General features: G+C 69.2%; 176 protein-coding genes and 2 pseudogenes (1 of these 178 only partly in view). 97 read left to right on the top strand and 81 right to left on the bottom strand.

Annotation, left to right across the window (positions count from 1 at the left end):
* Together E1269_RS04300 and E1269_RS04295 are read right to left on the bottom strand one after the other, a co-directional pair.
* Positions 1 to 1,302 (bottom strand): DUF222 domain-containing protein (locus E1269_RS04300; protein WP_131891692.1); only part of this gene is annotated, 1,302 nt, incomplete at its 3' end.
* 503 nt (positions 1,303 to 1,805) lie between these two features.
* Positions 1,806 to 2,510: a fibronectin type III domain-containing protein gene (locus E1269_RS04295; protein WP_131891689.1), complete on the bottom strand. Its 705-nt coding sequence runs from the start codon at positions 2,508 to 2,510 to the stop codon at positions 1,806 to 1,808.
* Between the two features lie 202 nt (positions 2,511 to 2,712).
* On the opposite strand from E1269_RS04295, the gene E1269_RS04290 reads away from it, so the two are divergent.
* The 4 genes from E1269_RS04290 (at position 2,713) to E1269_RS04275 (ending at position 6,264) form a co-directional block, all read left to right on the top strand.
* Positions 2,713 to 3,366 (top strand): response regulator transcription factor, encoded by a 654-nt coding sequence (locus tag E1269_RS04290; RefSeq protein ID WP_131891686.1) that lies wholly within the window; start codon positions 2,713 to 2,715, stop codon positions 3,364 to 3,366.
* 304 nt (positions 3,367 to 3,670) lie between these two features.
* The gene (locus E1269_RS04285; protein ID WP_131891683.1) at positions 3,671 to 3,856 is read left to right on the top strand and encodes a hypothetical protein; all 186 of its coding nucleotides are present in this window, start codon (positions 3,671 to 3,673) and stop codon (positions 3,854 to 3,856) included.
* Positions 3,857 to 3,944: 88 nt separating this feature from the next.
* Positions 3,945 to 4,271, top strand: a complete 327-nt coding sequence (locus E1269_RS04280) for a response regulator (RefSeq protein ID WP_239000762.1) — start codon at positions 3,945 to 3,947, stop codon at positions 4,269 to 4,271.
* 7 nt (positions 4,272 to 4,278) lie between these two features.
* Positions 4,279 to 6,264, top strand: a complete 1,986-nt coding sequence (locus E1269_RS04275) for a GAF domain-containing protein (RefSeq protein ID WP_162606234.1) — start codon at positions 4,279 to 4,281, stop codon at positions 6,262 to 6,264.
* 143 nt (positions 6,265 to 6,407) lie between these two features.
* Here E1269_RS04275 and E1269_RS04270 read toward each other — a convergent pair whose 3' ends face one another.
* Positions 6,408 to 6,824 (bottom strand): hypothetical protein, encoded by a 417-nt coding sequence (locus tag E1269_RS04270; RefSeq protein ID WP_131891677.1) that lies wholly within the window; start codon positions 6,822 to 6,824, stop codon positions 6,408 to 6,410.
* Between the two features lie 98 nt (positions 6,825 to 6,922).
* On the opposite strand from E1269_RS04270, the gene E1269_RS04265 reads away from it, so the two are divergent.
* The 5 genes from E1269_RS04265 to E1269_RS04245 are packed head-to-tail and all read left to right on the top strand — an operon-like array spanning position 6,923 to position 11,127.
* A complete protein-coding gene (locus tag E1269_RS04265; RefSeq protein ID WP_203432881.1) occupies positions 6,923 to 7,606 on the top strand; it encodes a helix-turn-helix transcriptional regulator in 684 nt (227 codons plus the stop codon).
* A gap of 50 nt (positions 7,607 to 7,656) precedes the next feature.
* On the top strand, positions 7,657 to 8,160 hold the full coding sequence (locus E1269_RS04260) for a hypothetical protein (RefSeq protein ID WP_131891671.1): 504 nt from the start codon (positions 7,657 to 7,659) through the stop codon (positions 8,158 to 8,160).
* The gene (locus tag E1269_RS04255) at positions 8,157 to 8,588 is read left to right on the top strand and encodes a hypothetical protein (protein WP_131891669.1); all 432 of its coding nucleotides are present in this window, start codon (positions 8,157 to 8,159) and stop codon (positions 8,586 to 8,588) included. The genes E1269_RS04260 and E1269_RS04255 overlap by 4 nt, the downstream gene beginning before the upstream one ends.
* The gene (locus E1269_RS04250) at positions 8,585 to 9,868 is read left to right on the top strand and encodes a Zn-dependent hydrolase (protein ID WP_203432879.1); all 1,284 of its coding nucleotides are present in this window, start codon (positions 8,585 to 8,587) and stop codon (positions 9,866 to 9,868) included. The genes E1269_RS04255 and E1269_RS04250 overlap by 4 nt, the downstream gene beginning before the upstream one ends.
* Complete coding sequence (locus tag E1269_RS04245; RefSeq protein ID WP_131891666.1) at positions 9,865 to 11,127, top strand: dihydroorotase; 1,263 nt, start codon at positions 9,865 to 9,867, stop codon at positions 11,125 to 11,127. The genes E1269_RS04250 and E1269_RS04245 overlap by 4 nt, the downstream gene beginning before the upstream one ends.
* Here E1269_RS04245 and E1269_RS04240 read toward each other — a convergent pair.
* Together E1269_RS04240 and E1269_RS04235 are read right to left on the bottom strand one after the other, a co-directional pair.
* Positions 11,114 to 11,722: a UbiX family flavin prenyltransferase gene (locus E1269_RS04240; protein ID WP_131891663.1), complete on the bottom strand. Its 609-nt coding sequence runs from the start codon at positions 11,720 to 11,722 to the stop codon at positions 11,114 to 11,116. The genes E1269_RS04245 and E1269_RS04240 overlap by 14 nt on opposite strands.
* Positions 11,719 to 12,498 (bottom strand): IclR family transcriptional regulator, encoded by a 780-nt coding sequence (locus tag E1269_RS04235; RefSeq protein WP_131891660.1) that lies wholly within the window; start codon positions 12,496 to 12,498, stop codon positions 11,719 to 11,721. The genes E1269_RS04240 and E1269_RS04235 overlap by 4 nt, the downstream gene beginning before the upstream one ends.
* A 90-nt stretch (positions 12,499 to 12,588) precedes the next feature.
* Between E1269_RS04235 and E1269_RS04230 the strand changes: the two genes are divergently transcribed.
* The 9 genes from E1269_RS04230 (at position 12,589) to E1269_RS04190 (ending at position 21,664) form a co-directional block, all read left to right on the top strand.
* The gene (locus E1269_RS04230) at positions 12,589 to 14,067 is read left to right on the top strand and encodes a UbiD family decarboxylase (RefSeq protein WP_131891657.1); all 1,479 of its coding nucleotides are present in this window, start codon (positions 12,589 to 12,591) and stop codon (positions 14,065 to 14,067) included.
* A complete protein-coding gene (locus E1269_RS04225) occupies positions 14,064 to 14,852 on the top strand; it encodes a maleate cis-trans isomerase family protein (RefSeq protein ID WP_131891654.1) in 789 nt (262 codons plus the stop codon). Before E1269_RS04230 ends, E1269_RS04225 begins: the two co-directional genes overlap by 4 nt.
* Positions 14,849 to 15,601, top strand: a complete 753-nt coding sequence (locus tag E1269_RS04220) for an SDR family NAD(P)-dependent oxidoreductase (protein WP_131891651.1) — start codon at positions 14,849 to 14,851, stop codon at positions 15,599 to 15,601. Before E1269_RS04225 ends, E1269_RS04220 begins: the two co-directional genes overlap by 4 nt.
* A 27-nt stretch (positions 15,602 to 15,628) precedes the next feature.
* A complete protein-coding gene (locus tag E1269_RS04215; protein WP_131891648.1) occupies positions 15,629 to 16,618 on the top strand; it encodes an ornithine cyclodeaminase family protein in 990 nt (329 codons plus the stop codon).
* A gap of 110 nt (positions 16,619 to 16,728) precedes the next feature.
* Entirely contained in the window at positions 16,729 to 17,715 is a 987-nt protein-coding gene (locus E1269_RS04210) for an ABC transporter substrate-binding protein (RefSeq protein ID WP_162606232.1), read from the top strand.
* Positions 17,712 to 18,500: an ABC transporter permease gene (locus E1269_RS04205; protein WP_131891642.1), complete on the top strand. Its 789-nt coding sequence runs from the start codon at positions 17,712 to 17,714 to the stop codon at positions 18,498 to 18,500. Before E1269_RS04210 ends, E1269_RS04205 begins: the two co-directional genes overlap by 4 nt.
* A 28-nt stretch (positions 18,501 to 18,528) precedes the next feature.
* On the top strand, positions 18,529 to 19,338 hold the full coding sequence (locus E1269_RS04200) for an ABC transporter ATP-binding protein (protein ID WP_162606231.1): 810 nt from the start codon (positions 18,529 to 18,531) through the stop codon (positions 19,336 to 19,338).
* On the top strand, positions 19,338 to 20,120 hold the full coding sequence (locus E1269_RS04195; RefSeq protein WP_131891636.1) for an ABC transporter permease: 783 nt from the start codon (positions 19,338 to 19,340) through the stop codon (positions 20,118 to 20,120). The genes E1269_RS04200 and E1269_RS04195 overlap by 1 nt, the downstream gene beginning before the upstream one ends.
* Entirely contained in the window at positions 20,117 to 21,664 is a 1,548-nt protein-coding gene (locus E1269_RS04190; RefSeq protein WP_131891633.1) for an amidohydrolase family protein, read from the top strand. Before E1269_RS04195 ends, E1269_RS04190 begins: the two co-directional genes overlap by 4 nt.
* 83 nt (positions 21,665 to 21,747) lie before the next feature.
* On the opposite strand, the gene E1269_RS04185 is transcribed toward E1269_RS04190, so the two are convergent.
* The 8 genes from E1269_RS04185 to E1269_RS04150 form a co-directional block, all read right to left on the bottom strand.
* Positions 21,748 to 25,818 carry a ThuA domain-containing protein gene (locus tag E1269_RS04185; RefSeq protein WP_131891630.1) on the bottom strand — a complete coding sequence of 1,357 codons (4,071 nt, stop codon included), beginning with the start codon at positions 25,816 to 25,818 and terminating at the stop codon, positions 21,748 to 21,750.
* 50 nt (positions 25,819 to 25,868) lie between these two features.
* Positions 25,869 to 26,744 (bottom strand): sugar phosphate isomerase/epimerase family protein, encoded by an 876-nt coding sequence (locus tag E1269_RS04180; protein WP_131891627.1) that lies wholly within the window; start codon positions 26,742 to 26,744, stop codon positions 25,869 to 25,871.
* Positions 26,741 to 27,481: an ABC transporter ATP-binding protein gene (locus tag E1269_RS04175; RefSeq protein ID WP_131891624.1), complete on the bottom strand. Its 741-nt coding sequence runs from the start codon at positions 27,479 to 27,481 to the stop codon at positions 26,741 to 26,743. The genes E1269_RS04180 and E1269_RS04175 overlap by 4 nt, the downstream gene beginning before the upstream one ends.
* Positions 27,478 to 28,266: an ABC transporter ATP-binding protein gene (locus E1269_RS04170; protein WP_131891621.1), complete on the bottom strand. Its 789-nt coding sequence runs from the start codon at positions 28,264 to 28,266 to the stop codon at positions 27,478 to 27,480. Before E1269_RS04170 ends, E1269_RS04175 begins: the two co-directional genes overlap by 4 nt.
* A gap of 9 nt (positions 28,267 to 28,275) precedes the next feature.
* Entirely contained in the window at positions 28,276 to 29,760 is a 1,485-nt protein-coding gene (locus E1269_RS04165) for an ABC transporter substrate-binding protein (protein ID WP_131891618.1), read from the bottom strand.
* Entirely contained in the window at positions 29,757 to 30,827 is a 1,071-nt protein-coding gene (locus tag E1269_RS04160; RefSeq protein WP_131891615.1) for a branched-chain amino acid ABC transporter permease, read from the bottom strand. The genes E1269_RS04165 and E1269_RS04160 overlap by 4 nt, the downstream gene beginning before the upstream one ends.
* Positions 30,824 to 31,906, bottom strand: coding sequence for a branched-chain amino acid ABC transporter permease (locus E1269_RS04155; RefSeq protein WP_131891613.1), 1,083 nt, complete (start codon positions 31,904 to 31,906; stop codon positions 30,824 to 30,826). Before E1269_RS04155 ends, E1269_RS04160 begins: the two co-directional genes overlap by 4 nt.
* Positions 31,907 to 32,029: 123 nt before the next feature.
* A complete protein-coding gene (locus E1269_RS04150) occupies positions 32,030 to 33,142 on the bottom strand; it encodes a Gfo/Idh/MocA family protein (RefSeq protein WP_131891610.1) in 1,113 nt (370 codons plus the stop codon).
* Between the two features lie 86 nt (positions 33,143 to 33,228).
* On the opposite strand from E1269_RS04150, the gene E1269_RS04145 reads away from it, so the two are divergent.
* Positions 33,229 to 34,407, top strand: a complete 1,179-nt coding sequence (locus E1269_RS04145; protein WP_203432877.1) for a XylR family transcriptional regulator — start codon at positions 33,229 to 33,231, stop codon at positions 34,405 to 34,407.
* 27 nt (positions 34,408 to 34,434) lie between these two features.
* Here the strand turns inward: E1269_RS04145 and E1269_RS04140 are convergent, their stop codons facing one another.
* A complete protein-coding gene (locus tag E1269_RS04140; RefSeq protein WP_131891607.1) occupies positions 34,435 to 36,171 on the bottom strand; it encodes a bifunctional 3'-5' exonuclease/DNA polymerase in 1,737 nt (578 codons plus the stop codon).
* A gap of 155 nt (positions 36,172 to 36,326) precedes the next feature.
* Between E1269_RS04140 and E1269_RS04135 the strand changes: the two genes are divergently transcribed.
* From E1269_RS04135 to E1269_RS04080, 12 genes are all read left to right on the top strand, one after another.
* A complete protein-coding gene (locus E1269_RS04135; protein WP_131891604.1) occupies positions 36,327 to 37,601 on the top strand; it encodes a glycosyltransferase family 4 protein in 1,275 nt (424 codons plus the stop codon).
* 304 nt (positions 37,602 to 37,905) lie between these two features.
* Entirely contained in the window at positions 37,906 to 38,997 is a 1,092-nt protein-coding gene (locus E1269_RS04130) for a fatty acid desaturase family protein (RefSeq protein ID WP_131891601.1), read from the top strand.
* Between the two features lie 328 nt (positions 38,998 to 39,325).
* The gene (locus E1269_RS04125; protein WP_131891599.1) at positions 39,326 to 40,528 is read left to right on the top strand and encodes a dipeptidase; all 1,203 of its coding nucleotides are present in this window, start codon (positions 39,326 to 39,328) and stop codon (positions 40,526 to 40,528) included.
* Complete coding sequence (locus E1269_RS04120; protein WP_203432875.1) at positions 40,525 to 42,171, top strand: ABC transporter substrate-binding protein; 1,647 nt, start codon at positions 40,525 to 40,527, stop codon at positions 42,169 to 42,171. Before E1269_RS04125 ends, E1269_RS04120 begins: the two co-directional genes overlap by 4 nt.
* A 54-nt stretch (positions 42,172 to 42,225) precedes the next feature.
* Complete coding sequence (locus tag E1269_RS04115) at positions 42,226 to 43,179, top strand: ABC transporter permease (protein WP_131891596.1); 954 nt, start codon at positions 42,226 to 42,228, stop codon at positions 43,177 to 43,179.
* Complete coding sequence (locus tag E1269_RS04110; RefSeq protein ID WP_131891594.1) at positions 43,176 to 44,063, top strand: ABC transporter permease; 888 nt, start codon at positions 43,176 to 43,178, stop codon at positions 44,061 to 44,063. Before E1269_RS04115 ends, E1269_RS04110 begins: the two co-directional genes overlap by 4 nt.
* A gap of 6 nt (positions 44,064 to 44,069) precedes the next feature.
* The gene (locus tag E1269_RS04105; RefSeq protein WP_131891591.1) at positions 44,070 to 45,245 is read left to right on the top strand and encodes a M24 family metallopeptidase; all 1,176 of its coding nucleotides are present in this window, start codon (positions 44,070 to 44,072) and stop codon (positions 45,243 to 45,245) included.
* Positions 45,242 to 46,108, top strand: a complete 867-nt coding sequence (locus tag E1269_RS04100; protein WP_131891588.1) for an alpha/beta fold hydrolase — start codon at positions 45,242 to 45,244, stop codon at positions 46,106 to 46,108. The genes E1269_RS04105 and E1269_RS04100 overlap by 4 nt, the downstream gene beginning before the upstream one ends.
* Complete coding sequence (locus E1269_RS04095) at positions 46,101 to 47,159, top strand: ABC transporter ATP-binding protein (protein ID WP_131891586.1); 1,059 nt, start codon at positions 46,101 to 46,103, stop codon at positions 47,157 to 47,159. Before E1269_RS04100 ends, E1269_RS04095 begins: the two co-directional genes overlap by 8 nt.
* The gene (locus E1269_RS04090; protein WP_131891583.1) at positions 47,146 to 48,162 is read left to right on the top strand and encodes an ABC transporter ATP-binding protein; all 1,017 of its coding nucleotides are present in this window, start codon (positions 47,146 to 47,148) and stop codon (positions 48,160 to 48,162) included. The genes E1269_RS04095 and E1269_RS04090 overlap by 14 nt, the downstream gene beginning before the upstream one ends.
* Before the next feature lie 20 nt (positions 48,163 to 48,182).
* A complete protein-coding gene (locus E1269_RS04085) occupies positions 48,183 to 49,403 on the top strand; it encodes a dipeptidase (RefSeq protein WP_131891580.1) in 1,221 nt (406 codons plus the stop codon).
* Positions 49,404 to 49,428: 25 nt separating this feature from the next.
* The gene (locus tag E1269_RS04080; protein ID WP_131891577.1) at positions 49,429 to 50,148 is read left to right on the top strand and encodes a GntR family transcriptional regulator; all 720 of its coding nucleotides are present in this window, start codon (positions 49,429 to 49,431) and stop codon (positions 50,146 to 50,148) included.
* 13 nt (positions 50,149 to 50,161) lie between these two features.
* Here the strand turns inward: E1269_RS04080 and E1269_RS04075 are convergent, their stop codons facing one another.
* Positions 50,162 to 51,649: an amidohydrolase family protein gene (locus tag E1269_RS04075; RefSeq protein WP_131891574.1), complete on the bottom strand. Its 1,488-nt coding sequence runs from the start codon at positions 51,647 to 51,649 to the stop codon at positions 50,162 to 50,164.
* 238 nt (positions 51,650 to 51,887) lie between these two features.
* Between E1269_RS04075 and E1269_RS04070 the strand changes: the two genes are divergently transcribed.
* The 6 genes from E1269_RS04070 to E1269_RS04045 all read left to right on the top strand — a co-directional run bounded on the left by E1269_RS04070 (position 51,888) and on the right by E1269_RS04045 (position 58,406).
* Positions 51,888 to 52,913 carry a GntR family transcriptional regulator gene (locus tag E1269_RS04070; RefSeq protein ID WP_131891571.1) on the top strand — a complete coding sequence of 342 codons (1,026 nt, stop codon included), beginning with the start codon at positions 51,888 to 51,890 and terminating at the stop codon, positions 52,911 to 52,913.
* An 80-nt stretch (positions 52,914 to 52,993) separates the two neighbouring features.
* Complete coding sequence (locus E1269_RS04065) at positions 52,994 to 54,277, top strand: ABC transporter substrate-binding protein (protein ID WP_131891568.1); 1,284 nt, start codon at positions 52,994 to 52,996, stop codon at positions 54,275 to 54,277.
* 2 nt (positions 54,278 to 54,279) lie between these two features.
* Positions 54,280 to 55,266: a carbohydrate ABC transporter permease gene (locus E1269_RS04060; RefSeq protein WP_131891565.1), complete on the top strand. Its 987-nt coding sequence runs from the start codon at positions 54,280 to 54,282 to the stop codon at positions 55,264 to 55,266.
* The gene (locus E1269_RS04055; protein WP_131891562.1) at positions 55,256 to 56,125 is read left to right on the top strand and encodes a carbohydrate ABC transporter permease; all 870 of its coding nucleotides are present in this window, start codon (positions 55,256 to 55,258) and stop codon (positions 56,123 to 56,125) included. Before E1269_RS04060 ends, E1269_RS04055 begins: the two co-directional genes overlap by 11 nt.
* 17 nt (positions 56,126 to 56,142) lie before the next feature.
* Entirely contained in the window at positions 56,143 to 56,841 is a 699-nt protein-coding gene (locus E1269_RS04050) for a gamma-glutamyl-gamma-aminobutyrate hydrolase family protein (protein ID WP_162606230.1), read from the top strand.
* Positions 56,838 to 58,406, top strand: a complete 1,569-nt coding sequence (locus tag E1269_RS04045) for a C45 family peptidase (RefSeq protein WP_131891556.1) — start codon at positions 56,838 to 56,840, stop codon at positions 58,404 to 58,406. The genes E1269_RS04050 and E1269_RS04045 overlap by 4 nt, the downstream gene beginning before the upstream one ends.
* 19 nt (positions 58,407 to 58,425) lie before the next feature.
* Here the strand turns inward: E1269_RS04045 and E1269_RS04040 are convergent, their stop codons facing one another.
* The 7 genes from E1269_RS04040 to E1269_RS04010 all read right to left on the bottom strand — a co-directional run bounded on the left by E1269_RS04040 (position 58,426) and on the right by E1269_RS04010 (position 65,748).
* Positions 58,426 to 59,763 carry an FAD-binding oxidoreductase gene (locus E1269_RS04040; RefSeq protein WP_239000764.1) on the bottom strand — a complete coding sequence of 446 codons (1,338 nt, stop codon included), beginning with the start codon at positions 59,761 to 59,763 and terminating at the stop codon, positions 58,426 to 58,428.
* Positions 59,764 to 59,835: 72 nt separating this feature from the next.
* A complete protein-coding gene (locus tag E1269_RS04035; RefSeq protein WP_131891550.1) occupies positions 59,836 to 60,174 on the bottom strand; it encodes a YciI family protein in 339 nt (112 codons plus the stop codon).
* 244 nt (positions 60,175 to 60,418) lie between these two features.
* Positions 60,419 to 61,924: a sulfatase family protein gene (locus tag E1269_RS04030; protein ID WP_162606228.1), complete on the bottom strand. Its 1,506-nt coding sequence runs from the start codon at positions 61,922 to 61,924 to the stop codon at positions 60,419 to 60,421.
* Positions 61,925 to 61,966: 42 nt separating this feature from the next.
* Entirely contained in the window at positions 61,967 to 63,346 is a 1,380-nt protein-coding gene (locus tag E1269_RS04025; RefSeq protein WP_131891545.1) for an ABC transporter substrate-binding protein, read from the bottom strand.
* Complete coding sequence (locus tag E1269_RS04020; protein ID WP_131891542.1) at positions 63,339 to 63,986, bottom strand: YesL family protein; 648 nt, start codon at positions 63,984 to 63,986, stop codon at positions 63,339 to 63,341. The genes E1269_RS04025 and E1269_RS04020 overlap by 8 nt, the downstream gene beginning before the upstream one ends.
* Complete coding sequence (locus tag E1269_RS04015) at positions 63,983 to 64,906, bottom strand: carbohydrate ABC transporter permease (protein WP_131891539.1); 924 nt, start codon at positions 64,904 to 64,906, stop codon at positions 63,983 to 63,985. Before E1269_RS04015 ends, E1269_RS04020 begins: the two co-directional genes overlap by 4 nt.
* Complete coding sequence (locus tag E1269_RS04010) at positions 64,903 to 65,748, bottom strand: carbohydrate ABC transporter permease (protein WP_131891536.1); 846 nt, start codon at positions 65,746 to 65,748, stop codon at positions 64,903 to 64,905. Before E1269_RS04010 ends, E1269_RS04015 begins: the two co-directional genes overlap by 4 nt.
* Before the next feature lie 193 nt (positions 65,749 to 65,941).
* On the opposite strand from E1269_RS04010, the gene E1269_RS04005 reads away from it, so the two are divergent.
* From E1269_RS04005 to E1269_RS03990, 4 genes are all read left to right on the top strand, one after another.
* Positions 65,942 to 67,216 (top strand): ROK family transcriptional regulator, encoded by a 1,275-nt coding sequence (locus E1269_RS04005; RefSeq protein WP_131891533.1) that lies wholly within the window; start codon positions 65,942 to 65,944, stop codon positions 67,214 to 67,216.
* Positions 67,217 to 67,220: 4 nt separating this feature from the next.
* The gene (locus E1269_RS04000; protein WP_131891531.1) at positions 67,221 to 68,594 is read left to right on the top strand and encodes a sulfatase family protein; all 1,374 of its coding nucleotides are present in this window, start codon (positions 67,221 to 67,223) and stop codon (positions 68,592 to 68,594) included.
* 72 nt (positions 68,595 to 68,666) lie between these two features.
* Complete coding sequence (locus E1269_RS03995) at positions 68,667 to 68,864, top strand: type II toxin-antitoxin system HicA family toxin (protein WP_131891528.1); 198 nt, start codon at positions 68,667 to 68,669, stop codon at positions 68,862 to 68,864.
* Positions 68,861 to 69,232: an antitoxin HicB gene (locus E1269_RS03990; protein WP_131891525.1), complete on the top strand. Its 372-nt coding sequence runs from the start codon at positions 68,861 to 68,863 to the stop codon at positions 69,230 to 69,232. Before E1269_RS03995 ends, E1269_RS03990 begins: the two co-directional genes overlap by 4 nt.
* Here the strand turns inward: E1269_RS03990 and helR are convergent.
* Together helR and E1269_RS03980 are read right to left on the bottom strand one after the other, a co-directional pair.
* On the bottom strand, positions 69,170 to 71,383 hold the full coding sequence (gene helR, locus E1269_RS03985; protein WP_275263894.1) for an RNA polymerase recycling motor ATPase HelR: 2,214 nt from the start codon (positions 71,381 to 71,383) through the stop codon (positions 69,170 to 69,172). The two genes, E1269_RS03990 and helR, sit on opposite strands and share 63 nt — an antisense overlap.
* Before the next feature lie 207 nt (positions 71,384 to 71,590).
* Positions 71,591 to 72,148 (bottom strand): fumarylacetoacetate hydrolase family protein, encoded by a 558-nt coding sequence (locus tag E1269_RS03980; RefSeq protein WP_338033552.1) that lies wholly within the window; start codon positions 72,146 to 72,148, stop codon positions 71,591 to 71,593.
* A gap of 781 nt (positions 72,149 to 72,929) precedes the next feature.
* On the opposite strand from E1269_RS03980, the gene dacB reads away from it, so the two are divergent.
* Both dacB and E1269_RS03970 read left to right on the top strand, forming a co-directional pair.
* Complete coding sequence (dacB, locus tag E1269_RS03975) at positions 72,930 to 74,501, top strand: D-alanyl-D-alanine carboxypeptidase/D-alanyl-D-alanine endopeptidase (protein ID WP_162606227.1); 1,572 nt, start codon at positions 72,930 to 72,932, stop codon at positions 74,499 to 74,501.
* Positions 74,498 to 75,688: a serine hydrolase domain-containing protein gene (locus tag E1269_RS03970; protein WP_131891517.1), complete on the top strand. Its 1,191-nt coding sequence runs from the start codon at positions 74,498 to 74,500 to the stop codon at positions 75,686 to 75,688. The genes dacB and E1269_RS03970 overlap by 4 nt, the downstream gene beginning before the upstream one ends.
* A gap of 49 nt (positions 75,689 to 75,737) precedes the next feature.
* On the opposite strand, the gene E1269_RS03965 is transcribed toward E1269_RS03970, so the two are convergent.
* Positions 75,738 to 76,271, bottom strand: coding sequence for an FBP domain-containing protein (locus E1269_RS03965; RefSeq protein WP_131891515.1), 534 nt, complete (start codon positions 76,269 to 76,271; stop codon positions 75,738 to 75,740).
* Between the two features lie 171 nt (positions 76,272 to 76,442).
* Here E1269_RS03965 and E1269_RS03960 point away from each other — a divergent pair, with 171 nt between their 5' ends.
* A complete protein-coding gene (locus tag E1269_RS03960; protein WP_131891512.1) occupies positions 76,443 to 76,880 on the top strand; it encodes a nuclear transport factor 2 family protein in 438 nt (145 codons plus the stop codon).
* 15 nt (positions 76,881 to 76,895) lie between these two features.
* Here E1269_RS03960 and E1269_RS03955 read toward each other — a convergent pair whose 3' ends face one another.
* From E1269_RS03955 to E1269_RS03945, 3 genes are read right to left on the bottom strand one after another with little or no spacing between them, the layout of a single operon-like run.
* Positions 76,896 to 77,333 carry a YdeI/OmpD-associated family protein gene (locus E1269_RS03955; protein WP_131891510.1) on the bottom strand — a complete coding sequence of 146 codons (438 nt, stop codon included), beginning with the start codon at positions 77,331 to 77,333 and terminating at the stop codon, positions 76,896 to 76,898.
* A gap of 34 nt (positions 77,334 to 77,367) precedes the next feature.
* Positions 77,368 to 77,778, bottom strand: coding sequence for a VOC family protein (locus E1269_RS03950; RefSeq protein ID WP_131891507.1), 411 nt, complete (start codon positions 77,776 to 77,778; stop codon positions 77,368 to 77,370).
* A gap of 5 nt (positions 77,779 to 77,783) precedes the next feature.
* Complete coding sequence (locus tag E1269_RS03945) at positions 77,784 to 78,218, bottom strand: helix-turn-helix transcriptional regulator (RefSeq protein ID WP_239000759.1); 435 nt, start codon at positions 78,216 to 78,218, stop codon at positions 77,784 to 77,786.
* A gap of 290 nt (positions 78,219 to 78,508) precedes the next feature.
* Between E1269_RS03945 and E1269_RS03940 the strand changes: the two genes are divergently transcribed.
* Both E1269_RS03940 and E1269_RS03935 read left to right on the top strand, forming a co-directional pair.
* The gene (locus E1269_RS03940) at positions 78,509 to 78,964 is read left to right on the top strand and encodes a carboxymuconolactone decarboxylase family protein (protein WP_131891501.1); all 456 of its coding nucleotides are present in this window, start codon (positions 78,509 to 78,511) and stop codon (positions 78,962 to 78,964) included.
* 6 nt (positions 78,965 to 78,970) lie between these two features.
* Positions 78,971 to 79,444 (top strand): nitroreductase family deazaflavin-dependent oxidoreductase, encoded by a 474-nt coding sequence (locus E1269_RS03935; RefSeq protein WP_131891498.1) that lies wholly within the window; start codon positions 78,971 to 78,973, stop codon positions 79,442 to 79,444.
* A gap of 91 nt (positions 79,445 to 79,535) precedes the next feature.
* Here the strand turns inward: E1269_RS03935 and E1269_RS34150 are convergent.
* From E1269_RS34150 to E1269_RS03885, 10 genes and pseudogenes are all read right to left on the bottom strand, one after another.
* A pseudogene (locus E1269_RS34150) lies at positions 79,536 to 80,007 on the bottom strand (histidine phosphatase family protein).
* A gap of 151 nt (positions 80,008 to 80,158) precedes the next feature.
* Positions 80,159 to 81,652, bottom strand: a complete 1,494-nt coding sequence (locus tag E1269_RS03925) for a sulfatase-like hydrolase/transferase (protein ID WP_131891495.1) — start codon at positions 81,650 to 81,652, stop codon at positions 80,159 to 80,161.
* A 92-nt stretch (positions 81,653 to 81,744) separates the two neighbouring features.
* The gene (locus E1269_RS03920; protein ID WP_131891492.1) at positions 81,745 to 82,404 is read right to left on the bottom strand and encodes a nucleoside/nucleotide kinase family protein; all 660 of its coding nucleotides are present in this window, start codon (positions 82,402 to 82,404) and stop codon (positions 81,745 to 81,747) included.
* A gap of 7 nt (positions 82,405 to 82,411) precedes the next feature.
* The gene (locus tag E1269_RS03915; protein WP_131891489.1) at positions 82,412 to 83,419 is read right to left on the bottom strand and encodes an ABC transporter permease; all 1,008 of its coding nucleotides are present in this window, start codon (positions 83,417 to 83,419) and stop codon (positions 82,412 to 82,414) included.
* The gene (locus E1269_RS03910; RefSeq protein WP_131891486.1) at positions 83,416 to 84,312 is read right to left on the bottom strand and encodes an RNA polymerase sigma-70 factor; all 897 of its coding nucleotides are present in this window, start codon (positions 84,310 to 84,312) and stop codon (positions 83,416 to 83,418) included. Before E1269_RS03910 ends, E1269_RS03915 begins: the two co-directional genes overlap by 4 nt.
* A gap of 25 nt (positions 84,313 to 84,337) precedes the next feature.
* Positions 84,338 to 85,558: an NAD(P)/FAD-dependent oxidoreductase gene (locus tag E1269_RS03905; protein ID WP_131891483.1), complete on the bottom strand. Its 1,221-nt coding sequence runs from the start codon at positions 85,556 to 85,558 to the stop codon at positions 84,338 to 84,340.
* A 106-nt stretch (positions 85,559 to 85,664) separates the two neighbouring features.
* Entirely contained in the window at positions 85,665 to 88,784 is a 3,120-nt protein-coding gene (locus E1269_RS03900; RefSeq protein WP_131891480.1) for a glycoside hydrolase family 38 N-terminal domain-containing protein, read from the bottom strand.
* 2 nt (positions 88,785 to 88,786) lie between these two features.
* Positions 88,787 to 89,803 (bottom strand): LacI family DNA-binding transcriptional regulator, encoded by a 1,017-nt coding sequence (locus E1269_RS03895; protein WP_131891733.1) that lies wholly within the window; start codon positions 89,801 to 89,803, stop codon positions 88,787 to 88,789.
* A gap of 48 nt (positions 89,804 to 89,851) precedes the next feature.
* On the bottom strand, positions 89,852 to 90,823 hold the full coding sequence (locus E1269_RS03890) for an ROK family protein (RefSeq protein ID WP_131891477.1): 972 nt from the start codon (positions 90,821 to 90,823) through the stop codon (positions 89,852 to 89,854).
* On the bottom strand, positions 90,820 to 92,529 hold the full coding sequence (locus tag E1269_RS03885; protein ID WP_131891475.1) for a class I mannose-6-phosphate isomerase: 1,710 nt from the start codon (positions 92,527 to 92,529) through the stop codon (positions 90,820 to 90,822). The genes E1269_RS03890 and E1269_RS03885 overlap by 4 nt, the downstream gene beginning before the upstream one ends.
* A gap of 270 nt (positions 92,530 to 92,799) precedes the next feature.
* Between E1269_RS03885 and E1269_RS03880 the strand changes: the two genes are divergently transcribed.
* From E1269_RS03880 to E1269_RS03850, 7 genes are all read left to right on the top strand, one after another.
* Entirely contained in the window at positions 92,800 to 93,774 is a 975-nt protein-coding gene (locus E1269_RS03880) for an ABC transporter permease (protein ID WP_203432865.1), read from the top strand.
* Entirely contained in the window at positions 93,771 to 94,676 is a 906-nt protein-coding gene (locus tag E1269_RS03875; RefSeq protein ID WP_131891469.1) for an ABC transporter permease, read from the top strand. The genes E1269_RS03880 and E1269_RS03875 overlap by 4 nt, the downstream gene beginning before the upstream one ends.
* A 6-nt stretch (positions 94,677 to 94,682) precedes the next feature.
* Positions 94,683 to 95,654, top strand: a complete 972-nt coding sequence (locus E1269_RS03870; RefSeq protein ID WP_131891466.1) for an ABC transporter ATP-binding protein — start codon at positions 94,683 to 94,685, stop codon at positions 95,652 to 95,654.
* Positions 95,647 to 96,471 carry an ABC transporter ATP-binding protein gene (locus E1269_RS03865; protein WP_131891463.1) on the top strand — a complete coding sequence of 275 codons (825 nt, stop codon included), beginning with the start codon at positions 95,647 to 95,649 and terminating at the stop codon, positions 96,469 to 96,471. Before E1269_RS03870 ends, E1269_RS03865 begins: the two co-directional genes overlap by 8 nt.
* A 95-nt stretch (positions 96,472 to 96,566) precedes the next feature.
* The gene (locus E1269_RS03860; RefSeq protein ID WP_162606226.1) at positions 96,567 to 98,309 is read left to right on the top strand and encodes an ABC transporter substrate-binding protein; all 1,743 of its coding nucleotides are present in this window, start codon (positions 96,567 to 96,569) and stop codon (positions 98,307 to 98,309) included.
* A 9-nt stretch (positions 98,310 to 98,318) separates the two neighbouring features.
* Entirely contained in the window at positions 98,319 to 99,797 is a 1,479-nt protein-coding gene (locus E1269_RS03855) for a sulfatase family protein (protein ID WP_131891457.1), read from the top strand.
* 26 nt (positions 99,798 to 99,823) lie between these two features.
* Positions 99,824 to 100,975 carry a hypothetical protein gene (locus E1269_RS03850; RefSeq protein WP_131891454.1) on the top strand — a complete coding sequence of 384 codons (1,152 nt, stop codon included), beginning with the start codon at positions 99,824 to 99,826 and terminating at the stop codon, positions 100,973 to 100,975.
* A gap of 34 nt (positions 100,976 to 101,009) precedes the next feature.
* Here the strand turns inward: E1269_RS03850 and E1269_RS03845 are convergent, their stop codons facing one another.
* The 12 genes from E1269_RS03845 to E1269_RS03790 all read right to left on the bottom strand — a co-directional run bounded on the left by E1269_RS03845 (position 101,010) and on the right by E1269_RS03790 (position 115,760).
* Positions 101,010 to 102,146, bottom strand: coding sequence for a mandelate racemase/muconate lactonizing enzyme family protein (locus tag E1269_RS03845; protein ID WP_162606225.1), 1,137 nt, complete (start codon positions 102,144 to 102,146; stop codon positions 101,010 to 101,012).
* A 102-nt stretch (positions 102,147 to 102,248) separates the two neighbouring features.
* On the bottom strand, positions 102,249 to 102,848 hold the full coding sequence (locus E1269_RS03840; RefSeq protein ID WP_131891448.1) for a TetR/AcrR family transcriptional regulator: 600 nt from the start codon (positions 102,846 to 102,848) through the stop codon (positions 102,249 to 102,251).
* A 12-nt stretch (positions 102,849 to 102,860) separates the two neighbouring features.
* Positions 102,861 to 103,883, bottom strand: a complete 1,023-nt coding sequence (locus tag E1269_RS03835) for a LacI family DNA-binding transcriptional regulator (protein ID WP_131891445.1) — start codon at positions 103,881 to 103,883, stop codon at positions 102,861 to 102,863.
* Positions 103,884 to 103,929: 46 nt separating this feature from the next.
* A complete protein-coding gene (locus E1269_RS03830; protein ID WP_131891443.1) occupies positions 103,930 to 104,937 on the bottom strand; it encodes an aldose 1-epimerase family protein in 1,008 nt (335 codons plus the stop codon).
* A gap of 2 nt (positions 104,938 to 104,939) precedes the next feature.
* On the bottom strand, positions 104,940 to 106,175 hold the full coding sequence (locus E1269_RS03825; RefSeq protein WP_131891441.1) for a cupin domain-containing protein: 1,236 nt from the start codon (positions 106,173 to 106,175) through the stop codon (positions 104,940 to 104,942).
* Entirely contained in the window at positions 106,175 to 108,328 is a 2,154-nt protein-coding gene (locus E1269_RS03820; RefSeq protein ID WP_131891438.1) for an alpha-amylase family protein, read from the bottom strand. Before E1269_RS03820 ends, E1269_RS03825 begins: the two co-directional genes overlap by 1 nt.
* A 123-nt stretch (positions 108,329 to 108,451) precedes the next feature.
* Positions 108,452 to 110,650, bottom strand: coding sequence for an arylsulfatase (locus E1269_RS03815; RefSeq protein WP_131891435.1), 2,199 nt, complete (start codon positions 110,648 to 110,650; stop codon positions 108,452 to 108,454).
* A gap of 47 nt (positions 110,651 to 110,697) precedes the next feature.
* A complete protein-coding gene (locus tag E1269_RS03810; protein ID WP_203432863.1) occupies positions 110,698 to 111,483 on the bottom strand; it encodes an ABC transporter ATP-binding protein in 786 nt (261 codons plus the stop codon).
* Positions 111,467 to 112,453 (bottom strand): ABC transporter ATP-binding protein, encoded by a 987-nt coding sequence (locus tag E1269_RS03805; protein ID WP_131891430.1) that lies wholly within the window; start codon positions 112,451 to 112,453, stop codon positions 111,467 to 111,469. Before E1269_RS03805 ends, E1269_RS03810 begins: the two co-directional genes overlap by 17 nt.
* Positions 112,453 to 113,391, bottom strand: coding sequence for an ABC transporter permease (locus E1269_RS03800; protein WP_131891426.1), 939 nt, complete (start codon positions 113,389 to 113,391; stop codon positions 112,453 to 112,455). Before E1269_RS03800 ends, E1269_RS03805 begins: the two co-directional genes overlap by 1 nt.
* Positions 113,388 to 114,344 (bottom strand): ABC transporter permease, encoded by a 957-nt coding sequence (locus tag E1269_RS03795; RefSeq protein WP_131891423.1) that lies wholly within the window; start codon positions 114,342 to 114,344, stop codon positions 113,388 to 113,390. Before E1269_RS03795 ends, E1269_RS03800 begins: the two co-directional genes overlap by 4 nt.
* Positions 114,345 to 114,371: 27 nt before the next feature.
* Positions 114,372 to 115,760, bottom strand: a complete 1,389-nt coding sequence (locus E1269_RS03790; RefSeq protein ID WP_162606224.1) for an ABC transporter substrate-binding protein — start codon at positions 115,758 to 115,760, stop codon at positions 114,372 to 114,374.
* 665 nt (positions 115,761 to 116,425) lie between these two features.
* Between E1269_RS03790 and E1269_RS03785 the strand changes: the two genes are divergently transcribed.
* From E1269_RS03785 to E1269_RS03770, 5 genes are all read left to right on the top strand, one after another.
* Positions 116,426 to 117,211, top strand: coding sequence for an IclR family transcriptional regulator (locus E1269_RS03785; protein ID WP_131891417.1), 786 nt, complete (start codon positions 116,426 to 116,428; stop codon positions 117,209 to 117,211).
* Between the two features lie 142 nt (positions 117,212 to 117,353).
* On the top strand, positions 117,354 to 117,494 hold the full coding sequence (locus E1269_RS32095) for a hypothetical protein (RefSeq protein WP_162606223.1): 141 nt from the start codon (positions 117,354 to 117,356) through the stop codon (positions 117,492 to 117,494).
* Between the two features lie 59 nt (positions 117,495 to 117,553).
* Positions 117,554 to 118,843 (top strand): multidrug effflux MFS transporter, encoded by a 1,290-nt coding sequence (locus E1269_RS03780; RefSeq protein ID WP_131891414.1) that lies wholly within the window; start codon positions 117,554 to 117,556, stop codon positions 118,841 to 118,843.
* Between the two features lie 81 nt (positions 118,844 to 118,924).
* Complete coding sequence (locus tag E1269_RS03775) at positions 118,925 to 119,806, top strand: SDR family NAD(P)-dependent oxidoreductase (RefSeq protein ID WP_131891411.1); 882 nt, start codon at positions 118,925 to 118,927, stop codon at positions 119,804 to 119,806.
* Between the two features lie 471 nt (positions 119,807 to 120,277).
* Entirely contained in the window at positions 120,278 to 120,814 is a 537-nt protein-coding gene (locus E1269_RS03770) for a VanZ family protein (protein ID WP_131891407.1), read from the top strand.
* Here the strand turns inward: E1269_RS03770 and E1269_RS03765 are convergent.
* Positions 120,739 to 121,782 carry a LacI family DNA-binding transcriptional regulator gene (locus tag E1269_RS03765; RefSeq protein ID WP_131891404.1) on the bottom strand — a complete coding sequence of 348 codons (1,044 nt, stop codon included), beginning with the start codon at positions 121,780 to 121,782 and terminating at the stop codon, positions 120,739 to 120,741. The two genes, E1269_RS03770 and E1269_RS03765, sit on opposite strands and share 76 nt — an antisense overlap.
* A gap of 413 nt (positions 121,783 to 122,195) precedes the next feature.
* Here E1269_RS03765 and E1269_RS03760 point away from each other — a divergent pair, with 413 nt between their 5' ends.
* Positions 122,196 to 123,641, top strand: coding sequence for an ABC transporter substrate-binding protein (locus E1269_RS03760; RefSeq protein ID WP_131891401.1), 1,446 nt, complete (start codon positions 122,196 to 122,198; stop codon positions 123,639 to 123,641).
* Here E1269_RS03760 and E1269_RS03755 read toward each other — a convergent pair.
* The 13 genes from E1269_RS03755 to E1269_RS03695 form a co-directional block, all read right to left on the bottom strand.
* Positions 123,636 to 124,685 carry a Gfo/Idh/MocA family protein gene (locus E1269_RS03755; RefSeq protein WP_131891398.1) on the bottom strand — a complete coding sequence of 350 codons (1,050 nt, stop codon included), beginning with the start codon at positions 124,683 to 124,685 and terminating at the stop codon, positions 123,636 to 123,638. The two genes, E1269_RS03760 and E1269_RS03755, sit on opposite strands and share 6 nt — an antisense overlap.
* Positions 124,685 to 125,053: a cupin domain-containing protein gene (locus E1269_RS03750; RefSeq protein WP_162606222.1), complete on the bottom strand. Its 369-nt coding sequence runs from the start codon at positions 125,051 to 125,053 to the stop codon at positions 124,685 to 124,687. The genes E1269_RS03755 and E1269_RS03750 overlap by 1 nt, the downstream gene beginning before the upstream one ends.
* 180 nt (positions 125,054 to 125,233) lie before the next feature.
* Positions 125,234 to 126,472, bottom strand: a complete 1,239-nt coding sequence (locus tag E1269_RS03745; protein ID WP_131891393.1) for a Tm-1-like ATP-binding domain-containing protein — start codon at positions 126,470 to 126,472, stop codon at positions 125,234 to 125,236.
* 34 nt (positions 126,473 to 126,506) lie between these two features.
* Positions 126,507 to 128,195 (bottom strand): arylsulfatase, encoded by a 1,689-nt coding sequence (locus E1269_RS03740; RefSeq protein ID WP_131891391.1) that lies wholly within the window; start codon positions 128,193 to 128,195, stop codon positions 126,507 to 126,509.
* Positions 128,196 to 128,217: 22 nt separating this feature from the next.
* Positions 128,218 to 129,657: an ABC transporter substrate-binding protein gene (locus tag E1269_RS32090; RefSeq protein ID WP_162606221.1), complete on the bottom strand. Its 1,440-nt coding sequence runs from the start codon at positions 129,655 to 129,657 to the stop codon at positions 128,218 to 128,220.
* Between the two features lie 14 nt (positions 129,658 to 129,671).
* Entirely contained in the window at positions 129,672 to 132,893 is a 3,222-nt protein-coding gene (locus E1269_RS03730) for a LamG domain-containing protein (protein WP_162606220.1), read from the bottom strand.
* Between the two features lie 354 nt (positions 132,894 to 133,247).
* Complete coding sequence (locus tag E1269_RS03725; RefSeq protein ID WP_131891385.1) at positions 133,248 to 133,697, bottom strand: hypothetical protein; 450 nt, start codon at positions 133,695 to 133,697, stop codon at positions 133,248 to 133,250.
* A 142-nt stretch (positions 133,698 to 133,839) separates the two neighbouring features.
* Positions 133,840 to 137,244 carry a laminin G domain-containing protein gene (locus E1269_RS03720; protein WP_131891382.1) on the bottom strand — a complete coding sequence of 1,135 codons (3,405 nt, stop codon included), beginning with the start codon at positions 137,242 to 137,244 and terminating at the stop codon, positions 133,840 to 133,842.
* Positions 137,245 to 137,304: 60 nt separating this feature from the next.
* Positions 137,305 to 138,765, bottom strand: a complete 1,461-nt coding sequence (locus E1269_RS03715; RefSeq protein WP_131891379.1) for a sulfatase family protein — start codon at positions 138,763 to 138,765, stop codon at positions 137,305 to 137,307.
* Positions 138,762 to 139,670 (bottom strand): carbohydrate ABC transporter permease, encoded by a 909-nt coding sequence (locus E1269_RS03710; RefSeq protein WP_131891377.1) that lies wholly within the window; start codon positions 139,668 to 139,670, stop codon positions 138,762 to 138,764. The genes E1269_RS03715 and E1269_RS03710 overlap by 4 nt, the downstream gene beginning before the upstream one ends.
* Entirely contained in the window at positions 139,667 to 140,629 is a 963-nt protein-coding gene (locus E1269_RS03705; RefSeq protein WP_131891374.1) for a carbohydrate ABC transporter permease, read from the bottom strand. Before E1269_RS03705 ends, E1269_RS03710 begins: the two co-directional genes overlap by 4 nt.
* Complete coding sequence (locus tag E1269_RS03700; RefSeq protein ID WP_131891371.1) at positions 140,626 to 141,999, bottom strand: sulfatase family protein; 1,374 nt, start codon at positions 141,997 to 141,999, stop codon at positions 140,626 to 140,628. Before E1269_RS03700 ends, E1269_RS03705 begins: the two co-directional genes overlap by 4 nt.
* Before the next feature lie 2 nt (positions 142,000 to 142,001).
* The gene (locus tag E1269_RS03695; RefSeq protein WP_131891369.1) at positions 142,002 to 143,636 is read right to left on the bottom strand and encodes an alpha-amylase family protein; all 1,635 of its coding nucleotides are present in this window, start codon (positions 143,634 to 143,636) and stop codon (positions 142,002 to 142,004) included.
* 388 nt (positions 143,637 to 144,024) lie between these two features.
* Between E1269_RS03695 and E1269_RS03690 the strand changes: the two genes are divergently transcribed.
* Positions 144,025 to 144,927: an arginase family protein gene (locus tag E1269_RS03690; protein ID WP_162606219.1), complete on the top strand. Its 903-nt coding sequence runs from the start codon at positions 144,025 to 144,027 to the stop codon at positions 144,925 to 144,927.
* A gap of 277 nt (positions 144,928 to 145,204) precedes the next feature.
* Here E1269_RS03690 and E1269_RS03685 read toward each other — a convergent pair whose 3' ends face one another.
* Complete coding sequence (locus E1269_RS03685) at positions 145,205 to 146,422, bottom strand: hypothetical protein (RefSeq protein WP_131891363.1); 1,218 nt, start codon at positions 146,420 to 146,422, stop codon at positions 145,205 to 145,207.
* A gap of 411 nt (positions 146,423 to 146,833) precedes the next feature.
* On the opposite strand from E1269_RS03685, the gene E1269_RS03680 reads away from it, so the two are divergent.
* The 7 genes from E1269_RS03680 to E1269_RS03650 are packed head-to-tail and all read left to right on the top strand — an operon-like array spanning position 146,834 to position 154,801.
* Positions 146,834 to 148,126, top strand: a complete 1,293-nt coding sequence (locus E1269_RS03680) for an ABC transporter substrate-binding protein (RefSeq protein ID WP_131891360.1) — start codon at positions 146,834 to 146,836, stop codon at positions 148,124 to 148,126.
* A 25-nt stretch (positions 148,127 to 148,151) separates the two neighbouring features.
* Complete coding sequence (locus E1269_RS03675) at positions 148,152 to 149,081, top strand: carbohydrate ABC transporter permease (RefSeq protein WP_131891357.1); 930 nt, start codon at positions 148,152 to 148,154, stop codon at positions 149,079 to 149,081.
* Positions 149,078 to 149,962 carry a carbohydrate ABC transporter permease gene (locus E1269_RS03670; protein WP_131891354.1) on the top strand — a complete coding sequence of 295 codons (885 nt, stop codon included), beginning with the start codon at positions 149,078 to 149,080 and terminating at the stop codon, positions 149,960 to 149,962. The genes E1269_RS03675 and E1269_RS03670 overlap by 4 nt, the downstream gene beginning before the upstream one ends.
* Entirely contained in the window at positions 149,959 to 151,452 is a 1,494-nt protein-coding gene (locus E1269_RS03665; protein WP_131891352.1) for a DUF4127 family protein, read from the top strand. Before E1269_RS03670 ends, E1269_RS03665 begins: the two co-directional genes overlap by 4 nt.
* Positions 151,449 to 152,504: a LacI family DNA-binding transcriptional regulator gene (locus tag E1269_RS03660; protein ID WP_162606217.1), complete on the top strand. Its 1,056-nt coding sequence runs from the start codon at positions 151,449 to 151,451 to the stop codon at positions 152,502 to 152,504. Before E1269_RS03665 ends, E1269_RS03660 begins: the two co-directional genes overlap by 4 nt.
* A complete protein-coding gene (locus E1269_RS03655) occupies positions 152,504 to 154,114 on the top strand; it encodes an FAD-dependent oxidoreductase (protein ID WP_203432861.1) in 1,611 nt (536 codons plus the stop codon). The genes E1269_RS03660 and E1269_RS03655 overlap by 1 nt, the downstream gene beginning before the upstream one ends.
* Positions 154,115 to 154,129: 15 nt before the next feature.
* A complete protein-coding gene (locus E1269_RS03650; protein WP_131891344.1) occupies positions 154,130 to 154,801 on the top strand; it encodes a hypothetical protein in 672 nt (223 codons plus the stop codon).
* A gap of 493 nt (positions 154,802 to 155,294) precedes the next feature.
* Here the strand turns inward: E1269_RS03650 and E1269_RS03645 are convergent, their stop codons facing one another.
* Genes E1269_RS03645 through E1269_RS03635 form a run of 3 tightly spaced genes read right to left on the bottom strand, consistent with a single transcriptional unit; the run spans position 155,295 to position 157,927 of the window.
* Entirely contained in the window at positions 155,295 to 156,317 is a 1,023-nt protein-coding gene (locus E1269_RS03645) for an NAD(P)/FAD-dependent oxidoreductase (protein WP_131891342.1), read from the bottom strand.
* Positions 156,314 to 156,844, bottom strand: a complete 531-nt coding sequence (locus tag E1269_RS03640; protein WP_131891339.1) for an isoprenylcysteine carboxyl methyltransferase family protein — start codon at positions 156,842 to 156,844, stop codon at positions 156,314 to 156,316. The genes E1269_RS03645 and E1269_RS03640 overlap by 4 nt, the downstream gene beginning before the upstream one ends.
* Positions 156,845 to 156,847: 3 nt before the next feature.
* Positions 156,848 to 157,927, bottom strand: a complete 1,080-nt coding sequence (locus E1269_RS03635) for a type III polyketide synthase (protein WP_131891336.1) — start codon at positions 157,925 to 157,927, stop codon at positions 156,848 to 156,850.
* A 42-nt stretch (positions 157,928 to 157,969) separates the two neighbouring features.
* On the opposite strand from E1269_RS03635, the gene E1269_RS03630 reads away from it, so the two are divergent.
* The 18 genes from E1269_RS03630 (at position 157,970) to E1269_RS03545 (ending at position 178,156) form a co-directional block, all read left to right on the top strand.
* Entirely contained in the window at positions 157,970 to 158,776 is an 807-nt protein-coding gene (locus E1269_RS03630; RefSeq protein WP_131891333.1) for a UbiA family prenyltransferase, read from the top strand.
* 28 nt (positions 158,777 to 158,804) lie between these two features.
* The gene (locus E1269_RS03625) at positions 158,805 to 159,935 is read left to right on the top strand and encodes an NAD(P)/FAD-dependent oxidoreductase (protein WP_131891330.1); all 1,131 of its coding nucleotides are present in this window, start codon (positions 158,805 to 158,807) and stop codon (positions 159,933 to 159,935) included.
* A 161-nt stretch (positions 159,936 to 160,096) separates the two neighbouring features.
* Positions 160,097 to 160,621, top strand: coding sequence for a hypothetical protein (locus E1269_RS03620; RefSeq protein ID WP_131891327.1), 525 nt, complete (start codon positions 160,097 to 160,099; stop codon positions 160,619 to 160,621).
* On the top strand, positions 160,618 to 161,037 hold the full coding sequence (locus E1269_RS03615; RefSeq protein ID WP_131891324.1) for a phage holin family protein: 420 nt from the start codon (positions 160,618 to 160,620) through the stop codon (positions 161,035 to 161,037). Before E1269_RS03620 ends, E1269_RS03615 begins: the two co-directional genes overlap by 4 nt.
* On the top strand, positions 161,034 to 161,576 hold the full coding sequence (locus E1269_RS03610) for a DUF3618 domain-containing protein (RefSeq protein WP_131891321.1): 543 nt from the start codon (positions 161,034 to 161,036) through the stop codon (positions 161,574 to 161,576). Before E1269_RS03615 ends, E1269_RS03610 begins: the two co-directional genes overlap by 4 nt.
* A 608-nt stretch (positions 161,577 to 162,184) precedes the next feature.
* Positions 162,185 to 163,249 carry a LacI family DNA-binding transcriptional regulator gene (locus E1269_RS03605; protein ID WP_131891319.1) on the top strand — a complete coding sequence of 355 codons (1,065 nt, stop codon included), beginning with the start codon at positions 162,185 to 162,187 and terminating at the stop codon, positions 163,247 to 163,249.
* 34 nt (positions 163,250 to 163,283) lie between these two features.
* Entirely contained in the window at positions 163,284 to 164,213 is a 930-nt protein-coding gene (locus E1269_RS03600) for an ABC transporter permease (RefSeq protein ID WP_131891316.1), read from the top strand.
* Positions 164,210 to 165,094, top strand: coding sequence for an ABC transporter permease (locus E1269_RS03595; RefSeq protein ID WP_131891313.1), 885 nt, complete (start codon positions 164,210 to 164,212; stop codon positions 165,092 to 165,094). The genes E1269_RS03600 and E1269_RS03595 overlap by 4 nt, the downstream gene beginning before the upstream one ends.
* A gap of 43 nt (positions 165,095 to 165,137) precedes the next feature.
* A complete protein-coding gene (locus E1269_RS03590; RefSeq protein ID WP_131891310.1) occupies positions 165,138 to 166,667 on the top strand; it encodes an ABC transporter substrate-binding protein in 1,530 nt (509 codons plus the stop codon).
* Entirely contained in the window at positions 166,660 to 167,691 is a 1,032-nt protein-coding gene (locus E1269_RS03585; protein WP_131891307.1) for an ABC transporter ATP-binding protein, read from the top strand. Before E1269_RS03590 ends, E1269_RS03585 begins: the two co-directional genes overlap by 8 nt.
* 22 nt (positions 167,692 to 167,713) lie before the next feature.
* Positions 167,714 to 168,547, top strand: a complete 834-nt coding sequence (locus E1269_RS03580; RefSeq protein ID WP_131891304.1) for an ATP-binding cassette domain-containing protein — start codon at positions 167,714 to 167,716, stop codon at positions 168,545 to 168,547.
* Entirely contained in the window at positions 168,544 to 170,157 is a 1,614-nt protein-coding gene (locus E1269_RS03575) for an FAD-dependent oxidoreductase (protein ID WP_131891301.1), read from the top strand. Before E1269_RS03580 ends, E1269_RS03575 begins: the two co-directional genes overlap by 4 nt.
* Positions 170,157 to 171,101 (top strand): dihydrodipicolinate synthase family protein, encoded by a 945-nt coding sequence (locus E1269_RS03570; RefSeq protein ID WP_131891298.1) that lies wholly within the window; start codon positions 170,157 to 170,159, stop codon positions 171,099 to 171,101. Before E1269_RS03575 ends, E1269_RS03570 begins: the two co-directional genes overlap by 1 nt.
* Entirely contained in the window at positions 171,098 to 172,942 is a 1,845-nt protein-coding gene (locus tag E1269_RS03565) for a glycosyl hydrolase family 28-related protein (RefSeq protein WP_162606216.1), read from the top strand. The genes E1269_RS03570 and E1269_RS03565 overlap by 4 nt, the downstream gene beginning before the upstream one ends.
* Before the next feature lie 19 nt (positions 172,943 to 172,961).
* A complete protein-coding gene (locus E1269_RS03560; RefSeq protein WP_131891292.1) occupies positions 172,962 to 174,794 on the top strand; it encodes a fumarylacetoacetate hydrolase family protein in 1,833 nt (610 codons plus the stop codon).
* Positions 174,791 to 176,056 (top strand): sulfatase family protein, encoded by a 1,266-nt coding sequence (locus E1269_RS03555; protein ID WP_131891289.1) that lies wholly within the window; start codon positions 174,791 to 174,793, stop codon positions 176,054 to 176,056. The genes E1269_RS03560 and E1269_RS03555 overlap by 4 nt, the downstream gene beginning before the upstream one ends.
* Positions 176,053 to 177,324 carry a sulfatase family protein gene (locus tag E1269_RS03550; protein ID WP_131891286.1) on the top strand — a complete coding sequence of 424 codons (1,272 nt, stop codon included), beginning with the start codon at positions 176,053 to 176,055 and terminating at the stop codon, positions 177,322 to 177,324. The genes E1269_RS03555 and E1269_RS03550 overlap by 4 nt, the downstream gene beginning before the upstream one ends.
* Before the next feature lie 253 nt (positions 177,325 to 177,577).
* Complete coding sequence (locus E1269_RS03545) at positions 177,578 to 178,156, top strand: dihydrofolate reductase family protein (protein ID WP_131891283.1); 579 nt, start codon at positions 177,578 to 177,580, stop codon at positions 178,154 to 178,156.
* A 99-nt stretch (positions 178,157 to 178,255) separates the two neighbouring features.
* On the opposite strand, the gene E1269_RS03540 is transcribed toward E1269_RS03545, so the two are convergent.
* Positions 178,256 to 178,702 carry a hypothetical protein gene (locus E1269_RS03540; RefSeq protein WP_131891280.1) on the bottom strand — a complete coding sequence of 149 codons (447 nt, stop codon included), beginning with the start codon at positions 178,700 to 178,702 and terminating at the stop codon, positions 178,256 to 178,258.
* On the opposite strand from E1269_RS03540, the gene E1269_RS03535 reads away from it, so the two are divergent.
* Positions 178,692 to 178,961, top strand: coding sequence for a type II toxin-antitoxin system Phd/YefM family antitoxin (locus E1269_RS03535; RefSeq protein ID WP_203432859.1), 270 nt, complete (start codon positions 178,692 to 178,694; stop codon positions 178,959 to 178,961). The genes E1269_RS03540 and E1269_RS03535 overlap by 11 nt on opposite strands.
* On the top strand, positions 178,927 to 179,355 hold the full coding sequence (locus E1269_RS03530; protein ID WP_338033551.1) for a type II toxin-antitoxin system VapC family toxin: 429 nt from the start codon (positions 178,927 to 178,929) through the stop codon (positions 179,353 to 179,355). Before E1269_RS03535 ends, E1269_RS03530 begins: the two co-directional genes overlap by 35 nt.
* Positions 179,356 to 179,428: 73 nt before the next feature.
* On the opposite strand, the gene E1269_RS03525 is transcribed toward E1269_RS03530, so the two are convergent.
* The 5 genes from E1269_RS03525 to E1269_RS03505 all read right to left on the bottom strand — a co-directional run bounded on the left by E1269_RS03525 (position 179,429) and on the right by E1269_RS03505 (position 186,321).
* Positions 179,429 to 180,865, bottom strand: coding sequence for a sulfatase family protein (locus E1269_RS03525; RefSeq protein ID WP_131891274.1), 1,437 nt, complete (start codon positions 180,863 to 180,865; stop codon positions 179,429 to 179,431).
* A gap of 85 nt (positions 180,866 to 180,950) precedes the next feature.
* Positions 180,951 to 183,242, bottom strand: coding sequence for an arylsulfatase (locus E1269_RS03520; protein WP_131891271.1), 2,292 nt, complete (start codon positions 183,240 to 183,242; stop codon positions 180,951 to 180,953).
* Entirely contained in the window at positions 183,227 to 184,087 is an 861-nt protein-coding gene (locus tag E1269_RS03515) for a tripartite tricarboxylate transporter substrate-binding protein (protein ID WP_162606215.1), read from the bottom strand. The genes E1269_RS03520 and E1269_RS03515 overlap by 16 nt, the downstream gene beginning before the upstream one ends.
* A gap of 193 nt (positions 184,088 to 184,280) precedes the next feature.
* On the bottom strand, positions 184,281 to 185,798 hold the full coding sequence (locus E1269_RS03510) for a tripartite tricarboxylate transporter permease (protein ID WP_131891265.1): 1,518 nt from the start codon (positions 185,796 to 185,798) through the stop codon (positions 184,281 to 184,283).
* A gap of 4 nt (positions 185,799 to 185,802) precedes the next feature.
* Entirely contained in the window at positions 185,803 to 186,321 is a 519-nt protein-coding gene (locus E1269_RS03505) for a tripartite tricarboxylate transporter TctB family protein (RefSeq protein WP_162606214.1), read from the bottom strand.
* Between the two features lie 292 nt (positions 186,322 to 186,613).
* On the opposite strand from E1269_RS03505, the gene E1269_RS03500 reads away from it, so the two are divergent.
* From E1269_RS03500 to E1269_RS03480, 5 genes and pseudogenes are all read left to right on the top strand, one after another.
* The gene (locus E1269_RS03500) at positions 186,614 to 187,636 is read left to right on the top strand and encodes a sugar-binding transcriptional regulator (RefSeq protein ID WP_162606213.1); all 1,023 of its coding nucleotides are present in this window, start codon (positions 186,614 to 186,616) and stop codon (positions 187,634 to 187,636) included.
* Positions 187,637 to 187,775: 139 nt separating this feature from the next.
* Entirely contained in the window at positions 187,776 to 188,087 is a 312-nt protein-coding gene (locus tag E1269_RS03495) for a substrate-binding domain-containing protein (protein ID WP_131891256.1), read from the top strand.
* Positions 188,088 to 188,437: 350 nt separating this feature from the next.
* Complete coding sequence (locus tag E1269_RS33270) at positions 188,438 to 189,652, top strand: carboxylate-amine ligase (RefSeq protein WP_239000756.1); 1,215 nt, start codon at positions 188,438 to 188,440, stop codon at positions 189,650 to 189,652.
* Positions 189,640 to 189,877 (top strand): annotated as a pseudogene (locus E1269_RS34145) (DUF488 domain-containing protein); the annotation flags it as partial. The gene E1269_RS33270 and the pseudogene E1269_RS34145, both read left to right, overlap by 13 nt.
* 87 nt (positions 189,878 to 189,964) lie before the next feature.
* The gene (locus E1269_RS03480; RefSeq protein WP_131891253.1) at positions 189,965 to 190,825 is read left to right on the top strand and encodes a RibD family protein; all 861 of its coding nucleotides are present in this window, start codon (positions 189,965 to 189,967) and stop codon (positions 190,823 to 190,825) included.
* A gap of 652 nt (positions 190,826 to 191,477) precedes the next feature.
* On the opposite strand, the gene E1269_RS03475 is transcribed toward E1269_RS03480, so the two are convergent.
* Positions 191,478 to 192,395 (bottom strand): NADP-dependent oxidoreductase, encoded by a 918-nt coding sequence (locus E1269_RS03475; RefSeq protein WP_131891250.1) that lies wholly within the window; start codon positions 192,393 to 192,395, stop codon positions 191,478 to 191,480.
* A gap of 273 nt (positions 192,396 to 192,668) precedes the next feature.
* Here E1269_RS03475 and E1269_RS03470 point away from each other — a divergent pair, with 273 nt between their 5' ends.
* The gene (locus tag E1269_RS03470; protein WP_131891247.1) at positions 192,669 to 193,091 is read left to right on the top strand and encodes a DUF5709 domain-containing protein; all 423 of its coding nucleotides are present in this window, start codon (positions 192,669 to 192,671) and stop codon (positions 193,089 to 193,091) included.
* A gap of 90 nt (positions 193,092 to 193,181) precedes the next feature.
* Entirely contained in the window at positions 193,182 to 193,460 is a 279-nt protein-coding gene (locus tag E1269_RS03465) for a hypothetical protein (RefSeq protein WP_131891244.1), read from the top strand.
* A gap of 28 nt (positions 193,461 to 193,488) precedes the next feature.
* Here E1269_RS03465 and E1269_RS03460 read toward each other — a convergent pair whose 3' ends face one another.
* From E1269_RS03460 to ctaD, 4 genes are all read right to left on the bottom strand, one after another.
* The gene (locus tag E1269_RS03460; RefSeq protein WP_131891241.1) at positions 193,489 to 194,142 is read right to left on the bottom strand and encodes a TetR/AcrR family transcriptional regulator; all 654 of its coding nucleotides are present in this window, start codon (positions 194,140 to 194,142) and stop codon (positions 193,489 to 193,491) included.
* A gap of 272 nt (positions 194,143 to 194,414) precedes the next feature.
* Positions 194,415 to 195,281, bottom strand: coding sequence for an aldo/keto reductase (locus E1269_RS03455; RefSeq protein ID WP_131891238.1), 867 nt, complete (start codon positions 195,279 to 195,281; stop codon positions 194,415 to 194,417).
* Between the two features lie 532 nt (positions 195,282 to 195,813).
* Positions 195,814 to 196,161 carry a GNAT family N-acetyltransferase gene (locus E1269_RS03445; protein WP_203432855.1) on the bottom strand — a complete coding sequence of 116 codons (348 nt, stop codon included), beginning with the start codon at positions 196,159 to 196,161 and terminating at the stop codon, positions 195,814 to 195,816.
* A gap of 51 nt (positions 196,162 to 196,212) precedes the next feature.
* Entirely contained in the window at positions 196,213 to 197,931 is a 1,719-nt protein-coding gene (ctaD, locus tag E1269_RS03440) for an aa3-type cytochrome oxidase subunit I (protein ID WP_131891235.1), read from the bottom strand.
* A gap of 261 nt (positions 197,932 to 198,192) precedes the next feature.
* Between ctaD and E1269_RS03435 the strand changes: the two genes are divergently transcribed.
* The 3 genes from E1269_RS03435 (at position 198,193) to E1269_RS03425 (ending at position 200,283) form a co-directional block, all read left to right on the top strand.
* Complete coding sequence (locus tag E1269_RS03435; RefSeq protein ID WP_131891232.1) at positions 198,193 to 198,882, top strand: RraA family protein; 690 nt, start codon at positions 198,193 to 198,195, stop codon at positions 198,880 to 198,882.
* A gap of 338 nt (positions 198,883 to 199,220) precedes the next feature.
* Positions 199,221 to 199,694 (top strand): peptide-methionine (R)-S-oxide reductase MsrB, encoded by a 474-nt coding sequence (msrB, locus tag E1269_RS03430; protein ID WP_131891229.1) that lies wholly within the window; start codon positions 199,221 to 199,223, stop codon positions 199,692 to 199,694.
* Between the two features lie 286 nt (positions 199,695 to 199,980).
* A complete protein-coding gene (locus E1269_RS03425; protein WP_131891226.1) occupies positions 199,981 to 200,283 on the top strand; it encodes a DUF427 domain-containing protein in 303 nt (100 codons plus the stop codon).
* Here E1269_RS03425 and E1269_RS03420 read toward each other — a convergent pair.
* A complete protein-coding gene (locus tag E1269_RS03420; RefSeq protein ID WP_131891223.1) occupies positions 200,276 to 200,638 on the bottom strand; it encodes a DUF488 domain-containing protein in 363 nt (120 codons plus the stop codon). The two genes, E1269_RS03425 and E1269_RS03420, sit on opposite strands and share 8 nt — an antisense overlap.
* Before the next feature lie 158 nt (positions 200,639 to 200,796).
* A protein-coding gene (locus tag E1269_RS03415; RefSeq protein ID WP_131891220.1) for a sigma-70 family RNA polymerase sigma factor crosses the window boundary here: on the bottom strand, positions 200,797 to 201,059 show its final stretch. Its footprint extends 487 nt past the window's final position; the window shows 263 of its 750 coding nt (coding positions 488-750); its start codon lies off the right edge, out of view — the gene reads right to left on this strand; it ends in the stop codon at positions 200,797 to 200,799.

Genomic DNA, 201,059 nt, shown 5'->3' with positions numbered 1-201,059 from the left:
CCCAGGCGTGCGGCAGGTCCGGTCCCGGAGGACGACGTGGTCGATAAGTGACTGCGTCGGTCGGTATCTCATGCGGCCGTGATCGACATAGTGGCCACTCGCGGGGTGGGTGCGGACCCATTGCCAGATCCCGGCGGCGGCGAGGTGGCGGGCGGTGTGTGCGGGGATCGGGCCGTAGCCGTCCAGGTCGCCGGGGCGGTCGTCCACGCCGATCAGGGAGGGGAACGCGAAGGTGACGTGCACCGTGACCGGCCGGCCCTGCGCGCCGGTCAGCGTGATCAGCGCCGCACCCCCGCGCCGAGCACCCACACCCGCGCCGACGCCCGCGCCGACGGCGGTGGTGACACCGGGGACGGTGTCGGCGGGGACGGTGTCGGTCGTGGCGGTGTCGGTCGTGGCGGTGTCGGTCGTGGCGGTGTCGGTTGTGGCGGTGTCGGTTGTGGCGGTTCGGGTGTGGGTGGGGCCGATGCGTTGCGTGTCGAGGGCTGTCCAGGCCAACGCGGCCAGGGCATCAGCACGGCGCTGGCCCGCCGTCCGCGGCTCGCGCCCGGCGGTGGTGTCCTCGCGTTTGAGGGCGTGCGCGGCCGCATCCAGGACGGTCTTGACCGCGATCGCGTCCTCGGCGGGCAGGTGCGCCTCCAGGTAGGCCATCGCGTCCGGGGCCGGGGTGACGGTGACATCGCGACGCTCCCGCGCGGCCCGGCAGCGCTGCTCGGTCTGCACCGGCGCCAGCTCGTGCAACAGCCGCGTGATCCTCCGCCGCAGGGCGACGGTGTCCATGGTGGATGCGCCCGGCAGCACCGCGGCCTCGACCCGCCGACGAACCTCAGGGTCCTGGCCGCCGAGCTCGCCCGTGATCACCCGCACGCGGCGCCCATCGAGCTGGCCGGCCTCGAGCGCGGCCCAGGTGGCAGGAAAGTCCTCGACGAGTTGGACGGCGTTACCGACCAGGTTCTCCGCCTGCCGAGTCGTGGTCACCGTGCGGGCGGCCACCTCCAGCGCGGTCGTGGTGATCGGGTTCACCGACCGGTACCCGCACCGGCCGGGCTGCAGCTCCGGGCGGGTGCTGAGCTCGGCCAGCGCGCCGGCCCGGCCCGCGGCCACCCAGGCAGCCAACCGAGCCCACCCGGCCACCGCCTCCACCAAAGCGTAGGTATCGACACCGGCCAGGTCCGTGCCCGCCAACACCCCAGCCAGCTCCGGCCCCGGCACCATCCCACCCACCAACACCGGGTCCACCGGCTCCGGGCCCGGCGGCGCCGGATCAGCCGGCACCGGGTCGGTCTGCACCGGGTCGGCCATGGCCGAGGCCGATGGCCCCGGGTTAGCTTGTGCCGAGGCCGGCGGCATTCGGTGCGGCGGCGCCGGAAGCGACCGTGCACGGTCGGCCCGCGTAGGAGACACCAGCTCCGGGTCGGGCGGCGGCGCGTGGAGGAATCCGTCGGGCAAGAGCCCATGCGTGGCCGGCTGGTCGTGTGGAAGCTCCCACGGTTCATAACTGACCCACACACCGGTCCGCGGGTCGCGACCGACCAGTGGGCCAGCAGGCAGGCCATCTTCCTCGAACATGTGAACTACCCTACCCAGACCCACCGACAACGTCCGACCACAGGCCTCACGGCGGGAACGCCCGTACGGGGCGCTTCGGGCGTCGCCAAACACCGTCATCGACCCAGACTCCGCACACGGCCGGTCAACCGCGCGGCGCGAGCTCCGCGGGCAGACACGGCCGTGCCAAACCACCTCCTCGGCCAGTGCCTCGACGTTGGCGACCTCGGTGCGGTAGCTGATCACGCGCCCGGCGGTCAGAAGGCGCAGCAGGTCAACGTCAGCTCGGCCGCCGGCGAGGCGTTGCGCCTGATGTCGCTGGCGGTGACCGAGACGGTGACCTGCTGGCCGGGCGTGAAGATCCCGGCGTCGAACGGCAGGTCGCCGGCGTCGACGGTGAGCCCGCTCGTGGTGGACCACACGCCGTCCACCTCCGGCAGGTCCGCGCTGGCAAGCCGCAGCTGGTACGTGAGCGGGCCGAAGCCCACCGCTGACGCGTCCCACCGGACCCGTTCGATGCGGCCCGACGCGTCGCGCTCGACCCTCAGGTCCCGCGGCGCGCTCGGCAGCACGTAGCCCTCCGGGACCGCGGTCCGGACGGTGATCGTCGCGGTGTCGGAGTACTGGTTCGGGTACGCCGACGGGACGAACGCGCGGACGGTGACCTTGTACGGGACGTCGAACATCAGGCCCGTGAACATGGTGGTCAGCTGATCGGTCTCACCTCGCCGGTAGCCCGCGAACGGCTCCAGCGGGATGAACGAGAAGTGGTAGGTCGTGGCGCCCTCGACCGGGTCCCACGCGACTGAGAACGAGTCCGTCCCCACGTCGACGGCGCGCAGGCCGGTCGGCGGCGCGGGCGGCGTGTCGGCGGCTTTTGCGGCTCCAGCACCGATGGCCACGGCTCCCACGGTGAGGGCGAGGCTTGCGACGAGTGCGGTCAGTCGTCGGGCGCTGGGCATGGCTGCCTCCCGGGGCGAGGTCCAGCGGTGGCTCACGCTGTGTACGACGAAGTCCCCCGGATGGTTTGCGTACGGCGCAACCGCGGTACCAACCGGGCAACGGCGGACCACCGGGTCGCGGGCGGCGCCGGATGCCCGGTTCGCTGCCACACTGGTCCCACAGGCCTCTCGCCGTGCGGCGAAGCGTCGAGGTGGTGCACCGATGAGCGGGACACGGGTGGTCGTCGTCGACGACGACATTCTCCTGCGGGAGGGACTGGCGAGCCTGCTCGACCGCTCCGGGTTCGACGTCGTGGCGCAGGCCGGCGACGCCCCGCAGCTGCTCGACCTGGTCGACCGGCACCGGCCCGGGCTGGTCGTGGTCGACATCCGGATGCCGCCCAGCCACACCACCGAGGGTCTGGAGGCGGCCCAGGCGATCCGGCACCAGCATCCCGACGTGGCGATCCTGCTGCTGTCGGCGCACGCAGAGGTGGAACACGCGATGCAGCTCCTGGCCAGCGGCGAGGGCGTCGGATACCTGCTCAAGAGCCGCGTGACCGACGTGGCGGAGTTCATCGAGACGGTCGAACGGGTGGCGCGCGGTGGATCGGTGGTCGATCCGGCGCTGGTCCAGGAGCTGGTCGGCGTCCGGCGCCGGCACGATCCGCTCGCCGCGCTGACCGACCGCGAGCGCGAGGTGCTGGCCCTGGTCGCGGAAGGACGGTCCAACGCCGGGGTGGCCCGCCGGCTGTGGGTCAGCGAGGGCACCATCGAGAAACACGTGCGCAGCATCCTGACCAAGCTCGACCTCCCGGAGACAGGCGACGACCACCGTCGCGTCCTGGCCGTCCTCACCTATCTCGATCGTTGGTAGCGGCATCGACCCGCCGCGACGGGCGCGGTGTCGTCGGGGCCGGCTGGCATCTCGTCTACCGGCTAGCTGGAACACCCGGCCCCTGCTGGCCCCCGGCCGAAATGGTTGCTGGCGGCGATGTGCTGGCCCGCTCCCGGGGGCGAGACTGGAGCGCATGCGTTCGTTCGAACCACGCGCGAGGAGGTCCGACGACGCTTCGCCTGTCGTGGCGCCGGGCCGGAGGTCGAGCCCCCCATCGGCCGTCCCCTGGCGCCACGACTCGCCATCGGCGGCTGACCCCACAGAACCCCACTCGCCGGCCACCGTGCAGGGGCAGCACCACACCGGCCTGCTGCGGGTGCGGTGGTCCGGCGAGGACGGCGCCGTAGGCGAGTACGAGCTGGACGTCGAGCAGGCGCTGCAGCTGGCGCAGCGCCTGCGCGACGCGGCCGCGGCCATGCAGGAGTTCCTGACCAGGAGGACCTTTGTCCCTGATCAGGTTTCCCGCTAGCAGCAATGCCACCTGGACACCTAGGTGCAAGGCTGGAGAAGTGGTGCGGCGTTGTGTCATCGTTGACGACAACGAGAGGTTCCTGGCCGTGGCGCGTTCCAGCCTCGAACGCGGCGGCCTGGAGGTGGTGGGGACTGCGACCACGATGACTGATGCGCTCGATCAGGTCGAAGCGCTACGGCCGGACGTCGTGCTGGTCGACATCGTCCTGGGCACCGAGAGCGGTCTCGACCTCGCCCGGCGGATCGTGGCGGCCACCGAGGCATCGGCTCCGCCGCATGTCGTGCTGATCTCCACGCACCGAGAAGACGAGGTGGCGGAGCTGGTCGCGTCCAGCCCGGCTGTCGGGTTCGTCTGGAAGGCACACCTGTCGGCGAGGGCCGTACGAGATGTGGTGGCGGCCGGAGAACAGTAGAGGACGAGTGCCCCTGACTGGCTCGCCGCTGCGGCGGTGGGTGGCCGGGGCCGTCGTCGGCGTCGCGCTGGTGGCGGCGATGACGGGCCTGATCTGGCTCGTCGACCCGAACCCGCCGTTCACCGGGCTGCTCGTGCTGTACCTGCTGGCCGTCCTGCCGGTAGCGATCTGGTGGGGTGCCGGCCCGGCCCTGGTCGCCTCGGTCTCCAGCACGTTCGCGTTCGTCCTGGTCTTCGACCCCCCACGACCCGGACGGTTGGCCGCCGTGACCCTTGGCGTCTTCACCGCGACGTCCATCGTGGTAGCGGACCTGGCCGCGGGGCTGCGTCGCTCGGCACGCGAGTCCGAGCGGCTGGCCGGGGAGCAGTCCGCGCTGCGCCGGGTCGCGACGCTGGTGGCGGAGGGCGTGCCGGCGGCCGACCTCTTCGAGGCGGTCACCCGTGAGGTGGGCCTGCTGTGGGACGCCGACCTGGTCCGGATGGAACGCTACGAGCCGGACGGGACGGCGGCCGGCGTCGCCGCCTGGGGACGGTCGGCGCCACACCAGGACGTCGACGTCCGGATCCCGCCAGGCGAGGTGAGCGTGGCGCGGGACGTGCGCCGGGCGGGCGGACCGGTCCGGATCGAGGGGTTCGACGGCGTCCGGGGCTCGGTCGCCACGGAGGCCCGCACGCTCGGCATCCGGGTGTCGATCGGCTGCCCGGTCGTCGTGGGCGGCGAGCTGTGGGGCGTCATCGCGGTGTCGTCCAGGAGCCCGAAATCGTTCCCGCCCGACACCGAGACGAGGGTCGCCCGGTTCACCGAGCTCGTGGCCACCGCCATCACCAACGCAGAGTCACGGGCCGAGCTGCGCAGGATCGCCGACGAGCAGGCCGCGCTGCGCCGGGTCGCGACGCTGGCGGCCAGGGGCGGCGACCCCAGCCCGGTCTTCGCGGCCGTCGCCGACGAGGTCATGTCGCTGTTCGGCGCCGACTGCACGTCGATCCTGCGGTTCGAGGACGACGGCACGGCGACCTACCTCGCCGCCCGCGGCTGGCGGGACCCGGGACTGCGCCGGCCCGGCACCCGGCGGCCCTCGGATCAGCCCGCCACCATCGAGGCCGTGCGCCGGACCCGCCGGCCGGCCCGGCTGAGCTACGCCGGGTTGGCCGACGACGACCTGCCGCCCAGCCTGCGCGGTGAGGGCATCAGGTCCGGGGTCGCGGGCCCGATCCTCGTCGAGGGACGCCTGTGGGGCATCATCGGCGTGGCCTCGCGCGGCGCGCCCATCGCCGCCGACACCGAGGAGCGGATGATCGCCTTCACCGAGATCGTCGCCACCGCCATCGCCAACACCGAGAGCCGCGCACAGCTCGCGGCCTCCCGAGCCCGGGTGATCGCCACCGCCGACGCCACCCGCCGCCGTCTGGAACGCGACCTGCACGACGGTGCCCAGCAGCGGCTGGTGTCGCTCGCGCTGGAGCTGCGGAACACCCAGGCGGAGGTCCCGAACACCCTGCCTGCCCTGAGCGGGGACCTCGGCCGCATGGCCGACGACCTCACCGAGGTGCTCGACGAGCTGCGCGAGCTGTCCCGTGGCATCCATCCGGCGATCCTGTCCGAGAGCGGTCTCGGCCCGGCGCTGCGCACGCTCGCGCGCCGGTCCGCTGTGCCGGTCGAGCTGTCGCTGCGGCTGGCGAAGAGGTATGCGGACCCGGTGGAGGTCGCGGCCTACTACGTCGTCTCCGAGGCACTGACGAACACGGCGAAGCACGCCAACGCGACACACGCGGAGATCGTCGCGGAGGAACGCGACGGCACCCTCCGGCTGCTGGTGCGCGACGACGGCGTCGGCGGTACCGACCTCACGGACGGGACCGGACTCGCCGGCCTGTCCGACCGGGTGGAGGCACTCGGCGGAACGTTCCGGATCACCAGCCCAGCCGGCGGCGGCACGCGGATACAGGTGTCACTGCCGTTGTCGGCCCGTGATGGGCAGGGCACCTCCTGGTAAGGCGATGGAACCTCCTCCGGGCTCCGCACCAGCGTCGGCAGACATGACACGGAGGCCTGTCGCGGAGAAGACGTGCGCGATGGCGGCCCACAGGACCTTCACCGCGGAGCCCGGCGAGACCACCACGTTCGCCTGGGAGGACCTCACCGTCTGACGGGCCGGTGTGCCTCGGCGAGCTGGGCCAACGCCAGTGCGGCGACCAGCAGGCCGAAGTCACGCAGCGCCACGTCGTAGTAGTCGGGGACGGTCAGCAGGTTGACGATGATGCCGGCCAGCCACGCGGCCACCACGTAGGCACCGATCCGGGGAGCCACGGCCACCAGCAGGCCGGCCAGGATCTCGATGACGCCGACCACGTACATCGCGTCCGAGGCGCTTCCCGGAACCAGGTCGTCGACCCACGGCGCGAGGTAGATGGGCCAATCGACCATCACCTCGGCGAACTTGTCCAGCCCGAACAGGATCGGCGCGACCGTGAAGAGCGTTCGCAGCATCAGGAAGGCGCGGCCGGGAGGGCTGCTCCACGTTCGTGCGGGCGCGGTACCGCTGGTCTGTGTCATGACGACTCCTCCTTCTATCGGAGAGATTTCTCTACGCTAGAATCACCAGGGTCTATCGTCAAGACAACCGTTCGATACGAATGGCTGGAGATCCGCACGTGACCGACTTCGAGGACCGCGTCGCCGGCATCGGCTCGCTGGCCGACGACACCCGGCGTGCGCTGTACCGATACGTGTGCTCGCAACCCGATCCGGTCAGCCGCGATCAGGCTGCCGCAGCCCTTAGCCTCCCCCGTCATCAGGCCAAGTTCCACCTCGACCGGCTCGAGGTGGCCGGCCTGCTCCAGGTCGAGTACGCCCGGCTGACCGGACGCACCGGCCCGGGCGCGGGCCGCCCGGCGAAGCTCTACCGGCGGACGTCGAGCCCGATCACCGTCTCCCTGCCCGAACGGCGCTACGAGCTCGCCGCGGAGCTCATGGCACGCGCGATCAGCCGGTCCACGTCCACCGGCACCCCGGTCGCCGACGCCCTGACCGGTGCCGCCCGGGAGCACGGTCAGAGTCTCGCCACCGGCGTCGACCCGGCCCTGGCACTGCGTTCCGCGACGGAGGTGCTGGCCCGGAACGGCTACGAGCCGCGCCCGTACGACGACGGCGTCCAGCTGGCCAACTGTCCGTTCGACGCGCTGGCGCGGGAGCACACAGCCTTGGTCTGCGGGATGAACCACGCACTGCTCTCGGCCCTCGCCGGGGCCCTTGCGCCCGATGTCCTCAGGGCACACCTCGCCCCGGCGGCCGGCCGCTGCTGCGTCCTACTCACCGCCGGCGCCGAGACGACATAGACAGATCCCGGGCTTCCAATTGAACGGACGCGAGGACTAATATCCGTTGTATGGATGCCGCTTCCGTACAACGGAAATCCACCGATCCACTGGCGGCCCTTCCGCAAGGGCCGGGTTCCGCGCTCGAGCTGGCGCAGGACCTGGCCGCGCTCGGCGCGGGCGGGCGGGACGCCGCCGGGCGCTGGATGAGCCGCCCGGCGGTCATGCGCCGGATCGCGCTGCTGCTCGCGGAGGGCGTCCCCGCGCGCGCGACCCGGGTCGTCGTCGCCGGCGATGGCGCGGAGGCACTTGGCACCGGCCTGTCCCTCGCGGCTGGGCTCCCCTTCGCCGCGCTGTCCGGCGACGCCACGGGGCTCACCTTCGGCGAGGTGCACGCGGGCGAGGACGCCAGCCTCGTCGCCGTCCACCACGACAGCCTCGCCGGGCTCCGGGCGTGGTGCGATGCGCACGGCCTGACCGCCGTGCACCACCAAAGCGTGTTCGGCGGGTCCGACGCGACCGGCGCGCTGTTCGTCGTCGATGCCGGCGGCTCGATCAGGGAGGGATCAACGTGAGCAGTGTCCGCGACGACATCCGGGCGGGACTCAGCGCCGACGGCGAGTTCGACACCAGCGTCGAACCGGTGGCGGTCCAGCGCCTCGGGGCCGCGGCCGCGCAGACGGTGAGCGATCACGCCGTCGCGGCGGTGGTGTGCTGGAGCGGTGACGACGACGCGGTGTTCGCGCAGGTGCTCGCCGCCGAGCTCCGGGTGCGCGTGCTCCGCGCCCACGAGAGCCTGGGCCTGCTGTCCCTCGACGCGAACCTGCCGCCCGGCACCCGGGTCGCGCTGGTCGCGACGCGCTGGAGCGAGAGCCGCCTGCTGGACCCGCTCGAAGGGCTGGTCCAGACCGAAGGGCTCCACCCGGTCATCGCCCTGTCGGTGCTGAGGGGTGGTCCCGCGAGCCGGTCGGGGCTGCCGTCGATCGTCCTGGAGGACCTGTGACGGGCACTCGGGCCACGTCCGAGGCAGCGCGGCCGATCGGGGCCGGTCACATCGAGAAGCTGATCGACGAGTTCGCCGCGCTGTCCGAGCCCGGCACCGGCGTCACCAGGCTCGGCTACTCCGCGCTGGAACGCGAGGCGCACGCCGTCTTCGCCCGTGAGCTGTCCGCGCTCGGGCTCACGGTCTGGACGGACACCGCGGGCAACACCGTCGCCGAGCTACCGGGCCGCGTCGAGGGCGCGCCCGCCATCGGCACCGGGTCGCATCTGGACTCGGTGCCCCAGGCCGGCCGTTTCGACGGGATCGCCGGGGTGTGCGCGGCCATCGAGGCTGCCCGTGCCGTCGTGTCGAGCGGGTGGCGTCCGCGCGCGACCTGGCGCTTCGTCGCGTTCGCCGCGGAGGAAGGGGCCCGGTTCGGCCAGGCGTGCAACGGCAGCAGGGCCGCCGCCGGGATCGTCTCACCACCGCAGCTGGACGCGCTCGCCGACGCGCACGGTGTGACGATGACGGAGGCGATGCGCGCGGTCGGCCTGGAACCCGGCCGCATCGCGGAGTCGCGGTGGAACAGCGAGGAGTGGCTCGCCTTCATCGAGCTGCACATCGAGCAGGGCACGGTCCTGGAGGCGTCCGACACCGTCATCGGAGTGGTCGACGCGATCTCCGGGAGCACCCGGCTGCTCGTCCGGCTGGACGGAGTGGCCTCGCACACCGGCGGTACGCCGATGCACCAGCGCCAGGACGCGCTGGTGGCCGCGGCGGAGTGCGTCCTGCTGTGCGAACGGGTCGCCACCGACGCCACCCATCACGGCACCCGCGTGACCGTCGGCCGGCTCGACGTGCACCCCGGCTCCATCACCACGATTCCGGGCCGCGTGGCCTTCACCATCGACGTCCGGGACTTCGACAGCGCTCGCCAGCGCCGCACCGCGCACTTGCTCGACGACCGGTTCCGGCAGATCTGCGCCGAACGCGGGGTGGGGATCGACACGACGATCATCGGCGACACGTCCCCGGTGATCCTGCCGGTCGACCTCGTCGACACGATCGTGCGCGCCGCCCGGGACCTCGACCTCCCGTACCGCCTGCTCTCCAGCGGGGCCAGCCACGACTCGCAGCAGATCAGCCGGATCACGCGCACGGGCATGATCTTCGTGCCCAGCGTGGGCGGCCTCAGCCACGTGCCGGAGGAGACCACGAGCTTCGCCGACATCGCGCGGGGAACCGACGTCCTGGTGCGGGCCATGGCCGCCGTCGACGCCGAGTGGGGAGCCCTCGCATGAGCGCGGTCCGGGAGCTGCCCGACGGCGGTCTCGTGGTCGAGAACGTCCGGCTGGCCGGCGGACCCGAGCGCGTCGACGTGACCGTCGAGGCAGGCCGGCTGGTCCGCATCGCACCCGCCGCGGCCGCGGAGGACACCTCCAGGGTGCTGCTTCCCGGCTTCGTGGACCTCCACACCCACCTGCGCGAACCGGGCGGGGAGACCGCCGAGACCATCGCCACCGGCACCCGTGCCGCCGCGGCCGGTGGGTACACCGACGTGTTCGCGATGGCGAACACCGACCCGGTGACCGACGGTGTCGAGCGCGTCCGGGACGTCCGGCGGCGGGCTGCACGAGCGGACGCGCGCGTGCACGTCGTGTCCGCCGCGACCATGCGCCAGGCCGGCGAGGAGTTGGTCGACGTGGCCGCCCTGCGTCGGACCGGGGTCGTGCTGTTCTCCGACGACGGGCACTGCGTCGGCGACGACGGGCTCGTGTACCGGCTCCTGACGGAGCTGGCCGAGCGCGGCGGTGTCTTCGCGCAGCACGCGCAGAGCGCCGGCATCGCCGGAGCCGGCGTGATCAACGAGCGCGTCGCCGCGAGCGTCGGCTGCCCGGGCTGGCCCGACGCGGGCGAGGAAGCGGTCGTCGCCCGCGACATCGCCATCGCCCGCGCGACGGGCGGCCACCTGCACGTCTGCCACGTCTCCACCCGCCGGTCGGTGGACCTGATCCGCTGGGCCAAGCAGGTCGGGGCCCCGGTCACCGCGGAGGTCACGCCGCATCATCTGGTGCTCCAGGACACCGACGCGGTGGCCCGCGGGCCCGCGTTGAAGGTCAACCCGCCGTTGCGCTCGGCGGAGGATGTCCGGGCCCTGCGGGAGGCAGTGGCGGACGGGACCATCGACGTGGTGGGGACGGACCACGCACCGCATCCGGCGCGGACGAAGGCGCGGCCGTGGACGGAGGCGGCGTTCGGGCTGACGGCCCTGGAGACGGCGTTGCCGATAGTCGCCGGCGTGTTGTCGTCAGCGAGCGGTACGGACTGGCGCCGGCTGACCCAGGTGATGTCGTCCGTGCCCGCCTCGCTCGGGCAGCTCCCGCGGGTGGCGCTCGCCGTCGGGTCGGCGGCCGACCTCTGCGTGGTCGAGACCGGACCCGAGTACTCCCTGGCGGTCGCGGACCACCACAGCCGGTCGCGGAACACGCCGTTCGACGGTCACCCGGTGCGGCACCGCGTCGTCCTCACGATGCTGGGCGGGCGCGTCACGCACTCGTGACCGCGCTCGCGTCCCGCATCCCCTGCCACCGGAACGTGTCCGGTGTGCCGATGCCGATGCGTTCCAGGGCACGGCGGCAGCTGTGGTCGACGAGGTCCGCGACGGACGACGGGTTGGTGTAGAAGGCGGGCACCGGCGGATAGATGACGGCGCCGCTCTCCGCGGCGAGGGTCATGAGCCGCAGGTGACCGCGGTGCAGTGGCGTCTCGCGCACCATCAGCAGCAGCGGCCGCCCCTCCTTCAACGTCACGTCGGCGCTGCGCACCACGAGGTTGTCGTCGTAGGAGTTGGCGATGCCGGACAGGGTCTTGATGGAGCACGGGGCCACGATCATCCCGCACGTCGGGAACGAGCCGCTGGAGATGGCGGCGCCGAGGTCGCCCTCGGCGTGGACGACGTCGGCCAGCGCCGCCACCTCGGCCACCGTCCGCCCCGTCTCCGACGCGATGGTCCGGCGGGCGCCCCGGCTGACGATCAGGTGTGTCTCGACGTCGCCGAGGGAGGCGCAGATCTCCAGCAGCCGCGTCCCGTAGAGCGCACCGGAGGCACCGGTGATCGCCACGACCAGCCGGCGCGGCGCCGTCGGGGCGCTCATGCGGGGACGGTGCCGTCGTGCGACCGGGCCGACACTCCGCCGATCGCCAGGGTGATGTCCTCGGCGGTCGACACCACCGCCTGGATGATCTCGTGCCGCCGCTGCGCCGGCACGCTGCGGTCCTGGGTCGCGGTGAGGGTCACGGCGGCGACGATGGCGCCGGTGTCGTCGCGGACCGGTGCCGAGGCCGCCCAGATGTCGAAGTCGAACTCGTTGTCGCACACGTCGTAGCCGTACCGCCGGATGTTCTCGACGTGGGCGAGGACCTCCTCGATGGTGGACGGCGTGCTGGGCATGAGGCGGACGAAGTCGTGGCCGTCGAGCAGCGCGCGGATGGCGTCGTCGTCGTACCCGCTGTAGAGGACACGTGCGCTCGCGGCCGCGTGCAGAGGCACGGCCTGCCCGATCTTCACCGAGAGGTGGAGGGGCCGGCGGCTCTCGACCAGGGCGACGCACACGGCGCGGCGGTCGATGAGCTGGGTGAGCATCACCGTCTCGTTGAAGCGCTCGCTCAGCGTCTTCATGTTCAGCTCGGCCGTCGCGCCCAGGGTCTCGCGCCGGGTGACCGACGAGAGCCGCAGCAGCCGGCGCCCCGGGTGGTACTCCAGGGTCACGGGGTCACGCCGGATGAACTCCTCGTCAGCCAGGACCTTGAGCAGACGATGCGCCGTGGCCAGGGGGTAGCCGAGACGTTCGCTGACCTCCGTGAGGGAGACGCCGTCGCGGGACTCCCCCACCAGCGTGAGCACGTTCAACGTGCGGATCACGACGTTCATAGGCCCTTCCTGATGGTCCAGCGTGCTGACGCTCCCATCGTACGGAAGCGCTGATCATTTCCTTGACAGTTTCTCCGCGAATGCTATTGCATGTGCTTCGTACTACGGAAGGCACTTCCATACTGCGAATGGAGCCAGATGAAGAGGGCGTGGCGAGATCTGCGTGAGTTCCTCTCTGCTCTCGAACACCGGGGAGACCTGGTGACCGTCGACGAGGTCGTCGACTGGGAGTACCAAGCGGTGGCGCTCACCAAGCAGTCCTCCGATCTGGACGGCCCTGCCCTCCGCTTCGCCCGGATGCGCGACAGCGACTTCGCGTGTGTCAGCGGCCTGTTCGGGTCGTCACGCCGCGTCGCGCTGGCCCTCGGTCACGAATACGACTACCTGTTGCGCAACTTCGGCGAGCTCGAACAGCAGATGCTCGAGCCGGAGGTCAGCTCCGCGGCCGCGCCGTGCCAGGAGGTGGTGGTCACCGGCGACGACGTCGACGTGTCGCGGCTGCCGCTCCTGCGCCACTTCGAACTCGACGGCGGCCGCTACCTCACCGCCGGACTCCAGGTCGCGCACGATCCGCAGACCGGGGTCGCGAACGTCTCGATCCACCGGCAGCTGCCGGTGGACCGCAACCACCTGACGGTCTTCGCTCCACTCGGCCGGCACCTTCGCACCATCATCGAGCGGTGGCACGAGAAGGGCCAGGAGGCCCCCATCGCGGTCGTCATCGGCGCGGACCCGGTCACCCAGATCGCCTCGCAGGCCCGGGCGCCGTACGGCGTCGACGAGTTCTCCATCGCCGGCGGGATGCGCGGCGAACCGCTCGAGCTCACGACGTGCAGGACGGTCGACGTCCGGGTGCCGGCACACGCCGAGATCATCCTGGAAGGGCTGGTGGAGATCGGGCGCCTGGAGTCCGACGGCCCCTTCGGCGAGTACCCGGGCACGTACAGCGAGGCCAAGCCGACCCCGGTGATGCGGGTCACCGCGATCACCCATCGCCGCGGGGCGCTGTACCAGAACACGCTGACCGGCACGCCCATGACGGAGAACCACTGGATGATGCAGCCCAGCGCGACGGCGTTCGCCTACCGGGAGGCACGGCGCGTCACGCCGGAGATCAGGAGCGTCCACGTCACCCCTGGCGGCACGACCCGGCACCACGTCGTGGTGTCGCTGAAGAAGCGGCACCCGGCCGACGCGCGCAACGTGATGCTGGCGCTGCTGGCCAGCGGGCTGGGCGCGAAGCTGGTCACGGTGGTCGACGACGACATCGATCCGTACGACCTCCAGCAGGTCGAGTGGGCGGTCAACACCCGGGTCCAGCCGGACAAGGACGTCGTCATCGTCCCCAACCTCTACAGCCCGACCCTCGACCCGTCCGCACCGGCGGCCCGCACCAGCGCCAAGATGGGCATCGACGCGACCGCCCCGATGGGCGACGAGCGGCGCATGTACGAGGCGCCGAAGGTCCTCGGCATGGAGAACTGGCTCCTGAGTGACGTGCTGGCCAGGCATGACTGGTCGATGCCCGACCTCGACGGCTACCTGCTGCCCGACGGCGGGCGCGCATGAAGCTCGTGTCGACGCGGCACGGGGCCTACGGCTGGCGGGCCCGGATCGGGCTGATCCTGCCCGCCGACAACGTCGTCATGGAACCCGAGCTCAACGCCCTCGTGCTCCCCGGCGTCAGCTTCCACGCGCTCCGGCTCACCGAGACCGAGCCGGAACGGATGCGCCGGCAGGCCGTCGAGCTGGCGAGCGCCATCCGAGAGCTCGGCCTCGACGCGGCGGTCTACGCCTGCGCCGAGACCAGCTTCAACGGCGGCGACGGCGCACGGGAGACGCTGGCGGGCACCATCGAGGTCGAGTGCGGCGTCCCGGTGGTGACCGCAACGAACGCGCTCGTGGTCGCGCTGGCGCACGTCGGCGCCCGCCGGCTCGCCCTCGCGACCCCGTACTCGGCGCGGTCCGGGGAGATCCTCGAGGCGACGCTGAACGCGCAGGGCTACGAGATCGCCGCGTCGCTGCACCGGGACTTCAGCCTGGAGTCGGCAGATCCACGGGTCTGGTACCTCACCAACCGCCAGCCGGCGACGATGGCGTACGAGATCGCCAGGTCCGTCGACACCGCCAAGGCGGACACCGTCGTGATCGTCTCGACCAACCTGGCGACGCTCCAGGTCGTCGACTACCTCGAGGCCGACCTGGGCAAGCAAGTCATCACCACCAACCAGAGCATCGTCTGGTGGTGCCTGCGCACGCTGCGCATCCGGCAGCCGGACCTCGGCATCGGGAGCCTGCTCCACGCGGCCGAGCGCGCCTCGGACCGCCCGACGACCACCCCGAGCCCGCGATGACCAGCCTGACCGGCCGGCGCGCGCTGGTGACCGGGGCGAACGGAGGCCTCGGCTCCGCGATCGCGACCGGCCTGGCCAGGGCGGGAGCCGCGGTGGCGGTCCACTCACGCATGCCGGGCGGCGGCGACGCGATCCGCGACGCGATCCGCGACGCGGGCGGCGTCGCGCGGACCGTCAGCGGCGACGTCACGCGCGCCGACGACGTCGCCCGCCTGGTCGACGACGCGATCGGCGGCCTCGGCGGGCTGGACATCCTGGTGAACAACGCCGGCGTCATGGCGACGACGCCGTTTCTCGAGCTCGACGAGACGGAGTGGCGGCGGGTCATCGACACCAACCTGACCGGCTACTTCCTGGTCGGCCAGGCCGCGGCTCGGCACATGGCCGCCGCCGGCTACGGCGCGATCGTGAACGTCTCGTCGACGCGGCAGGTCCAGGCCTGGCCGGGCAGCGCCCCGTACGCGTCGTCGAAGGGCGGCACCGCGATGCTGACCCGGTCCATGGCGCTGGAGCTGGCGCCGCTGGGCGTGCGCGTGAACAGCATCGCGCCCGGCACGTTCGTCACGGACCTGAACCGGCACTACCTGGAGGACGCCGACTTTCGGCGGCAGCGGACGGCGACCATCCCGGCGGGCCGGTACGGGGAGACGTCGGAGGTGGCGGAGGCGGTGGTCTACCTCGCCTCGGACGAGGCGTCCTTCGTGGTGGGCGCGTCACTGGCGATCGACGGTGGCCAGACCATCTGGTGAGGCCGCGACAGGCAGGAGGACAGAGATTTGCTCGTCGTCAACCGGAGCGAGCTGCGGCAGGTGTTCACGATGGCCGACGCCTTCGCCGCCGTCGAGGACGCGGCCCGCGCGTGGGTGGCCGGGTCGGTGACGGTGCCGTCGCGCACCGCACTCACCGCACGGAGCACCGGGATCGAGATGCTGGTGATGCCGGGCGTGGTCGCCGACAGCTACGCCGGGACGAAGGTCTGGTACGCCGCCGGGGACGACCCCGGGCGGCTCGAGGCCAGCGCGGCCGCCATCCTGCTGCTCGACCCGGAGCTGGGCGAGGTGCTCCTCAACGGTGAGCTGATCACGGACCTGCGCACCGGAGCCATGACCGGGCTGGCCGCCAGGCAGCTGGCTCGCGAGGGTGCCACCGTGCTGACGATCGTCGGTGCCGGCATCCAGGCGCGCACGCAGGCCCTCGCCGTCGTGCACGCGCTGCCCGGGGTCGGGGAGATCAGGGTGACGTCGCGCCGGGACGGCCCGCGGGAGGCGTTCGTCGACGACCTGCGGCGGGAGCTGAGCGGATCGGGCCGGGAGGTCGTCGTCCGGTCGACGCGGTCGGCCGAGGAGGCCTGCGAGGGCGCGGACGTCATGGTCGCGGCGACGACCGCGCGGTCTCCCGTGATCGACGACCGGTGGGTTGCCGACGACACCCTCGTCTGCGGCGTCGGGAGTCATGATCCAGGCGCCGCCGAGATCGCTCCGGACACGGTGGCGCGTGCCGGCGTCGTCGTCGTGGACACGAAGCCGGGCGCCATCGACGGCGCGGGGGACGTCGCGCACGTCATCGATGCGGGCCGGATCTCCCGCGACGACGTCGTCGAGCTCGGCGACGTCGTGGACGGCCTGCCGGCGGCGCTTCGCGGGCGCGGCGGGCCCAGGGTGCTCAAGACCGTCGGGTTCGCCGCCGCGGACCTGATGGCCGCCCAGCTCGCCGCGCGGCGCGCCGTCGCGGCCGGCCTCGGTACGCAGGTGTTTCTGCGTGGTTAACAAGTGCGCCCGGCCAGAACGAGTGATTGACACCACAGGGGACCCTGGGTACGTTCGCCGTACCGCAGGGCGAAACCTACTTTCAGAGTACGGAAACGAGGATGGGGAAGATGATCAGAACCACTCGCCGCCGTGCGGCAGCACTGCTTTCACTGTCCACTGCCTCCCTGGTGCTCGCGGGTTGTGGCTCTGACGACGAGACGAGCGGCGAGGGGTCGGGCTCCACCACCGTCCGCGTCGCCACGTCCGTCTCCAACTCCTTCCCGTTCATCGCCGTCCAGGCCGGCGAGACGCTGGGCACCTGGGACGAGTCGGGCCTGGACGTCGAGGTGGTCGAGGGCACCACGCCCACCATCGGGCAGATCATGGCCGGCGGCGACGCCGACATCGCCCTGGCCGGCGCCGGCAGCGAGGCCGTCAGCATCCGCTCCGGCGTCCCGATGACGATCGTCGCCAGCAACCTGTCCTACTGGGACCAGCGGATCATCGCCAGCCCGGGCACGACCAGCGTCGAGGATCTGAAGGGCGGCAACTTCGGCATCACCGGCGCCGGTTCCCCCGGCGAGTACACCATGGTTCGGATGGCCGAGGAGCTCGGCTGGTCCGAGTCCGACTACACCTTCACCAGCCTCGGGAACCTCTCGTCGCTGACGGCGGCGCTCCAGGCCGGGTCCATCGACGCGTTCGCGTGGAGCAGCCAGGCGGCGTTCCAGATGGAGGAGTCCGGCGACGGCGTCATCCTGGCCCCCGGGTCGGACTTCGTGGGCGAGAACGTCCTGCAGGCCTTCGCCGTGGTCGACTCGTTCGCGCAGGAGAACCCCGACACGGTGCGGACCTTCTTCGAGGCCTACTTCGAGACGGTCGAGCGGATGCAGGCCGAGCCGCAGCTGTTCATCGACGTCCTGGTGAACGAATGGGACGTCCCGCAGCCGGTCGCCGAGCGCCTGGCCGCGGAGAGCCTGCCGGAGCTGTCCACCGACGGGACCATCACCGACGAGGAGCTCGCCGGCATCCAGGACACGGTCGGCTTCACCCTCGACATGTCCGCCGACGAGGTGGATGACGTCAAGTTCACCGAGTGGACGGAGCTGTCGTGAGCTCGACGACGGCGGCCCGGACCGAGCCGCGGAGCGTGGCACGCGCGGCGCTCTGGCTCAGGGCGGCCTTCGTCCTCGCCGTGCTCGTCCTCTGGGAGGTCCTGGCCGAGGTCGGCGTCGTCGACGAGGAGTTCGCCTCCCGGCCGTCTGCCGTCTTCCAGGCGCTCGGGCACCTGGCGGTCGACAGCCAGGCGCTCGGCGCCGCGGGCGAGACCATGGCGGCGTTCCTCACCGCCTTCGCCATCGGCACCGGCGCGGGCATCGTGACCGGGGTGGTGTTCGGCCTCAACCGCCTGCTCCGCGACGCCTACTTCCCGATCGTCATGGTGCTGATGGTCGTGCCCAAGTCGGTCTTCCTCCCGCTGCTGGTGCTCTTCTTCGGCCTGGGCGCCACCGCGGGCATCGCGTTCGGCGTGCTGCTGGCGTTCGTCCACGTGACGGTGAACGTCGTCGCCGGGCTGGACCTGGTCGAGCAGAAGTTCTACGACGTGGGCCGCGCGTACGGCGCCCGGCCGACGCGGCTGTTCCTCGACGTGATCCTGCCCGGTGCCGCGCCCGGAATCTTCGCGGGCATCTGGCACGGCATCCGCAACGGCTTCGTCGGCGTCGTCATCGCACAGCTCTTCGTGTCGACCAACGGCATCGGCTACCTCGTCCGCCTGTACAGCAACAACTTCCAGATCGACAACGCCATGGCGCTGACGCTGGCCATGGCGGCCCTGGTCATCCTGACCGGCTCCCTGTGGTCTCGCCTGGAGTCACACCTGACCCGTTGGCGTGACTGACCGGCCGCCAGCATCGAAAGGAACGACCGTGTCCCTGCTGACCGTCGATAACCTCACCGTGAAATACGGTGTGGACACCAAGGACGAGCTCCTCGCCTGCCACGAGATCGACCTGACCATCGAGGGCGGCGAGTTCGTCACGATCATCGGGCCGTCCGGGTGCGGCAAGTCCACGCTGTTGCACACGATGGGCGGACTGATCTCGCCCACCGATGGCGCGGTGCGGTTCGACGGCGTGCCCGTGACCAAACCCAACCCGCGCAACGCCGCATTCGTCTTCCAGGACTACAGCCTGTTCCCCTGGAAGTCCGTCGAGGAGAACGCCGGCATGGGGCTGCGCTTCGCCGGTGCCTCCAAGGCCGAGGCCATGAGCCAGGCGAAGACACAACTGGAGTTCGTGGGCCTGAAGGACTTCGGCGAGCGGTACCCCCGTGCGCTCTCCGGAGGGATGCAGCAGCGCGTGGCCATCGCCCGCGCTCTCGCCCTCGAGCCCAAGCTCCTGCTCATGGACGAGCCGTTCGGCGCCCTCGACGAGCAGACCCGCCGCAACCTCGGCACCGACCTGTCCCGGATCCTCGGCGAGGCCGGCCAGGCGGTGGTCATGATCACCCACAGCCTCGACGAGGCGATCTTCTGGGCCGACCGGATCGTCGTGATGAGTGCCCGGCCCGGCCGCATCGCCGAGGAGATCACGGTCGAGACGCCCCGCCCGCGTCAGCTCGAGTTCATGACCACCAAGCGGTTCCAGGACCTCCGCGTGCACCTGTTCGAGCAGCTCGAGGTCCACCAGCGCGACGCGGCCGAGCGCGACGCGTCGTCGTCGGCGGCGGTGGTCTAGTGCCGATCACCCTCACCAGGCCGGGCCGGAGAGTCGTCCGGCGGCAGGCCACGATCTGGGCCCTGCGCCTCGCGCTGCTGCTCGCGGTCCTCGGCGCGTGGCGGTACGCCAACACCGCGGGCGAGGTGTCGCCGCTCATCCTGCCCCAGCTCTCCGCCGTCACCGACTCGTTCACCCAGCTCGTCGGCAGCTCGCACACCTGGCAACAGGCCGGCATCACGGTCCTCGAGATGCTCGCCGCGTTCACCATCGCCGCCGTCGGCGGACTGCTGTGCGGCTTCCTGCTGTCGCGGGGCCCGGTCATCGCACGGACCGCGGAACCGCTGCTGGCGTGGGGCTACATGTTCCCCCTCGCCCTGTTGTACCCGCTCTTCCTGCTCTGGGTCGGTGTCGGCATGGGCTCCAAGATCGCCTACGCCGCCGTCGGGGCGTTCTTCCCGATCACCTACAACACGATCCGCGGCCTCAGGAGCGTCGACGCGAAGTACCTGCAGGTCGGCCGCGCCTTCGGTGCGTCCTCGCTCCAGGTCGACTTCAACATCAAGTTCGGTGCCGCCCGGCCGATGATCCTGGCCGGGCTGCGCATCGGCTCGTCGATCGTCACCATCTTCGTCGTCCTGGCCGAGCTGCTCGGCTCCCAGAAGGGGCTCGGTCACGAGATCGAGCAAGCATCCAGCCGGCTCATGATCGCCGACTCCTACGCCACCGTCCTGCTGCTCATCCTGATCACGATCGTCCTGCAGCGCGTCATGGAGCGCCTGCTCAGAGCCAAGCACGAATGAGCGAGAGGCACACCATGGTGACTGACCCGTCCGCATCGACGTCCGAGCTCCTCGTCACGGGCGGGCGGGTGCTGCGCGGCACCGACGTCCACAGCCAGCCCGAGCGGCTCGACGTCCTGGTCCGCGACGGTGTCATCGTCGAGCTCGCGCCGGACATCGAGCCGCCCGCCGGTGGCTGCGAGGTCCTCGACGCCAGCGGCAAGCTGGTCGTCGCCGGGATGATCAACTCGCACTACCACTCCCACGACACGCTGGCCAAGGGCACCTTGGAGGAGGAGCCGCTGGAGTACTGGCGCCTCCTCGCGTTGCCGCCCCAGTTCCCACCGCGAAGCCGCGAGGAGGTCAAGGCGCGGACGCTCATCGGCGCCTACGAGAACCTGCGCTCGGGCATGACCACGGTGCAGGACATGGTCACGCTGTTCCCCTTCGAGCCGGACCACCTCGACGCCGTCGTCGAGGCGTACGAGGAGATCGGGCTGCGCGCGGTCGTCGGGCTGCAGTACGCCGACCGGAAGGGCATCTCCACCATTCCGTACTGGGAGGAGGTGTTCCCGCCCGAGCTGCACGGCGGGCTCTCCACGGCCGCCGAACCCGACGCCCGGATCGACCAGCTCGCGCACCTGGAGGAGGCGTTCCTGTCCCGAGCTCCGCACCGGCTGGTGACCTGGGCGCTCGGCCCGTCGGCGCCGGAGCGGTGCACGACCGCCCTGATCGAGCGGACGGTGTCGCTGGCGGAGAAGTACGACCTGCAGATCTTCAGCCACATCTACGAGTCGCGGGCGATGGCTCTGCAGGCCCGCCTCGAGTACCCGCGCTACGACGGGTCCCTCATCCGCCGTCTCGTCGACGAGGGCATGGCCGGTCCGCGGGTCAACCTCGCGCACAGCGTCTGGCTGCTGCAGGAGGAGATCGAGCTCCTGGCCGAGACCAGCACGAACGTCGTGCTGAACCCCCTCAGCAACCTCAAGCTCAAGAGCGGCATCCCGCCCATCCACGCCATCGAGGAGGCCGGCATCAGCTTCGGGCTCGGCTGCGACAACTCCTCCTGCAGTGACGCCCAGAACATGTTCCAGGCGATGAAGCTGTTCGCCTCGATGGCCTCGATCAGCCGCGTCGACCCCGGCCCGAACCAGGCGGACCAGGCGTGGCGAGCCGCGACCGTCGGCGGCGCGCATGCCCTCGGCCGCGACGACGACCTCGGCCGGATCGCGGTCGGCTGCCGCGGCGACCTGGTCGCGCTGGATCTGTCGGACCCGACCTTCGTGCCGTTGAACAGCCCGGTGCGGCAGCTCGTGTTCACCGAGTCCGGACGCGCGGTCACCGACGTCGTCGTCGACGGCAGGGTCGTGATCAAGGACCGAGTGCTGACGACGATGGACCAGCGCACGCTGGTGGAGCATGTGGCCGACGTCGCCGAGAAGTACCGCGCCGACTTCGCGGCCGTCAAGGCGCGCACGGACCGGCTGCGCCCCTACCTGCTGGAGGCGCACCACCGCACCTGGAACACCGACGTGGGGCTCAACCGCATGTTCACCGGAGCGTGACCCGGGGCTGCTCCAACCAATGCCGGCGGAGTGGCCCGGGGCAGGACGCCCCGGGCCACCGGCGTCAGTACGTGCGACCCGGCTCAGCCGCGGCCGATGTCGCTGCGGCTGGCCGCCAGGTTGACGTCACGCCCTTCCCGTGAGGTCAGGACGCTGTCGGCCACGAGCTGAGCCGTCACCTGCTGCACGTGCCTGATGAACGCGCCGTGACCGTCCCACGGCTGGTCGTCGAGGATGAGGTCGTTGACCGTGCACCCGTCGCCGGCGTCGCGGTTCGGCACGCCGCTGTCGACGTCGCCGACGACGACGGTCGCCCGCTGGTCCGGGTCGGTACAGACGCCCGGGTCCACGTCCGAATCACCGAGCTCCATCCAGTTCACCCGCACCGGACCGTCCGGGAAGACGAGGTGCAGCGGGAACGTCCCCTCGGTCTGGCTCAGCTCGAACGTCACGTCCTGCCAGGCCGCGGCGTCCGCGGCGAGGACGATGGTCGCGTCGTTGCCCTGCCCGGAGGAGTCCACGGCCGCGGCACCGCCGTTTTCGTCGAACTGGTACCAGGCGACGGTCCCGCCGCCCACGTCGCCGCCAGGAGTCTGCATCAGCGACTGGATCTCACCCTGTGCCAAGGCCCGGTCGAAGAGGTTGACATCGTCGACGGCGCCGTCGAGCAGGGGGTCCGCGGACCACTGGGAGTCGCCGATCCAGTTCTGCTCGGTCACGCCCAGGTCCGACGGGGTCAACGTCATGGCGGCGTTGGTCCCGATGGGTTCACCGTCGAGGTACAACGTGCCCGTCGTTCCGGCCAGGGTGACCGCGACGTGATGCCAGCCGTCGGCGGGCAGCTGCTGCGACCCGTTGATCACCTGCTCGCCGGCGCCGGTCGTGATCGCATACCTGAGTCGGTTCGTCCCGCCAGCGCTCGGCGTCAGGAACATGTAGGTGCCGGTGCCGGAGCCGAAGTCCAAGACGCGCGCCCACGTCTGGCCTCCGGACCAGTTCACCCACGCCGAGATGGTGAAGTCCTCGACGCCGCTGACGATGCCCGCGGGGAGCTCCACCTTCTCCAGCTGGCTCGTGCCGCCCAGCCGGACGGCGCTGTGGAAGCCGTCCGGACCGGCTGCACGCTCGATCTCGACGCTACCCTCGATCTGAGCCGTGGCGAGCAGCTCGCCGTCGGGCGCATCCCGCCGGACCTCGACCGTGGTGTCATCGGCCGCCGCCACCCGCAGCGTCATCTCGCCGATGCCGGCGAGGTTGTAGGGCTCGTACGACGCCCAGGCGCCGCCTTGCCCCGTGATCGCGTCGCCACCACCGGTCTCCTCGTCGGCGGCTACCCCGACGACGACGTCCGACGACTCGGCGAAGTGCTCGGTCTCCTTGCGCTTCTGCTGCAAGAAGTGCGTCACCCCGCCGGTCAGCGGCGGAGCCCCCGCCTCGCCGCCGTCGTCGGTGTAGCTGGCCGTCACCGTCAGCGCGATGTCCGCGGCCTCGCCGTGTTCCGCGTCTGGTTGAGTGGCGAGCACCCCTTCGCAGCCGTTCTGCACCTGACCCGGGTGCACGTGCGCGTTACCGCCCTCGTCGTGGTAGAGCCCCTGCTGGACGGTCACCCGTTCGCAGTCGATCGCGTCCCCCGACCCGTCCTCGGCATCCAGGACCGAGACCCGGTACGGGATCTCGTCGCCCCAGTCGAAGACTTGGCCATTGGCCGGCAGCTCGATCGTCACCTCGGGGCGGGTGTTCCCGGCGGTGATCGTGAGGTTGGAGCTGCTGGAGCGCCCGGACGGGTCGCTGACCGTCAAACGGACGGTGTACTCGCCGGGCTCGGTGTAGGTGTGCGTGGGGTTCGGCTCCTCGGTCGTGGTTCCGTCGCCGAAGTCCCACGCGAACGTCAGCTCGTCCCCGTCCGGGTCGTGGCTTCCCGCACTGGAGAACGTGACCTCGAGCGGAGTGCGTCCGGAGTCGACGTCCGAGCTCGCCTCCGCCATCGGGGTCCGCGCACCCTTGGTGTAGTTGATCTTGTAGAGACCGGAATCCGGATTGACGTTCTCACCTGCGTAGTTGAAGTCCATGCCCCATTCGATGAGGTACATCGCCCCGTCCGGGCCGAACTCCATGTCGTGCGGGCTGCGGAACAGCGTGCTCGGCATGAACTGCTCGAAGCTCTCGTAGTCGCCGTTCTCGTCCAGTCGCAGCGTGCCGATCCACTTGCGCGACCATTCCATGACGAACACCGCGTCGTCGTAGTACTCCGGGAACTGGCCGTCGCCCAGCAGGTCCGGGTCGTAGTGGTAGACGTCCCCGGCGTACGCCGTGCGGCCGCCGCCCGTGGGCAGCTCCGGGAACTGTGGCGACTCGCCGTACGGGTACCAGATGAACGCGTCCTTCGCCGGCGGGAGGACGTCCAGTCCGGTGTTGAACGGCGAGTCGTTGACCGGGCCGTTCTCGCAGTCGTAGAACTCGCCCGGGGTGCTGGTGGCGAAGTCCCATTGCCGGTACGGCTGGTTGTCGGCGATGCAGAACGGCCAGCCGTAGTTCCCGGCCTCGCGAATCTGGTTCCATTCGTCGTAGCCGCGAGGGCCGCGGTCGGGGTTGTCGCTGCCGGCGTCGGGGCCGACCTCGCCCGCGTAGATCCAGCCGGTCTCGTCGTCCACGGCGATCCGGAACGGGTTGCGGTGACCCATCGTGTAGATCTCGGGCCGGGCGCCTTCGGTGCCCGGAGGGAACAGGTTCCCTTCCGGGATCGAGTACGTGCCGTCGTCCTCCGGCGTGATCCTGATGATCTTGCCGCGCAGGTCGTTGGTGTTGCCGGACGTGCGCCGCGCGTCGTAGGAGCGCTTGGCGTCCTCGCTCTGGTACTCGTCGTAGATGCGCCCGTCGATGGGGGCATAGCCCTGCGACGCGAAGTGGGCGCTGTCGTCACCGGTGGAGATGAACAGGTTGCCGTCGGGACCGAACGTCATAGAGCCCGCGGAGTGACAGCACACCTCACGCTGGTGCGGGATCTCCAGCAGGAGCTCCTCGGACGCCAGGTCCAGCGCGTCACCGTCGACGGTGAACCTGGAGACGTGCTGCACCTGCGGCGACGGCGCACTGTAGAACAGGTACAGCCACTGGTTCGTCTCGAAGTCGGGGTCGAGGGCGATACCCAGCAAGCCGTTCTCGTTGCCGCGGTGAACCGGGATCTGCGCGGCGACCGTCACGGCGCCGGTGTCGGGATCGTAGATCTTCACCGCGCCGCCCAGCTCGACGTAGAACACCCGCCCGTCAGGAGCGACGGCCAGCTCCATCGGGTTGGCGGTGTTGTCGTCCAGGGTCACCTTCTCGAACGACGCCTCGGTGGGGATGCCCTCGCGAGGCTCACCGCACTCACCCTCGGCCACGCCCGCCGCCCACTGGATGCCCCCGAGGAGGTGCTCGCGCAGCAGCGGTTCCGCGTAGTGTTCGGAGCTGTGGCCCAGCGCCGTGTACCAGGTGCGGCCACCGTCGAACTCGGAGCACCAGGCGATCGGGTGGTCCTCCCCCATGGCGTCCGGGCCCGGGTCGTAGGTCGACTCGTCCAGCGTGGCCAGGACGTGCACCTTCTCGCGCGGGTTGGCGGTGAAGTTGTACCACTCGTCCTCGCGGACCCATTCGGCCGGCAGGCCGGCCGTGGACGGATGCTCGGGCTCCTCGACCCGCACGGTGGCGTCTTGGAACTGGTCGGCGCCGGAGGGATGGCTCAGGAAGAACGCACCACCCATGAGATCGGACCACCAGGGCCAGTCCGTCTTGTCCATGTTCGACGTCGAGTGCAGTCCGACGAAACCTCCACCGCGGTGGATGTAGCGCTCGAACGCATGCCGCTGCTCAGCGTCGAGCGTGTTCTCACCGTCGGTGAAGAAGACGATGGCCTCGTACTGCGCCAGTCCTTCGTCGGTGAACACCGACGCGTCCTGCGTCTCGGTCACCGCGAAGTCGTTCGCCGCGCCCAGTTCCTCGACCGCGGCGATGGCAGCCGGGATCGAATCGTGCCGGAAGCCTGTCGTCTTGTGGAAGAACAGCACGTCGTACGCGGAATCAGAGGTTTGTGCGGAGCTGACTGCCAGACCCGGGAGAACCGATAACAGCAGTGCCGTCAGCACCATGAACGGGATGTACCGATAACGTCGTCGCATAGCCCTCTCACCGTCGCTTCGTTGCGGAAGGAAGGAGTCGTTCCCGGCCCTCAGGGAGTACCTCCTCCCCGCACGACACCGGTGAGAAAGGAGAGCCCGTCGACGGCGATCGCGTCCTGGCTCTTCGCCAGCGGCCGCCAGATCGACGCGGCCGTGGCGATCGTCGCGTTCTCCCCGGTGAAGGACTCGATCACGAGCGGGCCCCGGTACCTCGCTTCGTCCAGCGCGGCGACGATGCCCGGCCAGTCGAGGTGGTCCGCGCCCGGCGCGCCCCGGTCGTTCGCACACACCTGCACGTGTGCGATCCGGTCCGCGGCCCGCCGGATGGCCTCCGGGATGCTCCGTTCCTCGATGTTCATGTGGTAAATGTCCAGGGCCACGCCGACGCCGTCGGCCGGCAGGCCGTCCAGCGCCTCGAGAACCTGGTCCACCGTGTTGATCAAGCTCGTCTCGTACCGGTTGAGAGGCTCGACCGCCACCGTGACGCCGGCCGCCGCCGCGTGCTCCACGACCGGTGCGAGGCCATCGCGCAGCTGCTCGTAACAGGCGGGCCGCTCCGAGCCGCCGATCCGCCACGTACGTCCGACCGACGTGTAGGCCGGGCCGGCCACCACCGGCGAGGAGACCGTGGCCGCCACGTCGACCACCCGTCGCAGGTAGTCGCGAGTGGCGGCGATGGTCGCGTGGTCGGCGGCCACCAGCTCGCGGCCGGGCCCCATGGCCAGCACGATGGTCGCAGACAGCCCGAGAGTGTCGAGCAGCTTCCTCGCGTGCTCGGGGTCCCAGTCACCCAGGTCCTCCACCGGGAGCTCGATCACGTCGAAGCCCCACTCCCGGATGCGCGGCGCCAGCTCGGCCAGCCGCTGGTCGGTCAGTGGCGAGGTCCACACCCAGGTGTTGACCCCCAACGTCCTCGTCGGCCTCATCGGTACTCCCCTTCCAGCTCATGTCCGCCCACACCGAGGTACCGGTGTTGCAGGTCCGGCCGTGCCAGCAGCTCGTCGCCGGCGAACTCGGCCTCGAGACGGCCGGACACCATGACCAACTGCCGGTGCGCCATCCGGACCGCGGCGCGCAGGTTCTGCTCGACGACGAGCACCGCCACGCCCTGGTCGACCAGGTGGTGCACGGCATCGACGAGCACGTCGACGATGGTCGGAGCCAGCCCCTCGGACGGCTCGTCCATCACGATCACGTGGGCGTTCAACAGCAACGCCCGTCCGACGGCGAGCATCTGCTGCTCACCGCCGGAGAGATCGGCTCCGCCGTGCTTCTTGCGCTCGGCCAGCCGCGGAAACAGCTCGTAGACGGCGTCGGGGGTCCACCGCTTGCCGCGCGTCCGCCTGGCGAGCATGGCCAGGTGCTCGTCGACGGTCAGCGACGGGAACAGCCGCCGGCCCTGTGGCACGTAGGCGATGCCGGAGTTGGCGACCCTCTCCGGGGCGAGGCCGTCGATGCGCTCGCCGCGCAGCACGACCTCCCCGCCTGAGGCCCGCAGGAGTCCGACGAGGGTGTCGCAGAGTGTCGACTTGCCCATGCCGTTGCGGCCGACGATCGCGACCGCCTCGTGCGCCACCCGGAAGCTCACCCCGTCAAGGACGCGGGAGACTCCGTAGCCGGCGCGTAAATCGCGGACCTCGAGCAGCGCCTGATCGTCGGTCATGCCGTCGCCTCCGTGCCGAGGTAGATCCGGTGGACGTTCGTGTCCTTCTGGACCTGCGCCGGCGAACCGGCCGTCACCGTCTCGCCGTCGGCCATCACGACCACCCGTTGCGCGATCCGGAACGCCACGTCCATGTCGTGCTCGATGAGAAGGAGCGTGACCTCCGGCGCCAAGGACTCGAGCACCTCGATCAGTCGTTCCCGCTCGCCGCGAGACAGGCCGGAGGCCGGTTCGTCGAGCAACATCACGTCCGGCCCGGTGGCGATCGCCATCCCGAGCTCGAGCTGGCGCTTCTGACCGTGTGCCAGCTGTCCCGCCGGGTGGTCGAGCTGGCCGGCGAGCCAGACCGTCTCGGCCACGTTCGCCGCCGTCGATCGCATCCGTGCGTCGACCGACGACCGCCACAGCGCGCGATGCCGCCGCGCGTGGCCGGCGAGTGCCAGGTAGATGTTGTCGCGGACCGTGAGGCCGTCGAAGGTGCGGGCCTTCTGGTAGGTCCGCGCCACACCGAGGCGCGGCCGGTGCCTCGACGGCCGGTACGTGCAGTCCTGCCCTTTGACGGCCACCTTGCCGGCCGTCGGCGCGATGTCTCCCGCGATCACGTTGAACAGGGTCGACTTGCCAGCCCCGTTCGGTCCGATGACCGCCAGCCGCTCGCCCGGCATGATGTCGAGGTCGACACCACGCAAGGCCAGCAAGCCGCCGAACGCCACCGTGACCATGCGGACCTCGATGACCGGGGCCGAACCGGACGGCTCGGACTGCGCGGCACTGGTGTGCGCCATGACGGGCCCCTAGCTCTGCGGGACGCCGTCGACGACGGGGATGGCGTTGCCCACCCACGGCAGGTCACGCTCTTCACACGCCGGGAAATCCCGCCCCGGCGACGGCGTGTCGGGGCTGAACGTGCCGCCGAAGGTCTGGTCCACCCCGGGCACGATGGCCACCGTCTCCTGCACGACCTCGCCGGACTCGTCGAGCGCCAGGCGCGAGAGGCCGACGTCGACGATGCCGCTGCGGTTCTCGTCCAGGCTGATGTCGCCGTACGGGAGGTCCAGCGTGAGACCGCTGACCGCGGCGTGGAACGCGTCCAGGTCGGAGATGTCACCACCGACCGCCTCCAGCGCCTCGGCCAGCGCGACACCGGCCGTGTAATAGCCGTAGAAGAACCCGAAGGCGGCGGCCACCGACGGTGCGGCGGGCTCGTTGCCGCTCAAGGAGCCGGGGATGGTCTCCCAGGTCTCGTCGGCCGCCGCCAGGTACTCCTCGATCTTCGGTGTCCGGACGTCGCCGGGCAGTGTCGCGAAGCCGCCGACGTAGGCGCCGGCGATGTCGGTGCCGAGGGCCTGCGCCAGGTCGGGGTTGAAGAACAGGTTGCCCGCGTGCTGGTCACCGGTGAGGTCGCCCTTGCCGTTGACGAACGCCTCCAGCGCGGCCTGCGTCCCCGTCCCGCCGACCGCCCAGAAGTAGCCGTCGACCTCGTCCGGGTTCGGCAGCTGAGCGATGTACGACGAGTAGTCCGTGGTGCCCAGCGGCGGGAACACACGGTGCGTGACCTCGCCGCCGACGGCGCAGAAGTCGGCGACGAAACCCGCCGCGGACGTGTGGCCGAAGCTGTAGTCGTCGGCGATGATCGCAACCGTCTCCCATCCCTCCTGGTTGTGCAGCAGGTCGCCGAGGCCGGCGCTCCAGATCGCGCCGTCGCCGTAGAAACGGAAGTAGTTCGGCGCCTGGACCTGCAGTGTCTGTTCCTGCGACCCGGAGATCCCCGCGAACACCGTCAGTTCGGGGTTCGCCTTCGCGTACTCGGCGATGGCGATGCCCTCGTCACCGGAGAGCGGGCCGATGATCACGTTGGCGCCGAGTTGCTCGACCAGGCGGCGCACCTCCTGCAGGATGCGGTCCGCGGTGTCGTCGCCGCAGCCGATGCCGACGAGCTCGATCGGGGTCCCGGCGACCTCCGCACCGGTGAAGCCCTCGAGCGCGCTGGTGGAGGAGTTGGGGGTCGCGCCGGCGAACCGCGCCAGGGCGAGTGTCGTACCGGCGACGACATCTTCGTGGAAGCCGCCGAACGGGCCCTCGCACTGGCCCAGGATGCCCAACCGGACCCCGTCGCCGTCGCCGGGCGGCGGGGCGCTCACCTCGCCGGCGGCCGTCTCCTGGTCCGCCGGGAGGCCGGCCGAGTCGTCCTCGTCACCGCCGCCACAACCGGCCGCCAGCAGCGCCAGGCCGGTGACCGCGCAGAGTGCCAGGGCCGTTCGTCGCCTGAGTCTGCTCATGGTCGTGTTCCTCCGAATTCCTTCTCGGTCTTGCGCAGGGGTAGCGGCCCGCCGGTCGAGGTGTCCGCAGCCGCGGCGGCCGGCCGCTCCAGGCGGCCACGCAGTCGATGGATGATCCCCGTGAGTCCCTCCGGGGAGAGCACCATGATCGCCAGCACGATGACGCCGATCACGGTGTTGAAGCGGGCCTCGGTGATGCCGATCCGGTCGATCAGCGGAAGATCGCGCAGGTAGGTGAACACCAGCACGTAGACGAACGCGCCCAGCCACGCGCCCTCGAACGACGAGATGCCACCGATCACGGCGATGATCAGCAGGATCAGGGTGGGCCCGATCGAGATCGACGCCGGATCGATCTGGCCGTTCCACCACACGTTGAGCAGACCGCCCAGCCCGACCACGAACCCGGCCAGCGTGAACGCCAGGGTCCGGTGCAGCGCGACGTTGAACCCGAGCGACGCCATCCGGATCGGGTCGTCACGGACCCCCTGCAGTGCCAGCCCGAACGCGGTCCGCCCGAGCGACCGGAAGCCGAGGTAGGCCAGGACCGAGAGCAGGAGGCCCGCGTAGTACAGCCGGACCGGCGGGCCGAGGAGCTCCGGCCGCTGGATGCTCGTGATGCCGCCGGGGCCGGATATCTCGACGATCTGGGCGAACACGAAGTAGCCGATCACCGCGTAGACCAGCGTGAGCATCAGGAAGTAGATCCCGGTGGTGCGGCTCGCGATGGCGCCGAGGACGAACGCGACCACGGTGGTCACGACGATCGCGAACCCCACGGCCGCCCACGCGTCCCAGCCCAGGTTGAGGCCACGTGCGCCGGCCTCCAGGGCGGCGTTGCCGAACATGAAGCCGGCGACCCCGAACAGGAGGAACTGCGCCAGCGAGGTCATGCCCGCGTACTTCGCGAGGAACACGATCGTCGCCGCCGCCAGCCCCAGGATCAGCGTCTGCGTCATCACGAAGTTGACGAAGAACGCCGTCGCCAGGCTCGGCAGCGCCAGCAGCACGACGACCACGGCGGCGAGGACGAGGTTCCTCCGGGTGAGCTGACCGCGTACCGTCATGCCGGCCTCCCGAACAGTCCGTACGGCCGGACGGCGAGGACCAGCGCCAGCAGGGCGAAGGTCATGATGATCGCGTAGTAGGAGTACTGGCTGGGCAGATACGCGGGTGAGAACGCTACGACCGCGCCGTACAGCAGCGAGCCGGCCGCGGCGCCCTTGAGCGATCCCAGCCCGCCGATGATGACGACGACGAGCGCGTTCAACAGCCAGCTGCCGTCCGTTCCCGGCGCCGCACCGGCGAACGACGCGCCGAGCACGCCACCCACCCCGGCGAGGAACGAGCCGACGAAGAAGGTGATCGCGAACACCAGCCTGATGTTGATGCCGAGAGCACGCACCATCTGGCGGTCGTCGACACCGGCCCTGATGACCATGCCCATGCTCGTCCTGGTCAGCCAGAGCCAGAGGAGCACGCCGACCAGGACGGCCACCCCGAGCATGAACAGGCGCGTGACCGCGTAGCGCTCGCCCATGACGGAGAGGAAGTGCGTGACCGCACCGGGCCAAACCATCCGTTGGGCGAGCCCGCCGAACTCACGCAGCATCTGATCAGCCAGCACGACCGTGATGGCGAGCGTCATGAGCGCTTGGCGCAGTTCCTGGCCCTCGTTCCACTGAAGGAAGACCTGCTGGATCACCAGGCCCAGCGCCGCCGCGACACCGGCACCGACCAGCAGAGGCACCAGCCAGTCCAGCACTGCGACGTCGGCCGGATCTATGTTGCGCGACCTGCCGACCATGGCTTCCTGCACCCGGATGGCGATGTAGGCCGCCAGCAGGAACAGCGAACCGTGCGCCATGTTCACCGTGCGCATCAGCCCGAAGATCAGCGTGAACCCCGATGCCGCGACGAACAGCAAACCGGCGAAGGTGACCGCGTCGAGCGCCGTGACCACGAACTTGCCCGGGTTCTCCGTCGCCGGGCCGGCCGGAGTGCCGTCGGCGAGAAACGTCACCCAGACGGCAAGGGCCACGGCGGCCGCGGCGGCCACCAGCACCGGAAGCCGGCGTGGCTCGACCCGGCGGCTCCTCGCGGTCGTCGTGCTCGGCCGGTGCTGATCGATCCCGACAGGCTCCATCGATCCCTCCCGCTACTCAGGGCACGCCCCCGTACGGCCGCATCGATCGCTCTTCGATGGGTCACCGTCAGGATCGGCCGGCGTGAGGCGCGACCCGCGGCGTCACGACGGACGCCGTCGCCGTCAGCTCGCCATCTCCTCGTAGTCGGGGAGCGCCACGCGGGCTCCCCCTTTCATGGCCGACTCGTGGGCGCAGATCCCGACGGACGTCCAGTTCGCCGCCGTGATTTCGTCGATCGCGGGCGCACGTCCCTCGACGATGCTGCGAACGAACTCGTGCGCCAGATGTGGGTGCGACCCACCGTGGCCGCTGCCCTGGATGAACGAGAGGTGCTCGTTCTCGTCGTCGTAGACGCCCCTCGTCGTGAAGGGCGCGATCTGCGGCGGCAACCGGTCGGCGAAGTCGGGTACGTCGATGGTCTTCGGGGTCTCGCCGACGTGCAGGACGTGACCCGAGCCCTGGGTCTGTTCCCACTCGAAGCTCGCCAGTTCGCCGAAGACGGTGAAGCTCTCGACGTACTCCCGCGCAGTCTCGAACAGCGAGCGGGCGATCTCGGCTCCGACCGGCGAGTCACGCATGGTCACGAGGGCGCTCTCCACCGCGAACGGCGACCCGTACCTGCTGGCGAGCTCCGCGGAGATCCGCCCGGAACCGATGCACACGACGCTGTCCGCCAGCGCACCGGCCAGACTCAGGACTGGGCTCACCGCATGGGTCGCGTAGTGCATGGGGGGAAGACCCTCCCAGTACCCGGGCCACCCGGCCATCTCTTGGTGGTGCGCCCCGCGGAGGAACTGGATGCGGCCGATCGTGCCGTTCTCCACGAGATCCTTGACGTGCAAGAACTCCCGGGAATAGACGACCGTCTCCATCATCATGTAGTTCTTGCCGGATTCCCGCACGGCCGCGACGATCGCCCGGCACTCGTCGAGAGTGGTGGCCATCGGCACGGTGCACGCCACGTGCTTTCCCGCGCGAAGCGCGGCGATCGTGTGCTCCGCGTGATTCGGGATCGGAGTGTTGATGTGTATCGCGTCGATGTACGGGTCCTCCAGCATCGCGGCGAAACCGGTGAACCGGCCGGGGACGCCGAAGCGGTCGGCGACCTCCCGCAACACGCTCTCGGTCCGTTGGCACACGGCCACGAGCTCGGCGTCCGGATGGGCTTGGTAGATCGGGATGAACTCCGATCCGAAGCCGAGCCCGGCGATGGCCATCCGCACTCTCTGCGTCATCGTTGACCTCCTGTGATGTGCCAGGCTATTGACGGCACAACGGGTCAAACCATGCGCAATCCAGCATCAGACCTTAGATTTTTCACGTGGTCATATCCGAGACGCGGCACGTGGCGCTGCTGGTCGAAACCTCCAACGCGTATGCCCGTGGCCTGCTCGTCGGGGTGAAGAAGTACGTGGAGGAACACCCACACTGGTCGATGTACCTGGCCGAGCACAGCCGTCACGAGACCGACTTCTCGTGGCTCGAGGGCTGGCACGGTGACGGCGTGCTGGCGCGGATCGAGAACGAGGAGACGGCCCGGTTCATTCGGCGGCTCGGCCTTCCGACCGTCGATCTCAGCGCGGCACGACTGGCACCGGAGCTGCCCGGCGTCGAGACCGACGACGGCACCATCGCGCTGTGGGCCGTGGAGCACTTCGCCGAGCGCGGCCTGCGGAACTTCGCCTTCTGCGGCGACGAACGGTTCGGCTGGTCGGTGAAGCGAAGCGAGTGGTTCGCCGAGGAGGTTCGCGGGCGCGGGTCGACGCCACACGAGTTCCGGATGAAGCCGTCCGGAATGCGCGCCGCCGACCGCGAGCTCCTCGCGGCGTGGCTCACCGCCCTGCCCAAACCGGTGGGCGTGCTGGCCTGCTATGACATCGCGGGTCAGGAGGTCCTGGAGGCGTGCAAGATCGCCGATCTCGCCGTGCCGGACTCCGTCGCCGTCATCGGCGTCGACAACGACGAGCTCATCGGCAGCCTCACGACACCGCCGCTGTCGAGCATCGAGCCGAACACCACGAGGACGGGATACCTCGCCGCGAAGCTCCTGGACCTGATGATGGAAGGGCACACCCTCGCGCCAGGCCTACGGCTGATCGAACCGACCCGGATCGTGGCCCGGCAGTCCTCGGACATCCTCGCCGTCGACGATCCGCTGGTCGCCGCGGCCCTGCGGTTCATCCGTGACCGCTCGGACCAGAACCTGGCGGTGGGCGCCGTGCTCCGGCATGTCGGGCTCTCCCGGCGCGCGCTCGATCTCCGGTTCGCGCGGATGCTGGGCCGGACGGTCCACGGCGAGATCGTGCGCGTGCGGATGGGGCACGTCGCCGAGCTGCTGTCGTCGACGGACTGGACACTGCAGCAGATCGCGGAGCGGCTGGACTTCAGCCACTCGGAGTACATGAGCGTCGTGTTCAAGAAGTACACCGGCATGTCGCCGGGACAGTACCGCCGGACGGTGAGCGGATCGGTCGCGCGCCAGGCGTTCTCGCGGGAGTGATAGCCCGGCGGTGCGGGAACGTCCCAGTCATTTCGCGTCGGCGTAGCAGCCGGCCACGGCGATGCTCAGCGGGAACCGCACCGGGAAGCCGCCGAACAGGAGCCGACCCGCTTCGGCCGCGGCGCCCCGAACCTCATCAGTGACGGCCTCGGCCATGCTGGCCGGGGCGTGGATCACGACCTCGTCGTGCAGGAAGAGCACGAGGTGCGGACGGCCGGCGAACGGCTCGGGCACCGGCCCGTCCGTGGCGTCGGGCGCCTGCCCCAGCGCCCACAGCCGCCGGCGGATCGACGCGATCCAGCACAGCGCCCACTCCGCCGCGGTGCCCTGCACGACGAAGTTGCGGGTGAACCGGCCCCACGAGCGTGCGGACGACCTGGCCCGCGCCACCTCGTCCTCACCGGCGTCGTCCTGGTACGCGCCGGACTGCGCCTCGTGCCAGGTCGCGCCCGGCAGCGGCGAGCTGCGGCCCAGGTGCGTCGTGACAACCTCGCCGCGCTCCCCCGCCCGGGCGGCCTCGTCGACGAACGCCAGCGAGCGCGGGAACGCCTTCGCCAGCCGCGGCAGCACCTGGCCGCTTGACCCGGTGGTCCCGCCGTACATCGCGCCGAGCATGCCGACCTTGGCCAGCTCGCGCGTCGCCACCGCGCCGGAGGCCACGATCCCGGCGTACATGTCCGCGCCCCGGCCGTCGGCCCCGCGGCCGGCGGCGGCCATTGCCTCGTCTCCCGCCATCGCCGCGAGCACCCTCGGCTCGAGCTGGGCGGCGTCGGCGACGACGAAGGTCCAGCCTGGGTCCGCGACCACCGCCCGGCGCACATTCTTCGGCAGCTGGAGCACTCCCCCGCCGCTCGACGCCCACCGGCCGGTGACGACGCCGCCTACGACGTACTCGCTGCGGAACCGCCCCTCGCGCACCCACGCGTCGAGCCACGCCCACCCGTTGGCGGTCATCAGCCGGTACAGCGACTTGTACTCCAGCAGCGGCTCGATGACGGGGTGGTCGAGCCGCTCCAGCTCCCACTTGCGCAGGCTCCGCGCGCCGACACCCGCGTACTGCATCGCCTTGAGGAGATCGCGGGGTGAGTCCGGGTTGAGGCTGGGCTTGGCGTCCAGCGCCGAACGGATCAGTTCGGCGAGCTCCTCCAGCCGCGCGGGCCGTTCGCCCAGGCGCGGCCGCGGCCCGAGGATCTCGGTGAGCACCGCGTCGTGGACGTCGGCCAGCCACGGCAGGCCGGCGTGGTACATCTCCACCGCCAGCAGCGCGCCGGCGGACTCCGCCGCCAGCAGCAGCCGCAACCGCACCGCCGCGGACGACCCCTCCACCGCCGTGTTCTGGGCGTCGAGCTCCGAGTGCGGATCCGGCTCGGGTGCGTCCTCCACCGGTCCGAGGCCGGCGAACAGCGTCGCCGGCTCGTCGCGCGTGGCCCCTGCTGACGTGAGGGGTGCAGGCGGCATCGTGTCCCACGGCCCAGGGACCGCCTCGTCCGGCCCTGGCCACGCCGCAAGCGCCGACTGCCGCAGGATCCGGTGCGCCAGCCGCAGGTCGTAAGCCCGCTCGACCCGGACGCCCGCCGCCAGCAGCGCCGGATACCACCGGTTCGTGTCGCCCCAGGTCCACCGCGGACCCACCTCGGTCCTGGCCTCGGCCTCGCGCACCACGGCAGCCAACTCCCCCGCCGCGACCCGCCGCTCGTCGCCGGCCGCACCCAGGCCCACGACGCGCACGGTGCCGCCAGGTTCCGGGACTACGACAGGCTGCACCTGCTCATCTTGCCGCCCACCACCGACAGTGCCCGAGGGACGCGGCGTTCGGACTGGTGGCGGCACCACACGTGCTACGGTGCAAATAGCTGCGACCGTTGTTTCATCGAGCGTTGTGGGATTGCGCCGCTGCCTGGGTCTCCAGGTCTTCCAGCGTGACGTTCTCGTCCCTCACTCGCGGTCGGCTACGCACCGGGGCCGTCGTCATGGCGTCTCGTCGCGTCCGGGCTCGCAACCACGGCTACGACAGCCGAGTCCTGTTCGAGTCCGCAACAACTAAGCCCCGTGGGTGGTGCATGTTGATCTCGTTCATCTGGTCTCCAGGAAATCTGCTTCCGGCCGGCACCGGCGGTTCGGAGAACTACACCGTTGGCCAGGTTCGGGAACTGAACCGACGCGGCATGCCGGCGCAGGTGGTCACCGTCGGCCTGGGTGCCGCCGACGGACGTGACGAGTTCACCGACATCCCGTTCCTGTCTCTGCCGACGCTGGCCGAGGTTGGTGACCTCGACGGCACCGTCGTCTTCGTCAACGAACCGCACATCGTGCCGACCAGGTCGCCGGCGTTGTTGATCCTGCACAACCCGCCGCCGATCCGGGAGCGCGAGAAGGCGTTCGCCGTCGCCGGGACCAGGGATCGAGCCCTGATCGCCACCAGCCGCTACGCAGCCGAGGTGTGGTCACGGTTCCTGGACGTCGACCTGGCGACCATCAGGGTCGTGTACCCGTTCGCCGAGCCATGTTTCGCCGCACAGCCCAGGCCGGCAAACGACAGCGGGACGACCCGGGTGCTCTTCGCCGGTCGCCTGAGCCCGGAGAAGGGCATCTACACCCTCCTGTCGACCCTGCACATCGACGTCATCGACCAAGACCTCGACCTCGACTTCATGGCGACGACCGCCGGCGCCGACAAGCCGCAGGGAAAGATCATCGAACGGTTGCTCGACGCGCATCCGAGGATCTCCGTCGTCCCCTCCTGCAAGACACCGGCCGCGATGGCGGCCCTGATGGCCGATCACGACATCGTCGTGATGCCGTCCAACAGCCAGTACTGGCACGAGACCTTCGGCATCGTCTCGATCGAGGCCCAGCACGCCGGTTGCCGCGTCATCGCCTCCGACGACGGCGGGCTACCCGAGACCGACTGCGGAGGCGTGATCCTGGTCGAGCCCGATGATGCCGAGGCGCTCGCCTGGGGCATCCGAGCGGCCGTGGCGGCCGGGCCACTCTCGCTGGCTGCTCGTCGAGACGCCAGCACGAGGTTCACCGTGGAACAGTCCGTGGACACACTCCTGAGCGTGTTCGCCCGACCTCTGCCGATTACGCCCGCGACCATCGAACGAGAGCTCGAGGAGCTCATCGCCGCGCCCTCGGCGCAGGTACCGCGCCCGGTCGGGCCCAGCGGTCCCGTGACCCCGGCCGCGGCGTAGCCGGGCGAGGGAACTGCCCTTTCATCAGACCGTCGCGAACGTGGCCGCTGAGGCTCAGGATGCTCGGGCCGATCAGACTCATCCCGGAGACCATCGCGTCTCGGGTAGAATGGTCGTCAGCGGCGTTGGACAAGGAACCGCTGATGGTTCCAGCTACGCCGTTCGAGGTGTGTCGGCCGTAGAGGCCGAAGACGGGCTTGGTCATGCGACTGCCCGACAACGAGTCGAATGATTCCACCGTACGGGCGGTCGTCATCCCGAGCGGATCCTCGCGCCATCCACCCCTGACCGCCGGGAGACCCGCATGACACCGACTTCGCCGAGCTCGACCGCCACGACCAAACCCGAGGCCGTGTCGCGGCGGGTGCGGTACGTGAGCACGTACACCGAACTGTCGCACCGGGTTCAGGCCGCTGGACTGCTCCGCCGCCGCTACGCCTACTACTGGTCCAAGATCATCATCACCATGACGGCCCTCGCCGGAATCTGGGTGATCTTCGCCTTCCTCGGCAACTCATGGTTCCAGCTACTCCTCGCCGCGGGACTCGGCGCCGTGCTCACCCAGCTCACCTTCCTGGGCCACGACAGCGCACACCGACAGATCTTCACGTCCCATCACTGGAACGACTGGACCTCCCGGGTGCTGGCAGGACTCTTCGTCGGCCTCAGCCACGGCTGGTGGATGAGCAAACACAGCCGTCACCACGCCAACCCGAACAAGGAAGGCGCGGACCCCGACATCGGACCCAGCGCCTTCGCCTTCACACCCACCATCGCCGCGAATCGGCGCGGCCTGGCAGCCCGCCTCACCCGATGGCAGGGCTACTTCTTCCCCCTCGCCCTGTTCATGGGCCTCGCCCTACACATCGCGAGCATCCAGCGGCTGCTGCATCAGCAACAGCTCAAGCACCGCTGGTGGGAAGTCGCGTTCATCGCCGGCCGCTTCGGCGGGTACATCACCGTCTTGCTGCTCGTTCTGCCACCGGGCAAGGCCGCCGCGTTCTTCGGTGTCCAGATGGCACTGTTCGGCCTCCTACTCGGCGGCGCGTTCGCGCCCAACCACCTCGGCATGCCCATCGTCCCACCCGACATGAAGATCGACTTCCTGCGCCGCCAGGTCCTGATGTCGCGCAACATCACCGGCGGCCGGCTCACCAGCTTCGCCATGGGCGGGCTCAACTACCAGATCGAACACCATCTGTTCCCGAACATGCCCCGCCCCAACCTACGCAAGGCACAAGCTCTCGTCCGCGACCACTGCGCCAAACACGACATCCACTACACCGAAACCAGCTTCGTCGGCGCCTACCGCGTGATCGTCCGCTACCTCAACACCGTCGAACATGCCACGACAGACCCGTTCCGCTGCCCTCTCGCCGCTCAGTACCGCACCTGACCTGAACCGGCCCAGGATCCTCCGCCGCCGCGTCGCCGGTGCCGGCCCAGATCGCACACTCCGCAGAGCGGGGACACGGCCCGGAAAATGACCGAATAGTGAACTGACGTTTCCTTCACGTAACGATCCCGAGCCACGTGAGCGCTTTGACGATCACGCCGCCGCTGGACTGACTCGACGACAGTGCAGGTCAAGGCCCCGCTTGGACCGCCACAAGCCGACTCGCCCCGACGATTCACGCGGTTTCGATCAGTCAGCCAATTTCCCAGAGGTCCAACCTCTCGTTATGGTGTGCCATCAAAAGAGGTTGGACCACTTGGAGATGTAGATGCAGAAACCAGGCGTGCGCTACCGGGGCTACCGCAGCTTCGACTACCTCGAACCGCACACCGACTTCCGCGTCTTCGACCTCGCACCCGAGATCGGCCGCGTGCCCGCGTACGACCTCGGGCTCGACGAGGAGCAGACGCGGCGCGTGACGGACATCCTCGGCCGCGAGCACGTCATCTCCCTGCACGAGCACCCGAAGATCCTCACCACGGACCCGTCCCTGCTGAAGGAGTACAACGGCACCGGACGCAACGCGTTCGGGTTCGAGGGCATCGCGCGGTCGGGCATGACCGCCTTCTTCGACAACTTCATGAACGGCACCAACTGCGTGACGTCCGAGCACGGCTGGAAGTGGAACGACGTCATCTTCGACCTGGGCCTGCGCTTCGCCGACGTCGCGCAGCAGGACCACGTCGTGCTCGCCCGCACCGTCGCCGATCTCGAGCGTGCCAAAGCGCAGGGCCGGATCGCGCTCGTCGCAGGACTCGAGGCCGCCACGATGATCGAGAACGAGCTGGACCGGCTCGACATCCTCTACGGCCTCGGCGTGCGGCAGATGGGCATCGCGTACTCGATGGCCAACCAGCTCGGCGCCGGGCTCGCCGAGCCCCAGGACGGCGGCCTCACCATGTTCGGCGGCCGCGCCGTCGACCGCATGAACACGCTGGGCATCGCGATCGACATCTCGCACTCGTCCGACCGCACCAGCCGCGACGTCATCGACCGCTCGGCCGTGCCGGTGTTCATCACCCACGCCGGCGCCCGGTCGGTCTGGCCAACCAACCGCATGAAGCCCGACGACGTCATCGTCGCCTGCGCCGAGCGCGGCGGGGTGATCGGCATCGAGGCCGCACCCCACACGACGCTCTCGGACGAGCACCCCGAGCACTCGCTGGAGTCGGTCATGGACCACTTCCAGTACTGCGTCGACCTGGTCGGCATCGACCACGTCGCGTTCGGCCCGGACACCAACTTCGGCGACCATGTCGGGCTGCACGACTCCTTCACCGGCCATCTCACCATCGCCAACGCGCACGGCCACGTGGAGCACTCGCGCGTCCCGTACGTCGCGGGCGTGGAGAACCCGGCGGAGAACTTCACCAACATCGTCGGCTGGCTGGTCAAGAACGACTGGTCCGACGAGGACATCAGCAAGGTCATCGGTCTCAACATCCTGCGCGTACTCAAGGAGGTCTGGTGAACGGGAAGATCGGACGCGTCCGCGCGACGAGCGCGGCGCTGATCGTCGCGGCCATGGTGACGGCCACGGGATGCTCGCTCAACGAGGGCGGCGGCGACACGAGCGACGCGGGCAGCGGCTCCGGCGAGCAGTCGGGCGGGGCGACGCTGCGCATCGGCACGACGACGGACGTCGAGAACTTCAACCCCCTGCAGTCGCTGTCCAAGACCGACAGCTGGATCCTGAACGCGACGTACCCGACGCTGCTGCGCATCGACGGCAACGCGCAGAAGGTGCCGGAGCTCGCCGAGGAGTACACCACGGAGGCCGACGGCAGCATCGTCGTCTTCCACCTGCGCGACGACTTCGTCTGGACCGACGGCACCCCCGTGACGGCCACCGACGTCGCGTTCACCGCCCAGTCGATCATGGACTACCAGCTGGGCAACGTCGCGGCGAAGCTGACCTGGGTCGAGAACATCGAGGTCCGCGACGAGCAGACCGTCGCCTTCCACCTCAGCGAGCCCTACGCCCCGTTCGCCGAGGGCGTCGGGTTCTGGATGCGCATCGTGCCCGAGCACATCTTCAGCGAGGCCGGTGACCTGTCCCAGTTCGCCAACGACTCCGACTGGGTCGGCGCCGGCGCGTACGTCCTGGACTCGGCGACGCCCGGCCAGCGCTACACCCTGAAGGCGAACGAGAACTACCCCCACGCCCCGGAGGGCGGCGCCGCCGTCGAGACGGTCGAGTACGTCGTCTACCCGGATGTCAACACGATGATCCTGGCGCTGCGCAACGGCGACATCGACCTGATGGGCACGCCAGTGCCGGTCTCCGCGGTGGCCTCGCTCGAGGGCGACGAGAACATCGCCATCGAGACGGTGGAGTCGCTCGGCTTCGCCCACCTCACGTACAACATGCAGCATCCGGTGCTCGCCGACCAGGCGGTCCGGCAGGCGCTCTCGATGGTGGTCGACACCGAGTCGATCATCGAGACGATCCTGCAGGGTGACGGCCAGCAGATGACCGGCCCGATCGCGCCGATCTTCGCCGACTACGACAACACCGAGCTCCAGCCGTACCCGTTCGACCCGGCCGGGGCGCGCTCGCTTCTCGAGAGCGCGGGCTACGCCGACGCCGACGGTGACGGGATGTTCGACGAGCTCCAGTTCGAGGTGGTGTGCGACCAGTCCAACGCCAACCTCACCCGGGTCGCCGAGGTGGTCCGCGACAGCGCGGCCGAGGCCGGCATCCAGCTCAACCTGGCCTGCATCGAGCGGAACACCTTCCTGAGCCGGACCCGTGAGGGCGACTACGACATCGACCTGTCGCAGTGGGGCGTCTTCGACAACCCGATGGACCAGCTGCGCAGCACCTATCTGTCGTCCAACCCCGGCGGGATCAACTACAACCTCGTCCAGGACCCGGAGCTGGACGCCCTGGTGAACGACGCCGCGGTCACGGCCGACCCTGAGGCCTTCGTCGAGAAGATCAAGGGCATCGACGCCTACGTGCACGACCAGGCGCTGCTCACCCCGCTGTACGTGGAGGACTTCCGCTTCGCCTACCGCGGCGACCGGTTCGCCGGCTTCGACCCGTCGCCGTCGGACCTGCTCGGCATGGTCACCGGCTTCTCGCTGTCGCAGGTCGAGCAGGTCGACTGACGTTCGTCGCCCCGGTCCTCGTCCGCGACACACCAGGAGGGTTGGTAGCACGCCGTGTTGAGGTACGCCGCGAGTCGACTGCTGCGCGCGATCCTGACGATCTGGATCGCCGTGACGGTGACGTTCTTCCTGCTGCGGCTGCTGCCGGCGGACCCCACCCTCCTGGTGGTCGAGGGCGACATGACCCCGGAGATGCAGGAGGCACTGCGCAGCCAGTACGGCCTGGACAAGCCGATTCTGCAGCAGTACGTCCTGTACCTGGGCCAGCTGGTCCAGGGCAACCTCGGGGTGTCCTTCCGTCAGCTCGTCCCGGTCGCTGACCTGCTGCTGTCGCGGCTGCCCTGGACGCTCCTGCTCGCCGGCTCGGCGTTCGTGCTGACGCTGCTGGTCGGCATCCCGCTCGGCGTCTACGCCGCCGTCGGGCGGGGCGGCCTCGTGGACCGGGGAGTGCAGTTCTTCGGTATCACCTCGAACGCCTTGTTCATCCCCAGCGTCGCGATCCTGCTCCTGGTCGTCTTCGGGTCGAACCTCGGCTGGTTCCCGATCGGACAGGCCATAGACCCGGACACCAGAGGGCTCGCGGCCTACGCCTCACTCCTGCACCACCTGGCACTGCCGCTGTTCTCGCTCGTCCTGGTCCAGCTCGGACCGTACGCCCTCACCCTGCGCACCAACATGGTCGAGGTACTCGGCGAGGACTACATCACCAGCGCACGCTCGCGCGGGCTCACCCAGCGGCGGGTCGTGTGGCGGCACGCGCTGCGCAACGCCGTCCTGCCGGCCCTGATGCTGATGGGCCTGCAGCTGGGAACCCTCATCGGCGGCGCGGTCCTGACCGAGACCGTCTTCGCCTACCCGGGCGTCGGCCGGCTGATCTTCGAGTCGGTGCAGCAGCTGGACTATCCGGTGCTGCAGGGCGCATTCGTCGTCCTGGCCGTGACCGTCGTGCTGGCCAACCTCGTCACCGATCTGCTCTCGATGGTTCTCAACCCAAGGATCCGCACATGAGCACCGAGCCGCAGAACCTCACCGTCGACACCCCGTCGGCCGCGATGACCACCGCCAGGCGTCGCCGCGCCGGAGGGTTCTTCTCGGCGCCGTCCGGGTGGCTGTCGGTCGGCGTGCTGGGCATGTTCGTGGTGATCGCGCTCGTCGGGCCGTTGTCCGTCGACTCGCCCAGCGGGCTCGGGACCGACATCCTGCAGTCGCCGTCTACCGATCACTGGTTCGGCACCGACGACCTGGGTCAGGACGTGTTCGCCCAGGTCGTGTGGGGCACCCGGATCAGCCTCATGGTGGGCGCCGTCGCGTCGCTGATCGCGATCTGCATCGGCACGCTGCTCGGCCTCGCCGCCGCGTACGTGAAGCGGCTCGACCCGGTCGTGACCACGCTCACCGACGTCATGCTGTCCCTGCCGATGCTGCCGCTCATGATCCTCGTCACCGCATTGGCCGGTCCGAGCGTGGTCACGCTCATCACGGTGATCGGGCTGCTGTCGTGGCCGGAGGTGACCCGGATGATCCGGGCCAACGGGCTCGTCGTGGCGGCGATGCCCTACATCGACGGCGCCCGGGTGCTCGGTGCGGGCGCCACGCGGATCATCTCCCGCGAGATCCTGCCCGCCGTCATGCCGCTGGTCGTGGTCAACGTCCTCCTCACCGCCGCTCGCGCGGTGATCGCCGAGGCCGGCCTCTCCTTCCTCGGCATGGGAGACCCGTCGTCGTGGTCGTGGGGCCGCATCCTGCTCAACGCCCAGCGCTCCGGCACCATCGCCTCGGCCTGGTGGCAGACGCTGTTCCCGTCGCTGGCGATCCTGCTGCTCGTCCTGGCCGCCACGATCGCCGGCATCCGCTACAACGACTCGCGCGACCCGCGCACCCGAGGAGTGTGACGTACCGTGCACCTGCCCGACTCGTTCTACCTCGGCACGCTCGACCGCGTCGTCGAGCGGATCGGCGCCGCCGGCTACGACGGGATCCTGGTCACCCAGCCCGCCGATGTCGCGTACCTCGTGGGCTTCTGCTACGCGGTGACCGAGCGCCCGGTGTACCTGTGGGTCGGCGCCGACCGAGACCGGTTCGTGCTCGTGCCGGAGCTGGACCGTCAGTACGCCGAGCAGCAGCGGACCCACGCCCCGGTCGTGACGTACTTCGAGTACCCCGGCGTGACGAGCCCGGAGGAGCATTTCGCCGACCTGCTGCGCCACCGCGGCCTCGCCGCCGGCCGCGTCGCCTACACCTCGTCGATGTCGGTGAGCACGTTCGGCAAGCTGGGCGCCGCGCTGCCGGACGTCACGTGGGAGGTCTCCGACGTCGTCGCCGGCCTGCGGCTGACCAAGGCACCGGAGGAGATCGAGCTGCACCGCCAGGCCGCGGACATCTGCGACTCCATGCTCGCGGCCGGGCGCGCCTACATCGAGGAGGCGCTGTCGGCCGGCCGCGAGCTCCCCCGCGAGGGCGAGATCGCCCGGCATGTCGTCGGCCACGGCTCGGACCTGATCTACCAGCGCTACGACCATGTCGTGTTCACGACGAAGCTCGCCGGCGGCCTCGTCTACGCCGGCCCCAACGCGGCCAACCCGCACGGGCTGCCCAGCAGCCGGCGGGTCCAGGTCGGCGACACGCTGATCCTGTCGCTCGGCGCGTCCGTCCTGAGCCGCTTCGTCGAGAGCGAGCGGACCTTCGTCATCGGTGAGCCGAGCGCGGACCAGCGGCGCTACTTCGAGACCGCCCGGAGCGCGCAGCACGTCGGCACCGAGGCCATGCGGGTGGGCCGGACCTGCGCCGACGTCAACGCCGAGTGCCTCGACGTCATCCGCGACGCCGGGATGGGCGAGTACCTGCGCCACCGGCAGGGCCACGGCATCGGGGTCCAGCAGCACGAGGCGCCGTGGGTCGAGGACGGCGACCCCACCCCGCTGGCCGCAGGCATGGTGCTGTCGAGCGAGCCGGGCGTCTACGTCCCCGGACACGGCGGCTACCGGATCTCCGACACCGTGCTCGTCACCGACGGCGGACCCGAACGGCTCACCACGTACCCGCGCACCATCGAGGAGAACGTGATCGCGGCATGACCACCTCTCGCACCCACACGGAGACGATCAACGGCGCGCGCATCGTCATCGAGGAGCTCGGGCCGGTGGAGGCTCCGGCCCTCGTGGTCCACCACGGCGCGCCGGGCCTGGGGTCGCGGTCGGAGCCGCTGCGGTCGTTCGGCCCGTTCGCCGACGCGTGCCGGATCGTCACGTTCGACGCCCGTGGCTCCGGCTCGTCGTCCGACGACGGCCCGTTCAGCCACGAGCAGTGGGTCGCCGACATCGAGGAGATCCGCGACCGGCTCGATCTCGGCGACATCGTGATGGCCGGCGGGTCGTACGGCGGCTTCCTGGCGATGGAGTACACGCTGGCCCACCCCGAGCGGGTCCGGGCGCTGGTGCTCCGCGACACCGCGGCGGACACGTCGCACGACCACCTCGCCGTCGAGCGAGCCCGCGCGTTCGACGTCGTGACGATCGACCCGTGGGCGATCGAGCGGATCGGCACCGGGAACTTCGCCGACAACGCCGAGTTCGAGCGCTACTGGCGGGCGATCCTGCCGCTCTACGACCACCACTACGACCCGGCGGCGGTCGAGCGGAAGGCCGCCGCGACCCAGTACCACTACGCCACGCACAACCACGCGTTCGGCGTGAACATGCCGCGCTACGACCTCACCGGCCGGCTGCCCGAGATCACCTGCCCGGTCCTGGTCGCCGTCGGCCGGCACGACTGGCGGACGCCGGTCCCCGCGTCGCAGCTCATCGCCGAGCGGGTCGTCGACGGCCGGCTCGTGGTGTTCGAGCATTCCGGCCACTCCCCCCAACTGGAGGAGCCCGAGCTGTTCCAGGCGACCGTGAGGGAGTTCCTCCACGATGTCGGGGTCGTGCCCCATGCCTGAGACGACGGTCGTCACCGCCCGACGCCCTCCTGTCGACGGCGCGCCGGTCCTGAGCGTGCGCGACCTGTGCGTGGAGTTCGACACCCGCGACGGGGTCCGCCCGGTGGTCCAGGACGTCAGCCTCGACGTGTACGCCGGGCGGACGCTGGCCGTGCTCGGTGAGTCCGGGTCGGGCAAGTCCGTGACGGCCCGCTCCGTCATGGGCCTGATCGACCCGCCCGGCCGGATCACCGCCGGCCAGGTCCTGTTCGAGGGCAAGGACCTCGTCAGGTCCTCCGCCGAGGAACGGCGTCTCATCAGCGGCGAGCGCATCGCGATCGTCTTCCAGGACGCGCTCTCCGCCCTCAACCCGGTGTTCTCCGTCGGCGAGCAGATCGCCGAGCTGCTGCGCACCCGCCGCGGCCTGGGCCGGCGCGCCGCCGCCGCCCGCGCGGTGGAACTGATGGCGCGGGTGCGGATCCCCGCGGCCGAGCGGCGGGCGAAGGAGTACCCGCACCAGTTCTCCGGCGGGATGCGGCAGCGGGCGATGATCGCCATGGCGCTCGCCCTCGAACCGACCGTGCTCATCGCCGACGAGCCGACCACCGCGCTCGACGTGACCGTCCAGGCGCAGATCATGGACCTCCTCCTGGACCTGCAGGACGAGACCGGCATGGGCATGATCCTCATCACCCACGACCTCGGCGTCGTCGCCGAGACCGCGGACACGCTGGCCGTGATGTACGCCGGCCGGGTGGTGGAACGCGGCAAGGTCGAGGACGTGTTCGCCCGCCCGGGGCACCCCTACACCCGTGGCCTCCTGCACTCGATCCCCCGCCTCGACCAGGACGAGGTCAGCCTGTGGGCCATCCCCGGCTCGCCGCCCACCGTCCTGAGCCGGGTGGCCGGCTGCGCGTTCGCGACACGATGCGATGTCGCCGTGGACATCTGCTCCACGTCCCGGCCGGAGCTGGCGCCGCCGGATTCGGCACCGCCGACGCCGGCGCACCCACCGGCCGCCCGGGCGAGTGCCTGCCACCGTCGAGAGGAGGTCCTCCATGGCCGCATCTGAACCTGTGCTTTCCGTCGATGACCTGACCCGGCACTTCGCCAGCCGCCGCGCGGTCCTGCCCGGCCGCCCGGCACCTGTCGTCCGGGCCGTCGACGGGGTGAGCTTCGAGCTCAGCGCCGGCGAGACCCTCGGGATCGTGGGCGAGTCCGGCTGCGGCAAGACCACGCTCGCCCGCATGATCGTCGGGCTGGAGACGCCGACGTCCGGCACCGTCCGGTTCCGCGGCGCCGACGTACACGCCGCGCGCGGCCGCCGGCTGCGCGAGCTGCGCCGACGCGTGCAGATAGTGCTGCAGGACCCGTACACGTCGCTCAACCCGCGCCGGACGGTCCGCGAGCTGCTCCGTCAGCCGTTCGAGATCCACCGCGACCTGCTGCCGCGCAAGCAGCAGGCCGCGCGGATCGCCGAGCTCGTCGAGCTGGTCGGGCTCGACCCGGACCACCTCGACCGGTATCCGTTCCAGTTCTCCGGCGGGCAGCGGCAGCGCATCGGTATCGCGCGGGCGCTCGCGCTCGCCCCCGACGTGGTCGTCTGCGACGAACCGGTCTCCGCACTCGACGTGTCCATCCAGGCGCAGGTCGTCAACCTGTTCCAGCGCCTGCAGCGTGAGCTCGGGCTGGCCTACGTGTTCATCGCACACGACCTGTCCGTCGTCCGGCACATCTCCGACCGAGTCGGCGTGATGTATCTCGGCAAGCTGGCCGAGCTCGGGTCGCGGCGCGACGTCTACGGCAGCCCCCGCCACCCGTACACGTCGGCGCTGTTGTCCGCCGTGCCGGTGCCCGACCCGCGGGTGCGCGGGCGGCGGACGCGCCGCCTGCTCGACGGCGACCCGCCGAGCCCTGTGGATCCCCCGTCGGGCTGCCGGTTCAGGACCCGCTGCTGGAAGGCGACCGACGAGTGCGCGACGGTCGAGCCGCAGCTCGTCGGCGACGACCGGCACCGGCAGGCGTTCGCCTGCCACCACCCCATGCCGGAGCAGGCCGAACCTGCGACCGCGTGATACCGAGGAGCACAGTGACCATGACGTCCCCCGCGCCGGCGTACGACGGCTACCGCGCGTACTCGTACCTCCAGGCCGGTGCCGACTATCAGGACTTCGAGCTCGCCGCCGAGGTCGGCCGGGTCCCCGTGTACGACGGCGGGCTCACCGAGGACGAGCGGGCGCGGGTCGCCCGGCTGCTCGACGAGAACATCGTGATCTCGCTGCACGAGCACGCCGTCGTCCTGCCGGAGAACCCCGACGAGATCCGGCGCTACAACCGAACCGGCCGGCAGCGCACCGCCTACGAGGGCCTGGCCCACTCCGGGCTGACCGCGGTCGTCGACAACTTCATGGCCGGAGCATCGTGCGTCACCAGCCAGCACGGCTGGAAGTGGGACGACATGATCTACGCGCTCGGCTTCCGGCTGGCGGACCTGGCCAAGCAGGACTTCGTCGTCCACGCCACGACCGTGCGGGACATCCGCGACGCCAAGGCGGCCGGCCAGCTGGCCCTCGTCGCCGGGCTCGAGTGCGCGACCATGATCGAAAACGAGCTCGACCGGATCGACATGCTCTATGGATTCGGTGTGCGGCAACTGGGCATCGCGTACTCGCAGGCCAACCTGCTGGGCTCGGGGTTGTCCGAGCGCTCCGACGCCGGCCTGACGCACTTCGGCCGGCGGGCCGTGGAGCGGATGAACAAGCTCGGCATGGCGATCGACATCTCGCACTGCGGCGACCGCACCAGCCTCGACGTCATCGAGTCGTCGTCCGTGCCGGTCGTGATCACCCACGCCGGTGCCCGCGCCGTCTGGCCCATCCCCCGGCTCAAGCCCGACGAGGTGATCGTCGCCTGCGCTGAGCGCGGCGGGATCATCGGCATCGAGGCCGCACCCCACACGACCCTGTCCGAGCGGCACCTGACGCACTCGCTGGAGTCCTTCATGGACCACTTCCAGTACTGCGTCGACCTCGTCGGCATCGACCACGTGACGTTCGGCCCGGACACCATGTTCGGCGACCACGTGGCCGTGCACCGCACCTACGCGGGCAACTACGCCCACAAGGACGAGGGGCGGCCCGAACACCCCATGGTCGACTACGTCGACGGCGTGGAGAATCCGGGCGAGAGCTTCCACAACATCACCGGCTGGCTGGTGCAGCACGGATACTCTGATGCAGACATCGGCAAGGTGCTCGGCGGCAACACGCTGCGGGTGCTCGAGTCGGTGTGGCGGTCCACCGACGACGACCGATGATCTCGGACAAGGACGGTAGTCGAGCATGAGGCGGGACTCCGCGGCACAGAGCGCGCTGTTGCGGCTGCGTCACCTCATCGCGGCCCAGTTCAGGCCCGGCGACCGGCTGCCGCCGGAAAAGGACCTCGCCGAGACTCTCGACGTCTCCCGGACGACGGTGCGGGAGGCGCTGGTCGTCCTCGCGGCGGAGAACATCGTCACCCGCAGGTGGGGCGCCGGCACCTTCGTGAGCGCGCCCCCGAAGGTGGCGTCGCTGAACATGTCGAAGATCGAGTCGTACCGCGACCGTGTCGGCGCCGGCGGCCGGATCGTCACCCTCCTCGACGCCTCCTGCGACCTCGTGACCCCGCCGACGGCGTCAGCGGCGGCGCTTCAGATCGAGGGCGGCGCCAAGGCCTGGCACGTACGCCGGCTCTTCGCCGTGAACGGCGCACCGTCGGCGCTCATGAGCGAGATCATCCCGGCGCAGCTGTTCGGGCGGCCGATCGACCCCAACCCGATGCTGCACATCGACACGTCCCTGTACGAACTGCTGAACCGGCACACTCCCGGCGCGGCCATGCACGCGTCGACCGAGCTGGAAGCCGTCTGCATCCACGGCGAGGACGCCCGCGCCCTCGACCTGGACGACGGCGCCCCGGTGCTGCGCGCGACCCAGACGACGTTCGCCCGCCGCGGCGAGCCCGTCGCCCACGGCGTGTCCTACCAGCGCACCGACCTGGTGCGCATGCGCATCACCCGCTGAACCGCCACCGGGCTCAGCTCTCCTGGGCGGCCTGCTCCAGCTCGTCGAAGATCTCCTGGCGCTGCGCCGGTCCGAGGTAGCGGCCGCGGGCGACGACGGCGTGGATCTGGCGGCTGTTGCGGATGTCGGCCAGCGGGTCGGCGTCGAGGACCAGCAGGTCGGCGCGCTTGCCGGCGGTGACCGTGCCGGCGACGTGCTCCTGCTCGGCGCAGCGGGCCGCGTCGCGGGTGGCCGCCTGCAGCGCGCGCATCGGCGACATGCCGGCGCGGACCAGCAGCTCCAGCTCGTCGTGCGTGGCCAGGCCCGGGAAGACGAACGCGACGCCGGTGTCGGTGCCGGTGCCGGTGTTCCCGCCCGCTGCGGCGATGTCGCCGACGAGCTGGAGCTTCGCGTCGAAGTACGCCAGCTCCATGGCTTCGCGCTCGGGGGTCCACGGGGGCCACGCGCCGATCCACGTCACCCACTCCTCGCGCAGGCTGCGCGGCATGAACCGCTCCATCAGCTCGACCAGCTCGGGGTTTTCGAGGTGCTTCGACGGGTGGCGCGAGATGGACGACTCCACCGCGAGCGTGGGGACGTGCCAGGCGCCGCGCTCGGTGAGCCGACCGGCGAGCTCGGCGGCGAACTCGGGACGGTAGGTCCGGAACGCCTCGCGCTCGAGCGTCGAGGCCTGCCAGCCCCACCAGTTGGGGTCGTCCGCGTCGTCGGGCATCTGCTCGAGCTGGGCGAAGTACTCGTCCCTGTCCGCGGACGTGGACAGGTGCATCCCGTAGTTGTGCTCGATCGAGAGCTGCCCGACGTCGATCGCGTCCTGGACCGGGATCGGCGACGGGCTGTGACCAGCGATCCGCAGCCCGACCCGGTCCGCCTCCCGAGCGATCACGGCGTGCGTCTGGCGATCCATGAAGGAGTAGACCTTGACGAGGTCAGCGCCGTCGGCCTTCGCCTCGGCCATGGCCTGACGCGCATCCTCCTCGGTGACGATGGGGACGCTGAACGGGTTGCGCGAGTCCGGCCCGTCCAGGACCTTGCTGGCGATGACCATGGAGGGTCCGTCGAGCTCACCGCGCTGGATGCGCGCCCACACGTCGTGCGTCTCGGCAGAGCCACGCATCTCGCGGATGCCGGTGACGCCGTACACGAGGTGCATCGGCGGGAACGTGGTTGCGATCTCGGAGCTGTGGGTGTGCACGTCCCACAGCCCGGGAACGACGTACTTGCCGGCCAGGTCGACGACCCGCACGCCCGCGATGGCGGGAACGTCCCGGTTCCGCCCGACGGCGAGGATGCGCTCGCCTGCCAGGACCACCGTCGCGGACGGCACCGGCGGCGCGCCGGTGCCGTCGATGAGTGTCGCGCCGGTCAGAACGGTCAGTCCCGCGTCGACGGTGGCGCGCTCGGCCGCCGCGGCGGAGCCGGATGACAACCATCCGACCGCGCCGGTGCCGACGGCCGTGCTACCCAGCCACGCGAGAAAGGTCCGACGATCGACGCCGCCCATCATCATCTCCTCCAGAAAGTTGGCCCGGACATGATCCGGGTTTGTGCACTATTGCCGCAAGGGTGCGTCCGCGTCGTCCCCGGCCGGCCACCCGCAGCACCCCGAAAACCCCGGCGATCGCGGCGGCGTGGTTCACGATCGACGGTGCCGTCGTGACATCTTCGCGGTGCACACCGTCACGGTAGCCAGGTCCGCGGCCGTACTTGACGAGCAAACTGTTGGGGTGTTGTATAACAGCATGACGCATCCGGACGGCGCGCTTCCCGAGCCCTGGCATCGGCTCCAGGCCGACCACAGCTCGGGCGTGCCGATCTGGGTGCAGCTGAAGACCCAGCTGGAGTACGCGATCGCCACCGGCGCCGTGCCCACCGGCACGCGGCTGCCGTCCGTCCGCGCGCTCTCGAGCCAGCTCGGTGTCGCCGTCGACACCGTCCGCCAGGCCTACGAGGAGCTGGGCAAGACCGGCCTGGTCGTCACGCAGCGCGGCGCCGGCACCTTCACCACACTGCCGGAGAGCACCGGCAGCGACGTCGCGAGCCCCGACATGACCTGGGCGCGGGCAGACGCGGCACTCGCGGACCTGATCCGGACCGGATCGGAGCCGCGCGAGACCGCCAGGGCGATGGCGCAGCGGCTGGCCCTGCTCCAGAACGGCGTCGACGTCGTGTTCGTCGGCGTCGCCGCGTCCACCGCACGATACGCCCAGCTGATCTCCGAGCACGTCCAGGCCGACATCGGTACGGTCCGTGCGGTCAGCCTGGAGCGGCTGCGCACCGGCGACGCCGCCGCTGAGCTCGGCCGCGCCACGTACGTCGTCAGCCTGGCCTTCCACGCGCGCGAGGTGGAGCGACTGCTCACCGACCGGCCGGTCCGGGTCCTGACGGTGGTGTCCCGGCTGGAGGAAAGGCTGCTCGCCCGCGTGCCAGGCGCCACCTCGGCGACTCCCCCGCTGCTGGTGGCACGGCCGGAGACGCGGCCGATCTACGCCGACCTGCTGCGGGTCCAGCGCCCCGATCTGACGGACCTGCCGTTCGTCAGCGACGCGGACCCGGCGGCGATGGCCGACGCGCTGGAGCGGACCGACGTCGTGCTGCACACGTCCGCCGCCACCGAACGCGTCCGGGAACTGGCCGGGCCGCACCACGCCCTCATCGAGCTCAAGCACGTCCCTCAGGAGAAGTCGCTACACCATCTGGTCCAGACACTGAAGTCCGACCGTGAGCTGATGCTCGACCTCCAGCGGCTGCACGTCGCCTCGCGCTGAGCCGCCACGCACCACCCGTCGTCCACCGGGCGACGACCCCGTCGACGCTGCCCGTTGACCCGCGAGAACGGAGCACACCCATGCGCACCAGACTCTGCACAGCCCTGCTCGTCGCGGCACTGACCGCCGCGGCCTGCGGATCCGCAGGCGACGGCGAGGACTCCGGCGCCAACACCTCCGACGCGGTCACGCTGCGGATGACGTGGTGGGGCAATCCCGCCCGGGCCGAGGCCACGCAGGAAGCCGTCGAGCTGTTCGAGGAGCGGAACCCGGACATCGACGTCGAGGTCAGCCCGGCCTCGTTCTCCGGCTACTACGACAAGCTGAACACGCAGTTCGCCTCCGACGCCGCGCCGGACGTGTTCCAGGACGACCAGGTGACGACGTACGCCGACCAGGGCCTGCTCCTCGATCTCGGCGAGTACGACGACGTCCTGGACACCTCGCAGATCGACGACGGGTTCCTCGCCCAGGCGATGGTCGACGACCGGCTCTACGAGCTCCCGGCCGGCAGCAGCCCGATGGCGCTGGTGGTCCGGCCGTCGGCGTTCGATGCCGCCGGCTTCGAGCTGCCGACCGCGGAGACCACCTGGGAGGAGTTCGCCGACCTCGCCGTCGAGATCCAGGCGACGATCGACGACGGCGGCTGGGCGCTGGCCGACAGCAGCTCGCTCCCCAACCACTTCCAGGTCTTCTTGCGCCAACGCGACCGCGACTGGTTCAGCGAGGACGGCTCGTCCCTGGGCTTCGAGGCACCGGACCTCGTGGACTGGTGGACCTACTGGGCCGATCTGCGCGAGGCCGGCGCCGTGCCGCCCGCCGACGTGACGGTGGCCAGCGCCGGCGGCGACGTCACCGAGTCACCGGTGGCGAAGAACCAGGTCGCCATGAGCATCTACGGCACGAGCATCACCCTGCCGAACGACGAATGGGCGTACGGCCCGCTGCCGAACGAGGCCGGCAACCCCGGCGTGTACCTGATGCGCTCGAACAGCTGGGCGGTCAACGCCGAGACCGAGCATCCGGACGAGGCCGTCGCGCTCGTCGACTTCCTCGTCAACGACCCCGACGCCGGGGAGATCCTCGGCCTGACCCGTGGCGTGCCGCCGAACCAGAGCATCGCCGCGTCCGTCAAGGACGGGCTGGACGCCAAGGAACAGCAGATCGTCGAGTACGTCGAGTACCTGAGCCAGGACGGCAACAGCAGGCCGGCACCGGCACCGGACCCGGCCGGGACGCGCAACATCCGATCGGAGATGTTCGACCGCTACTCGCAGGAAGTGCTGTTCGGCCAGCGCGACGCCGCTGACGCGGCCGAGGCGTTCGTCGCCGAGGCCCAACAGCTCATCGACTCCGGCCACTGAGCATGTCGACACTTCCAGCGCTCGCCCGCCCGGACGCCGGTGGCGCGCCTGTCCGGGAGGGAGGATCGGGGTCACCGGAGCGCCGCCCACGGGTGGGCCGCCGGCCGGGACACGACTTCACCCGGTCCAGGTCCGGCTACGTGTTCCTCACGCCGTGGTTCGTCGGCGTGGCCGGGCTGGTGCTGGTGCCGCTGGCGTTCTCGCTCTACCTCTCCTTCACCGACTACAACCTGCTCGGTTCGCCCGAGTGGGTCGGGCTGGACAACTACCGCCAGCTGTTCGGCGACGACGACAGGTACCTGCACTCGATGCGGCTCACGCTGGGCTATGTCGTGGTGGCGGTCCCCCTGCAGCTCGCGGCGGCACTGGCGGCGGCGCTCCTGCTCTCGCCGTCGCGCCGCGGCCAGGGCGTCTACCGCGCCCTTTTCTACCTGCCGTCGCTGCTCGGTGCCAGCGTCGCGGTATCGATCACCTGGCGGGCGCTGTTCGACTACGGCGGCGGCGTGAACAGCTTCCTGGCGACGTTCGGGATCGAGGAGCGGTCGTGGGTGAACAACCCGTCCACCGTGCTCTGGGTGATCGTCGCGCTGGAGATCTGGCGCTTCGGCGCGCCGATGGTCATCTTCATCGCCGGCCTGCAGCAGATACCAGCTGAGGTCTACGAGGCGGCGGCGCTGGACGGGGCTGGACCGGTCACCACCTTCACCCGGATCACCATCCCGATGCTGAGCCCGATCATCTTCTTCAACCTGGTGCTCGGCGTGATCTCGGCGTTCCAGACGTTCACGCCCGCGCAGCTGGTGGGCGACGGGCGGGGCGGCCCGGCCGACTCCACGCTGTTCTACGCCGTCAACCTCTACCAGCAGGCGTTCGAGTACCAGCGGATGGGGTACGCCTCGGCCATCGCCTGGGTCATGCTCGCCGTCCTGGCCGTCGTCGCCGGACTGCTGTTCTGGACGTCGCGCAGGTGGGTGCACTATGGCGACTGACCAGACGACCAGCCGGCCGATCACCCGGCGCCGCCGCGGCGGCGCGCTGTGGCCGCACGCCGTCGCAGGGCTGTGTCTGGCGGCGCTGCTGTACCCCGTGCTGTGGATGGTCCTGACGTCGCTCAAGCCGACCAGCGAGATCATCGCCGGCACGTCGCTGCTGCCGGAGTCGTGGACGCTGGACAACTTCGTGCAGGGCTGGGACGGCGCCGGGGTCGAGTCGTTCGGCACGTTCTTCCTCAATTCGACGATCATCGCCACGGCGGCGGTCGTGGGGAACGTCGTCAGCTGCACGCTGGCGGCCTACGCCTTCAGCCGGTTGTCCTTCCCCGGCCGGGCCGCGCTCTTCGCGGTCGTCATCGGCATCCTGTTCCTGCCCAAGGAAGTGCTGCTGATCCCGCAGTACACGATCTTCCACACCCTGGGCTGGACCGACAGCTTCCTCCCGCTGATCGTCCCGCAGTTCCTGGCCCTGGACGCGTTCTTCGTGTTCCTGTCCGTGCAGTTCCTGCGCGGACTCCCCCGCGAGCTGGACGAGGCCGCCGTGCTCGACGGCTGCGGTCCGTGGCGGCGGTTGTGGCACGTCACCCTGCCGCTGATCCGCCCGGCCATCGCCACCACCGCGATCTTCACCTTCATCTGGACCTGGAACGACTACATGCCGCAGCTGATCTACCTCAACAGCCCGGAGAACTACACGCTCTCCGTCGGCCTGCGGATGTTCCTCGACGCCACGTCCGGCTCCGACCTCGGGCCGATGTCGGCCATGTCGCTGGTTTCGCTGCTCCCGCTGTTCGTCCTGTTCGTGCTGTTCCAACGCCGCCTGGTCAAGGGCATCACCATGACCGGGCTCAAATGATCCCGGAGGCCCACGCGATGCCCGCACCCCTCATCGTCATCACCGCAGGCCACAAAACCCCGCCCGAGCCGTACGAGCAGGCCGTCGAGCGCGCAGGCGGGCAGCCACGAGTCGTGGTGCCCGGCGACTGCGTCCCCGACCTGCCCGACGACGCCGCCGGGCTGATCCTGGCCGGCGGCGCGTCGGTCCAGCCGGCCCGGTACGGCTCCGGCATCGAACCCGGGGTGAAACCCACCATGGACCTGCCGCGGGACGAGCTGGAGTGGGCGATCCTCGACCAGGCGATCGGGCGCGGCCTGCCGATCTTCGGCATCTGCCGCGGGCTGCAGGTCGTCAACGTCTACTACGGCGGGTCGCTGCACCAGGAGCTGGCCAACACCTCATACGCACCCTTCCACCGGCCCGACCAGAGCCGCGACCATCTCGCGCACCCGGTGCGCGCCCACGGGGGACGGCTGGAAGGTCTGCTCGGCTCCGAGCAGCTCTGGGTGAACAGCATCCACCGGCAGGGCATCAAGCGCATCGGCGCCGGCCTCCTCGCCACCGTCTTCGCCGACGACGGCCTGATCGAGGGCGTCGAGACGCCGGACGGCCAGGTCCTCGCGGTCCAGTGGCACCCGGAGGAGCTCGCCGAGCGCGACGCCGCCGCGCACGTCCTGTTCGCCGACCTCGTAGACCGGTCCCGCCGCCTGACCCGGGTCGGGGTGACCTCATGAGGGTCCTGAGCGCGTGCGCAGCCGGCTGCGTGGCAGCGGCCATGATCCTCGTGTCCACCTCGTCCGCGCACGCGTCCAGCTCCGGCACGGCCACCGGGAGCTCCACCGTCGACGGCCGGCCGGTCATCTGGAAGAACCGCGACCACTGGTCCACCCCGGACGGCTGGCAGGTGTTCCCCTACGCCTACGCCGCCGACGGCTCGTCCTTCGGCGCCGGCGACCGCTACACCGCCCGGTTCGACTACACCGGCATCACCGCGCACGGCACGTCCGGCGTCGACGCGATCACCGGCGGCCGCATCCCGTGGTCAGGCAGCAACGACCGGGGCCTCGGCCTGGTCCAGGTGGCCGGGCACACGCTGACCTCCGCGTTCGCCGCCGACCACGGCTTTCCCGTCTCCCAGGACCTGGCCAACGGCATGACCGGCGGCTACCTCAACCACGTCCTGCTGTCGCGGGCCGAGCACGTCGACGAGGTCGAGCAGATCCTGCGCGACACCAACGACGGCGGCGGCTTCAACGGCAGCACCGCCCGGAACACCTCGACGATCATCAGCGTCTTCGACCGCTGGGGCAATGCCGCCACGTTCGAGATCGACGGCGACAGCTTCACCCGCGACAACGTCACCACCGAGCACCTGCCCGACCCCGACGGCACCTACACCTCGCCCCACGACGACGACAAGGACCAGCCCAACCCGGCCGACGGCGCATACGGCGGGTTCGACTGGCGCACCAACTTCAGCAAGGTCGCCTGGACCAAAGCCACCGGCTTCCCGTTCTTCGTCGACGAGCAGGTCACGACGGTGGACGCCAACGGCGACATCGTCAACAGCGGCGACACCCCGGACGGCATCCACGACTGGGAGGACTCCTCCAGCGCCGTCTACCGCCACACCCGTGTGGGCATCCGCATGGACGACCCCCACGACAAGAGCTACCGGTACTTCATCCAGCAGGAGGTGCCCTCACACGGCATCCCGACCGAGCACTCCATCGAGTCGCTGTCGCGCAGCATCGGCGACCTCCCGTACACCGGGGAGAAGCCCACCGGCTGGCACGTCAACCGGTTCGTCTCCACCTTCGGCTTCGTCAGCGTCGGCGCCAAGCCGGGCGACCCGTACGACGGCAGGCTGACCACGATCTGGGTGGCCCTCGGCGAACCGTCCGTCAGCGTCTTCGTGCCGGTCTTCCCGTTCGCCGGCACCGTTCCGGACGAGCTGGCCGACATGTACCTGGCCAGCAACGCCAAGCGCCACCTCGTCTACGACTACACCGACGACGCCGCCTGCGGGTACAGCTGCGGCCGCAACGTCGACCACTCCATCGACGTGGACGCGCTCGTCGGCGCCGGCGGTTACTACGGCGAAGGGGGCATCCAGAAGTACACCTTCGGCATCGAGAACTGGGCCTTCGACCAATACGACGCCTTCATGGCCGACCTCAGGACCGGCACCCGGACCGAAGCGCAGCTGCGCGCGGACATGATCGCCTGGCAGGAGGACATCGCCGCCGTGATCAAGAGCCACTACGTCGCCGGCACGATCCCCACAGCGCCCCTGTGACGCACGACGCCCCGTCACATCATGTGGGCGGGATGTTGAGGTTCCGCCGGAAGACGTTCTCCGGGTCGTAGGACCCCTTGATCGCCACCAGCCGCTTGTACGTCTCCGGCGGATACAGTGCCGCGACGTCGTCCGGGTCGACGGAGGTCATCAGGTTTCCGTAGGAGCCACGGGTGTGCGGAGCGAGCGACGTGCGGAACGCCCCGAACGCCGCGTGCGCCTCGGGCGCGGGCGACAACAGGACCGCCGAGAGCATCGCCTCGCTGTCCCGGTACGCGAACGCGGTGTCGCCGGTGGGCACTCTGGACATCGCGCCACCGAGGGCACGCAGCTGCCCCACCATCGGCGCGTCACCGGCGAGACCGGCCGCGTACAGGTCGATCAGCTCATCGCTGAGGTCGGCCGTCAAGCTGTTCGCGGCGACCGGGCTCAGGCCGGGCGGTGGGGGAGGCGGCGGCTCCTCCAGGACGTCGCCGTAGGGCTTCATCGTCAGGGTCTGGGCGGTCACCGCGGCGATGCCGAGCAACGGCTCGACGATCTTCTCCGCGGCCGCTGCGTCGCCGGTGGCAACGCAGACGCCGATCATGAAGGACTCCGGCATCAGCATCTCGGGCAGGATCCCGACCATCGTGGTGAGCTCGTCCGGCGCCGCGCGCATGACGTCGCGCCAACCCTTCAGCGCAGCCGCCAGGTCCGCGCGCGGGTAGACGATCGACCCGGCGTACACCTCACGGACAGGTTGGGCGACCAGTTCGAAGTGCGTCACCACGCCGAAGTTGCCGCCGCCGCCGCGGAGCGCCCAGAACAGGTCGGGGTTCTCCTCGGCGCTGGCCCGCAGCACTCGACCGTCGGCGGTGACCACGTCGGCCGCGACCAGGGCATCGATGGTGAGGCCGTACCTGCGCACCATCCACCCCATGCCGCCGCCCAGGATCAGCCCGCCCACACCGACCTTGGTGGTGTCGCCGGAGGAGATCGCCAGGCCCTGCGGGCCCAGCTCGCGGGCGACGTCCTCCCACCTCGCGCCCGAGCCGATCCGGACGATCCGGCGGGCGGCGTCGATGACCTCGACGTGGTCGATCAGGGTGAGGTCCAGCACCACACCGCCGTCGTTCGTCCCGAACCCGGGAAGGCTGTGGCCGCCGCTGCGCACGGAGAGCACCAGGTCGTGCTCGCTGGCGAGGTCGATGGCGTGACGGACGTCGTCGTGGGTGCGAGCTCTCACGATGACGGCGGGACTGCCCTCGTGCTGGAAGGCGTTGCGGTGGTCGTCGTACGTCTCGTCCGCGGGCAGGACCACCTCGCCGGCGATGCGCTGGCGAAGCCCTCCCGCGGCTCGTGTCGCGAGTTCTGTCATACCCAAGCGACGAACGGGCGCCGGCGGTGGGGACATGTGGGGCCGGATCTCTTCCAGCCGGGACAACCCGCCTCAGCGGCGCGCCACCGGCCGCACCTCCACCACCCCGCCCAACCGGGCCGCCGGGACGCGCGCCGCCATCTCCAACACCTCGTCCAGATCCGCCGCCTCCACCAACGCGACACCCCCCAACACCTCCTTGGTGTCCGCGAACGGCCCATCCGTCACCAACATCCGCCCACCGGTCACCCGCACACACGTCGCCGTCTCCGCCGGCTGCAACCGCACACCACCGGCAAACCGGGCATCCTCCTCCAACGCCGCGTACACGGCGCGATCCGCCTCACGCTGGGCCTGCGACAACCCCTCGTCATGACCGGGCTCGGCGTAGATCACCAGCGCGTACAGCATCGCAAACCCTCCGGGACGACGGACTCTCACTTACATGACGAACGAGCGGCGCCCCACGGGACACTCCCGGGCCGTGGTTCCAGAACCAACAGCGCGGTCTCGGACGAGCGGAGCGCGGTGTAGGCGTCCGTGATCATGTGACCATCCGACGCTGCACCGGCCGATCTCGCAGGCTCCAGGTCGTCACTCTACGACGGCGCCGTCGACCTTGTCCGGGTCGTTGCCTCGACCACCGGCCTCCCAATCACGGATCGAGACCAGAGCCGCCGTAGGACCTCAGGAGATCGTCAGGGCCCTTCCAGCGGGGATACTGACGCCCCCGGCCGCGCGCCTCGCGGTCATCGTGCGACGGATGCGGGCCCGGCGGCGGGTATCTCCGCCAGCCGTCGTCGTCCAGCGGTTCGTGGTAGCCGTCGCGGGCCAACCGGTCGATCAACGCGTTGCGGAGTTTCGTCAGATCGCCCTCGTAGCGACCGTCGCCGGTGAGATCGGTGGTCTCATCGCTCCCGACTTGGTAAAGGCACTCCCGGTCGTCGGCCGCGCTGTAGGTGTACTTGTACCGGGGGTTCATGGCGAAGTACAGGGCGTGGGCGCCCACGTGGTACTGGCCCAGGAGGACGTCGCGAACCGACTCCTGCCGGCCGGTGGCGACAGGTAGCAGGTCGTGGCCGTCCGGGTCCAGGCCGCCCGGATCCGCCCCGGTCGCGGCGAGCACCGTCGGCGCGATGTCCGTCAGGCCCGCCAGCGCCGAGCTGACCGCGTCGTCGGGGATGGTTCCCGGCCAGCTGAGGAGCAGTGGGATGCGCGCCGCCGAGTCGTGGTAGCCGCGTTTTCCGAATGCCCAGTGGTCCCCCAGGTATTCGCCGTGGTCAGCGGTGAAGATCACCAGGGTGTTGTCGCGCAGTCCACTCTCGTCGAGCTGGTCGAGAATCCGGCCGATCTCGGCGTCGACGTGCGAGACACAGGCGTAGTAGTAGGCGCGCAGCACCCTGATGCGGGTGACGTCCAGCTCCGGGTGGGTCCATTTCACCCGGTGTTGGTTGTGGATGTGATAGCCGAGCCGCCCGAGCTCGTCGTCGGCCCGGACCGGGTCGGGCATGTCGAGAGGGTCGTACCACAGGTAGTAGGGGTACGGCGGGTCGAACGGCGGGTGTGGCTTGATGAACGAGGTCCAGCAGAAGAACGGCGCGCTGTCATGGACGCGGGACGCGAGGAACTCACGCGTCCGCCGGCCCGTCCAGGCGGTGGTGTGCAGGTGGGCGGGCAGCTGCGAAGGCTGCGGCGAGTAGTACAGCTCATGCCGGATGCCGTGCGGCTCCAGGACGTGGTCCATGCCGGCGGCGAGGAGATCGATGAGGTACTCATCCTCCTCCGCCGCCTCCGGGATCTCCTCGGAGAGCCACAGCCGGTCGAAGCCGTGACTGGCCCGGACCGGCGTGAAATGCATCTTGCCGATGGCCTGGGTGTGATAGCCGGAGCTGGCAAGCTCCCGCACGACGGTCGGTGTGCCGTCGGTCAGTGGTGTCCCGTTGCTGGTGATGCCGTTGCGATGAGGGAGCTGCCCGGTCAGGATGCCCGCTCGGGCCGGAACACACACCGGCGACTCGGCGTAGGCGCGGTGGAACGTGACGCCCTGACTCACCAGCCGGTCGAGGTTGGGCGTGCGGACGTGGTGGTTGCCATGTGCCGCGATCGCATCGAAGCGGAACTGGTCGGCGGTGATGAGCAGGACGTTCGGCCGGCTGGTCACAGGGGGACCTCGCATCGGTCTGTGTGCGGCACGCACCGCGTCTCACGCACGGAACTCCTCGGGGTCGATCTCTCCGTTGTCCACGCCGGTCTCGAACGCCTGCTGATACCGCTCCGCGAGGTCCGCCAGCGTCGACGCGGCGTCCTGCGACGGATCGAAGATGAGCTTGGTGACCGTCTTCGTCACGTTCTCACCCTCGACGGCGACGACCGAGCCGGGCTTCTTCGGCCATTGCGTGTCGAGATCGGTGGGACGGAACAGCTGCAGCCAGTCGTTGCTCATGGCGCTGTCGGAGTCCCACGCCTCGGCGCTCAGCGGGGGCAGGCCTCCATCGGCCAGCGCCTGCTGCATCTCGGCTCCGACCAGCACTTCGAAAACGGCCGCGACCGACTCCTCGTCCTCGATGGTGGACGAGATCGAGTACGGGAAGCCGGCGTTCATCGGCGACTGCTGCTGTGTCTGGTCGTCCGGCACCGGGATCGGCCCGATGCCGAAGTCGATCTGCGACCCGAGGTTCTGCATCCCGCCCACGATGCTGCCGCTGCCGATGTACATCCCGATGTTGCCCTCGGCGAAGGCACCGAGCACGGTGTCGCTGTTCAGCGTCTCCGCACCCGGATACGCGATCCCCTCCGCGATCAACGTCCGGTAGAGGTCGATGACGGGTTCGTACTTCTCGCTCTCGAACTCACCGGTGTCGACGTTGAACAGGCCGAGCTGGGTGAGCTCCGGGTTCGCGGCGAGGATCGGTGTGTCGACGATCCAGGCCTGGAAACCCACCCAGGCGGTGGGCAGGGCAATGCCGAACGCGGTGCCACCGCCGGCGGCCGTGATCCTCCGAGCGGCGTCGAGCACCGCGGAGAACGTCGTCGGCGGATCGTCCGGATCGAGCCCCGCGGCTTGGAACAGGCCGCGGTTGAGGCAGTTCCGGATGGTGAAGGTGGTCGTCGGCACCCCGTAGGGCTCGCCGCCCCACACCAGCTCGCTGCTGTCCTGGAGGTACGCGTCGGCGTTCGAGAGGACGTCGTCGTTGATCAGGCCGCTGAGCGGTTGGATCCAGCCGGCCGCCACGAACTGGCCGAGGATCGAGCTCGGCCCGTGGAAGATGTCCGGCCCGCGCTGGGTCTGGAACGCAGTGCGGACGATCTCCTCGTACTTCTCCGTGGCCTGTGGCTCGTACTGCACCGTGATGCCGAGCTCGGCTCCCTGGTCCTCGTTCCACGCGGTGAAGAACTCCTGGCGTGCGGTCGCCTCCGCTCCGGCGCGGTCCCAGACGACGACGGTGCGAACGCCGCCGCTACCGGTGTCGTCGTCGCCGTCGTCGCCGCAGCCGGACAGGAGGACCGGGCCTCCGGCGCCCAACGCGGCTGCCGCGGCGGCGCGTTCCAGGAACGTGCGACGGGTGAATCGTGCGCTAGCCATGGTGGTCCTCCTCGATGGGGACGGCGTTGGTTGCCCGTGCGGAGACGCCCGCACGTCGGCTGGTGATGGTGACGATGAGTGCGCACAGGGCTGGTGCGGTGAGCCAGTACGGGATCCAGACGCCGGACGGCACGGCGACCCCGATGACCAGCACCGTGGTGGTGCCGAGCACGGCGCCGACCGCGAGATCGGGCCGCCGGACGACCCGCAGGTACGCGTAGCGCAGCGCGTTCCACGCCCCGTCCTCCCGCTCCTCGAGGACGGCGAACGACCAGGTGCTCGCCAGGGCCCACATCGCGGCGACCGGAATGATCACCAACGGCAGGACACCGTCCCATTCGCCGCCCGGCGACGGTCCGATCACCGCGGTGACCACCACGAACGACCCCGCGGTCAGGACCGCGGCGAGCCGGAGCGCCGGGAAGAGGGCCCGCACGGTCGCGTGCCAGCACTCGCGCACGCTCATCGCCGGCGCACCGGAGACGATCGAGCGCATCGTGCGAAGCAGGACGACCGTCGCCGCCGGAGCAGTGACGACGGGCAGGCACAGCAGCAGCCAGACGGCGCTCGCACGCACGAACGCCGTCCAGGTCGCGAGGACGCGGTAGAGCGGGCCGTCGACGGCGAGCAGGTGTGTCATCCCTTCACCGCCCCTTCCGTCCAGCCACGGACGAAGAACCGCTGCAGGACGATGAACACGACGACGATCGGGATGAGCGCCATGCTGGCTCCGGCGAGGACGGTGTTGTAGGCGGACATGCCCTCGACGGCGTCGTACTGCAGCGCCGACACGCCGACGATCAGCGTGCGCAGGTCGGGCTCGGCGAGCGAGAACACCAGCGGCACCTGATAGTTGTTCCACGACGCCTGGAAGCCGAGCACGATGGTGGTGATGAGGATGGGTGCCATCAACGGGAGGGCGATCCGCCGGTAGGTGCCGAAGAATCCGCAGCCGTCGACGCGAGCGGCGTCCTCGACCTCGGTCCCGAGTCCTTGGACGAACGCTTTGATCAGGTACACGTGGATGATCATGATGCCGGCGTACTCGACCATCGAGACCCCGAGCAGGTTCGCGATGCCCAACGACCGGGCGATCTGATACTGCGGGTAGAGCATTGCCGTCGTGAGCCCGATGAACAACGTCACCATGAAGACGGTCTCGAGAACCCGCTGGCCGGGAAGGTGTTTCCGCGCCAGCACGTAACCGGTCATGCTCGACGCCAAGGTGTCGAAGACGACGACGATGAACGTGACGATGACGCTGTTGACGAAGTACCGGGCGAAGTTCGCTCGTGTCCAGGCGTCGGTGTAGTTCGACCAGTCCCAACTGTCGGGCAGCAGTCCCGGATCGCTGCTGACGATCTGCCGCAGTGGGGACACCGAGGCGAAGAACCCGAACACCAGCGGCACCAGCATGAACGCCGCGAGACCGACGAGCAGGACTGCGAGCAGGCCGCGGCGGAGCCATGCGGCGGCCCCGAGTCGCCGCAACCGACGCGGCGGCGCAGGTGGCGGCGCCGCGACTCGTTCGCCTTCACGGAACCCGATAGCCGCGCTCATGGCTCATTCCTCCGGACCACCCTCAGGTAGGCGACGGACACGATGCCGACGACCACACTCGCCGTGACTCCCAGCGCCGCCGCGTAACCGATCTGGGGGACGGTCTCCGGCTCGAAGAAGAACCGGTAGATGTAGGTGAACATGACGTCCGTCGCACCGGTGGGCCCGCCGTCGGTCAGTGTCTTCACCAGATCGAACGACCGCAGGATGCCGATGATCGAGATTAGGATCACCACGCGTGCCACCGGCATCAGCAGCGGCAGCACCACGTACCGGAAGGTCTTCCACTCCCCGGCACCTTCGACGGCCGCGCTCTCGGTCAGCTCCCGGGGAATGGTGATCATGCCGGCAAAGAAGAGCAGCATGTTGATGCCGACGTGCGCCCACACCCCCACGCTGATCAGACTGAGCAGCGCGTTGGTCGCGTCGCCGAGGAACTTGATCGGCTCGTCGATCAGCGACAGCCCTTGCAGGATCTGGTTGAACTGCCCGCCCACCTCGCGGAACAGGAACCCGAAGATGATCCCGATGATCGCCGGTGACAGCACGTACGGCAGGAAGTAGACCGTCCGCAGCAGCGTGCCGGCCCGTACCCCGCGGAAGAACACGTACGCCAGGGCCAGGGCGAGCGGGATCTCCAGCACCAACCGCCCGCCGGTGAACTGCAAAGTGGTGACCACCGACTCCCACCACTCGCCGTCGCGGGCGACCCGCCGATAGTTTCCCAGGCCGACGTACGTGGGTTCGGTGAAGCCGTTCCACCGGAAGAAGCTGTAGTACACCAGCCATCCGACCGGAATCAGCGCGAACGCGATGTACGGCAGCAGCGACGGCACCAACATCGCGAATGCCGATGCGTTCTCACGTCGCCGCCAGCCTCGCTGGTCCGCCGGTGCTGAGCGGCCCGCGCCTGCGGCGGCTGAAACTCTGCTCACTGCCACCTCCTGGACGCTGCCTGATACTGTGGCATAATTAAGTGAACTGACTTTAAAATACAGCCATATAGCTGTCAACCATTCGCCTCAGGAGGCCCTTGTGAGCACGCCTGCTGGTGCCTCGCAACGGGGTGTCGACCTGAGCCAGCCGAGCACGTCTCCCGCCGCGCCGCGCTCATGGCAGGGCACCACGCTTCGCAGACGGAACTACTCCGTCGTGCTGCGAACGATCTTGACCGACGGGCCGATCTCGCGGGTCGACATCGCTCGCCGGGTCGGCCTGACGCCGACGGCGATCACCAGCATCGTCACGTCACTGCTGAAGGCTGGCCTGGTCAAGGAGGTGCAGCCGCCGAGTGAGGGCCGAGACCGCGGACGTCCGAAGGTCCCCGTCGTCATCGATCCCGACGGCCTCTCCGTCCTCGGCATCTTCATCGGCGGCACGCACACCAGTGTCGGTCTCATCGACCTGTCGGGGCACCTCATCGCCGAGACGGAGATCGAGCAGGTCGGCACCTCGGTGGACGGGCTGGTCCGGCAGACCGCGGACGCCGCCCGAGAGCTGATGGACGCGGTCTCCCCCACCGGACCGATCCTCGGCGTCGGCACCAGCATCGGCGGCTGGGTCGACACCGACCAAGGCGTCGTCCTCGACCACGTCCAACCACACTGGGTCGGCGCGCCGCTGCGAGACGGACTCGAGGAGCGCCTCGGCCTCCCCGTCGTCCTGAACAGCAACGCTCGCGCCATGGCGCTCCTCGAGTCCTGGCTGGGAGCGGCCAAGGGGGTGCGGAACTTCATCTACGTGTCCATCGGCGCCCTGGTCGGGTCCGCGCTCTTCATCGACGGCAAGATCTACGACGGCGCCAGCTCCGCGGCCGGGGCCGTCGACCACCTGTCGGTCCGGGTGCGGACGAAGACACAGTGCTTCTGCGGGCGCCGCGACTGCCTGCACGTCGCCGTCAGCGACGAGACGACGCTTCGGCTCGCACACCAAGCCGGCGTCCCGACGACGGTCACGTCCATCCGGGACCTCGCCGAAGCGGCCGAGGGCGGTGACGACGTCGCCGCCCGGGTGCTGCGCAACCGGGCGCGATACGTGGGCAACGCGGTCGGTCAGCTCGCCGACCTCCTCAACCCCGAGCTCATCCTCCTCGGAGGTTCCATCCTCAACGGACTGGAGTATCTCGACGACCTGCGTCAGCGGGCCGCCTCCACCACGCACACCGCTCCCGACGTCGCGGACATCATCCGCCCCAGCGTCTTCGGCAGGAGCGCACTCTCACGAGCCTCCGGCGCACTGGTCCTCAACAGCTACTACCGCAACCCGTTGGCCCACCCGCCCCTCGGCCGGGTGATCGAGATCGAGGAGTAGGCACGTGGCGAAGCCCAACCTGCTGTTCGTGTTCGGTGACCAGCATCGCTCGTACGACCTGGGGTGCTATGGCAACGCCGAGGTGTGGTCGCCGTACTTCGACCAGTTCTCCACTCGGGCGCTCCGGTTCGAGAACTGCATCTCCAACACCCCGCTGTGCGTGCCCGCGCGAGCCGCCATGCTCACCGGAAACCTCGGCCTCCGGCACCGGGCCGCCGCCAACGATCTGCCCATCGACACGGGTGTCGAGAGCATCGCCGGTGTCCTCGGCGGCGCCGGCTATCGCACCGGATACATCGGCAAGTGGCACCTTGCCGGCGTCCCGCGCGACAAGCCGGTACCGCAAGCCGCGCGGCTGGGGTTCCAAGAGTGGAAGGCCTACAACTGCAGCCACGAGTACGACGACGCCGCGTACTACGACGAGGCCGACGTGCTGAACCGGCTGGACGGCTACGAACCCGTGGGGCAGACCGAGCTGGCGATCGACTTCATGAACCGTCACCACGACGACCCGTGGGCGCTCTTCCTCTCCTGGGGGCCGCCGCACGACCCCTACCGCACCGCGCCGGCGCCGTACCTCGACCGCTACGACGGCCGCTCCCTCCCGCTGCGTGCCAACGTCCCGGAGACGATCAGGCACACCCAGTCGTCACGGTGGACGCGCGACGACGTGACGCGCAACCTGGCGGGCTACTACGCACACATCTCGGCGCTGGACGAGCAGTTCGGCCGCCTGATCGCCGCGCTCGAGAGCACGGGGCAGCTCGACGACACGATCATCGTCTACACGAGCGACCACGGCGACATGATGGGCAGCCAAGGACTCACCAACAAGCAGCTGCCGTACGAGGAAGCGGTCAACATCCCGCTCCTGGTGTCATGGCCCCGGGTGGTGCGCACCGGAGTGACGGCCGAGCTGATCGGCCAGATCGACCTGCCGGTGACCCTCCTCAGCCTCATGGGCCTCCGGTTCTCCTCCCCCACCGACGGCTCCGACCTGCATCAGGTGCTGCTCGACCCCGACGCGGGCGGCCTGGAGGCGTGCTACCTCACCAGCCTCATCCCGTGTCACCAGGCCGCGGACCGTGGCGACCGCGAGTGGCGAGCGATCCGCACCCGCCGCCATACGTTCGCACGGTCCGCGATCGACGACGGATATCTCCTGTACGACAACCTCGCGGACCCCTACCAGCTGTCGAATCTGGTCGACGATCCCTCCCATGCCGACGTCCGCGACGGCCTGCGAGCGGCGCTCGACACGATGATCGACAAGCACGACGTCCTCCTGCCATGGGAGGACCTCATCCGCCACGCCGGTCTGGTCGAGGCCTGGAACGAGAGCCAGGCCTACTTCGGCCGGCCGACCCTGCCGGCCTGACCATCGCGTACTGTATAGCCCCCCTTGCCATCGCCAGTTTAGCCGGGGTAAACTACTCTTGTGGCGAAGGCCATGAAGTACCGCGACGTGGCGGCGGCCCTCACGGCTCAAGGGTGCAGCTCGAAACCGGGCAAGGGCGACCACGAGAAGTGGTACTGCCCGTGCGGCCAGCATATCGCCGTGGTGACGAAGTCTGGGATGGTCTCGCCAGGCGTCGTCGCCGACACGATCAAGAAGCTGTTGTGCCTGCCGAAGGGGTGGTTGCAGTGAGCACGTCCTACAACGTCACCGCGAAGCGCTGGGATCACGGTTGGGAGCTGCACATTCCCGACGAGGGCGTCACCCAGGCGCGCACACTGGCCAGCGCTGAGCAGGCTGTCCGCGACTATGTGGCCACCGTGCACGACTTGGATGAGGTCGACGCAGAGATCGTGATCATTCCCGAGATCGGCTCACTGCTGGACGAGGTCGAGGAGTCCAAGCGGGAGACCATCGCGGCCGCTGTGGCTCAGCAGGCCGCTGCTCGTCGCGCTCGGAAGGTGGCTCTCGGCCTGCGGGAGAAGGGCCTATCCGTGTCAGACACGGCGACCATCCTCGGTGTCTCTCGCGGCCGGGTGTCGCAGCTCATCAACTCGTAATGCCGGGTGCGCCGTGAGGATGACGAGTCGCTGGGTCGCTCGGGTCATCGCGACATAGCGGTCGACCGCTCCCTCGATGCCCGTGCCGAACGACTCGGGGTCGACGAGGACGACCAGGTCGAACTCGAGCCCCTTCGACAGCTCCGGGGTCAGTGACCGGACGCGGGGCGTCGCCTGGAACGTGGGATCTCCGATGACGCAGGCGATCCCCTCGGCATGCTCGGCGAGCCAGGTGTCGAGGATCGAGCCCAGCTCCGAGACGGCTCCGTGGTGGACGGGGACGCCGCCGCTGCGGATGGAGGTCGGCACGTTGGCGTCCGGGAGCACGGCCCGGATGACCGGCTCGGCCTCGTCCATGACCTCCTCCGGGGTCCGGTAGTTGATGCTCAGCGGTGCCAGGCTGATCCGGTCGAGCCCGATCCGATCGAGCCGTTCCTGCCACGACTCCGTGAACCCGTGCCTGGCCTGGGCGCGATCGCCGACGATGGTGAGGCTGCGGGACGGGCACCGGAGCAGCACCATCTGCCACTCCGCGTCGGTCAGTTCCTGAGCCTCGTCGACGACGATGTGCGCGAACGGGCCGGCGAGCAGGTCCGGATCGGCGCCGGGCAGCGCGGTCTCGTCCACCAGGGTGCTCTGCAGGTCCTCCCCGCGCAGCATCGACATCACCATCATCTCGGAGTCGTCCGTGGCGATCAGGTGGTCGACGACCCTGCGCATTTCCTCGCGCTCAGCCGCGACGGCGGCCTGGCGGCGGCGACGCCGCCGTGACACCTCCGGATCGCCGAGCCGCTGCCGTGCCGCGTCGAGGAGCGGCAGGTCCGACACCGTCCAGGCCTGGGCGTCGCCGCGCTGCAGCGTCCGGACGTCGTCGGGACTCAGCCAGGGCGCGCACATCCGCAGATAGGCGGGCACCGACCAGAGGTCGCCGACGAGGTCGGTCGCTTCGAGCAGCGGCCACGCCCTGTTGAAGGTCGTGAGCAGCTCCGTGTTCTGCAGCAGCGACTTGCGGAACGGCTCGGCGGAGACGTCGCCGCCCTGCTTGTCCAGCAGGATCGTGCCCAGTTCGTCCCAGATCCGGTCGCGTGCCTCGTTGTGCTGGGTGCCGGGGTCAGGTGCGTCGAACGCCTCGGCCCAGTCGTCGGCGCTCAGCCAGATGTCGTCCCAGTGGGTGGTGACCGTCATACCCGCCGACGGCGGCTCCTCGTAGAACCTGACGGCCTTCTCGATCGCCTTCACCATGTCCGCGGACGACTTCAAGCGGGCGACCTCCGGGTCGGCCTCGGCCGCGGCCGACGCTCCCTCGGCGACGAGGTCGCGCAACGTGCAGGTCTGCACGCCCTCTTCGCCGAGGCCGGGGAGGATGTCGGCGACGTAGGCCAGGTAGGGCTGGTGCGGGCCGACGAACAGCACGCCGCCCCGCCGGCGCTCGAGGCGAGGGTCGGCGTAGAGGAGATAGGCAGAACGGTGCAGGGCGACGACGGTCTTCCCCGTCCCCGGACCGCCGTCGACGACGAGGGCGCCGCGCGATCCCGCGCGGATGATGGCGTCCTGGTCGGCCTGGATGGTGCCGAGCACGTCTCGCATCCGGGCCGACCTGTTGGCGCTCAGGCTGGCGATGAAGGCGGACTGGTCATCGAGGGCGACGCGCGCGGCGTCGTCGGCAAGCCCGTCGGCGGTGAACACCTCGTCCCAGTAGTCGCTGATCCGGCCGCGGGTCCAGCGATACCTGCGACGGCTCGTCAGACCCATGGGATTGGCGTGGGTCGCCCCGAAGAACGGCTCGGCCGCGGGAGCGCGCCAGTCCAGCAGCAGCCGGCGGCCCGCGCTGTCGGTGAGGCCGAGCCGCCCGACGTACACGGGTTCGGCGTCGTCCGCGGCGACCATGTGCCCGAGGCACAGGTCCAGACCGAAGCGACGCAGGGTGCGCAGGCGAGCGGTCAGCCGGTGGATCTCGAGGTCGCGGTCCATCGCCTCCTGGCCGGTGCCGCCGGGCGCCTTGCGCTCGGAGTCCAGGCGGCCGGACAGGTCCGCGATCGTCTGTTCGAGGCTCTCCGCGATGTCCACGAAGTGCCGCTCGTCGGCGGCGATCAGCGCCGGGTCCGCCTTGGCGGCGAGGCGGTCGGGAAGATCAAACGCGCTGGTAGTCAGGGTGGTTCACCTCATCAGCTCGATCTGAGGTTGGCCACCTTAGATGCAAATTTTTGCGCTCATGAGGACGGCGGAACTCTGCTATAAATGAAACAGAGGAAGCCGCCCGTGCGCGACTCGACGCCAGCGCGGCTCGCCATCCAGGTCATCTGCTCTATCGCGAGGTCGGTCACCGTCACGAGCGGTGTCGAGGATGACGGCCCCGGTCTAGCCCGGGCCGACCGTGAGACTCCCCGACGCCGGGCCGATCGTGACCTCTTCCTTGACGCAGCGGTTCCGCAGCTGGCCGACACCCTCGACGGTCGTGACGAGCTCGTTGCCGGGGCGCAGCCAGACTTCGGGTGTGCGGCCCGCGCCGACCCCGCCAGGAGTGCCGGTCGCGATGAGGTCTCCCGGCAGGAGTGTGGTGATCGTGCTGATGTAGGACACGATCTCGGCGACCGAGAACAGCAGGTCCGATGTCGTCGACCGCTGCATGACGACCCCGTCGACGGCACAGCTGATCTCGAGACCCGACGCTCCAGGCGGCAGCTCGTCGGAAGTGACCAGGGTCGGGCCGACGGGCGTCGTGGCCTCGAACGTCTTACCGGACAGGAACTCGCGGGTGCGGTGCTGCCAGTCGCGGACGGTCACGTCATTGACGACTGTGTAGCCGGCGACGACGTCCAGCGCGGCGTCGACAGGAACGTGCCGGGCGGCCGCACCGATGACGACGCCGAGTTCGGCCTCCCAGTCCACCGCCCCGGCTGAGGCGGGCCAGATGATCGGGCGCCCGGAACAACAGGTGATCGCGCACCCGCATGCCTTCGAAGCAGCCGTCGCCGTACAGGAAGGCTCGATCCCACACGGGCACCGTCGCCTCGCCAGCTGGGCGTAGACGGCCGTCGATCCACGCGGCCCACGCGGGGCGGGGCTCCGAGCCGTTGTCCTCGTGTGTACTCATCCCACTCCCTGTGCCACGACACTGGTTCGCCGCGCCTGGTACCTGCGCCCGTCCCGGACGCCCAGGTAGTTTGACCAGGCTCTCGCACGTCCGCTCTGCGTGCATCGATTCTCTGCACCAAAATGCTCCCAGCGGTTGGTACGTCGACACCATTCGGAATCGGCCGCACACAGGTAAAGTGACAGCACTATCCCGGCGCGGCGTTCGCGCAAAACGGGGCGGCGGTGACGGATTCCTGAACATTTATTCGGGGAATTCACGCAACGAACCGGCATGGCGCTCGTCGACCTCGGCACGACGAGTCGGACGCGGGTCCCTGGGAATCTGCTGAGAAAGCGCTGCCGACTGAGGATCCTGACAGGATCCTGACGGGCGACCGGCAGCATTGCCCCTGACCGAACTCCCCGAACAGGAGCTGTACCGATGTCCGAATGGCACCCACGTTCCGCCGGTCCGTGCTCGGCGCTGTGCGGCCGACGTCTTCGCTGACTTGCGACCATCCGCACGTCGATCACGTTCGTTCACATTGACAGTGAGGAGTTCCTCATGACAGACGAACCACGCTTTGCGAACGGGCCGTCTCGGCGTTCGGTGCTGGGGCTGATGGCCGCTGTTCCATTCGCCGCGAGTGGTCTGGTGAATGCCCCGGGCGTCGCGAATGCGGCGAGCGACAGCCGCACCGAGACGAGTCCATATAGCCCCACGCTGGAGGCCAGGATCAGCGAGATCATCGGGCGTCCCGTCTTCTCCGGCGCCACCTGGGCGATGCGGTACCAGGACGTGGGCGCGTCCGAGCCCATCTTCGCGCTGTCCTCGGACCGCCCGATGAGGCCTGCCTCGACGATGAAGGTCTTCATCTCCGGGACAGCCCACGAGAGGCTGGGACCGGACCACCGCTTCCGCACCAGGGTCTACCGCACCGGGCCGATCGCGCGTGGCGTGCTCAAAGGCGATCTGGTGCTCGTGGCCGGCGGCGACCTGCTGCTGGGCGGTCGCGTCCAACCGGACGGCTCGCTCTGGCTGAAGGCCCAGGATCACTCCTACGGGGGTGAGGGCGTGGAGCCGGTGCCGGGTGATCCGATCCAGTCGCTGCGCGACCTGGCCGACCAGGTGGCCGCACGAGGCGTGCGGCGGATCGAGGGCCGTGTACTGGTGGATGCGTCCCTGTTCCGCCAGGGCGAGGAGACGACCGGCAACGGCAGCGTGCAGGTCTCGCCGATGATGATCAACGACAACATCGTGGACGTGATCGCCAGGCCGGGCGGCGTCGTCGGCGCCCCGGCGGTGCTGGAGGTCACCCCCCAGCTGGGCTACGTCGACATCATCAACGAGGTGACGACGGTCGCACCGGAGGAGACGGTGCTGCCGCTGCGGTTCGTCGACGACGTCGAGCATGAGGATGGCACTCATACGGTGCGACTCACCGGCAGCGTCCCGCTGTCGGCCGGCTACCACACGCTGCGGCCCTACGCCGTTCCCGGACCGGTGCGGTTCGCGGAGCTGGCCTTCGCCGAGGCTCTGCGGGGAAAGGGAATCCGCGCCACCTCCGACGCGACGTCGAGCATCGACCCGAAGGCGATGGCCAACCACCGCAGGCCGGAGAAGCTCGTGGCCGAGCTCGTGTCCCCGCCGCTGTCGGAAGCGGTGAAGGTGATGCTCAAGCTGAGCTCGAACCCGCACACCGCGCACTGGCCCTACGTGGTCGGCGCGATCGCCGGACACGAGCACGACAACCCGGAGGCGGTGTACGAGGAGATGCGTAGCACCCTGTTCACGGAGGCCGGTCTGGACCCGCATCCACCCGGCTCGGAGACCGGCCTGTACTCCCCGGACCACTTCGTCCAGTTCCTGACCCACATGGCGGGCAGGCCCTATATGCGCGAGTACCACGACGGGCTGCCCATCATGGGCGTGGACGGGACACTGGCCCACGTCCAGGTGAACTCCCCGGCCGCCGGCCACGTCCACGCCAAGACCGGTGGTGGTTCGCCCACCAGCGGAAGCGTCCGCGCGCTGGCGGGGTACATCGATCTGCCGGGTGGGCGCCGGGTGGCCTTCGGCTCGTTCATCGAAAAGGTGGTCGCAACACCCGAAGAAGGAGCGGCCTTCCAGCCCATCGCGATGGAAGCGCTGGGTGAGATCGCCACGGCCGTATACGAGGAGGAGACCTCATGAACAGTCAACGATCCATGGCATCGCGGCGCGCGGTGCTGGCGATGCTGGGCGCCGCGCCGGTCGCGGCCGGCGCCGTGCTGGCGGCTCCCGGCGTCGCCGGTGCCGGGGCCGCCGGACAGGGACACATACCCAAGGAGCTGCGGCCCGGCGGCGAATACGACAAGGCCGTCGCACAATTCGCGGCCGAGGACACGTTCTCGGGCACCGTGCTCCTGGCCCACCGCGGCAAGCCGGTGCTCGAGCGGGCCTACGGCATGGCCGACAAGGCGAAGTCCATCCCCAACCGCATGGACACGCTGTTCAGCGTCGGGTCGATCTGCAAGGCCTTCACCAGCGTGGCGGTGATGCAGCTGGCGCGACAGGACAAGATCGACCTTCACGCGACGGTCGGAACCTATCTGGACGGTTTCCGGGCCGAGGTCGCCGACACCGTCACCGTGCACCAGCTGCTCACCCACACCGGCGGGATGGGCGACCACGGCGCCGATTCGAGGGCCTGGGACAGTGTCGAGGAGGTGTTCGAAGGGACCCTGGACGTCATTCGCGGGAGGCAGGACCTGCCGGAGTTCACGCCGGGGACGGAGTGGCGCTACAGCAACTCCGGCTTCCACATCCTCGGCGCGATCGTGCGGGCGGCGAGCAACGAGGACTACTACAAGTACATCCGCGAGCACGTGTTCGACCCGGCCGGCATGGAACGCACCGGCTTCTATACGAGGCCGCAGGTCCTTGCCGCCGACGACATAGCCCACCCATACGCCACGCATCCGCAGACCGGCGAACGCATCGACTCCACCACCAGAGACGACTTCCCGTTCGTCGGGACCCCGGCAGGCGGCGCGTTCTCCACCGCGGAGGAGTTGATGAAGTTCATCCGCGCGCTGCACGAGGACGGAACGCTGCTCCCGTCCGCGTTCGCCGATCTGGCCACCAACGGCAAGGCGGTCCAGGGCCCCGACCAGCGGCCGGACCTGGTGCGGCAGAACTCGTTCTACGGTTACGGGTTCGAGGTGACCACGCTCAACGACAGGCGTATCTGCGGCCACTCCGGCGGCAGCTCGATCGGCGTGTCCTGCATGCTCGACTTCCATCCAGCTCTGGACTGGGTATCGGTCAGTCTCAGCAACTACTCCGACCGGTACTGGCCACTGGTCAACCTGGAACGCACACTGATCACCCAGCAATGACAGCGGGAGTTCGAGGCGGCACAGAACCCTTCCCGATGCGGGGGGAAGCTCACTGCTCCGGGCTCGCGGCCGCGGGCGTTCCGGGCGCCAGCACGCGGCCGATGAAGCCGGCCAGGTTGCGCTGAGCGCGGGCAACCCTCTCGGTCACGGAGATGGTCTCGTCGATCTCCGCCCCGACGATCGGCGTCTTCTTGCCTCGGCTGTACAGCGAGCAGGCGAGGTCGGCACAGAGGTACTCGCCGGCAGTGTTGCCATGGCGGCCGGCCTCACCGGCCCGGCGTGCGCTCATCAGCGCCACGCCGCCGTTCGTGTGGACGGTCAGGCACAGCGAGCACATGCTGCGGGTCGTGAACCCGCGGTTCGTCCTCGGGGTCGCCCGCAGGGTGATGCCGACCAGCGAGCCGTCGTCGCGTTCGGCGACGACGTAGCACCGGTCGGGCGCGCCGGGGTCGCGCCAGCCCAGGAAGTCGAGGTACTCCCAGGGCTGCTCGTCCAGTTCTCGAGGAAGGTTCAGCCGTTTGGCCTCGCCCTTGGAGCAGTTGACGAACGACCCGCGGATGTCGCTCTCGGTGAGCGGTCTCATGTCGCTCGACGCTAGCCGTGCCCTTTTCCTCCGGCAAAGCATTTACCCGCCGGCACGGTGCATGTGGACGCTGGTCGGGATCGCCGCGATAGGCTCCGCCGCGGCGGCACCCTTCTTACGGGCTCACGTCCTCGGGTACGACGGGATCAGAACAGGGAAAGGCTCACCGACATGGTTGACCGCGATCGCTCGCTGGCCGAGCTCGGGCTGACGATCGCGCCGGAGGCGCAGGCTCCGGCGCCGGTGCTCGAGCCGTTGATCGCGTACGTACGCGGCCATGCCACCGGCGATCCCGCCTACTTCCGCCGGGCGTTCCGACCCTCGGCACACGTCGAGGGCATCCGGGACGGCCAGTTCGTCTCGTGGCCGGTCGACACGTACTGTGACCGGTTCACCGGTCAACCCGCCGAGGACGAGTCGACCCGGCGCCGTCGTCTCGACCTGGTGCGGGTGGAGTCGACCATCGCCGTCGCGACCCTGACGTTGCACCACGGCCCGGACCACTTCACCGACATGTTCGTCCTCCTCGAGCAGGACGGCGAGTGGCGGATCGCCAACAAGGTCTACCACCGGGCACCCGCGGACGCGGCGAGCGCACCGAACCAGTAGGGGGCCGCCCCGCCGTCACTCGTCCTGGAGCGAGGCCAGCGCCGTCCCGATCCGCCGCACGCGCGTCTCGGGCTTCTTCGCGCTCTCGATCGCGTGCACATGCTTGCGCTTCTGGCTGTGGCTCAGGCGGTCGTAGGCGGCGCGGGCGGCCGGCTCGTCGTCCAGGGCGCGGGCGAAGTCCGCGGGCTCCACGACCACTGGCGGGTCGGGGTCGAGTTCCACCTCGACCTCGACCTCGTCACCGGTCACCACACCCGCGGCGTTCCGATTGGCGTTGCTGAGGCCGAGCAGGTAGCGGCCGCGCATGATGGCGACCCGGCTCCTCCACGTGTGCCCGTTGATGGTGATGACGACCCTCGCCCGCTTGCCTTCGCCGAGCTCCGCCACCACGTGCGAGGGAATCTCCAGCCCTCTCATGGGTTCTGGAGGTTCGACGTGGGTTCGGAACTTCATGGTCACTCCCAGCGGGGCGGTGGCTTCGGACGGCTCATCGGGCCTGGCTGATACGGATCAGGTTGCCCGCGGGATCGCGGAACGCGCAGTCACGAACGCCCCACGCATGTTCCATCGGCTCCTGGACGATGTCGACGTCGCTGGCCTGGAGACGCTCGAAGGTGCCGTCGAGGTCCTCGGTGGCCAGCAGGATCTTGCGGTACGTGCCCTTGGCCATCATCTCGGCGATGGCGCGGCGCTCGTCGTCGGTGACGCCGGGGTCGGCCGCCGGCGGCTCCAGGACGATGCAGGTGTCGGTCTGGCCGACCGGGCCGACCGTGATCCAGCGCATCTCGCCCTCGCCGACGTCGTTGCGGACCTCGAAGCCGAGGGTGTCGCGGTAGAAGGCCAGCGATGCCTCCGGGTCGTTGTGCGGGAGGAAGCTGGTGTTGATGGTGATGTCCATGGCGGTCACGCTAGCTGCGGCTTGCTGACCGGTGCTTCTCGATTCCGGACGGGTCTGGTCACCTGCTTGACCACACACGGTGGGATGCCCCGCGTCGCGCGGGTGACCTGGCGACGGTAGGTGCTGGGCGGAACGCCGGTCAGCTCGGTGAAGCGGGTGCTGAAGGTGCCCAGCGACGAGCAGCCGACCGCGAAGCAGACCTCGGTGACGCTGAGGTCGCCCCGACGTAACAGTGTCATCGCGCGCTCGATGCGCCGGGTCATCAGGTAGCTGTACGGGGACTCACCGTAAGCGAGCTTGAACTCGCGGCCGAGGTGCCGGGCGGACATGTTCACCCCGCGGGCGAGCGCCTCGATGTCCAGCGGCTGCGCGTACTCCCGGTCGATGCGGTCGCGGACGCGGCACAGCAGTGCGAGGTGACGGAGGCGTTGCGGGCTCACCACCTCCGTAGGCGTCGAACGGTCGGTTTGCACGTCCTCATTCTCCTGAACACGCCGGCGGTTCATCAACTCCTCACGCAAAACCGGTGCGCGGCCTGGGAGCGACACGTCGTGGCGAAAACACGATGACCGGACCTGTCCGGAATCGAGAAGCGCCCGTCGTCGAGCCACACCTAGCCTCGTTCGGCAGAGGCTTCTGACACCGACGAATCGGTGCATTGTCGTGACCTTTCGTCGCACGGTACGTCAGCAGTTCAAAGGCAGACGCCAACCACAGATGGAGCGAAAGAATGCAGCAACGCATGCCCAACCCAGCGGTCGTCCTGTCCGACGCGATGCAGCCGATCCAGGCCATCTTCAAGGCCGCCCACCAAGGCGGGGTCGAACTGGAGACGCTCGAGCTCGTCCACCTGCGGGTGAGCCAGATCAACGGCTGCAGCGCGTGCGTCGACAGCGGCGTGAAGACCGCCCGGAAGGCGGGTGTGAACGACGATCGGCTTGCCGCGGTCGCCGCGTGGCGGGACACGCCGTACTACACCGACGCCGAGCGCGCGGCCCTCGATCTCGCCGAAGCCGCGACCCGGCTCGCCGACCGTCCGAACCCCGTGACCGACGAGATCTGGGGCCGGGCGGCCGAACACTTCGACGAGAAAGGCCTGGCCGCGATCGTCCTCATGGTCGGCGTGACCAACCTGTTCAACCGGCTCAACGCCACCACCAAGCAGGTAGCCGGAGCCTGGGGCTGACCACGAATGACGCAGAACCAGCACGGGAACAGCCGCCAGGAGCGCAAGCCGGGCACGCCCGGCCGGTTCTCCCGGTGGATGCAGCAGAAGATGAACGCCCGGATGAACCGCAAGATTCGACGTGGCGAGGGCACGTTCAGGGGCATGGACGTCCTGATCCTGCACACGGTCGGTCGTCGAAGCGGCCAACCACGGCAGTCGCCCGTCTCGTGGTTCGCCGACGGTGACGGCGCCTGGCTGATCGTCGCCTCCGGCGGTGGAAGCCAGCACCCGGACTGGCACGCCAATCTGATGGCGCACCCCGATCGGGCATCGATCGAGCTGGCCGGTCGCGACCCCATCGAGGTGACGCCGAACCGGCTCGACCACTACGAGCGGGAACAGGCATGGCAGCGCATCACCGCCGCCCAGCCACGCTACGAGAAGTACCAGAGCAAGTCCGATCGGCAGTACCCGGTGATCCGCCTCACCCCGCGGTAGTCACACAAACCCCGAAGCTGCGGGGCGTGGGCTCGTGAAGGCCGTCATCCGCCACCTTGGATGACGGCCTTCACGAGAGCACGCCGCGTGATCAAGTGAGGTGCCGCACGTCGTTCAGCTCGCTGATCTGGCGGTTGTGGAAGTAGTCGTCCTCGCGAAGCAGGGAGATGGACCCCGACGTCAGGCGGAACCGCACCCGGCCAGCGGCCTCGATGGGCATGCCGATCCAGGCCGCCAGCAGGAAGGTCGCCGTACCACCGTGGGTGACCACGATCCGGTGCTCCACGGTTGAGCGTTGAACTCGCTCCATCGCCGCGTAGGCCCGTACGGCGAGCTCCCACTGCGTCTCCGCGCCCGCGACCCCCTCGTCGTGTCGCATGCGCTCACCGAACTCCGGTGGAGGGACGAACCGCATGTCCAGCCATGCGACTGGCGAGCGCCTCCGCGATGGCCCCGGCCTGCGCGACGCCGCGCTCGGTGAGATCCGAGTCGTACCATCCTCCGACGAGACTCTCGACGTGATGCGTCGCCTCAGGATGCGTCACTACATACACGTTCTTCATCAAGCCTCCGGGGATCTGATCCCGCGGTCGGGCCGCCGCCGGACGATCGGAATTGCGTCGGCGGTGACTGATATGGCTTCTGCGTAGACTTCCGGCACGTGTCGCGACAGGTGATGCAAGCCGATGAAGAACGTCAAGCACGACCACCCCATCATGCTCCCGTCCCACGACCCGTATCGCTGAGCGCACCGTCCGGGGTCGTGGGGTCGCCGGTCGCGGCGCGCCAGTCGCGTAGACGCTCGCGGGAGGCGGCGAGGCGACCGTGGTGCTCCGGCGAGCCGGTGAGGTTGTGGAGCTCGTACGGGTCGGTGACCAGGTCGTAGAGCTCCTCGCCGATGCCGTCGTAGGCGACGTACTTGTACCGCGAACCGATCAGGGCACGGCCGACGATCTTCTCGCCGTGCCCGTGCGTCTCGCAGACGATTTCGTCCCGCCAGCCCTGCTCGCCGCGGACCAGGGGGAGCAGTGAAGCGCCGTCGATGCCGGCCGGCGGCGGCGCCCCGGCAGCGTCGAGCACGGTGGGCAGGATGTCGATCTGACCGACCCGGTCGCGCACGGTCTGGCCGGCGGCCACCCCGCCGGGCCAGCGCAAGGCGAAGGGTATGCGCAGGACTTCCTCGGTCAGATAGGAGCGCTTGTCGAAGTGTCCACCGTGACTGGCGATGGCGTCCCCGTGGTCGGCCAGCCAGACCACGAGTGTGTGGTCGGTCAGGCTGAGGGCATCCAGCCGGTCGAGGATGCGACCGGCGGCGTCGTCGACGAGCGTGTTCTGGGCGTAGCAGTGCGCGAGCACGCGCTGCCATTCCTGCCACGAGAGCGCGCTCGGCTGGACCAGCCGGTCGCCCGCTCCCATCGGATGGTTGCCCTCGCGCCAGTGCACCTCGGTCCGGCCGGCGAGATCGTCGTGGACGCTGCCGTACGGCGGGATGTCGCCCGGCGGATACATGTCGAGGAACCGCTGCGTCGGGAAGTACGGGGCGTGTGGCCCCCAGAAGCTGACGACCATCGAGAACGGCCGCTCCGAGTCCTCCGCCGCGAGGCGATCCAGCTGCTCGCAGGCCAGGTTCGCCAGGAAGTACGCCTCGTGGGTGTCGTCCGGGCTCTGCAGGACACCGATCGCGTGCTCGTTGCACCAGCCACCGGTCTGGCGGTACAGCCCTTCCAGCGGCTCCCCCCAGTCCGGAGGATGGAACGAGCGCTCGACCTGGATCGTCGGTTCCGGCAGCCCTCGGGACGCAAGATAGGTCGCGTACTCCGGTTTCGTGTACGGATTGTTGTAGCTGGGATAGGAGAACCCCTCCGCACCCAGATCCTGGGCGGTACCCGGCCCGGCATGCCACTTCCCGAAGTAGTACTGCGCGTACCCCGCGGCCGCCAGCTCGGAGAACAGGGTGGGCTCGTCGAAGGGTGTGCCGGTGTCGTTGCGGATCTCTCCGTGGCTGTGTGGGTAGCGCCCGCTCACGATGCTGCGCCGCGCCGGCGAGCACAGCGGCGACTGGCAGTACGCCCGCTCGAAGGTGACGCCTGCGCCGCGGAGCCGGTCGAACTGCGGGCGTCGCACCCGTGGGCCGTCGTCCCAGCCGTGCCGATAGTGGGCCTGATGGTCATTGAGGAGAATCACCACGTTGGGCGCATGTTCTGGCACCTGCCGCCTCCATCACATCGACTCGACCGATTGACTGAAACGATTCACGCCGCCGAGGATGCTAGCAGGCTCGTACGAGGAGGGAGGTCCGCTCAGCCGCGGCCGGCCAACCCGATCCGGTCGAACGTCACGACCGGCGAGCGGACGTCGCTGGTGTCCGCGACGACATCGGCCACTCCCCACGGGTCCTCCCGTGATCGATAGAGCGCCTGACCGGGCAGGTACTTGCGCCGGTACCGCTCCTCGACCCGCGCGGCATCCCCGAACACCTGACGGTCGCGCACCAGCGCCCGCTCGAGCGTGACCTCCTCGGGTACATGCAGATGGATGCCCACGTCCCAGTACCGCCGCAGCTCCCGCCGCAGCAGGAAGACACCGTCCATCACCAGCACGGCCGCCTCCGGCACGGTCTCGTGTCGCACGCTCACCCGGTCGGTCGCAAGGTCCAGGACCCCGGTCACGACCGACGTCGTGCCGCCGGCGAACGCCTGCAGCAAAAGCTCCACGTCGTCAAAAGCGAACGTGTCGTCGAGGTACGCCTCGGCGGTCAGCCCGCGTGCTCTCCGTTCGACCGCCGGCCGGTGGAAGTCGTCGATCGACGCCCGCACCGCCAGCCCCTCCAACGACGCGGCGACGCCGTCCGCGAGCGTCGTCTTACCGGCGGCATCGGGCCCGTCGATCGCCACCAGCACCCGCGCGCACCGCTCCACCATCGACCGCGCATGGTCGGCGATGCCACGAGCCAGGTCCATGTCGCCATCATGCCCGCTGCCGGCCCGTCATACGCCGCAGGCCGCTGCCCAGGCACAGCACTCCTCCGAGCGCGAGCCAGGCGGCCAGGACGACGACGGGCTGGGTGGCGGCGCGGCCGTCGAAGAACGCGGTGGAGCGCAGCAGCTGGCCGCCCGCCCCCGGCGGCAGCAGCTGGCCCAGGGTGCCGGACCAGCCGGGCAGCATCTCGGGCGCGGTCGAGGTACCTGACAGGGGATTGCCGATGAGCATCATGATGACGGCGCCCAGACCGAAGCCGACGGTGCCGAGCAGTGACTCCAGCCCCAGGATGCTCAGGGAGGTGGCAGCGATCGTGAGGGCGACGGCGCCGCTGTTGGCCGGGTACGAGCCGCCCAGCGAGCCGAGCCAGAACTGCAGGATCGCTGCCACGGCCAGACCGCCGGTCGCGGCGAAGGCGAGCGCTCCGGTGACCCGGCGGGCGGTGCCGCGGACGAGTCTGGTCAGCAGCACCGCGGCGAGCAGGCCACCCATGACCAGCGGGAGGGCGCCGGCGGTCAGGCCGGCACCGCGCGGGTCGTCGGCCGGCAGGGCGGCAAGGTCACGGGTCGCGACCGCGGTGCTGGCGCCTGGTGTCTCCGCCCGGCCGAGCGCGGTCGCGACGCTCTGGAGGGTCTGGGCCACCGCTGAGCTGGCGGCGGAGGCGATGACGACCTGCGGGGTGCCGGAGCTGACGTCGATCGCCCCGTACACCTCCCGGTCACGGATCAACTGCTCCGCGGCCGCCGTGTCGGCGACCTCGGTGATCTCGAAGGCGTCCGGCAGGCGTTCGTCGAGGACGACGCCGACCTGCTCGGCCGCGGCGGCCGGCCCGGCGACGGCGATCGGCAGATCGTGCGCCGACGACCGCACCGACGGCCAGGCGAACGCGGTGAGCAGTACGCTGAGGACCGCCGTGAGCAGCACGACCGCTCCGGCCACCGTCGGCCAGGGCGACGGCGACATGTCGGCTGTCAGCGGGCCGCGATCGGTGTTCATCGCAGGGTGAGGGCGGTCTCGGAGTCGATGCGGGTCAGCTTGTCCGGGTTGCGGACGAAGTAGAGGCCGGTGATGCGGGCGTTCTCGACCCGGACCGCCAGGACGCCGTCCAGCTCGCCGTCGACGCGCAGGACCAATGCTGGGTTGCCGTTGACCACGGTCTGGCCGACGGTGAGCGTGGCATCGGTCCTCGCGAGGCCGCCGACGACGAAGCGGCCCACCTTCTCGGCGCCGGTGATCGGACGCGGCGGGGCCAGCTTGACGCCGCCGCCGTCGCTGATGGCCACCACCTCGGGAGCGAGCACCTCGAGCAGGCCTTGCAGGTCCCCGGCTTCGAGCGCGTGCCGGAACGCATCCAGGGCCGCCTGGGTCTGGCTCGCGGTGACCACTTCGCGGGGGCGGCGGGCGTCAACGTGCCGGCGGGCGCGGTGGGCGATCTGGTGGACGGCGGCAGGTGTCTTGTCGAGGGCGGCCGCGATCTCGTCATAGCCCACATCGAAGGCCTCGCGCAGCACGAAGACGGCCCGCTCGGTCGGCGTCAGCGTCTCCAGGACGAGCATGAGCGCCATCGACATGCTCTCGGCGAGCTCGACGTCCTCGGCCACGTCCGGCGCGGTCAGCAGCGGCTCCGGCAGCCACGGGCCGACGTAGGCCTCCCGGCGGCGCTTCACGGTGCGCAGCCGGTTGAGCGCCTGCCGGGTCGTGATGCGGACCAGGTAGGCGCGCTGGTCACGCACCTCCCCCAGGTCGACCTTCACCCATCGCAGCCAGGTCTCCTGCAGGACGTCCTCGGCATCGGCCGCCGATCCGAGCATCTCGTAGGCGACGGTGAAGAGCAGGTTGCGCTGGGCGACGAAAGCCTCGGTCGCCTGGTCGGTGGCGTGCTCCCTCACAGCTCGAGCTCCTTCGTCAACGGGTTCAGCGGGTGGTCAACGCCTTTCCGCGCTCGGCCTGGAGCCGCTGCTCGCGCCACTTACGGCTCATTCCCTCGCCGCGGAAGAGCTTGGATTCCTTGACCCACCAGACGTGCGAACCGGGTTTGCGTGCCTCTCCCGCCAGCTGCTGGATAGGGCTCGTGTTAGCGGCTTCCTTGAGCTTCGCGCCCGTGCGACCGCCGATGTAGAACCTGGTCGCGATGTCGTTGCGGTGGGAGAGCTGGAAGACGCCGGCCCGACGACCCAAGCTGACGCACATGGCGGCGATCCCCTTGGTGAAGTCCTCAGGTTGTTCACCCGCGATCCGGCTGAGCACCGTGTCGGCCGCGTGCGAGCCCAGCGGGAGCGCGGCCTGGCAGCTCATCCGCAACGGCAGGCCCGACGGGGTCGCCGCATCTCCGGTCGCGACGATGCGCTCGTCGTCAACGCTGGTCAGGGTCTCGTCCGTGAGCAGCCGGCCGACGGCGTCGGTGGTCAGCCCGCTGGGCCCGGCCAGATCCGGAACGCCGAACCCGGCGGCCCAGATCGTCACCGCGCTCGGCAGCTGGCGGCCGTCGCTGAGCCGGACAGCATCGCGGGTCACCGTGGTCACCTTCGAGCCGGGGCCCTCGAGGACGGTCACCCCGAGCCTGGACAACTCCTTGGCCACCGAGCGTCGAGCCCGTGGGTGCAGGTACGGGCCGAGCTGCTCACCGCAGACCAAGGTCACGGTACGGCCCAGCTCCGCGAGCTCGGAGGCGATCTCGATGCCGAGCGGACCGCCACCGACAACCGTCATCGAGGCCGTCGCGGGTGCGCCGTCGACGACGGACCGCAGCCGCTGCGCCTGCTCCAGGCTGGCGGTCGGGTAGGCGAACTCGGCCGCTCCGGGCACCCCCTGATCGGCGCTGCCACTGCCCACCGCGTAGACCAGGTAGTCGTAGCCGATCGCGCCGCCGGTGGCCAACGCCACGCTGCGCTCCGGCGCGTCGATCCGGGTCACGGTGTCGACCACCAGCCGGACGCGGTCGGCCAGCACGTCTTTGAACTCGACCACGGCGTCATCCGACCCGCCCACCAGCTGGTGCAGCCGGATCCGCTCGACGAAGGCCGGTCGCGGGTTGATCAGGGTCACGGTCACGTCGTCGCGCTGGGTCAGCCGATTGGCCGCCATGACGCCGGCGTACCCGCCGCCGATCACGACCACGTCGGTGTTCCCGGTCATGGTGTCTCCTTCGTTCCGAGGCTTCGGACACAAGACACCGCGTGATCGAACATCCTGACACCGTGTGAGGCAGGTCACTCCGCCGGCGTGGGCGGCCACCCGCCCGCTACGTCGTGCCCAGGCGCAGCGTGCGGCTGGCACCGGCCGGCAGGACCACGTGCACGCGCCCGTCCCGGACGGGGATCGGCTGCCACTCGTCCTCGAAGAGGGTCGCCACGGCTGCGCGCTGCGCCGGGTACTCGTTGAGAGCGACCACCGCTTCGGTCGGTTCCAACGCGACGGACCTGAGCCGGACCGTGATGCCGGGCGATCCGTCCTGCGGCCGGCCGATGCTCGTGACGAGGACGTGCGGCGACTCGATCGACAGCAGGCTTCCGGTGCCGGAAACCGGCTCACCGCCGGTCCGCCCGGTCGCGAGCACAGCGACCAAGGAGTCGGTGAGCCCGGTGGCCGTCGTGGCCCCCAGCCGTTGCGGCGTGCTGCTCGCCGAACCGGCGATGGCGTATCGGAACGTCATCTCGCCACTCTGCTGGGACGGGAAGTTGGTGTCCCAGATGTTGTTGAAGGCCCACGAGTAGATGGTGCCGGGTTCTGGCTCGGTGTCTCTGATCGTCGACGGGAACGGCGCGTACGGCAGATGGATCGTGCCGAGCTGCACCAGCGGTGCTTCCATGGTCGCCCACGCCGTGCTGTAGCCGTCCTCGCTGAACGCCGCCCAGTGCCTGATCGCGTGCATGTGCTGTGGCGCGCCAGGGACGTGTGGGATTCCGTGGCCGGCCACCGACCCCGTCAGTTCATATGTCGGCCAGGTCGAAGAGGCGAGCGGGAAGGCGAAGAATCCGCTCTCCTTGCCCTTGCTCGCCTGCTTGCTGACACGGTTGGTGATCTCGACACGTGGCACGCCCCGATAGAGGGCGACCGACGTGCGGATGTGGTCGACGCCGGGCGCGTAGGTCTCGACTTCGAGCACGTGTCCCAGCTCGGACCGCTCCGATCGGACCAGTCGCGTCCCACGGGCGACGGTGCGGGAGGTGAGCAGCGACAGGTCGTGGGCGTGCAGGCGGCTGGACAGGTGGTTGACCCCGGGCGCGGACCCGTAGGCGTCGTGGATGTACTGGTTGACCCCGGTGAGGGCCCCGACGTCGACGAGCTCCCTTCCGGTCGCGCGGTCGGTGATCGAGGCGATGGCACCGAGATCCGGGTCGTAGGTCACGTCGTAGAACTCGTTCGACAGCTGCCAGGACCCGGTCTCCGGCGTGATGGCGGAACCGGCGGTCGGACGCGTGATGTCGTATCGCACCCACCCCGCCGATGGAACGTCGGTCGCGACGAACTGGACGTGCCAGCCGCGCGGCGACGCCTGGCGGGTCTCCCGGGTGATCCGGGCAGGCACGGGCTCTGCCTTTCGGCTGTCGATGACGGCGAAGTCCTCGACGGATGCGGAGAAGGCGCTCTCCGGGACGAAGACGTCGACGATGTCGGTGCGGTGCCAGCCCGACGTGTTGTACACGACGACCGAGCCGAGGACCTGCGCGCTCGCCGGTGCGGTGGTGGCGGCGCCGAGGCGCCGGACGGCGGCGTGAAGGAGGTCCTGGGCGTCGTCGTGAGCCTGGTAGGCGAACTCGACCTTGCGCGACCACTGGATGGCACCGGAACCCGGGCCGTGCTCGTGGTCATGCCAGGGGTTGGCGGCTCCCCAGGTGTGCTCGTCGAAGAGTCCGATCTTGTCGTAGGTGCGATCGATCTCCTCTCGCACGTCATGTGTCTCGCCCACCGCCAGGTCGGCGAAGGCATGGGCCGTCTCGGCCGCGCGGAGGATGGACTGTGCGCGGCGGTTGTACCCGAGTGGGCGCGCACCGGACCCGAGTCCGTCGGCCCACCAGTCACCCCAGTCGCCGGTCTGCTCGGCGAGGCGGTCGCCGAGCTCTCGCTCCGCGGTGGACAGGAAGGAGTGGTTGGTGGCCACGACCAGACGCGGGTAGGCCCACTGCGCGTTCCAGGCCTGCGCGATCTCGGCCGTGATGTCGCTGGGGCAGGCGTTGTCGGAATGGCTGCCCTGCACTCGCAGCTGCAGCAGGTCGTACGGGAACGGCTCCTTGACCAGCTCGCTCTCCTGCGGGTACCCGGCGAATCCCAGCACGTCCTTGGCGTACGGGATGGGCTTGGTGGTGAGGGCTTGCAGGTACATCGGCAGGCGGTGGATGGCCTCGTCGTAGGAGTCCACCAGGCCGACCAGGTTGCCCTCCATGTAGGCGGCGCCGTGTGCGCTGTCGGTGAACCAGGTGAGCATGCGGTTGCCCGCGGGTGTGCACCACCAGAACGGCCGCGAGAGCTCCTGCCCGCCGGTGCGGTACGGCACCGAACGGCCGGCCCAGTTGTGCGCCGCGGACAGGTAACGCACACCGGCTTCGACCAGCGCGTCCACCCAGCCGGTCGTGGCGCCGGGAACGTCGGTGTGCATGGCCGTCCGGATCGGGATCCGGTAGCGCTCGCGCAGCTCGAAGGTCCCGCGCAGGAGCCGCACCAGCTCTTCTTGACTCGACGCCTCGGTGTGCAGGTTGAACGGCATCGCCGCGACCTCGAGGACGTCCTGGCGCGCCAGCCGGCAGAACTCCTCGATCACCGCGCTCGATCGGTGCGCGAGCCACGCACGGATCGGGAAGTTCGACTCCACCGTCCACTTGAACCGGCTGTCGGGTTGGGTGTCGTCGCCCTGACGGGCGAGCTCCACGGCCGCGTCGAGGTACTCGAGGTGGTTGCGCAGGACGATGCCCTGGGGGTCGGTGTAGCCGATGTCGAGGTGGCTGTGCTGCACCAGGTGGACGGTGAGCTTCCGGCTGGGTGCGAGCTCGATCTCGCCGATGTGCTCGTGACCGTCGGCCACGACGACCAGGCGCCACCGTGACGGTGCGGTGACCTCGGGGACGAGCAGGTCGATGACGCTGGACGGCGGCGACGGCGCCATCGTCGCGAACCCGCTGCCGTCCTGCTCGCGCAGCTCGACCCGATCCAGCGCCGGCAGATCGCGGCTGACATGGACGCGGACCACCTGGTGCAGTCCGGTCCCGGAACCTGGCTCCGGATATCGGAACAGCGGCAGCTCACCGGCGGAGACCACGGTGTCGTCGATGGTCAGCGCGGGTCGCAGGGTCGCGCTGATCAGGGCGTCCAACACTCGCTGTGCCCGGGGCGCGTGACCGCTTCGGGTGAGAAGCCGGGTCGTCATCGTCAGTTCTCCTCGCTGCTCGGTGGATGGTGCGACTCGACTGCCTGGCCGTAGTAGATGATCGTGGTGGGGATGACAAGGCGACGGGGCGGCGCATCGCGGTCGTCCGACCCACGACCGAGGCGGTCGAGGAGCAGACGGGCCGCCTGGCGGCCGATCTCCATCGGGTCGTAGGCGACGATGGTGAGTGGAATCCCGAGAGTGTCGGCCAGCTCGAAGTCGTCGAAGCCGACGAGGTCGACGCGCTGGTCGCGGGCGCGCAACACCCGAAAGGCCCCGATGGTCAGCCGGTTGTTGGCACAGAAGAGCGCCGTGGGAGGGTCCACCTGCGACAGCAGGTCCATGGTCGCCTTCTCCGCCGCGGCCACGGTGCGCAGCGGGCGGCGATCGTAGCGGGCATCGAACTCCAGGCCGGCCTCGTCGAACGCGGCGCAGAACCCGCGGAACCGTTCCGCACCCGTCCATGCCGCCGGCGGCAGGCCGAGGAAACCGATCCGGCGATGACCGGCGGCCAGCAGCCGTGCGGTGGCCAGCCGGGTTCCGTTGAAGTCGTCGAGCAGGACCGCGTCGGCGTCGACGCCGGACGGCTGGCTGGCGGCGAAGATGATCGGTGTCTCGAGCCGCACCGGGTCCAGATGGGTGTGCTCGTTGCCGGCCGGCAGGACGATGATCCCGTCGATGCGACGGGACACCAGGTCCGCGATCGCCTTGCGCTCGTGGTCCACCTGCTCAGCCGTGTTCGCCACCATGACGCGAATGCCGTGGTCGCTGAGCGTGGACTCCACGCCGAGAGCGACGGCGGAGTAGAACGGGTTGGCGAGGTTGGCCACGAGCAGGCCGACGAGATCCGGTGCGCGCCCGAGACGAAGGCTGCGCGCCACCTCGTTCCGGCGGTAGCCGAGCTCCTCGACGGCGGTGATCACCTTGCGGCGGTTGTCGTCGCTGACGCTCGGGTTGTCATGCAGCACCCGCGATACCGTCATCGGGCTGACACCGGCTCGCCTGGCCACGTCCTGCATGGTGGGCTGAGGCCCACGGCGTCGATCCTGTGTTGCCATTGCCGAACCTTAGGCTCTCTTTTCAGGGTGCGACGAGCCGGATTTGACCGCACGCGTCGTGGTGCGCCGGAACGCCGCCGAACCCGCCCCGATCAGCGCCGCCTCCGTCGGCCGCGTCGCGCACACGACGGCGGTACGGCCGACGACAGCCGGGGCGGTCTGCGCGATTCCGGCACGCAGCCGCGGCAGCACGATGTCCCACGACGCCGCCATGGAGCCGCCCACCACGAGGACGGTCGCACCGAAGCGTTCCACCCACGGCCCGATGGTCCGCCCGAGCGCGATGAGCGCTCGATCGAGGACCTGGCGCGCCTCGGGCTCGCCATCCCGGTCCCGCATCGCGATGTCGCGAACGTCGACGTCGGTGTCGGCGGACTTCGTCAGCTCCGCGTACCGGGCGATGATCGCGCGCCGGGACACCGTGTCCTCGAGCGGCCCGCCGTCGATGGTCAGCAGGTCCACGCGCCCCTCCGGCGGCACCGCGGGGTGGTCCTCGGTGACCGTTCCGTCGATCAGGAACGCCGAGCCGATACCGGTGCCCAGGGTCAGTCCCACCGCACGGCGATGGCCGGCAGCCGCCCCCGCCATCCACTCGCCGAGCAGGAACGCGTCGGCGTCGTTGACGAACGCCACGTCCCGGGGTCGTGTCTCGGCATCGTCCAGCAGGATCGCTCGTAGGTCCAGCCCGAACAAGGCGTCGAACTTGCCCACGTCCCGGAACCGCGCCACCCCGCTCTCGTAGTCGAACGGGCCGGGTATCGCCACGCCCCACCGGCGGCCGGGTTCGATGTCCACCGAGTGGGCGCATTCCAGGATCACGAAGATGATCTCCTCGGCCGTCCCGTCCGACCGCAGTGCGAGGCGGTGGACGGTACCTGGGACCAGACGCCAGTGCGTGGTGTCGACGACGGCGACGGCGCAGTGAGTGCCGCCGACCTCCAGGGCCGGCACCACGTCGGGTTCTTTCCCAGGACCAGTCATCGCACCAGCGCCTTGACCACCTGAACGTCACCGGTTCCGAGCGGAGTGAGACGGTAGCCGCCGACCGCGGCAGGTACCAACAGCGTTTCGGCATAGGCAACGGCATGGCTGTGCCCGGTCGCCGTCTCGACCACGACACCCTCCCCTTCGACCACGTTGAGCACGTGGAAGCCGGCGGACGCGTCGCCGCGCGCCGCACCGCCCGGTTCGATGACGACGCGCCGCACCTCGTAGAACATCTCCGGAAGGGTGCCGAGTAGCTCCTCACGCCATCCCTCCCCCCGCCGCAGGGTCCGCGCCGGCTGGACGAGGTCCCGCGACACGGCGTCGCCGCGCCGGCGCAGGTCGAGATTGGCGAAGGCGTGGGAGATGTGCACGGGGCGGCTGTTGCCCTGCTCGTCCTGGCGCAACCAGTCGTAGAACCGCAACGAGTACAGGTACGGCGTGGCGCTGACCTCGAGGACGACGTTGCCCTTGCCGCTTCCGTGCGGCGTGCCCGCCGGGATGAGGAAAAGCTGGTGCGGCTCGGCCGGGAACGTCCGGACGTACTGCTCGATGTCGAACGGCCGACGGCGATGGTGCGCGTCCAGTGCGTCACGGTGAAAGGCGTCCACGTCGACGTCGCCGCGCAGCCCGAGGTACACCTCGCTGTTCTCGCCGCCGACCATGATGTAGTACGTCTCATGCTGGGTGTACGGCCAGCCGAAGATCTTCCGCATGTAGTCGGACTGCGGATGGCAGTGGACCGAGAGGCTCTGCCCGCCGACGGTGTCGAGGTAGTCGAAGCGCACCGGGAACGACGTGCCGAAGGTGCCGTGCACTCGCTCGCCCATGATCTGCCGGGGATGCAGTGAGACCGCCAGCTGGAACGGCACCTCGACGGCGGGGCCGCCGGCGGTCCCGATGAGTATCCCGCTCTCGGGCGCGATGAGCTCATAGCCGAGCGCGGTGTTGGGTGCCTGCGGGTTGAACCCGAACTCGCGCTGTGCCCAGTGGCCGCCCCACGACGTGGTGTTGAAGGTCGGCCGGGTGCGGAACGGCTGTTCGGCGAGCCCGGCGATGGTGGCGCGCAGCGTCGCACCGTCCACCGACGCCGGGGCACCCGGATCCTGCACGTCCAGCCATCGATCGATGCTCCCGGCCATCGAGTCCCGGTGACGGTCGAGCAGTGGCCAGTCGATGTAGAAGAGCCGTTTGGTCGTACCCGAGCGCTCGGTGCGCGGCTGTCCGATGTTGCGTCCGGTCCCTTCGGTGACCGCGGCTTCGGCGTAACGCTTGGGCAGGTCGGCGTACCACAGGACGTCGTGCCTGACCTCCGCGGCACCCGGGCCGAACACGACGAGCATCCCGTCCGCTGGTGGGGCCTCGTCCGGAAGCTCGCCGAGCAGCTCGCTCAGCCGGCTGGTCGTGATCGTCGCGAAGTGCTGGTCTCCAGCGAGCTCCGGAGAGTCCGTCCGCCTCAGGATCTCGTCCCACGAGACGAACCGGTCGGCCATGTCGACGGTGGCGACGTGCTGCCCGCGCTGTGCGAGGGCGTGCGCGAGCCCGTCGATCACCGCGGGCCAGTCCGCGATGGCCGGTCCCTCGACCGCCAGGGTCGTCGACCCGCGCGGCAGTGATGCGACCGCGTCCGCCCACCCCACCGTGACGGACTCACCGGCCGGCGGGTAGGTGGGCATCGGATCGTAACGGCGGACATGTCTCATGAGTTGACCTCGAGTCTGGGTGGTATCGATACCTTAGCTTGGGTCACCGCCGAGGGGAAGAATGAAATCACGTTGGCGCCTCTTCCCAGCATGTATGCCGCCCACTGGCACGACGCTATTGACTCGACAGATTGGTAGCGATACCTTGCGTGCGATCCGGGAGAGGTGAAGCCAATGGCGACGAGGCACCGTGAAGACGCTTCCGCAGCGGATGTCACGCCGACCGCCTATCGGGGCGTGTCGGCGCGGTATCTGTGGAGGCGGCTGGGCATGTTCGCCTTCACCGTCTGGCTCAGCGCGACGATCATGTTCGCGATCCCGCAACTCGCGCCCGGCGACCCCGTCAGCGCGATGGTGACCCGGCTGACCCAGCAGGCAGGGTTCGTCGAGGGCAGCGCCGGGATGATCGAGGCGTGGCGGGAGCGGTTCGGGCTCGATGATCCGCTGCTGATCCAGTACGCCCAGTACCTGAAGAACATGCTCACCTTCGACTACGGGTACTCGCTGTCGCAGTTCCCCGTCGAGGTCGAGACGATGATCGCCGACGCGATCCCGTGGACGATCGGCCTGCTGACCATCGCGACGATCATCTCCTTCATCGCCGGGACGGTCGTCGGCGCGCTGATGGCCTGGCGTCGCTCACCGGCGCTGCTGCGCCTCCTCCTGCCGCTGACGCTGACCTTCACGGCGATTCCCTTCTTCATCCTGGGAATGCTGCTGATCTATCTCTTCGTCTTCGGACTCGAGATCTTCCCGGTCGCGGGTGGCTACGACTCGACCGCCATGCCCGGATTCAATGTGGACTTCATCGCGAGCGTGATCGAGCACGGGACCCTGCCGGCCCTGTCCATCGTGATCGGGAGCATGGGGTTCTGGGCACTGGGAATGCGCGGCATGATGATCACGATCGAGGGCGAGGACTATCTCACCCTCGCTCAGGCGAAGGGCTTGAACCCGCTGCGGATTCTCTTTCGCTACCAGATCCGCAACGCGATCCTGCCGCAGTTCACGGCTCTCATGCTCAGCTTCGGCCACATCGTCGGCGGAACCGTGCTGGTCGAGTACATCTTCGGCTATCCAGGAACCGGTTCGCTGCTCTTTCGCGCGCTGTCCAACTCCGACTTCACCGTCACCCAGGGCATCGTCTTCATCCTGATCTTGACGACGGCCGCCGCGGTACTCGTCGTCGACCTCATATATCCATTGCTCGATCCGCGGATCACGTACGAGCGGAGTTCGACATGACGCTCACCGTGCAGCAGACGGTCGCACCCGCCGAAACGACGCCGCGGCGTCCCCGCTCACCATGGCGGAACACGAAGCTCATGGTGGGGACCCTCATGGTTCTCGTCATCGTCCTGATCGGCGTCCTCGGTCCGCTGTTCTGGGACACGCGGCTGTCCGCGGCCGCGTCGTCGCCGCTGAACCTCCCGCCGTTCTGGGAGGCCGGCGGCAGCTCGGACCATCCGCTGGGCACCGAGAACTCCGGCCGCGACATGCTCGCCCTGGTGATCTCCGGTGCGCCGGCGACACTGCGCATCGGCCTCATCGTCGGGGTCATCAGCATCGTCATCGGAATCGTGCTCGGCTTCTCCGCTGGCTACCTCGGCGGCCGGATCGACTCCGTCATCCGGACGCTTGCCGACACCGCGCTGACCATACCCGCACTGGCGATCCTGATCGTGATCTCCTCCTACGTGCGCGAGATCGGCATCGCGACGATGGCCTTCATCGTCGCCCTGTTCGCCTGGGCCGGGCCGACGCGACTCATCAGGGCACAGGTGCTCTCGATGCGAGAGCTCGGCTACGTCCGAATGGCCCGGCTCTCCGGCGCATCGACCGTCGACATCATGTTCAAGGAGATGATGCCGAATCTCCTGCCGTATCTCGCGGCCGCTTTCGTGGGCGCCACCTCCGGTGGCATCTTGGCCGCCGTCGGCCTGGAGTCTCTCGGGCTCGGCCCGCAACGCATCCCCACGCTGGGCATGACGATCTACAACGCGTTGCAGTCCTCGGCGATCCTGCGCGGCATGTGGTGGTGGTGGGGCCTACCCACCGTGATCCTCGTCGTCATCTTCGTCGGCCTCTTCCTCATCAGCACCGGGCTCGACGAGGTCGCCAACCCACGGCTCAGAGGACGGAGGTGACCTCACATGACGCGCGACATGACACGAAGCGGCGAACCATTGCTCCGCATCGACGACGTCCATGTCCACTACGGCCGGGTGATCGCCGTCAACGGTGTCGACCTCACCGTGAGCCGCGGCGAGACGCTGGGACTGGTCGGCGAGTCCGGGTCGGGCAAATCGACCCTCGCCATGGCGATCCTGCGCCTCATCACCCCGCCCGGCCGGATCGTCTCGGGACGAATCCACCTCAACGGCGTGGACATCCTCTCCACCGGCGGCCGTCAGCTGCGACAGCTCAGATGGACGGACGTGTCGCTCATCCCCCAGGGGTCGATGAACTCGCTGAACCCCGTCATGCGAATCGGCGACCAGATCCAGGACGCCATCGAGGCTCACGATCGGAGGCAGACGAAGGACTCCCTCCGCCAGCGCGTTCTCTCGCTCCTGGACATGGTGCGGTTGCCGGCCCGGGTGTACGGCATGTATCCGCATGAGCTGTCCGGCGGCATGAAGCAGCGAGTGTGCATCGCGATGGCCATCGCGCTCGGACCGTCTCTGATCATCGCGGACGAGCCGACGAGTGCGTTGGACGTCGTCGTGCAGAAGACCGTGGCGGAGACGTTGCTCAAGGTGAAAGAGGAACTGAACAGTTCGATGATCCTGGTCGGACACGACATGGCGCTCCAGGCCCAGCTGGTCGACCGCATCGCCGTCATGTACGCCGGCAACATCGTCGAGGTGGCACCGGTCGCCGAGCTGTTCTCCAATCCCGTCCACGCCTACACCAGGCATCTCATCGCCTCGGTCCCGTCGATCACTGAGCGCAAGCCGCTCGTGGTCAAGGAGTTCCAGAGGCCGGACCTCACCACCGCCCGGCCGAAGCCGGAGCTGCGCGAGGTGTCGCCCGGCCACCTCGTCGCTCTCGACGACGAGCACAGCGACAGGCGCACGAGCGGCGAGGCCAGCGAACGCGAAGAGGTGATACCCCGTGGCTGACGTGCTGCTCGAGGTCGAAGACGCGACCAAGACCTACCACTCCCGAGGCGAGACGACCGCGGCTCTCAAGGGTGTCTCGCTCGTGGTCGACGAATCGCCCGCGACCATCGCCTGCATCGCTGGCGAAAGCGGCAGCGGAAAGACAACCCTCGCGAACTCGATCCTGGGGTTCACCCAGCTCACGTCCGGCACGATCTCCTACCGCGGCACGAACATCGCGACGCTGACAAGGTCTCAGCAACTGGAGTACCGGCGCGACGTCCAGGCCGTGTTCCAGGACCCGTTCGGGGTCTACAACCCGTTCTACCGCATCCGGCGCCTTTTCGATGTCCTCATCAAGCGCTTCCGTCTCGCCCAGTCAAAGGCAGAGGCGAGAGAACTGATAGAAGAAGCGCTCAATGTCGTCGGAATCCGCGGCGAGGAGGTTCTCGACAAGAACCCCCACCAGCTCTCCGGTGGCCAGCGGCAGCGCATCATGATGGCCCGGGCCTATCTCCTCAAACCCCGGCTCATCGTCGCGGACGAGCCCGTGTCGATGGTCGACGCATCGCTGCGAGCGATGATCCTCGATGTCATGTTGCGCCTGCGTGACGAACGCGGGATCTCGTTCCTCTACATCACGCACGACCTGTCGACGGCCTATCAGATAGGCGACGACATCTACATCCTCTACGGCGGCGAGCTCATCGAGCAGGGACGCGCACAAGAGGTCATCGAGAATCCGCAGCACGAGTACGCCAAGTTGTTGATCGGATCGATCCCCGTACCTGATCCCAGCATCAGGTGGAACAGGGAACCCCACAGCCAAGCCGGATGAGTCCGGTGAGAGGAGTGCGGTTCGAGATGAGTAAGCAGAGAACACCGAGGGGCGTGAACGCGTCGCTCTCCCGCCGTACATTCCTGGTCCGAAGCGTGGGCATAGGAATCGCCGGCACGTCGATGGCGTCGATCCTGAGCGCCTGCCAGGACAGCAGCGGCGGACCGGCCGGCGACTCGCTGCGCGCGAAGACGGTGATGTTCGACATCACCACCGGCAGGGTCGACTCACCCGAGCTGTTCAACCCCCTGGTGCCCGGCGTGAACATCCAGCAAGGACTGCACCAAGCCGTGCTGGAGCCGCTGTTCATCCTGAATCACGAGACCGAGGAGGTCGAGCCCTGGCTCGGGGAGAGCTTCGAGCCGAACGACACCCTCGATGTCTGGACACTCACCCTGCGCGAGGGTGCGCTGTGGTCCGACGGCGAAGCCTTCGATGCCGACGACGTCGTCTTCACGATCGACCTGCTCCGGAACGGGCCGGCTGAGCTGCTCCACTCCGCGCCCATGAAGCAGTGGGTGCAGAGTGTCACCGCCGTGGACCCGCGTACGGTCGAGTTCCAGCTGGTCGGGCCGAACCCGCGGTTCCAGCTGGACTACTTCTCGGTGAAGATCACCAACAGTGTGCCGATCCTTCCCGCGCACATCTGGCAGGGCCAGGATCCGCTCACGTTCACCAACTTCGACAAGGAGAGGTCGTGGCCGGTCTTCACCGGCCCGTACCGGCTGACGAAGGCGAGCCCGACGGAGTTCATCTACGAACGGCGATCTGACTGGTGGGCCGCCGAGACCGGGGTGATGAAGCTGCCCGAACCGGAACGGCTGGTGTGGGTGGCGAACGAGACCGAGGAGGTGCGGGTCGCGCGCATAGCCGATCACCAGCTGGACAGCGTCGCCGACATCACCGCCGGTGCGTTCATCAGCCTGCAGACTCGAAACGAGTACGCGGCCGCCTGGGTCGACGAAGAACCGTACTCCTGGGTGGACCCCTGCGTGCGGCTGCTGTCGTTCAACCACACCGTTCAACCATGGAACGACCGCGAACTGCGCTGGGCGGTCAACCACGCGATCGACCGGGACGAGATCGTCGCCATCGCCTACGAGGGCGCGACGACGCCGGCACGCTTCTTCTTCCCGAGCTATCCCCAGCTCGACAAGTACGTCGACCTCCTCGAGTCCGAAGGCCTGTTCGAGGAGTACCCGCTCCTGGAGCACAACCCCGACCGAGCGATCGAGATCCTCGAACGCAAGGGATACACCAAGAACGGCGAGTTCTACGAGAAGGACGGGCAGCCGCTGCAGCTGCGCATCGACACACCGTCCGAGATCACCGAGATCAAACGCATCGCCCAGGTCATCGTCGAACAGCTCAGGCGCGTCGGCATCAACGCGACGAGCAACGGCCTCGCGTACGCCACCTGGAGTGACAACGTCGCGAACGGGCAGTACGAAGCGGTCACCGACTGGGGCGCCTGCGGCTCGGTCAGCGAGCCGTGGTCGTCGATGCAGCTCTATCACCCCCGCTGGGTCGTGGCGCCGGGTCAGCGAGCCAACGGCAACGTGGTGCGCTGGACGAACCAGCAGTACGGCGAGAACGTCGACAGGTTCGCCGAGCTCCCCCTCGACGACCCGCAGATCGAGACCCACGTCGTCGCCGCGGCCAGAGCATGGCTCGACGACCTGCCGTTCATCCCCATCGCCCAGGCGAAGAAGCTCGTGCCGTTCGACTCGTACTACTGGGAGGGCTGGCCGAGCCAGAGCAACAACTACGTCCAGCCGCCCACCTGGTGGCAGAGCACGCACAAGATCCTCCAGAACCTGACGCCGGCGAATCGGTAGGGACGTCCCATGCGTCGACCGCCCAGCATCCTCCTGATCGTCTGCGACCAGCTCAACGCCTCGGTGATGGGCACCTACGGCGGGCCTGTCAGCACACCGAACATCGATCGGCTCGCCCGGTCGGGGGTGACCTTCACCGAGGCGACCTGCCCGGCCGTCCTGTGCTCGCCCAGCAGGGCATCCCTCATCACCGGTGTCTATCCCCACACGCACGGAATCCTCCACAACGTGGGCCGGCGGGACTATCCGACGATGCCCAGCCCGCCCACCGAAGAGGGCATCAAGGCGTCGGACGTCACCACGGAGAAGCTCCTCGACGAGCACGGGTACGCGACGCACCACTACGGGAAATGGCACCTGTCCGACGAGGACCTGCCGTACTACTCGGACACCTTCGGTGAGCACCAGACCTACGCGGCGCAGATGGAGGACGTGTTCCGCCGAGTCCGTGAACGTCCGCGAGCGGAGTGGATGGACTGGTACGGCTGGGCGATGCCGGTCCTGACCGACCCGGCGATGGCCGGCGTTCACGACCGGATGTCGCAGGACGGCACCAAGAGCATGTTCGGCGACTTCGTCGCGAAGATCGGAAGGCTGGAGCTCCCGGTCGAGGAGACGTTCGACCACATGGTCGCCAGCCGCACCGTCGAGCGCATCCAACGCAGTGGCCCCGAACCCTTCATGATCACCTGCTCGTTCAACTCTCCGCACGATCCGAACATCGTTCCGTCGCCCTACTACGAGCTCTACGATCCGGCGGACATCGGTCTCCCGACGAGCACCGGCGAGGCGCGCTTCTCCGGTGACCCGTCCCATCACCTCGCCGCCGCGCTCGGCGAGAACGGGCTGCGCGAGTTCCTTCGGGTGTACTACGCCTCGGTCCGGCTCATGGACGATCAGGTCGGCAGAGTCCTCGACACCCTGGAATCCAGCGGCCGGCGCGATGACACCGTCGTCGTCTTTCTCGCCGACCACGGCGACATGGCCGCCGAGCACGGCATGATCTGGAAGAGCACGTCGGCCTTCTACGACGAGATCGTGCGCATCCCGCTCATCGTCAGCTACCCGCGGGCAACGGCCGGGCCACTGGTCGACTCGTCCGCGGCCTCCCTGGTCGACATCATGCCGACACTGCTCGACTTCGCCGGCGTTCCCGTCCCTTCCCACGTGGAGGGTCGCAGCCTCGTGGAGCGTATCTCGGGGACCGGCTCGAGCCGGTCCGAAGAGACGTACTCCTACTGCGAGCGGCTGCCGGCCAACACCATGCACCGCCGGCGCCTCACCACGGAGGCGGCGGAGGGCAGCTTCATGATCCGCAGCCCGGAGTGGAAGTACGCGCGCTACCCGGACGGCGACGAGTACCTCTACGACCTCGCCGACGACCCCGGCGAGAACGTCAACCTCGCACACGACCCGGAGTTCAAGACCAAGCAGGCGCAGCTGGCTCACGAGCTGGACGCATGGCTGGCGCGCTCATGGCCGCAGTGAAACCACCGCACACCCAAGGAGAACGCATGAACCGGAACCTGAGCCGTCGTGCAACCCTCGTTGGCGCCGCCGGCACGCTGGCCGGCGCATTCCTCGCGCGGCCGGCCGCGTCGGCCCGTCCACGCCAGGTCGCTCACACCGGCGAGGCCTGGCCCGAGGCGGACGCGCTGTTCAAGAGTGATCCACGGTGGCGAGGCGGCGACCTGGCGTTGCCGACCGTCCTCGCGCCCGGACGAGTCCTGTGGCACTTCGGCGACTCGTTCATCGACCTCGAGCCGCCGTACGAACGAGCGGGCTCGACGTTCATCAGGAACAGCATCGCGATCCAGCAGGGCCTCAACCCGGCATCGGCGGACATCGAGTTCCACTGGTCCATGAACGGTGCGGAGCCGCGGGCGTTCTTCGACACCGCCCTGTCTCCCGTGCGACGCGAACCGGACAGTGTCTACTGGTGCAACAGCAGCCTGGTCGTCGACAACGGCTCCACCTCGGTGCTGGCGACGCTGTTCGCCGAGTGGACCCACGATGCGCTACCGACCAGGCTCGGCACGACGTGGGCCTTCGTGCCGAACTACCAGGAGCACCCGAGCGAGTGGGAGATCACCTACGTCTTGGGGCCCGATGTGGCCGGCGAACTCGGCGCCCGGTTCGAGCCGCGGTACTGGAGCCTGACGCGGCGCGGGAGCTATGTCGAGGGATATGGCACGTTCCACGGCATCATTTCGTCCAACCCGGTCTACCGCGTGCGGTGGCCCGCCGCCGAGCTGCTGAACGGCAACGTGTCGGGCGGGGAGTGGAAGGACGGCGACGTCTGGCGGCCGGCGGCGGACTTCAACGGCGCACAGCCGAGCGAAGCGGCTTTCACCTCCCGTGCCCTGCAGTTCAGCGTCCACCAGGAATCGCCCGGGTACACGATGATCACGCAGAGTGCGGACTACGGCCCCATGGCGTGGGACCACGCGCCGACGCCGGACGGGCACTGGGGCCAGCAGTTCACCGTCGTCTACGACCACCCGGAACGTCAGCGGCCAGGCGTGCGCGTCTACCACAACTGGGCGGTTCCCGCGCTCACCAGCGACGACGCCGACCTCATCGCCATCTACTCGTCGAACGGACCGAACGTGTTCGAGGACGAGTCGACGTACTACCCGCGGTTCGTCAAGATCCACTACGCCTGACAGCCGCCTCCGCGCGGGTGGGGACGGCTCCGTCTCACCAGTTGGTGACGGAGCCGTCCGGGCGGTGGAACCGCGCCGGTGGTCCGAGGGCCACGGTGGACGCCGCGGACCGGGCGGCGTCGAGGTCGATCTCGACGCCGAGTCCCGGGAGGTCGGCGGGCACGACGGTGCCGGCCTCGACGCGCGGCGCGGCGAGTACCAGCGCATCGTCCCAGCCGTGCGGCCGGGTCTGCTCCTGCACGCTGACGTTGGGCAGGCTCAGGTTCACGTGCGTCGACGCCGCCGTGCACACCGGGCCGAGCGGATTGTGCGTGGCCACGCTGATGTAGTGCGCCTCAGCCATCGCGGCGATCTTCCGCCCCTCGGTGATGCCGGTGTTGGCCAGGTCGATCCGCGCGTGGTCGATCAGGTCGTCCTCGATCAGCTGACGGAACTCCCACTTGGTGGTCAACTGCTCACCGGCCGCCAGCGGCACCGTGGTCCGCTGCCGCAGCGACCGGTAGGCATCGAGGTTCTCGCAGCGCAGCGGGTCCTCGACGAACAGCGGCCGCATCGCCGTCACCTCGTGGCAGAAGAGCACCGCCTCGGCCGGGTCGAGGCGGGTGTGTACGTCGATGATGATCTCGATGTCGTCGTCGAGGCCGGCACGCAGCGCGGCGACGACGTCGAGCGTTCGGCGCAGCGCCCGGCGCGGCTCGAACACGCCGCCCGGCTGATCGCCCACCGCGATCCGCAGGTTCGTCCAGCCGGCCGCCACCAGGCGGTGCGCGTTGTCGAGGTACTCCTCCGGCTCGTATCCGTTCAGGTGGACGTAGGCCGGAACGTGGTCGCGGGTACGCCCGCCGAGCAGATCGCACACCGGAACGCCCAGCGCCTTGCCGCGCAGGTCCCACAGCGCCAGGTCGACGGCGGCGAGGACCGCACCGACATCGCGATCGGCCGGGAAGAACGCGCCGCGGTAGAGCAGCTGCCACAGGTGCTCGATCCGGGTGACGTCGGCACCGACCGCCCGCTCGGCCACGTCGCGGACCGCGCCCGCCACCGTTGCCGGGCGGGACCGAATGCCCACCTCGCCCAGACCGTGCAGGCCTTCGTCCGTGTGCACCACGACCAGGAAGAACGCCGCGCCGCCGGCGCTGACGGGCAAGGGCTCGATCCGCGTGATCTTCATCGGCCACCATACCGCGCCGGCCGGGGAACGACCGTGCGGCTCGTGGAGTAGCCCTTGATCATCAACGGTTGACGACGTCATGGCGTCGCCAACGGTTGATGATCACGTGATGGGTGGGGACGTCACCTGAGCCGTCGCCGTGTTCAAGTATTCGAGGAGATCGTCGACCAGGTCGGCCGGGCTCGCATGACCCTTGCCGTCGGCGTCGAGGTGACCGGCGGCCGCGAGGTCTGCCGCCCCGTGGGCCAGTGCCTGCAGCAACGCCGCCATGCGCTCCGGGTCGCCGGCCGGCAGCCGGCCTGAGTCCTGGACCCGTGCGACGAGCTCGACCAGAGCGCCCTGCGCCGCATGCGCCGCCGCCGCGAGCTCCGGGGACTCGACGCTCCAGGAACCGAAGGTCAGCTTGAACCGGGCAGGACGCCGGCGTGCCCATGCGACGTACTCATACAGCGTCGCGCGCAGCGCCCCTTCCGGCGTCGGCGAGGCCTCAGTCGTCCTGGTCAGCCCCACGGTCTGCTCGACCAGCTCCCGCGCGGCGATCGCCGCGAGGAGGGCTTCCTTGCTGGCGAAATGCTTGTACGGGGCATTGTGCGACACGCCGGCGAGGCGACCGACCTCGCGGAGCGTCACCGCCTCCACCCCTCCGTCGTCGAGCAGGCCAGTCGCGGCCTGGACGAGCGCATCGCGCGTGCTGGACGCCATAGGCCCATTCTCTCACTCGGGGATCTCGCGGCGAGCCGCCGTGCTGTCCCTGACCACGAGCTCGGGCTCGAGAATCTTCCGCTCGACCTCCGCGTTCGGGTTCTCGATGGACTTCAGCATCAACCGGGTTGCCGCACGCCCGAGCTCGTCCCTCGGCTGGCCGACGGTGGTGAGGGCGACAGGCAGGTCCGCGGCCAGCTGGAGGTTGTCGTAGCCGATGATCGAAACGTCGTCCGGAATGGAGACGCCATGGGTCAGGCAGGTCCTGGTGAATCCCTGGGCCAGCATGTCGTTCGCGCAGAAGACCGCGGTGGGGCGCTCCTCGCGTGGGATCTCGAGGAACTCCGAGGCGGCGCGGGCACCGGCGTCCGGCGTCCAGCTGTTCGCCGAGAAGACCGCGATCTCACCGCTGGTGATGCCGTTGTCCTGGGCGACCTTCGAGAAACCGGCGAGGCGGTCGCCGACGAGGTGCGAGCGCTGTGGACCGGCGACGTAGGCCAGTCGGCGGTGCCCCAGGCCGACGAGGTGCTGGGCAGCCAGCCAGCCGCCTTTGACATGGTCGACCTGGACGCTGGTGATGAGGTGCTTGGGGTGGAGGCGGTCGAGGTAGACCAGAGGGACGCCCTTCTCACGCAGCTCGTCCAGTCGCGGGTTCTCGTCCTCGACGGGCGCGACGATGATGCCGTGCACCCGCAGCTGGATCAGGATGTCGAGGTTGTGCTCCTCACGACGGACCTGCTCGCCGCTGGTGCAGATGACGACTCCGGCACCTCGTTTGGCGGCCTCGGCCTCGATTCCCAACGCGATGTCCACGAAGAACGGATTGGCGAGATCTGCCAGCACACAACCGAGAACGCGCTCGCGGCCCGGACGATACTGCCGGCGGTGCTGTGTTGGCACGAATCCCAGCGCGTCGATGGCCTCGAGCACTCGCTCGCGTGTCTCCGGTGTGACGTAGGACGGGCGGTTCAGGACGTTGCTCACGGTTCCGACCGAAACCCCGGCGTGCTCGGCGACCGCACGAATGGTGACCACGAACCTGCTGACCTCCCTCGATTCAGGCTAGCCGACCCAATCCGGCTCAGCAAAGACGCTCGACGCGGAACTCGAGGTCGTACTCGACGCTCTGTCCGGCTCGCAGCATCGGCAGGACACCGAGTTGCCGGGCGGCACCACGCCCCAATAATGTCGGGCAATTCGCCGGCTCGATTCCCAGGACGTAGTCGCTGTTTCTCATCATTTTCCACTGATAGAGCGAACCGAGCGTGATCGCTGAATACAGAAGCGAGACCTGAATACCCAGACGCGGGTTCCGGATCACCACTGTCGGCCGCGGGGAGTCGATGACGTGGCGGAAGACCCGCTCGGGGACGCCGGGGGCGGGCGGTTCGATGCGGTTCCATTCATCGAGGCCCTCGTGCGCGGCCTCATCGCGTGGCTCGACGACCGTCGAGGCGATGAGCAGTTCGGTGCCTTCCTCGATGAGCGGCCAGCCGAAGTTGCAGTGGTACAGGATCATGTGCGCGGTGTCGGCCGGGCCGAGGTTGGTGACGGTGTCGCGAACGGTGAAAGCCGGCTCACCGAGAGGGAGCTGGACCCGTCGCCGCAACCTCAGGTTCTGATGGAGGACCCGCACCTGGTGTACGTCTCCTTCGACGACCACCGCCCGGTCGGTGACGTCAAGCCTGCGGATCCGCGCCGGAAGACCGCCGACGCGGCCGTGCAGCCCGAAGTCCTCGCCGTCGTCCTGGCAGGGTGCACCGAACGTGTCGAGCCCGCAGGTCGTCAGCAGCCCGCCGCCGAAGCTCTCCAACCAGCCCAGTCCCTGGGCCGGGTGGGTCACCGGCACCGGGAAGCCCGCGGCGCTCCGCCACGCCAGCGGCGTCCCCCAGGCGGTGACCCGGCCTAGGTCCAGGGCACGGTCCGGATGGAGCTCGAGCTCGAGTCCGCTCCCGTTGACCAAGCGCAGCCGTCGGCCACCGCGGCCGGGCCCGTTCTCCTCGACCAGGCTCTCGGCGTAGGCGAGCTGATCCAGGCTGCCGATCCGCAGCATGGCCTCCTCGCCGGCGAGACCGAAGAGCATCACCATGATCAGAGCGTCGCCCGGGAGGGGTTGCCGGGACCGAAGTGCTTGAGCATCACCAGGTCGGAGGTCGAGCTGCGGTTCGTGATCCGGACTCCCGCCACCGCGGCGGCCTCGGACACGAAGAGCTCGTCCTGCGAGAGCTGTCCGTAGCGGATGGCCGTCGCCGCCTCGACCTCGTGAACGCCGACCACACCCGTGCCCTGCACGACGATCAGGCCGTAGGCATCTGAGTCGCTGATCGTCACCGTCTGCCCGGGTAGCACCATCAACTCTGTCGCACTGAAGTGTGCCGAGAGATAGACCACCCATCGCTCGACATAGGCGGTCTCGCCGTCGTCGAGCGAACCCTTCGTCGAATACGGCGTCATGAACCGATGGCTCACGAACTCCGGATCGACGTTCTTCTCCCAGTCGAGAAGCTCGATGATGAAGTCGAGATCGCCGTGCCGCTCCGGCGGGACGTCTTTCCAGAGGAGATCGGCCGGCACTTCCCGATTGTTGCTCCACGACTCACACATGCAGAAGACATCGCACGCGGCCTGGGGCTCGTAGGTGCAGATGCTCGCCGGCGCGTGCAGAACGCCCGCGGGAATGTCCCACCCGGTGCCGAGTCGAGTCTTATAGCCGCGCGCGAGGTCGGTGATTCGGTTGTCGCCGCCGCGGGAGTATCTTCGCAGTCTCTCCAGCACCTCTTCCTTGGCCACCTCCGGCTGCAGCCCGAGAAACGAGATCGGCTGGCGGCCGAGGTGATTGTTCATGTGCGGCGAGTAGTAGTAGGCCTCCGGCTTTCCGGGCTTTCCCACCAGCGCCGCGTGTTCGTCGCGGTGATGCACGTGGAAAGGTAACGCCTCGAGGTTGTCGAAGAACTTCGAGTACATCGGCCATCTTCCGTACGCCGCCCAGAGCCGCTCGCCGATGAGCGCGGCCCGGTGGTGCGCGACGAACTCGTCGAACGGGAGCAACGCGCCGGCTGGGTCGACGACGAGGCTCAGACCCTCGTGCGGCCCGGTCAGCGGGCCGTTGTCGGCGCGCACTGCCGAGGCGAGCCAGCGCTCGTCGATTCCGCCCCGGCCCTGTTCGAACGGGTAGTAGTCGTCCGGATGCAACCGGATCCGCCGCCCGGGGGTGCAGAACGCGCGCGGAACCCACGCGGGCGCGAGCCGGACGATCCCGCGACCGGCGTCCAGCGCGCGCTCGGCCGCGATGGCGTCGAACGCCACACCTTCGTACGCCTCGCCCATCACGACTCCCGAGGTCCGGCGAGCGAGATCTCCAGCTGCTCGAAGAGCGGCAGCGACAGGCCGTCGAGCTTGACGCCCCGGCCCTTCTCGACCAGCTCGTACTCGATGTCTGTGTCGTCGGTGGTCCGTGTGACGCCGACGACGTCGTACCCGGCGGGCGCTCGTGCGATCACGCTGACGTCCGCCGTCATGCCGGCCTGCGGCTCGTAGTTGAGCACGCTGAGGATCATCCGATCCTGATCGAGCTGGTCGAACAGCGTGATCCACACCGCGGGTGGCGCCGTGGCCTCGATACGCCGGTCGTCGTGAAGCAGATGCAGGATGAGCTCGGTGAAGAGCGCGCGCGACGACACGTCGCCGGCGGTCTCGATCGGCGCGACGCAGTAGAGCGACTCGCCGGCGCCGAAAGAGTTCCGGACGATCGCAGGGGTCTCGGTGTCAGTCCACGGCGGAGACGAGTGGATGCTGGCGAACCGGTGCCCTTGGAGGCTGCCGAAGTCCGGGTACGCGTACGGGAGCGTGACGGTGGCCCAGACGTCCGCGCCGTCGGTCACGCCGGCCGGCAGTGGGATGTCGAGCGCCTGGGGCGGCTTGCGGTGCGGCAGCACCTCGCGCGGCTGCAGCCCCCAGCTGACGTACGCCTCTGGGCTGGCGGCGGTCTCAATGTGCGGGACCTGCGGCTTCAGGAAGACTATGTTGCCTTGGTACGGCCGCCCGGCGCGGACGCCCAGGACGTCGCCCAGCGCGAACTCCCCGAAGCGCTCGCCGTAGACGCCGCCGAGCGAGGTCAGGCCACTGGCGTAGACGCGGCCGCCGGCGCGGACGAACTCGCGGAACGCCGACAGTTCCTCGTCGTCCAACCGCGACACGTTCGGAAGCACCAGGACGCGGTGCTTGTCGAGCTGGCCGAGGGTGGCGCGGGTGACGATCCCGAACGGGACGTGTGCGGCCTGGAGCGCCGCGCAAGCGCCGTCGAACGCCGCATCGTACGGCGACCGGCCCGCCGACGGCGCCCAGATGTTGCTGCCGTTCTCGTCGGGCGACGTGCGGTTGCGGGGACTGAAGTACAGGGCGACGTCGCTGACCGGTGTGCCGCCCAGGTGGTCCTCGTAGGACCGGGTGACGGCGAAGACGTCGCGGATGCGGTCGTAGGTGCCTTTCTGCACCGTCCCGATGGGGTCGATCGCGTCTATGAACAGGAACGCCAGGTGCTGAGACGTCGCTCCGAGCGCCTGGAGCAGCAGCTCGCGCTCGGAGCGCAGCTGCACGTGGTAGCGCAGGTCTGGGCTGCGCGACGTCATGTACTCGCCCTGGGCGCCGGTGCTGATCGTGTGCATCAGCCGCGACACGAACAGTTGCTGGTCGCGTCCGCCGTACAGGTCGCCAGCAGCGAACGTGTCCTCCGGGAACTCGTCGGTCGACCCGCCCAGGTACCAGCCGTACAGCTCCGGCGCGAGGTTGTGGGTGATGGCCAGCTCCGGCCGCACCGCGCGCACCGCCGCGCGGATGCTCCGCCAGAACTCGTCCAGCCAGCGAGTGCGGGCCTCCTGGAACCGGCTCCACTCGGCGGAGGTCCAGTCGATCACCTGCGGCACCTCGAAGCCCAGTTCGGATCGGCACCGTTTCTGGCAGCTCTCGCAGACGCAGATGGTCGTCCAGAACACCATGTCGATCCACAAAGCATCGAAGTCGTAGCGCTGGACGAGCGCGGTGATCTGCTCGAGTTCGTATGCCAGGTACTCCGCGTTGTTCATGCACATGGTGCCGTAGCGCACGCCGGTGATGGCCACGTTGTCGGTGCCGCGCAGGCTCGCCGGCGACAGCTGGCGCCAGTCGGGATGGTTCTCGGCGGCCCAGTTGTCGAACACGACCGAGTGGTAGGCGGCCGGCCGGATGTCGCGCTCGCGCAACGCGTCGACAAGGTCGCCGACGAGGTCGCGCTCGGCCGCCGCAGGATGGATCCCACCCACCGGCGCCGGCCAGTAGTTCAGGCCCATGTGCGACTTGCAGTACAGCAGGACGCCCTCGACGCCGGCACGGGCATACTCGTCGGCCAGTGACGCCGGTTCGTACCGGGACAGGAAATCCGGGTCCCATCCCGGGATGTGCATGTCCAGCAGCGAACGCCGATAGGTCTTCTCGTACTTCCTCATCAACACTCCCACAGGTTCATTGAACCTTACACTGTCGAACGGTTCCGTCGTTGTCCGGGTGTGCCGCGGTCCACCCGCGCTCACCGCGTCAGTGGTCTCCCATCCATCGCGCCCACACCCAGGTCACTCGTCGACAAGCTCGAACTCGACGTCCTGGTTTTGATCCTCCGGCGTCATACGGAGCAGGTCGAGGCTCACGCTGTGAACCCGTCCCGTCAGCGGGAACGGGGCCCGATAGTCATCGCTGACCGGCACGCCCGTGTCTCGGCCGATCAGGAGCTTCCCGGCCGCCATCGACAGCCGTCTCGCCGACGTGAGCGCTTCGCTGCCGACGTCGTCGCCGTCGACCCGGACGCTCAACCGGTATGCGGCGTCGCCGGGCTGCGGGCGGTAGACCAGTTCGAGGTCGTGCCGGCCCGTGCCCAAGGCACCAGGGGCGGCGATCGTCGTCACCTCCGACCCGACCTTGAAGGTGACGACGGGCCGTCCTTCCAGCAGATAGCAGCTCCATCCGCCCGTGACGTCGCCCTGGGCACAGATCACGCCGGTCGCGGCCGGACCGCCAACGACCTCGAAGACCGCGACGAGGCGGAACCCGCCGGTCAGGGACGGTAGCGGTATCGGGGCACCGCCGGCTCGATACGTCCAGTGGGTCCGCTCCGCGGACGGCGGCCGTTCGATCACCGCCAGGCGGTCGTGCAGACCTCCGAGGAGCGGCAGCACCTGGTTCCGGCCCGCTTCGTACCACCACAGTTCCACCAGTCGGCGGCGGACCTCGGGATACTCGTCGGCGACGTCGTGAGCCTCCGCGAAGTCGCGTGAGAGGTCGTACAGCGACCACTCGTCGGCGTCGATGCTCGTGCTGCCGTCGAGAAGCCGCCGCTGGGCGGGGAAGTCGAGCACGTGGTTCGTCGTCGCCTTCCACCCGTCGTGGTAGATGGCCCGTGAGCTCATCATCTCGAAGTACTGGGTCGTCCGGCTGCTCGGCCGGCCGGGATCGTCGAGCGTGTCGAGGAAGCTGCTGCCGTCGATCGCCTGCTGGTCGACCCCGTCGACGACCGGTGGCGCATCCAGGCGCGCGGCTTGCAACACGGTCGGCATCAGGTCGATCGCGTGGCAGAACTGGGTGCGCACGCCGCCACCGTCGGCGCCGATCCCGCCGGGCCAGCGAACGATCAGCGGCACCCGCACCCCACCCAGCCACGTGTAGTGCTTCCACAACCTGAAAGGGGTGTTCCCGGCCCAGGCCCATCCCCAGGAGTAATGGTTGAAGGTGCGCGGGCCGCCGATGTCGTCGAGGTGGGCGATCATGGACTCGACCGGGTTGGCCTCGAAGTAGTTCTCGGGTCCGATGGCGCCGTGCGGGCCGCCGTCGGCGCTGGCACCGTTGTCGGACATGAGCATGACGACGGTGTCGTCGAGGACCTCGAGCTCGGCGAGGAAGTCCAGGAGGCGGCCGATCTGCGCATCGGTGTGGGAGAGGAAGCCCGCGTAGACCTCCATCTGCCGAGCGAACAGAATGCGGTCGTCGCCGGTGAGCTCGTCCCAGGCATCGACCCACGAGGGACGTTCCGCCAACGTCGTGCCCTCTGGCACGATGCCGAGCTCGACCTGACGGCCGAAGGTCCGCTCGCGGCATCGCTCCCAACCGTCGTCGAAGCGGCCGCGATAGCGGTCGATCCACTCCTGCGGGACGTGATGCGGAAAGTGTGTCGCACCCGGCGCGAGGTAGAGGAAGAACGGCTTTCCGGGCGCTGCGTTCTGCTGGTCGAGGACCATCCGGATCGCCTCAGACGTCAGGTCCTCGGTCAGGTGGTAGCCGTCGTCGAACGATCCTGGCGGTTCGACGAAGCTGTTGTCGCGGACGAGGTCGGGCGTCCACTGGTTGGCCAACCCTCCGAGGAAGCCGTAGTAGCGCTCGAACCCCATACCAAGAGGCCAGCGGTCGAACGGCCCGTCGGGCCCCATGTCGAACTGTGGCGTCAGGTGCCACTTGCCCACGGCGAACGTGTTGTAGCCGCCGTCGCGCAGCACGCGCGGCAAGGTGGCCGCCGACCTCGGTATCCGCGCCGTGTAGCCGGGGGCATGCATCGGCATGGTGAGGAACCCCATACCGACGTTGTGGTGGTTGCGGCCGGTCAGGATGGACGCGCGCGACGCCGAGCAGACGGCCGTCACATGGAATCCCGTGTAGCGCAGGCCACCGGAGGCCAGCCGGTCGATGTTCGGAGTGTCGATCTCGGAGCCGTAGCAGCCCAGATCGGCGAATCCGAGGTCATCGAGCACGATCATGACGACGTTCGGCGTTGCGGCGGTGGTCATCGCCACTCCTTCACTACCCGACTTCTGAACAACGCTGTCTTCGGCACTCAACGCAGACTCACGCGTTCGGCCGCGGCTATCAGTTCTTCGGTGTACGACGCACGCGGCCGTCGCATGACGTCGTCGGTACGGCCGGTCTCGACGATTCCCCCGTCCTTCATCACGACCAGGTACTCGCAGAGCTCGGCCACCACGACGATGTCGTGCGAGACCATCACCAGGGTGAGGCCGAGGTTCTCGCGCAGGTCCATGAGCAGGTTCAGGACCTGCGCCTGCACCGAGACGTCGAGGGCACTGGTCGGTTCGTCGGCGTAGAGCACACTCGGCCGCAATGACAGTGCACGCGCGATCGCCACCCGCTGGAGCTGCCCGCCGGAGAGCTCGTGCGGATACCGGCGCAGGATCTCCCCGCGAAGTCCCACCTCGCTCAGCCAGCCGGCGATCTCCGCACCGGTCGGCGCACGCCGTTCGATGGCCTTGACCGGTTCGGCGACCGATCTCCCCATGGTCATTCGCGGATCGAACGACCCCGAGGGATTCTGGAAGACGAGCTGGTTCTGCCTGCGGAACTCTCGCCCTCCGATCCGCAGCCAGTCCGCGATCTCCTTGCCGCGGAAGGTGGCCGATCCGGCGGCCACCGGCAGCAGTCCGCAGAGGATACGGATCAGCGTCGACTTGCCGGAGCCGGACTCCCCCACGATGCCAACGGTCGACCCGTCCTCGATGGTCAGCTCCGGCACCCGCAGCGACCAGCTCCCGCCTCCTCTCGCGTCGGAGCCGCGCTCCCGGCCATGGCTGAATTCCAGGCCCTCGACCTCAATGAGTCCGCGCATCGACCTCATCACCCGCTGGAGCGGTCGGATTCCAACACCGGAACACGTGTGGTCCCGGGCCTGTCTTGGGCGGTGCCATGGCGCAGTCGGGCACCTCGTGGCCGCACCGGCCGCGGAACGGGCAGCCGGAGGGGAACGACCCGAGCGGTGGCACGGTGCCCTCGATCACCCTGAATCGCCTGCCGTGCTGGGCGGGGCCGGCCCTCTCACCGCGGCCGGGACTGGCCGCGATCAGCGCCTCGGTGTATCGGTGCCGGGGCTGCTGGATCACGCTCTCGACCGGGCCGGTCTCTGCGATGTGCCCTCCGTACATGACGCTGATCGAACTGGTCACCGTCCGGACCACGCCGAGGTCGTGGCTGACGAAGAGCAGCCCCATGCCCTGCTCGGTGCTCAACTCGACCAGCAGGTCGAGGATGCCCTGCTGCACCGTGACGTCGAGGGCCGTCGTCGGTTCGTCCGCGATCAACAGGATCGGCTCGCAGGCGATGGCTGTGGCGATCAAGACCCGTTGTCGCTGCCCTCCCGACAGCTGATGCGGATAGCGGCCGACGAGCCGGCCGGCGTCGTCGAGACCGACTCGGGTGAGCAGCTCCACCGTCTGCTCTCGTGCCGTCCGGCGCGAGACCCGCTGATGCAGCCGGATCGCCTCACCGACCTGCTTGCCCACCCGCATGGTCGGGTTGAGCGCCCGGAGCGGATCTTGGAAGATCACGCCGAGGTCCGTGCCCCGGACCTCGGCCATCGCGGCGGGGTCGAGGCCGAGCAGCTCGCGGCCGTTCAGGCGGATCGAGCCGCTGACCGTGGCGGTCCGGGGCTGGAGCCCGGCGATGCTCATGGCCGTCATGGTCTTACCCGAACCCGACTCGCCGACCAGGCCCATGCGGTCGCCGGACGCGAGCGTCAGCTCGTCGATGGCGACGACCTGATGCCGGCCGATACGCACAGAGAGATCCCGGATCTCGAGCATCACTCCCTCGCCTCCATCTCGCGTCGTCGTTGATGCGGATCGAGCAAGGCATGGACGCCGTTGCCCAGCAGCATGAAGCCCAACACGACCGCCGTGATGGCGAGCCCCGGGAAGATCACCAGCGTCGGTGCTTGATGCGCCACCGACTGGGACTCGCTGAGCAGCCGGCCCCACGACTGCGCCGGCGGCGGTTCGCCGACGCCGAGGAAGGACAGCGCAGCCTCGGCCAGCACGGCGGTCGCGAACATGATCGCGGCCTGGACGGCGATCAACGACCCGATGTTCGGCAGGACGTGGCGCATCATCACGTACCACCGGCTGCGCCCGTAGGCGAAGGCCGCCTCCACGTACTCCCGCGCGAGGATCTGCCGTGCCGGCCCGACGGACACCCTGGCTGCCCACGGTACGAACGAGATGACGATCGCGGCGATCACGGTCGCCCGTCCCGGGCCGAGGACGGTGGCCAGGACCAGCGCGACCAGGAGGGCCGGGATGGCCACGCCGATGTCGATGACGCGGGTGATGACCTCGCGCGCGACCCGGCCCGAAGCCGCGGTGATCAGGCCCACGACGACGCCGACCACGATCGCGATCCCGGTCGCCGCACCGCCGACGATCAGGGAGTTGCGCGCGCCGGCCATGATCTGGCTGGTGACATCGCGGCCCAAGCGGTCCGTGCCGAGGAGATGTCCGTCGCTCAGCGGCGGGAGCAGGCTACCGGCGGTGTCGACCCCGGTGAGGTCGAACGGGGTCCACCAGAGCGAGATCAACGCGACGAGGCATGCCGAGGCGATCAGCGCCGTGCCTGTGACGAGCGGCGCCGGGAACCTGCGTCCGCGCGAGCGATGCGGCTGTGGACCGGTGGTCCCTTCGATCGCGGTCTTCGGCGCGTCCGCGTGGATTCCGGACGCCTGCACCGAACTCCCCTGGCGATTCATGCCACGCTCCTCTTGTCTCGGATCCGGGGATCGAGCAGGCCGTAGGCGAGGTCCATCAGGAAGTTCAGGACCAGGATCATCAGGATGAAGATGAAGACGAGCGACTGGACGACGATGACCTCGCGACTAAGCACGGCGTCCAGGAGCATCCGGCCGAGCCCGGGCAGGCTGAAGACGACCTCCACGACTGCGACGCCGGTCAGCAGGCTGCCGAGCGCCAGTACGCCCACGGTCAGCACTGGCACCGCGCCGTTGCGGATGCCGTGCGTGGCAACCGCGCTGCCGAACGTCCGGCCCTTGGCCATGGCCGAACGGATGTAGTCCTCGTTCAGGATGTCGAGCATCGCCGACCGGACGTATCGCGTCAGTACCGCGCCGAGGTGCACCGAGAGCGTCAGCACGGGCAAGATCAGCGACCGGATCGCGCCGACCGGATCCTCGCGCCAGGAGACGTACCCGCCGGCGGGGAGCCAGCCCATCCGGATGGAGATGAAGCTGATCAGAAGCATGCCGATCCAGAAGGTGGGTATCGAGATGCCCAGCTGCGCGGTGAGATCCAGCGCCCGGCCCCGCCCGTCGCCACTGTGCAGCGCCGCGTAGGTTCCGACCGCGATAGCGAAGGCCAGCGACAGCAGCAGCGAGAGCACCGCGAGGCTGAGCGTCAGACCCATCCGGATCCGGATCTGCTCGGCGATGTCATAGCCACTCGCGTAGGACTGCCCGAGGTCGCCCCGGACCAGCCCGCCGAGCCAGTCGACGTACTGAACGAACCACGGCCGGTCGAGGCCAAGCTCGTCGCGCAGCTCCTGGACAGCCTCGACCGGCGCGTCCTGCCCCGCGATGACCCAGGCGATGTCGCCCCTGAGCAGCCGCAGGAGGCCGAAGACCAGCAACGAGCCCACCAGCGCCGACCCGAGCAGCACCGCGAAGGATCGGAGCGCTATGCGTCCCATGTCCACCTCCTCGACGTGTCCACCGGCCTACTCCCAGCCCAGTCCGCGCAGGTCGAACTCGACCCACGACCGGTACGGCTTGACACCCCTCAGGTCGGCGCGGACGACGGCGATGCCGGGCGTGCGGGCGATGGTGATCCAGTGCGCCCACTCGGCGTGCATGTCCAGGGCCTGTCGGCGCAACTCGACCATCTGAGAACGGTCCGTCGTCGCGTCGGACTCGTCGACGAGCGCAAGCAACTCGTCGGGCGGGCAGTCGTTCGTCCAGTGGTGCGGGCACGCCACCTCGCCGTCGAGCGTGGCAGTGGCCTGCAGCAGACCCGGGGCAAGTTGGTAGTTCCCGTGCTCGCGGACGTCCTCGAACCACGTCGCGCGATCCATGGCGCGGGGGACGAGGGTGATGCCCACCTCCGCCAGCTGCGCTCCGAGGACCTCCGCGAACAGCCGGTTGACGGTGCGGTCGTCGTACTTGAGCTCGAGCTCCAGATCCTGCACACCGGCCTCGTCGAGCAGTTCTGTCGCTCGAGCCGGGTCGTACTGGTACGGGCAGGACTCGTTCTCGATGAGATCGCTCACCGGATCGACGAAGACGCATTGCGGCTCGCTCCAGCCGGCCATGACGCCGTCGATAATCTCCTGACGGTCAATGGCGTGTGCGATGGCCGCACGCACGCGCTGATCGGCCAGGACCGGGTCATTGGCATTCAGCCAGAGCAGACTCGTGGCCTCCGACGGCGACTCGACGATCCGCAGGCCGGCGTCGCCCTCGACCCGCTCCAGCAGCTCGAAGCTCTGCAGGTCGGCGATCACGTCGATGTCGCCCGCCAGCACCGCGTTCACCGCGGCGTTGTCATCGGCCAGGAAGCGCCACGTCACGTTCTCGAACGACGGCGCCTCTCCCCAGTAGTCGTCGAATCTCTCCAGCCGCGTTTCGATGCCCTGGCGCCATTCGGCGAAGTCGTACGGCCCCGTGCCGACGGGATCAGTCTCGATCTGGTCGCCGCTGCCCTCCGGGAAGATCATGCCACTGAGCCGGGCCATGGAGAGGAGGAACACATTCGACGGCGTGGAGAGCGTGACCTTTACGGTGCTCTCGTCGATTTTCTCAATCGCATCGACGACCTCGAGCGGCGTCGCGGCGATGGTGTTGCCCGCCTTGGTGAACTCGAGCGAGTACACCACGTCGTCCGCGGTGAGCTCGCTGCCGTCGTGGAAGAGCACGCCGTCGCGAAGTGTGAAGACGTACTCGCGCCCGTCGGCACTGACCTCGTACGACTCCGCCAGCAGCGGCTCGAACGACCCGTCCTCCATCCGCTCCAGCAAGGGCTCGACCACGTTGAGCATGAGTGGGCCGCCGGAGCCGACGGTCGTGCCGCTGTTGATCCAGTCGTAGTTGAGCGGCTCTCGATATGCCACGACGAGCGAGGAGCTCTGCGTGCCCCCGCCAGCCGACCCACCCTGGAGCTCGCCGGCGGAATCACTCCCTGCGCAGGAGCCAGATGCCAGGACCAGTACGGCGGCGGCGATGCCGATCGCCGTCCGGCGGACCGGACGAGTTCGACCGGTTCGACGGACTCGACGCCTATGAGATCGGTGCTCCGTCAGTTCGCTCATGGAACCTCCTCTGACCGCCGCAAACAGCGTTGAGGCTTGCGGTAGTGGACGTTGGGACGTGCTGCCTCGCTCGTGGCCCGGATCTGCCGAGAATCGTGATCAACCAGACCACGCGCGGCTTCGACCCCCCGCCCTGCCGGCAGCCGCGTCGGCCGCGTCGGCCGCGGGAACGAGGAGCTGGTCCGAGTTCGGCGCGGGCGACACGCCGCTCCCCCGCTGGGTGCACACGCACGCCGATCGAGCCGGTCCGGTGAGACCCCGGACGCTCACCACCGGCGGACGACAGCGTTGGGCCCGGAAGGGCCCGGCGGCCCCAGCTGCATCCGCCGAGCCCGCCGCTGCAACAACGCCGTCGCATATGGTTCATTGAACCACATGATTCCACGGAGCCTTTGGACTCGTCAAGGTCCCGGTGCGTGACGGCAGTGCTCGCGAGTGACGAATGCCCTGCGGGCTAGGCTTCCGCCATGCAGAAGTCTGCACTCGGCGAGGGGTCCAGCGAGCTGCCCCAGTACCCGATCGACTCGGTGGACAACGCGCTCAAGGTGATCCTCATGTTCGCCCATCGCAAGTCGATTCGGCTGACCGACGTGAGTGCCGCGCTCGGCGTCGCGCACTCTACGGCGCACCGGCTGACGGCCATGCTGGTCTACCGGGGGTTCATCGCCCGGGAGCCCGATTCGAAGCTGTTCGTTGCCGGTCCCGCACTGCTCGACATCGGACTCGCCGTCGTGCGCTCGCTCGACCTCCGCACTGTCGCTCGGCCCAGCATGGAGCGGCTGGCCCGGGCGGTCGGCGAGACGGTTCACCTCGCGGTTCGCGAGGGCTCCAACGTCCGGTTCCTCGACGCCGTCGAGAGCGACCGCGCTCTGCGCGTCTCCGGACGCACCGGCCGTATGCTGCCGGCCCACGCCACAAGCGTCGGCAAGGCACTGCTGGCCGAGCTCGACGACGACGCCCTGCGCGAGCTGCTGCCCCAGCGGCGGTTGGAATCGGTGACGGAGGCGACGCTCACGACCATGGCGGGCCTGCGACGCGAACTGGAGCGCGTACGTGCCGTCGGCTACGCGCGCAACTCCGGCGAGAGCGAGGAGGGCGTCGGCTCCATCGGCATGGTCGTGCGCAAGGCCGGCGTGCCCGCGGCCGCCATGAGTATCGCCGTACCGCTCACCCGCCTGACCGACGACCTGCTGTCGCAATGGGTCGATGCCCTGCGCGAGGCGACCACGGAAGTGGGAGACCGGCTCGGCTGAGCGCCGCACGGCGGCGAGCACGAACAACGCTCGCCCTTGACCGAATCGACTTCTGTTGAGTAGAACTAGTTTCCTTAAAGAGGAATTCGTGCGCGTCAAGGGGCCCGCACGCCCGCCTTCGGCCGAGTGACGAAGGACGGGCATGTCGTGCGAACTCCGAGAGCTCGTCTTTCTGTCGTCCCGGATCCTCGGCCACGCCGATCGGAATGACTTCATCTGCCGGCCGCGCCTCGACACCGAGATCGTCGCGGCACGCTCCGACATCGGCGGAGTGGCGAACTGACGGCGAGCTCGGCGGACATCGGTCGATCGGAGGCGGTACATGCAGCGAACGGCACCCGGATGAGCACTGACGCCGGCCAGCACGGCCCGCTCGACACCGAACCACTCGAGGGCCGAACGGGCCCTCGCGGAGCCGGCATGCGCTGGCGGGTCGCCGTCGCCCTCCTGCTCACCTGGCTGGGGCCGTTCACCGTCGACGCCTACAGCCCGAGCCTGCCGACGCTCGTCGCGGAGTTCGGGGTCTCGCGCTCGACCATCCAGCTCACACTCACCGCCGTTCTCCTGGGGATGGCGGCCGGACAGTTACTGGCCGGGCCGTTGAGCGACGTCGTCGGGCGGCGAAGGCCGGTGCTGTTCGCGCTGCTCGGCTACGTGGCGGCGTCACTGCTGTGCATGGTGGCCTGGCACATCTGGGTCCTGATCGGCGCCCGGTTGCTCCAGGGCGCCTGCGCCGCGACGGGCCTCGTCATCGCCCGGGCCATCGGCCGCGACAGCTACGACGGACGACCGCTGGCCCGGTTCTACTCGCACCTGCTGACCGCCACGGCGATCGCTCCGATGATCGGGCCGGTCCTGGGCGCGTACCTCATGGAGGTGTTCTCGTGGCGGGCGATCTTCGCGATGATCGCGCTGCTCGGCCTGGCCATCTTCGGATGTGTCGCTCTCCGGCTCCCTGAGACGCTGCCGGAACGGCCTGTGCGTCGCTCCTGGCTCGATCCGCTCCGGGCCTATCGTTCCGTCCTGGCCAGACCGCACCTGCCGACCATCGCGCTGATGAAGGCGGCCGTCTCCGGCGCGATGATGTCCTACCTCGCCGGCGCCTCGTTCATCCTGCAAGAGACCTACGGCCTGACCGCCCAGGAGTACGGCGTCGTGTTCGCTGTCAGCATGGTCGGGCTGATCGCGGGCAACCAGCTCAACGCCACCCTCGTCCGGTGGCTCCACCCGGCCACCATCCTCGGGAGCGCACTCGCTGGCACCCTCCTGACCGGCATCGGCCTTGCCGTCGCCTTCACCGCGGGCGCGGACCGGCTCTGGGTCGCCTTCACGCTCTTCGTGCTCCTGCTCGCCTGCTATGGCTGTGCCGCCCCCAACGTCCTGTGGCTCGGCATGGCGACGGCCCGGCGCGACAGCGGCACGACGGCCGCGGTCCTCGGCGTCAGCCAGCACCTGGCGGGCGCGGTCTGCGCCCCGATCACCGGCGCCTTCGGTGCGGTCGCCCTGCCCATGGCCTACACGGTCATCGTGTGCACGGCGCTGTGCCTGGTGGTGTACGTGGCGATCCGCCGGCACCTGTACGAGGTGGGAGTGTCCAGCGGCTCGGCGCCCCGTGACACCACCCCAGGTTGACGTCGTCAACCTGGGGAGTTAGGTTGACGCCGTCAACCCGTTCTCGAGGGTCTACGTCGAACCGCCAGGAGGAGCACACCAGTGTCGTCGACGAAGAACGCCGTGGTCACCGGAGCCACCTCCGGCATCGGAGAGGCGATCGCACGCAACCTCGCCACGGACGGAGTGCGGGTCACCCTCGTCGGCCGGAGCGACGACCGGCTCGCCCGGACCCGGGGACGTATCGTCGCGGCTGTCCCGGACGCTGACCTGCGGCTGGAGCGTGCCGATCTCTCGCTGCTCGGCGACGTCCGCAGGCTGGCGGAGCGGCTGGCCTCCCCGCCGCCGGACATCGTGGTCAGCAACGCCGCGGTCGTCGCCGACGTCGCGGACCGCACGCCCGAGGGGCACCAGCGGACCCTGGCCACCAACCATCTCGCGCCCTATCTGTTGCTGCGCTCCCTGGTCGACCCCATCGGAGCTCGCCGCGCGCGGTTCGTGGTCGTCGGCGCCTCGCCGCGGGGCTTGGCGCGAACGCCGGTGGACCTCGATGACCTCGAACTGCACACGGCGCGTGGCCTCGGCGCACCGCGCAGCTTCCGGCCCTTCATCGCCTATGCGCGCACCAAGAACATGAACGCCATGTTCGTCTATGCCCTCGCTCGCCGGCTCGAAGGCAGCGGCATCACGGTCAACGGCGCGCACCCCGGCATCATCCGGGGGACCCATCTCGGCCGCAGCAGTAACCGGGGTCTGCTCCGGGCATTCGCGGCGATCTCGCACCTGTTCTCACCCGGTGGTCCCGATGTCGGCGCCGACACGCCGACATGGCTCGCCACCGCACCCGAGGTCGACACCGTCACCGGGCAGTTCTTCGTGAAGCGGAGGGCTGTCGCCACCGCGCCGCACACAACCGATCCCGCGCGCTGCGACCGGCTCTGGGACGAAAGCGCCCGCCTCGTCGGTCAGCCGGCCGCCCTGTGATCTCACCGCGTCGATCCGCATCGTCCCGCGTTACCACTCATTGCTCCTGAGGTGGCATCTCCTACTGGAGCCCAGGCCTGGGCGCCGAGGAGCGGGCGAGGTACATGTCCGAGGATCGGTCCGCCGCGATCGCCGTCGTCACGCTGAGCGGTTACGACGACGAGGAACGTCGCGAGACCTACGCCGAGATCGAAGGGCTGGCTCGCGCCGACGGCCCGCTGGAGACCTATCTCGCGGGCGGGTCCATCAGCAGGTTCCACTCCGAGGCGCGGCCCAGGAGGGCCTGCCACCGCCCAGATGAGCTCGTTGCCGATCCTGCGTGGTCATCCGCGAGGACCGCGCGTGGGCCGCGCTCGCCCGCTCCGCCACCCGGCCGACCCCAGCAGCGGCCGTCGCAGATTCTCCAGCTTCCCCTCGGCGCGACCAAAACTCGTCGCGCACGACGGCACCGCCGCTGCGTAGGGTCGTGCCGTGATCAGCACCATCCTTGTCGAACATCCCTGGCTGACGACGGTCGCTCTCACTGGCCTGATCATCGTGGGTCCGCTCGTCGGAGCCTGGCTGGTCCCGAGGTCGCGCGTGACCCTCGCACTGCTGGGAGTGTCGATGGTGCCGGTGCTCCTGCTCACCCTCGTCCCGACGAGCCGTGAGCTCAAGACCAGCTGCGCCATCGAGTGGGACTTCCCCACGCTCGGCGCCGTCGAGCTGATGGGCAACGTGGTCCTCTTCACCCCGGTGGTCCTGTTCGCCGCGGCCCTGACCCGCCGCCCATTCCTGATGTTCCTCGCCGCGAGCGGTCTCTCACTGCTGATCGAGGTGTTCCAGGCCTTCGCTACTGCGCTCGGCCGATCCTGCTCGACCAACGACTGGCTCTCCAACACGCTCGGCGCGCTCCTCGGAGCCGTCCTGGCGGCAGCCGCGCTGCGGCTCGCTCAGCGATCGGCACCGCGCGGCGCGCCGCAGGATTCGCGGACGACCAGGTCGCAGGGGATGCGCAGGAACTCGTGACTCTGCTTCTCGCCACCGATGGCGGCGAGAAGCCGCTGGCCGGCGAGCCGGCCCATCTCGTAGAGCGGAAGCGCGACGGACGTGAGTGGCGGGCGGAGATGACGCGAGAACGCGCGGTCGTCGAAGCCAACGACGGCCACGTCGTCCGGGACCCGCAGCCCGCGGGAGTGCAGGGCGTCGAGCGCACCGGCGGCCATGTGGTCGCTCGCACAGACGACGGCGTCGGGAACGGGACTCAGGTCCAGAAGGTCGGACATCTGGGCATACCCCTCGTCCTGGTACCACGTCGAGCCCATGCGGACGAGCGCATGCCGGAAGTCGACCCCCGCAGCCGTGAGGGCAGCTCGGTAGCCGGCCAGCCGGTCGTGCGTCGCCTCGTAGTGCGGCGGACCGTTGATGAACGCTATCCGCCGTCGCCCCAGACCAAGGAGATGCTCGGTAGCGATACGAGCGCCCATCTCGTCGTCGGGCAGTATGCAAGGAACGGGAACGTCGTTGGTGTACTGGAACAGGTACACCGTCGGTGTGCCGGGCAGATCTCGCACGGGGGCGCCTCGTTCGCGGACGCGGTAGCCCGACAGCAGGATCACGCCGTCGACCTGCTTGTCGTAGAGCATCTCGAGGTGAGCCCGCTCCTTCGCCGCGCTTCCGTAGCTGTTGCACAGGAACACCCCGAACTCCTGCTCGCTGGCGACCTCTTCAACCCCGCGCATCATCGTGGTGGTGAAGACGCCCTCGAGATCGTCGGTGACAAGCCCGAGAGTGTGGGTCCGGCGTGCGCGCAGCCCTCGCGCGACGCTGTTCGGCCGGTAGCCGAGCCGGCGAACCGCTTCGAGCACCCGGGAGCGGGTCGCCTCGCTGACCTCCGGAGAGTTGTTGAGGGCTTTGGACACGGTGGCAGGGGTGACACCGGCGACCGCGGCGACGTCGCGCGCCGTGACCCTCCGGCGTTGCTCGTCGGTGCTCATCTGACTCCTCGCCACTGTTGGTGCCACTCGCCGGCTCAGCCGACGGTCCGAGTATAGCCTCGATATCGATTTCGAGCCGAGCTGATCGCACGCTTCCTCACTGCTCCTGAGCAGCTCTTGACAAGATGCCCGGACCTTGTTTTGGTGTGAACTACGAATTCGATTTCGTAGTCTGGGTCCCGGGAGGCGGGCGTGATCGTCGCGGTGCCGGACGGAGCCAGGCCACGAAACCGGACGTCGACGTCGAGGTTCGCGCCGATTGTATGCCGGCCACGAGGCCTCATCGAGTGCTTCGCCACCGAGCCTCCACAGGACAACGCCCCTGACCACGTCCTGGTCACCGGGCTCGACGACAGTACGGCTCCGCAAGCCTTCCGGCGACCTTCCCAGCGCCACGAACACGGAGGTACGACATGAGACTCAACCGCAGACAGTTCCTTGTCAGCAGTGGACTTGCCGCAGCAGGTCTCGGGCTCGGCGCCTGCGGCAACGACGGCGCGAGCCGGAGCGGGGACTCACCAGGCGTCCTGAAGTGGTGGGACCCGCGCCAGCCGGTGGCCGACATCCAGCGGGAGATCTTCGCCGAGTTCGCCGAGTCCGACGGCGGGCTGCAGGTCGACTACACCGTGTACAACCCCGCCGAGATGGGCGAAGCGCTGCAGTTGGCGAAGCAGAGCGGCCAGATGCCCGACGTCTTCACCATCTTCGGTCTCGACCTGAACCCAGGCGGCCTGGTGGACGAGGGCTGGTTCACGCCGATCAAGCTCGACGACGACGTCCGTGCCGGCATACCGGAGGGCATCCTGCTCGAGGGGATCAACGTCTTCGACGGCGAGGTCTACGGCCTGCCGGTCAACGACTTCCGAGGGCTCAACATCCTCACGTGGTTCAACCGCGAACTGTACGAGCAGGCGGGCCTCGATCCGGAGAATCCCCCGGTCACCTACGACGACATCAGGGCCGCGACCCGGAAGATCCGTGGCCTGGGCGACGACCTCTACGGCTGGGTCGCACCCATCAAGGAGACCGGCCGGATGGGGCAACACATCGAGGAGCTCGCCCAGGCCGCGGGGGCACCGACCCTCGGGGGCGTGGATCTGCGCACCGGCGAGTACCAGTTCCACAGCCAGTACCACCTCGACGCTCTCGAGTGGTGGCTGGCGATGAGCCAGGACGGCGTGCTGTTCCCCGCCTCGACGTCGCTCGACGCGCGGCAGGCGCGGGCCAGGTGGGTCACCGGCCAGAGTGCGATCTTCTTCGACGCCCAGTTCAACATGGCCGAGGTCGTCCTCAACTTCGCGGACTTCGAGAGCAAGGTCGCTCTCGGCCCGCTCGCGGTCCCCGAACCCTCGGAGAACGTCGTCGTGTCGAAAGGCCCGGTTCACGCCGGCGCGACCCACTGGATCGCGGCCGAATCGGAGCACGTGGACGAGGCGTCCGCACTCATCTCGTGGTTCGGGAAGAAGGAGATCCAGGCGCGGATCGTCGAAGGCATGAACGCGGTTCCGCTCTTCCCGGAGGTGGTGGAGACCGCGGACGTCCACCCGCTGTTCAAGAAGGCGGTCGAGATCATCTTCGAGCACGTGTTCCTGGCGCCCAACCCGGTCGTCCGCAATCCCGACGTGGCGGTCGCACAGGCTCAGATGAAACCGATCGATCCGGACTTCGGCTCGATCGTCGCGGGGACCCTCACCGGCGACGTGACGGACTACAAGGCCGCTCTGGAGAAGCTCAGTTCCGACACGACCGCCGAACGGGACCGCGCGATCGAGGAAGCACGCAAGCAGGGCGCGCAGGTCAGCGTCGACGACTGGGCGTTCCCGGACTGGGCTTCCGGTCAGAACTACACGTACTCATGACGACGACGTCGCCTCCAGGTGTGCGGCGAGATAGTCCTGCACCTTCACCGGCTCGCCCGTGTGGGCGGACTCGATCGCGGCGAACAGCAGGGCCGCACACTGGAGGTTGTCGGCGAGGGTCGTCGGTGGCTCCGGTCCACCCCGCAGCCACGCGCAGAACTGTTCGGCGATCCAGGCGTTCCGCCACACCGACCGGGTGTCGAGCAGCGGCAGCTCGTCGGCGGTGGGCACGTCGTGCGCACCCCCGTGGAGCACGCGAAGGCGCCGTCGGCTGAGCTCCAGGGTGCCGTTCTCGCATTCGGCACGGATGTAGTCGTTGCCCCAGCCATTCATGGTCGAGGCGTTCGCCTTGGCGCCTTCGTAGAGCACCTTGGTGCCGTTGGTCATCTCGACGGTTATCAGGGCCGTCGAGTCGCCGGCGAACTCGCTCCACGGCGGATTCCACGTCCGGGCGTACACAGTGACGGCGTCGGCCCGCGTGAGGGCCCGCACGATGTCGAAATGGTGCACCGTCCCTTCCACCAGCAACGGGTCGGGAATGCGGTAGCGGAACTCGCCCCAGTCGCCCACATGCCGGCTGTTGTGCGTGAACCGGTACACGACGTAGTTGAGCCGTCCGTAGTCACCGCCGCGGACCGCTGCCTCCAATGAATGCTTGTCCTGGTCGAAGCGGTGGCTCATGGTGACGGCCATCTTCCGGCCCGCGGCCGTGACCTTCCGGTACACCCGCGCGCATGCCTCCATGGTGTCCGCTATCGGCTTCTCGCACAGGATGTGGACGTCGTGCTCGAGCGCGACGTCGATCACGGCCTCGTGGAACGCGGGCTGGACCACGACGGTGACGAAGTCCGCGGCGTGATCCCGCAGCGCATCGCGCAGGTCGGTGTAGCACGGAACGCCGGCGGGCGCCCTCCCGTGCGACGACACGTCGGTGTCGACGGCTGCCACGGTCTTCGCGAGGCCCGCGGACTCCAGGTGCGGCAGCACGTCGCGGCACCACACCGAGCCCCAGCGGCCGAGGCCGATGTGAACCACGCGCAGCATCAGGCCCTCCTCACGAAGCCGGCCGGGACGTCGCGACCGGTCACCTCGTGCCGTTCGGCGAGCTCTGGCGATCGGTGCAGGTGTCCTGCCCGGCCACCCTCGAAGAGCACGTCCTCGAAGAAGAACGCCTCCAGGTCCTCGTAGACCTCCACGACATCGTGCTCGTCGCCCGCCCTGGTACACACGATGTCGCCGGGGCCGACGTAGAACTCCTCGCCCTCGGTCATCACCTTCGCCCGACCGGCATAGATCAGCCAGTACTCGTCGCAGTCGTGGTAGTGCCGATCGAACGTCCCACCCGAGCGCGGTACCCGGAATCGTCCGGCGGCCGTCACTTGGCTCCACTCCGGGCGGCGGTCTGCTTTCATGGCGGCATTCGACGTGTTCACGACTGGCATCGGCGGAACTCCCTGCGGTCGGTTGGTGATGGTGGTGTGGGCCCGTACCTGGGCGGTCAGGGCACGTTCGGCTGGCAGCCGCTCCATCGAGAAGGCGCCGTCGAAAGCCGAGGTCCGGGAGCGAATTGTCGGCCACAGGTGAGGCAGGTTTCACGGGTGAACCGTGGCATCGGCCGTCCCGTTCTCGACGATGAGTTCGTGCAGCCTGTTGGCCATCGCACGGGCGAAGACCGGGTCGTTGATGTCGGCGTCGGCTTCGACCAGCTCGATGCCGGACGCCAGCCCGCCGCGGATCGCGCCGAACAGCGCCGCGTCCGCCTCGGCGTCGTGGAACGGGCCGTCCGGTAACGCGATGGCAGAGATGCCGCGCAGTGGGAGGAAGACGGCCGACGGGCCGGTCGACGACGACACCCGCTGCGCCAGCCGCCCGCCGAGCTCGGCACACTCCGCGGCGGTCGTGCGTAGCAGGGTGATGCTGGGGTTGTGCACGTGGAGGGTTCGCTCCTCGAACCGTGCCGGGACGGTGTCGCGCGGGCCGAAGTTGACCATGTCGAGCGCGCCCACCGACACGACCTGCGGGATGCCGGCCGACCCCGCTCCGGTCAGCCGGTCGGCCCCGGCCGAGAACACCCCGCCGACCAGCTCATCGGCGAGTTCGGTGGTGGTGGCGTCGAGGACGCCGGCGAGGTGCCCGTCCCGCGCGAGAGCTTCCATGGTGCGCCCGCCGACCCCGGTCATGTGGAAGACGAGCACCTCGTAGCCGAGCTCCTCCAGCCGTTGCCGGGCGGCGGTGACACACGGCGTGGTGACACCGAACATGCTCGCGGCGACGAGCGGCTTGTCGCCGGTCGGCGGGAGCGGTTCCTGCCGCACCATTCCGGCCAGAGCGGCGGCGGCATTGGCCAGGATGGGTGCGGAGATCCGGTTCACTCCCGCGATGTCGGCGACGCTGGGCATCAGCACCAGGTCGCTCTCCCCCACGTACGCCTGGGTGTCTCCGGACGCCGCCGTCGACACGATGATCTTGGGTACGCCGAGCGGCAGCGTACGCAGCGCCGTCGACGCCAGGGACGTGCCTCCGGTGCCTCCCAGGGCGAGAGCACCGTCGCAGCGGCCCTCGTCACGAAGCCGCCGGACGATCACCGCCGCGCCGTCGGCCATGGCCCTGATCGCCTGGCCGCGGTCGGCGCGAGCGGCGAGCGTGGCGACGTCGGTGCCTGCGGCACGGGCCACCTCGGCGCGCGTCACGTCCGGTGCGAACGCCGGCTCCCCGAGGACGCCGGTGTCGACGACCACGACTTCGAGGCCGGCCGCGCGCAGCCGGTCGCGCACGAAGGCGTACTCGGCTCCCTTCGTGTCGAGCGTGCCCATCAATGCCACAGTCGGCATGGTCGACCTCCTCGGACGGCTCGGGTCGACGACGTCATGGCCGATATCCGTCGCCGGGTTCCCAGTCCCGGACGCCGACGCGGACCTTCCAGTCCTGCCATTCACCCGCGAGGTCGGCGACGAGGTCCGGGCGCGTCGCGGCCAGGTTCCGCGTCTCGGTGCGATCGGTCCCGATGTCGTACAGCTCCCACTGACCGGCGCCGGGCGCGCCGTACTCGGAGACCAGCTTCCAGCGGTGCCTTCGCACGGCCCGGTTGCCGTTGTACTCCCAGAACATCGGCGTGTTCCGCCGCCAGCCCGATGTCCCCGCCGCGTCGGTGAGCACCGTGGCGAAGCTCTCGCCCTCCATCGGAGTGATCGCGTGGCCGTCGTGGCTCGTCGGATACGAGGCGCCGGCGAGCTCGAGCAGGGTCGGCATGAAATCGATGACGTGCAGGGCACGGTGGTCGATGCCGCCACCGGGGAGGCTGGCCGGCCACCGGGCGATGAACGGCGTCGCGATGCCGCCCTCGTGCACCCAGTTCTTCCACCTGCTGAACGGCGTGTTGCTCACGCTGGCCCACGCCCGGCCGTAGCTGGCCCACGTGTTGTGCGGCCCCGGGCTCACGCCGCGGACGTTACCGTCGATCATGGGGCTGCCGTCGAGGGTCGGCACGTTCGAGTTGTTGCCCGGCACGACCTCGTTGACCGCGCCGCCGTTGTCACCGAAGAACAGCACGAGGGTGTTGTCGGCGATCCCCAGCTCGTCGAGCGTGGCCAGGATCCGGCCGATTCCGCGGTCCATGACGGTGACCATGGCGGCGTACGCGGCCATCCGGGAGTCCTGCCAGTCCTTGTCGGGATCGGAGTCCCAGTCCGGCACGCCCGGGCCGGGGTGCGGAAGAACGGTGTCGGGGTCGATCACGCCGAGCGCTCGCTGCCGCTCGAAGCGCTCCTCCCGGAGCCGTCCCCAGCCGCCCAGGTATCTACCGCGGTAGGGCTCGATGTCCTCCGGCCAGGCGTGCAACGGGTAGTGGGCGGCGGAATGCGGGACGTAGACGAAAAATGGGTCGTCGGCGGCGGCGAACTGCCGGATCGAGGCGATCGCATGGTCCGTGATGGCCTCGGTGACGTGGTACCCAGGCTCGTCCGGGCGGCCGATCAACTCGCCGTCGAGGTAACGCTGGGGCAGGTAGTAGGTGAACCTGTCTCCGACGGGGCAGAACGAGCGCTCGAACCCGCGACCCACCGGCAGCGACTCGGGCAACGTCCAGGGGCTGATGTGCCATTTCCCCGAGACTGACGTGCGGTACCCGGCCATGCCGAGCACCTGGGCCAGCGTCACGCACGACTCCTTCAGGTGACCCTGGTACTCGGGCGTTCCCTGATTGCCCAGGGCGCCGAGGCCGGCCTGCGTCGGGTAGAGCCCGGTCAGCAGGGCGGCACGGGTCGGCGAGCACACCGGGTAGGTGTACAGCTGGGTGAACCGCTGGCCGTCGCGTGCCAGGTTGTCGATGTTCGGAGTGGCGATCTCCCCGCCGAAGCAGCCGACGTCGGAGAACCCGAAGTCGTCGGCCATGATCATGACGATGTTCGGCCGGGCGCACGCAGCCGTTCCGATTGCGCTGGCGGAGCTGCCTGCCGACGGCGTGGTGCCGGCGGTCTCCGCGCCCAGAGCGCCGATGCCCAACGCGCCCGCGCCGGCGAGCAGCGTCCGCCTGCTGACCGTGTTCGATTCAGTCATAGTCGCGTCTCCCGGTGGAGGGTCAGCCGTACAGGTCTGGGGTGAAGTCACGGGTCGGGTCCCAGTCGGGGAACGCCCAGTCGTCGGGCGTCACCTTCGACCCGGCGGCCTTGATCGCGTTCTCGCGTTCCTCGGTCCGGTTGTCCGAGAGGTCCTCGAGCGCCTTCTGCCAGTCCGGCATCTGTCCCGTGATGGCGCCCTGCGCGATGGCGCCGAGCGTGAACTGCGGTGGCCGCATCTCGGCGTCGACATCGGCGATCTCCACCGTCCGCACCACGGGCGAAGGGGCCACGAACACCTGCGCGATGATCTTCTCGAGTGCCAGCTTGAACAGCGGGTGCACGTCCAGTTCCGGCACCAGGTCCTCGTAGATGGGCATGGTGCCCATCTGCTCGCCCCACTGCTGCTGGAACTCGCGAGTGGCCAGGCTGGCCGAGAGCTCAGAGGCCTGCTCGGGGTGGTCGGTGTCGTGGGCGATCCAGTAGACGGCGCCTTTCGGCGGCTGGTGCGTGACGATCGGAGCGCCGGCCTCCGGCGTGAGCACGTCCGCCAGGCCGACGCTGTCGATGAAGGCCTCGTAGTCGGCGGCCACCGTGCCGATGGTGAACTGACCGTCGAGCAGGAACGGGAACTCCCCGCTCGCCCATCGCGCACGCGCGGTCTTGGCGTCGAGCCCGCTGGATGCGGGGAAGAGGTATCCGTCCTGCTGCAGTGACATCAGGAACTCGATGGCGGTGACGAACGGCTCGGTCTCGAATCTGTACTCGCCGGTCTTCAGGTCGAGACCGCCGATGCCGTCGAATCCGGCCGCCATCACCAGATTGTCGACGACGACCTCCAGGCCGCCGGGATCCTTGAGGGCGAGTGCCAGCGCCCCGGCGTCGGACCCTGAGCTCCTCTTGATCTGGGCACAGGCGGCCCGGAACCCGTCGTAGGAGGTGTCGACGGATTCCGGGTCGAGGTCCGCGGCGGCGAGCAGCTCGGTGTTGTACCAGGTGAAAGCGCGCATGATCTTCGGGTTGAACAGCGGCAGCGAGTACACGTCGCCGTCGAAGACGTGCAGTCCTTCGAACATCAGGCCGTCAGGGACGAGCTCGAGCACCTCGTCACCGTTGGTCATCGGGCTGAACCAGCCGTCGTCGATGAGTGCCCGGGGCGGCAGCTCGAGGCCGAACAACGTGAACAGGTCCGGTAGCTGGTTGCTCTGCCGCTGCAGAGCAAGGGCCTCTCCGATCTCGCCGGCGTTCATCAGGACGTGCTCGACCTGGATGCCGTTGTCGGCCGCCCAGGTCTCGCACCAAGACTCCATGAGCTCCCGTTCCGGTTCCCACGGGTCGAGCATGGTCAGCTTCCCGCTGGCACCGGCTCCCTGACCGTCGTCGTCACCGCATCCGGCCACCACCAGGCCGGCGCCCAGCAGGCCGCTGTAGCCAAGGAACCTTCTTCGGCTCAGCTCTCGCATCACGTTGCCTCCTGTCACGTCCCCATCGCCGTCGCATAGCCGACCCGTGAACCCACGTGCCGGTGGTCGTAGTGCTGGTACGGCGCGTCGACGTTCTCGATCGCGTGGATGGTCTCGTAGTACGTGTAGTAGCGGCCGCGGTGCTTGAACTTCGCGGCTTGCCAGATCGCGGCGTTGTCCGGCTCGAACTCGGTGCCGCGGCGGAAGTACGTCGCATCGTCGTGGTTGGTGTCCTCGTTGCGCACCCACGGGCCCGCGTACGGGTCCAGCGCCGCGCAGAGCGGGAAGTGGGTCGGCCAGTCGGGCACCTGCGGACCCTCGCAGTAGTCGTTGTAGTAGATGCCGTTGTCGAACAGCACCATGAAGCCGTACATGGCCTTGGTCGCCCGCTCGCGTCCGTTCGCGTCGGTCCCGGTCCGCGTGAGAGACGTGACGGCCGGTCGCTCCGGGTCCAGCTGCGGGACGCCGTCCGCGTCGATGACCATCCCGACGGTGGTCATCGCCTGGTGGCCGTCTGCGTTGGTGCTCTGGTAGTAAAGGACGATCCGGTACTCGTCGGTGTCGGGGTCGCGCAGACCGACCACCTCCGGCCCGCCCAGGATCCCGGTGCGTTGTGCGTCCGGGTCGGTGGGGTCCATGCTCGACCACGGAACGTGCCGGCAGGTGTGGTCGATCCAGTCGTCGGCGCGGACGTCGTAGTAGCCGTATCCGATCACCCGGTACCGCGTCGAGAAGTCGGGGTCGTTGGGGCGCATCTCGTGGACGAAAACGAGCATCCGGCCGTCGCCGGCGTACACGGCCAGTGCTGGATTGAGGTTGAAGCGAGGGAACCGGTCCTGCAGGTCGGGATAGTGCGGGTCGAAGTTGCCCTGCAGGAAGGTGCCGCTCTCGAGATCGGAGATGTCGCGGTTGCGGTCGTTGAAGTGGATGCCGTCGAACTGGTCCACGGTGGTGTCGAGGACGCCGATGCGTCCGCCGTACGACCAGTCGCCCCGCTCTCCACCCCCTCGCATGAAGTACAAGATCCGCCCGTCGATCTGGTTGAGATCGGAGTTCGCGCTGTCGCCCGACCGCCAGAACGCGGCGGGAATCGGTCGCGGCGGATCGTCGGTGTAGGCGCCGACGAGGAGGCCGGGGGGCTCCGGGTTCTTCGTCTGGTACCGCCATGGGACGAGGCCGTGCCGCTTGTGCCAGCGAAAGGGCTGGGCGGACAGGTCGTCGTAGGCGACGCGGTCCCCGAAGGTCAGAACGCGCGCCTGTATCTCGCGTGACTCGGCGGCTGCCGGCGTGAGAGCGGTGAAGTGGACGTCGTCGAAGTACGTCGCCACACCATGGGCCAGGAGCCCGGCGTGGCCGCGGGTGAGCGGCTGGTCCCCGGTGCGCATGCTGATCAGGTTGTGCCCGTCCACGAACCCGCGCAGCACGCCGTCTCCGGCAGAGGTGAGGGTGAGGGTATAGGTCGCCTCGGGCCGGAACTCGAAGTCGTAGTCGAGAGTCTTGTGCTCGGCGATCTCACCGTCGGCGTACCGAGCCAGTCGCAGCTCGTCGGTGCCCGGGTTGATCGTGAACGCGTACCCGGACAGCGCCCCAGTCGGCTCCGTCGCCTGCACGAACACGCCGGCCCAACCGTCGGCGACGACCCCGAACGCGAGCCCTGCCTCGATCGAGGAGGCCACACCGTACATATCGGGATGGAAGACGGTGTGCAGCGTCGCGTCGGCCGGGCAGTACAGCGCGCGGTGACGGTGTGGGTCGTCCTGGGTGGCCGCGACGTCCTCCCAGTCCCGGGTCGCCTGCGTCCAGAGCGGTTCGGAGCCACCCGGCCGCCACCACAACGGGATCGTGCCGTCGGGCCGGCCGAATCCGTCGCGAAGGTCGAGCCCCGCCGCGTCAGTGCTGGCGTGACCTCTCGGGCACACCTCTCCCCACCCGCGCGCGCGGTCGGAGATGTGGACGTCGTCGACGACGCAGCCGGCCGTCCCGCCGATCGTGATGCTCCGGTCGAATCGCGTGTCCGCCGAGCCGATGCGCACGCTGGCGACGTCGACGCCGTTGAGGTGCAGGGTCAGCAGTCGGTCACCGCCGCTGTCTCCCCAGGCCACGGCTACGTGCTCGAGCGTCGAGGTCACCAGCCGCTGAGCCGGACCTGTCACCGTGTGGGTCGTAACCTCACCGGTGCCCAGGTCCGCGCGCCAACGGTCCGCGACGAGCGACAGGCTGAGCCAGCCGTGCGCGCCGGCCGCTCGGAACAGTTCGCCGCCTCGGTTTCCGCCAGTCGGGACGTACCAGGCCTCGAAGGTGCCGTCCGAGCCGGCCAGGGGTGAGGCGTAGCCGATGCCGTCGTCCGATCCGGCCAGGGCCGCGCCGAACCGCCCCGGCCGGAACGACGCGGTACCGCGGACCGGCTCGGCACCCTGGTCAGATACCGCCGATCCGTCGAAGCGCGCGGAGAAGACCGTGTCCGTGTCGACCGGATGCGGAATCGGCTCGCTGCCCTTGAACCGGGTCCACTCGCTGCGTTTGGCGTCGATAGTCTCGCGGGTCTGCGTGTACAGCTGAGGGACGCCGACGAGGTAGAGCTGTTCGACCGCCACGGCGCCGAGAGCACGGTCGAACAGGGCGGGCTCGTCGACGTCACCGACCAGACCCTCCCCGACCATCAGGTCGTCGCCGGTGCCGGCCGGCGTGAACGCGGGGACGTCGACGACCCGGACGCGCGACCCGTGGACAAAGACGATCAGCCGGCCACTGTGCGCGTTGGCCGTGGCGGCGACGTGGGCCCATCTCCCGGCCACGACTGCCTGGTCCGGCGACTGAGCGGTGCGCGGGTTGCCGTCCGTGCCGACCACCGTCCACCGGATCGCGCCGGCAGCTGTCAGGCCGACGGACCACTGGCCCGGAAGGGCGAGCAACGACACCTCCGCCTCCGGCAGCTCCGCCGGCCGGACCCATACCGAGACCGTGAGCGCGCCGCCAGCATCGAGTGCGGGCGTGTGCTGGGCCTGCAGCCATCGAGTTCCGTCCAGGTGGACGCCGCCGCCGCGCCGACCCTGCCGCCGGAACGAGGAGATCAGTCCGCTGTCGGAGGTGTTCCACCTGCTGCCGATGACGTACAGCGTGTGCCCGTTGCCCGTCACGTCGCGAAACGCGTATCCAGACCCTTCGTCACATGGCCACGCCGCCACCAGGCCCGGCATGGCCACTCGCGGCTCGACGTGCAGCCATCTCCTGGTCAAGTCGCAGGTCCACGCCGGCGGCACGTCCTGACCGACGCCGGGTGGGCCCGACATGGTCTCAGCGCTGGCCGATGCCGGCGCGCCCAGACCATTGAGGAGGGCCGGGGCAAGGGCCACACCACCGGACAGCTCGAGAAAACGACGTCGTGGGATTCCGCTCGTAGTCAATTGAACCTCCACCTCGTTCGCTGGGGTCGGGCGGTCACCCGCCGTTTGAACCACCCTCCGTTGGTCGCGAAATCGAATTCGTAACTCCATAGTGTCCGGTGTGACGCTAATGTCAAGAGTTGACCGTGCGGGCCTTGGCAAGCAGCACGTGACGCCCCGTCGCGCTCACGAAATCGATATAGGAGGTCAGCGGGCCGACATCACGCCACAGATGCGCCTTTTCGAGTTGTGGCTCGCGCGTGGATGACTACCAACGGATACCCGAGCGGTCGGTGTGAGGATCAGACCCGTGAGGGCTGACGCGTCCGTCTCGAACCTCGGCGGCCGTGTCGACCAGATCACCGAGCTGCTCCGGGCCGACATCGCCGAGCTGCCGTATCCCGCGTTCGTGTGCTGGCCCACCACCTGCCGGGCGACGATCCGCCGCTGCGGCCCGGCGATCCGTACCGCGAACCTGAAGGGCTCGCCGCGTTGCTGCACAACCGGCTGGGCGTGGACGGGTTGTACGTCGTCGCCGTCGACGGCTCGGTCGGATCGATCGCACCAGGAGTCGACGGCATGGACATGCTCCAACTCGACACCGCGGTGCGTGAGGTCGTGGAAGGAGTCGACTTCGCTCCGGTCGCCGAGGCGCATGCCCGGCTCCTGCTGGCGCCGATCGTCGGGACGGACGCGGAGTCGGCCGAGGCAGAGGCGGCGGTCGCCGACCTCACCTCGTCGAACGCGTCATCACGGGTTCGCCTCCCCAGCAGGGCGGCTGAGTCGCCGCTCGCGAGCTTCACGCGGTGGCGTAGCCGACGCGCGAGCCCGCCTGTGGATGGTTGTAGTTCGAGTACTGCTGGTCCAGGTTCGTCCCGATGGCGTGATAGTTCTCGTAGTACATGTAGTAGCGGCCCCGCAGCTTGAGCATGGTCCCCTGCCAGATCGCGGCGTTGTCGGGCTCGTACCGCTCGCCGTGCCGGAAGTACGTCGCGTCGTCGGCGTTGGTGTCCTCGTTCACGATCCATGGCCCGCCGTAGGGGTCGAGAGCCGCGCCGAGCACGAAGTAGTCGGGCCAGTCCGGGGTCTGCGGGCCCTCGGCGTAGTGCAGGTAGTAGATGCCGTTGTCGAACAGGACGCGGAAGCTGTAGACGACCTTGTTCGACGGCCGGCCGATCGAGTGGACGGTGGGGTGCTCCGGGTCGAGGACGGGCACACCGTCGCCGGCCAGCCGCAGTCCGGTGATCCCCATGACTCGCCGGTCGTCGCCGGTCGTGGCCTGGTGGTACAGCAGCACGCGATAGTCGTCGGTGTCCGGGTCGCGCAGCGAGACGAGCTCCGGCGTGCCCTCGATCCCCTGGAACACCGCCTCGGGGTCGCCCGGATCCATGGCCGACCAGTCGACGTAGCGGGACTCCCCGTCCACCCAGTCGTCGGCACGGACGTCGTAGTAGCCGTAGATCAGGCGGCGGTACGACGGGAAGTCGCCGACCTTGTTGCGGAACTCCTTGGCGAACAGGAGCAGCCGCCCGTCCCCGACGTAGGCACACCCCTCGTCGTTGAGCTGGAAGCGCTCCTGGTGGCGCATCTCCTCCGGAGACTCGTCGACGGGTCCCTGCAGGAGTTTGCAATCGTCGAGGTCGGTGATGCCCGCGCTGGGGTCCTGGAAGTGGATCCCGTCGAACGTGTCGACGGTCGTCTCCAGGACGCCGATGCGGGCACCGATCGAACGGCCGCCGACCCGCGGGTTCCCGCGCATGAAAAACACCACCCGGCCGTCGATCGTCACCAGCTCACTGTTGGCGCTGTCCTCCGAGCGCCAGAACGCCGGCGGGATCGGGCGCTCCGGCGTCGGTGTGTCGGCGCCGGCGAGGTTCCCCGGCAGCTCGGGGTCGCCCGGGAACTCCTCACCCTGTCTGGTGTACTGCCACGGTGGCAGCCCTCGCCGCTTGTGCCACCGGAACGGTTCGAGGCGCACCCCCCGCGCCTCGACCTCGCCGCCGGTGGTGAACAGGCGCAGCTGGACCAGGCGGGACGCGGGCCGAGCCGGGGTCAGCGCGGTGACGTGGACGTCGTCGAAGAAGGCCGCGGCGTCATGCGTGAACAGGCCCGCGTGGCCGGACGCCGGTGCGCCGTCGCCCACACGCATCGTGATCAGGTTGTGCCCGTCGACGAAGCCGCGCAGCAGGCCGTCGCCGGTCGCGGTGAGCGTGAGCTCGTACGTCGTCGCGGCCCGGGTCGGGAAGTCGTACGGAAGCGTCTTCGCCTCCACGGGTGCGCCCGCCGCGTAGCGCGCTATGCGCAGCTGTCCGCGGCCGGGGTTTACCGCGAACGTGTGCCCGGAGAACGGCTCCTCCGGCGCGGAGGCCTGGACGAAGACACCGGCCCAGCCGTCGGCGACGGCGGCGAACGACACGCCCGCTTCGATGGACGACGCGTGCCCGTATGCGTCGGGGTGGTGGATCGGATGCAGCCCGGCGACCTCCCGCTGGAGCAGGGCGGTGGCCCGCTCCGGTGCGTCTCCGGTGCGGCTCGGGTCCTCCCACGTCTTGCGTTCGTGTGACCAGGCGGCGCCCCCGGAGGCCGGGCGCCACCACCTCGGCGCCGTGCCGGGTGCTCGGTCGAAGCCGTCGCGCAGGTCGAGCCCGGCCGCGTCGGTGGCCGCGTGGCCACGTGGGCAGATCTCCCCCCAGGTCCGCACCCGGTCGCTGAGCCGGAGGTCGTCGACCAGGCAGTACGCGGGCGCGGTCCGGCTGCCGCCGACGACGACGTGCCGGTCGAAGACGCGACCGGCCAGATCGATGGGCTCGCGGCTCACCTCGACACCGTTGACGTGCAGCGACAGTGCATCCTGGCCGCCGTGCGGTCCCCACGCGACGGCGACGTGCTCGAGCTGGCCGGGCACGAACGTTTGCGCGGGTCCGGAGACGGTGCGAGCTGCCGCTCCGGCGATTCGGAGGGTCGCGTGCCACCTGCCCGCCTCGGTGTAGAGGGCCAGGCCGCAGCGGTCGCCCTCCGCGCGCACCAGTTCCTTGCGCTCGGACCGGTCCGGGTCCGCGTCGTCCACGACGGTCTGGTACCACACCTCGCAGGTGCCGGACGGCGCACCCAGCGGCGACTCGTACGCGACGCCCGTGCCGCCGGTCGCCCGCAGCGCACCGCCGAAGTGACCGGGCTCGAGGCCGGCCGACTCGTCGGCCACCCGGCCGCGTCCGTGCACCGGCCCGGTGTCGCCGTCGAAGCGCACGGCCAGCACCGTGTCCGCCTCGACCGGGTGCGGGATGGGATCGCTGCCCCTGAACGACGTCCACTCCCGCGAGTCGGCGTCGATGGTCTCCCGGCTCTGCGTGTAGACCCTGGGCAGACCCACCAGGTACAGGCCGCGTACCTCGTCCGGGTCGAGGGCGCGGTCGTGCAGCGTGAGCTCGTCGAGCTGGCCGTGCAGGGCGACCCCCGCGACGAGGTCGTCCGTGGCAGGCGTGCGGATCGACGCCGGCACTGCGAACCGGCGGACGGTCCGGCCGTCGACCGTCAGTGTGAGCCGGCTCGCCCCGGGCCAGGTCACCGCCGCGACGTGCGTCCACCGGCCCGGCGGGACCGCCAGAGGATCGGACTCGACGGACCGGTACTCGCCGTCGTGGCGCCGGACGGTGAAGCGCAACGCTCCGTCGCTGGCCAGGGTCAGCGCGTAGGCGTCGCCGTACGACAGCAGCGTCGCCCGCTCGCCGGGCCCTTCGGTGGGACGGACCCACGCGGTGAGGGTCATCCCGGCCGGCGCGCCGTTCAGGTCCAGGTCGCTGGCCTGTTGTGCCTGCAGCCACCGGGTGCCGTCCAGGAAGACGCCGCCGCCGCGGCGGCCGGGTCGGCGGAACGCGTCGACCAGTCCACTGTCGGTGGTGTTCCACCGCGACCCGGTGATGTGGAAGTCGTGGCCGCGACCGCTGACGTCGTCGAACACGTATCCGGTGCCCTCGTCCATCGGCCAGGCCGCCACGAGCCCGTCGCGGACGACGCGAGCCTCGAGATGGCGCCAGCGCAGCGTGAGATCGCACGACTGGGCGGCCAGGTCCGTCGGCATGGCGTCACCCGCCGGTGCGGCCGACGCGGCGGCCGGATCCCCGCCCAAGAGGACCGGAGCGGCGATCACGCCGCCCGACCCGAGGATGAACCGACGGCGGTCGATCGTGGCACTGTCAACAGGCATGGCGGGCCTCTCCCGAGTGGGGCACGTCGTAGTACCGCGGTGACGCCTCAGGACGACGCATCACCAGTGCGCTTCGCGCGGCTGGGTGCGGTCCTGGGTGGCGACGAGCACGTCCAGCAACAACTCCTGCAGCTCGATGCGCGACTGCACAAACGCGGGATCGTCCCATCTGTTGTCGAGCTCGTGCGGATCCGCGGCCAAGTCGTACAGCTCCCCCGCGCGATCGCGCGCCGTGGACGGCGGACCGTGGTGGACGACGAGCTTCCACCGGTCGTGGCGCAACATGGTCGTGTGGACCGGCGGGTCGTAGGAGTGCCCGCTGTCCCGGTACTCGCAGATCGCCCAGTCGCGCGTCCAGCTCGCGTGGTCGCCCCGGGCCAGCGGCAGCAGTGTCTCGCCCTGCCCACGCCGCATCGGGTCCAGCCCGGCCGCCTCCAGGATCGTCGGCGCGAGGTCGATCCACTGCACGAACTCGGCGCGACGATGCCCGGCCGGCAGCGCGCCCGGCCAGCGCAGGATGAGGGGCACGCGCACCGCCGGCTCGTACATCATCGGTCCCTTGAGCATCAGCTGGTGGTCGCCGAGCATCTCGCCGTGGTCGCTGGTGAAGATCACCAGGGTGTCGTCGGCCAGGCCCTCCGCCTCGAGTGCGTCCAGGATGCGGCCCACCTCGTCGTCGATCAGCGAGACCATCGCGTAGTAGGCGGCCTTGGTCTCCTGCAGCTCGCTTGGCGAGTACTCGACGTAGCCCCGCTCGTGCCCGGCGTAGGAGCGGGCGGAGGCCTCCGTGAAGATGGACGGCTTGCCGGCCAGCTCACCGGCCCGCGTCACCGGCCGGCTCAGCGTCTCCGGGTCGTACCGCTTGACGTACTCCTCGGGCGCGTCGAAGGCGTGATGGGGATCGAAGAAGTTCGCCACGACGAAGAACGGCCTGGCGCGTTCACGACCGTTGCGGAGGAAGTCGATCGTCTCGGTGGAGATCCAGCGGCTGAAGTGGCCCCGGGTCTCGATGTTGGCGAAGGTCGTCGGCGTGTTCGGGTCGTTCACGGCCCGCCACAGGTCGGGATGCTCCTCCTGCAGCCAGCGGTGGTACTGGTTCTCAGGCGAGCGATGTCCGGGGTCGTGCGCCCAGCGCCACACCCGGAACCCGTCGTCGTGGCGCGGTTCGGTCCGTCCGCCGAAACACGCGGCGAGATGCAGCTTCCCGACCAGCCCGCAGTCGTATCCGGCGCCAGCCAGCACCCGGCTGAACAGCTGCTCGTGCTCGGGCAGCGCGACGCCGTTCGCCCACTGGCCGTGGGACTGCACGTAGCGGCCGGTCATCAGGCTGGCACGGGACGGCCCGCACACCGGGTTCTGCACATAGCAGTTCTCGAACAGCACACCCTCGGCGGCTAGCCGGTCCAGGGTCGGCGTGTCGATCTCGTCGTTCCCGTACGCGCCCAGCGCACTGTAGCGCTGCTGGTCGGTGCAGATCAGCAGGATGTTGGGCCGGCGTCGCGCGGCGTTTCGGTCGGTCATTGTTTGATCGCTCCCGCGAAGCCCTCGACGAATCTGCGTTGCAGAACCACGAACAAGACGATGACGGGAACCAGCGATATGGTGGCCGCCGCCGCCATCCCGGCCCAGTCCGTGGTGTTCTCGCCGACAAACGCCTGCATGCCGACGCTGAGCGTGCGCAGGTCGGGTCGTGAGAAGGTGAACACGAGCGGAAGAAAGAACGCGTTCCACGTCGACAGGAACGTCAGCAGCGTGACGGTGGCCGTGATCGGTTTCGCCAGCGGCAGCATGATGCGCAGGAAGATCGTGAAGAACCCCGCGCCGTCGACCGTTGCGGACTCCTCGAGCTCGCGAGGCACCTGACGGAAGTACCCGGCGTAGAGCAGGATCGCGGCCACGTGCCCGCCACCGGACAGCGCGATGATCATGCCCGTCAGTGAGTTCAACAAGCCGAGCTGCTGGGTGATGTCGACGACCGGGATGATCGTGTAGCCGGTCGGTACGAACAACGTCGCGACGAGGACGACGACGACGGTCTTCTTGCCGAAGAAGCCGTACCTGCCGATGACGTAGCCCGCCATCGCACAGCGGATGACCACGAGGACGACCGTCACGACCGTCACGATGATCGTGTTCCACATGTACCCGCTGAAGTTGGCGTCGCTCCAGGCCCGGCCGTAGTTCTCGAACACCGCTGACTCCGGCAGCAGCGACAGGCTGGAGCTGAAGACCTCGATGTTGTCCTTCAGCGATGCCGAGAGCATCCACAGGAACGGATACACCCACAGCAACGCACCGCCGAGAAGCACCAGCGCGATCAGCCACCACGGCAGGCGCCGCAGCAGCCGGCCCGTGCTCCAGCGGTTGCGCCGCGTGCGCTCGGTAGGCGCTGTCTCGCGGGTGCGGGTCGTGATGACGGAGGTCATGATGCCGCCCTCGCCCTCTGTACCGACCTGATGCCCAGGAGCTGGAACAGTCCGACGAAGAAGACGAACAACCCGAAGATCACCGCGGCCGCCGAGGCGTAGCCGAGCTGGGGGATGGTCGCGCTGAACGCCCACCGGTAGATGTAGATCTCGACCACCTCGGTCGAGTAGAAGGGACCGCCGCCGGTCAAGGTCAGCACGAGGTCGAAGACCCGCAGCGACGACTCGAGCGACAGCAGCGTGATGATGATGAGGAACGGCCTCAGCAGGGGCAGCGTGATGTGACGAAGCAGCCGCAGCGCGCCCGCGCCGTCCATCCGCGCCGCCTCGTACACCTCGTCCGGGATGGTCTGCAGGGCGGCCAGCCAGTAGATCATCGTGATGCCGAACCACTTCCACACGTACACCCCGGCGGCCGTCCAGAGCGCCGTCGAGGAGTCACCCAGGAAGTTCACGCCCTCGGAGACGCCGAACGTGCGCAGGAGCTGGTTGGCCGGGCCGCTGGCGGGGTCGAAGACGAACTGCATCACCACGCCCACGATGGCCGTCGTGGTGACCACCGGCAGGAAGTACGCGGTGCGCAGCAGCGTCGAGAACGGCAGCTTCGGCGAGTTGAGCACGATCGCGAGCAACAGGCTGAGGATGACCTTGAGCGGCACGACCACGACCATGAACAGGAGCGTGACCTTGAACGAGTTCCAGAACAGGTCATCGGCGAAGACGTCCCGGAAGTTCTGGAGTCCCACGAACCGCTTCTGCGACTCGAACCCGTTCCACTCCACGAACGAGTACCAGTAGCTCGCGATCACCGGATACACCGTGTACAGCCCGTAGAGCACGACGGTGGGCGTCAGCAGGAGCCAGATCCACAACTGCTGTCGTCCGAGCCGCCGCGAGCGGCTCCGGCGTGCATCCGGTGCGGACAGGAGGTCCTGATGACCGGTGATCGCCGAACTCATCGGCGGATCACCCCCGTCCCCGTCAGCGACCGCATGGCCGACGCGTGCAGGGGCGGGGTCACCGCGCCGGCAAGCAGCGGGTCGCCGGTGTCCCGCATCCAGGTGTGCAGCCGGCCGAGCAGGTCGGTCTCGACGCTGAGGTGGTCGGGTTCGCCGGCCAGGTTGGACACCTCCAGCGGATCGAGCTCGAGGTCGTACAGCTCGACGGGCGGATGGAAGCCCGTCGGGACGTTCATCGGCACCCGGGGTCGGGTCCGCCGGTCCCACGAGGACGAACAGTCCATGAAGGCCGGCGCCACGCTGAAGTTGGCGATCAGCTTGTGCCGGTCGGTACGCACGCACCGGCGCGGGTCGTAGTACTCGTGATACGTGAACTCGGCGAACACGGCGTCGCGTGACCACGGCCGGGCCGGCGACGCGTCCAGGAGAGGCGACAGGCTGGTCCCCTGGATCTGGTTCGCCGGCTCCGCGCCGGCGGCCTCGAGCAGCGTCGGCACGAGGTCCACGCCGGACACGAGCTCCGACCGGCGACGGCCGCCCCAGCCCGCCGCAGGGTAGCGAACCATCAGGGCGATCTCCAGGCCCGGGTCGTACAGACTGCACTTGGCCCTCGGTAGGGCGAGGCCGTGATCGGTAACGAACACGACGACGGTGTCGTCGCGCACCCCGAGGCGGTCGACGGCCGCCATCAGATGGCCGATCTGGGTGTCCAGGTATCGCACCGCCCCTTGCAGCTCCGCGAGCTCCTCCCGAGCCCGGGCGTCGTCGACGAGGTACCCGGGGACCGTCACCCCTCGCTGGGCGTCGGGCTCGATGTAGTCGCCCAGAAACCCCTGGTAGCCGTCTTCGGTGCGCTCCCGCGGCCGCAGCCGGTGCGGCTCGAGATACCCGACCTGGAGGTAGAAGGGCCGGTCCCCGCCCGCCAGCTCTCCCAGCTGCGCCGTCGCCAGCGCCGTCACGTCCTCGCCGCGCTGTCCCCGCTGATGGACCACGTCGAAGCCCAGTCGCTCGGCGACGGCGTCGTCGCTGCCGGTCTTGGACTCGTGATGGATGCCGACCAACGCCGTGCGGTAGCCGGCGCCACCCAGCAGGCTCGCCACATGCCGCTCCTGCGGGCGCAGGTCCCACTCGAACGGTGGCTGGGTCAGCCCCATCACGCCGGTCGAGTGCGGATAGCGCCCGGTGAACAGGGACGCCCGCGACGGGCTGCACTGCGGCGCGGTGCAGTGGGCCCGTTCGAACACCACGCTCTCCTCCGCCAACGCGTCGAGAGCCGGCGACCGCACCGTCTCGACCCCGTAACAGCCGAGGAACCGCCCCAGGTCGTGACACGTGATGAAGATGATGTTCGGACGCTGACGAGGTGGCACGGCTACCGCTGCCTCCCGTCCTCACGCCCGCCGACTTCCCGGCAGAACGCCGCGACGTCGTCGGCGTAGCGCTCGAGCGTGTCGGACACGAAGCCCAGCGACGGGACGAACCCGGGCACGCGCAGCGGCTTGGCCGGCTCCCGGAAACCGCCCTCGTGGACCCCGGTGCTGCCCTGTCCCGGGCAGCCGCTGTTGAGATGGCCGAGCACGCGCGAGTACCGGTAGGGCAGGTCGGGAGTCCGCGGCGGCCGGGCGACGTCGAGCCAGGTCTGGTTGACCGGCAGCAGCCCGAGCAACGCGTCGTACCAGCCCTCACCGCAGACGAGCAGGCCGGGATGTGCCTCGCGCAGCTCCCCCACCAGCGCCCGGTAGCCGGCGTACAGCTCGTGGCGCGGGTCGTCGAACCAGCAGGCGCTGGTGTCGAGGAACACCCCGGCCACGTCGTACGACGTGACCAGCTCGCCGATCTGCTCGCGCAGGAAGGCCCGGTACTCCGGCTCGCCGGGGTTGAGGAAGACCTGGTCGTCCTCTCGCGTCCGGTCACCGTCCCAGTCCGGGTGGTTGACGTGCACGACGTACCGGTCGCCGGCGCTGCGGAAGGCGGCGTCCTCCCACCGCGGGTACCGGCCGACGTTGGCGCCGTTGGCCCCGAACATCGGCATCAGATGCACGCCGAGCCGCCGCGCGGTCTGCGTCAGCCGCCGGAAGCCGTCCGCGCCGCCGAGGTCCTCCCCCGGACGGTAGATGGGGTACTGCCAGTAGTACCGGCCTTCCCAGCCGGGCAGGTAAGCGAGCACGTGTTCGCCGGGCACGTGCCGCGTGACCTCCTCGAGGATGCGCCCCATGTCGTCGAAGGTGTTGAAGACGTAGCCGGTCCAGTGCTGGCCGTGCAACGTGACGACGAGCCGTATGTCGCGGGCCCAGTCCGGTACGTCCGCGCGGTCTTCCCAGTCGGCCAGGCCGAAGGAGCGCTCCACGTGCTCGAGGTGTTCGGCCAGGTCGGCGTGGACGGCGGCGACGTCCGCGCACGTGCGGAGCACGATCGGCGGGGCCTCGAAGTCCGGCGTGCGACGGGTCGCCAGCTGGTCGCAGACGACCTCGGTGACCGCGGACGGCGACCACGGCGGGAGGAAGGTGTAGAAGCGCTTGGCGCGCACCTCGGTGTCCCGCGTGCTCAGCGTCACGGCGGGGCCTTCGCCCTGGCAGATCCACGGCGTCTGCCAGTTGGGCCACGGATAGCGCAGCAGCACCGGCTCGTCCGGGCGCGGCGTGAGCGCGACGTCGCGGGGTGTGGTCGGCGACCACCATCCGTCCTCGGCACCGCCGGGAAGTCCACGGAACAGCAGCTTGATCGCCTTGACCGGCACGTCGGCCTCGGCCCGGATCCGCCAGGTCACGGCGTCCCCGCCGGGTGCGATCATCAGGTCCGCGCGGACCCGCCCGGCCACGTTGCGCTGAGCACCCGGCCACGTCAGACCGTCAGCCAGCAGGCTTCCTCCCTCGAAGGTGGTCCTTCGGGGATCGAGCAGCCTGACGTCGTCGACGGTGAAGACCTCGACACTCCATTCAGCACCGGGCACATTGGGAACCGGATACCACGGATGCCGTGGGTCGAAGCTCAGCTCGTGCGTGGCCACTCGCGCCTCCTCGAACCGACCCTCTGCCGGCTTCGAAATCGTATTCGTGATCCTACGTTGATGGATCGGAATGACGGTGTCAATAGCCTGGCACCGCTGATTTTGTCTACGAAACCGTTATCGTAGGTGGCGTGGCGCGGGGCGCGCCTGCGCGCCGGACTGGGACACCGTTCGCCGAGCGCACCAGCGATCACGAATGGCAGCGAAGCCACACGGCCCGGGCCCGCCTCGCGCTTGAATCCTGTACCTGGGTACGGGTTTACGCTCGAAGCGTGGACCCCAGATCACCTGTCGACGAGGCCGCCGAGTGGGCTCCCCAGTCCTGGCCGGTGCTCTTCGGCCGGCCGACCCACTACGTGCGCTCCGAGTCCGTGCGAGAGGAGCGCCTGTGACCGCATCGCTGGCAGTCCTCGGCGTTCCCTCGGGGGCCGGCGCGTGTGGCGTCGGCCAGCACCAGACACCGGCCGCGATCCGCGCCGCGGGACTGATCGACTCACTGTCCGACGTCGGCTATGACGTCAGCGATCTCGGGGACTCCCCGGTGGTCCCATGGCGTCCCGACCGGTCCAGGCCCCAGGCCCAGAACCTCGAGGCCGTCGTGCGGGTGGTGCGGACGACGGCTACACGAGTCGCGGATGCCCTCCACGAGCCGGGCCGGACAGTTCTCGTCCTGGGCGGCGACTGCACGGTGGGGATCGGCACGATCGCCGGGATCCAGCACGTGCTCGGTGACATCGCCGTCGCCTACTTCGACCTGCATTCCGACCTCAACACACCCGCCACCGGGACCGACGGAGCACTGGACTGGATGGCACTCGCGCACATGCTGGCGATCCACGGAACCGAGCCCGCCTTGGCAGCCGCCGCAGGGCACGCCCCGCTGCTCGTACCCAGCCAGATCCTGCTGTTCGCACACAGCATGCGACACGCCACGCGGTTCGAACGGGCTGAGATCGAACGACTGGGACTCGCGCGAACGGCCGTGGAGGATGTCCGCGGCGATCCCACGGGCACGGCGCGTCGAGCCCTGCGGTTCCTCACCGACCGCTCCGAACGCTACGCCATCCACCTCGACGTCGACGTCGTCGACTTCACCGACGCGCCACTCTCGGAACATCCATCCCGCAACACCGGCCTGAAGCTCGACGAGATGCTAGCGGCGTTGAAGATCCTCGCCTCCGGACCCGGCCTGGCCGCGATCACCCTCGCCGAACTCAACCCCCACAACGCCGCCGCCGACCAGGGACTACTCGAGCGCTTCGCCACGTCGTTCGCCGAGGCGATCAGCTAGCACCAGCCACCCCTTGCTAGGCATTGCCATGAGGTTCGACCGGCACGATGGCGCCAGGTACCGGAAGGCGCGCGCCCCTCGGGCCTCAGAGCCGGATGCAGCTTTCCCACGGCACTCGAGGTGCGACCGATGCGGCCGAAGGAGTTCGTCCGAGCGATGAAGAGCACGAGGTGCTCGCCGGCAGCGGCCCCGATCTTGTACGGATGTCATCCGTACGGCACGAGGCCCGGCGTACCGGCCCGCCGCGCCATCGGGCGCGGCAGGCCGGCGGGCACGATCACGGGCCGTCGGGATAGGCCAGGTGGACGCGGAGGTTCGTCCAGTTCTGGGCGCACGTAGGAGCAGCGCAGGTCGAGGGGTCGTGCACGGCCACGAACTGTGGCGTGGGCTGCCACGTCCGGCCGTGGTCGTAGGAGACCTCGAGGTAGGTGGACGCCTCGAGGTCGTCCGGATGGAACGTCGTGCGGGCGTACATGCCGAACACCGGTGCGATCGCCTCCCAGCCCGGTGTGAAGGAGAGTTCACCGTCGACGATGTACCGCGGGTCATGCAGGTCATCGGGGTCCGCGCCGACCGGCCCGACGATGAGCCACTGCGGACGGTCGATGAAGGAGTTCTGCCCCAGATCGTTGCTGAGGAACTTCACGTGGTTGGCCGGAACGATCTGGAAGCCGCCTCGCACGTTCTGATCCCAGCTGAACCCGGTGTAGGGCGAGGTGGAGAAGGTGAAGGCGCCGGGATGGTTGGTGTCGAGCTGACCGACATGAGCGAACTCGGTGCCGGCGAACCGTCCGATGCCCTCGACTCGCTGGACGACGTCGGCGACATGCCGCGCGACGCCGTGCTCGTAGCCCACGGTGATGCGTCCATTGCGGCGGTGGGTGACGCCGGCCACGGTGTCACCGGCGGCCCAGTTCTCGAACTCGATGTAGCTGGGCGACTCGTCCCACACGACCGGCCGGTAGGCGGTGAATCGCAGCCGCCGCGGCGGCGCGGCGGCTGGATCAGCGCTGAAGTGTTCCGCGATCGGGCGCCAGGTGCCCGCGTTCTCGTCGAAGTAGCTCAGCGGTGCCCCCGTGGGTAGCGAGCTGTCGCCGCCGAAGATGCCGGAGCCACCAGGGATGTCGGTGTAGATCGTGTCGGCCAGCCACCGGCCGTGGTCGGCCTCCAGGTAGCGGTCCGGCCGGACGTTCAGCAGGCTGGTCGTCCAGTCGCGGGGATCCGTGGCGGGGTCGAAGTCCTCGTAATGCAGCGGATCGTAGCGCTCGTCGGGCCACACCTTGGAGCGCAGCACGTACACGGAGGTCGCGAGCAGGTGTCCGGCGGTCCCGTCGACCGCCCGGGAGTACTTGGACGCCCAGAAGCCGTCGTTCGCCGGCACTGTCGCCGTGGCCGGCCTCTCGACGTGGCCGAGGACAGTGCGCTCACCCTCCAGCGACACGTGCTCGATCGCACCGCCGGCCACGTTCTCGATCTCGATCGAGAACTGTGCCACGAGTCTGGGGTTGTTCTCCGGGAGGGCCTGCGGAGGGATCGGCGCCCCGACCATGTTGCTGATACCGGTTGGCTTCCCCCCGTTCCGAGTGGCCGCCGCGTCGGGATCGTCCGCCGCCGCGGCGATAGCGGGCATCGAAAGACCGATGGCGGCAGCGATGGCACACCAGCGCCTGACAGCGCTCCGCCGTCGCCCGGCCGATGCCGCCGTGCTGGCTCGCCGTGGGAAGTGCTCCATGGGCATCCTCCTGATGATGCGTATTATCACATCCGGACAGCCGTCAGTTTCCCGACCCGATCGCATGGCTGTCAAGAGGTGGGCTTGACAGATAATGCGCATCACCACCAAAGTACTGCGCATTATCGGCAGCCGACGTGACGGCTCGCCACAGTCCAGCGAGACGGAGACACCATGAAGCTGAGAAGATCAGCGCCTGTGGCGCTGAGCCTCGCCGCGGCCGGCCTCGTCCTCGCCGCGTGTGGCTCGGGCGAAGCGACGGGCGACTCCGACGTGCTGAACGTCTGGTTCCCGGGCAACCTCAGCCAGGAGATCGCCTGGGTGAACGACGAGCTCGTCCCAGCCTTCGAGGCCGAGCACGACGTCGAGGTCGAGGTCGAGTTCGTCGACTGGGCGGACGTCTCCGCGCGCCTGTCCACCGCGTTCGCCGGCGGCACCGCGCCCGACGTCTTCGGCCACGGCAACGCGGCCGCCGCGGGCTACGCCGCCAACGACCGGGTCGTCGTCCTCGACGACTACCTCGCTGACCTGCCACCCGAGGAGGTCGCGGATCTCACCTTCCTGGACGACGGCAAGGTCGATGGCGAACAAGTGATCATGCCTCTGCGTGGCTTCGGCTTCCTGCTCGCCTACCGCGCCGACGCCTTCGCCGACGCCGGCCTGGACCCCGACGACCCGCCGCAGACGTGGGCCGACCTGCGCAGCACCGCGGAGACGCTGACCGAGCGCGACGGAGACACGATCACCCGGTCCGGCGTGATCATGCCCGCCGACAACCCGACCAGCATGTCGCAAGCCTTCACATCGTTCCTCTTCCAGGCAGGCGGGTCTCTGGTCGACGGCGACGGCACGACGGCGACGTGGAACTCTCCGGAAGGCGTCGAGGCCCTCGAGTTCCTCGCCGACCTGTACAACGGTGACGGCGCGGTCGCTATGGGCCTCGGCGAGGCGACCAGCGGCGCCGGCGCACAGCACCCGCTCGCGACCGGGCGGGCGGCCATGGCACTCATCGACGAGGCGACGCTCAAGAGCATCCACGAGCAGGCTCCTGAGGTGGCCGAGCAGATACGGGTGGCGCCGCCGCTGCGCGCTGCCGCCGCGGCAGCGTTCGGGGGCGCCGGCAACGGACTGTTCATCAGCGCCGACTCCGAGCTCCAGGATCAGGCGTGGGACTTCATCGAGTTCCTGCTGCGCCCGGAGAACGCGAAGGCGTATGTCCAGGCAGTCGGCGGCATCCCGGCGCGCTCGTCGCTCGCCACCGATCCCGAGCTCGCCGATACCCCTTACATCGGGCCGTTCATGGAGGCCGTGGAAAGCTTCCATGGCAACCCGAACCTCGAAGCTTGGACGCAGGTGCGCGACGTGCTCGCCGCTGGTGTCGAGAGCGCGTTGCGCGGGGCAACGCCCGCGGAGCAGGCGCTCGACGACACCGCGGCCGAGGCCGACGCACTGTTGGCCGCGGACTGAGGGGCACGAGCTGTCCATGGCTACGATGACCGGTTCCACGCGGGCGGCGGCCCCGGACGCCGCCCCGCCGCCCCGTCGCGGCCGGCTGCTGGCGACGCAGCGCCGCGCCGGCTGGATCCTCGTACTCCCCGCCGTCGTGGCCTTGGTCGTGGTCACCGTCGTCCCGATCCTCTACGGCTTCTACCTGAGCCTGACCTCGTACAACCCGGTCGAACGCGGCGGCCCGCGGTTCCACGGGCTCGACGGCTACGTCGAGGTGGTGACCTCCGGCGCCTTCTGGCAGGCCGTCGGGGTGACCGCACAGTACGCCTTGGGCACCCTGATGCTGGCCGTGCCCGGCGCACTCGGGCTCGCCCTGCTGGTGAACGGTCGCTTCCCGGGCGTTGCGCTGTTCCGCTCCCTGTTCTACCTCCCGCGGGTGGTCCCCCTGGTGGCGGTCAGCATGATCTGGTTGTGGCTGTACTCCCACGACGGACTGTTCAACTACGTGCTCGACCTGGCCGGACTGCCCAGAGTCGCCTTCCTCACCGACGAGGACACGGCGCTGCTCTCCCTCATCCTGATGCGCGCGTGGAAGGCGCTGGGCGGAGGCATGATCATCTTCCTGGCCGGGTTGCAAGGAATCCCGAAGACGCTCCTGGAGGCGGCGGCCGTCGACGGCTGCGGACGGTGGCGGACCCTGCGCCACGTCACGCTGCCTCTGCTCGTCCCGATCACCACCTACGTGGTGGTCGTCGACCTCATCTATCTGGCGCAGTCGTTCGCCGAGGTCTACATACTCACCGCAGGCGGGCCGTTGTCGTCGACAACCGTGGTCAACATGCTGATCTACAACGAGGCGTTCGAGCACTACCGCCTGGGCAACGCCAGCGCCATGGCGTTCCTGTTGTTCAGCCTCATCTTCGCCCTGGCATACCTCAACATCAAGGTGCTGTCGAAGGGAGGGCGGCGATGACCGTGACCGCGCCCGCACCGCGGGTGGGGCGGACCGGCTGGCGGCGGACGATCGTCGCCGGCATCGCGGCCCTGCTCGTCGCGGCACCCTTCGTCTGGATGCTCTCGCTGGCGTTCAAGCCGCCGACGGAGGTCTTCGGCTATCCCCCAGCCCTCCTGCCCGACGCGCCGACGCTGGAAAACTTCCGCTTCGTCTGGGACTCGACCAACATCCCGGTGGCGATGGCCAACAGCCTGGTGGTAGCGACGTCGACAGTCCTGGCGAACTGCCTCGCGGCCACGGCCGCCGGCTATGCGCTCGCCCGCATCGACTTCCGCGGCGCCAGGGTCTTGTTCGTGGTCGTGCTCGCCAGCGCGATGGTCCCGGCCGTCGTCCAGCTGATCCCGCTCTTCCTCATCACGCGCGGTTTCCCACTCGCCGGCGGGAACGACCTGCTCGGACACGGTGGCACCGGGCTGCTGGACACGCATGCCGGGCTTCTCCTGCCGCTGCTGGTCCAGCCGTTGAACATCTATCTCGCGCGCCAGTACTTCCTCGACCTGTCCCCGGAGCTCGCCGACGCCGCTCGTGTCGACGGTGCCGGCGAGCTGCGCATCTTCTGGCGCATCTACCTGCCGCTGGCGCGGCCGATCGTGGCCACGATCGCCGTCCTCTCCTTCACCGGCGCCTGGGAGGACTTCCTCTGGCCGCTGGTGGTCGTGTCGTCCCCGGACATGCAGACACTGCCGCTGGCGCTCAGCTCGTTCGCCGGCAGCGGCGCCACTCAGTACGGCCCGCTGATGGCCAGCACGATCGTGGCCATCGTGCCAGTTGTCGTGATCTTCATAGCCGGCCAGCGGCACTTCGTACAGGGCCTGGGCTCAGGAGGGGTGAAGGGATGACCGGCGCCACGACCGTGACGCTTCTGCCGCTCGACGACCGCCCCGTGAACACATCTCAGGTCGCCACGCTGGCTGAGGTGGCGGGTGCGAGGCTCCTACTGCCGCCGGGCCACCTGGTGCCGCCGGGCGGAGAACCAGGCGACGTCGACGGGCTGTCCGCCTGGCTGGAGGCCGCAGCCGCCACCAGCGACGCCGTCGTCGTGAGCGTGAACCAGCTGGCCTTCGGCGGGTTCGTCGCGTCCCGGCGGACGGTCGAGCCGCTCGCCACGGTGCTCGCCCGGCTCGACGTCCTGCGGCGCCTCCGGGCGACGGCTCCCGACCGGCCCATTCATGCGTTCGTCACGCTGATGCGGACGAAGGCGTTCGATGACGCCGGCGCCGAGCCGCCCTACTGGGCCACGCACGGCCGGCGCTTCTTCGCTCTGTCGCGTGAGCTGCACCAGGCCGAACACGGTCTCCCGTCGGACGCCGAGGCGGCGCGCGCCGCCGTCCCGGCGACGTCGGCCGTCGACTTCTTCACCCGGCGGATGCGGCTGCACTCGGTCCAGCTCGCCTGCATCGAGCTCGCCGCCGCCGGGGTCATCGACACTCTCTCGATCCTCGTCGAGGACAGCACGGTGGAGAGCGTGTCGACCAGTGAGCGCGAATGGCTGGAGGCCTGGATCCGGCGGCTCGACCTGGCCGACCGTCTGCGGTGTCTGTCCGGTGCGGACGAAGCCGCCGCCGTCCTGGTCACCCGCGCCGTACTTGCGCGCGCCGGCCGCCGCGTCGCCGTCGCCGTGGAATGCGTCGATCCGGACGCCCTGGGCCGCGTCGCAACGTACGAGGACGTGCCCGTCGGCCAGACGGTCGCCGCCCAGATCGAGTGTGTTGGCGGCGAGCTCGTCGAGGACCTGGGAGCGGCCGACCTCGTGCTCGCGGTGCACCCGCCCGGCGAGCCACCGCGGGACTGGTGCCGCTGGCCAGTGGTACCCGACCGATCCGACGACACGGCGGCGACGCGCCTCGCAGCGCGGGTACGCCAGCTCCTCGACGCCGGCCATCGGGTCACCGTCGCCGACGTCGCTGATGCCAACGGCTCCGACCCGGCTCTGGTGAAGGCCTTGCGCGAGGCCGGAGTCCTGCGGCAGCTGGCTGGGTACGGAGGCTGGAACACGGCGGGAAACACGATCGGCACGGCGGTGGCGCAAGGCTGCGTCCACCTGCTCGCCGGTACCAGCGAACAGCGGGCCGGTCACTCCAGGTCGGTCATCCATCGCCTGCTCGAGGACTGGGGATACCAGAACCTGGCACGACGCGCGATCATCGAATCGGGAACGCTGCCGCCCACCGAGGAGGTCACCGATGTCCTCGACGCGAGACTCGCCGAGCTCGGCCCGGTCGGCGCGACAGTCCGGATCAGGCCGGGGAGCGTGCGCTTCCCGTGGAACCGAGCGTTCGAGATCGACTTCGAACTCGAAGCACGCACCAGAGAGGACGACGGCCGGTGACCAGCACGGGGCGGCGGCGACCCCGCCAGGCCGACATCGCCAAGCTCGCGGGGGTGTCGCAGACCACGGTCTCGCTGGTCATCAACGACCGCGAGTCGGAGACGGTCCGCATTCCGCCGGAGACCAGGCAACGAGTGCTGGAGGTGGCCCGGTCGCTCGGCTACGTCGCCGACCCCGTCGCCAGGAGCCTCGCCGGCGGAACCAACCGGCTGATCGGCGTGTACACGTTCGAGTCGATGTTCCCGATGGATCATCACGACTTCTACCACCCGTTCCTGGTCGGCATCGAGGCACGGGCGGAGGCACTCGGCTACGACATGGTGCTGTTCACCAGTGCGACGGGCGCCGACGGGGGCAGGTCCGTCTACCGCGACGGCGTCAACCGGCTCAGGCTGGCCGACGGATGCGTCCTGCTGGGCAAGGAGACCGACCGTGACGACATCGTCCGGCTGCGTGACGAGGGATTCCGGTTCGTCCTGGTCGGCCGGCGCGACATCCCCGGCGACGGCGTGGCCTTCGTCGGTGCCGACTACGCCAAGGCCACCGAGGAGGTCGTCGACCACCTTGTCGCCCTCGGTCACACGACCATCGCGTATCTCCCGGCGCGGACGCCGAGCGAGCCGTCGGACGACCGAGACGCCGGGTTCACGGCGGCGCGGACGAGGCACGGACTCCGCACGGATGGACTCGTCGTTCCGGTCGACCGCGACGCCGGACCGGCCCGGAGCGACGTCGAGGGACTACTCACGGCTGGAGCCACCGCGTTCCTGGCGCACGAGTCGGTAGTCGCCCTGCGCATCCACGCCATCCTCACCGAGCTCGGCCTGGATGTCCCTCGCCGGTGCTCGGTGGCCGCACTCAACGACCCGCCGGACGGCGTACCGGGGCCGGAGCTCACGTGCTTCCGTATACCGCGCCGGGAGATGGGGGCCCTCGCCGTCGACCTCCTGATCCGACAGATCGAGTCGGACGAAGCCGACGCCGAGACGGTGACGTTGCCATGCACATTCGTCGCTGGAGAGACCAGCGGCCCGAAGGACAGGAGCCAGTAGTGACGGAGCACCACGCCGACATCCTCATTGTCGGAGGTGGGCTGGGCGGGGTCGCCGCAGCGCTGGCTGCCGTGGCCGGTGGAGCGCGCGTCATCCTCACGGAGGAGACCACGTGGCTCGGCGGCCAGCTGACCACGCAGCTCGTACCACCGGACGAGCACCCGTGGATCGAGTCCTTCGGTGCGACCGCACGGTATCGGCGCTTCCGCGACGCCGTGCGCTCCTATTACCGCCAGTGGTATCCGTTGCGGTCGGTGTCCCGCGAGGTTCCACACCTGAACCCCGGAGCGGGCAGAGTAGGCCCCCTGTGTCACGAACCACGCGTCGCGCTGGCCGTCATCGATGCGATGCTCGCGCCGTGGCAGGCCGCGGGCGCCCTCGTCGTCCTCCGCCAGCACGTGCCCCAGTCCGCGGACGTCGACGGCGATCGCGTCCAGGCCGTCGCGTTCCGAGACCTCGACAGCGGGCGTGACGTCGTCGTCACCGCTCGGTTCGTGCTCGACGCCACCGAGACCGGTGAGCTTCTTGCGCTCAGCGGTACCGAGTTCGTGACCGGCGCGGAGTCGCGCGACGAGACCGGCGAGCCACATGCGGCCGACGTGGCCGACGCGCTGAACATGCAGGCGGTCTCGGTGTGCTTCGCCGTCTCCCATCATGACGGCGAAGACCACACGATCGACAAGCCGGACGACTACGCCGCCTGGCGCGCCGTGGAGCCGCGATGGTGGCACGGCCCGCAGTTCGGCTGGGTCGCCCCTCACCCGCATACGCTGGAACCGCGCCGGTACGCGTTCCAGCCCAACCCCGACGACGAGCCGGGGAGCATCGTCGCTGATCAGAGCAAGGATCCGGGGTCGGACGAGCTGTGGACGTTCCGCCGGATCCTCGCCCGCAACCACTTCCGGCGCGGGGTCTTCGGCAGCGACGTGACCGTCGTGAACTGGCCCATGATCGACTATCTCGGCGGGCCCGTTCTCGGTGGCAGCCCGGAGGAGAACGAGGCGCACGTTGCCGCGGCACGGGCGCAGAGCCGCAGCTTCCTTTATTGGCTGCAGACCGAAGCACCGCGGCCCGACGGCGGCACCGGGTGGCCAGGACTCCGGCCGCGTCCCGATGTGTCCGGGACCGCCGACGGACTGGCCATGCGGCCGTACATCCGCGAGTCACGCCGGATCCGCGCGCAATACCGCATCCCTGAACAGGACCTCGCGGTCGCCGTTCGCCCCGACGGGCCGGTGACCTACGAGGACAGCGTGGGCATCGGGTCCTACCGCATCGACCTGCACCCCTCCTGCCGGGGCGACAACTACATCGACGTGCCGGCGTGGCCGTTCCAGATCCCGCTGCGTGCACTCGTACCTCGACGCGTACGCAACCTCCTCGCCGCGGGCAAGAACATCGGGACCACGCACATCACCAACGGCTGTTACCGGCTGCACCCGGTCGAATGGGGCATCGGTGAGGCGGCCGGCCTGGTGGCGGCGTTCTGCACGACCCGCCGTAGCGAACCACACGAGGTGACCGCGACCCCCGGTCTGCTTCGCGACGTCCAGGACGAACTCGTCCGCCAGGGAGGCGAACTCGCCTGGCCGACCGTGACCTACTACTGAGGAGAACACGTCGCCATGTACGTGCCCGCATCGCGCCTCGCCGTCCTGGTGAGCCTGCCGCGGAACGACGCCGGTCTCGCCGAACAGGCCCGCGCCGCCGGCGCCGACGGGCTGAAGGTCCACACCAACGTCCGACACCGCGCGTCCGGCACGACCTTCGGCTCACTGGCCGCGGAGCACAGCCGGCTCACGGACATCCTCACCGTCGGCCTGCCGACCGGGCTCGTCGTCGGAACGGCCGGCACGGTGTCGCTCACCGAGATGGAAGCGGCGAAGATCCTCGGCTTCGACTACTTCGACGCGTACGCAGCGGACGTACCGCCCGGGTACGTCGAGGCGTCCAGACCGGTGACGCCCATGGCCGCCCTCGGCCCCGGCGACGGTCCAGATCAGGCACGCGCCCTGGTCGACCACGGAATCGCGGCACTCGAGCTGTCCACCCTCGAGCCGGACCGCTACGGCACGCCGCTCTCACTCGCCACCGTCGCGCGGCTGAACGCGGTGGCCCGGGCCGTCGACGTGCCCATCGTGGTACCCAGCCAGCACGCCCTGACCCCGGCCGACCTCGAGACCCTGAGCGGCGCCGGGGCACGGGCCGTCCTCCTCGGCGCCGTCGTCACCGGTTCCGACCCGGCAGCGTTCGGCGCGAGGATCGGAACCTTCACGAGCGCCGTCGTCGCACTGTAGGTGCGCGGCACCCCGAAATGATCACGTTCAGCACGAGATCTCGTGTCCCACCATGCTCGCAATCATGGTGAGGCGCGGGTGATCCTGCTGAACGTGATCATTTCGAGGCCACGGTGTGAGATTGCTGCGGTTGGCCAGGCGACGGCTCGATTGCGGTTCTACGAGAGACGCTCGTCGTCGCGCCGTTGACGAGCAGGTCGACGAGCTGGTCCGGGTCGGTGTGGCGCCCAGGTGCTGGCTGGCCGCAAGCGCGGCAAGCAGGGTCCGGGCGCACAGTCGGTGTCGACCGGGCGCAGCTCGCCCGCAGCGACCCGGGCGTCGAGAGATAGCTGGTCAGCAGGCGCTGTCCCTCAACCACGAAATCGCCCATCACCGCACGGACGTGCGAGTTGGTGCTGCTGGCGCTGAAGAAAGGTAGAGCAGGCCCGGGGTCACCCCGGCCGCCCGGGCGATGTCCTTCACGGTCGCCCATCGCCGCCCGAGACGGCCACGCTCACGCGGGCCGGGCCAGGACGTTGACGGCGGCACCGAACAGGCGCGGCAGAGCCGCCGCGAGCGGAACGAGCGCCCGCCGTCCGGCGGTGATCGACGTCGCGCCGATCAGCGCGCGGGTCATCAGCTCGTAGCGCCAGGTCAGCCGCCGCCATGCCGTCTCGTACCCGGATGGCGTGTCGGCCACGATCGCCGCCACGGCGGCGCGGGCCTGCGCCATGCCGAGGGCAACTCCCTCGCCGGTGAGCGCGTCGACGTAGCCCGCGGCGTCGCCGACCAGGAACGTACGGCCGGCGACCCGCCGCCTGGACCGCTGCCGGAGCGGGCCGGCACCGCGCACGGTCGTCAGCTGCCGCCCGGCGATGCGCTCGCGCAGCGCCGGGAACGCCTCGATGTGGTCGTCGAACGGTGCCCGGTTCCTGGTCAGCACCGCGATCCCGACCTGGTCGGGGCCGACCGGCGTCACGTAGGCCTCGGCCGCCGGCGCCCAGTGCACCTCCACGTAGTCGGTCCATGGCGCCAAGCGGACGTGCCGGCGCAGTCCGAACCTGCGCGGCGACGTGACGCGGGCCTCCAGACCCAGCTGGCGGCGGATCGGCGAGTGCAACCCGTCGGCGGCGACGAGGTAGCGAGCGCGGTTGCCGTTCACTTCGACGCCGTCGGGGTGTTGGCCCACAGCGCCCACCGCGGCCGGCACGATCGGGATGTCGGCGTCCTCGACCGCTTGGCGCAATGCGGTGTGCAACGTCGTGCGCCGGACACCCCGGCCCGGGCCGGCGCGGAAGTCCGCGACGGCGGATCGGCGGCCCGCGACGTACCGGATCCCGCGCAGCGGCTGTCCGTCCGGGTGGACGCCGAGGCCGGCGAGCGCGGCGACCGCACCAGGCATGAGTCCCTCGCCGCACGCCTTGTCGATCGGCCCGGTCCGCGGCTCGTACAGCACGACGTCGAGGCCCTCGCGGGCCGCGTACAACGCCGCCGTCAGCCCGGCCGGGCCGCCACCGGCCACGACGACGTCGATCATGACGCCGACTCGCGGTCAAGCGCCGTCAACGCGGCGTTCTCCACCGAGAGCCGGACGGCGAGCACGAAGGTGTTGAGCGCGGTGAACACAAGTGCGGTGACCCAGGCCGAGTGCACGAGCGGTAGCGCGAACCCCTCGACCACGACGGCGACGTAGTTGGGATGACGCAGCACCCGGTACGGCCCGTCGTGTACGAGAACAAGGCCGGGCACGACGATGACCCGCGTGTTCCACTGCCGCCCGAGCGTCGCGATGCACCACCAGCGCAGCGCCTGCGCCAGTACGACGAGCGCGAGCATCGTCCAGCCGAGGCCGGGCTCGAAGGGTGGCCGGCGGATCCACACCTCCGCGACGGCGCCCACCAGCAGCGCCGTGTGCAGGACGACCATGACGGGGTAGTGCCCTCGGCCGTACTCGACGCCGCCCCGGGCGAAGCTCCACGCCGCGTTCCGCTTCGACACGATCAGCTCGGCCAGCCGTTCCAGGCCGACCAGCCCGACCAACACGGTGAACAGCACCTCGGACATGGCTCACGCCCGCAGCAGGACGAGCTCGAGGCAGAAACCCGGACCCATGGCCAGCACGATTCCATACGACCCCGGCCGCGGCGGGCGCAGCTCGAGGGTGTCGGCGAGCACATGAAGCACCGACGCCGACGACAGGTTGCCAATGCGGTTCAGCGACTCCCAGGTCAATGCCAGCGCGTCGCGGCCGATGCCGAGCGCGTCCTGCATGGCCTCCAGCACCTTCGGGCCGCCCGGATGGCACACCCACCACCCGATGTCCTCGCGGCGCAGTCCGTGGCAGGACAGGAACCGGTCGACGTCGCCGCCGACCTGGCTGCGCACCAGTTCGGGCACGTCGGCGCTCAGCACGATGCGCAGGCCGGTCGCCCCGACGTCCCACCCCATCGTCCGCTCGGTGTTCTCGTAGAGCCGGCTCCGGCTGGCCAGCACGGCCGGCCGGATGCGCCCTGCCGGCTGGTCGAGTCCGGCGGGATGTTGCGAACCGACGGCGACGACGGCGGCCGCACCGTCACCGAACAGGCCGCTGGCGACGAGGTTGGGGATCGACGCGTCGGCCCGCTGTACCGTCAGCGAGCACAGCTCCACCGACAACAGAACCGCGACGTCGCCCGGGTGGCCGACCAGATAGTCGTGCACCCGGGCGATCCCGGCGGCACCGGCCACACAGCCGAGGCCGACGATCGGCACTCGCTTGACGTCCGGGCGCAGCCCGATCCTCCCGGCGATGCGGGCATCCAACGACGGGACGGCGATACCGGTGATGGTGGTCGATACGATCTGGTCGACGTCGCCCGGCTCCAGGCCGGCAGCTTGCAGGGCACCGCTGATCGCCCGTCCACCCAGCTCGACGGCGGTCTCGATGAACGCGTCATTGGCGGCGCCGAAGTCACCGAGGGTCGCATAGCGCTCCTTCGGCAGCGCCAGGTGCCGCGTGCTCACGCCGGCGTTGGCGTGAAGGCGCTCCAGCAGCCTGTGGTCGTACCTGCCGGCCGGGGCGATCATGGCGGCGAACTCCGCCGTCAGGTCCGCCTGGGCGTACTTGTGGTCGGGCAGGGCGCCATCGACGGAGAGAATGCGCGTCATTGACAGGTAGTACGCAATTCCAGCGCCTCTAAACTTCGAAAGGTGGCAGCAGGAGCGGCGACGGCGGGCCTGGTGCGTGCCTGCCATCCGGAACCGACGGTCGCGGTGACCGCCCTGAGTGGGCTGCTGGCGCTGCGACTCGGCCACCACCCCGCGACTCTGGTCCTCGTGATGGCCGCTGTGTTCACTGGTCAGCTCACCATCGGCTGGTCCAACGACCTGGTCGACGCCGACCGCGATCGCGCCGTTGGCCGCACGGACAAACCGCTGGTGACACGCCGGGTCTCCGCCCGTACCGTCCGCGTCGCACTGGCCGTCGCCGCCGGCGCCTGTGTGCCGTTGTCGGTGGCCTTGGGCCCGGCCGCCGGGTTGCTACACCTCGGCCTGGTCGGTTGCGGCGTGGCCTACAACCTGGTGTTGAAGCGGACACCGCTCTCGTGGCTGCCATACGCGGTCGCGTTCGGGCTGCTGCCTGCCGTGGTGAGCCTCGCGCTCGACCCACCCGAGTGGCCGCCCGGCTGGATGGTCGCCGCCGGCGCGTTGCTCGGCGTGGGCGCGCACCTGGTCAACGTCCTGCCGGACCTCGACGATGACGCCGCGACGGGCGTGCGCGGCCTCCCCCACCGGCTCGGTCCACTGCGCGCCCGCGTGACAGCGGTGCTCGTGCTGACGGTCGCGTCGGTGCTGGTGGTGCTTGGTCCGGGCTGGCCGCCGGCCTGGGCTTGGGGCGGTCTGGTCGTGGTCGGGGTGCTCGCCGTAGCGGCGCTGCGTGGCCGAGGGACGACGCCGTTTCGCGCGGCGATGGCCATCGCACTCGTCGACGTCGTGCTGCTGGTGCTACGCAGCTAAACCCTGTCCGCCCGGGTAGTGCACCCCCATGGGTGACGCGTGGGACCTCATCGTCGTCGGTGCCGGCCCGGCCGGAGCGGCGACGGCGCTCGGCGCGCTGTCGGCCGATCCGCGGCTGCGGGTACTGATACTCGACCGGGCCGCCTTTCCGCGCGACAAGGCGTGCGGCGACGGTGTCTCGCCAGACGTGACGGACATGCTGGCCGTCCTGGGCGCACCGGGGCTCCTGGACGACTGGGCACCAGTGCGACGGCTCGAGCTCTCGCACGGCGAGCGCCGGGTGTCGCGCCCGATGCGGCGCTCGGTCAGGGTCGTCCCACGAACGGTCCTCGATCATCGGCTGCTCACGGCTGCCGTCGACGCCGGGGCACGGTTCGAGCAGCGCCGGGTGCGCGCGGTCCGGCCGAGAGGCGACGTTGTGATCGTCGACGACGATCTCGCGGGACGCGTGGTGGTCGGCGCGGACGGCGCCTACTCCGTCGTCCGGCGTGTCGCGGGAGTTCCCGCGGTTCGGCGCCGGGCCCTCGCGCTGCGGGGGTATGTCGTGACGCCGCCGAAGTGGTCGGGTCGGCAGGTCATCGCCTTCGACCCAGAACACCGCCAGGCCTACGCCTGGTGCTTCGACCGTGGCGACGGCCTGGCCAACGTCGGTTACGGCGCGTTTCACACCGACGGAGTGTCGCGGGCGGTGCTATTGCGACAGCTGGGCGAGCTGCTGCCCGGCGCGGACGGCGGGACGGACTGGCGCGGCCATCACCTGCCGCTGTCGTCGTGGCGCTGGCCGCAGCCCGACGGCCAGCTGCTGCTGGCAGGCGACGCCGCCGGTCTGATCAACCCGATGACCGGCGAGGGCCTCCACTATGCGGTGGCGACGGGGGCGCTGGCCGGGCGTGCGGCCGCGGCAGCTGTCACGGCACGACGGCCGGAGACGGCCGGCGCGCGGCACCGGATGGCTGTTCGCGCACTTCTCGGGCGGCACCTTCGGCACACGGCCACGGCAGCCCGCCTGTCCGCCGTGCCTGCGGTGTTGATGGCCGGCGTCACGGCGGCGGACCGAGACCAGCATGTCTTCGACGACCTGGTCGATCTCGGGCTGGGACAAGGACGGTTGACCCGCCGAGTCCTGGTCGGGCTCGCCCGCGCACTCACCGTGCGCTGAGCCGACCCAGGCGAGGGCCGACGCCCTCCGGCCCGCTGGATCAGAAACTCGGCCAGCGTGTCGTTATGGACGAATTCATCCGGGTATGCGGCGTTCGACGGACCGCGTCGACTCGACGTTGGAGTCGGCGAGCATGCAGCACCGACGGAGGGGGACGTCCCATGACCTACCACGAAAACCTGCCTAGCGCTGGCAGCGGGACCGCCGAGTCGCGCGCTCCGGCGAGCCCGGAGGACCCGGGCCGCCACTCGCCGGGCACGTCCGAGCAGACGTCCACCGCCGACACAGCCAAGGATGAGGCATCGAAAGTCGCCGGCGAGGCCCGGCGACAGGTGCGCGACCTCACCGGCCGGACCCGCGACCAGCTGACCTCACAGACGCGGCACCAGAAGGACCGCGCCGTCGACGGGTTGCGTGCGTTGTCGGAGGAGTTGCGGTCGATGGCCAGTAGCTCGTCGCAGCCCGGCATGGCGGGCGACCTGACGCAGGAAGCCGCCGGCCGGGCCGACGACCTGGCCGGCTGGCTGGCGACCCGTGAGCCCACCGAAGTGATCGAGGAGGTGCGCAGGTTCGCCCGGCAGCGGCCGGGGATGTTCCTGGCCCTCGCGGCCGGAGCGGGCGTGCTGGCCGGCCGGCTGACCCGAGGTATGACTCAGCCCGCGACAGAGCAGGACGGGTCATCATGAGTGGCCGGCCGCACGAGCCGTCGTCTGCCGCGCCGTCCGACGCGTCGCTGGGCGAGCTCCTGGGCGAGGTGAGCCGTGATCTGTCCAGTCTGGTCCGGCAGGAGGTCGAGCTGGCCAAGGCGGAGGTCCAGCAGTCGGCCGGCCGGGCCGGACGCGGCGCAGGGATGTTCGGCGGCGCGGGCGTGGCCGGCTGGCTCGCGCTGCTGTTCCTGTCGATCGCACTGTGGTGGGCGATCGCCGACGCGACCGGGCACGGCTGGTCGGCGGTGATCGTGGCAGCGCTTTGGGCGATCATCGCCGCCGTCCTTGCCGCGATGGGGCGGACCGAGCTGCGCCGGGTCCGGGGCGTGCCTCGGACGGCTGAGACGGTCAGGGAGATCCCGGACGCTCTCAAGGGACAGGAGAACCAGCGATGACAAACGATCCCGAACGGATCCGGGCTGACATCGAGCAGACCCGGAACGAGCTGAGTGATGACGTCGACGCGGTACGTGAGCGGATCCGGCCGGGCACCGTGGCCCGCCGGCAGGGCGAGCGCATGGGCAGTGCCATGGCCAGCTTCAAGGACCGCGTCATGGGCGCCGCTTCCGACGTGGCGTCAACCGGCGGCGATGCTGCCGCATCGGTGGCTGGCACAGCCTCGACGACGACGGAGAAGGCCGGTGAGGCGCCGGCGATGATGCGGGAACGGACGGCGGGCAACCCGCTGGCCGCGGGGCTCATCGCGTTCGGTGCCGGCTGGTTGGCCTCGACCGTCATTCCGGCGAGTCGAGCCGAGCGCCGGGCCGCCACGGCGATGAAGGAACAGGCTTCGGGCATGGCGCAGGAGGCGTCGTCGATGGCCCGCGAGGTCGCCGACGACCTGCGCGAGCCCGCGCGCGAGTCCGTCGAGGCGATGCGCTCGACCGCCCAAGATGCCGCGCAGACGGTACGTGAGGAGGGACGGACCGACTGACGACGCTGGCGGGCGCGTCGCCTCTGCAGTCGTGATCTGGTGGTGCGGCATGCCATGTCGTTGGCGCGAGGACTGGGAGGTCGCCGCAGGCGACACGTTGACAACGACGATCACTCCCGGTGCTTCACGCCTGTGCATCACGTCGGTGTGGGAACTCCGGCCATGTTGATCATGCATGGCACGGCAGATACCCTGTGCACCACGAGACGCTGATCGATCTTGCCAGGAAAGTGATGTCGCGCGAAGGGTATGCCTAGATCATCTTGTATTTCGGCCAGCGGCGCGGCTTCTTCGATCCGCAGGACGGCACTCTTCGGTGGCCCGGCGACGGAAATGGCGCATATTTCGACCTGGCGACGCGGGAATGGCTGGTTTCATCCGTCTGACGTCATCGAAGAGCCCTGACCGGAGGAACTCCAGTACGCCACCACGGCGCGACGAGAACGCCCCCCAAGGCGAGCCCGTGGCGGTCGCGTCGCCTCGTCCGCGACGGCGACCCTCCCTGCGGTAACAGCTCGGGGACGACTCGGCGCCGGGCCCTTGACGACGCGCGTCATCTGTCCGTAACGTGAGCGCCCACCAGGAACCAATACGTATTAGGGATGGCCATGGCAGCGCAACGGAGGCGCCCCACCCAGGTGGACATAGCCCGGCGTGTCGGCGTCTCCCAGGGGACGGTTTCGCTGGTCATCAGCGGTGGCGCGGCGAGTGACCAGGTCGCCGAGAAGACGCGCCGGGCGGTGCTCCAGGCCGCCGCCGAACTCGGCTACACGGTCAACGCCGCAGCCCGCAGACTCAAGGGCGGACGCACCCGGATGCTCGGCCTGTACACGTTCGAGCCGGTGTTCCCGGTGGACCAGCGGGACTTCTACTTCCCGTTCCTGCTGGGCGTCGAGGAGGCGACGGCTCGGTATGGCTATGACCTGCTGCTGTTCAGCTCGGCCACCGACGGGGGCACACGGCGCATCTACGCTGGCGGGGTCAATCGGCTCAAGGTGGCCGACGGTTGCGTGCTTCTCGGCCGCCACCTGCACCGTGACGACCTGGCCGCACTCGTCCATGAGGACTTCCCGTTCGTGTTCATCGGACGCCGCGAGGTCCCTGATGCGGAGCTGTCGTACGTCGCCGCCGACTACGTGGGCGCCACTCGGGACATGGTCCGAACGCTCGCCGATCGTGGTCATCGGCATCTCGCGTACCTGAAGCTGAGCGGCGATCAGGAACCGACCCGGGACCGCGAGGCCGGCTTCAGGCAGGGTCTGGGTGATGTGGGGATCCCCGAAGAAAGCAGCATGGTCCACACGGTCGACGACTCCGGCGTCATCACGGGTGACCTGCTGCGCGGCTGGCTGTCCACCGGCGTAACGGCCCTGCTCGTGGAACCGAGCGAGGACGACTCCACGATCGTCGCAGTCGAGCGAGCCGCCGCCGAGGCCGCTGTTCGCATTCCCGAGGACTGCTCGGTGGTTCTGCTCGGCGACCCGCCCCTCGGCGAGCGCGCCCGCGACTGGACGCGCTTCTCACTGCCCCGCGAGCAGATGGGCCGGGAGGCCGTCCGGCTGCTCTTGGACCTACTGGACAACGACGACGGCGAACCCCGTCAGCTGAACCTCGCCTGCACGCCGATCCTCGGCGTCTCGATCGCCGAACCGCCGGCAGGACTCACCTCATGACACCGGAACCCGCAGCGCCGAAGGGACCGCCCCGGTGACCTATTTCATTGTCAAGCGGCTGGCGATCGGCCTGCTCACCATCTGGGGTGTCGTCACCGCCGTCTTCATCGTCGTTCGGCTCGCACCCGGCGACCAGGCCACGGTGGCACTGGGTCCGGACGCGACCGCGGCGGACATCGAGGCGCTACGGCACACGCTCGGCCTCGACCGGCCCCTCCTGCTCCAGTACTTCTCGTACCTCGGCGATGTCGTGAGGTTCGACTTCGGCGAGTCCTATCGATTCGGCCGCCCGGCCATGGATCAGGTCATCGAGCGCTTCCCGGCTACCGTTCAGCTCACCCTGGCCGCCACCGTCATCGCGATCGTCGCCGGCCTGATCCTGGGCGTCGTCGCCGGCAAGAAGCCGGGGAGCGCCCTCGACCGGGCGGTCTCCACGGTCGCCCTGGGCCTGCAGGCACTGCCTCCGTTCTGGGTCGGCATCATGTTCATCCTGATCTTCGCACTGCAGCTTCAGGTGCTGCCCAGTGCCGGCGGCGGCAGCCTCGCGAACCTCGTCCTGCCTGCGGTCACGCTGTCGATTCCCTTCACCGCACTGGTGGCCCGCATGACCCGCAGCGGCGTGGCCGAGACGATGTCCGAGGCCTTCGTCCAGACCGCCCGGTCCAAGGGCCTCACGGAGGCGCAGGTGCTCACCGGCCACGTCGTGAAGAACTCGCTCATCCCGGTGGTCACCGTCGTTGGTCTCCAGGTCGGCACGCTGCTTGGTGGCGCCGTGATCATCGAGACGGTGTTCGCGTGGCCCGGGCTCGGGTCGCTGCTGGTCAGCGCGGTCGGGAACCGTGACTACGCGGTCGTCCAGGCGGCCACCGTCCTGATCGCGTTGTGCGTGATCGTCCTCAACCTGGCAGCCGACATGGTCAACGCCAAGCTCGACCCGCGGATCCGTCTGGAGGCGCGCCGATGACCCAGTCGGACATCCTGCTCGCCGAGGCCCCCGGTCCGGCCGTACCGCCCGCCCGGCGCCGGCGTCGCCGGCCGCTCGCGGCGATTCCGTACGTGATCATCGGCATCTACGTGCTCGCGGCGGCGATCGGCCCGGTCCTGATCGACTACGACCCGGTGGCCACCGAGGTCACCGAGCGCCTGCTACCCCCGGGATCGGCGACGGAGTCCGGTACCGCGTGGCTGGGCACCGACGCCGTGGGGCGAGACGTTCTGGCGCAGGTCGTGTACGGCGCGCGGACGTCGTTCATCATCGGCATCGCCGTCGTCACGCTGTGCGGCCTGATCGGTGTCGCGCTCGGCGCGATCGCGGGGTACTCCGGTGGCCTTTCCGACGCCGTCGTCTCGCGGACCATCGACATCCTGATGGCGTTCCCCGGCATCCTGCTCGCCATCGTCATCGCCGGCCTGCTCGAGCGCGGCATGCATGTCGTGATCATCGCGTTGTCGGTCGGCGGCTGGGTCGGCTTCGCCCGGCTGTCGCGCAGCATCACGATGTCCACCCGGGAACGCGACTGGGTGGACGCCGCCCGGATCATGGGCGTCTCCAAGTCCGCCACCCTCACGCGGCACATCGTGCCGTTCCTGGCCGGGTCGGTCGTCGCCCTGGCCACCATCGAACTCGCATCCGCCGTGCTGTCCGAGGCGGCGCTCAGCTTCCTCGGTCTCGGTCTTCCCCCGGACATCGTGTCGTGGGGGCAGGCCATCGCGGGCGGCCGGGAGCACCTGGGCACAGCCTGGTGGATCACGGTCTTCCCCGGTACCGCGCTCACCATCCTGGTCATCTGCATCGGCCTGGTCGGCGACAGGCTCACGCGGCGGTTCACGCGCAAGCGGGACTAGGGCGCTGACCCGCTCACCTCCAACGACGAAAGGACTCCCGCACATGACTATCCGCACACGGCGATCGCTGGCGGCGGGCGCAGGCACCGTCGCGCTGCTCATCGTTGCCGCTGCCTGCTCATCCGATGACCCGGCGTCGCAGACCGGTGGCTCGGAGTCGGCCGGCGGCGACCTGACCGTCGCCGGGCCGATCCCGATCGAGAACCTCGACCCCCACGGGGCGGCGAGCCTCGACGCCGGCACCCAGCTTGCGGCCCGGGCGATCTTCAGCCAGCTCGTCGTCAGCAGCGGACCCGGCGAGTTCGAGGGGGAGCTCGCGGAGTCGTGGGAGCCCAACGCCGACACCAGCGAGTGGACGTTCACCCTGCGTGAGGGGGTCGAGTTCTCCGACGGCACACCGGTCACGTCGGCCGACGTCGTGGCCTCGTTCGAGCGCGTCCTGGCCGGGGACGGTCCGCTGGCCGGCAACTTCGGCGGGTACGCCGCGGCCGCTCCCGACGACTCGACCGTGGTGTTCACCTCCGGAACACCGGACGCGGCGTTCCTCGGGAAGATCTCGTCGTTTTTCGTCACTCCGCAGGCCGCCGCGAACGAAGGCTTCTTCCAGGAGCCGATCGGGTCCGGCCCGTTCGTCGTGGAGTCGTTCGAACCCGGGGCGACGCTCCAGCTCGCGCCGAACCCCGGCTACTGGGACGGCGAGCCGGCCCTGGACTCCCTGGAGTTCCAGTCGATCCCCGAGGTGGCGGCGCGGATGACGGCGCTACAGACCGGCGAGATCGACATCACCTGGGCCATGCCCGACGACCAGATCGCGCAACTGAAGTCGGACTCCAACCTCACGGTCGAGAACGTCGCGAGCCCGGCCGTCTTCACCATGTGGATGAACAGCTCAACGCCGGCCCTGCAGGACCCGGCCGTGCGGCGGGCCCTGTGGCAGGCGGTCGACTTCGAGTCGATCATCGGCTCGTTGTACCCGGAGACCGGAACCCCGGCGGACTCCCCGATCAGCCCCGCCGTGCTCGGCTACGCACCGCAGGAGCCGGTGCCGTACGACCCGGAGGCCGCCAAGGCGGCGCTGGACGCTGCCGGGTTCGACTACGAGAACACCGTGATCCGGTGGCAGTTCTCGCAGGCGAACTTCCGGAACTTCGTCGACGCGGTGGTCTCCGACCTCGCCGAGATCGGCGTGACCGTCGAGCCGATGGAGAAGGAGCAGGCGGTCTTCCTCGAGGACCTGCTGGCGCTGAACTGGGACATGAACCTCCAGCAGCTCGGGACGCAGGGCTTCGACGCGGCGACCAACCTGGGCCGTCTCTACACGTGCGAGGCGAACCGCATCGGCTATTGCAACGAGGAGCTCGACCAGATCCTCGCCCAGGCCGGATCTACGAGCGACACGGCGCAGCGCGAGGACCTGTACGCACAGGCGATCGAGATCATCTGGGACGACGCGGTCGGCATGTACCCGATGTTCGTCGAGCAGCCGTACGCGTGGCGGACCAGCGTGGAGGGCTTCGAGCCGGTCTCGGACGGCGTGCCGTACTTCGACGAGGTCACGGTCTCGGGTGACTGATCAGTACTCGTCCACCGCCGCGGCACCCGCGGCAGGCGACGCCGCCCCCGCACCCGGAGCGCCTCTGCTCCGGGTGGAGGACCTCGAGGTCGTGCTGCCGTCGGGTGCCACTCCAGGTGTCGTGATCGACAAGGTGTCCTTCGTCGTGGACGCCGGCCGCACGACCGGTCTCATCGGGGAGTCCGGGAGCGGCAAGACGATGAGCGCGATGTCGATCGTCGGGTTGCTACCGCCGGAGGCGGAGACCGCGGGTCGCGTCACCTGGCGGTCGGAGGACCTCCTCACCGCGGCCGCCCACCGGCTCCGGCAGGTGCGGGGCCGGGAGATCGGCGTGATCTTCCAGGATCCGCTTGCCGCCCTCAACCCGATCCAGACGATCGGCAGGCAGATCGGCGAGATCTTGCGGCGCGGCGGCATGTCGCGTCGGCAGGTCCGAGCCCGGGTACTGGAGCTTCTGGACCGGGTCGGGATCCCGGACCCGGATGATCGGATCGACGTGTACCCGCACGAGATGTCCGGCGGCATGCGGCAGAGAGTCATGATTGCGATGGCACTGGCCGGAGAGCCGCAGCTGATCATCGCGGACGAGCCGACGACCGCCCTCGACGTCACGACCCAGGCGCGCATCCTCCGGCTGCTGGCGGATCTGCGCGAGCAGGAGCACATGGCGATGCTGTTGGTGAGCCATGACCTGCGGGTGATGGCGCACGTCGCCGACGATGTGGTGGTCATGTACGCCGGTCGGGTCGCCGAGCGCGGCCCGGCGCGGGAGGTGCTGGAGCACCCGCGGCACCCGTACACCCGCGCGCTGGCGAACAACGTGCCTGCGGTCAGCACGAAGTCGGCGATCGCCGAGCCGCTGCAGGGCGCCCCGGCCAACCCGTTCGACCGGCCCACTGGGTGCGCGTTCCATCCGCGTTGCCCGATGGCTCGGGACCGCTGCCGCATTGAGGTGCCGGTGCTGCGCGAGGTCGAGCGGGGCCGGTTCAGCGCCTGCCACTACGCCACGGAGCTGGCGTCATGACATCGCGCCGAGAAGGTGAGTCGTGAGTTCGCACGTTCTGGAGATCCGTGACCTGAGGGTGGCGTTCCCCGGACCGCGCCGGTCGCTGCGCGGAGCTCGGACGATCGTCCGGGCCGTCGCCGGCGTCGACCTGGACGTCCAGGCCCGGGAGACGCTTGCCCTGGTCGGCGAGTCCGGGTCGGGGAAGTCGACCGTCGCGCGCTGCGTCCTCGGGCTCGTCCGCCCGCAGGAGGGCAGGATCACGTACGAGGGACGGGCACTCGGCCCGATCGACAAGCGGCCGGCGGAGTTGCAGCGCGCCATCCAGATGGTGTTCCAGGATCCCGGCTCGTCGCTGAACCCGCGGATGACCGTGGGCGCGATCATCCGCGAGGCGTGGAAAGTCCATCCCGCGGTCGCGCCGAAGGGCGATCGCCGGCAGGCGCTGGCGAAGGTGCTCGCCGACGTCGGCCTCGACGCGGGCGTCGGCGGCCGTCGCCCGTCGGCGTTGTCCGGTGGCCAGCGCCAGAGGGTGAGCATCGCTCGAGCGCTGGCGCTGCGGCCGCGCCTGCTGGTGTGTGACGAGGCGGTGTCGGCTCTGGACGTGTCGGTCCAGTCGCAGATCCTGCGCCTGCTCGTCGATCTCCAGCGCACGCACGACCTGTCGATCCTGTTCATCACCCACGACCTCGCGGTGGTGCGGCAGATCGCGGACCGGGTGGCGGTGATGAACAGGGGCGAGCTCGTCGAATGCACGACAGCCGAGCAGCTGTTCACGGCACCCGCGCATCCGTACACGCAAGGGCTGTTGAGCGCCGCCCATGACCTGGAAGGCGCGAACGTTGGGTTCGAGAACACACGGGAGCAGATCAGTTGAGTACAGACGCGGGCCTCCGCACCGACATCCTGATCGTCGGCGGAGGTGTGGGCGGGGTCGCGGCGGCTCTGGCGGCGTTGCGACGCGGCCGGTCGGTGATCGTGACGGAGGAGTACGACTGGCTCGGCGGGCAGCTCACCAGCCAGGCTGTCCCGCCGGACGAGCACCCGTGGATCGAGCAGTTCGGCTGCACGCGCTCGTATCGCGCGTTCCGTGCGGGGGTGCGCGACTACTACCGAACCTGGTACCCGCTCACCGCGGCCGCGCGCCGCCAGGCCGAGCTGAACCCGGGCCTGGGCCGGGTGAGCCGGCTGTGCCACGAGCCGCGGGCGGCGCTCGCCGTCATGGAGGGAATGCTCGCGCCGTACCGTTCGGCCGGCACGTTGCGCGTCCTGACCGGGTACCGCGCCGTCTCCGCGAACGTCGACGGCGACCGGATCACCGCCGTCACCGTCGCCTCCCGTTCGGGGGACGAAGTGACCATCGAGGCACCCTTCGTCCTCGACGGGACCGAGCTCGGCGACCTCCTGCCGCTGGCCGACGTCGAACACGTCATCGGGTTCGAGTCCTCGGCTGACACGGGCGAGCCCAGCGCGCCCGCGGAGGCCCAGCCGCTCAACCAGCAGGCGTTCTCGTGGGTGTTCGCGGTCGAGCACCTCGACGGCGAGGACCACACGATCGACCGTCCCGACCAGTACGGCTTCTGGCGCGACTACGAGCCGGAGATCTGGCCGGATCGCCTGCTGAGTCTCACCGCGCCGGATCCCCGCACCCTGGAGCCGCTCACCCGCACGTTCGTGCCGCACGCCCACGCCGGCCCGATCGTCGCCGATCAGAGCGCCGACCCGGGCGACCGGGACCTCTGGCTGTTCCGCCGCATCTTCTCGCGCGAGCAATACGAGCCGGGCTTCGCGGCGAGCGACATCACCGTCGTCAACTGGCCGATGATCGACTACCTGCCCGGGCCCTTGGTCGGGGTCTCCGACTCTGAGCGGGACAAGCACCTGGACGGGGCGCGGCAGCTCTCGTTCAGCATGCTGTACTGGCTGCAGACCGAGGCGCCACGTCCCGACGGAGGTACGGGCTGGCCCGGGCTCCGGCTGAGGCCGGAGGTCATGGGCACTGCCGACGGCCTGGCCATGGCCCCGTACATCCGGGAGTCCCGCCGGATCCGCGCCCAGACGACCGTCGTGGAGCAGGACCTATCGCTCACCGTGCGTGGGGAGGCCGGCGCGGTTCACTACCCGGACTCGGTCGGGGTGGGCATGTACCGGATCGACCTCCATCCCTCCACCGGTGGCGACAACTACCTCGACGTTCCCAGCAGCCCGTTCCAGATCCCCCTCGGTGCGCTGCTGCCGATCCGGATGCGCAACCTGCTCGCCGCCGGGAAGAACATCGGCACGACGCACATCACCAACGGCTGCTATCGGCTCCATCCGGTCGAGTGGAACATCGGCGAGGCCGCGGGCGCCCTGGCCGCGCACTGCCTGGCCAACTCCCTCGCCCCGGAGCAGGTGCGCAGCGACGCCGCCCGGCTCGAGACCTTCCAGAGCGAGCTCGTCGCCGACGGGTTCGAGCTCGCCTGGCCCGAGGTGAAGGGCTACTGATGGCCGACGGGACAGCCCTGCTCGGCGGGGTCACCGTGCCGCTCGTCACGCCGATGGACGCGACCGGCCGGCCGGCCGCGGAGCAGGCGCGAGACCTGCTCGGCGCGCTGGCCGGGGCCGGCGTGGAGAATCTGATGCTGTTGGGCAGCAACGGCGAGGGCCCGCTCCTCCCGACGTCCGTGCTCGGCCCGTTTCTCGAAGGCGTGATCGAGGACTGGCGGTCGCTCACGCACGGCGGTGTGGTGACGGTGAACGTCACCGCGCCGGGCACGCTGGACGCTCTGGACCGGGCGGCGATCGCGGCCTCGGCCGGAGCGGACGCGCTGGTGATGAGTCCGCCGATCTACTTCCACCATCGCGACGACGAGATCGTCGACCACTACGCCGCCCTGGCCGTCACCGGGCTGCCGGTGATCGCCTACAACGCGCCGCGATACAGCATCCCGATCACAGCCACCGTGCTGGACGGGCTGCTCGAGCTGGACCACGTCGTCGGGATCAAGGACAGTTCCGGTGACCTGGAGTTCCTGGGTCATCTCGTGGATCGCGCCCAGAGCTGCTCGGGCTTCGCCGTCAGCCAGGGTGCGGAGACGCAGCTCGCCGCCGCGCTGGACATGGGCGCGGACGGCATCACGCCCGGCGTCGCCAACCTGGCACCGGGCCTGTCGCTGCGCCTGATCGCGGCGCACGAGGCCGGCGACCGCGACGAGGTCCAGCGCCTCCAAGACCAGATCACCGCGCTCACGAAGCTGCACGCCATCCGGCCTGGCACGCCGGCTGTCAAGGAGATCCTCGCCCAGCGGTCGCTCTGCCCACCGTACGTCGCGCCACCCCTGCGGCGATGCACTCGAGCGGAGAGTGCGGATCTCCGGAGATTCATGTCACCGCACGAGACCCAGCTACTCCACCCAACGAAGGGACAAGCAGCATGGTCACTCCCGTGAACAGGCGTCATCTCCTCCGTACCGCGGGCATCGCGGGAGTCGCCACCGCGACGCTCGGCGCCGTCAGCGCGTCGGCGCAGGCAGCACCCGCCGACGTGGCGAACGCGACGACCCCCCAGGACTTCGGCGCCGTCGGTGACGGCGTCGCCGACGACACCGACGCCATCCAGCAGGCCATCGACGCCCAGCTGACCAAGGCCAACAAGATCGTCTACTTCCCGCCCGGCACCTACCGGATCACCCGGACCCTCGTGATCCCCGACATCGAGCACGTGGAGAACAGCCCGGACTTCAACCGCATCGTCCTGGCCGGCGCCGGCACCATGGGCTCGCGAACCTCGATCATCCGCGTCGACTTCGACGGCACCGGCATCGCATGCGGGGCACCGCTGGCCGCGTTCCGGGGCCTCGCCTTCGTGGTCGACAGCAGCCAGCAGAACGCGGTGGCGATCCAGACCAAGCGGGACGACAGCCTCGGCCAGGGAATCTCCAACAGCGACGACATGGACGCGACGATCACCGAGTGCACGTTCGTCGACTTCAACATCGCGGCGAAGCACGTGGGCCGGGGCATGGTCTTCACGAACAACCTCGTCGCCGTCGGCAACATCGGGCTGGACATCTCCTGGCCGGTCGACGGAATCAAGGGCGACAACGTCCACGTACTGCCGTACGGCATGCGCAAGTGGCTCATCGAGGGCAACCACTTCCACAGCATGAGCTTCGCGATCACGACGACCGGAGCCGATGCGCACAACTTCCGCGGTGCGATCATCGCGAACAACGTCCTCGACATCGGCCGACGGTTGTTCACCGGAGGAATCATCAACTCGACGTTCACCGGCAATGTCGTCGAGAACGGGGCCACCAACGCCACCGACGCCTCGGTGATCTCCGTGAAGTCAGGTGGCTCGAACCTCACCTTCACCGGAAACGTCCTGGGCGGCGGTGACCCAAGCGGGGGCGCTCGGCCGAGACACGCCATCGAGTTCCGCCCCGAGGCGACCGCGCGCAACGTCACGATCACCGGGAACAGTTTCAACTGGGTCGACGGGTCGCCGGTCTACTTCGCCACGGCGGCGGCGGAGGTCACGGTCTCGGCGAATTCCTTCGACAACTGGAACCTCCTGGCTGAGGAGCGCTGGGCGGCCGTGCGCGTCAACGGCGACGCCACGGACATGTCGGTGATCGGGAACGTGTTCGGCGCGAACTCCGTCGCGGGCGCACCGCCAGTGCGGGTGATCGGGACGCTGTCCGGTTCCACGATCGTCGGCAACCTCTTCGACAACACCGCGGGCGTCGTGTACGCCGAGGGGATCGGCGACGAGAACTACATCGAGCGGCGCAGCGTCGGCGCCAACCAGCACGAGCTCACCGCGGCGAAGAACGGTGCGCTTGTGGTCCGGTCTACCGGTGCGCTCGATCCCGACGCCGACGCGTTCGGCAGCTTCGTCGCCGCCTCGGAGCAGGCGACCGGCGCAGGACCGGGGGTGAAGGGGGGCGTGCGGGTCGTGCCGGCCAACGAGTCCGGCGCGGCCGCCGTCGAGCTCCTCTGCTCGACGAACGACTCCAACGGCGTGCCCGCCATGCGGGTGGACATCAACGGGCTGATCCCGACCGCCGACAACGTTCGCGACATCGGGTCGGCGGATCGGAAGATCCGTACCGTGTTCGCGCACAATCTTCAGCTCACGGCCGTGCCGGCCGCCGAGCTGCCGGAACCCACGCCGGGTGCGGTGGCCTTGGTACAGGACACGTCGACTAGAGCCGGCCTGCTCGCCATCGCCGACGGTACGAGCTGGCGCCACCTGCCGCTGGGCAGCCCGGTCCGGAACTCCTGAAAGTCGAAGGGACCAACTCGTGCGGCTCGCCAGTTACCTCGTCGACGGCGCCGAACGGTGGGGGTTCGTCGTCGACGAGCCGGCCACCGAGCAGGTGTGGGTGGTCGAACCTGCGCGGGCCGAGGCCCACCTCGTCCGGTACGCGTCGATCCCGTCGTCGGGCGTGGTCGCCAGTCGTCCCCGGTTCCTCGGCGACGACTGGCCGGCCACGCTCGTGGAGTTCCTCGCCCTGGAGGGCGAGGGCATGGCCGCGCTGTCGCGGCTGGCAGCGTACGTGGAGCGGTTCGTGGCGCAGTCGGACGCGACGCTCCTGCCGAGCGCCGGGTCCGCCGTGGAGGATGTCGAACTCCTGGCTCCCGTTCCCCGGCCCCGGCTCTACTGGGGACTGGTCGCCAACGCCCCGTCGTTCGTGCGGAACAACCCGAACACCCGCATCCTCAATCTGTTCCCGCTCGGACATCAACGGCCGCAGGGGGCGGCGATCGGACCCGGGGCGCCGGTCACCTTCAGGCACGGCCACCACCTGCCCCTCATGGCCTTCAACGTCGAGCTGGCCGTGGTGATCGGCAAGGCCGGCCGGTACATCCCGCTGAACCGGGCCATGGACCACGTAGCCGGCTACACCGTGGTCAACGACGTATCCGGCACCTACTACTACGGACTCGTCCCCGGCAACGCCGGCCGCGGTTACTCGCTGCCGGAGCGCTACAGCGACTGGCTCTACCAGGCGACCGCCTCCTGGGGCGGGAAGAAGGCCGACACGCTCGCTCCCATGGGTCCGTTCCTCGTGACGAAAGACGAGATCGGCGATCCGTACAACCTGCTGATGTACACCCGGCAGTCGGGGCGAACGCGGGACCGGGCCCACAGCGGGGCGACCTTGCTGGGGATCGAGCGCGTCATCTCCTGGTATTCGTCGTTCGCCTCGCTGCACCCGGGTGATGTCATTCACTTCGCGACCATGGGGGTAGATGGGCTGCCGGTGTTCCCGGACGACACCGCCGAGCCGCGGACGCGCCTGGAAGTCGAGATCGAGGACGTCGGCACCCTGGTGAACCCGGTGGTCGTCGCCGAGGGTCCGGGCCGGCCGGCGGTGCCGATGGAGTCGCACCCGTCCTATGCGGTGCGGGAGCTCGCGACATCCGGCGCGTCGGCCATCGAGTCGCCCGAGGCTTGGACGGCCGGGTCGCCTCGGCACTTCTACACGTCGTTCGGCAACCACACGGCCGCTGAGGAGCTCGACGGGCTTGCCCGGCTCGAGGTGCCGCGATTCCTCAACGGTCCCGCGAGCTCCATCGCGAGCAGCGGGTGCGTGGTCGAGATCCCGCCGCGTGCGACCGACCTCGTCGTGAGCATCGAGCTCGCCGTCGTGGCTCGTGCGCTCGCGGCCGAGGTGGAGGACGGGCGGGAGATCGTGCTCGGGTACACGCCGGTGGTCGCGGTGTGCGACCGTTCGTTCGCCGACGCGGTCGTTGAGCCGGCACGGACCGGCGAACGCGGCGCCCCTGTCATGTACGGCCGGTGGGCGGACGGGTTCAACGTCGTGGGTGACCCGCTCACACCGCTGCCCGAACACGACTGGCGTGACCGGGGCATGTCCCTGCAGGTCGGTGACCGGGTGGTGAGCGGTTCGACGTCGGAGTACGTCGCCGGGCCGGACGACCTGATCAGGACCATTTCGGCCATGATCACGCTGTTCCCCGGCGACGTCATCACGCTGGGGTCGACCGCGGCCCGGCTCGTTCTCACCCGGGACGAGTACGAGGCCGGCGTCGTCGTCCGCGGCAAGATCGATGGCCTCGGCGAGGTAAGCGCGGATCTCGTGCCGCACGGGTCGGCGGGCCGCGCATGACCACCGCGGCGCGCCCCAATGTGGTGCTGATGCATTGGCACGATGTCGGCACCCATCTGGGTGCGTACGGTCACGGCGACGTCACCAGCCCCGCCGTCGACCGGTTGGCGGCCGAGGGCCTCCGCTTCGACCGGGCGTTCTGCACGACGCCGTTGTGCAGCCCGGCGCGGGGCTCCTTGTTCACCGGCCGCTACCCGCACACGAACGGGCTGATGGGCCTGGTGAACAGGGGATGGGAGTACCGCCCGGGCGAGCGGACCGCACCGGCGCTGCTGTCCGAGCTCGGCTACCGGACCGCTCTCATCGGTCAGCAGCACGAGAGCCACGACCCGTCCCGGCTCGGCTTCGACGAGGTGTATGCGTGGCCCGCGGGCGCGGCGCGCTGCGGGCCGGTGTCGACGACGGCGGTGGAGTGGCTGGAGGCAGCGCCGGTGGAGCCGTTCTTCCTCACGGTCGGCTTCTTCGAGACGCACCGCCCGTACCCGGCGGCGGAGTACCCGCCGGCGGACCCGGCCACGGTCGAGGTGCCGCCCTTCGTGCCGGACAACGACCACACGCGCGAGGACCTGGCCGCGTTCCTCGGCTCGATCCGGGTCGCCGATGCCGCCACCGGCCGCGTCCTCGATGCCATCGACCGGGCCGGCCTCGCCGACACCACCCTGGTCCTGTTCACCACCGACCACGGGATCGCCTTCCCGCGAGCGAAGGGAACACTGTACGACCCGGGCATCCGGGTGGCGTTCATCGCCCGGCCGCCGCGCTCGTGGGGCGTCGCGGCAGCGGCTCCGGGCGGGCTGCTCAGCCACGTGGACGTGCTGCCCACCCTGCTCGAGCTGGCCGGCGGCGAGGTCCCGCCGTTCGTCCAAGGGCAGAGCTTCGCCGCCGTCGTTCGCGGCGAACCCGGCCCACGGCGCACCGAGGTCTTCGCCGAGAAGAACCACCACGACGAGTACGACCCGATCCGCGGGATCCGCACGGATCGGTACGCGTACATCCGCAACCTCGAACCGGGCACGCCGCCGAAACTGTCGGGCGACATCCAGCACAGCCCGGTGCGGCGGGGCCTGGGGGACGAACAGCTGCGGCCGCGACCCGCCGAGGAGCTCTACGACCTCGACGACGACCCGTGGCAGCTGCGCGACCTCGCGGAGGACGCGTCGTACGCGCTGGTGAAGGCCGATCTCGCGGCGCGCCTCGAGACGTGGATGATCGAGACCGACGATCCGGCGCTGGACCAGCGGAAGGAAGCAGGGACACGATGAGCGACCAGCCGCCGACACGGGCCCAGCCGAACATCGTCCTGGTGGTGATGGACGACCTCGGCTACGGGGACCTCGGGTGCATGGGGAACACGATCCTGCGCACGCCGCGGATCGACTCCGTCGCCGCCGACGGGATCACCCTGCGCCACATGTACGCGGCCTCGGCGGTGTGCACCCCGTCGCGTGCGGCGCTGATGACCGGGCGGTATCCGCAGCGGGTCGGGCTGCCGAAGGTGTTGAACCCGCGTGACGGCACCGGCCTGTCGGCGTGGGAGTACACCCTGCCGGAGATGCTCCGCGACGCCGGCTACCGCACGGCGATGTTCGGCAAGTGGCATCTGGGGTGCCGGCCGGAGCACTACCCGACCCGGCACGGGTTCGACGAGTACGCCGGGCTTCTCTACAGCAATGACATGCATCCGGTCGAGCTGTTCGAGGGGGAAAAGATCTCCACCGCCGATGTCGACCAGGCGAGGCTCACCGCTGCCTACACCGACCAGGCCATCGACTTCATCGAGCGGCACGCCGACCGGCCGTTCTTCGTCTATCTCGCGCACACCATGCCGCACGTCCCGCTGCACGTGGAGGACGAGTTCGCCGGCCGGTCGGCCGGCGGCAGATACGGCGACGTCGTCGAGAGCCTGGACCACCACATCGGCCGCCTGCTCGACACGCTCGACGATCTTGGCCTGGCCGACGACACCCTCGTCATGGTGACCAGTGACAACGGGCCGTGGTTCGAGGGGAGCACGGGAGGGCTGCGCGGGACAAAGCTGCACACCTACGAGGGCGGGATCCGGGTCCCGTTCGTCGCGCGCTGGCCGGGGCGGATCCCCGCGGGCGCGATGTCCGACGCGCCGGTGTGCCTGTTCGACCTGCTGCCGACATTGGCCGCTCTGGCCGGCGGGACGGTGCCTCAGGACCGGCCGATCGACGGCGTGGACGTGTCCGCCGTCCTCGCCGGCGGGCCGATGCCACGACGCCGGCCGCTGTTCTTCTTCCACTGGTGGACGCTCAACGCCATCCGGTCGGGCCGGTGGAAGCTGCACCTGGACCGCTTCCCCCGCGACCAGAACCGGGCGCAGGGCAGGGAACTGCCCCAGCTGTTCGACCTCGAGTCCGACCCCGCTGAGACCTACGACCTCCGGCACGGGCATCCCGACGTCCTCGAGCACCTCACCGGCCTAGCGACGTGCTTCGAGGCTGAGATCGCCGGCCAACGCCTGGCCGCGGAGGCCCGAGCGGCGGGCCGAGCGACCGCGGGGTAGCCGAACCACCTCGAGTTCAGCGGCCATCGCGGGCTTCACGCTCCCATTCGATCTGCACCGAGTGCGGCAAAGGCCACGGAGATCCAGGCTCCGCCGACCACACCGCAGACGATGCTCGCGAGCACAGCGATCAACAGCGCCTTGGGCAGGAACGCCAGGTCGGGCCTGCTCCGGGTGGGCAACGGCGATGAGTTCCGCGGTGGCTGCCAGTCTGCATCCTCACACCCGCTCAACCGGACTCGAGGAGAGCATCATGACCGCTACGTACACCTTCGACGTCTTCTCCAGCCTCGACGGCTTCGGCGCCGCCAGCGGCAACTGGACCGGCTACTGGGGCAAGCAAGGCCCCGAGCTGCTCGACCGCCGCCTCGCCCTGTACGGCGAGGAGCAGCGGATGGTCTTCGGAGCCAACACGTATAGGGCGTTCGCGCGAATGCTGGCCTCGAGCACCGAGGAGTCCGAGGTCCGTGACCCATGGGTCACCCAAATGAGGAGCCTGCCGGCAACTGTGGTGTCGACCACGCTGGAAGGGCCCCTGGATTGGCCGGACGCGACCGTCGCGAGCGGCGACGCGGTCGACGTCGTCGCCCGGCTCAAGAAGCAGTCGGAGGTGCCGTTGCGCTCGCACGGCAGCCTGTCGATGAACCGGGCCCTGATGGCCGCCGGTCTGGTCGACCGCGTCCAGGTGACGCTCTTCCCCGTGATCACGGGCCAGACCGGAGCGGACCCGATCTTCCGGGGTGCGGCGGACTTCGACCTCGAGCTGATCGAGAGCCGGACCCTCGACGGCCACATCCAAGAGCTCGTCTACCGGCCCACTCTGCATACTTGAGTCAGCCGAGCGGCAGCAGAGAACCACGACACGTGTTCACCTCGGTTGGCAGTGTGCGGTTGGACTCGGGAAGATCGCCCGCGTTGCGCTCCCCCGCAGTCACAGGTTCAGGGACAGGTAGGTTGTGCGGGGTTCAGCCTGTACGACGTTGCCGGTCCCGGCCAGCTCGACCCGCCACGGCACGTCGTCGCGGTCAGAGGTGACCTCGATCCGGGCGCCGTGGCGCTGCACCCGGTAGACGGCACGTGCGTCGCCATCCGCCGCGGGCACCACCAGGGTGGAGTCGTGGCCGTCGGTGGTGCGGGCTTCATCCCGATCTGCCGGCGACGACCACAGGACCGGCACCGCCACGGTGATGCACAGTTCGTCGGCACGCCGCTGACGCCCACATCGTGATCCACCGCGGCGGCCAACAGTCAGCCGGTGAACGCCTGACATATCCAGCCCGACCACCCGCAGACCGAGGCCCACTTCCCGAACGGGGATCTCTGGAACCCCGTCGCCGAACCAACCGACCACATCGCAATGAGCTACAATGAAGAACATGACCGAGGTAGGTATCCGAGCGCTGAAGCAGAACGCTTCCGCAGTCGTCGCCGACGCCGCTGCCGGCGAGACGATCCAGATCACCGATCGTGGACGGCCCGTCGCCCAGCTGTCAGCCATCCCGTCCTCCCCGCTGCAACGCCTGCTCGTCGCCGGGCGCGCCCGCCCGCCGCGACGCCGTCTCAGCGACCTCCCCGCACCCGTCAGTGGGCCGAGCCTTTCCGATGAACTCGCCGCCATGCGAGCCGAGCGCCTCTGACATGGCGCACTACCTCGACACTTCCGCACTGGTGAAGCTCGTCGTCGCCGAGGCGGAGACGGCGGCGCTGCGAACCTGGCTCCAGGAGACCGACCGCACACCGGTGTCGTGCGACCTCGCCCGTACCGAACTCATACGCGCCGTCCGGCGCGCGGCGCCCGATCGAGTCGTCCAGGCCCGCGCCGTACTCGACTCGATCACGCTGATTCAGCTCGCGACAGCCACGTTCGAGGAAGCCGGACGCCTCGACCCGAGGCTCCTGCGCACGCTCGACGCCGTGCACCTGGCCGCAGCTCTGGAACTCGGTGACGACATGGAATCGATCGTGACCTACGACGAACGCCTGGCCGAGGCAGCGCAGAACAACGCAATCCCCGTCACCGCCCCGCGCTGACCAGACACCCCCGTGAGTGTCCGCCCCGTCGTGCCGGCTCCGCTCGGCACCACCGATGCCGCCGACCAGTTGGTCAGCGGTGCTGGGTCAGCCAGGCTCCGGTCCGCAGGTGGCTGTTCGCCCGCCAGAGCGAGATCTGCCGGGCCAGCTCGGCCTTGACCTCTGCGCAGGCCGGGTCGTCCCACCGGTCGTGCTCCTCGTCCGGATCCGTGTCCAGGTCGAACAGCTGACCCTCACCGTCCTCGAAGAACTCGACGTACTTCCACCGGTCGTCGCGCACCATCGTCATCAGCTCGGTACCGGTGAGGATCAAGTCCCGGGCGTGCTCGGAGAACACGTGCTCGCGTCCCGACCAGGCTTCGCCCCGCAGGGCCGGCACGAGCGACTCCGCCTCCATCCACTCCGGCGGTTCCAGTCCGGCCAGCTCCAGGATGCTCGGGCCGAAGTCCATCATCGAGACCAGGCCGTCGAGCTGCTGGTTGGCCATGACCCGCCGCGGGCCCCACACGATCGCGGGCACCCGCACGCTGGACTCGTACATCGTCCACTTCTGGCTGTGCCCGTGGTCGTTCAGGCAGTCGCCGTGATCGGAGGTGAACAGCACCACCGTGTCATCGAGGACCCCGCGCCGCTCGAGCTTGTCGAACAGCTGCCCGATCTGCTCGTCGATCATCGTGACATTCGCCAGGTAGTGCGCTCGCTGGCGGCGCAGCTGCTCTGGTGTCGGGTCCGGCAGGTGCCAGATCGCGTCGTGGTCGTTGACGAAGTTGTGCTCGCGTAGCTCTCTCAGCGCCCGCGGCTGTGCCTCGAGATCGGCGCTGGTGCGCTTGGGCAGAGGGATGTCCACGTCCTTGTAGTAATCGAGGTACCGCGGGACCGGGTCATAGGGCGGGTGCGGGCCGGGAAACCCGACCTGCAGGAAGAACGGCTCGTCGCCCGGATACGCTTGCAGCCACCGCTTCGCGAGCGCCGCCACGAAGTTGTCCGCATGCAGCTCCTCGGGCAGCTCCCATTCGAACGCGCCCAGCCGGGACTGGTAGTCGTCCCGCTTGGCGTAGGAGACTCGGCTGGGCTTGTCGACGTTGCGCACCCACAGGGCCTTATCCCACTCGTCGGTGAAGAACGGCAGCGCCGGGTGGTTACGGTCCTTGTTCTCGACCACGTACCGCTCGTGGAACCCTACCGACGTGTCGTACGGATACGTGTGCATCTTTCCGACGTTGACGCACCGGTAGCCGGCGCCGGCGAGGCGCTCTACCCACGAGTGGTGCCACCTCTCCTCGTTCCGCAAGACGCCCGTGGTGTGCGGGTACAGCCCGTGGAACAGGCTTGCCCGAGAGGGCGCGCACGACGGGGCCGTGACGTACGCTCGGGTGAACGTCGTCCCCTCGGCGACCATCCGGTCCAGGTTCGGCGTGTACGCGTGCGTGTGTCCCAGGGCAGCGATGGTGTCGAACCTCTGCTGGTCCGTGATGATCAGGACGATGTTCGGACGTTCGGACAGCGGCATGCTCACTCTTTCCGACTCTTTGGCCTCGTTCCGGGCGCTCAGGCGGTATCCACGGCGCGTGGGTCTCAGACGGCGCTGGCGACGGTCAGTCCTGGCGCAGGTCGTGGTCGGGCTCAACGGTTGCGGGGTTGTGGAACTCGACGATCAGCGGCTGCATCTCTCCTTCGAAGGCGAAGGGGGCGTCGAACCGGTCGCTCACGGGCGACGGAGCGTTGTGCCCGATTTGCGTGCTCATGGTGCCGAACCCGCCGATCATCGTCCGTAGTGGCAGCCGCTCCGTCTCCGTCTCGTCGACGCTCACGGATACGCGCGCCGATCCGAGCTCCACGTGCTCGACGTCGAGGACCACGACATGCCGCCCGGGCCCTGGAATCGGGCCGGCGTCGTACGTCTGTCGCTCACCCGCACGGTTGTACTCGAACACGACGCGCCCGTCCTGGATGAAGAGCACGAACCCGGCGGCGCGTCGCCCAAAGGCCAGCAGGACACCTTCCTCGTCGCCGCTCGGCATGCTCAGGTACGCCCGGACGGTGAATGACCGGTTCGCCCAGTTGGGACCGGCCACCCCGGTAAAGAGCCTTGACCCAGGGCTGAGCCGGAAGGATTGGCGGTTGCCCAGCGGCCCGCGGTCCAGGGCCCGTGACTGGAGGCGGTCGTCCAGGGGCAATACACCGTTCTGCGCCGCTTCGCTCCACCACAGCTGCTGCATCGCGTCCAGGATCTCCGGGCTCTCCCGGGCCCGGTCGTTGACCTCTGCGACGTCGGTGTCCAAGTGGTACAGCTCCCAGGGCTCATCCTCGTAGGACTGGCCCTCCGCGTGCCTAGTGACCGCCTTCCACCCGTCGCGCCAGATCGCGCGCGACCCGACCATCTCGAAGTACTGCGAACGACGACGGGTCGGTGCGGTCGCGTCGTCGAAGCTGTACCGCATCGATGTCCCGTGGACCGGCATCTGCGCGATCCCGTCGTACTCTCGCTCTAAGGTCACGCCGGCGACGTCGAGCACGGTCGGTGCAATGTCCACGACGTGGTGGAACTGATGCCTTAGCTCACCGAGCTGCTCGATGCCGCGCGGCCATCGGATGACCAGCGGCGCACGGACGCCGCCGCCGTGGTTGAACCTCTTGTAATAGCGCAGCGGGGTGTTCCCGGCAGCCGCCCAACCGGCCGGGTAGTGGTTGTGCGCCCACGGCCCGCCCAGCTCATCGAGGGCGGCCAGGTTGTCCTCCAGCCTGTCCTCCAGCCCCATGAAGTACCGGTACTCGTTGACCGACCCGCTGGGCCCGCCCTCACCGCTGGCGCCGTTGTCGGAGAGCAGCAGCACCATCGTGTCGTCGGCGATCCCGTGGTAGTCCAGGCACCGCAGGACACTGGCGATGGCGTCGTCGGTGTGCTCCATGAACCCGGCGAAGACCTCCTGCATCCGTACGGACAGGCGGCGTTGCTCGGGTGTCAGCGCGTCCCACTCGTCGACATCCTCGTTGCGCGGCGGCAGGACTGTCCCCGCAGGAACGATTCCGCTCGCGATCTGCCGTTCTAGGACGAGCTCACGCTCGCGGTCCCATCCGTGGTCGAAGCGGCCCACGTGGTTCGCGATGTATGACGCCGGCGCCTGGTGCGGGGCATGCGCTGCACCGAAAGCGAGGTACAGGAAGAACGGGCGGTCCTGGTTGGCCGACTGGTGGTCGCCGATGAACTGCCACGCGCGCCCGGCGAGGTCATCGGAGAAATGGTAGCCCTCCCGGCGCGGCGGGTCGACGAACTGGTTGTCCTGCCACAGTTGGGGCGACCACTGGTCGTCCTCGCCCCAGAGGAACCCGTAGTAGCGGTCGAACCCCTGCCCCAACGGCCAGTAGGTGAACGGACCCGCCGGCGACATGTGCGCCGGCGGGGTCATGTGCCACTTCCCGAGCGCGTACGTACCGTACCCGGCCTCGCGGAGCATCCGGGCGACGGTGGCAGCCGAGCGGGCCACCCGCCCGCGATAGCCGGGGTAGCCCGAGTCGAATCCCGCCAGGAACCCCATGCCCACCGCGTGATGGTTCCTGCCGGTCAGCAGGGACGCACGCGTGGTGGAGCAGAGGCTCGTGACGTGGAAGTTCGTATACCGCAGTCCCTGGTCGGCCAGGCCGTCCATCGCGGGCGTCAGGTTCCGGCCGCCGTAGCAGCCGAGCTGCCCGTATCCGACGTCGTCCAGGACGATCACGACAACGTTCGGTGCCCCGCGGCCAGGCCTGGTGTAGTCCTCCCAGTGCGGGCGGGTGTCGGCGACCGTCCGGCCGATGTGCCCGGGAAAGCCCCGAGTCGCCTCCGCCGCTGCGTCCGTGTGATCTTCCGTAGGTCCGGCTGCGTGCTCGTCGGTCACTGGTCTCCCCATCCCAACTGCTCGACGACGGGCTCGACCACGGCGAACTGGTCCTGGATCCCCTGCGTAGCGGCCTCGCTGTCCAGGTACGCGGTCCTGAACATCGAATCGGCGGCGAACTGCTGGAACGTGTCGCTCGTGACCGCCTGCTCGACGATGCCGGACAGTTCCTCGACGATCGACTCGGGCGTGCCCTTTGGCGCGAGTACCACCCGGGTGGGTGCGAGTGTCACGTCGTAGCCCTCGTCCTCCACCAACGGAGCGTCCATTCCCGCCACGGTCTCGGAGCTGAACATGCCCAACACCCTCATGTCACCCGACGAGACGTACTGGCTGGCAAGCGGCGTCTGCGCCAGCGTGACGTCCACCGTCCCGTTGAGCAGCGCGGCCACCTGCTCCCCAGGCGGAAACCCGACGTACTCATAGTTCGGCGCATCCGCGGCGCTCGCCAGCTGCGCGATGTTGAGCGCGGGGATACCCCGCCCGGAGGGCCCGCCGACCTTCACCACCGGGTCGCCCTGCGCGGCCTCCACGTATGCCCCCAGGTCGCTCAGCTCCGAGTCCGCCCTGGCCAGCAGCACGATCGGCGACACGTCGGTCTGCGCGATCACGTCGAAGTCGGTGTCCGCGATCCCGTACCCGGTGTCCTGGGTCAGCGGGAAGAGAGTCAGCGCGGCGGCCGGCGCGAGCCCGATCGTGTAACCGTCCGGCTCCGCCTCCTTCAGCGTGGTCAGCCCCTGGGCCTCCGTGCCGTAGTTCTGCACCACGATGGACACGTCCAGCTCTTCTTCTGCCAGCTTGGCGATCTGTCGTGCGATCGCGTCGTTGGACGAGCCGGCCGCGCCGGGGATGACCATGGTGATGGTTCCCGACGGATAAGACTCCTCGTCCTGCCCATCCGATGTGGTGCACGCAGCAGCAGCTATCGTCGCCACGCCCGCCACGGCGGCGGCCGTGTACCATCTCGACCTCGGGTTCTCGGTCATGTTCGCCTTCCTCTCAGGTCATCAGCGGAATGCTCGCCTTCTGGCGCTGATCGGCCCGGACGCATCACCGTCCCTTCCGCGCGGGCCGGAGCTGATGGCCGCCGGCAACCCTCGCGCGCCGCCGTTGCACGACCGCGGGAACAACGAAGGCCACGGCGGTGAGCGCGAAGATGACCAATGCGATGGGCCGCCCCAGGAAGTAGGCCGGATCCCCGTGAGCAAGCTGCAGCGACTGCACCAAGGAGGACTCGATCCGCGGTCCGAGAACGAACGCAAGGATCACCGTGACCCGTGGGATGCCCAGCTTGGCCATGGCCCAGCCGACGAGCCCCATGACCACCAACGTGATCATGTCGAACGTGGTCAGCCGGATCGCGTAGACGCCGACCACGGCGAACATGACGATCGCGACGATGAGCACGTCGCGCGGGATGCTGAGCAGCCGGGTGAACAGGCCGACGAGCGGGAAGTTCAGGATGAGCAGCATGAGGTTGGCCGCGTACATTCCGGCGACGAGGGTAAAGAAGAGCGCGCTCTGCTGCGTGATGAACTCGGGCCCCGGGATGACGCCGTGTACCGTCAGCCCGCTCAGCAGGAGCGCCGCGGGCGGTGCGAAGGGAATGCCCAGCACGAGCAACGGTATGAGCGTCGCCCCCGAGGCGCCGTTGTTCGCCGACTCGGGCCCGGCGACGCCCTCGATGGCGCCTTTCCCGAACTCCTCCGGTCTTCTGGAGACGCGCCGCTCCACCCAGTAGGACGCGTACGTGGAGAGCACGGCCGACGGGCCCGGCGTGAGGCCGAGGCCGAAGCCTACGGCGCTTCCCCGGAACATGGCCGGCACCGAACGGCGCCACTCTGTCCGGGTTGGATAGAGGTCCCGTAGCCGCACGTTCGCGACCTGCGCAGGGACCGCGGAGCGCTCGATCATGAAGAAGATCTCCGCGATGCCGAAGAGGCCGACCGCCACGGCGGTCAGGTCGACGCCCTGGGCCACGTCGAGGCTGCCGAAGTCCAGGCGGGTCGTTCCGGTGAGCGAGTCGAAGCCGATGGTGCTCAGTGCCAGTCCGAAGCCGAGCGCGACCATCGACCTTGCCAGCGAGGTGCTGGTCAGCCGGGAGAGGACCAGCACGGCGAACAGGCCCAGGGCGAGAAACTCCGGAGCGGAGAACCGCAGCGCGAGGTCGCTCAGTGACGGCGCGACCAGCAGCAGCAGCGTCGTTACGAGGGTGCCCGCGATGAACGATCCGACGGCCGCGACCACCAGGGCTGCACCGGCCCGTCCCCGTTTGGTCATCTCGTAGCCGTCGATGGACGTGACTACCGACGATCCCTCGCCGGGCACGCGCATCAGGATCGACGTGGTGGATCCGCCGTACATCGAGCCGAAGTAGATGCCCGCCAGCATGAGCAGCCCTGCTGCCGGGTCCAGCGTGTAGGAGATGGGCAGCAGGACCGCCATGGCGCCGATCGGGCCGATGCCGGGCAGGACACCGACGACCGTGCCGACCAGGACGCCCAGGAACAGTGCCCCGATGGAGACCAGGCTCGCGAGATTCGTGAAGCCGTCGAGAAGCTCTGTCACGAGGTCACAACCGCGTCTTCGGCAGCGGCACGCCGAGCAACTCGGCGAACAGCAGGTAGGTTCCCACCGCCACGATCACTGCCAGGAGCGCCTTGACCCAGACGCGCCGCGAGGAGACGAGCTGCAGCGCGCCGAAGACGCTCACCGTCGCGGCCGGGACGTGCCCGATCAGCTCGAACGTGGCGATGTACAGCACGACCAGCGTTGCGAGCAGTGGGACTCGCCATGCCTTCGGGCCAATGTGTGCGTCCTCGTCGGCGTCGTCGCCCTCACCGCCGACGCTCTCGTCACCGCTGCCGTGCGAGGGTGTGCCGCGCGCGCCCAGCGATTTGGCCGACACGACGAGTGCCGCGAGGAAGAACACCAGGCCCGAGATGACGGGGAAGAAGCCGACACCGGGATCCGCGACGCCTCCGAACGGAAGGCGCAACGAGAGCAGCAGGTACCCGCCGGAGAGGACAAGCGGTGCGTGGTCGATTGCCCGGCGGGCGAGACCCTGGGACGCAGTCGAGCTTTGGTCCACATTGACCAGCCTCCAACGGGGTGCTCGTTTGAGCGAGACTAACGCTCATCTGATGGATGCTACGTCTACCCGGGTCGCAATCCCCGTGTCAAGTGCGAACTTCGACTGTCCTGCTCACCGGAGTGTACGTTCGATTTGGCCGGAAGCGAGACGAGCCGAAAGTAACCAGGCTGGGCCGCACCGAAACATCGACATGCTCATATGAGAGAACTTGCACCACAAATGCTGTCCCTGTCAGAATCATGACAGCTGGTACATGATCAGCTGTCCGGCACAGACGAGTGAGACGAGCATGACCACGGAGCAGGCATCAGGCGGCGAGCTGGACTCCCGTCCCACCAGCGACGAGAGAACGCGCGCCCCACTGCGTGACGACGAGCTGAACCTCACGCTGGAGATCGCGCGACGCTACTACTTCCTTGACCAGACCAAGGTAGCCATCAGCCGGGAGCTGGCTATCAGCCGCTTCCAGGTAGCACGTCTACTGGAGGAAGCTCGCCGCCGAAACATCGTGCGCATCGAGGTCGGCGTGCCAGGTCGCATGAACGCCGACCTGGCCGATGCGCTGCGAAAAGCCCTCGGCATCGAACGCGTCCTGGTCATCGAGACCGCGTCCAGCTCACATGATCACAAGCTACATCTCATCGGGGCGGCCGTCGGCCAGGAGATAGCCGGCGTCGTCGAGCAAGGCAGCGTCCTCGGGCTCACTTGGAGCCGCGCCGTGCGGTCCATGGTCAGCCAACTCGACCACCTGAAGCCGTGCACCGTGGTCCAGCTCGCTGGCCACCTCCCCGTCGGCGACGACGGCGATCCCGGATCGGTCGAACTCGTGCGTCAGGTCGCCACCGTCGCCGGCGGGTCCTGCCTGCCCATCTACGCACCCATGGTGGTGCCGGACGCCGGCACGGCAGACGCCCTCAAATCCCTTCCAGACGTTGCGCGCGCTCTTGACATGGCGGAGAGCTGCAACACCGCAGTCCTCTCCGTGGGCGCGTGGAAGAGTGAGGCGTCCCAGGTGTTCGACGTCCTCTCACCCGCCATCCGGCAAGAGGCAGCCAACCTCGGCGCGATCGGCGAGATGGGCGGCCGGGCGTTCAACCGGGACGGCGAACCCATCAACTCAGTCATCGACCAGCGCATCGTGGGCATCACGCTCGACGCCCTCCGCTCCGTGGACCGCGTCGTGATCACCGCGTTCGGCGCGCACCGCTCCGAGGCCACCGTCGCCGCCACCCGCACCGGACTCATCCACACGCTGGTGGTCGACGAGGACCTAGCCCGAGCCATCCTAGACGACCCGGGAGCGCCAGATTGAGCATCGTCTGCGTGTGCTAGGTCAAGCAAATCGCTCCTTGGGATACGCGAGGACATGTTCGATGAACCGATGGCCCGTATGACGGCGCGTCTCATGTGAAGCGAGCGAAAGCCGAGCCGGCGCGGAGGGCGTCACGGCACTGCTCGAGTCGGACAGAAGTCCCGTCGAGACCGCGATCGTCGGGTCTCGTGACCTGGTGGCGATCGGTGCCGTCGCCGAGCTCCGCCGCCGCGGCGCCGCCATCCCGGACGACCTCACAGTGGTCGGCGTGGACGACGACCCGGTCGCCGCGGCGCTGGGGCTGACCACCCTGCACTATCCCTATGAACTCTCCGGGCGGCTGGCGATGCGACTGCTGCGGTCGATGCTGGAGAGCCCACGCGACTTCGTCCAGGCCCCGGCAATCGAACTCGCGCTGAAGGTGCCCGAGACTTGGAACTGGCGCAGATAGGCATGGTGACGCTTCCCAGTGGGCAACAGGCGGCGGGCTAGGCAATGGGGAGATGTGACGGGAGTCGGGGCAGAGTCGTCTGCCTCGGATCGGCGCGGCCGACGCCTTGGCCGAGCTCGTCGACGGCATCCGGGAGAACGCGACTGGGCTCGCAACCGCCGCTTCGGCCGTCCCGCCACCGCCCTGCTGGGGCAGGCCCGCTCACCAATCCCAGTGAATCCATGGACGCCGAGAAGCGGCGAGCTGCGCTCGCTCATGGGGATGTCTGTTCGGGGTAGTACTGAGTCCAGCCGGTGGCTCGACTACCGGCCGGTCGCGAAGGATGGGTACCGGATGCCGATCGACAGTCGTTGCTGGCGACCCTCATCCGGATCATGGTCGTGAATCAGCTGACGAACGCGACTCGGTACGCTGACCGCCCGTCGGTGGGAGTGGAGGAGGAGTTCCTCCTCGTGGATCCGCGGACCAGTCTTGTCGTGCCGAAGAACGGCGCGGTGGTCGCCGCTGCTCACCGTTTGGGTGGCGAACTCGACGTCGAGGTCACCCGAATGCAAGTGGAGACGAGGACGCCGGTCTGTACCGACCTCCGCGAACTGCGCGGTGAGGTTCTTCGCCAGCGGTTGATGGCGGCGGCCGCGGCGAGACGGGCCGGCGTTCAGCTTGTGGCCGCCGGTGTTCCCATCGCCGACGAGCTGCATCAGCTCGTGACGGACAAGCCGCGCTATCGGCGGATGGCGGACCACTACGGCATCCTCGTCCGTGAGTCCGGACTGTGCGGCTGTCACATTCATGTCGGCGTTGCTGACCGGGAGAACGCAGTGCAGCTCAGCAACCATGTGCGCCCCTGGCTCCCGGCGCTGCTCGCCCTGACAGCCAACTCCGCCGTTCATCGTGGGGAGGACACCGGTCATTGCAGCTGGAGGACTGTGCTGATCGCCCGTTGGCCATGTTCGGGCCCACCACCGTACTTCGACTCGGCGCGCGACTACGACGCCGCCGTTTCGAGGTTGCTCGACGCGGGCGCGGTTCTCGACGAGACGATGGTGTCTTGGAGCATCCGGCCGTCGCACCACCTGCCGACGCTGGAAGTGCGGGTCAGCGATGTGCCGGCCACAGCTGACGAAACCATCGTCCTCGCCGCGCTGGTGCGTGGTCTGGTGGCCGCCGCTACAAGAGAGATACGGGCCGGTCGCGAGGCACCGCGGATCCCGGACGACCACCTCCGCACCGCCTACTGGCTCGCCGCCCACGACGGGATGACGGGCCGAGCATTGGACGTGCACACCGCCCGCTCGACGACGCCGGCCGAACTCGTCGGAACGTTGCTGGACCACGTACGCGCGGACCTCGAAGACCTCGGCGACCTTCGCTACGTCGCCAGGACGGTCGAGCGAATCCTCGAGAAAGGCAACGGCGCGCAATGGCAACGCCGGGCACTCGCACGACGCGGCCGAAGCACCGACGTGGTCGCCGTCGCCGCGCAACGCACGCTGCAGCCGCTGGATGGCTCCCACACCAGCGTGCCAATGGTCCGGCATCCGCCTACCGACTCATCTCCACGGTGAAACGCGTCTACGACGCCTGAGCCTGCCGACGGGTTCCGGGTCCTGGTTGACCGGCTGTGGCCGCGCGGGCTGCCCAAGGGCCATGCCGCCTTGGACCTGTGGGCCAAAGATGTGGCGCCGAGCTCGATGTCGCGGCACTGGTTCGCTCATCGTGAGGACCGGTCCGCCGAGTTCACCGCTCGCTATGTGGCGAAACTCGACAAGAACCCGGCAGTCGATGATGTCCTCCGTCGGGTGATGCGCGACAGTGGTCGCGCCTGACCGGCGACCCGGGGCCCAGTCGATCCGCTCGACGCACGCACATCGGCGTGGATGTGCTGGTTGAAGCGCTCGGCTAGCGGGCGGAAGGAAGCGCTGGTCACTGACACACCAGGGCGTGTTGAGGCTACCTTCGGGGACATGACTGGACCTGGTTCCCAGCGGCCACGTGTCGTGCTCACCACGACCGTCAGTGTGGACGGCCGCGTGACCACCAGCCGGCGCGAACGGCTGCTCGACCCGGACGTATGGGAGAGGTGGCGGGCGGTGTGGCCTCCGGACGTGGAAGGGCTCATTGAGGAGCGCCGGAGTTGGATCGAGGAGCACCACGCGCCCACGGTCACTCTGGAGGGCAGCGGCACGTTCGTAGCTGACGAGGCCGTCTCCCCGCGGGTCGACGCTCACCGCCCGGACGACACACTGTTGGTCGACTACCTGCCGCGGCGGGCGTCGCGATGGTTCGTCGTGGTGGACAGTCGTGGTCGCGTGGACTGGCAGTTCACAGGGGACGATGAGACAGCCCTGCTCGTGCTTGTCTGTCGTGACACCCCCTCGGGCTACCTAAGGCATTTGCGCGGGACGGGGATCGGCTACTTGGTAGTCGGCGACGAACGGGTCGACCTGGGCGTGGCGCTTCAGCAGCTCGGGAGCGTGCTGGGCGCCAGGGCGGTCGTGGCCGACGGAGGTGGCGGCATCAACGGAGCACTCCTTCGCGCCGGCCTCATCGACGAGGCGCACGTGATCACCTTTCCTGCCCTCGTCGGAGGCCTGGGCACGCCCTCCTTCGTGGATGGACCGGCCCTCTCATCAGACGAGCGGCCCACCGCTCTGCGAACGCTCGGACTCCAGCAGGGTCACGCAGGGAGCGTCTGGGCACGCTACAAGGTGGAGCACGCAGCACCGCGCTCTGTCTGACCAGCGCATATCAATATCCGTGGGCACACACATGCAAGGACTTGTGCTGTGAACATCCCGATCTCGGCAGCTCCGCACGGCCGGGCTCGGTCGCGCAGTTCGCTGGGCCGCGTGGGAACCATCTAGGTCTTTGCGCTGTGTCGCGCATCAGGTGGCGTGGATCTGTCGCACCTCACCTGACGCAGGACACCCGGCAGTCGATGAGCTCTTCGCTCAGATGGGTTCCCACGCTGTCGTCACCCAGCTCTTCGGTGCGCGCGACCGCGCCTCGACCAGGCTGTGGTGCTGGCCGACTTCTTTCGCGGCGCGTCAGCAGGGATCAGCCGAAATCCCGAACGCCCCTGCCGAACCCGCGTGTTCCGCGAAGCTCAGCCCGTGTTCTTCGCCTCATTTCGCCCCTCGGAGATCGGCCTGCTCCCGGCTGGTCCGGGAGCAGGCCGGCGCAGCCGCCTCTGCCGTCGTGGGCTAGAGGCGCTTCTCTCGCGCTGAGATAGCGGTAGGCGCTCAGCTGCCCTGCGACCGGCGCATGTGTTCTGGTTTCGTGTTCGAAGCGCCCACCCGCTGGGACGGCCAAATGATCAACGCGTACTCCGACTCGACGACGGCCGCGGGGCGGCTGCTCCATGGGGCTCACTCGCTGTCGCGGCGCTGCTTAGGGACGAACGCGGATGATCGTCTTTCCCTTGAGCCGCTCGGTCGGGTTGAGAGCCGCGACGGCGTCGTTGAGGGTGGCCACAATGCCGATGTTCGTCCGCAGCCGCCCGTCACGCGCCCGCTGGACGATCTCACCCAGTTGCGCGCGATCGGCCTCGACGACGAAGTCGACCGCCAGGCCGTCGGCCGGCTGCGCCTCGGGCGGACCGGCGATGGTCACGAGCATCCCGCCGGCTCGGATGAGGCCTGCGGACCGCTTCTGGATGTCGCCGCCGATGACGTCGAAGACCACATCGACCATGCCGACATCTTCGAGCGAGTCGTTCTCGAGGTCGACGAACTCCTGCGCACCGAAGTCGAGTGCGCTGTGCCGGTCGGCGGCACGCCCAGTGCCGATGACGTAGGCGCCGGCCTCACGGGCCAGCTGCGTCACCATCGAGCCCACTCCACCGGCCGCGCCGTGCACGAGAATGCTCTGCCCCACTTCGAAGCGGCCGTGCACGAACAGGCCCTGCCACGCCGTCAGGCCCGAGATCGGCAGGCTCGCGCCAACCGTGAAGTCGACGTCGCCCGGCAGTGGGGCGAGGTTACGCGCCTCGACCGCCACGTACTCGGCCAGGGTGCCGTCACGAGTCCAGTCCGTGAGCCCGAACACCCGCTGTCCTACCGACAGCCCCCTCGTGCCGTAGCCGAGCGCGCTCACGACCCCGGCGACTTCGTGCCCAGGGATCGACGGCGTCCGGTCACGGCCGAGCCGATCGGTGAAGTTCGAGGGCCACGTCAGCTCGCCGGGGGTGAATCCCGACGCGTGAACCGCAACGACGACGTCGTTCCCAGCTGCCTCTGGTTCCGGCCGCTCCCTCAGCGTCATCCCGGCCGTTCCCGCGGCCTCATCGGTCACCACGATCGCCTTCATCAGGCACCTCCCTGTGTCAGTCCTCGCCTGCACGGCACGTTCGGTCTACAAGCTATTGGTGGCGCCGAAGCTCAGCGTGTTATCACTCAGATCATCCATCAACTGGCCCCGATGGTCCAGTTGTCGGCTAGACGCGGTACGCTCTGCCTGGAGCGAAGTGGCACCCTCCAGCGACACCCAGCAAGCCCCAACAGCCCCCGTTTTCCGAGGTACGCCACTGGAGCGCCCCCCGGCCTGGCCACCTGGCCAGGCCAAAAGATCAGAGGAGACGTTATGGACGAATACGTCCCGGGACTGCTGCCGCCGGAGGAGAGTCTCGATGACGAGGAACTCGGCGACGACATTGATGGGCCGGGCTACTCGCCGCCGGATCGCCCGATCGGAAGTACGGCCTGGGGGGTTACTGCCTACGAAGCCAGCATGCATGAGCCCCTCAGCCTCAGACTTGCCCATGAGGTGCCCGACGTCGGAGCTGACGAGTTCGGCGACGGGACGGATGACGCGTCGGAGATCTCCGGTGAGCTGATCGACGACCAGACCGGAGACGCGAGAGCGGGTCGGCTCGTCTGGGCTGACCAGGATCCCGCCGACCCGTCGTCGGACTTTCTGGCCGAGGATGTCGGCATCGACGGCGGTGCCGCTTCCGCGGAGGAAGCCGCGATTCACATCATCCCAGACGACACGTACGGGGCGTGAGAACTCGGCGCAAGGGTGTCGGGAAGCCCGTGAATACCACCACGTTCAACGAGATGCGTGGGCCACCAGGACCGAGGAGAGGATCCAGCGATGGGCGGGCGTCAGGCCCAGGAGCTCGACACGCTGCTGAGCAGCATCCCAGAGGGCTGGTCTCGTGCGGAAGTCGATGGACAGGCGTGGGGCGTGCGGCGTGTCACTCGTGCAGGAGGCAAGGTGATCTCTCTCAACGCCGAGCGCCTCGGCGACACCGAGCAGCTCGGCGCCAACGTCTGGATCACATCTGACGGGCCTGTTCTCCGGCCGTGTGAGGTGCCGGCGGACAAGGTCATGCGGTTTCTTCGCGCCGCGTCGAGATGGTATTCCGCGTAGGGATGACCGGGGGCGTGCGAGCGTGCCTCTACGAGGCCGCGACCGGTGTGCCGCCGAGGTGCCGGAGATAGGCAAGCGCCAGGTCGATCGAGGCCGCCATGGGCGCGACGTCGCGGAATGCCTGGGTCAACAGGTAGCCGCCCTGCACAGCCGCGATCAGACCCATGGCGAGTTGTGAGATGTCAGCTTCCGGCGGGATGACACCCGCCTTCTGGAACCGCCGCAGGAGGTCTTCGAAGAGTTCCTGCCATACGGAGAACAGGTCTTGGAGCTTCTTGCGCGCGATCGCGTCGTGATCGGCGACCTCGATGACCAGCGAACCCAACGGGCACCCATACCTGCCCTTGCGCAGGGCGTTGTTCTCGACCAGTCCATCCCTCCAACCCGTCAGCTCTACGAGCGTCGTCACCTTGCTCAGCCGCCGCCGTTCGACAGCGATCGTACGGTCCCCCACCAGCTCGATAACGGCCCTGACCAGCGCCTGCTTGTCTTCGAAGTGCCGGTACAGCTGCGACTTGCTCACGTTGCTGGCTGCGATGACGTCATCGAGGGTCGTGCCGCCGACACCTTGTACGTGCATCAGGTCGGCTGCCGCGGCGATGATCCGAGACCTCGTCTTCGCGCCACGCGCCGTCAGCCGCGAGGCCGCGGCCTGGCTTGAACTCTCCTCCAAGCGGGCCATGCTACTGACATCCTCCTGTTGAGCGGGCTCATCGCGCAGGCCAGGAGAGAGTGCTGTGAGCCGAGTCTCGTACCTCACACGATCTGGCGTGACCTGAGCGGGGGTGGCTCGACGGCATCCGCGTAGCCCGTTCGAGAGGCCGCCCGTGGCTACGCTCAGACTGGAACCCCTGATCATGGTGAGCGACTGATGAGCTGGTTACGTTGATCGTCCCTTCATGAATAGACCACAGCGTTGTCCGAACAATCGGCGAACCGCTTTCTGGAAGTCGATCAAAGTTTCGTTGTCAACCGATTCAGGTTGTCCATTTCGGCTGCCGTCAAGGGAATGTCTACCGCGGACACGTTGTCGTGCAGATGCTGGATGCTCAGCGTTCCGGGGGTCGGGAGCATCGAGAGCGAGCGTTTCAAGAGCCAGGCAAGAGCAAGCTGTGCAGGTGTGGCACGGTGCCGCCGCGCTATCTCCGCCAGGGGTCCGTCCTGGCTGGCCAGCACTCCGGTGGCCAGTGGAAGCCACGGTATGAACCCGACGTTCGCCGCTTCCGCGTACTTCAGCAACGGCTCAGCGGCCCGGTTGATGAGATTGTATTCAGCTTGGACCGTCGCGATCTCCGCGAATTTTTGCGCCTCCTCCAGTTCGGCGACCGACACGTCCGCCAACCCGATTTGTCCGATCTTTCCTTCTCGCTGCAGGTCAGCGAGAAGTCCGATCTGATCAGCGATCGGGACACGAGGGCTGAAGCCATGCAATTGAAACAGCGGTATGCGATTGAGCTTCAGAGACCACAGCCGCGTCTCGATCTGCTGGCGAAGGAACGAAGGCCGTGGCAACGGCTCCCACTGCCCCTCCGGTGATCGAACCAGCCCACCTTTGACCATCAGAACCAAGTCTTCGGGATACGGGCTCAGCGCTTGCGCAATGAGTTCCTCATAGTCGAACGGGCCGGATGACTCGGCAACGTCAATGAGATTCACGCCAAGATCGACCGCTTCTCGGAGTACCCGCGCTGCTTCGGCGGCATTTTTCGGGTGATTCCACACACCGGACGCGTTAATCCGAGCGGTCCCGAGCCCGAGCCGAGTGACCGGGTGACCTCCGATCGCGAAGATGCCGCATCGATCGGGCAGGGTTCCACGCATTGTGTGTCCTCCAAGATTGCTGTGAACGGCGCCGGTATGTAGTAGTCAACTGTCAGTGCGTTCATCGGCTTGGCCTACGTCCGGCGGTGCCGCGACCGGAAGGTCCAGGTCATATCGACGCAAACGGAACACATAGAGTCGTGTCTGGTAGTACTTGTCGGTTTGCCCGACCCGGTCCATCCCCATGCGCCGCGCGGCAGCCGCGGCGCGTCGATTCTCCGGACGCGAGACAGCGAAGATCTCGTCCGTGCCGGCGTTGAAGGCGTAGTGGGCGATCGCGTGGCCGGCTTATCTGCCGCATGGCCGCTCTGTCGCGAATGCGGTTCATGGCCGGCGTCAGCCATCGAGTGACCTCTGCGTCACCGAAGATGCTCAGGGCCGCTTCAACATCGGGCATCGTCCACGGCGCCAACTCAAGGACCGTGGTCCGAATCAGCGCCCCGTCGATGCCGACCGAATGCGAGCTCTGTGCCATCCTCTGCGCTCCCCTAGCTGGTGAAATCTCTGATTCCGGGTGCGGTCCGGGTGTTCGTCAGTTGGTGCGTTCGCGGGGCGCGCGGTCGGGTACCGTTGCGCGGCCCGGGAAGCGACCGTCGACGAGGTCCTTGTATTCGGGGTGGTTGGCGATGTAGCCCGCGACGAAAGGGCAGTAGTTGGTGAGTTTCAGGTCTTGCGTTCGCAGGTCGTCCAGGGCGTGTTTGGCAAGCCGGGTGGCGATCCCTCGACCGCGGTACTCGGGCTCAACGATCGTGTGGCTGAGCGTCACACGTTCACCGCCTCGCGGTGTGTGGTAGACGATCATGCCGACAACCTGCCCGTCGATCACGGCCTCGTACGATCCGTTGTCGCTGGTCTTCCGTACATTCATCTCGGTGTTCACGTAGTTCCTCCTGATATTCCTTCTGGTGGTGCCGTCGGGACGGTGAGGCGTTCATGCCTCGGTCCGCGGGTGCTCAACTGTCGGCGTGGGCGGCCTGGCGTGCACCGGCTTCTTGTCCGCTTCGTCTGCGGCTTCGGGGAATTTGAGGTCGAACGCCGGGCGCTCGCTGCGGATGCGCGGCAGCGAGGTGAAGTTGTGCCGCGGCGGCGGGCACGACGTCGCCCACTCCAGCGAGTTCCCGAAGCCCCACGGGTCGTCGACCTCGACCTTGGGCGCGAGCCGGGTCTGCCAGACGTTCCACAGGAACGGCAGGGTCGACGCGGCGAGCACGAACGCGAACACCGACGAGAACTGGTTGAGGAACGTGAAGCCGTCGGCGGCGTCGTAGTCGGAGTAACGACGCGGGAAGCCCTCGACGCCCAGCCAGTGCTGCACCATGAACGTGCCGTGGAAGCCGATGAACAGCAACCAGAAATGCACCTTGCCGAGCCGTTCGTTCAGCATCCTGCCGGTGAACTTCGGCCACCAGAAATAGAAGCCGGCGAACATCGCGAACACGACCGTGCCGAACACGACGTAGTGGAGATGCGCCACCACGAAATAGCTGTCGGACACGTGGAAGTCCAGCGGCGGCGACGCCAAGATTACGCCGGTCAGACCGCCGAACAGGAACGTCACGAGGAACCCGATGGCGAACAGCATGGGGGTCTCGAACGTGATGGACCCGCGCCACATGGTTCCGATCCAGGTGAAGAACTTCAGCCCCGTCGGAATGGCGATGAGCATAGTCGTGGCCGCGAAGAACGGTAGATTCACCGCTCCGGTGACATACAAGTGATGTGCCCAGACAGCCGCCGACAACGCCACGATCGCGATCGTCGCCGCCACCATGCCGGTGTAGCCGAAGACCGGTTTGCGGCTGAACACCGGTATGACTTCGGTGATGATGCCGAAGAACGGCACCGCGATGATGTACACCTCGGGATGGCCGAAGAACCAGAACAGGTGCTGCCACAGGATCGCGCCACCGGCCGACGGGTCGAAGATCAGAGTGCCGAGTTTGCGGTCGGCGAACATCGCGAACAGCGCGGCCGCGATCATCGGGAACGCGATCAGCACCAGGATCGACGTCACCAGGATGTTCCAGGTGAAGATCGGCATCCGGAACATCGTCATCCCCGGCGCGCGCATGCAGACGATGGTGGTGATGAAGTTGACCGCGCCGAAGATGGTGCCGAACCCGCTCATCGCCAGCCCGGCTACCCACAGGTCACCGCCCGCGCTGGGGCTGTAGACGGTGTTGTGCAGCGGCGCGTAGGCGAACCAGCCGAAGTCGGCCGCGCCGCCCGGGGTGATGAAGCCGGCGCAGACGATGAGCCCGCCGAACAGGAACAGGTAGAAGCTGAACATGTTCAGCCGCGGGAACGCGACGTCGGGCGCGCCGATCTGCAGCGGCACGATGATGTTGCCGAAGCCGATGAACAGCGGCGTGGCGAACAGCAGCAGCATGATCGTGCCGTGCATGGTGAACAGCTGGTTGTACATCTGGTCGCCGACCACCTGGCGCCCGGGCGAGAACAGCTCGGCGCGGATGAACAGCGCCAGCACGCCGCCGAACAGGAAGAACCCGAACGACGCGATCAGGTACATGTACCCGATGATCTTGTGATCGGTGGACGTGATCCACCGCACTACCACGCTGCCTCTCCGCAAGGGCTGCACGGCTGCCCGTGATCCGGCCAGCGACTGCCGGCTCGCGATGAAGCTCATCCCTTCACCACGAACGCGGCCATGTGAAGCGCGCCCCCCTGCTCCCGCAGCCTCGTTGCGCAACACCACGCCACGTGGATGGGGTGTCGCTGTCGGATCGTTCGCTCATGCCCATTAGTGCCACAAGCCGACGTGATTCTTACGGTCGGCGGCGGACACGAAGAACTCGAGACGTAAGACTCAGGACCGGCAGTGTCACAGACCCCAAAGACGCGGCAACGTCACGAGCCGATGAACTGGGAGGGAGCGGAAAGACCTGCTATGACCACCTCTCCTCGTGCCTCGGGCGATCCCGTCTCCCGCCGGCAGCTCGCCGCCTCCTTGACGTGTGCCGACATCGTCGACGCCCTGGGCCGCCGACACCGCCACCGTGCGCACCTCCGGAATCTGACATCACCAACGCCCGGCAGGAACCTGTTCGGCCAGGCGATCACCATCTCCTACTTCCCCAGTTGTTCGACGTGCCTCGCCCCGGCGACACACACGTTCGGAGCGCTCTTCGAACAGGCCATCGGGACCGACGGCACCGACAAGGTCCTCGTACTGGCAAGCAATGGTTACACCGAAACATCGGTGGGCGGCGGGACGAAACTGGTACGGCTGGAACATCACCGACTCGCGGGGCTGTTGACAGATGCTCGGCTACGCGACTTCACCGAGCTCAGCGAGTACTCATTCGCAGCCTACTGCTCAGGGGAAACGCCGCGAGCGGGAGGCGAGGAGATCACTCCGTATCAGGCCAACGTCCCGGTGGTGCTCCGAGGTGGTGTCGGCGTTCACCCCGGCCAATACATCTTCGCCGACGCCTCCGGCGCTGTCGTGATTCCCGAGCTGGATATCGACGACGTACTGTCGAGTGCACTCGAGATCCGCGCCCAAGATGCACATACTCGCGAGCAGCTCGCTGCCGACCACCGCGCCGCGGTCGAGGCATCGCGACGATGCTCGTGAATGCGCCCTGGGTGACCTGCGGGCGAGCTGACTTTCCACCCACGACTGCCGGTTCGCGGCAGATTTCATCGTGATCGGCGGCGGACGCTGCGAGTCGCGTGCCTCGTCGTAGTTACGCCGACTTCTTGCGTGGCCCGAATCCTAATTCGGGTTGATGGCTTTTCGGTGGAGGTTCTTTCCGGTCAGGTTCGTGTCGGCTCACGGCGTTTCCCCGGACCGGCTGCCTGCACATCGACGGCCAGAGGTAAGGACCGGGTCCGACGGCGGCACTCACCTCTAGAGGAAGGCGGCCAAACATGGCCGCCGGAACCGAACTTCCCCCTCGAAGGACTTCACTGATGAGCCAGGCGTACAGCAAAGATCCCGACATGATCAAGGCCCTGAACCCGGAGCAGTTCGCGGTCACGCAGCAAGGATCGACCGAACCCCCGTTCGACAACGACTTCTGGAACCACAAGGACGAAGGGATCTACGTCGACGTCGTCTCCGGCGAGCCCCTGTTCGCCTCGATCCACAAGTACGACAGCGGCACGGGCTGGCCAAGCTTCACTGCCCCGATCGATACGACGAATATCACCGAACTCCACGACCGTAGCCACGGGATGATCCGTACCGAAGTGCGCTCGGCACACGGCGACAGTCACCTCGGCCACGTCTTCGACGATGGACCCGCCACCTCTGGCGGCCTTCGCTACTGCATCAACTCCGCAGCATTGCGGTTCATCGCGGCCGACGACCTGGAACGCGAAGGTTACGGCGACTACAGACGCCTGTTCGAGACGACCACCCAGGGCGAAGAAGACAAGGCGTGAAGACCGAGCGGGCCATACTCGTCGAGGGACTGGTTGTAGGGCATACCTCCAGCGCAACACGGATACACATGCAGCTTCGTCCGACCTGAGTCGGTTCTCCCCGAGAAGGACGCAGCGCCCGGGCGTGAGACCACCTATGGGCGCGCCGGTCGCCGGCAGGTGACTGCCCATCTCGATCACGCGGTGGCGGAGAACCCGGTGTCTGTGGCCCACAAGGGCAGACGCAGCTGAGCCGGGCCGATCCCTCTCGCCCCGCGGCGACCCGACGACACCTGGAGGCACACACATGAAGGTCACCATCGACGGCGCGGTGATCGCCGAAGCGGCCGGCGACGACGTCGTCAAGATCGAAGGCAACTGGTACTTTCCGCCCTCGTCGATCACGCCGGGAACGCTGAGCGAGAGTCCCAAGCCCTACATCTGCGCATGGAAGGGGGTCGCGCAATATTACGACGTGGCAGCTCCGCGTGGAACGCGGAAGGATGCCGCCTGGAGCTACCCCGACCCGCTGGAGTCAGCCGCGGACGCCGTCGGGCGGAACTTCGCCGGCTACGTTGCGTTCGACAGGGCCTTCGCGACCATCAGTTGAACCTGGCCGGCGCGCCTCGAAGGTAGTCGGCCAGTACCACCGCCTGATTGAAACGCTGGTCGCGTGCACCGAACAGCAACGTCACAACCGCGTGTGGGCGCAACTGTGTGATGAGCTCGTCGAGTGCGGGGTTGTTGTCGAGCTCGGCCACGTAGCGAGTGGTGAACTCGGCGAACCGGTCCTCACGATGAGCGAACCAGCTCCGCAACGCCGAGCTCGGCGCCACGTCCTTGGCCCACAAGTCCAAGGCGGCCTCGTCCCTTGACAGCCCGCGCGGCCACAACCGGTCGACCAGAACCCGGAACCCATCGGCAGGCTCCGGCCCCTCGTAGACACGTTTCGTCTTGATCTCCATCCGCTCCCCCGAATACCGCCACAGCACCGTCCAGAACAGCGCGGCCCGCAGCCCCGGGCTGTGCGCAACCGGAGCCTATTGTCCGCCGTGGTGTCCGTCGCGCGTTGCCGGTGCTGAACAATCTCCGCACACGAGGGCGACGCGTGTTGGGCGCGCAGTCATGACGCAGTGAGAGGTTGAAGCTGGGCATGCTCGATGTCGTCACGCGTCCGCTGCTGTTCAGGCAGGTAGCCGCCGCGGACGAGGGTGGAGCGGAGCTTCTTGCGAGCGTCGAACATCGTCTTGTAGATCGCGTTGTGTGTAGAGTCGAGCCGGCTGGCGAGCACGTTCATCGGCGTCTCGTCGAGCACCAGGGCGACGAAGACCGCGCGCTGCCTGGCCGTCAGCGCTTCGTCGACAGCGTGTCGGACGGCGTTTGCGA

It is taken from the genome of Jiangella asiatica (genome assembly GCF_004349065.1).
Classification (GTDB): domain Bacteria; phylum Actinomycetota; class Actinomycetes; order Jiangellales; family Jiangellaceae; genus Jiangella; species Jiangella asiatica.
The sequence above is the reverse complement of the archived record's forward strand: the minus strand, read 5'-3'. Positions and strand labels throughout refer to the sequence as shown.

Coding starts and splice junctions, on each gene's coding strand:
- E1269_RS03905 (WP_131891483.1), bottom strand. CDS start 85,558: ATGACCGGGAACACCGACGTGGTCGTGATCGGCGGCGGGTACGCCGGC.
- E1269_RS03515 (WP_162606215.1), bottom strand. CDS start 184,087: ATGGTCATCCCCGGCGCGGCCGGCTCGTCCAACGACGCGATCGCACGA.
- E1269_RS03540 (WP_131891280.1), bottom strand. CDS start 178,702: ATGTTCTTCATTGTAGCTCATTGCGATGTGGTCGGTTGGTTCGGCGAC.
- E1269_RS04290 (WP_131891686.1), top strand. CDS start 2,713: ATGAGCGGGACACGGGTGGTCGTCGTCGACGACGACATTCTCCTGCGG.
- E1269_RS04245 (WP_131891666.1), top strand. CDS start 9,865: ATGAGCGCGGTCCGGGAGCTGCCCGACGGCGGTCTCGTGGTCGAGAAC.
- E1269_RS04160 (WP_131891615.1), bottom strand. CDS start 30,827: ATGACGGTACGCGGTCAGCTCACCCGGAGGAACCTCGTCCTCGCCGCC.
- E1269_RS04210 (WP_162606232.1), top strand. CDS start 16,729: ATGATCAGAACCACTCGCCGCCGTGCGGCAGCACTGCTTTCACTGTCC.
- E1269_RS03620 (WP_131891327.1), top strand. CDS start 160,097: ATGACCTACCACGAAAACCTGCCTAGCGCTGGCAGCGGGACCGCCGAG.
- E1269_RS03780 (WP_131891414.1), top strand. CDS start 117,554: ATGAGCACTGACGCCGGCCAGCACGGCCCGCTCGACACCGAACCACTC.
- E1269_RS04095 (WP_131891586.1), top strand. CDS start 46,101: ATGCCTGAGACGACGGTCGTCACCGCCCGACGCCCTCCTGTCGACGGC.
- E1269_RS03480 (WP_131891253.1), top strand. CDS start 189,965: ATGTGCTGGTTGAAGCGCTCGGCTAGCGGGCGGAAGGAAGCGCTGGTC.
- E1269_RS03890 (WP_131891477.1), bottom strand. CDS start 90,823: ATGACTGGTCCTGGGAAAGAACCCGACGTGGTGCCGGCCCTGGAGGTC.
- E1269_RS04055 (WP_131891562.1), top strand. CDS start 55,256: ATGGCGACTGACCAGACGACCAGCCGGCCGATCACCCGGCGCCGCCGC.
- E1269_RS03850 (WP_131891454.1), top strand. CDS start 99,824: ATGAACCGGAACCTGAGCCGTCGTGCAACCCTCGTTGGCGCCGCCGGC.
- E1269_RS03960 (WP_131891512.1), top strand. CDS start 76,443: ATGGTTGACCGCGATCGCTCGCTGGCCGAGCTCGGGCTGACGATCGCG.
- E1269_RS03880 (WP_203432865.1), top strand. CDS start 92,800: ATGTTCGCCTTCACCGTCTGGCTCAGCGCGACGATCATGTTCGCGATC.
- E1269_RS03475 (WP_131891250.1), bottom strand. CDS start 192,395: ATGAAGGCGATCGTGGTGACCGATGAGGCCGCGGGAACGGCCGGGATG.
- E1269_RS04295 (WP_131891689.1), bottom strand. CDS start 2,510: ATGCCCAGCGCCCGACGACTGACCGCACTCGTCGCAAGCCTCGCCCTC.
- E1269_RS03870 (WP_131891466.1), top strand. CDS start 94,683: ATGACGCGCGACATGACACGAAGCGGCGAACCATTGCTCCGCATCGAC.
- E1269_RS03840 (WP_131891448.1), bottom strand. CDS start 102,848: ATGGCGTCCAGCACGCGCGATGCGCTCGTCCAGGCCGCGACTGGCCTG.
- E1269_RS04010 (WP_131891536.1), bottom strand. CDS start 65,748: ATGTTGGTGCCGTCGCTGCTGCCGTACATCGCGTTCGCGCTGATTCCG.
- E1269_RS03610 (WP_131891321.1), top strand. CDS start 161,034: ATGACAAACGATCCCGAACGGATCCGGGCTGACATCGAGCAGACCCGG.
- E1269_RS04015 (WP_131891539.1), bottom strand. CDS start 64,906: ATGAGCGCGGCTATCGGGTTCCGTGAAGGCGAACGAGTCGCGGCGCCG.
- E1269_RS03955 (WP_131891510.1), bottom strand. CDS start 77,333: ATGAAGTTCCGAACCCACGTCGAACCTCCAGAACCCATGAGAGGGCTG.
- dacB (WP_162606227.1), top strand. CDS start 72,930: ATGGCCGCTGTTCCATTCGCCGCGAGTGGTCTGGTGAATGCCCCGGGC.
- E1269_RS04125 (WP_131891599.1), top strand. CDS start 39,326: ATGCAGAAACCAGGCGTGCGCTACCGGGGCTACCGCAGCTTCGACTAC.
- E1269_RS04220 (WP_131891651.1), top strand. CDS start 14,849: ATGACCAGCCTGACCGGCCGGCGCGCGCTGGTGACCGGGGCGAACGGA.
- E1269_RS03625 (WP_131891330.1), top strand. CDS start 158,805: ATGGGTGACGCGTGGGACCTCATCGTCGTCGGTGCCGGCCCGGCCGGA.
- E1269_RS32090 (WP_162606221.1), bottom strand. CDS start 129,657: ATGCGAGAGCTGAGCCGAAGAAGGTTCCTTGGCTACAGCGGCCTGCTG.
- E1269_RS04270 (WP_131891677.1), bottom strand. CDS start 6,824: ATGACACAGACCAGCGGTACCGCGCCCGCACGAACGTGGAGCAGCCCT.
- E1269_RS04090 (WP_131891583.1), top strand. CDS start 47,146: ATGGCCGCATCTGAACCTGTGCTTTCCGTCGATGACCTGACCCGGCAC.
- E1269_RS03710 (WP_131891377.1), bottom strand. CDS start 139,670: ATGACCTCCGTCATCACGACCCGCACCCGCGAGACAGCGCCTACCGAG.
- E1269_RS03950 (WP_131891507.1), bottom strand. CDS start 77,778: ATGGACATCACCATCAACACCAGCTTCCTCCCGCACAACGACCCGGAG.
- E1269_RS04235 (WP_131891660.1), bottom strand. CDS start 12,498: ATGAACGTCGTGATCCGCACGTTGAACGTGCTCACGCTGGTGGGGGAG.
- E1269_RS03820 (WP_131891438.1), bottom strand. CDS start 108,328: ATGAGGAAGTACGAGAAGACCTATCGGCGTTCGCTGCTGGACATGCAC.
- E1269_RS03760 (WP_131891401.1), top strand. CDS start 122,196: ATGAGACTCAACCGCAGACAGTTCCTTGTCAGCAGTGGACTTGCCGCA.
- E1269_RS03750 (WP_162606222.1), bottom strand. CDS start 125,053: ATGAAAGCAGACCGCCGCCCGGAGTGGAGCCAAGTGACGGCCGCCGGA.
- E1269_RS03765 (WP_131891404.1), bottom strand. CDS start 121,782: ATGAGCACCGACGAGCAACGCCGGAGGGTCACGGCGCGCGACGTCGCC.
- E1269_RS03940 (WP_131891501.1), top strand. CDS start 78,509: ATGCAGCAACGCATGCCCAACCCAGCGGTCGTCCTGTCCGACGCGATG.
- E1269_RS03525 (WP_131891274.1), bottom strand. CDS start 180,865: ATGCCGCTGTCCGAACGTCCGAACATCGTCCTGATCATCACGGACCAG.
- E1269_RS04045 (WP_131891556.1), top strand. CDS start 56,838: ATGAGGGTCCTGAGCGCGTGCGCAGCCGGCTGCGTGGCAGCGGCCATG.
- E1269_RS03470 (WP_131891247.1), top strand. CDS start 192,669: ATGGACGAATACGTCCCGGGACTGCTGCCGCCGGAGGAGAGTCTCGAT.
- E1269_RS03670 (WP_131891354.1), top strand. CDS start 149,078: ATGACCGTGACCGCGCCCGCACCGCGGGTGGGGCGGACCGGCTGGCGG.
- E1269_RS03595 (WP_131891313.1), top strand. CDS start 164,210: ATGACCCAGTCGGACATCCTGCTCGCCGAGGCCCCCGGTCCGGCCGTA.
- E1269_RS03745 (WP_131891393.1), bottom strand. CDS start 126,472: ATGCCGACTGTGGCATTGATGGGCACGCTCGACACGAAGGGAGCCGAG.
- E1269_RS03420 (WP_131891223.1), bottom strand. CDS start 200,638: ATGGAGATCAAGACGAAACGTGTCTACGAGGGGCCGGAGCCTGCCGAT.
- E1269_RS04025 (WP_131891545.1), bottom strand. CDS start 63,346: ATGGCTAGCGCACGATTCACCCGTCGCACGTTCCTGGAACGCGCCGCC.
- E1269_RS03635 (WP_131891336.1), bottom strand. CDS start 157,927: ATGACGCGCATTCTCTCCGTCGATGGCGCCCTGCCCGACCACAAGTAC.
- E1269_RS04060 (WP_131891565.1), top strand. CDS start 54,280: ATGTCGACACTTCCAGCGCTCGCCCGCCCGGACGCCGGTGGCGCGCCT.
- E1269_RS03855 (WP_131891457.1), top strand. CDS start 98,319: ATGCGTCGACCGCCCAGCATCCTCCTGATCGTCTGCGACCAGCTCAAC.
- E1269_RS04260 (WP_131891671.1), top strand. CDS start 7,657: ATGGATGCCGCTTCCGTACAACGGAAATCCACCGATCCACTGGCGGCC.
- E1269_RS03895 (WP_131891733.1), bottom strand. CDS start 89,803: ATGCAGGACGTGGCCAGGCGAGCCGGTGTCAGCCCGATGACGGTATCG.
- E1269_RS03675 (WP_131891357.1), top strand. CDS start 148,152: ATGACCGGTTCCACGCGGGCGGCGGCCCCGGACGCCGCCCCGCCGCCC.
- E1269_RS04035 (WP_131891550.1), bottom strand. CDS start 60,174: ATGCTGTACGCGCTGGTGATCTACGCCGAGCCCGGTCATGACGAGGGG.
- E1269_RS04100 (WP_131891588.1), top strand. CDS start 45,242: ATGACCACCTCTCGCACCCACACGGAGACGATCAACGGCGCGCGCATC.
- E1269_RS03935 (WP_131891498.1), top strand. CDS start 78,971: ATGACGCAGAACCAGCACGGGAACAGCCGCCAGGAGCGCAAGCCGGGC.
- E1269_RS03570 (WP_131891298.1), top strand. CDS start 170,157: ATGGCCGACGGGACAGCCCTGCTCGGCGGGGTCACCGTGCCGCTCGTC.
- msrB (WP_131891229.1), top strand. CDS start 199,221: ATGAGCCAGGCGTACAGCAAAGATCCCGACATGATCAAGGCCCTGAAC.
- E1269_RS04230 (WP_131891657.1), top strand. CDS start 12,589: ATGTGCTTCGTACTACGGAAGGCACTTCCATACTGCGAATGGAGCCAG.
- E1269_RS03705 (WP_131891374.1), bottom strand. CDS start 140,629: ATGAGTTCGGCGATCACCGGTCATCAGGACCTCCTGTCCGCACCGGAT.
- E1269_RS03465 (WP_131891244.1), top strand. CDS start 193,182: ATGGGCGGGCGTCAGGCCCAGGAGCTCGACACGCTGCTGAGCAGCATC.
- E1269_RS03640 (WP_131891339.1), bottom strand. CDS start 156,844: ATGTCCGAGGTGCTGTTCACCGTGTTGGTCGGGCTGGTCGGCCTGGAA.
- E1269_RS04130 (WP_131891601.1), top strand. CDS start 37,906: ATGACACCGACTTCGCCGAGCTCGACCGCCACGACCAAACCCGAGGCC.
- E1269_RS03740 (WP_131891391.1), bottom strand. CDS start 128,195: ATGACTGAATCGAACACGGTCAGCAGGCGGACGCTGCTCGCCGGCGCG.
- E1269_RS03520 (WP_131891271.1), bottom strand. CDS start 183,242: ATGGGGAGACCAGTGACCGACGAGCACGCAGCCGGACCTACGGAAGAT.
- E1269_RS03460 (WP_131891241.1), bottom strand. CDS start 194,142: ATGGCCCGCTTGGAGGAGAGTTCAAGCCAGGCCGCGGCCTCGCGGCTG.
- E1269_RS04070 (WP_131891571.1), top strand. CDS start 51,888: ATGACGCATCCGGACGGCGCGCTTCCCGAGCCCTGGCATCGGCTCCAG.
- E1269_RS04155 (WP_131891613.1), bottom strand. CDS start 31,906: ATGGAGCCTGTCGGGATCGATCAGCACCGGCCGAGCACGACGACCGCG.
- E1269_RS03785 (WP_131891417.1), top strand. CDS start 116,426: ATGCAGAAGTCTGCACTCGGCGAGGGGTCCAGCGAGCTGCCCCAGTAC.
- E1269_RS03755 (WP_131891398.1), bottom strand. CDS start 124,685: ATGCTGCGCGTGGTTCACATCGGCCTCGGCCGCTGGGGCTCGGTGTGG.
- E1269_RS04085 (WP_131891580.1), top strand. CDS start 48,183: ATGACGTCCCCCGCGCCGGCGTACGACGGCTACCGCGCGTACTCGTAC.
- E1269_RS04020 (WP_131891542.1), bottom strand. CDS start 63,986: ATGACACACCTGCTCGCCGTCGACGGCCCGCTCTACCGCGTCCTCGCG.
- E1269_RS04080 (WP_131891577.1), top strand. CDS start 49,429: ATGAGGCGGGACTCCGCGGCACAGAGCGCGCTGTTGCGGCTGCGTCAC.
- E1269_RS03805 (WP_131891430.1), bottom strand. CDS start 112,453: ATGCTCGAGATCCGGGATCTCTCTGTGCGTATCGGCCGGCATCAGGTC.
- E1269_RS03725 (WP_131891385.1), bottom strand. CDS start 133,697: ATGCGCCTCGGCGACCGGAGCGAAGTCGACTCCTTCCACGACCTCACG.
- E1269_RS04065 (WP_131891568.1), top strand. CDS start 52,994: ATGCGCACCAGACTCTGCACAGCCCTGCTCGTCGCGGCACTGACCGCC.
- E1269_RS03915 (WP_131891489.1), bottom strand. CDS start 83,419: ATGAACACCGATCGCGGCCCGCTGACAGCCGACATGTCGCCGTCGCCC.
- E1269_RS03920 (WP_131891492.1), bottom strand. CDS start 82,404: ATGGACCTGGCTCGTGGCATCGCCGACCATGCGCGGTCGATGGTGGAG.
- E1269_RS04050 (WP_162606230.1), top strand. CDS start 56,143: ATGCCCGCACCCCTCATCGTCATCACCGCAGGCCACAAAACCCCGCCC.
- E1269_RS03665 (WP_131891352.1), top strand. CDS start 149,959: ATGACCGGCGCCACGACCGTGACGCTTCTGCCGCTCGACGACCGCCCC.
- E1269_RS03535 (WP_203432859.1), top strand. CDS start 178,692: ATGAAGAACATGACCGAGGTAGGTATCCGAGCGCTGAAGCAGAACGCT.
- E1269_RS03815 (WP_131891435.1), bottom strand. CDS start 110,650: ATGACCACCGCCGCAACGCCGAACGTCGTCATGATCGTGCTCGATGAC.
- E1269_RS03435 (WP_131891232.1), top strand. CDS start 198,193: ATGACCACCTCTCCTCGTGCCTCGGGCGATCCCGTCTCCCGCCGGCAG.
- E1269_RS03545 (WP_131891283.1), top strand. CDS start 177,578: ATGACCGCTACGTACACCTTCGACGTCTTCTCCAGCCTCGACGGCTTC.
- E1269_RS03845 (WP_162606225.1), bottom strand. CDS start 102,146: ATGAAGATCACGCGGATCGAGCCCTTGCCCGTCAGCGCCGGCGGCGCG.
- E1269_RS03875 (WP_131891469.1), top strand. CDS start 93,771: ATGACGCTCACCGTGCAGCAGACGGTCGCACCCGCCGAAACGACGCCG.
- E1269_RS04040 (WP_239000764.1), bottom strand. CDS start 59,763: ATGACAGAACTCGCGACACGAGCCGCGGGAGGGCTTCGCCAGCGCATC.
- E1269_RS04240 (WP_131891663.1), bottom strand. CDS start 11,722: ATGAGCGCCCCGACGGCGCCGCGCCGGCTGGTCGTGGCGATCACCGGT.
- E1269_RS03425 (WP_131891226.1), top strand. CDS start 199,981: ATGAAGGTCACCATCGACGGCGCGGTGATCGCCGAAGCGGCCGGCGAC.
- E1269_RS03715 (WP_131891379.1), bottom strand. CDS start 138,765: ATGACCGACCGAAACGCCGCGCGACGCCGGCCCAACATCCTGCTGATC.
- E1269_RS04175 (WP_131891624.1), bottom strand. CDS start 27,481: ATGACCGACGATCAGGCGCTGCTCGAGGTCCGCGATTTACGCGCCGGC.
- E1269_RS03825 (WP_131891441.1), bottom strand. CDS start 106,175: ATGGGCGAGGCGTACGAAGGTGTGGCGTTCGACGCCATCGCGGCCGAG.
- E1269_RS03680 (WP_131891360.1), top strand. CDS start 146,834: ATGAAGCTGAGAAGATCAGCGCCTGTGGCGCTGAGCCTCGCCGCGGCC.
- E1269_RS03970 (WP_131891517.1), top strand. CDS start 74,498: ATGAACAGTCAACGATCCATGGCATCGCGGCGCGCGGTGCTGGCGATG.
- E1269_RS03885 (WP_131891475.1), bottom strand. CDS start 92,529: ATGAGACATGTCCGCCGTTACGATCCGATGCCCACCTACCCGCCGGCC.
- E1269_RS03810 (WP_203432863.1), bottom strand. CDS start 111,483: ATGCGCGGACTCATTGAGGTCGAGGGCCTGGAATTCAGCCATGGCCGG.
- E1269_RS03455 (WP_131891238.1), bottom strand. CDS start 195,281: ATGCGTGGAACCCTGCCCGATCGATGCGGCATCTTCGCGATCGGAGGT.
- E1269_RS03650 (WP_131891344.1), top strand. CDS start 154,130: ATGTACGTGCCCGCATCGCGCCTCGCCGTCCTGGTGAGCCTGCCGCGG.
- E1269_RS03645 (WP_131891342.1), bottom strand. CDS start 156,317: ATGATCGACGTCGTCGTGGCCGGTGGCGGCCCGGCCGGGCTGACGGCG.
- ctaD (WP_131891235.1), bottom strand. CDS start 197,931: ATGAGCTTCATCGCGAGCCGGCAGTCGCTGGCCGGATCACGGGCAGCC.
- E1269_RS04150 (WP_131891610.1), bottom strand. CDS start 33,142: ATGACGCAGAGAGTGCGGATGGCCATCGCCGGGCTCGGCTTCGGATCG.
- E1269_RS03720 (WP_131891382.1), bottom strand. CDS start 137,244: ATGCCTGTTGACAGTGCCACGATCGACCGCCGTCGGTTCATCCTCGGG.
- E1269_RS03830 (WP_131891443.1), bottom strand. CDS start 104,937: ATGGTGATGCTCTTCGGTCTCGCCGGCGAGGAGGCCATGCTGCGGATC.
- E1269_RS03590 (WP_131891310.1), top strand. CDS start 165,138: ATGACTATCCGCACACGGCGATCGCTGGCGGCGGGCGCAGGCACCGTC.
- E1269_RS04185 (WP_131891630.1), bottom strand. CDS start 25,818: ATGCGACGACGTTATCGGTACATCCCGTTCATGGTGCTGACGGCACTG.
- E1269_RS03555 (WP_131891289.1), top strand. CDS start 174,791: ATGACCACCGCGGCGCGCCCCAATGTGGTGCTGATGCATTGGCACGAT.
- E1269_RS03795 (WP_131891423.1), bottom strand. CDS start 114,344: ATGGGACGCATAGCGCTCCGATCCTTCGCGGTGCTGCTCGGGTCGGCG.
- E1269_RS03605 (WP_131891319.1), top strand. CDS start 162,185: ATGGCAGCGCAACGGAGGCGCCCCACCCAGGTGGACATAGCCCGGCGT.
- E1269_RS03900 (WP_131891480.1), bottom strand. CDS start 88,784: ATGACGACCCGGCTTCTCACCCGAAGCGGTCACGCGCCCCGGGCACAG.
- E1269_RS04180 (WP_131891627.1), bottom strand. CDS start 26,744: ATGAGGCCGACGAGGACGTTGGGGGTCAACACCTGGGTGTGGACCTCG.
- E1269_RS03800 (WP_131891426.1), bottom strand. CDS start 113,391: ATGAATCGCCAGGGGAGTTCGGTGCAGGCGTCCGGAATCCACGCGGAC.
- E1269_RS04165 (WP_131891618.1), bottom strand. CDS start 29,760: ATGAGCAGACTCAGGCGACGAACGGCCCTGGCACTCTGCGCGGTCACC.
- E1269_RS04170 (WP_131891621.1), bottom strand. CDS start 28,266: ATGGCGCACACCAGTGCCGCGCAGTCCGAGCCGTCCGGTTCGGCCCCG.
- E1269_RS03995 (WP_131891528.1), top strand. CDS start 68,667: ATGAAGTACCGCGACGTGGCGGCGGCCCTCACGGCTCAAGGGTGCAGC.
- E1269_RS04190 (WP_131891633.1), top strand. CDS start 20,117: ATGAGCGAGAGGCACACCATGGTGACTGACCCGTCCGCATCGACGTCC.
- E1269_RS03500 (WP_162606213.1), top strand. CDS start 186,614: ATGACCACGGAGCAGGCATCAGGCGGCGAGCTGGACTCCCGTCCCACC.
- E1269_RS03550 (WP_131891286.1), top strand. CDS start 176,053: ATGAGCGACCAGCCGCCGACACGGGCCCAGCCGAACATCGTCCTGGTG.
- E1269_RS04075 (WP_131891574.1), bottom strand. CDS start 51,649: ATGGGCGGCGTCGATCGTCGGACCTTTCTCGCGTGGCTGGGTAGCACG.
- E1269_RS04225 (WP_131891654.1), top strand. CDS start 14,064: ATGAAGCTCGTGTCGACGCGGCACGGGGCCTACGGCTGGCGGGCCCGG.
- E1269_RS04110 (WP_131891594.1), top strand. CDS start 43,176: ATGAGCACCGAGCCGCAGAACCTCACCGTCGACACCCCGTCGGCCGCG.
- E1269_RS32095 (WP_162606223.1), top strand. CDS start 117,354: ATGTCGTGCGAACTCCGAGAGCTCGTCTTTCTGTCGTCCCGGATCCTC.
- E1269_RS03530 (WP_338033551.1), top strand. CDS start 178,927: ATGAACTCGCCGCCATGCGAGCCGAGCGCCTCTGACATGGCGCACTAC.
- E1269_RS03615 (WP_131891324.1), top strand. CDS start 160,618: ATGAGTGGCCGGCCGCACGAGCCGTCGTCTGCCGCGCCGTCCGACGCG.
- E1269_RS03965 (WP_131891515.1), bottom strand. CDS start 76,271: ATGAGACCGCTCACCGAGAGCGACATCCGCGGGTCGTTCGTCAACTGC.